This window comes from Microbacterium sp. ZW3a (genome assembly GCF_057167165.1).
Genome location: NZ_CM169903.1, coordinates 2,960,462 through 3,187,797, shown reverse-complemented (window position 1 = coordinate 3,187,797; position 227,336 = coordinate 2,960,462). Strand labels below are relative to the sequence as shown.

The 227,336-nt window shown below is 69.7% G+C and carries 206 protein-coding genes, 1 tRNA gene and 1 pseudogene (2 of these 208 running past the window's edge); 119 read left to right on the top strand and 89 right to left on the bottom strand.

Annotation, left to right across the window (positions count from 1 at the left end; translation table 11 throughout):
• Positions 1 to 1,038, top strand: partial view of a hypothetical protein gene (locus tag ACU6WY_RS14850; protein ID WP_165801300.1) — the 3' portion only. 159 nt of this gene lie to the left of the window's left edge; only the last 1,038 of its 1,197 coding nucleotides appear in the window; the start codon falls outside the window, past its left edge; its stop codon occupies positions 1,036 to 1,038.
• Positions 1,001 to 2,257 carry a hypothetical protein gene (locus ACU6WY_RS14845; protein WP_005054973.1) on the top strand — a complete coding sequence of 419 codons (1,257 nt, stop codon included), beginning with the start codon at positions 1,001 to 1,003 and terminating at the stop codon, positions 2,255 to 2,257. The genes ACU6WY_RS14850 and ACU6WY_RS14845 overlap by 38 nt, the downstream gene beginning before the upstream one ends.
• 305 nt (positions 2,258 to 2,562) lie before the next feature.
• Here ACU6WY_RS14845 and ACU6WY_RS14840 read toward each other — a convergent pair whose 3' ends face one another.
• Positions 2,563 to 2,997 carry a hypothetical protein gene (locus tag ACU6WY_RS14840; RefSeq protein ID WP_483820396.1) on the bottom strand — a complete coding sequence of 145 codons (435 nt, stop codon included), beginning with the start codon at positions 2,995 to 2,997 and terminating at the stop codon, positions 2,563 to 2,565.
• Positions 2,998 to 3,479: 482 nt separating this feature from the next.
• On the opposite strand from ACU6WY_RS14840, the gene ACU6WY_RS14835 reads away from it, so the two are divergent.
• The 4 genes from ACU6WY_RS14835 to ACU6WY_RS14820 all read left to right on the top strand — a co-directional run bounded on the left by ACU6WY_RS14835 (position 3,480) and on the right by ACU6WY_RS14820 (position 8,339).
• Positions 3,480 to 4,391, top strand: coding sequence for an alpha/beta hydrolase (locus ACU6WY_RS14835; protein WP_005054979.1), 912 nt, complete (start codon positions 3,480 to 3,482; stop codon positions 4,389 to 4,391).
• 43 nt (positions 4,392 to 4,434) lie between these two features.
• Positions 4,435 to 6,048 carry a flavin-containing monooxygenase gene (locus ACU6WY_RS14830; RefSeq protein ID WP_005054981.1) on the top strand — a complete coding sequence of 538 codons (1,614 nt, stop codon included), beginning with the start codon at positions 4,435 to 4,437 and terminating at the stop codon, positions 6,046 to 6,048.
• A gap of 50 nt (positions 6,049 to 6,098) precedes the next feature.
• Positions 6,099 to 6,554: an acyl-CoA thioesterase gene (locus tag ACU6WY_RS14825; protein ID WP_230005328.1), complete on the top strand. Its 456-nt coding sequence runs from the start codon at positions 6,099 to 6,101 to the stop codon at positions 6,552 to 6,554.
• 69 nt (positions 6,555 to 6,623) lie between these two features.
• A complete protein-coding gene (locus ACU6WY_RS14820; protein ID WP_101305220.1) occupies positions 6,624 to 8,339 on the top strand; it encodes a helix-turn-helix domain-containing protein in 1,716 nt (571 codons plus the stop codon).
• Positions 8,340 to 8,421: 82 nt separating this feature from the next.
• On the opposite strand, the gene ACU6WY_RS14815 is transcribed toward ACU6WY_RS14820, so the two are convergent.
• Positions 8,422 to 9,792, bottom strand: coding sequence for an NAD-dependent succinate-semialdehyde dehydrogenase (locus ACU6WY_RS14815; RefSeq protein WP_005054987.1), 1,371 nt, complete (start codon positions 9,790 to 9,792; stop codon positions 8,422 to 8,424).
• Positions 9,793 to 10,004: 212 nt separating this feature from the next.
• On the opposite strand from ACU6WY_RS14815, the gene ACU6WY_RS14810 reads away from it, so the two are divergent.
• Complete coding sequence (locus tag ACU6WY_RS14810; RefSeq protein WP_005054989.1) at positions 10,005 to 10,757, top strand: enoyl-CoA hydratase/isomerase family protein; 753 nt, start codon at positions 10,005 to 10,007, stop codon at positions 10,755 to 10,757.
• The gene (locus ACU6WY_RS14805) at positions 10,754 to 11,602 is read left to right on the top strand and encodes a 3-hydroxyacyl-CoA dehydrogenase family protein (protein WP_005054991.1); all 849 of its coding nucleotides are present in this window, start codon (positions 10,754 to 10,756) and stop codon (positions 11,600 to 11,602) included. The genes ACU6WY_RS14810 and ACU6WY_RS14805 overlap by 4 nt, the downstream gene beginning before the upstream one ends.
• 28 nt (positions 11,603 to 11,630) lie before the next feature.
• On the opposite strand, the gene ACU6WY_RS14800 is transcribed toward ACU6WY_RS14805, so the two are convergent.
• The 3 genes from ACU6WY_RS14800 to ACU6WY_RS14790 all read right to left on the bottom strand — a co-directional run bounded on the left by ACU6WY_RS14800 (position 11,631) and on the right by ACU6WY_RS14790 (position 14,543).
• Positions 11,631 to 12,689 carry an alcohol dehydrogenase gene (locus tag ACU6WY_RS14800; RefSeq protein WP_005054993.1) on the bottom strand — a complete coding sequence of 353 codons (1,059 nt, stop codon included), beginning with the start codon at positions 12,687 to 12,689 and terminating at the stop codon, positions 11,631 to 11,633.
• Between the two features lie 102 nt (positions 12,690 to 12,791).
• Positions 12,792 to 13,691, bottom strand: coding sequence for a LysR family transcriptional regulator (locus ACU6WY_RS14795; protein WP_005054995.1), 900 nt, complete (start codon positions 13,689 to 13,691; stop codon positions 12,792 to 12,794).
• A gap of 96 nt (positions 13,692 to 13,787) precedes the next feature.
• The gene (locus tag ACU6WY_RS14790; protein ID WP_005054998.1) at positions 13,788 to 14,543 is read right to left on the bottom strand and encodes an SDR family NAD(P)-dependent oxidoreductase; all 756 of its coding nucleotides are present in this window, start codon (positions 14,541 to 14,543) and stop codon (positions 13,788 to 13,790) included.
• A 152-nt stretch (positions 14,544 to 14,695) separates the two neighbouring features.
• On the opposite strand from ACU6WY_RS14790, the gene ACU6WY_RS14785 reads away from it, so the two are divergent.
• From ACU6WY_RS14785 to ACU6WY_RS14770, 4 genes are all read left to right on the top strand, one after another.
• Complete coding sequence (locus ACU6WY_RS14785; protein ID WP_232783957.1) at positions 14,696 to 16,021, top strand: CaiB/BaiF CoA transferase family protein; 1,326 nt, start codon at positions 14,696 to 14,698, stop codon at positions 16,019 to 16,021.
• A 1-nt stretch (position 16,022) separates the two neighbouring features.
• Positions 16,023 to 17,225 (top strand): acyl-CoA dehydrogenase family protein, encoded by a 1,203-nt coding sequence (locus ACU6WY_RS14780; RefSeq protein WP_005055001.1) that lies wholly within the window; start codon positions 16,023 to 16,025, stop codon positions 17,223 to 17,225.
• Between the two features lie 30 nt (positions 17,226 to 17,255).
• Positions 17,256 to 18,431 (top strand): thiolase family protein, encoded by a 1,176-nt coding sequence (locus ACU6WY_RS14775; RefSeq protein ID WP_005055005.1) that lies wholly within the window; start codon positions 17,256 to 17,258, stop codon positions 18,429 to 18,431.
• A gap of 333 nt (positions 18,432 to 18,764) precedes the next feature.
• The gene (locus ACU6WY_RS14770) at positions 18,765 to 20,243 is read left to right on the top strand and encodes an ATP-binding protein (protein ID WP_483820395.1); all 1,479 of its coding nucleotides are present in this window, start codon (positions 18,765 to 18,767) and stop codon (positions 20,241 to 20,243) included.
• 420 nt (positions 20,244 to 20,663) lie between these two features.
• Here ACU6WY_RS14770 and ACU6WY_RS14765 read toward each other — a convergent pair whose 3' ends face one another.
• Both ACU6WY_RS14765 and ACU6WY_RS14760 read right to left on the bottom strand, forming a co-directional pair.
• Entirely contained in the window at positions 20,664 to 20,792 is a 129-nt protein-coding gene (locus ACU6WY_RS14765) for a hypothetical protein (protein ID WP_483820394.1), read from the bottom strand.
• Positions 20,793 to 20,873: 81 nt separating this feature from the next.
• Complete coding sequence (locus ACU6WY_RS14760) at positions 20,874 to 21,716, bottom strand: formate/nitrite transporter family protein (protein ID WP_483820393.1); 843 nt, start codon at positions 21,714 to 21,716, stop codon at positions 20,874 to 20,876.
• 151 nt (positions 21,717 to 21,867) lie between these two features.
• Between ACU6WY_RS14760 and ACU6WY_RS14755 the strand changes: the two are divergent.
• The 6 genes and pseudogenes from ACU6WY_RS14755 to ACU6WY_RS14730 all read left to right on the top strand — a co-directional run.
• Positions 21,868 to 21,969 (top strand): annotated as a pseudogene (locus ACU6WY_RS14755) (DnaB-like helicase C-terminal domain-containing protein); the annotation flags it as partial.
• A gap of 374 nt (positions 21,970 to 22,343) precedes the next feature.
• Positions 22,344 to 22,667 (top strand): hypothetical protein, encoded by a 324-nt coding sequence (locus tag ACU6WY_RS14750; protein WP_483820392.1) that lies wholly within the window; start codon positions 22,344 to 22,346, stop codon positions 22,665 to 22,667.
• A gap of 62 nt (positions 22,668 to 22,729) precedes the next feature.
• The gene (locus tag ACU6WY_RS14745) at positions 22,730 to 23,359 is read left to right on the top strand and encodes a hypothetical protein (RefSeq protein ID WP_483820391.1); all 630 of its coding nucleotides are present in this window, start codon (positions 22,730 to 22,732) and stop codon (positions 23,357 to 23,359) included.
• Positions 23,360 to 23,402: 43 nt separating this feature from the next.
• On the top strand, positions 23,403 to 24,401 hold the full coding sequence (locus ACU6WY_RS14740; protein ID WP_483820390.1) for a peptidoglycan-binding domain-containing protein: 999 nt from the start codon (positions 23,403 to 23,405) through the stop codon (positions 24,399 to 24,401).
• Between the two features lie 17 nt (positions 24,402 to 24,418).
• Positions 24,419 to 25,030 carry an ATP-binding cassette domain-containing protein gene (locus ACU6WY_RS14735; RefSeq protein WP_483820389.1) on the top strand — a complete coding sequence of 204 codons (612 nt, stop codon included), beginning with the start codon at positions 24,419 to 24,421 and terminating at the stop codon, positions 25,028 to 25,030.
• Positions 25,018 to 26,100 (top strand): hypothetical protein, encoded by a 1,083-nt coding sequence (locus tag ACU6WY_RS14730; protein WP_483820388.1) that lies wholly within the window; start codon positions 25,018 to 25,020, stop codon positions 26,098 to 26,100. Before ACU6WY_RS14735 ends, ACU6WY_RS14730 begins: the two co-directional genes overlap by 13 nt.
• 92 nt (positions 26,101 to 26,192) lie before the next feature.
• On the opposite strand, the gene ACU6WY_RS14725 is transcribed toward ACU6WY_RS14730, so the two are convergent.
• Positions 26,193 to 26,771, bottom strand: a complete 579-nt coding sequence (locus tag ACU6WY_RS14725; protein ID WP_483820387.1) for a DinB family protein — start codon at positions 26,769 to 26,771, stop codon at positions 26,193 to 26,195.
• A 51-nt stretch (positions 26,772 to 26,822) separates the two neighbouring features.
• Positions 26,823 to 27,236, bottom strand: coding sequence for a hypothetical protein (locus ACU6WY_RS14720; protein WP_483820386.1), 414 nt, complete (start codon positions 27,234 to 27,236; stop codon positions 26,823 to 26,825).
• Positions 27,237 to 27,340: 104 nt separating this feature from the next.
• Between ACU6WY_RS14720 and ACU6WY_RS14715 the strand changes: the two genes are divergently transcribed.
• The 9 genes from ACU6WY_RS14715 (at position 27,341) to ACU6WY_RS14675 (ending at position 39,231) form a co-directional block, all read left to right on the top strand.
• On the top strand, positions 27,341 to 27,739 hold the full coding sequence (locus ACU6WY_RS14715; protein ID WP_483820385.1) for a MarR family winged helix-turn-helix transcriptional regulator: 399 nt from the start codon (positions 27,341 to 27,343) through the stop codon (positions 27,737 to 27,739).
• A gap of 186 nt (positions 27,740 to 27,925) precedes the next feature.
• Complete coding sequence (locus tag ACU6WY_RS14710) at positions 27,926 to 28,132, top strand: hypothetical protein (RefSeq protein ID WP_483820384.1); 207 nt, start codon at positions 27,926 to 27,928, stop codon at positions 28,130 to 28,132.
• Between the two features lie 309 nt (positions 28,133 to 28,441).
• The gene (locus ACU6WY_RS14705) at positions 28,442 to 29,101 is read left to right on the top strand and encodes a hypothetical protein (RefSeq protein WP_483820383.1); all 660 of its coding nucleotides are present in this window, start codon (positions 28,442 to 28,444) and stop codon (positions 29,099 to 29,101) included.
• A 61-nt stretch (positions 29,102 to 29,162) separates the two neighbouring features.
• Complete coding sequence (locus ACU6WY_RS14700) at positions 29,163 to 29,948, top strand: hypothetical protein (protein ID WP_483820382.1); 786 nt, start codon at positions 29,163 to 29,165, stop codon at positions 29,946 to 29,948.
• Positions 29,949 to 30,254: 306 nt separating this feature from the next.
• Positions 30,255 to 32,204 (top strand): type I restriction-modification system subunit M, encoded by a 1,950-nt coding sequence (locus ACU6WY_RS14695; RefSeq protein WP_483820381.1) that lies wholly within the window; start codon positions 30,255 to 30,257, stop codon positions 32,202 to 32,204.
• Between the two features lie 188 nt (positions 32,205 to 32,392).
• Entirely contained in the window at positions 32,393 to 33,427 is a 1,035-nt protein-coding gene (locus tag ACU6WY_RS14690) for a restriction endonuclease subunit S (protein ID WP_483820380.1), read from the top strand.
• Positions 33,424 to 36,531, top strand: coding sequence for a type I restriction endonuclease subunit R (locus ACU6WY_RS14685; protein WP_483820379.1), 3,108 nt, complete (start codon positions 33,424 to 33,426; stop codon positions 36,529 to 36,531). The genes ACU6WY_RS14690 and ACU6WY_RS14685 overlap by 4 nt, the downstream gene beginning before the upstream one ends.
• Positions 36,524 to 37,432 carry a DUF5655 domain-containing protein gene (locus ACU6WY_RS14680; RefSeq protein ID WP_483820378.1) on the top strand — a complete coding sequence of 303 codons (909 nt, stop codon included), beginning with the start codon at positions 36,524 to 36,526 and terminating at the stop codon, positions 37,430 to 37,432. Before ACU6WY_RS14685 ends, ACU6WY_RS14680 begins: the two co-directional genes overlap by 8 nt.
• A 230-nt stretch (positions 37,433 to 37,662) precedes the next feature.
• Entirely contained in the window at positions 37,663 to 39,231 is a 1,569-nt protein-coding gene (locus ACU6WY_RS14675) for a hypothetical protein (protein ID WP_483820377.1), read from the top strand.
• Positions 39,232 to 39,256: 25 nt separating this feature from the next.
• Here ACU6WY_RS14675 and ACU6WY_RS14670 read toward each other — a convergent pair whose 3' ends face one another.
• Positions 39,257 to 40,384: a helix-turn-helix transcriptional regulator gene (locus tag ACU6WY_RS14670; RefSeq protein WP_483820376.1), complete on the bottom strand. Its 1,128-nt coding sequence runs from the start codon at positions 40,382 to 40,384 to the stop codon at positions 39,257 to 39,259.
• 140 nt (positions 40,385 to 40,524) lie between these two features.
• Here ACU6WY_RS14670 and ACU6WY_RS14665 point away from each other — a divergent pair, with 140 nt between their 5' ends.
• Positions 40,525 to 41,898: an FAD-binding oxidoreductase gene (locus ACU6WY_RS14665; RefSeq protein ID WP_483820375.1), complete on the top strand. Its 1,374-nt coding sequence runs from the start codon at positions 40,525 to 40,527 to the stop codon at positions 41,896 to 41,898.
• 86 nt (positions 41,899 to 41,984) lie between these two features.
• On the opposite strand, the gene ACU6WY_RS14660 is transcribed toward ACU6WY_RS14665, so the two are convergent.
• On the bottom strand, positions 41,985 to 43,172 hold the full coding sequence (locus ACU6WY_RS14660) for an MFS transporter (RefSeq protein WP_483820374.1): 1,188 nt from the start codon (positions 43,170 to 43,172) through the stop codon (positions 41,985 to 41,987).
• Between the two features lie 118 nt (positions 43,173 to 43,290).
• Here ACU6WY_RS14660 and ACU6WY_RS14655 point away from each other — a divergent pair, with 118 nt between their 5' ends.
• Positions 43,291 to 43,752, top strand: a complete 462-nt coding sequence (locus ACU6WY_RS14655) for a MarR family winged helix-turn-helix transcriptional regulator (RefSeq protein ID WP_483820373.1) — start codon at positions 43,291 to 43,293, stop codon at positions 43,750 to 43,752.
• A 103-nt stretch (positions 43,753 to 43,855) separates the two neighbouring features.
• Here ACU6WY_RS14655 and ACU6WY_RS14650 read toward each other — a convergent pair whose 3' ends face one another.
• Complete coding sequence (locus ACU6WY_RS14650) at positions 43,856 to 44,932, bottom strand: alkene reductase (RefSeq protein ID WP_483820372.1); 1,077 nt, start codon at positions 44,930 to 44,932, stop codon at positions 43,856 to 43,858.
• A gap of 136 nt (positions 44,933 to 45,068) precedes the next feature.
• Here ACU6WY_RS14650 and pdxH point away from each other — a divergent pair, with 136 nt between their 5' ends.
• Both pdxH and ACU6WY_RS14640 read left to right on the top strand, forming a co-directional pair.
• Positions 45,069 to 45,710, top strand: coding sequence for a pyridoxamine 5'-phosphate oxidase (gene pdxH, locus ACU6WY_RS14645; RefSeq protein ID WP_483820371.1), 642 nt, complete (start codon positions 45,069 to 45,071; stop codon positions 45,708 to 45,710).
• 80 nt (positions 45,711 to 45,790) lie between these two features.
• Positions 45,791 to 45,913, top strand: a complete 123-nt coding sequence (locus ACU6WY_RS14640; RefSeq protein ID WP_483820370.1) for a hypothetical protein — start codon at positions 45,791 to 45,793, stop codon at positions 45,911 to 45,913.
• A 20-nt stretch (positions 45,914 to 45,933) separates the two neighbouring features.
• Here the strand turns inward: ACU6WY_RS14640 and ACU6WY_RS14635 are convergent, their stop codons facing one another.
• On the bottom strand, positions 45,934 to 46,593 hold the full coding sequence (locus tag ACU6WY_RS14635; RefSeq protein ID WP_483820369.1) for a GntR family transcriptional regulator: 660 nt from the start codon (positions 46,591 to 46,593) through the stop codon (positions 45,934 to 45,936).
• Positions 46,594 to 46,744: 151 nt separating this feature from the next.
• Here ACU6WY_RS14635 and ACU6WY_RS14630 point away from each other — a divergent pair, with 151 nt between their 5' ends.
• Both ACU6WY_RS14630 and ACU6WY_RS14625 read left to right on the top strand, forming a co-directional pair.
• The gene (locus ACU6WY_RS14630; protein WP_483820368.1) at positions 46,745 to 47,470 is read left to right on the top strand and encodes an alpha/beta fold hydrolase; all 726 of its coding nucleotides are present in this window, start codon (positions 46,745 to 46,747) and stop codon (positions 47,468 to 47,470) included.
• Between the two features lie 116 nt (positions 47,471 to 47,586).
• Positions 47,587 to 48,315, top strand: coding sequence for a hypothetical protein (locus ACU6WY_RS14625; RefSeq protein ID WP_483820367.1), 729 nt, complete (start codon positions 47,587 to 47,589; stop codon positions 48,313 to 48,315).
• Positions 48,316 to 48,409: 94 nt separating this feature from the next.
• Here ACU6WY_RS14625 and ACU6WY_RS14620 read toward each other — a convergent pair whose 3' ends face one another.
• From ACU6WY_RS14620 to ACU6WY_RS14605, 4 genes are all read right to left on the bottom strand, one after another.
• Entirely contained in the window at positions 48,410 to 49,789 is a 1,380-nt protein-coding gene (locus tag ACU6WY_RS14620; RefSeq protein ID WP_483820366.1) for an FAD-binding oxidoreductase, read from the bottom strand.
• A gap of 222 nt (positions 49,790 to 50,011) precedes the next feature.
• Positions 50,012 to 51,496 carry an HNH endonuclease gene (locus tag ACU6WY_RS14615; protein WP_483820365.1) on the bottom strand — a complete coding sequence of 495 codons (1,485 nt, stop codon included), beginning with the start codon at positions 51,494 to 51,496 and terminating at the stop codon, positions 50,012 to 50,014.
• A gap of 649 nt (positions 51,497 to 52,145) precedes the next feature.
• Positions 52,146 to 53,273: a Gfo/Idh/MocA family protein gene (locus ACU6WY_RS14610; protein WP_483820364.1), complete on the bottom strand. Its 1,128-nt coding sequence runs from the start codon at positions 53,271 to 53,273 to the stop codon at positions 52,146 to 52,148.
• Positions 53,270 to 54,106, bottom strand: coding sequence for a sugar phosphate isomerase/epimerase family protein (locus ACU6WY_RS14605; RefSeq protein ID WP_483820363.1), 837 nt, complete (start codon positions 54,104 to 54,106; stop codon positions 53,270 to 53,272). The genes ACU6WY_RS14610 and ACU6WY_RS14605 overlap by 4 nt, the downstream gene beginning before the upstream one ends.
• Positions 54,107 to 54,211: 105 nt before the next feature.
• On the opposite strand from ACU6WY_RS14605, the gene ACU6WY_RS14600 reads away from it, so the two are divergent.
• From ACU6WY_RS14600 to ACU6WY_RS14590, 3 genes are all read left to right on the top strand, one after another.
• A complete protein-coding gene (locus ACU6WY_RS14600; RefSeq protein WP_483820362.1) occupies positions 54,212 to 54,820 on the top strand; it encodes a TetR/AcrR family transcriptional regulator in 609 nt (202 codons plus the stop codon).
• A 489-nt stretch (positions 54,821 to 55,309) separates the two neighbouring features.
• On the top strand, positions 55,310 to 56,473 hold the full coding sequence (locus ACU6WY_RS14595; protein WP_483820361.1) for an acyltransferase family protein: 1,164 nt from the start codon (positions 55,310 to 55,312) through the stop codon (positions 56,471 to 56,473).
• A gap of 8 nt (positions 56,474 to 56,481) precedes the next feature.
• Positions 56,482 to 56,628: a hypothetical protein gene (locus ACU6WY_RS14590; protein WP_483820360.1), complete on the top strand. Its 147-nt coding sequence runs from the start codon at positions 56,482 to 56,484 to the stop codon at positions 56,626 to 56,628.
• 203 nt (positions 56,629 to 56,831) lie between these two features.
• Here ACU6WY_RS14590 and ACU6WY_RS14585 read toward each other — a convergent pair whose 3' ends face one another.
• From ACU6WY_RS14585 to ACU6WY_RS14565, 5 genes are read right to left on the bottom strand one after another with little or no spacing between them, the layout of a single operon-like run.
• Positions 56,832 to 58,007 (bottom strand): NAD(P)/FAD-dependent oxidoreductase, encoded by a 1,176-nt coding sequence (locus ACU6WY_RS14585; protein WP_483820359.1) that lies wholly within the window; start codon positions 58,005 to 58,007, stop codon positions 56,832 to 56,834.
• Between the two features lie 29 nt (positions 58,008 to 58,036).
• A complete protein-coding gene (locus tag ACU6WY_RS14580) occupies positions 58,037 to 59,080 on the bottom strand; it encodes a Gfo/Idh/MocA family protein (RefSeq protein ID WP_483820358.1) in 1,044 nt (347 codons plus the stop codon).
• On the bottom strand, positions 59,080 to 59,850 hold the full coding sequence (locus tag ACU6WY_RS14575) for an amino acid ABC transporter ATP-binding protein (protein ID WP_483820357.1): 771 nt from the start codon (positions 59,848 to 59,850) through the stop codon (positions 59,080 to 59,082). The genes ACU6WY_RS14580 and ACU6WY_RS14575 overlap by 1 nt, the downstream gene beginning before the upstream one ends.
• Positions 59,847 to 60,635: an amino acid ABC transporter permease gene (locus tag ACU6WY_RS14570; protein WP_138176066.1), complete on the bottom strand. Its 789-nt coding sequence runs from the start codon at positions 60,633 to 60,635 to the stop codon at positions 59,847 to 59,849. The genes ACU6WY_RS14575 and ACU6WY_RS14570 overlap by 4 nt, the downstream gene beginning before the upstream one ends.
• Positions 60,636 to 60,670: 35 nt before the next feature.
• Positions 60,671 to 61,537, bottom strand: coding sequence for an ABC transporter substrate-binding protein (locus ACU6WY_RS14565; RefSeq protein ID WP_483820356.1), 867 nt, complete (start codon positions 61,535 to 61,537; stop codon positions 60,671 to 60,673).
• A 208-nt stretch (positions 61,538 to 61,745) separates the two neighbouring features.
• Here ACU6WY_RS14565 and ACU6WY_RS14560 point away from each other — a divergent pair, with 208 nt between their 5' ends.
• Together ACU6WY_RS14560 and ACU6WY_RS14555 are read left to right on the top strand one after the other, a co-directional pair.
• Positions 61,746 to 62,780: a LacI family DNA-binding transcriptional regulator gene (locus ACU6WY_RS14560; protein ID WP_483820355.1), complete on the top strand. Its 1,035-nt coding sequence runs from the start codon at positions 61,746 to 61,748 to the stop codon at positions 62,778 to 62,780.
• A gap of 60 nt (positions 62,781 to 62,840) precedes the next feature.
• Complete coding sequence (locus tag ACU6WY_RS14555; protein WP_483820354.1) at positions 62,841 to 64,328, top strand: SDR family NAD(P)-dependent oxidoreductase; 1,488 nt, start codon at positions 62,841 to 62,843, stop codon at positions 64,326 to 64,328.
• 95 nt (positions 64,329 to 64,423) lie between these two features.
• Here the strand turns inward: ACU6WY_RS14555 and ACU6WY_RS14550 are convergent, their stop codons facing one another.
• The 5 genes from ACU6WY_RS14550 to ACU6WY_RS14530 all read right to left on the bottom strand — a co-directional run bounded on the left by ACU6WY_RS14550 (position 64,424) and on the right by ACU6WY_RS14530 (position 70,297).
• A complete protein-coding gene (locus tag ACU6WY_RS14550) occupies positions 64,424 to 64,831 on the bottom strand; it encodes an NUDIX hydrolase (protein WP_483820353.1) in 408 nt (135 codons plus the stop codon).
• 68 nt (positions 64,832 to 64,899) lie between these two features.
• Entirely contained in the window at positions 64,900 to 66,213 is a 1,314-nt protein-coding gene (locus tag ACU6WY_RS14545; RefSeq protein ID WP_483820352.1) for an FtsX-like permease family protein, read from the bottom strand.
• Positions 66,210 to 66,953, bottom strand: a complete 744-nt coding sequence (locus ACU6WY_RS14540) for an ABC transporter ATP-binding protein (protein ID WP_483820351.1) — start codon at positions 66,951 to 66,953, stop codon at positions 66,210 to 66,212. Before ACU6WY_RS14540 ends, ACU6WY_RS14545 begins: the two co-directional genes overlap by 4 nt.
• 75 nt (positions 66,954 to 67,028) lie before the next feature.
• Positions 67,029 to 69,446 carry a phosphoenolpyruvate synthase gene (gene ppsA, locus ACU6WY_RS14535; protein ID WP_483820350.1) on the bottom strand — a complete coding sequence of 806 codons (2,418 nt, stop codon included), beginning with the start codon at positions 69,444 to 69,446 and terminating at the stop codon, positions 67,029 to 67,031.
• Positions 69,443 to 70,297 (bottom strand): pyruvate, water dikinase regulatory protein, encoded by an 855-nt coding sequence (locus ACU6WY_RS14530; protein WP_483820349.1) that lies wholly within the window; start codon positions 70,295 to 70,297, stop codon positions 69,443 to 69,445. Before ACU6WY_RS14530 ends, ppsA begins: the two co-directional genes overlap by 4 nt.
• A 184-nt stretch (positions 70,298 to 70,481) precedes the next feature.
• Between ACU6WY_RS14530 and ACU6WY_RS14525 the strand changes: the two genes are divergently transcribed.
• Together ACU6WY_RS14525 and ACU6WY_RS14520 are read left to right on the top strand one after the other, a co-directional pair.
• Positions 70,482 to 71,117: an acyl-CoA synthetase gene (locus ACU6WY_RS14525; RefSeq protein WP_483820348.1), complete on the top strand. Its 636-nt coding sequence runs from the start codon at positions 70,482 to 70,484 to the stop codon at positions 71,115 to 71,117.
• Positions 71,114 to 71,461 (top strand): amino acid transporter, encoded by a 348-nt coding sequence (locus ACU6WY_RS14520; RefSeq protein ID WP_483820347.1) that lies wholly within the window; start codon positions 71,114 to 71,116, stop codon positions 71,459 to 71,461. The genes ACU6WY_RS14525 and ACU6WY_RS14520 overlap by 4 nt, the downstream gene beginning before the upstream one ends.
• Before the next feature lie 3 nt (positions 71,462 to 71,464).
• Here ACU6WY_RS14520 and ACU6WY_RS14515 read toward each other — a convergent pair whose 3' ends face one another.
• The 4 genes from ACU6WY_RS14515 to ACU6WY_RS14500 form a co-directional block, all read right to left on the bottom strand.
• Positions 71,465 to 72,505, bottom strand: coding sequence for a zinc-binding dehydrogenase (locus ACU6WY_RS14515; RefSeq protein ID WP_483820346.1), 1,041 nt, complete (start codon positions 72,503 to 72,505; stop codon positions 71,465 to 71,467).
• A 112-nt stretch (positions 72,506 to 72,617) separates the two neighbouring features.
• Positions 72,618 to 73,997: an adenylosuccinate lyase gene (gene purB / locus ACU6WY_RS14510; protein ID WP_483820345.1), complete on the bottom strand. Its 1,380-nt coding sequence runs from the start codon at positions 73,995 to 73,997 to the stop codon at positions 72,618 to 72,620.
• A gap of 27 nt (positions 73,998 to 74,024) precedes the next feature.
• Positions 74,025 to 74,531, bottom strand: coding sequence for a low molecular weight protein-tyrosine-phosphatase (locus ACU6WY_RS14505; RefSeq protein WP_483820344.1), 507 nt, complete (start codon positions 74,529 to 74,531; stop codon positions 74,025 to 74,027).
• Positions 74,532 to 74,565: 34 nt separating this feature from the next.
• On the bottom strand, positions 74,566 to 74,970 hold the full coding sequence (locus ACU6WY_RS14500) for a phage holin family protein (RefSeq protein WP_483820343.1): 405 nt from the start codon (positions 74,968 to 74,970) through the stop codon (positions 74,566 to 74,568).
• Between the two features lie 59 nt (positions 74,971 to 75,029).
• Here ACU6WY_RS14500 and ACU6WY_RS14495 point away from each other — a divergent pair, with 59 nt between their 5' ends.
• Together ACU6WY_RS14495 and ACU6WY_RS14490 are read left to right on the top strand one after the other, a co-directional pair.
• Complete coding sequence (locus tag ACU6WY_RS14495) at positions 75,030 to 76,106, top strand: histidinol-phosphate transaminase (protein WP_483820342.1); 1,077 nt, start codon at positions 75,030 to 75,032, stop codon at positions 76,104 to 76,106.
• 8 nt (positions 76,107 to 76,114) lie between these two features.
• A complete protein-coding gene (locus ACU6WY_RS14490) occupies positions 76,115 to 77,569 on the top strand; it encodes a glycoside hydrolase family 43 protein (protein ID WP_483820341.1) in 1,455 nt (484 codons plus the stop codon).
• Between the two features lie 13 nt (positions 77,570 to 77,582).
• Here ACU6WY_RS14490 and ACU6WY_RS14485 read toward each other — a convergent pair whose 3' ends face one another.
• The 4 genes from ACU6WY_RS14485 to ACU6WY_RS14470 are packed head-to-tail and all read right to left on the bottom strand — an operon-like array spanning position 77,583 to position 84,276.
• On the bottom strand, positions 77,583 to 78,968 hold the full coding sequence (locus tag ACU6WY_RS14485) for a sensor histidine kinase (protein ID WP_483820340.1): 1,386 nt from the start codon (positions 78,966 to 78,968) through the stop codon (positions 77,583 to 77,585).
• Between the two features lie 3 nt (positions 78,969 to 78,971).
• Positions 78,972 to 79,670 (bottom strand): response regulator transcription factor, encoded by a 699-nt coding sequence (locus ACU6WY_RS14480; protein ID WP_483820339.1) that lies wholly within the window; start codon positions 79,668 to 79,670, stop codon positions 78,972 to 78,974.
• Positions 79,667 to 81,556: a YhgE/Pip family protein gene (locus ACU6WY_RS14475; protein ID WP_483820338.1), complete on the bottom strand. Its 1,890-nt coding sequence runs from the start codon at positions 81,554 to 81,556 to the stop codon at positions 79,667 to 79,669. The genes ACU6WY_RS14480 and ACU6WY_RS14475 overlap by 4 nt, the downstream gene beginning before the upstream one ends.
• A complete protein-coding gene (locus ACU6WY_RS14470; protein WP_483820337.1) occupies positions 81,553 to 84,276 on the bottom strand; it encodes an MMPL family transporter in 2,724 nt (907 codons plus the stop codon). Before ACU6WY_RS14470 ends, ACU6WY_RS14475 begins: the two co-directional genes overlap by 4 nt.
• 181 nt (positions 84,277 to 84,457) lie before the next feature.
• Between ACU6WY_RS14470 and ACU6WY_RS14465 the strand changes: the two genes are divergently transcribed.
• The 14 genes from ACU6WY_RS14465 (at position 84,458) to ACU6WY_RS14400 (ending at position 101,075) form a co-directional block, all read left to right on the top strand.
• Positions 84,458 to 85,108 carry a hypothetical protein gene (locus tag ACU6WY_RS14465; RefSeq protein WP_483820336.1) on the top strand — a complete coding sequence of 217 codons (651 nt, stop codon included), beginning with the start codon at positions 84,458 to 84,460 and terminating at the stop codon, positions 85,106 to 85,108.
• Complete coding sequence (locus ACU6WY_RS14460; protein WP_483820335.1) at positions 85,105 to 86,760, top strand: amidohydrolase family protein; 1,656 nt, start codon at positions 85,105 to 85,107, stop codon at positions 86,758 to 86,760. The genes ACU6WY_RS14465 and ACU6WY_RS14460 overlap by 4 nt, the downstream gene beginning before the upstream one ends.
• A gap of 130 nt (positions 86,761 to 86,890) precedes the next feature.
• A complete protein-coding gene (locus ACU6WY_RS14455) occupies positions 86,891 to 88,021 on the top strand; it encodes a thiamine pyrophosphate-dependent dehydrogenase E1 component subunit alpha (protein ID WP_483820334.1) in 1,131 nt (376 codons plus the stop codon).
• Entirely contained in the window at positions 88,018 to 88,995 is a 978-nt protein-coding gene (locus tag ACU6WY_RS14450; protein ID WP_483820333.1) for an alpha-ketoacid dehydrogenase subunit beta, read from the top strand. The genes ACU6WY_RS14455 and ACU6WY_RS14450 overlap by 4 nt, the downstream gene beginning before the upstream one ends.
• A gap of 24 nt (positions 88,996 to 89,019) precedes the next feature.
• The gene (locus ACU6WY_RS14445; protein WP_483820332.1) at positions 89,020 to 90,333 is read left to right on the top strand and encodes a dihydrolipoamide acetyltransferase family protein; all 1,314 of its coding nucleotides are present in this window, start codon (positions 89,020 to 89,022) and stop codon (positions 90,331 to 90,333) included.
• Positions 90,334 to 90,450: 117 nt separating this feature from the next.
• A complete protein-coding gene (locus ACU6WY_RS14440; RefSeq protein ID WP_483820331.1) occupies positions 90,451 to 91,350 on the top strand; it encodes a MetQ/NlpA family ABC transporter substrate-binding protein in 900 nt (299 codons plus the stop codon).
• Positions 91,347 to 92,378, top strand: coding sequence for a methionine ABC transporter ATP-binding protein (locus tag ACU6WY_RS14435; protein WP_483820330.1), 1,032 nt, complete (start codon positions 91,347 to 91,349; stop codon positions 92,376 to 92,378). The genes ACU6WY_RS14440 and ACU6WY_RS14435 overlap by 4 nt, the downstream gene beginning before the upstream one ends.
• The gene (locus ACU6WY_RS14430) at positions 92,375 to 93,034 is read left to right on the top strand and encodes a methionine ABC transporter permease (RefSeq protein WP_483820329.1); all 660 of its coding nucleotides are present in this window, start codon (positions 92,375 to 92,377) and stop codon (positions 93,032 to 93,034) included. The genes ACU6WY_RS14435 and ACU6WY_RS14430 overlap by 4 nt, the downstream gene beginning before the upstream one ends.
• Before the next feature lie 152 nt (positions 93,035 to 93,186).
• Complete coding sequence (locus ACU6WY_RS14425) at positions 93,187 to 94,209, top strand: LacI family DNA-binding transcriptional regulator (RefSeq protein ID WP_483820328.1); 1,023 nt, start codon at positions 93,187 to 93,189, stop codon at positions 94,207 to 94,209.
• A gap of 93 nt (positions 94,210 to 94,302) precedes the next feature.
• Entirely contained in the window at positions 94,303 to 95,595 is a 1,293-nt protein-coding gene (locus ACU6WY_RS14420) for an ABC transporter substrate-binding protein (RefSeq protein ID WP_483820327.1), read from the top strand.
• 67 nt (positions 95,596 to 95,662) lie between these two features.
• Positions 95,663 to 96,547, top strand: coding sequence for a carbohydrate ABC transporter permease (locus ACU6WY_RS14415; protein WP_483820326.1), 885 nt, complete (start codon positions 95,663 to 95,665; stop codon positions 96,545 to 96,547).
• A 6-nt stretch (positions 96,548 to 96,553) separates the two neighbouring features.
• Positions 96,554 to 97,447: a carbohydrate ABC transporter permease gene (locus ACU6WY_RS14410; protein WP_483820325.1), complete on the top strand. Its 894-nt coding sequence runs from the start codon at positions 96,554 to 96,556 to the stop codon at positions 97,445 to 97,447.
• The gene (locus ACU6WY_RS14405; RefSeq protein ID WP_483820324.1) at positions 97,444 to 98,484 is read left to right on the top strand and encodes an NAD(P)-dependent alcohol dehydrogenase; all 1,041 of its coding nucleotides are present in this window, start codon (positions 97,444 to 97,446) and stop codon (positions 98,482 to 98,484) included. The genes ACU6WY_RS14410 and ACU6WY_RS14405 overlap by 4 nt, the downstream gene beginning before the upstream one ends.
• Positions 98,481 to 101,075, top strand: coding sequence for a family 78 glycoside hydrolase catalytic domain (locus ACU6WY_RS14400; protein WP_483820323.1), 2,595 nt, complete (start codon positions 98,481 to 98,483; stop codon positions 101,073 to 101,075). Before ACU6WY_RS14405 ends, ACU6WY_RS14400 begins: the two co-directional genes overlap by 4 nt.
• Positions 101,076 to 101,138: 63 nt before the next feature.
• Here ACU6WY_RS14400 and ACU6WY_RS14395 read toward each other — a convergent pair whose 3' ends face one another.
• Positions 101,139 to 102,491 carry a TrkH family potassium uptake protein gene (locus ACU6WY_RS14395; protein WP_483820322.1) on the bottom strand — a complete coding sequence of 451 codons (1,353 nt, stop codon included), beginning with the start codon at positions 102,489 to 102,491 and terminating at the stop codon, positions 101,139 to 101,141.
• A gap of 212 nt (positions 102,492 to 102,703) precedes the next feature.
• Between ACU6WY_RS14395 and ACU6WY_RS14390 the strand changes: the two genes are divergently transcribed.
• The 11 genes from ACU6WY_RS14390 to rpsN all read left to right on the top strand — a co-directional run bounded on the left by ACU6WY_RS14390 (position 102,704) and on the right by rpsN (position 110,684).
• Positions 102,704 to 103,744 (top strand): metal ABC transporter solute-binding protein, Zn/Mn family, encoded by a 1,041-nt coding sequence (locus ACU6WY_RS14390; protein WP_483820321.1) that lies wholly within the window; start codon positions 102,704 to 102,706, stop codon positions 103,742 to 103,744.
• Positions 103,741 to 104,553 (top strand): metal ABC transporter ATP-binding protein, encoded by an 813-nt coding sequence (locus tag ACU6WY_RS14385; RefSeq protein WP_483820320.1) that lies wholly within the window; start codon positions 103,741 to 103,743, stop codon positions 104,551 to 104,553. The genes ACU6WY_RS14390 and ACU6WY_RS14385 overlap by 4 nt, the downstream gene beginning before the upstream one ends.
• Positions 104,550 to 105,410, top strand: a complete 861-nt coding sequence (locus ACU6WY_RS14380) for a metal ABC transporter permease (protein WP_483820319.1) — start codon at positions 104,550 to 104,552, stop codon at positions 105,408 to 105,410. Before ACU6WY_RS14385 ends, ACU6WY_RS14380 begins: the two co-directional genes overlap by 4 nt.
• A gap of 48 nt (positions 105,411 to 105,458) precedes the next feature.
• Positions 105,459 to 105,872 carry a Fur family transcriptional regulator gene (locus ACU6WY_RS14375; protein WP_483820318.1) on the top strand — a complete coding sequence of 138 codons (414 nt, stop codon included), beginning with the start codon at positions 105,459 to 105,461 and terminating at the stop codon, positions 105,870 to 105,872.
• The gene (locus ACU6WY_RS14370) at positions 105,853 to 106,887 is read left to right on the top strand and encodes a permease (RefSeq protein WP_483820317.1); all 1,035 of its coding nucleotides are present in this window, start codon (positions 105,853 to 105,855) and stop codon (positions 106,885 to 106,887) included. The genes ACU6WY_RS14375 and ACU6WY_RS14370 overlap by 20 nt, the downstream gene beginning before the upstream one ends.
• Positions 106,880 to 107,737, top strand: a complete 858-nt coding sequence (locus ACU6WY_RS14365) for a TIGR03943 family putative permease subunit (protein ID WP_483820316.1) — start codon at positions 106,880 to 106,882, stop codon at positions 107,735 to 107,737. Before ACU6WY_RS14370 ends, ACU6WY_RS14365 begins: the two co-directional genes overlap by 8 nt.
• A complete protein-coding gene (locus tag ACU6WY_RS14360) occupies positions 107,727 to 109,133 on the top strand; it encodes a hypothetical protein (protein WP_483820315.1) in 1,407 nt (468 codons plus the stop codon). The genes ACU6WY_RS14365 and ACU6WY_RS14360 overlap by 11 nt, the downstream gene beginning before the upstream one ends.
• Positions 109,130 to 109,828, top strand: a complete 699-nt coding sequence (locus ACU6WY_RS14355) for a DNA-3-methyladenine glycosylase (RefSeq protein ID WP_483820314.1) — start codon at positions 109,130 to 109,132, stop codon at positions 109,826 to 109,828. Before ACU6WY_RS14360 ends, ACU6WY_RS14355 begins: the two co-directional genes overlap by 4 nt.
• Before the next feature lie 139 nt (positions 109,829 to 109,967).
• Positions 109,968 to 110,204 (top strand): 50S ribosomal protein L28, encoded by a 237-nt coding sequence (gene rpmB, locus ACU6WY_RS14350; RefSeq protein ID WP_013584774.1) that lies wholly within the window; start codon positions 109,968 to 109,970, stop codon positions 110,202 to 110,204.
• Positions 110,204 to 110,374, top strand: a complete 171-nt coding sequence (gene rpmG / locus ACU6WY_RS14345; RefSeq protein WP_013584775.1) for a 50S ribosomal protein L33 — start codon at positions 110,204 to 110,206, stop codon at positions 110,372 to 110,374. The genes rpmB and rpmG overlap by 1 nt, the downstream gene beginning before the upstream one ends.
• Before the next feature lie 4 nt (positions 110,375 to 110,378).
• A complete protein-coding gene (rpsN, locus tag ACU6WY_RS14340) occupies positions 110,379 to 110,684 on the top strand; it encodes a 30S ribosomal protein S14 (protein ID WP_013584776.1) in 306 nt (101 codons plus the stop codon).
• Positions 110,685 to 110,752: 68 nt separating this feature from the next.
• Here the strand turns inward: rpsN and ACU6WY_RS14335 are convergent, their stop codons facing one another.
• Entirely contained in the window at positions 110,753 to 112,624 is a 1,872-nt protein-coding gene (locus ACU6WY_RS14335; protein ID WP_483820313.1) for a hypothetical protein, read from the bottom strand.
• 566 nt (positions 112,625 to 113,190) lie between these two features.
• Here ACU6WY_RS14335 and ACU6WY_RS14330 point away from each other — a divergent pair.
• On the top strand, positions 113,191 to 113,478 hold the full coding sequence (locus tag ACU6WY_RS14330; protein WP_022878194.1) for an HU family DNA-binding protein: 288 nt from the start codon (positions 113,191 to 113,193) through the stop codon (positions 113,476 to 113,478).
• Positions 113,479 to 113,548: 70 nt separating this feature from the next.
• Positions 113,549 to 115,540: a bifunctional copper resistance protein CopD/cytochrome c oxidase assembly protein gene (locus ACU6WY_RS14325; protein WP_483820312.1), complete on the top strand. Its 1,992-nt coding sequence runs from the start codon at positions 113,549 to 113,551 to the stop codon at positions 115,538 to 115,540.
• A gap of 21 nt (positions 115,541 to 115,561) precedes the next feature.
• Here ACU6WY_RS14325 and ACU6WY_RS14320 read toward each other — a convergent pair whose 3' ends face one another.
• Complete coding sequence (locus ACU6WY_RS14320; RefSeq protein WP_483820311.1) at positions 115,562 to 116,644, bottom strand: hypothetical protein; 1,083 nt, start codon at positions 116,642 to 116,644, stop codon at positions 115,562 to 115,564.
• 59 nt (positions 116,645 to 116,703) lie between these two features.
• Positions 116,704 to 117,540, bottom strand: a complete 837-nt coding sequence (locus ACU6WY_RS14315) for an NAD(P)/FAD-dependent oxidoreductase (protein WP_483820310.1) — start codon at positions 117,538 to 117,540, stop codon at positions 116,704 to 116,706.
• 51 nt (positions 117,541 to 117,591) lie between these two features.
• Here ACU6WY_RS14315 and ACU6WY_RS14310 point away from each other — a divergent pair, with 51 nt between their 5' ends.
• The 5 genes from ACU6WY_RS14310 to ACU6WY_RS14290 all read left to right on the top strand — a co-directional run bounded on the left by ACU6WY_RS14310 (position 117,592) and on the right by ACU6WY_RS14290 (position 122,841).
• Complete coding sequence (locus ACU6WY_RS14310) at positions 117,592 to 118,047, top strand: MerR family transcriptional regulator (protein WP_483820309.1); 456 nt, start codon at positions 117,592 to 117,594, stop codon at positions 118,045 to 118,047.
• A 9-nt stretch (positions 118,048 to 118,056) separates the two neighbouring features.
• The gene (locus ACU6WY_RS14305; protein WP_483820308.1) at positions 118,057 to 119,436 is read left to right on the top strand and encodes an ATP-dependent DNA helicase; all 1,380 of its coding nucleotides are present in this window, start codon (positions 118,057 to 118,059) and stop codon (positions 119,434 to 119,436) included.
• Positions 119,437 to 119,564: 128 nt separating this feature from the next.
• On the top strand, positions 119,565 to 120,887 hold the full coding sequence (locus ACU6WY_RS14300) for a serine hydrolase domain-containing protein (RefSeq protein WP_483820307.1): 1,323 nt from the start codon (positions 119,565 to 119,567) through the stop codon (positions 120,885 to 120,887).
• An 18-nt stretch (positions 120,888 to 120,905) separates the two neighbouring features.
• On the top strand, positions 120,906 to 121,775 hold the full coding sequence (locus ACU6WY_RS14295; RefSeq protein WP_483820306.1) for an EamA family transporter: 870 nt from the start codon (positions 120,906 to 120,908) through the stop codon (positions 121,773 to 121,775).
• 67 nt (positions 121,776 to 121,842) lie between these two features.
• Positions 121,843 to 122,841: a magnesium and cobalt transport protein CorA gene (locus ACU6WY_RS14290; protein WP_483820305.1), complete on the top strand. Its 999-nt coding sequence runs from the start codon at positions 121,843 to 121,845 to the stop codon at positions 122,839 to 122,841.
• A gap of 10 nt (positions 122,842 to 122,851) precedes the next feature.
• Here the strand turns inward: ACU6WY_RS14290 and ACU6WY_RS14285 are convergent, their stop codons facing one another.
• Entirely contained in the window at positions 122,852 to 124,030 is a 1,179-nt protein-coding gene (locus tag ACU6WY_RS14285; protein WP_483820304.1) for a 4-hydroxybenzoate 3-monooxygenase, read from the bottom strand.
• Positions 124,031 to 124,201: 171 nt separating this feature from the next.
• Positions 124,202 to 124,954 carry an IclR family transcriptional regulator gene (locus ACU6WY_RS14280; protein ID WP_483820303.1) on the bottom strand — a complete coding sequence of 251 codons (753 nt, stop codon included), beginning with the start codon at positions 124,952 to 124,954 and terminating at the stop codon, positions 124,202 to 124,204.
• A gap of 89 nt (positions 124,955 to 125,043) precedes the next feature.
• On the opposite strand from ACU6WY_RS14280, the gene pcaH reads away from it, so the two are divergent.
• Genes pcaH through pcaC form a run of 5 tightly spaced genes read left to right on the top strand, consistent with a single transcriptional unit; the run spans position 125,044 to position 128,905 of the window.
• Complete coding sequence (gene pcaH / locus ACU6WY_RS14275) at positions 125,044 to 125,853, top strand: protocatechuate 3,4-dioxygenase subunit beta (protein WP_483820302.1); 810 nt, start codon at positions 125,044 to 125,046, stop codon at positions 125,851 to 125,853.
• Positions 125,850 to 126,407 (top strand): protocatechuate 3,4-dioxygenase subunit alpha, encoded by a 558-nt coding sequence (gene pcaG / locus ACU6WY_RS14270; protein WP_483820301.1) that lies wholly within the window; start codon positions 125,850 to 125,852, stop codon positions 126,405 to 126,407. Before pcaH ends, pcaG begins: the two co-directional genes overlap by 4 nt.
• Positions 126,397 to 127,722, top strand: a complete 1,326-nt coding sequence (locus ACU6WY_RS14265; protein ID WP_483820300.1) for a lyase family protein — start codon at positions 126,397 to 126,399, stop codon at positions 127,720 to 127,722. The genes pcaG and ACU6WY_RS14265 overlap by 11 nt, the downstream gene beginning before the upstream one ends.
• Positions 127,719 to 128,489: an alpha/beta fold hydrolase gene (locus tag ACU6WY_RS14260; RefSeq protein ID WP_483820299.1), complete on the top strand. Its 771-nt coding sequence runs from the start codon at positions 127,719 to 127,721 to the stop codon at positions 128,487 to 128,489. The genes ACU6WY_RS14265 and ACU6WY_RS14260 overlap by 4 nt, the downstream gene beginning before the upstream one ends.
• Positions 128,486 to 128,905, top strand: a complete 420-nt coding sequence (pcaC, locus tag ACU6WY_RS14255; protein ID WP_483820298.1) for a 4-carboxymuconolactone decarboxylase — start codon at positions 128,486 to 128,488, stop codon at positions 128,903 to 128,905. Before ACU6WY_RS14260 ends, pcaC begins: the two co-directional genes overlap by 4 nt.
• Here the strand turns inward: pcaC and ACU6WY_RS14250 are convergent.
• Both ACU6WY_RS14250 and ACU6WY_RS14245 read right to left on the bottom strand, forming a co-directional pair.
• The gene (locus tag ACU6WY_RS14250) at positions 128,896 to 130,209 is read right to left on the bottom strand and encodes a cytochrome P450 (protein WP_483820297.1); all 1,314 of its coding nucleotides are present in this window, start codon (positions 130,207 to 130,209) and stop codon (positions 128,896 to 128,898) included. The two genes, pcaC and ACU6WY_RS14250, sit on opposite strands and share 10 nt — an antisense overlap.
• 374 nt (positions 130,210 to 130,583) lie before the next feature.
• Entirely contained in the window at positions 130,584 to 132,056 is a 1,473-nt protein-coding gene (locus ACU6WY_RS14245) for an HNH endonuclease (protein WP_483820296.1), read from the bottom strand.
• A gap of 229 nt (positions 132,057 to 132,285) precedes the next feature.
• Here ACU6WY_RS14245 and ACU6WY_RS14240 point away from each other — a divergent pair, with 229 nt between their 5' ends.
• Positions 132,286 to 132,672: an ester cyclase gene (locus ACU6WY_RS14240; RefSeq protein ID WP_483820295.1), complete on the top strand. Its 387-nt coding sequence runs from the start codon at positions 132,286 to 132,288 to the stop codon at positions 132,670 to 132,672.
• Positions 132,673 to 132,822: 150 nt separating this feature from the next.
• Here the strand turns inward: ACU6WY_RS14240 and ACU6WY_RS14235 are convergent, their stop codons facing one another.
• Positions 132,823 to 133,509, bottom strand: a complete 687-nt coding sequence (locus tag ACU6WY_RS14235) for an SGNH/GDSL hydrolase family protein (RefSeq protein ID WP_483820294.1) — start codon at positions 133,507 to 133,509, stop codon at positions 132,823 to 132,825.
• A gap of 231 nt (positions 133,510 to 133,740) precedes the next feature.
• On the opposite strand from ACU6WY_RS14235, the gene ACU6WY_RS14230 reads away from it, so the two are divergent.
• Positions 133,741 to 134,007 carry a GlsB/YeaQ/YmgE family stress response membrane protein gene (locus tag ACU6WY_RS14230; RefSeq protein WP_138173909.1) on the top strand — a complete coding sequence of 89 codons (267 nt, stop codon included), beginning with the start codon at positions 133,741 to 133,743 and terminating at the stop codon, positions 134,005 to 134,007.
• A 143-nt stretch (positions 134,008 to 134,150) separates the two neighbouring features.
• On the opposite strand, the gene ACU6WY_RS14225 is transcribed toward ACU6WY_RS14230, so the two are convergent.
• Positions 134,151 to 134,224 (bottom strand) — tRNA-Gly (locus ACU6WY_RS14225).
• Between the two features lie 109 nt (positions 134,225 to 134,333).
• Between ACU6WY_RS14225 and dcd the strand changes: the two genes are divergently transcribed.
• Positions 134,334 to 134,939: a dCTP deaminase gene (gene dcd, locus ACU6WY_RS14220; RefSeq protein WP_483820293.1), complete on the top strand. Its 606-nt coding sequence runs from the start codon at positions 134,334 to 134,336 to the stop codon at positions 134,937 to 134,939.
• Positions 134,940 to 135,139: 200 nt separating this feature from the next.
• Here dcd and ACU6WY_RS14215 read toward each other — a convergent pair whose 3' ends face one another.
• Positions 135,140 to 135,988 (bottom strand): hypothetical protein, encoded by an 849-nt coding sequence (locus ACU6WY_RS14215; protein WP_483820292.1) that lies wholly within the window; start codon positions 135,986 to 135,988, stop codon positions 135,140 to 135,142.
• Between the two features lie 106 nt (positions 135,989 to 136,094).
• Between ACU6WY_RS14215 and ACU6WY_RS14210 the strand changes: the two genes are divergently transcribed.
• The gene (locus tag ACU6WY_RS14210) at positions 136,095 to 136,610 is read left to right on the top strand and encodes a MarR family winged helix-turn-helix transcriptional regulator (RefSeq protein ID WP_483820291.1); all 516 of its coding nucleotides are present in this window, start codon (positions 136,095 to 136,097) and stop codon (positions 136,608 to 136,610) included.
• 165 nt (positions 136,611 to 136,775) lie between these two features.
• Here ACU6WY_RS14210 and ACU6WY_RS14205 read toward each other — a convergent pair whose 3' ends face one another.
• The 14 genes from ACU6WY_RS14205 to pstC form a co-directional block, all read right to left on the bottom strand.
• Positions 136,776 to 138,143 (bottom strand): MFS transporter, encoded by a 1,368-nt coding sequence (locus ACU6WY_RS14205; protein WP_483820290.1) that lies wholly within the window; start codon positions 138,141 to 138,143, stop codon positions 136,776 to 136,778.
• A gap of 64 nt (positions 138,144 to 138,207) precedes the next feature.
• A complete protein-coding gene (locus ACU6WY_RS14200) occupies positions 138,208 to 138,774 on the bottom strand; it encodes a hypothetical protein (protein ID WP_483820289.1) in 567 nt (188 codons plus the stop codon).
• Positions 138,771 to 140,465: a protein kinase domain-containing protein gene (locus tag ACU6WY_RS14195; RefSeq protein ID WP_483820288.1), complete on the bottom strand. Its 1,695-nt coding sequence runs from the start codon at positions 140,463 to 140,465 to the stop codon at positions 138,771 to 138,773. Before ACU6WY_RS14195 ends, ACU6WY_RS14200 begins: the two co-directional genes overlap by 4 nt.
• A 2-nt stretch (positions 140,466 to 140,467) precedes the next feature.
• Positions 140,468 to 141,241 carry a phosphate ABC transporter ATP-binding protein gene (locus ACU6WY_RS14190; RefSeq protein ID WP_230007536.1) on the bottom strand — a complete coding sequence of 258 codons (774 nt, stop codon included), beginning with the start codon at positions 141,239 to 141,241 and terminating at the stop codon, positions 140,468 to 140,470.
• A 346-nt stretch (positions 141,242 to 141,587) separates the two neighbouring features.
• Entirely contained in the window at positions 141,588 to 142,679 is a 1,092-nt protein-coding gene (locus ACU6WY_RS14185) for a sortase (protein ID WP_483820287.1), read from the bottom strand.
• Entirely contained in the window at positions 142,676 to 143,455 is a 780-nt protein-coding gene (locus tag ACU6WY_RS14180) for a hypothetical protein (protein ID WP_483820286.1), read from the bottom strand. The genes ACU6WY_RS14185 and ACU6WY_RS14180 overlap by 4 nt, the downstream gene beginning before the upstream one ends.
• 38 nt (positions 143,456 to 143,493) lie before the next feature.
• Positions 143,494 to 144,615 carry a hypothetical protein gene (locus ACU6WY_RS14175; protein WP_483820285.1) on the bottom strand — a complete coding sequence of 374 codons (1,122 nt, stop codon included), beginning with the start codon at positions 144,613 to 144,615 and terminating at the stop codon, positions 143,494 to 143,496.
• A gap of 73 nt (positions 144,616 to 144,688) precedes the next feature.
• Positions 144,689 to 146,011 (bottom strand): Ig-like domain repeat protein, encoded by a 1,323-nt coding sequence (locus tag ACU6WY_RS14170; RefSeq protein WP_483820284.1) that lies wholly within the window; start codon positions 146,009 to 146,011, stop codon positions 144,689 to 144,691.
• A 195-nt stretch (positions 146,012 to 146,206) separates the two neighbouring features.
• A complete protein-coding gene (locus ACU6WY_RS14165) occupies positions 146,207 to 147,529 on the bottom strand; it encodes an Ig-like domain repeat protein (protein ID WP_483820283.1) in 1,323 nt (440 codons plus the stop codon).
• A 122-nt stretch (positions 147,530 to 147,651) separates the two neighbouring features.
• On the bottom strand, positions 147,652 to 148,869 hold the full coding sequence (locus tag ACU6WY_RS14160) for a hypothetical protein (protein ID WP_483820282.1): 1,218 nt from the start codon (positions 148,867 to 148,869) through the stop codon (positions 147,652 to 147,654).
• A 138-nt stretch (positions 148,870 to 149,007) separates the two neighbouring features.
• On the bottom strand, positions 149,008 to 151,728 hold the full coding sequence (locus ACU6WY_RS14155; RefSeq protein WP_483820281.1) for a hypothetical protein: 2,721 nt from the start codon (positions 151,726 to 151,728) through the stop codon (positions 149,008 to 149,010).
• A complete protein-coding gene (locus ACU6WY_RS14150; protein ID WP_483820280.1) occupies positions 151,725 to 153,380 on the bottom strand; it encodes a phosphate ABC transporter substrate-binding protein PstS in 1,656 nt (551 codons plus the stop codon). The genes ACU6WY_RS14155 and ACU6WY_RS14150 overlap by 4 nt, the downstream gene beginning before the upstream one ends.
• On the bottom strand, positions 153,377 to 154,645 hold the full coding sequence (gene pstA, locus ACU6WY_RS14145; RefSeq protein WP_483820279.1) for a phosphate ABC transporter permease PstA: 1,269 nt from the start codon (positions 154,643 to 154,645) through the stop codon (positions 153,377 to 153,379). The genes ACU6WY_RS14150 and pstA overlap by 4 nt, the downstream gene beginning before the upstream one ends.
• A gap of 8 nt (positions 154,646 to 154,653) precedes the next feature.
• The gene (gene pstC / locus ACU6WY_RS14140) at positions 154,654 to 155,697 is read right to left on the bottom strand and encodes a phosphate ABC transporter permease subunit PstC (RefSeq protein ID WP_483820278.1); all 1,044 of its coding nucleotides are present in this window, start codon (positions 155,695 to 155,697) and stop codon (positions 154,654 to 154,656) included.
• A gap of 364 nt (positions 155,698 to 156,061) precedes the next feature.
• Here pstC and ACU6WY_RS14135 point away from each other — a divergent pair, with 364 nt between their 5' ends.
• From ACU6WY_RS14135 to ACU6WY_RS14090, 10 genes are all read left to right on the top strand, one after another.
• The gene (locus ACU6WY_RS14135; RefSeq protein ID WP_483820277.1) at positions 156,062 to 157,396 is read left to right on the top strand and encodes a sensor histidine kinase; all 1,335 of its coding nucleotides are present in this window, start codon (positions 156,062 to 156,064) and stop codon (positions 157,394 to 157,396) included.
• A 1-nt stretch (position 157,397) separates the two neighbouring features.
• Positions 157,398 to 158,075, top strand: coding sequence for a response regulator (locus ACU6WY_RS14130; protein ID WP_483820276.1), 678 nt, complete (start codon positions 157,398 to 157,400; stop codon positions 158,073 to 158,075).
• Between the two features lie 262 nt (positions 158,076 to 158,337).
• Positions 158,338 to 160,971 (top strand): class III lanthionine synthetase LanKC, encoded by a 2,634-nt coding sequence (gene lanKC, locus ACU6WY_RS14125; RefSeq protein WP_483820275.1) that lies wholly within the window; start codon positions 158,338 to 158,340, stop codon positions 160,969 to 160,971.
• A gap of 5 nt (positions 160,972 to 160,976) precedes the next feature.
• Positions 160,977 to 161,099, top strand: a complete 123-nt coding sequence (locus tag ACU6WY_RS14120) for a SapB/AmfS family lanthipeptide (protein ID WP_230007159.1) — start codon at positions 160,977 to 160,979, stop codon at positions 161,097 to 161,099.
• 135 nt (positions 161,100 to 161,234) lie between these two features.
• Positions 161,235 to 162,974, top strand: a complete 1,740-nt coding sequence (locus ACU6WY_RS14115) for a DEAD/DEAH box helicase (RefSeq protein ID WP_483820274.1) — start codon at positions 161,235 to 161,237, stop codon at positions 162,972 to 162,974.
• Positions 162,975 to 163,567: 593 nt separating this feature from the next.
• Entirely contained in the window at positions 163,568 to 165,439 is a 1,872-nt protein-coding gene (gene dnaK / locus ACU6WY_RS14110; protein WP_483820273.1) for a molecular chaperone DnaK, read from the top strand.
• 12 nt (positions 165,440 to 165,451) lie between these two features.
• Positions 165,452 to 166,051 carry a nucleotide exchange factor GrpE gene (locus ACU6WY_RS14105; protein WP_483820272.1) on the top strand — a complete coding sequence of 200 codons (600 nt, stop codon included), beginning with the start codon at positions 165,452 to 165,454 and terminating at the stop codon, positions 166,049 to 166,051.
• 8 nt (positions 166,052 to 166,059) lie between these two features.
• Entirely contained in the window at positions 166,060 to 167,055 is a 996-nt protein-coding gene (locus ACU6WY_RS14100) for a DnaJ C-terminal domain-containing protein (RefSeq protein WP_483820271.1), read from the top strand.
• A gap of 68 nt (positions 167,056 to 167,123) precedes the next feature.
• Positions 167,124 to 167,561: a heat shock protein transcriptional repressor HspR gene (locus ACU6WY_RS14095; protein WP_483820270.1), complete on the top strand. Its 438-nt coding sequence runs from the start codon at positions 167,124 to 167,126 to the stop codon at positions 167,559 to 167,561.
• 99 nt (positions 167,562 to 167,660) lie between these two features.
• Entirely contained in the window at positions 167,661 to 168,470 is an 810-nt protein-coding gene (locus ACU6WY_RS14090) for a potassium channel family protein (RefSeq protein WP_483820269.1), read from the top strand.
• Between the two features lie 61 nt (positions 168,471 to 168,531).
• On the opposite strand, the gene ACU6WY_RS14085 is transcribed toward ACU6WY_RS14090, so the two are convergent.
• Positions 168,532 to 169,125: a hypothetical protein gene (locus ACU6WY_RS14085; RefSeq protein WP_483820268.1), complete on the bottom strand. Its 594-nt coding sequence runs from the start codon at positions 169,123 to 169,125 to the stop codon at positions 168,532 to 168,534.
• Positions 169,126 to 169,266: 141 nt separating this feature from the next.
• On the opposite strand from ACU6WY_RS14085, the gene ACU6WY_RS14080 reads away from it, so the two are divergent.
• From ACU6WY_RS14080 to ACU6WY_RS14065, 4 genes are all read left to right on the top strand, one after another.
• Positions 169,267 to 170,994 (top strand): ABC transporter ATP-binding protein, encoded by a 1,728-nt coding sequence (locus tag ACU6WY_RS14080; protein ID WP_483820267.1) that lies wholly within the window; start codon positions 169,267 to 169,269, stop codon positions 170,992 to 170,994.
• The gene (locus tag ACU6WY_RS14075) at positions 170,991 to 173,192 is read left to right on the top strand and encodes an ABC transporter ATP-binding protein (RefSeq protein ID WP_483820266.1); all 2,202 of its coding nucleotides are present in this window, start codon (positions 170,991 to 170,993) and stop codon (positions 173,190 to 173,192) included. Before ACU6WY_RS14080 ends, ACU6WY_RS14075 begins: the two co-directional genes overlap by 4 nt.
• A gap of 155 nt (positions 173,193 to 173,347) precedes the next feature.
• The gene (locus tag ACU6WY_RS14070) at positions 173,348 to 174,556 is read left to right on the top strand and encodes a glycosyltransferase (protein WP_483820265.1); all 1,209 of its coding nucleotides are present in this window, start codon (positions 173,348 to 173,350) and stop codon (positions 174,554 to 174,556) included.
• Between the two features lie 4 nt (positions 174,557 to 174,560).
• Positions 174,561 to 175,757 (top strand): glycosyltransferase, encoded by a 1,197-nt coding sequence (locus ACU6WY_RS14065; RefSeq protein WP_483820264.1) that lies wholly within the window; start codon positions 174,561 to 174,563, stop codon positions 175,755 to 175,757.
• A 27-nt stretch (positions 175,758 to 175,784) separates the two neighbouring features.
• On the opposite strand, the gene ACU6WY_RS14060 is transcribed toward ACU6WY_RS14065, so the two are convergent.
• Complete coding sequence (locus ACU6WY_RS14060) at positions 175,785 to 176,021, bottom strand: hypothetical protein (RefSeq protein WP_483820263.1); 237 nt, start codon at positions 176,019 to 176,021, stop codon at positions 175,785 to 175,787.
• A gap of 86 nt (positions 176,022 to 176,107) precedes the next feature.
• On the opposite strand from ACU6WY_RS14060, the gene ACU6WY_RS14055 reads away from it, so the two are divergent.
• Entirely contained in the window at positions 176,108 to 177,106 is a 999-nt protein-coding gene (locus ACU6WY_RS14055; RefSeq protein WP_483820262.1) for a GlxA family transcriptional regulator, read from the top strand.
• 136 nt (positions 177,107 to 177,242) lie between these two features.
• Positions 177,243 to 178,724: an asparaginase domain-containing protein gene (locus ACU6WY_RS14050; RefSeq protein ID WP_483820261.1), complete on the top strand. Its 1,482-nt coding sequence runs from the start codon at positions 177,243 to 177,245 to the stop codon at positions 178,722 to 178,724.
• Positions 178,725 to 178,778: 54 nt separating this feature from the next.
• On the opposite strand, the gene ACU6WY_RS14045 is transcribed toward ACU6WY_RS14050, so the two are convergent.
• The 7 genes from ACU6WY_RS14045 to ACU6WY_RS14015 all read right to left on the bottom strand — a co-directional run bounded on the left by ACU6WY_RS14045 (position 178,779) and on the right by ACU6WY_RS14015 (position 185,233).
• Entirely contained in the window at positions 178,779 to 180,161 is a 1,383-nt protein-coding gene (locus ACU6WY_RS14045; protein WP_483820260.1) for a DUF2252 domain-containing protein, read from the bottom strand.
• Positions 180,162 to 180,282: 121 nt separating this feature from the next.
• A complete protein-coding gene (gene fae / locus ACU6WY_RS14040; protein WP_483820259.1) occupies positions 180,283 to 180,792 on the bottom strand; it encodes a formaldehyde-activating enzyme in 510 nt (169 codons plus the stop codon).
• Entirely contained in the window at positions 180,792 to 181,730 is a 939-nt protein-coding gene (locus tag ACU6WY_RS14035; protein ID WP_483820258.1) for a glycine betaine ABC transporter substrate-binding protein, read from the bottom strand. The genes fae and ACU6WY_RS14035 overlap by 1 nt, the downstream gene beginning before the upstream one ends.
• A 56-nt stretch (positions 181,731 to 181,786) precedes the next feature.
• Positions 181,787 to 182,581, bottom strand: coding sequence for an ABC transporter permease (locus tag ACU6WY_RS14030; RefSeq protein WP_483820257.1), 795 nt, complete (start codon positions 182,579 to 182,581; stop codon positions 181,787 to 181,789).
• Positions 182,578 to 183,615, bottom strand: coding sequence for an ABC transporter ATP-binding protein (locus ACU6WY_RS14025; RefSeq protein ID WP_483820256.1), 1,038 nt, complete (start codon positions 183,613 to 183,615; stop codon positions 182,578 to 182,580). Before ACU6WY_RS14025 ends, ACU6WY_RS14030 begins: the two co-directional genes overlap by 4 nt.
• Positions 183,608 to 184,273, bottom strand: coding sequence for an ABC transporter permease (locus ACU6WY_RS14020; protein ID WP_483820255.1), 666 nt, complete (start codon positions 184,271 to 184,273; stop codon positions 183,608 to 183,610). Before ACU6WY_RS14020 ends, ACU6WY_RS14025 begins: the two co-directional genes overlap by 8 nt.
• A gap of 93 nt (positions 184,274 to 184,366) precedes the next feature.
• Entirely contained in the window at positions 184,367 to 185,233 is an 867-nt protein-coding gene (locus tag ACU6WY_RS14015) for an IclR family transcriptional regulator (protein WP_483820254.1), read from the bottom strand.
• A gap of 153 nt (positions 185,234 to 185,386) precedes the next feature.
• Between ACU6WY_RS14015 and ACU6WY_RS14010 the strand changes: the two genes are divergently transcribed.
• The 8 genes from ACU6WY_RS14010 to ACU6WY_RS13975 all read left to right on the top strand — a co-directional run bounded on the left by ACU6WY_RS14010 (position 185,387) and on the right by ACU6WY_RS13975 (position 195,511).
• Positions 185,387 to 186,316, top strand: coding sequence for an NAD(P)-dependent oxidoreductase (locus ACU6WY_RS14010; protein ID WP_483820253.1), 930 nt, complete (start codon positions 185,387 to 185,389; stop codon positions 186,314 to 186,316).
• Entirely contained in the window at positions 186,313 to 187,791 is a 1,479-nt protein-coding gene (locus ACU6WY_RS14005; RefSeq protein WP_483820252.1) for an NAD-dependent succinate-semialdehyde dehydrogenase, read from the top strand. Before ACU6WY_RS14010 ends, ACU6WY_RS14005 begins: the two co-directional genes overlap by 4 nt.
• A gap of 2 nt (positions 187,792 to 187,793) precedes the next feature.
• Positions 187,794 to 188,573 (top strand): SDR family oxidoreductase, encoded by a 780-nt coding sequence (locus tag ACU6WY_RS14000; protein ID WP_483820251.1) that lies wholly within the window; start codon positions 187,794 to 187,796, stop codon positions 188,571 to 188,573.
• Between the two features lie 30 nt (positions 188,574 to 188,603).
• On the top strand, positions 188,604 to 190,067 hold the full coding sequence (locus ACU6WY_RS13995; RefSeq protein WP_483820250.1) for an FAD-binding oxidoreductase: 1,464 nt from the start codon (positions 188,604 to 188,606) through the stop codon (positions 190,065 to 190,067).
• Positions 190,067 to 191,473, top strand: coding sequence for an FGGY-family carbohydrate kinase (locus tag ACU6WY_RS13990; protein ID WP_483820249.1), 1,407 nt, complete (start codon positions 190,067 to 190,069; stop codon positions 191,471 to 191,473). Before ACU6WY_RS13995 ends, ACU6WY_RS13990 begins: the two co-directional genes overlap by 1 nt.
• A 132-nt stretch (positions 191,474 to 191,605) precedes the next feature.
• Positions 191,606 to 193,831, top strand: a complete 2,226-nt coding sequence (locus tag ACU6WY_RS13985; RefSeq protein ID WP_483820248.1) for an ATP-dependent Clp protease ATP-binding subunit — start codon at positions 191,606 to 191,608, stop codon at positions 193,829 to 193,831.
• Between the two features lie 88 nt (positions 193,832 to 193,919).
• Positions 193,920 to 194,210, top strand: coding sequence for a helix-turn-helix domain-containing protein (locus ACU6WY_RS13980; RefSeq protein ID WP_483820247.1), 291 nt, complete (start codon positions 193,920 to 193,922; stop codon positions 194,208 to 194,210).
• Entirely contained in the window at positions 194,207 to 195,511 is a 1,305-nt protein-coding gene (locus ACU6WY_RS13975) for a type II toxin-antitoxin system HipA family toxin (RefSeq protein ID WP_483820246.1), read from the top strand. Before ACU6WY_RS13980 ends, ACU6WY_RS13975 begins: the two co-directional genes overlap by 4 nt.
• Positions 195,512 to 195,517: 6 nt before the next feature.
• Here the strand turns inward: ACU6WY_RS13975 and ACU6WY_RS13970 are convergent, their stop codons facing one another.
• On the bottom strand, positions 195,518 to 196,102 hold the full coding sequence (locus ACU6WY_RS13970) for a nitroreductase family protein (RefSeq protein ID WP_483820245.1): 585 nt from the start codon (positions 196,100 to 196,102) through the stop codon (positions 195,518 to 195,520).
• Positions 196,103 to 196,214: 112 nt separating this feature from the next.
• Positions 196,215 to 197,582 (bottom strand): glucose-6-phosphate dehydrogenase, encoded by a 1,368-nt coding sequence (locus ACU6WY_RS13965; protein ID WP_483820244.1) that lies wholly within the window; start codon positions 197,580 to 197,582, stop codon positions 196,215 to 196,217.
• A 105-nt stretch (positions 197,583 to 197,687) separates the two neighbouring features.
• Between ACU6WY_RS13965 and ACU6WY_RS13960 the strand changes: the two genes are divergently transcribed.
• Together ACU6WY_RS13960 and ACU6WY_RS13955 are read left to right on the top strand one after the other, a co-directional pair.
• Entirely contained in the window at positions 197,688 to 199,454 is a 1,767-nt protein-coding gene (locus ACU6WY_RS13960; protein ID WP_483820243.1) for a glycoside hydrolase family 15 protein, read from the top strand.
• 50 nt (positions 199,455 to 199,504) lie between these two features.
• Positions 199,505 to 200,194, top strand: coding sequence for a hypothetical protein (locus ACU6WY_RS13955; RefSeq protein WP_483820242.1), 690 nt, complete (start codon positions 199,505 to 199,507; stop codon positions 200,192 to 200,194).
• Between the two features lie 80 nt (positions 200,195 to 200,274).
• Here the strand turns inward: ACU6WY_RS13955 and ACU6WY_RS13950 are convergent, their stop codons facing one another.
• The 4 genes from ACU6WY_RS13950 to ACU6WY_RS13935 all read right to left on the bottom strand — a co-directional run bounded on the left by ACU6WY_RS13950 (position 200,275) and on the right by ACU6WY_RS13935 (position 204,329).
• Positions 200,275 to 201,402 (bottom strand): ABC transporter permease, encoded by a 1,128-nt coding sequence (locus ACU6WY_RS13950; protein ID WP_483820241.1) that lies wholly within the window; start codon positions 201,400 to 201,402, stop codon positions 200,275 to 200,277.
• Positions 201,399 to 202,283, bottom strand: a complete 885-nt coding sequence (locus ACU6WY_RS13945) for an ABC transporter ATP-binding protein (RefSeq protein ID WP_483820240.1) — start codon at positions 202,281 to 202,283, stop codon at positions 201,399 to 201,401. Before ACU6WY_RS13945 ends, ACU6WY_RS13950 begins: the two co-directional genes overlap by 4 nt.
• 101 nt (positions 202,284 to 202,384) lie before the next feature.
• A complete protein-coding gene (locus tag ACU6WY_RS13940) occupies positions 202,385 to 203,026 on the bottom strand; it encodes a response regulator (protein WP_483821930.1) in 642 nt (213 codons plus the stop codon).
• Positions 203,027 to 203,057: 31 nt separating this feature from the next.
• Positions 203,058 to 204,329: a sensor histidine kinase gene (locus ACU6WY_RS13935; RefSeq protein ID WP_483820239.1), complete on the bottom strand. Its 1,272-nt coding sequence runs from the start codon at positions 204,327 to 204,329 to the stop codon at positions 203,058 to 203,060.
• A gap of 143 nt (positions 204,330 to 204,472) precedes the next feature.
• Between ACU6WY_RS13935 and ACU6WY_RS13930 the strand changes: the two genes are divergently transcribed.
• Positions 204,473 to 205,045, top strand: a complete 573-nt coding sequence (locus ACU6WY_RS13930; protein ID WP_483820238.1) for an NADPH-dependent FMN reductase — start codon at positions 204,473 to 204,475, stop codon at positions 205,043 to 205,045.
• A 71-nt stretch (positions 205,046 to 205,116) separates the two neighbouring features.
• Here the strand turns inward: ACU6WY_RS13930 and ACU6WY_RS13925 are convergent, their stop codons facing one another.
• The 3 genes from ACU6WY_RS13925 to ACU6WY_RS13915 all read right to left on the bottom strand — a co-directional run bounded on the left by ACU6WY_RS13925 (position 205,117) and on the right by ACU6WY_RS13915 (position 207,746).
• Positions 205,117 to 206,355: an RNA polymerase sigma factor gene (locus tag ACU6WY_RS13925; protein ID WP_483820237.1), complete on the bottom strand. Its 1,239-nt coding sequence runs from the start codon at positions 206,353 to 206,355 to the stop codon at positions 205,117 to 205,119.
• A complete protein-coding gene (locus ACU6WY_RS13920; protein ID WP_483820236.1) occupies positions 206,352 to 206,777 on the bottom strand; it encodes a YciI family protein in 426 nt (141 codons plus the stop codon). Before ACU6WY_RS13920 ends, ACU6WY_RS13925 begins: the two co-directional genes overlap by 4 nt.
• Before the next feature lie 126 nt (positions 206,778 to 206,903).
• Positions 206,904 to 207,746: an exodeoxyribonuclease III gene (locus ACU6WY_RS13915; protein WP_483820235.1), complete on the bottom strand. Its 843-nt coding sequence runs from the start codon at positions 207,744 to 207,746 to the stop codon at positions 206,904 to 206,906.
• A gap of 95 nt (positions 207,747 to 207,841) precedes the next feature.
• On the opposite strand from ACU6WY_RS13915, the gene pyrE reads away from it, so the two are divergent.
• Positions 207,842 to 208,420: an orotate phosphoribosyltransferase gene (gene pyrE / locus ACU6WY_RS13910; protein ID WP_483820234.1), complete on the top strand. Its 579-nt coding sequence runs from the start codon at positions 207,842 to 207,844 to the stop codon at positions 208,418 to 208,420.
• A gap of 110 nt (positions 208,421 to 208,530) precedes the next feature.
• Here pyrE and ACU6WY_RS13905 read toward each other — a convergent pair whose 3' ends face one another.
• The 3 genes from ACU6WY_RS13905 to ACU6WY_RS13895 are packed head-to-tail and all read right to left on the bottom strand — an operon-like array spanning position 208,531 to position 210,093.
• Complete coding sequence (locus ACU6WY_RS13905) at positions 208,531 to 208,671, bottom strand: hypothetical protein (RefSeq protein ID WP_483820233.1); 141 nt, start codon at positions 208,669 to 208,671, stop codon at positions 208,531 to 208,533.
• A 17-nt stretch (positions 208,672 to 208,688) separates the two neighbouring features.
• Positions 208,689 to 209,261, bottom strand: a complete 573-nt coding sequence (locus ACU6WY_RS13900) for a YdeI/OmpD-associated family protein (protein WP_483820232.1) — start codon at positions 209,259 to 209,261, stop codon at positions 208,689 to 208,691.
• Position 209,262: 1 nt separating this feature from the next.
• Complete coding sequence (locus ACU6WY_RS13895; RefSeq protein WP_483820231.1) at positions 209,263 to 210,093, bottom strand: HAD-IIA family hydrolase; 831 nt, start codon at positions 210,091 to 210,093, stop codon at positions 209,263 to 209,265.
• Positions 210,094 to 210,210: 117 nt separating this feature from the next.
• Between ACU6WY_RS13895 and ACU6WY_RS13890 the strand changes: the two genes are divergently transcribed.
• Entirely contained in the window at positions 210,211 to 211,158 is a 948-nt protein-coding gene (locus ACU6WY_RS13890; RefSeq protein ID WP_483820230.1) for an SDR family NAD(P)-dependent oxidoreductase, read from the top strand.
• Between the two features lie 39 nt (positions 211,159 to 211,197).
• Entirely contained in the window at positions 211,198 to 213,660 is a 2,463-nt protein-coding gene (locus tag ACU6WY_RS13885; protein WP_483820229.1) for an HAD-IC family P-type ATPase, read from the top strand.
• Here ACU6WY_RS13885 and ACU6WY_RS13880 read toward each other — a convergent pair.
• The 3 genes from ACU6WY_RS13880 to ACU6WY_RS13870 are packed head-to-tail and all read right to left on the bottom strand — an operon-like array spanning position 213,621 to position 216,021.
• A complete protein-coding gene (locus ACU6WY_RS13880; protein WP_483820228.1) occupies positions 213,621 to 214,052 on the bottom strand; it encodes a hypothetical protein in 432 nt (143 codons plus the stop codon). The two genes, ACU6WY_RS13885 and ACU6WY_RS13880, sit on opposite strands and share 40 nt — an antisense overlap.
• 46 nt (positions 214,053 to 214,098) lie before the next feature.
• Entirely contained in the window at positions 214,099 to 214,734 is a 636-nt protein-coding gene (locus ACU6WY_RS13875; RefSeq protein ID WP_483820227.1) for a metal-dependent transcriptional regulator, read from the bottom strand.
• A gap of 9 nt (positions 214,735 to 214,743) precedes the next feature.
• Positions 214,744 to 216,021, bottom strand: coding sequence for an Nramp family divalent metal transporter (locus ACU6WY_RS13870; protein ID WP_483820226.1), 1,278 nt, complete (start codon positions 216,019 to 216,021; stop codon positions 214,744 to 214,746).
• 117 nt (positions 216,022 to 216,138) lie between these two features.
• Between ACU6WY_RS13870 and ACU6WY_RS13865 the strand changes: the two genes are divergently transcribed.
• Positions 216,139 to 216,771, top strand: a complete 633-nt coding sequence (locus ACU6WY_RS13865) for a TrmH family RNA methyltransferase (RefSeq protein WP_483820225.1) — start codon at positions 216,139 to 216,141, stop codon at positions 216,769 to 216,771.
• A gap of 45 nt (positions 216,772 to 216,816) precedes the next feature.
• Here ACU6WY_RS13865 and ACU6WY_RS13860 read toward each other — a convergent pair whose 3' ends face one another.
• Both ACU6WY_RS13860 and ACU6WY_RS13855 read right to left on the bottom strand, forming a co-directional pair.
• Entirely contained in the window at positions 216,817 to 217,104 is a 288-nt protein-coding gene (locus ACU6WY_RS13860) for a hypothetical protein (protein ID WP_483820224.1), read from the bottom strand.
• 125 nt (positions 217,105 to 217,229) lie between these two features.
• Positions 217,230 to 218,558 (bottom strand): MATE family efflux transporter, encoded by a 1,329-nt coding sequence (locus tag ACU6WY_RS13855; RefSeq protein ID WP_483820223.1) that lies wholly within the window; start codon positions 218,556 to 218,558, stop codon positions 217,230 to 217,232.
• A 116-nt stretch (positions 218,559 to 218,674) separates the two neighbouring features.
• Here ACU6WY_RS13855 and ACU6WY_RS13850 point away from each other — a divergent pair, with 116 nt between their 5' ends.
• Both ACU6WY_RS13850 and ACU6WY_RS13845 read left to right on the top strand, forming a co-directional pair.
• Positions 218,675 to 220,648 (top strand): M13 family metallopeptidase, encoded by a 1,974-nt coding sequence (locus ACU6WY_RS13850; RefSeq protein ID WP_483820222.1) that lies wholly within the window; start codon positions 218,675 to 218,677, stop codon positions 220,646 to 220,648.
• 48 nt (positions 220,649 to 220,696) lie between these two features.
• Complete coding sequence (locus ACU6WY_RS13845; RefSeq protein WP_483820221.1) at positions 220,697 to 221,659, top strand: serine hydrolase; 963 nt, start codon at positions 220,697 to 220,699, stop codon at positions 221,657 to 221,659.
• A 24-nt stretch (positions 221,660 to 221,683) separates the two neighbouring features.
• Here ACU6WY_RS13845 and ACU6WY_RS13840 read toward each other — a convergent pair whose 3' ends face one another.
• On the bottom strand, positions 221,684 to 223,159 hold the full coding sequence (locus ACU6WY_RS13840) for a peptide MFS transporter (RefSeq protein ID WP_483820220.1): 1,476 nt from the start codon (positions 223,157 to 223,159) through the stop codon (positions 221,684 to 221,686).
• Positions 223,160 to 223,321: 162 nt separating this feature from the next.
• On the opposite strand from ACU6WY_RS13840, the gene ACU6WY_RS13835 reads away from it, so the two are divergent.
• Together ACU6WY_RS13835 and ACU6WY_RS13830 are read left to right on the top strand one after the other, a co-directional pair.
• Positions 223,322 to 223,597: a hypothetical protein gene (locus tag ACU6WY_RS13835; protein WP_483820219.1), complete on the top strand. Its 276-nt coding sequence runs from the start codon at positions 223,322 to 223,324 to the stop codon at positions 223,595 to 223,597.
• A 14-nt stretch (positions 223,598 to 223,611) separates the two neighbouring features.
• The gene (locus tag ACU6WY_RS13830) at positions 223,612 to 224,499 is read left to right on the top strand and encodes an FHA domain-containing protein (RefSeq protein ID WP_483820218.1); all 888 of its coding nucleotides are present in this window, start codon (positions 223,612 to 223,614) and stop codon (positions 224,497 to 224,499) included.
• Positions 224,500 to 224,557: 58 nt separating this feature from the next.
• On the opposite strand, the gene purU is transcribed toward ACU6WY_RS13830, so the two are convergent.
• On the bottom strand, positions 224,558 to 225,445 hold the full coding sequence (purU, locus tag ACU6WY_RS13825; protein ID WP_483820217.1) for a formyltetrahydrofolate deformylase: 888 nt from the start codon (positions 225,443 to 225,445) through the stop codon (positions 224,558 to 224,560).
• A gap of 153 nt (positions 225,446 to 225,598) precedes the next feature.
• Complete coding sequence (locus ACU6WY_RS13820; protein WP_483820216.1) at positions 225,599 to 226,717, bottom strand: zinc-binding alcohol dehydrogenase family protein; 1,119 nt, start codon at positions 226,715 to 226,717, stop codon at positions 225,599 to 225,601.
• Positions 226,718 to 226,801: 84 nt separating this feature from the next.
• Between ACU6WY_RS13820 and ACU6WY_RS13815 the strand changes: the two genes are divergently transcribed.
• A protein-coding gene (locus tag ACU6WY_RS13815; protein WP_483820215.1) for a TetR/AcrR family transcriptional regulator crosses the window boundary here: on the top strand, positions 226,802 to 227,336 show its 5' portion. The gene runs 32 nt beyond the window's last position; only the first 535 of its 567 coding nucleotides appear in the window; its start codon is at positions 226,802 to 226,804; its stop codon lies off the right edge, out of view.

Sequence of the window (227,336 nt, the reverse complement as noted above, 5' to 3'; positions counted from 1 at the left end):
CAAGGCGTTGTAATCGAGGTGCAGGAGTTTCTGGGCGTAACCGGGAACCTCATCGAACAGTCCTACCGCGTTCTACAGCAGCTCAACCCGACCATCGATGAGATCGTAACGCTGCACTCGATCGAAGTCGCATCGTTCGCCCCGTTGACGACCACCCAACATCTCGACCAACTCCACCGACGAGGATTCAACGACCAAGTCAGCGAAACCGGTCTGAACCTTGCACTGGCGACAGGCCTTACAAAGCGCGTCAACTCCGTCGATCTCGCCGAGGACGTAATTTATAGCCCTTACGTGTGGGAGTCAGGACAGATTGAGATCGCGTCGTTCCTCCGTGGCCTTCCCCCGGGCGAGCGCGACGCGCTTCTCGGCATATGTGAACAGGCAGCGCAACACCCCGGCCTCGCACTTCCACTCCTCGCGCAACCGACCCCCGGCGTGTTCGGCGCAGCACAGAAGGTCGGACTCGTCCAGGCCGCCACCGTCAAGTCGACGGGAGGATCCGGAGCGCAGACATATGTCTTTTCACCTACTCTCGAGTCGGAGGACGACCGGCTCACAACCACCGAGGCGCTGAATCAGCGCAAGCTTTTTGTCGCCCACATGCTCTTCGGGCATGAACGAGCGGAACGTAGCGGCGGTCGAATACACGATCCTGTGGTCCTCGTGCGGGCGCTCCTAAACCGCGGGAGCGTTGGGCCTGCGAGCAACATCAGCACCGACTACCACCTGCTTGAGGCGCACGGCATCGTTCGCGTCCGTGAAACGGACCACGGCCGGGCATACCTCGAACTTGTGAAGGAGGAGATCGTCGAAGGCGGGCTCGCGTGGCTTCAGAACTCATCAACGTCCGCAGGAACGACGGACCCGACGGTGAACCTCCTCCGAGCTCCAGGCGAGTTCACCAACCCAGAGCAAACACGTGCGGGCGCGGGCGACCTCGGAGCCGCTGACGAGATCGCGAGATCAGCGATCCTCGAGCTGAGAAAGGAACTGCAACGTGCCACCCGTCAAGACCGACCCGCTAACCCCCGGTGATCGACTCGAATGCCGCGTAGGCCAAGTGTGGTTCTGGGAGGGGTACTTCACTCGGGTAGGCATCGACCTCATCAGCTACTACGGCGCGGAACTCATCCAAGTCACCGACCTGGATCTACTCGCCATCGGGCTTGGTCCCGGGCTCGAGAGTCACCGGACCATTGGCGAGTCCAAGAGCGGGACGGGGAAGAGCGCGCCGAAACCACTCGACCGTATTGTGTGGCTACGCGGACTGCAAGAGTTGGTAGGCGCAGAGCGAGCGGAACTGACTGTTGCCTCGAGCGTGACGCCCAGAACCCGGGAGCTGGGCCGCCATTCCCGCGTCAGCGTCGAATCGATCAACGACCTCCAGGCGCGAGAGGCCGCACTTAATCTCTCGAAACTCACAGATCTTGGGGCCCACGGACCCAACGCCCTGCTTCTGCGGCGCACAGTCAAAGTAGTCAGCAAGGACGATCCCACGCTCGGACCTGCGTTCAAGTTCCTCACTTCCACCGTGTGGTTTCTAGATCCGTTCGCTGCACTGAAGCAGAGCCTGGGTCTACTTGAGACGCTTTGCCAGCGCTGGACGCCCGGCGTCAAGGATGACGAACAGCTCGCGGTACGGTGGCTCATTTCAGAGACCCTCAGTATCTGGGTACTCAACCTCGTAACGATCGTGGGATTTGTCCGCCCGATGGATCCGAGTGCATTCACAAGTTTTCTTCGCGAACGCCTCGCAGACGGAGTTGTGCCCGCTCAGCGCATGCGCCAGTTGTCGCGCGACTTCGACAAGTTCATCAGTGGACTGCTCGCGGCGGCGAAGGCCTCGCCCGAGGTGCGGACTGAGGCCATGGGCGCGTTTGAGCCCTCACCGCCGGAGTGGGCTGACTCTGCTGCAGAACTCGCAATCCGGCTAGGCCGTCAGCCCGCGCTCCGAGACTTGCCTCGACAGTTTGATCTCGTCGTTCACGAGCGGCTAGCTCGTGGGCGAGACATCTCAGAAGCTGCGGGGGCTCAGCTTCGACTCAATGATCCGGCGGCAAGATCAAGCGTGAGCCTCATTGCAGCGTTCCTGCGAAGCTTTGGCTCTCTGAAGGACGACATCAGCGAGCTTCTAATCGCAGGGTTCGGTAAGCCGGCGCAGGCGCCGCCCGAGCCTGCACCCCAGCAAGAGATCGAAGCGACTGCTCTCACACTGCCCGGCCTCGACGCCGCTGACAGCGTTGCCGAGGACTGACTGGCGTGGGGCTGTAGGGATTCGCCATTCCCCACGGAATCCTGAGCCTTCGGCCACTGCCAACTACCGGGGATTCCCGGCATCCTCGGCCATTTCCAACGGGAACCTACACGTCGTCGAGGTCGTCGTTGCAGTGAGCTTCCGATGGTCGGCGACATGCGCGGGTTCGTCGCGGGGGCCTTCGATCTCGAACCCGCAGACACCGCAGCTATGCAGCCCGATGCCGTCGACGTCGTCCGAGGGGATGTACATCGTGGTGGGCTCTTCGCACATCAAGCAGCGCATGGTGTCTCCGTTCGTGATTGTCAGGTGATCGGTTGGACGGTGGCGGAGTATCCGCGGTGGGAGCCCCAGGCCGCGGCGATGCGGTCGGCAATGTCGCGGTCCTCGCCGAGGTATGGCCGGTATCTCTTGCCGCCAGGGTCGGTGATCACGACCTGGACGACGCCGGCGGGCTCGCGCACGGTGACCCTGGCGGCGGGGATCGGATATGCCTGGACGCGACCGGCGATGATGAAAGTCGGGTACAGGTCGCGTGCGAGCTCCGGGGCACGGAACACGTCGTGAACCCACGCCGTGATGGCGAGCGCGCCGGCGGGGCTGAACCCGATGAGGCGGGCGGGGAGTTGCTCGAGCCCGGCGCGGACGAAGTAGTGCTCGTCGACGAGGATCGGCGTCGGCGGGAGCAGGGTTTGCTCGTCGTGGGCGGGGTAGATGGTGAGGCTGGTGCGGCTGTTCATGAGGCGCTCGTTCATGCGGTGCGGCGGATGCCGGCGGCGATGATGTGGGCCTTGGTGGGCCGGGAGTAGAAGCCGAAGCTGTCGTCGTCGTCGGAAGCGGAGACGGTGGCGGTGAGTAGATCTTCGCCGTCCGGCGTGTGCTGCCGTCGCTCTCCGTGGAGATGGAATCCCGGCTGTCGGTCTCGTCCTGGCGACGGTCTTCACGCAGAGCGGCTGGGTCGGAGCAATGGCGGTGACCGCCGCGACTCTCGTCGTGGCGGCGCTGATCGTCTGGCACCGTGCCCGATCCGGTCTCGTTCGTGCGCTGGATCCTGATCATGCCGTGCGCCGGAGCCGATCTCTGTCGTGGTCACCGGGCAACCCGGGTGAGCTGTTCCAAATCGGCACAGCGCTGTGGCGGAATCCTCCCTGAGAGTAGAGCTCATCCACCGAGTGGTCGCCTAGTTCCTGCAGGCGCCGAGCATCAACGAAGGAGTTATGCGATGTCCTCGTCATCCACCGCGACCGCAGTCGTCCCGAGCGCCCTGCGTGATCTGTATCTGGGCTGGTCCGAGCTCATGGCCACCCACGAGCTGGACATGCGGCTGTTCCGCAGCATCTTCGATGAATGGCACCAGCCGACCATCGAACCGGAAAATGTCACCTACAAGGAGGAGACGGTCGGCGGCGTGCCCGGCATCTGGGCGTTCCCGGCCGGAGCCGATCGCTCCAAGGTCCTCCTCTACACGCACGGCGGCGGGTTCGCCGTCGGCTCTGCGGCCAGCCACCGGAAGCTCGCCGCGCACGTCGCGAAGGCGGCCGGGGTAACAGCGTTCGTGCTGGACTACCGTCGCGCGCCCGAGCACCCGCACCCCGCCCAGGTAGACGACGGGGTCGCGGCGTTCGAGGCCCTGCTGGAGCGGGGGGTCCACCCCGAGGACGTCACCACCATCGGCGACTCGGCGGGAGGCAATCTCGCCATCGCCATCCCGTTGGCGTTGAAGGCGAAGGGACGGCCGCTGCCCGGGCACGTCATCGCGTTCTCCCCGTGGCTGGACATGGAGAACCGCGGCGCGACGCTGGTCACCAACGATGCGACCGACGCGCTGATCTCCGTGCCGCTCCTGGAGGGCATGATCGCCGGCGTGCTGGGGGAGACCACCAGCCCGTCGGCGCCGCTCGCGAACCCGCTCTACGCGGATTTCACCGGGTTCCCCCCGCTGTACGTCAACGCCGGTTCGGTCGAGTCGTTGGTCGACAATGCCATCCGCGTGGCAGAGCGCGCCAAGGGCGCCGGCGTTGACGTCACCCTGCATGTCGCCGAAGGACAGCAGCACGTCTACCCGTTCCTGGCTGGCCGCGACGCGGACGTCGACGCGGAGCTTGCGGCGATCGGCCAGTGGCTTCGCCACTGACCTGCAGCACCCCACCCACCTCATTCACCGAAGGAGTTGCACCATGACATCCACACAGACCACGGACTTCGACGCGATCGTCGTCGGCGCCGGTTTCGGCGGCATCTACCAGCTACACACCCTGCGCGACAAGCTCGGCCTGCGCGTCCGCGGGTTCGAGAAGGGCGCCGGCATCGGAGGAACCTGGTACTGGAACCGGTACCCCGGCGCCATGTCCGACACGGAGAGCCCTTTCTACCGATACTCGTTCGATGACGAACTGCTGCAGGAGTGGGACTGGGCCCGCAAGTACATTGACCAGCCCGACATCCTCCGCTACCTTGAGACCGTCGTCGACCGGTACGACCTCCGCAAGGACTTCCGGCTGAACACCGAAGTCACGTCGATCGTCTTCGACGAAGCCACCAACACCTGGACGGTCGGCACCTCCGCCGGAGAATCCTTCACGGCCCGATACGTGGTGGCGGCGCTGGGACTGCTCGCAGCAACCAACATCCCCGACATCCCCGGGATCGACTCGTTCGAAGGCCGCCTCGTGCACACCGCGGAGTGGCCGGAGGACCTGTCGATCGAGGGCAAGCGGGTGGGGGTCATCGGCACTGGCTCGACCGGAACACAGTTCATCGTCGCCGCGGCCAAGCAGGTGTCGCACCTGACCGTGTTCCAGCGCTCGGCGCAGTACAGCGTCCCCTCCGGCAACGGACCGGTCGGCCCGGGGGAGGTGGACGGATACAAGTCCCGGTTCCCGGAGATCTGGGAGCAGGTCCGAAACTCCGGCGTCGCCTTCGGGTTCGAGGAGTCCACCGTCGCGGCCACCGATGTCGACGAGGCCGAGCGGGAGCGCGTGTTCCAGGCGGCATGGGACCGAGGCAACGGATTCTATTTCATGTTCGGCACGTTCAACGACATCGCTATCAACCCGGAGTCGAACGAGGCAGCCGCTGCGTTCATCCGCCGCAAGATCGCTGAGACGGTCAAGGACCCGGAGACGGCGCGATTGCTCACCCCGACCCAGCCGTATGCGAAGCGGCCCCTGTGCAACCAGGGCTACTACGACGTGTACAACCAGGACAACGTGAAGCTGGTGTCGATCAAGGAGAACCCAATCGTTGAGATCACCCCACGAGGGGTGAAGACCGCGGACGGTGTTGAGCACGAGCTGGATGTGCTCGTGCTGGCTACCGGGTTCGACGCGGTCGACGGCAACTACCGCCGCATCGACATCCGCGGGCGCGGAGGGGTGAGCGTCGACGAGCACTGGGCCGACGCCCCGACCAGCTTCCTCGGCATCATGACGGCCGGATTCCCGAACATGTTCATGATCCTCGGCCCCAACGGGCCGTTCACCAACCTGGTGCCCAGCATCGAGGCGCAGGTCGAGTTCATCACGACTCTGGTGACCGAGGCGGAGCGGAGAGGCGGGCTCATCGAGGTGTCGCAGCAGGTCGAGGACGAATGGACCGAGACCTGCACGACGATCGCAAACTACACGCTGTTCCCCAAGACCGACTCGTGGATCTTCGGGGCGAACATCCCCGGCAAGAAGCACGCCGTGATGTTCTACCTCGGCGGCCTAGGCGCCTACCGCGGCCTCCTCTCGGAGATCCAGGCGAAGGACTTCGAAGGATTCAGCATCGGACAGCCCATCCCGGCCTGATCGACGGTAACCGTAGGCCGGGAGTGTGCTTCCCGGCCTACGGTCGTCCTATGAGCGACAACATGTCAGAAGACGTCACCTTCCGATCACGCCGCTGGGTCCGTCCCGAGGACCTGAACGCGTACGGCACCCTGTTCGGCGGCAGCCTGCTGCGCTGGATCGATGAAGAGGCCGCGATTTACGCCATCATCCAGCTCGGAAACCCTCGGGCGGTCACCAAGTACATATCCGAGATCGACTTCGTCAGCTCCGCACGACAAGGTGACCTGATCGAGATGGGACTGCGCGCCACCGCGTTCGGGCGCACCTCCCTCACGATGCGCGCCGAGGTGCGCAACATGATCACCCGTGACCGCATTCTGACGATCGAGAAGATCGTCTTCGTCGGCCTCGACGACCACGGCCAGCCCATTCCTCACGGCTACACCGACATCACCTACGAACGCGACCGGCTTCCCCACCACCATGGACTCATGCGCACAGAGGATGGATCCACAGCGGACTAGGTATTGGCGGGTCCTAATAGGGAGGCGGATACTGGGTGGGACCACTTGCAGTGACGCGAGGTCCCAGCTATGTCCACCGATACCTATTCCGCCGCGAGCGCGCGGCAGGCTCGTGAACGCCTTCTCGAAGCTGGCGTCGGCGCGCACGGTCTCACTCCCCGAACACTGAACGTCCCCCCGGTGATCGAGCGCAGTTGGCGTCGCTCGTTCACCACCGGTGGCGGCTACGATCCGACGGCGACTCCTGCCTACCACCCGTTCTCCGAACCGGCGGGACGCTTTCAGGACACCGCTGAGATCGTCCTGGCGCGATGGGCGGAATCACTCGCGGACATGCGTGTCGCGCTGCTGGTCAGCGACCGATCCGGACGGATCCTCGCCCGAAAGGTGGGCGACCCGAGCCACGCGAGACGGCTCGACAAGGTGTCCGCGGCCGAAGGATTCGAATTCTCGGAGTCCGCGCTGGGCACGAACGGACTCGGAACGGCGATCGAGGAAAGATCCGCAGTGTTCGTGCGCGGCGCCGAGCACGTCAACGACCGGCTGCAGACCCTCGCCTGCGCTGGCGCCCCCATCCACGACCCTCTTTCGCGGCGGGTCATCGGCTCGCTCGCCCTCGCCTCTCCCGTCGGGGCGTCCCACCCCGCGATGCTCGCGATCGCGAAGCAGGCCGCTCGTGACCTCCAGGACGCGCTGCTTAACACCGCACCGCTGGAGCTGCAGGCGCTGCTGGCCCGGTTCGCGGACGGTACCGCCCGCCACCGTGTGCTGGCCATCGGCCGTGGCGGCGTGCTCGCCTCGACGGGCGCGTTGCCGATGCTCTCGGCCGAGCGGCACGTGACCCTGTGGGACGAGCTCCAGGCCCACCACTGGCAGGGGGATGTCGCATCCGTCTTGCTCGCGGATCGGCCGAGCACTGCCCGCCGCATCGTGAATCGGGCAGGGGAGAGCATCTACCTCGTGGAACTTGCCGAGTCCGAGCCGGCCGCAGCGCCGGAACCCACCCGGCTTTCCCGCCTTGCCGCGCACCTCGACGTGCTCGGCCGCAGCAGCGGGTGCATCGCGATCCACGGTCCGCGCGACAGTGGGAAGACGCTTCTCGCCCAGCTCTGGCTGCGCGAACGCGATCGCCACGACCCGGTCGTCATCGGCGCCCCGGCATTTCGGGAACCGGGGGCCGTGGCCACGGCGGTGCAGGCGCTGAGCACAGGTACATCGGTGGTCGTCTGCAGCGTCGAGTCTTTGACCGACGTTGACTTCCCGGTCCTGCAGCAATTGGCTGGCGCGGCAGATCCCGTCCGGTCCGCCCGGGTGGTGTTCTGTGTCGCAGACGACCTGACTGGCGTCGTCGTCGATTTCCTGGGCCGCCAAGGGCCGCGGCTCGATCTCCCTGCGCTGCGCGATGACCCAGACCGTGTCATCGGCCTGGCTGTGAGACTCGCTCAGGAGTACTCGGTGACACTGAGTCCTGCTGTGCTGCAGGCGCTTTCCCGGTGGGATTGGCGTGGTGGCGCCTCGGAGCTGCGGGTTCTGATTGCCGCGATGGTGGTGCAGCGTCCCGGCGGCACCGTCCTGGACGTCGACCTTCTGCCCGCCGAGATGCGCACACGTGCCCGCCAGCTGCGCGGCATCGCCGCATCCGAGTACCGGGCGATCGATGCGGCGCTGCGGGAGGCGGACGGAAACCGTTCGCGTGCAGCGGAGATCCTCGGTATCGGGCGCACGACGCTGTACCGGAAACTGCGCGCGTACGGTTTCGACGGGCAGAACACCCTGATCTCCTGAAAACAGCGCCCCCGCCTGCCGACCAGGGAGGCCTGGATTCGCAGTTGCGTACTCGGCGCGGCGGAGGCGTTACACGGGGATATCAGGCGGGGGTTCGGATGAGCTTCTTGTTCGCGAACTCGTCCATGCCGTACCGGGCGAGTTCGCGTCCGACGCCGGAGCGCTTCACGCCGCCGAAGGGGAGGTCCGGTGCGCTGCGGCTGGTGCTGTTGATCCACACCATCCCGACCTCCAGTTCGCGGGCGATCTGCGCGGCTGCCAGAGGATCCTGCGTGAAGACGCTGCTGGACAGCCCGAAGGGCGACTCGTTGGCCAGGGCGACCGCGGCCTGCGGGGAGGGCACCCGGTACACGACCGCGGTCGGTCCGAACAGCTCCTCCTCGTAGGCTCGCATCAGCGGGGTGACCCCGGTGAGCACGCTGGGCGGGTAGAAGGCGCCCTCTCGGCGTGCACCGGGGGCGATGTGCAGGGTGGCGCCCTTGGCGACCGCGTCCTCGACGAGCTCCTCGAGCTCATCTCCGGCATCCGCGGACGCCAACGGGCCGAGGAACGTGTCGGGGTCCGTGGGGTCGTCGGGGATGATCTTCGTGATCGCGTCGATGAACTTCCGAGAGAACTCGTCGTAGACGGCATCCACGACAATGAACCGCTTGGATGCCGTGCACGCCTGGCCGCCGTTGGCGATGCGGCCGCGTACGCCGGCTGCCACGGCCGCGTCGACGTCAGCATCCTCTAGGACGATGAACGGGTCCGAGCCGCCCAGCTCGAGGACGACCTTTTTCATGTGCCTGCCGGCCACCTCGCCGACAGCCGAGCCCGCCTTCTCGGAGCCGGTCAGCGACACCCCTTGCACGCGCGGGTCGGCGATGATGCCGGCAATCTGGCGGCTGTCTACGAACGCGTTGATGTACGCGTCGGCTGGAAGCGCGGCGTCGTGGAGCACGCGTTCGATGGCGAGGGCGGACTGCGGGCAGTTGCGGGCGTGTTTGAGGATGATCGTGTTGCCCAGTGCGAGGTTGGGGGCGACAAACCGGGCCACCTGGTAGTAGGGGAAGTTCCACGGCATGATCCCCAACAGCGGCCCGATCGGCTCGGTGCGGACGAGCGCTTCCCCTCCGCCGACGATGTCGAGGGTCTCGTCGGCGAGGAACGCTTCGGCGTGGTCGGCGTAGTACTGGTAGATCGAGGCGACCAGCTCGACTTCCCCGCGGGCCTGCGTGACGGGTTTGCCGACCTCGAGTGTCAGCAGCGCGCTCAGTTCATCAATGCGGTCCCGGTGCAGCTGCGCCGCGCGTGCCAGGATCCCCGTCCGTTCGGCGAGCGGCAGCTCCCGGTACTTGCGGTAGGCCGTGTGCGAGCGGGCGACGATGTCGGCCACGTCCGCATCGCCGATCACGGCGTACTCGGCGACCGTCTGACCGGTGGCTGGGTTGATGGTCCGGTATGCACCCATCGTGGTCTCCTCGCTTCATTGCTGTCGTGCGTCTCACGGGCCACGCCCGCCCAGATCGGCGGTCGTCTGGCGCGGTACTGCCCTCTCAGCCTGTCGCGCCGTGGCCGAGTTCGTCCAATACTGATCCCGGTCCAGATTGATGACGATGGCGCATCAGATGTACGTGGATCGGGTATTGGACGCGCATTGATCGGTGATGGGAGGCTGGGACGGTGACCACTCTGATACTCCGCGAGGGCGCGGACCGGCTTCACGTCGAACTGAACCGTCCTGACGTGCGAAACGCGATCAACGACGACATGGTCGACGAACTTCACGCGGTATGCACGAGCCTGGAGCGAGAGCCCCGCATCCTGATTCTCACCGGAACCTCTACGCCCGAACGGGGTGTGTTCGCGGCTGGCGCAGACATCCGGCAGCTGCTCGAGCGCGGCCGCGACGAAGCGCTGGCCGGCATCAACTCCGGGCTGTTCATCCGTATCGCGCGGCTGCCGATGCCGGTGATCGCTGCGGTCGACGGGTTCGCGATCGGGGGCGGTGCGGAACTCGCGTACGCGGCCGACATCCGGATCGCGTCCACCCGCGCCGTGTTCGGCAACCCCGAGACGGCGATCGGAATCCTGGCCGCGGCCGGGGCGACCTGGCGGCTCGCCGAGCTGGTGGGGGAGCCGCTGGCCAAGGAGATCCTGTTCACGGGGCGCCGGCTGGACGCCGAGGAGGCGCTGCGGTGTGGGTTGGTGGCCTCGGTGCATGAACCCGACCAGTTAGCGGCGGCGGCGGATACCGTCGCCGATCGGATCGCTGGCCAGGATCCGCTCGCCCTCCGCGTCTCGAAGCGCGTGCTCGCTGCGCCGCGGGACGCCCACCCCCTTGTCGACGAACTCGCGCAGGCGATCCTGTTCGAGTCGGACGCCAAGACGCAGCTGATGACCCGATTCCTCAACCGTTCTCAGGAGACCCGATGATCACTGTTCCCTCCACCGTCGGCGTGATCGGGGGCGGCCGCATGGGCGCCGGTATCGCGCAGGTATTCGCTCAGGCGGGCGCGCAGGTCACCGTGATCGAACGCGACCCGGCAGCGGCGGGCGCGGCCGCCGCGCGGTTGGCCGATGGGATCCGCAAGGCCGCGGAGCGGGATGCCTCGGTCGACGTCGACGCAATCGCCGGCCGCGTCGCGGCCAGCGCCGACTACGAGGCGCTGCGGAATGCCGAGCTCGTGATCGAAGCGGTCCCAGAGACATTCGCACTCAAGGTCGAGGCGATGCAGAGAGCAGAGGGGATCGTGGAGGAGTCGGCGTGGCTGGCCACGAATACCTCATCGTTGTCGGTGACAAGGCTCGCGGCGCAGCTCGCGAGGCCGGAGCGCGTGTGCGGACTGCACTTCTTCAATCCGGTGCCGCCCTCGTCACTCGTCGAGATCGTGCTGACGCCGTCGACCGACCCGGACCTGCGGCAACGGGCGGAGCAGTGGGTGACATCGCTGGGGAAGACCCCGATCGTCGTCAACGACGCGCCCGGCTTCGCGAGCTCCCGCCTGGGCGCGGCAATCGCGCTGGAAGCGATGCGGATGCTCGAAGAGGGGGTGGCCAGCGCTGAGGACATCGACACGGCGATGGTGCTGGGATACCGTCACGCGACAGGTCCGTTGCGCACCTCCGATCTTGTCGGGCTGGACGTGCGTCTCGGGATCGCCGAATACCTCTATGAGACGCTCGGCGAGCGGTTCGCCCCGCCGCAGATCCTCCGCGACAAGGTCGCGGCCGGGGAGCTGGGACGCAAGACGGGACGCGGCTTCTTCGACTACGCGTGAGTCGTGGCCGGCTGGACGCCCGGCGCGGTCACGCGCTGAGCACGATCCGGCCGGGCACGCCGCCCGCGGCGAGCCGGTCCAGCGCATCCTGCACCGCCGTCGCAGACAACTCCCCGTCGATGATCGGGAGATGCGGGAGCGCGCCGCGCCGCGCGAGCCCGACGAGCTCCTCGAGCTCGCCGAGGGACCCGACGAAGCTTCCGCGGATGGTGATGATCTTCAGAGTGAGCAACGCGGTGGGGATGACCAGCTCTCCGCCGAACAGCCCGACCTGAACCATCGTTCCGCCCTTGCGGAGCGCGGCGAACGCAGCGGGAGCTGTTGTGGAGTTGTTGACGAAGTCCACGATCGCCGCGACCGGCCCACCGGCGCCGGCGACGATGGCGGCGGCAAGGTCTTCCTGGCGGGCGGAGATCGTCGTGGTCGCTCCGAGCTGCCGCGCCAGTTCCAGATTGCGCTCCTGCAGGTCCACCGCGAGGACTGCTTCGTGGCCGAGCGCGCGCAGCGTGGCGATCGCCATCAACCCGACACCGCCGGCGCCTATCACCACGACCGGATCGGACGCGGTGGCCGGAAGGGCCTTGCGCGCGGCACTGTAGGCGGTCAGGCCGGAGCAGGCGAGAGTTGCGGCCCACCGCTCTTCGATCCCGGTGACGTCGAGGAGGTAACGGGGGTGCGGGACGAGGATAAACTCGGCATACCCGCCGTGGCGGGCGACGCCGAGGTTACGGGGCGAGGGGCACAGGTTCTCGTGACCTGCCTGGCATGCGTCGCAGGAGCCGTCGCCGATCCATGGGTAGACAAGGCGATGCTCACCCGGCGAGACCCCGTCGGCGTCGGGGCCGGCCGCTTCGACGACGCCGACGACCTCATGGCCGAGGACAAGCGGGTAGGTGACGCCCCGGTCGATCAGATTCAGACGCCCCCGGCTGCCGAGATCGTAGTACCCCTCACGCAGGTGCATGTCGGTGTGGCACACCCCGGAGCGAACAACGCGGAGGAGCACTTCGGTGCCCTCGGGCGTTGGTGTCGGCAGTTCCACATCGGTCACGGTGTGGTCGTCTTGGAAGATCGCGAACGCGTGCATGGTTGTCCTCGCCGTTGATATACGCACAGTGGACTCCACGCTTCCACTTCGTTCTGATTCTCTCCAATACCAAATGGCAGGCGGATTGATACCTGGCGACCCTTAGTCCTGCGGCGTCGGGAGGACGGATTCGGACAACCGGAGCACGGCGTGCAAGGCACGGTCGTCGCTGTCGCGCAGCCACGCCATCCGCAGCTCGACAGGTGCGACGTCGTCGGTCAGGCGCAGGAAGCGCAAGTGCGGGTCGGCGATGCTGTCGATCACCGAGGACAGGGTCAATGAGCAGCCGATCTCGGCGGAGACGAGGGACATCAGCGTCCACGAGTCCGGTGCGTGCTGGACGACATCGGCGTTGAACCCGGCGGCTCTACTCATCTGTCGCAGCCGCTCCAGCAGCAACGTGCCGGTCTGCGGTTGGAGCGACACGAACGGCTCACCCTCGAACTGCGCGATCGACACGGCACCGGCGTCGGCTAGACGGTGGGTCTCCGGGACGGCGATGACGAGTTCCTCGACAGCGATCACGCGGGTGCGCACGGCGGCGGGAATGTGGTCCCACCTGCCGAGGGCGATGTCGATGTCGCCGCGGGTGAGCAGCTGCATCGCCGGTTGGGCGAAGTGCTGGCTGAGCAGCTCGAGGTGGATGCCCGGGTGGTTCTGGTTGACCGCTCGGGCGAGCAATCCGACCATCACGTTGGAGGACGCACCCGCGTACGCCAGACGGACGTGACCGATCTCGCCCGTTCCGGCTGCGCGGGCGACCCTGCTCACCCTGTCCAGCGCGTCCAGGACCTCCTGGGCGGGGGCGACGAGGGCCTCGCCCACCGAGGTCAGCGTTACCTTGCGGGTGCTCCGCTCGAACAGCCGCGCACCCAACTCCCGCTCCAGCTGCTGGATGCCGCGGCTGATCGGCGGCTGCGCCATATGCAGGCGCTCGGCTGCCCGCCCGAAGTGCAGTTCCTCGGCGACGGCGAGGAAGGCGCGCAGCTGCTGCAGATCCATCCAGGGATTATTGCATAATCCGTACCGATGGAAGGTGGATTGGCATACAAGTCTGGATGAGTCGGCCGGGGTCGCGCAGACCCCGGCCGACCGAGATCACTGCGCGGTATAGCCGCCATCCACGACATACTCGGCGCCGGTGACGAAGGAAGCCTCGTCCGAGGCGAGGAAGAGCACGACGTTCGAGACCTCCTCGGGCTGGCCGGGCCGGTCGAGGATCGTCGTGGACAGCACGGCCTTCGTCGACTCCGGCGTCGCCAGCAGCCCCGTGGTCATGGGGGTGGCGATGACACCGGGATGCACAGAGTTCACCCGGATGCCGTACTTGGCCAGGTCCACCGCGCTGGCCTTGGTCAGCAGCCGGACGGCGCCCTTTGACGCCTCATACGCGGCGGCGCTCGGTGCGCCGACGATGCCGTAGATGGACGAGATGTTCACGATCGATCCGCCGCCTGAGCGGACCAGAGCAGGCGCCGCGGCCTTGGTGCCGAGGAAGACGCCCTTGGCATTGATGCGGAAGATGAGGTCCCACTCCTCCTCTGTGGTCTCCTCGACGGGCTTGAGGATGAGCACCCCCGCGTTGTTGACCAGGATGTCGAGCCGACCGAAACGCTGCTCGGCTTCTACCACGATCTCGTCCCACCTCGCCGCGATCGCGACGTCCTGCTCCAGCCCCACGGCCGTCCCGCCGTCACTGTTCGCTTCGGCGACGGTCTGCTCGAGCCCGGCGGAGTCGACGTCGGTGGCGAGGACGCTCGCCCCTTCCTGGGCGAGGCGGCGCACATGCGCGCGCCCCATCCCGTTCGCCGCGCCGGTGACGATCGCGACCTTGCCTGCAAGCCTGCTACCCATGGGTTCTCCTTAGCCTCATTGCTGATCACGCCCAGGCGCAGGCCGCTGTCGGCACCGTCGCCTCGACGCTCCCCAGGGTGATGTCCAAACGGGAGTCTCGAGTGTGCCGTTCTGGAACAGCCCCTCGTTTCATGAGATCACAGCATCAATACGTGTCCGATCAGGTATTGGACGGACATAAACGGCTGCTGGGAGTCTGGATGGACATGACGACGACTGAGGTGTTCCCGATGATGAAGAGCTCGCTCCCGGATGACCGGACGGTGCAGGACGTTCCCGGCGGCCCTTTCGACGGCCTCCTAGTCGCCGATTTCGGCCGGGTACTTGCCGGCCCTTACTGCACGATGCTGCTCGCGGACCTCGGCGCGACGGTCATCAAGGTGGAGAGCCCGCTGGGGGATGAGACACGCAGCTACCGGCCACCGGAGTACCGAGGCGAGTCGACCTACTTCCTCTCCATCAACAGGAACAAGCAGTCTGTGGTGCTGGACTTCCGCAACCCCGATGACCTTGTCCTCGCACAGCGTCTCGCGGCCAGAGCCGATGTGGTCACAGAGAACTTCAAACCCAGCGGGCTCCGGCGATTCGGCCTGGACTACGAGTCCGTCAAGCGGGAGAACCCCAATGTGATCTACGCGTCGATCACCGGCTTCGGCACCGCGGGAGGCGCAGGGCTCGCCGGCTACGACCTGCTCGCACAGGCACTGTCCGGACTGATGAGCGTGACCGGCGCGCCGGACGCGGAAGGATTCCGCGCGGGCGTTGCGGTGTTCGATGTGATCACCGGATTGCACACCTGCATCGCGATCACCTCCGCCCTTTACCACCGACAGCGTTCGGGAGAGGGACAGCACGTCGAACTGAACCTGCTGTCCTCCGCACTGTCGGGCATGGTCAACCAGACCGGCGGGTTCCTGCTCAGCGGGCAGTCTCCTACCCGGATGGCCAACGACCACCCCAGTATCTACCCCTACGCACCGTTCCCCACCCGTGACGGGGAACTGGTCCTCGCGATCGGCAACGATGTGCAGTTCGCCACGTTCTGCGACACCATCGGGCTGCCGCAGCTGGCCGCAGACACCCGCTTCGCGTCCAATGCGGACCGCAGCGCGCACCGAGACGCCCTGCGCCCGTTGCTGACAGCACGGCTGGCGTCCAAGACCGCATGGGAATGGTTCGACATCCTCAGCCCGTTGCAGGTCCCATGCGCGCCGGTCCTGGATGTTCGCGGAGGCGTCGAGTTCGCCGCCAAGATCGGGCTGGACCCGAGCGTTCCGGCCGGCACCGACGACCAGGCGGTGCCCACCATTCGCAACCCGATCACGTTCTCCCGCACCCCCGCGACCTACCGCACCGCGCCTCCTGCACTCGACCAGGATGGCGAGGCGGTCCGACGGTGGCTGCAAGACGCGGAAGGCGATGAAGACCACGTCGGCGGCCGGGTCACCGTCCCGGCGATTCGGGAAGAGGGACACTAAGATGACGATCACGACGACAGCACACCCGGTCGACACAGACTTCTACCAGATCGGCGATCTTCTCGGCGACGACGACCGCAACCTCATCACACGTGTGCGCGGATTCGTGGACTCCGAGGTCCTCCCTGTCATCAACGAACACTGGGAGTTGGCGGACTTCCCCTACCAGATCCTCCCCGCCCTGGGCGAGCTTGGGATCGTGGGCACCGCGATCCAGGGCTACGGCTGCCCGGGACTGACCCGACTGCAGACCGGCCTCGTCGCGATGGAACTGTCACGCGGCGACGGCAGTGTGAACACGCTCAATGCCGTGCACTCGGGACTCGCGATGGGCAGCATCGCACTGCTCGGCGACGACGAGCAGAAGCAGCGCTGGCTGCCCGAAATGGCAGCCCTCCGCAAGCTCGGCGCGTTCGCGCTGACCGAGCCCGAGCACGGATCAGACTCCGTTGCGCTGGAAACCACAGCCCGCCGCGAAGGAGACGTCTATGTGATCGACGGTGCCAAGCGGTGGATCGGCCTCGGCCATGTCGCCGACATCGTCATCATCTGGGCACGCGACACCGCAGACTCGAAGGTGAAGGCATTCGTCCTTGAGAAGAATGCCGATGGAGGATACCCCGACGGATATGAGGCCGAGGCGATCACCGGGAAGATCGCCAAACGCGCGATCCAGCAGGCGCACATCGAGATCTCCGGACTGCGGATCCCTGCCGGGAACAAGCTCGCGAAGTCGAGCTCCTTTCGGGACGTCTCCGCGATCCTCAATCGCACCCGCAGCACCGTCGCGTGGGAGGCGCTCGGGCACGCACTCGCCGCGTACGAGGCGGCAGCGGCCTACGTCCAGGAGCGCGTCCAGTTCGGCAAGCCCATCGCGAGCTACCAGCTGGTGCAGAACAAGCTGGCCAACATGCTCGCCGATCTCACCGCGATGCAGCTGCTCTGCTTCCGCACAGCCACCCTGCAGGATGAAGGCCGACTGACGAACGAACAGGCCTCGCTCGCGAAGATGTTCACCGGCGAGCACGCGCGTGCACTCTGCCGGGATGCCCGTGACCTCCTCGGCGGCAACGGACTCCTTCTGGAGAACCACGTCGCCCGCCACCTCACCGACATGGAAGTCGTCCACACGTATGAGGGAACCGACTTCATCCAGTCGCTCATCATCGGGCGCCAGATCACCGGAATATCGGCGTTCGCCTGACCCTCGGCCGACCACGGAAGGGAGCCCGCCATGACCGCGAGCTTTGTCTACGATGCTGTCCGCACCCCCTTCGGGCGGGCGGGTGGCGCGCTCAGCGGCATCCGGCCCGACGATCTCGCCGCAGTCGTCATGAAGGCGACCGTCGCGCGCATGGGCCTCGACCCCGCGCGCATCGATGACGTGATCTTCGGCGATGCGAACCAAGCAGGAGAGGACAACCGCGACGTCGCCCGTTTCGGGGCGCTGCTGGCAGGCTTCCCCACCAGTGTCACCGGCGTGACCGTCAACCGACTCTGCTCGTCGTCGCTGGAAGCGGTGATCCAGGCCGCCCGCGCTGTCGAGACCGGCGACGCCGGTCTCGTGCTCGCCGGCGGAGTGGAGTCGATGAGCCGGGCGCCGTTCATCGTGGAGAAGTCGCCGAGGCCGTGGCCGGCGGTCGGTAACCAGACACTGTGGAACACCTCCATCGGGTGGCGGATGACCAACCCGAAGCTGCCGAAGCAGTGGACCATCTCCAATGGAGAATCGGCGGAGAAGATCGCCCGAGAGTGGGGAATCTCCCGAGATGCCCAGGACGAGTTCGCCGTGCGCTCTCACCGGCTGGCAGCTAAAGCGTGGGCTGACGGGGTCTACGATGGCGAGATCGTGCACGTGCCAGGGGCCGACCTGGCACGCGACGAGGGCATCCGGGACGACACTTCCGTGGACAAGCTCGCCGGGCTTACTCCGCTGTTCGCGCGCGACGGCGAAGGCACCGTCACCGCCGGCAACTCCTCGCCGATCAACGACGGCGCTTCCGCCGTTCTGATCGCCGCGGAGGGTGCGCTGCCCGGCGAGCCACTCGCGCGGATTGCGGGACGCGGGGCGCATGGCGTCGATCCGCATCTGTTCCCGATCGCGCCGATCGAGGCGGCGAACAAGGCGCTCGCACGCGCCGGCCGGTCCTGGGCCGATGTCGACGTGGTCGAGCTCAACGAGGCGTTCGCTTCACAGTCGCTCGCATGCGTCGCCGGGTGGCCTGAACTTGATCCTGAGCGGGTCAACATCCACGGCGGAGCGCTGGCCATCGGCCATCCGCTGGGCGCTTCGGGGGGCCGCATTCTCGGGCATGCCGCGCATGAGCTTGCGCGACGCGGAGGCGGCGTCGCCGTCGTGGCGATCTGCATCGGCGTGGGTCAAGGCCTCGCCGTCGTGCTGGAACGGTGACAGTGAGACCGCGAGCATCCGTTCGTGGTGGGGTCATTGGCAGTCCCAGAGTCAACCGAAGCTTCAGCATTCCCCTCCGACGTTCTTCCTCGACGGTGAGATGCTCGAGCTCGGCCAGCTGCAGTGACCTCCAGCGCTCTCGCCGCCGTGACAGGCCGCTGACCAGACAGGGTCGGCGCGTCAGAGAGCGGTGTAGGAATCCGCCATTTCCCGTGGAATCCTGAGTCCGGGACCACCGCCAACTAGCGTGGAATCCCTGGGGTTATCCGCCATCTCGAGCGGGAACCTACAAACTTGCGTCGTGCTCGCTGAAATCTTCAGGTAGGTGATCCGATGCCGGGACTGACGGCGGACCAGAGTCTCCTTGCGAAGTTGTGTGCGGCTCCGGTTGAGGCGCCTTGGCTTGAGTTCAAGGAGAACAAGGTTGAGCCCTACGAGGTCGGGGAGTACATCTCCGCTCTCGCCAACGCGGCAGTTCTGGCTCATCGCACCCACGCCTACATGGTCTGGGGTGTTCGTGATTCAGATCATGCTGTGGTCGGCTCGAGTTTTGACCCGTGGTCCTCGAAGGGTTCTGGCGGCGAAGATCTCATTCCGTGGCTAGCGCGAGGGCTCGATCCTCAGGTCTACTTCCAGTTCCGGCGTATCGACACCGGCGGCGGCGTTGCCGCGATCATTCTGGAGATCGATGCAGCACGGTCCCGCCCGGTTGCTTTCCGCGCTGAGCGGTACATACGGATTGGAAGCTACAAGAAGAAGCTCCGTGAATATCCAGAGCACGAGGCGCGATTGTGGGAAGCGTTTCGAGAGACCACCTTTGAGACGGGATCGGCCAAATCCGGGCTGAGTGACGAGGAGGCCATCGAACTACTTGCTCACGGTGCCTACTTCGATCTGCTCAGGCTCCCATTGCCGGAAACGCGCCGCGGCATAGCAGACCAGCTCGCCGCTGAAGGATTCTTGGTCCGGTCTGAAGCGGGAACCTCGATCACCAATCTCGGGTCGCTGCTGTTCGCGCGCGACCTTGGAAGATTTCCCGCGGTGGCCCGAAAGGCTACGCGCTTGACCGAGTACAAGACGCCGTCCCGAGCCGCGGCTGCGCGCAGTCAGGACGGTCAACGGGGCTACGCGGCAGGGTTTGAAGGGCTCATGGATTACATGTCGGCGTTGCTCCCGCGTGAGGAAGTGACGGTCGGCGGGCTTCGGCAGGAGGTATCGAGGTATCCCGACCTCGTGATCCGGGAGCTCGTTGTCAACATGCTTATCCACCAAGATCTGACTGTCACTGGCAGTGGTCCGATGATCGAGATCTTCCCGAACCGGATTGAGTTCACAAACCCCGGCGAACCACTCATCAACGTTCGTCGGTTTCTCGGTGGGCGGCCACCGTCGCGGAACGAAGCGCTCGCCTCGTTCATGACTCGAGCGGGCATATCGGAGGAGCGTGGTTCGGGCTGGGAGAAGATCGCTACTGAGGTCGAGTTGCACCAGCTGCCAGCACCGAAGATCAGTGTCGATGCGCGACACACGAAGGTGACCGTCTTCGGCCCAAGGAGCTTTGCAGAGATGACGCGGGACGAGCGCGTTGATGCGATCTACCTGCACGCGCAACTCCGCTACGCCTCCGGCGAGCCCACGACAAATTCTTCGGCGCGCGAGCGGTTCCGCATCCCGGACGCAAACAGTGCCCAGATCTCGAGGGTTCTCCGCGACGCTCTGGCTGCCGGGCTGCTGGTCATCGAAGACCCGGATGTCGGGGCTAAGAGCAGACGGTACCTGCCCTTCTGGGCGCAGGATGACGCAGATGGATGACTCTTGTTTGATCGGTTCCGGTGCGTCGGTCCCCCCTTTGATGACGCGAATATTGGAATGGCCTTTGACCTGGGGTTTTTCTGGAGCAGATCCGCTCGATTTGTTTGACCCATGTTTGACTGTCGCGCCCAGTACAGCGAGGTGCGTGCAGGTGTCAGCCCTCCTGCCGGTGAGGCCGGCCTGATCGTTGCGAAGCGCCGTAGCGGGCACGGTTACCGTCGTGTTCCAGGGGCACTGCTCCCGGTTCGCAGACATGGCGCCTGGCATGTAGTCGTCATCGGCCCCTGCCGGTGGCTCGATCGCCGAAGGAAACACGCCCCACTGCCGCTATCCATCCACGCGGGGCACGATGTGCGCGTTCAGCCCGGCGATTACCTCGGGGGAGAGATGGAGCGGCATGCCGAAGCGGTTCACGATCGATCACACCTGGAACGCGCGATACACGGCGAGGCGCGCGAACCCTTCGGCGGCGAGGTTGTCGCCGTAGGTGAACCGGAACGTCTCCGCGAAATTGCGTGTTCGCGCGGCGGCCGCGCGACCGGCGAGCACATCGGGGACCTACGCTTTGTCGTCGGCGTGCCGTCCATGATGCCGGGTAGCGTCGGCCACTCGATCTGGCTCCGCTCCTACCTAACCGTTGTTGCGCCCTTCATTCCTGCGACGTCGGAGCTTGAACAGCTCGCCCGTCCGCACGATGCGCAGCAGGGTGACGAGCAGGAGCCCGCCCGCGAGGTTCAGGCCCAGAACGGGCAGGAACCACAGCAGCCAGTCGAGGTAGGTGATGGGTGCGCCGCTGATGATCGCGCCGAAGGCGAACAGCGAATCCAGGATCGAGTGGAAGAGCTGGAAGCCCGCGAGGATGAATCCGCCAACGACGGCCGCCACGATCTGCGCGGGCTCGGATTCGGTGCCGGCCTGCATCCTCGTCATGAGCGTGATGACGGCACCACCGAGAATCGCCAGAGCCGCGAACTCGAGGCTGAAGGATGCGTCGATGAAGTGCTGGGCGGTTTCGGCGAGTACGGGATGCCAGTCGGGAAAGGCCGCGACAATGATCGCCATGATCAGCCAGCCGCCGATGAGGTTGGACAGCAGCGTGCCGCCCCAGAGCTTCAGCATCTGCATCGCGGTGCCCTCGCGGGCCACGAGCGCGGCGACCGGCATGAGGAAGTTCTCGGTGAAGAGTTCGCTGTGTGCGAGGAGGAGCGCGATCAGGCCGACGCTGAAGCCGAGCCCCGCCAGGAGATGATCGCCCGTCTCGTGGAGGATGCCGAGGTAGACGAGCACACCGATGCCGACCTCGACCCCGCCGAGGAACCCGGTGACGAGGGTCGCGCGGAAGGTCCGGTGCAGCCGCTCCGCGCCCTCGCCAACGACCTCCTCGAACTCGACCTCGATCTCTTCTTCGACCGCCTCGTCGTTGGAGCCGTCCTGGCGTCGTTGCTCTGCACGTGCTTCGCGCGAATGGCTCATCCGGCCATCCTCGCAGTCGCACGTCGTGGTGGGGCCGCTAGGGGACGCGGAGTGCTCCCCGCTCGCGACAACCTCGCCTACGCCACCCAGTCCCCCACCGCGCAGAGCAGCCGCGTCTCGTCGTCGGCATCCGTCGGCGGCTCGAGGGCCGGAGCAGGATGCCGACATGGTGGTGCTCCTGCACCGCGAGCCCGCGTACGAGAAAGACAGCCCGCGCGCGGGCGAGGCCGACCTGATTGTGGCCAAGCACCGCCGCGAAGACCGTGGATGCCACGGCGCTGACAGTCCTCGTCGGTCTGCTTGTGGGTGACGAAGCGGGCGATATGGGCTCGGCGTCGTCGCACCCCCATCCGCTGACAGCGCCTCCGCCGTGCCGGTCATCTGGCGTGCGCTTCGGACGTGGCCAAGGGTGACGTCAAGTGGCGCGGCATCAGGATCTCTTGGCTGCCCTCGTTGCTGTCACCGGTCGCGACGACAAGGGTTTGCGAGCCGACCTACCGCCACCATCACCCGGGCGGGCCTTGCTCCTCGCCGAAGGTCCAAAGACGCTCCCGACCACTAACGTGCCCCTCGCGTGCCCGGAGTCGGAACCGGCCGCATGTGATCCAAACAGATTGAGGGGCAAGCATGGCTATTCGCACTCGACGTGGCTGGAAGTCGCGCATCGCTGCAACCGTTGGTGCCTTCGCATTGATGACGACGGGGGCCGTCGTAGCAGCCGCGCCCGCGAGCGCTGCGACCGTCTTCTACAACTGCGGAAGCAACTGGTTCGAAGCGTACGGGGGGCTGACGGCGACCGGAAACAGCACGAAGTATCGCGCCTACGCGCAGCTCGGAGATTCCGTCGCGTGGGGCGCGAACAGCACCAGCGACACGTTCGCTCGCAGGACCGGATTCAGCACAACGCACGACGGCAAGATCTTCCGCGGAAACGCGGTCATTTGCGACTAGGAAGAAAGCGTGGGCTCCCATCCGTCTCGGATGGGGGCCCACTTATCGTGCGAGGAGTGCATGTGAGAATTTCGAGGCTGATGCTTGCGGTCGCGGCGCTAGCTCTCACCGGCTTGGCGATCAGCGCTTGCACGGGGACGCAAGAGGAGAACCCGAACGCGAAGCGGGCGTCTTCGTTCGAGGATCTTTTCACGCAGTGGCTCGCTGCGCCCGACGCGACGGCGTACGACAAGGTCGTGCTGCAGGAAGCGATCGAGACGGGACGGATAACACAGGCTCAGTATCAGGAAGCGCTCGACCTCTACATCTCCTGTATGTCTGACGCTGGATACCAAATGCGGCAGACGCGATATCCGACGGGCGTCGTCAACGTGCAACCGCCGGCCTCGGTGGACGATGCTGACGCGTTGATGACGACGGATTCGCTGTGTCAAGAGCAGACGTCAGTCTTCGTTGTCATGGGCTACGAGACGCAGCAGGGTAACCCCGATCTGTACGCAGACGCCGCCACCGTTGCCTACACGTGCCTGAAGAAGAACGGGCTGATCGCCGACGACGTGACCCTTGAGCAGGTCTCCGCCTTTCTCACAGAGAGTCATCGAAACGTCTACCCGTTCGACGTCCACGACCTCGGAGTGAAGTCGTGCTTCTATGCGGCGGGGATGGGGTACGACATTGACGAGACGGAGTGATTCGTCGCGGGTGCGCCTTTCGTCGCTGTTGATCACATTTGTCGTGACGCTCGGGCTGGCATGCGGGTCCTTGCTGGCCCTCGTGGCCCTACCTGCGCCGCCCGCAGATCTCGCGCCGGCGAGTCGGCCATCGACGTTCCGCGTCGTCACCTCCGAATACGCCGACCCGAGAACGCTTCCCCTCGAGGTGAACTTGGCCCCATCTGTCGAGCTGAGTGCCTCTGCGAGCGGGAAAGTGACGCACCTGGTCTGCAGCGCGGGTGTGGCTCTCCGCAGCGGTGACATCGTCATGCGCATCGACGATCAGCCGGTGGTGGCTCTCGCGAGTTCCGTGCCGTTATATCGCGACATCACCTGGGGGGTGGACGGTACCGATACCGATGCGCTTCGCGTCGCGCTCGGTGGTCTGGGCTACCCCGTCACCGAAACTGGCCGCTATGACGGAGAGTTGCGAAACGCCGTGGCGGCGTTTCAACGCGACCACGGAATCTCCCCTGCGGACGGTGCGCTTCTGCTGTCATCGGTCCTGTGGATTCCGCACGTTCAATCCGTCCCGCGCGAGTGCCCGCTGAGTGTCGGACAGTACTACGCGAGTGGGGAACTCTTTGCGACGGTGTCTGGCGCTCTGAAATGGCTGCGCGCCGTGCAGACTAGCGATATCGCGGTCATTCCGGGGCCCCGCCGCGTCACTGTCCTCGGCGTCGGGGCGACGATGAATGAAGACGGCGTCATTGATGATCCGCGCGAAGTCGATGCGATCGAGTCCGCACCGACCTTCGCGGCGACGATCGCGGCAATCGATTCCACGCCATTGACAGCTCAAAGTTCACTGGTCTCGCCAGTGTCTGTCGTCTCGTTGCCACCGGCGGCTCTGTTCGATGTATCGGGGCCGGCGGCCTGCGTCGAAGGCGACGATGGTGCCGTTGCAGTCCAGATCATTGGTACGGGCATGGGCGCGACACTGGTCCAGTTTTCAGGCGATACGGCTCCGAGCGAGGTTCTGCTGAACTCTTCTCTCGCGGGTACGGGGTGTGAGCCGTGACGGCAAGGATCCGACTCGTGGATGTCGGGTATGCCTACGATGGTCACCCTGCCCTCTTCCAGGGGCTGGAAGCGGATATGCGCGGCGGTCAATCGTGGGCGATCACGGGGCCGTCAGGTGCGGGCAAGTCGACGCTTCTTGGGCTTATCGCCGGGTGGGAACGGCCGTCGTCGGGTTCCGTGGACGCCACCGGGGTGAAGAAGACGGCGTGGATCTTTCAGAACCCGCATGGTCAACCGCATCGCACGGCCATCGATCACGTCATCTACCCCCTCGCTGCTGCTGGCTGCTCCCGAGCGGACGCGTTCGACGAAGCGAAGCGCGTGTTGGGTATGTTCGGCCTCGTCGACGTGGCGGCGCGCCCGTTTTCCAGCCTTTCCGGTGGGGAAGCTCAGCGCCTCATGCTCGCCCGCGCCGTCGCTACCAAGGCGGATCTGCTTTTGGTCGACGAACCTACCGCGCAACTCGACAGGGCAGCGGCAAACGTCGTCAACGCCGTCCTTGGCAACCTGGCAGCGCGGGGAGCGATCGTGATCGTTGCGACTCACGACGCACAAACGATGAGCGCGTGCGAGTACCGGCTGGCTCTCGAAGGAGTTCGTGAGCGGAACCCGAGTTGGTCCGCATGAAGGCTTCATTTCAGGCCGCGGAGGCGCTTGAGAATGTCAGGACAGGTACCGCACGAGCGGGAGTCCTGGTCGCCGTCGTCTTCGCGGTCGTGATGTCGGCGATTCTGTTCGATCTGCTGAGCGTGTTGCTCATCGCTTCCAAGGTTGACGCGTTTCGCGCGTCCGGCGGTGCCGTGCGCGTTCTGGCAGCGGCGGATTCGGTCGACCCCGCGGCGTGCGAGCGACTTGCCGGCATGGACGGTGTCGCTGGTTCTGGGGCGGTAGAGGAGCGGAGTCCCGTGGTCATGGACGCCATGCCGGGCTTGAAGGTTCCTCGCTACTCGCTGTCACCCGGAGTTGCCGAGATTTTCGACCTCGACGTTGTTGATCGTCCCGGCTTCTACCTCGCATCCGACCTTGCCGCCAAGTGGGGGTTGCAACCAGGATCCGTCGTCGCGACCGACGTGGGACGAGTCGAGCTACTGGGCACCTTCGACTATGACGAGACAGACGGGCGCGATCCGCGCTTGGCCAACGCGTTCGTTGATATCGCGGCGATGGAGTCCGCGTCGGAGTGTTGGGCCGAGATCTGGCCAGCCGCCGGTTCTGCCTACGACGGCTTCCTTCACACGGCGGTTTCGTCAGACGCTGTGCTGACCGCTGACGTTCAGATATTTGCTTTCAACCCCGATGTGCGCGTCGGCGTCGACGGCTACCGCGAGTTCAGGGACAGGCCGAGTAAGTACGCGTTGGTGGCGGTCACGGCGGTGACCGCCGTCGTGGCCGCCGCGGGAACCGTCCGCAGGAGACTTGAGATGTCCAGCAACCTGCACGCGGGTGCGAACCGTTTCGATCTCGTGGTGGTGACGCTGCTCGAGGTGCTCATTGGACTCGTCGTCGTCACCGTCGCGGCCACGGCGATCGTGGCCTGGATGTTGCGGATGCTTCTCCCTGAGGCGACAGAGCAACTGCTCCCTGCCTACGTGTGCACGATCCTGCTCGCGATGCTCGGAGGCGTACTCGGAGCCGTCGCCCCGATCGCCTTCCAGTCCGAGGAGCAACTCTTCCGGACCTTCAAGCGCCGCACGTGAGCCGGAGCACTCGTTCTCGCCCGGGGCTACTTCTTCCGATTCGCCAACATGGCCGTAGCGGGATTACCGCCGCTTAAGCGGTCGGCTGTCGCTCACGGCACCCAGTACCCCACCGCGCAGAGCAGCCGCGTCTCCTCATCCGCATCGGCCGGCGGCTCGATCGCGGGAGGAAACACGCCCCACTGCCGCCACTCGTCGGCGTTCGGCACGACGTGCTCGTTCAGCCCGGCGATCAGCTCGGGGGAGAGGTGGAACGGGATGCCGAAGTGCTTCGCGATCGAGTACGCCTGGAACGCGCGGTAGGTCGCCATGTGCGCGAAGCCTTCCGATGCCGGGTAGTCGCCGTAGGTGAATCGGAACGTCTCGGCGAAATCGCCCGTTCGCACGGCGGCCCCCGCCGCGTCGTTGAGAGCGTCGTAGGCGGCGATCGGGTCGTCGCCCAGGAGGTCGGTGCCGGCGAACGGGTCGCCGTCAGCGGCCGCGCGACCGGCGATCACATCGGGGATCCACGCTTCGTCGTACGCGTGGCTCCCCAGGATGCCGCGCAGCGTGGGCGATTCGAGCTGACTCCACTCCTTCGGCACGGGGGCGGAGAAGTCGGCGGGGTCGATCCGATCGATGACGTCGCGCAGCGCGGCGTCGGCGTGGAGGAAGAGTTCGTCCGGTGTCATGGCGCCGACGGTACTCCCGGCCGCCGACACAGACCAGGCCCCGTACCGGGGTTACGCCTCCAGAAGCTCTTCCGCCTTCGTTCGCATGGCGTCGAGTACCCGGCGGGTCGTCTCCTGCTCCGTCTCATCGATCCCCTCGACGAGACGGACCGTTGTTCCTGTGACCGCCACGCGCGCGGTCGTGAGCTCCGCGGTTCCGCTCGCCGTCAGGGTGCCCGCGTCATCGACCAGCCCTGCGGAGCGAAGGTGGCCAAGCACCTCATCGACCTCTCGCAGGTCGGTTCGGAGTCCGTCCGCGACTCTCTGTCGCCAGTGCGGGTCGGAGCCCGCAGCGCTCGCGGCGTTGAGTACGACCCAGGCCGGATAGCCCGGAATCCGAGTTGACGACAAGACCCGCGTCAGCATCGCCCGCAGTGCATTTTCGGTCGGGCCGATCACCGTCGGCAGGGGGCGTGCAGATGCCATGGGTCCTCCTAAGATGTTGGTATCACCAAGACTGTGTTGGCGGCACCAAGACTGTATTGGTGCCACCAACAGAAAGCAATGCTGTGTCCTCTGACCTCACCTCCTTGCCCACGTGGATTCTGAGTGCGGCCGCGACTCGGTCGCACCAGGTGCTCCAGTCGCTGCTCGCACAGGCGGGCGTCAACGGTTACGAGTACCGCTGTGTAACGGCGCTCGCCGCGGCCGAGCAGCTGAGCCAGACCGATCTCGGTACGGCCGCGGCGCTCGACCCTCGCGATGTCACCCACACGGTTCGCGGCCTCGAAGCCCGCGGCCTCGTCCAGCGCGTCAAAGACGTCAGTCACGGACGCCGCCAGCTGGTCTCCCTCACCCCCGAGGGCCAGCAGGCAGCCGATCGCCTGGCCGCAATCATGGGGGAGGTTCAAGACACCGTGTTCAGCGACCTGACCGAGAAAGAACGCACCACACTCCTCTCCCTTCTCGAGCGTGTCGCCCGGGCCTGAATCGCCTCACTCGCGCGGACGGCGGGGCTCGAACACTCCCCACCCACGACGACGGGGATGAATGCCGTGACTCAACCGCTGCGCTACCGTCGCGTTTCAGGGACATAATTGCGGCTCGCGAACATGGCTCCGGGGAAGTTATCCGAGGCGGCCCGGGCCCATACGCCGGGCACGTACCCTGGCGACATGGAATACCTCATCGTGTTGGCAGTCACGTTGCTGCTCGGCGCGGTGGTTCTCGTGTGGAGTTTCATTCATTGGCGCAAGACGCGGCGGACCACGCGCGATGACCTTCTCCGCGTTGGCGACGACACGGAATTGAGCCCGTACGAGGCGTCTCGCCGAGCCGAGGGCAAAGCGGCCTGGACTCGAATCAGCGGTGGCGGAGTCTGATCGGGCCCCTCTTGAAGGGCACGCGCGCCTTCGGTGCCGGTCGGTCCGGGCTTCTCGCGCGATTCTCTAGGTCAACGCCGCCGTTCGGTTCGAGCTGACTTAGCCGAAGCTGGCAGAACTCCCTTATTAGAAGACGATCCTGAGCTGGCCTCACGGCGCCAACCTAGACGCTGGGAGTCACCATCGGGGGGCGCACCAGGTCGCTAAGACGGCCGTGGCCTCAGCTCGTACCGGACGTGGCTACGCTCGGAGGCGTCCGCTGCTGCGGTCACCGATGATCCTCTACGACTCGACGAGAAGGTGCGCATCGTGCCGTTTCCCCTCATCTTCATTCCCATCGTCGCTGCGGCGGCAGCGGTTGGAGGCGGAATCGCTGTAGTCATCCCCCGGATCGCGAGGAAGCTTGAGAACCGACGAGTCGCCATCCTCGGCGGCGCGAATGTTGGCAAGACAACATTGCTTCGAACGCTTCGGGACGCATCATCTCCTGATAACGCCCTTACTGAACTGGACCACTCGTGGGCAGGGTCATTTCAGATGGACGTACGCGGAAAGGCGGTAAATTTTGACGTGCCCCGTGATCTAGCCGCGAGCGACGTCGACTTTTCATATAAGCAGTGGAAGGACGCGTTCTTGAGCGCAGACTATGTCTGGTACGTCTTTCGCGCCGACCTGGTGGCGGCGGACGATGCGGACACGCTTGAGGGAGTGAAGGAGCACCTCGACCGATTCAAGGCGTGGATGGATCAAGGCAAATCTGTGCGGCCGAAGGTCATCTTGATCGGTACGTTCGCTGAGCTGTCTCCTCAGTTCGAGGACGATTTTGCTGGACTAGTCGACACCGTGAGATCAGCGGCTCCAATCAAACTCGGCATGGTCAAGCTCCACAACGCTGGTCTGGTCGTCGGCAGTCTGCTGGCAGCGAAGGATGCCAAGAAGCTGGTCAAGCGCATATCGAGTAGCCTCTGACATCCATGGTTGCCAGGTTCGACATTTCTGTAAGCAGCCAGCGCTTTTCAAACCTCAGTGATTGGACGAAGTCGTGACTGATGAATCTGGGGCGGGGTCGTTGCCGCGGTCGGTACTGGTTGTAGACGGACGCCTTTACCGGGAACTTTCCGAAAGCCCCGATTCGGTGGCTCTTCTTGAAGATCTCGATGCGATGGTTATTCCATACTCTGGCAAGCCCGAGGTGAACGTCGCGGAAGTGGGCGCGCTACGGCGACTTCTTCTGGCAGCGGGCCAACTCTCACCGGATTTGCTCCTCGTAAAGAACCCATACACGCCGGACACATACGAACCCGCCGATGTTGCCGTAGAGGCATTCGCCCTCGCCAAATACCATGCGCTCGCCAATGTTGCCAAGCACCTCGGCGCGACCAAGGTCATTTTCGTAGACGCACAGGTCGACAACACGGATGCATCCTTCAGCGCCGGTGCGCGGGCGAAGGTGCCATTGGCGAAGGCGGACGCCCACGTAGCGCGGGATGTGACGCAAAAGATTGCCAAGAGGCTACGTGGTGAGATGGCCTTCGACGGCTCGGCGCCCGACCTCGACTCGGCGATCGAGTCCCTTCGCGTGCGAAATCTCATGAGCGACCAACAATTGCGTTACTTAATCGAACTTCGAACCGGTAGAAACCCCATCACTAGCTACAAAATGACGCTCAGCGGGACTCGCGAATCGTCTGCCAACCTGCGGAGCGCTCTGAACCTCGCTATTAACGTGCCCAAGTCTGGTGATGGGTCGGCGTCGTTCAACAGGGCCGTGAATACAGTCTCGAACATTGACATCACAACGGAGATCACCTTTTAGTTTGGCGACGTTCTGCCAAACCGAAGAGCAGCTACTCAGGCCGACTTCCAGCGACTTAACGTGCACCGCGCAGGCAGAATTTGCCGAACTCGGTTCTATGCTCTGCCGCGTCCAGACCGCACTGCGCTTCGTCGTTAAGCCTCTGCGGCGCTGCATTCCATAGCCGATGAAGTGTCGGCACGACGAGCCTCTTGCTCGGCGCGGTCTTGAGAGCCTCCGCAGCGCACCAGCGTTGATGAGCGAGTATGGAAGTCATCGCGGCGCTGACGCCGCCTGCTCGCTGCTCGACCTTCGGAGTGCCTACCTGTGGTCAACCATGTCAACTTCATCTGGAACATCGCCGAGTCTCTGCGCGGTCCGTTCAAGCCGTCTGAGTACGGCTCGGTCGTCCTCCCGTTCACGGTGCTTCGGCGGCTCGACGCAGTTCTGGCGGACACCAAAGCTCAGGTCCTGAAGGTCGCTCCGACCGTCGATCACGCCCCAGATGTGTTGCGGCACATGAAGCTGACGGATGCGGCGGCCCACCAGTTCTACAACACGTCGCCGTTCGACTTCGCGAAGCTCGTCGCCGACCCGCAGGACCTCCGAGCGAACTTGTCGTCGTACCTCGCGGGCTTCTCTCCGAACGTGCGCGACATCTTCGAGCGGTTCGAGTTCGACAAGACACTCAACAAGCTGGCCGAGAAGAACAAGCTGTTCGCTGTGACGGAGAAGTTCGCCCAGGCTGACTTCCATCCGCGAACAGTGAGCAATATCGAGATGGGCCTCGTGTTCGAGGAGCTCATCCGGTGGGCGAACGAGCGCTCGAACGAAACCGCCGGCGACCACTACACCCCGCGTGAGGTCATCACGTTGATGGTCGAGTTGCTGTTCGCGCTCGACGACCACGGGCTGTCGAAGTCCGGCGTAGTGAGATCCATCTACGACCCGACCGCGGGCACCGGCGGCATGCTGTCGGTCGCGGACGAGTACCTGCGGAAGATGAACCCGGGCATTCAGCTCAGCCTGTACGGCCAGGACTACAACGACCAGTCGTACGCCATCTGCAAGGCCGACATGGTCATCAAGGGCCAGGATGTCGACAACATCGCTCTCGGCGACACCCTCACCGAAGACGCTTTCGACGACAAGAAATTCGACTACGGGCTCTCCAACCCGCCGTTCGGCGTCGACTGGAAAGACCAGCGCTCATTCGTCGACGACGAGCACTCCAAGCTCGGCTTCAACGGTCGCTTCGGACCGGGCACACCCTCGGTCAGTGATGGCGCGATGCTGTTCTTGCTGCACCTGGTGTCGAAGATGCGCAAGCCTGAGGACGGCGGCTCGCGCATGGCGATCGTGCTGAACGGTTCGCCCCTGTTCTCCGGTGGTGCAGGCGGCGGCGAATCGAACATCCGCAAATGGCTGCTCAACAACGACCTCGTCGAGGCAATCGTTGGCCTGCCCAAGGACATGTTCTACAACACCGGCATCTCCACGTACATCTGGGTGCTTACCAATCGCAAGGATGCCGCCCGAAAGGGGCTCGTCCAGCTGATCGACGGCCGCGAGATGTTCACCAAGCTCCGCAAGGGCCTCGGCTCCAAGCGCAACGAACTCTCCGCGACCAACATCGAGACCATCGTCGGCCTGTACGCCGGATTCGAGGACGGCGAGCACTCCAAGATCTTCCGCAACGAGGACTTCCTCTACCGCACCATCACCGTCGAACGCCCCCTCAAACTCAACTGGCATGCCACCTCCGTACGCATCGACGCAGTCTTCGAGGCGAAGGCGGTTCAGAAGCTGAACGAGACGGATGCCGCAGCCTTCCGTGCCGCCCTCGACTGCCTCGGTACCGAAACGGTATGGAAGAACCGCACCGAGTTCCAGAAGGTGCTGAAGGATGTCGCGAAAGCAGAAGGCTTCGCCCTGCCCGCACCGCTGCTAAAGACTGTGACTACCGAGCTCGGTGAGCAGGACGACACCGCCGACATCTGTACCGACCCGAAAGGCAACCCGGAGCCGGACGCCTCGCTCCGCGACACCGAGAACGTGCCCTGGGACGAGGACACCGACGCCTACGTCGCCCGCGAAGTTCTCCCGTACGCGCCTGACGCGTGGGTCGACCACTCAAAGACCAAGGAGGGTGCGGAAATCCCCTTCACCCGCCACTTTTACAAATACAGCCCACCCCGCCCGCTCGAAGAGATCGACCGCGACCTCTACGCTGTCATGGACCAACTCCGCTCAATGCTCGCTGAGGTGGAACGTTGAGTATCCAGGCCCAACTTCTCGCAGCACCACAGGTCCCTTTGCGGTACCTGGTCCGGTTCAATCCTCGCCCGACGGCGACGGAGAGCGGGGAGTCTTGCTACCTGCCCATGGAGGCTATTTCGGAGTTCGGCGCCGTTGACTCCTCCCGAATGCGGCCCACGCTTGAGCTCTCACAGGGATACTCGTTCGTGGCGGATGGCGACGTCGCCTACGCCAAAGTCACGCCATGTTTCGAGAATGGCAAGGGGTTCCGAGCTGCAGGTCTCCCCGGGGGTCATGCATTTGCGACCACCGAGATCACTGTCATGCGCCCGTCCTGCCAACTCGACTCCCGGTACCTCGCGTGGATTCTGCAGTCCGAGGAGTTCCGCGCGCCCGGAGAGGCGCACATGAGCGGGGCGGGTGGACTCAGGCGCGTTCCTGAGTCCTACGCCGCTCGGTATCGCGTTGCTCAGCCGAGCATCGATGTGCAGCGGGCGATTGCGGACTATCTGGATCGGGAGACGGCGCAGATCGACGCGTTCATCGCGAAGAACGAGGAACTCATCTCCCTCCTCACCGAACGCCGCGCGTCATCGATCGTTGATCTCATCGGAGAGCACGAGACCATTCCGCTCAAGCGATTGGTGTCGTCGAAGCGGCCGTTGACCTATGGAATCCTGCAGTGCGGGGAGCCCGTCAAGAACGGCATTCCGTATATCGGACCGTCGGATCTCCCCGGTGAGGGTGCCTCGCCCGCTCTCGAATCGCTTCGGCGCACGACTCCTGAGATCGCTGCCGCGTACGGACGCTCAGTTCTCGAGGGCGGCGATATTGTCGTGTCGATCGGTCCAGCTTTCGGCCGAGTAGGACTGCTTTCTAACGATCTGGCGGGCGCAAATCTCACCCAGGACACTGTCCGTGTGGCGACAATGCCCGAGAAGATCAACGTGCACTACCTGGTATGGGTGCTTAGTTCGCGAATCGCAGACGACTTCTGGAAGAACGAGATCCTCGGTGCGACGTTCCGCCGGCTCAATCTGGGGACGTTGGGTGAGACTCCCATTCCGTATCCGTCGATCGCTGACCAGCAGAGAATCTCAGGTGAGGTTGCTGAGGCCGTTACCAGGATCGACAGGGCCATCGATGTGGCGAACCGGACCGTCGAACTCGCTCGCGAACGTCGTGCCGCGCTGATTTCGGCCGCCGTAACAGGCAAGATCGACGTGGGGGTGGCAATGTGACCGGAGTTGCGGGGGCACATCTGGAATCGGTGCTGGAGAGCGAGATCGCCGAGCACCTTGCGGCAAACGAGTGGGAGTACTCACCGGCTGACGACGGGTATGACCGCCCGCTCGCGCTCTTCCCCGAAGACGTCCTCGGGTGGCTGAAGGACTCGCAACCGACGGAGTTCGCGAAGGTCGTTCGCCCCAATGACACCGAGGCTCAGCGGGACACGGCGGAGCGCAGCATCCTGAACCGTCTGGCGAAGGCGCTCGACAACGATCCACTGAAGAACGGTGGGACGATCCGGATCCTCCACGAGGGGTTCTCGATGGTGCCCCTTCACGGCGGCGCCGTGAAGTTCGCACTCGCGCAGTTCCGGCCGGCAACGACGAACAATCCCGACACGCTGGAGGCGTACGCGAAGATGCGGGTCCGGGTCATGCGTCAGGTGCATTACTCGGCGAAGAACCCGAACAAGGCCCTCGACCTGGTGCTGTTCGTCAACGGCATCCCGGTAGCGACGATCGAGCTGAAGACCGATTTCACGCAGCCGATCGGCAACGCCGTCGCGCAGTATCAGTTCGACCGCAACCCGGCGAGCGAGCCGCTGTTCGCGTTCGCGAAGCGATCGCTCGTGCACTTCGTGGTGTCCAACTCCGAGGTGCGGATGACGACAAAGCTTGCTCGCGAGAAGACCCGATTTCTTCCGTTCAACAAGGGTCATGACGAGGGAGCGGGAAACCCGTCAAACGCGAACGGGTCGGCATCCTCCTATTTCTGGGAAGAGATCCTGCAGCGAGACACGTGGCTGCAGCTTCTGGGGTCGTTTGTGCACCTGCAGGTCGAGGTCGACGTCGACCCCGACACGGGAGCGAAGACCCGCCACGAGAAGGTGCTTTTCCCGCGCTACCACCAATGGCGTGCCGTTACTCGGCTCGCGGAGGCCGCGCGTGGGGAAGGGCCGGGCAACCGTTATCTGGTGCAGCATTCAGCGGGCTCGGGCAAGACGAACTCGATTTCGTGGCTCGCTCACCGACTGTCGCAGCTGCACGACGCGGATAACGTCCGGGTGTTCGACACGGTGGTCGTCGTGACCGATCGGACAGTGCTCGACAAGCAGCTGCAGGATGCGATCAGCCAGTTCGAGAAGCAGGCCGGCGTGGTGCAGTCGATCACGCGCGAGTCGGGTGAGTCGAAGTCGAAGCAACTCGCGGCGGCGCTGACCGGTGGGAAGAACATCGTGATCGTCACGATCCAGTCGTTCGAGGCGCTGATCGAGTCGATTCAGACGGTGCCCGCGCTGCAAGGGCGCCGCTTCGCGGTGATCGCGGACGAGGCTCACTCGTCGCAGACCGGGTCGACCGCGGGAGCGCTGACGAAGGTGCTGTCCCCCGATGAGCAGGAAGCTATCGCGGAGGGTGCACCGATCGACTCGGACGCCTATCTGCAATGGGCGATGGAAGTGACGGCATCCGCCCCCAACATCTCGTATTTCGCATTTACCGCGACACCGAAGGCGAAGACGCTGGAGCTGTTCGGTCGCATCCCTGACGGGGGCGACAAGCCGGAGCCGTTCGACCTGTATTCGATGCAGCAGGCGATCGAGGAGGGATTCATCCTCGACGTGCTGCAGAACTACACCCCCTACAAGGTGGCGTGGAAGCTGCAGCACCCGGGTGCCGACTATGACGCGCACGGTGAGGTCGACGAGTCAACCGCCGTGAAGGCGCTCGTGCAGTACGTGCGGTTGCACTCAACGAATATCAGCCAGAAGGCGAAGATTGTCGTCGACCACTTCTCCGCCTACGCGAAGCCGTTGCTCGACGGTAAGGCGAAAGCGATGGTCGTCACCGGGTCGCGTAAGGAGGCGGTGCGGTGGAAGAAGTACCTCGATGCCTACATCGCGGATGCCGGCGTGCAGGGTGTCCGGTCGTTGGTGGCGTTCTCGGGTACGGTCGACGACCCCGACGACGTGGGTGACGGGCTGACGGAGAAGACGCAGAACCCGGGCCTGCACACCTCGGACCTCGCGGAGGCATTCAAGCCGTCGACGTTCAACGTGATGATCGTGGCGGAGAAGTTCCAGACAGGGTTCGACCAGCCGCGCCTCGTCGCAATGTACGTGGACAAGAAGCTCGGCGGTGTTCAGGCCGTGCAGACTCTGTCGCGGCTGAACCGCACGTACCCGGGCAAGGACAAGACCTTCGTTCTCGACTTCGTCAACGAGCCCCTCGACGTGCTCGATGCGTTCAAGGACTACTACCGCAAGGCGGAGTTGACCGCGCTCACCGACCCGAACCTCATCTACGACCTCGTCACAAAGCTCGATGCGTCGGGGATTTACACGATGAGCGAAGTGGAGCAGGCGTTCGATGCGGCCCTCGCCGGTGGGACGAACGTGAACTCGAAGGTATCGGCGGCGACCGCGCCGGCGGTGAACCGCTTCGGGAAGCGCTGGCTCAACGCGGTGCTCGACGGTGACAAGAGCGAGCAAGACGAGCTGCGTCTGTTCAAAGCGGATGCGGGCCAGTTCGTGAAGTTCTACGACTTCATCTCGCAGGCCCGGAACCTCGAAGACACCGACCTGCCGCGTCGGCACTACTTCTTCCGCCGGATCCTTCCGCAGCTGTCCACCGCGACCTACGAGGAGCCGGTCGACATCTCCCAGGTGCAGCTCGCCGGGCACAAGATCACTGCGGGCGAGGCTGTGAAGCTGAACCTGGAGAAGGGGGCCGGGCTCGACCCGATCACCGCGATCGGCTCCGGGGCGATTCACGAGAAGCACCGCAGCGCGCTCGAAGAGATTATTGAGAAGCTCAACGAACGCCTCGGAGACAAGTACGGCGTCGGTGTGATCGACATCACGATGAACCACATCGTCGGCAAGCTCGCCCTCGACTACGACCTCGCGCGGCAGGCCGAGGTGAACACGCCCCAGCAGTTCGCCGAGTCGCCGGCGCTGCCGAAGGCGTTCACGAAGGCTGTCGTGGAGGTGCGCGAAGAGACGCCCGCGTTCATCGACGATCTGCTTGGAGACGGTGGTCTGTTTGCCGAGCTGGGCAAGGCGCTGCCGGCGATGCTCTATGAGTACCTGAAAGACAAGGGTGCGGCGCGTGGCTGACCTCAAGCTGTTTCGAGTTGCCGCGGGGGTGGCGACCGAACTTCACAGCACGACCGTCGCGCTCGAAAGATCGCTTCAGCAGCTCATCGAGCGAAATATGGAGGAGATGTTCGCGACTCGATTCTTGGCGAGTGAGTTCTCCACAGGGCAGCGGCACGGTGGCCGCATCGATTCGCTTGGTATCGACGAGAACAACTCTCCGGTGATCTTCGAGTACAAGAGGGCCACCAACGAGAACGTCATCAACCAGGGGCTCTATTACCTGAACTGGTTGCTCGATCACAAAGCCGACTTCACGTTGCTGGTCATGCAACGGCTTGGGCCCGAGGTCGCCGACGCAATCGACTGGCGGGCGCCTCGGCTCGTCTGCGTTGCGAGCGGATACACCCGCTACGACGAACATGCGGTCGAGCAGATCAACCGATCAATCGACCTGGTCACCTATCGGGACTTCGGCGGTGAACTCTTCGCACTCGAACTTGTGCACGCATCGCGTGTGGAGCCTCAATCCGCGAACGACGCGCCGGAGGGGCCTCGCGGGCACAGCCGAACTGTCCTCGACCTGCTCGCTCAAGCCTCTCCCGAGCTCACAGCGCTCTATGAGCAGCTCGACGCGTACTTGGTCGCGTTGGGCGATGATGTCTCGAAGAAGACGACGAAGCAATACTTCGCCTACCGACGTCTGAAGAATTTCGCCTGCGTCGAAGTGCATCCGCAGTCCCGGAACCTCCTCGTCTATCTCAAGGTCAACCCAGACGAGACCGAACTCGAAGAGGGCTTCTCCCGGGATGTGCGCAATATCGGCCACTTTGGCACGGGCGAGTTGGAGCTTCGGCTCGCATCCCAGCGTGATCTGGATCGTGCGCAGCGGCTGATACAGACGAGTTACGACAACAGCTGAGCGCGGGCTCCCGCTCCCCCCTGTGGGACACTGCCCAGGTGAAGTCATCGCGCGTTCTTCCGGTAGTGCTCGCTGCGTTGCTCGTGGGAGGCCTCGCCTCCTGCACGGTTGACCCACCGGTGGCCGCGCCCGCCGAATCGTCCTCGCCGTCGTCCACGTCGGCTCCGAAGCCCCGGCCGACGACGACACCGACGCCGCTCCCGTCAGCGACGCCGACCGTGGCGCCGACGGTGGCACCGCGCACGGATTCGGGCATCTCCGACGACGGCACTTCCGACCACGACAACCCCCGCCACCGCCCGAAGCCGCACCCGGCCCCGCGTCCGCCGGCGCCCCAGCCGAACCCGGCATCGAACCCCAACCCGGCACCGAACCCGGACCCCGCGCCAACCCTCAACCCGGGCCCGACCCCGTCGCCGACCCCGACCGTTCCGGCGGCGTGCCCGACGAGCGCGACGGATCCTGGCATCCCGGTCGCCGATTTTGGGTCGATCGCCGCCTACTCGACGACCCCGCTGGCGCAGGGGGAGAGCTGCACGGGGTTCCGCTCGTTCCTCTCGACGGGGCTGCCGCAGTACGACTCGCAGTCGTTCGAGTTCTTCGGTCACCTCGTTGACGACGAGGGCGAGGTCAACTCGATCGCGTTGATGTCGCAGGGCAACACCGTGATTCCGGGGCTGCAGGTGCCATGGCTGACCCTCGAAGAGACGGGGCTCATCTTCAACCGCCTCTCGCTCGATCAGGGTCCGGTGTTCGGCGGCATGGACGGGCTCGCCGATCTCACGGTGCCGACCACGATCAGCTACGCGCCGTGGAACATCCACGTCGAGCAGCAGCAAACCGGCCAGCCCGAGCAGGTCGTCGACATGCGCGTCGTTTCGGGCGCGATCGGCGCCGTGGGGTCGGTGTACGAGTTGACCGTGTCGGTCGATACCGGGATGGCCGGCTCACCCGCGCGGGAGCGGGCGACGCTCTCGATCCGCGCGAAAGATCTGACCGGGATCATCCAGTGGGGGTACGGACCGAACGGGTTCTTCCCGCTGTGGATGTTCGACGGTGAGCCGCTGCCCGCGTCGGGCGGCCCGATTCCGACGACGGATCAGCGCTCGGCGATCATGAACCAGTACGGCGGCGACATCGGTGCCTACCTCGCCGCGACCGGCGACCCCATGACCGGTCAGGGGTCGCAGTACTACTCGATGCCCCTGGTCAAGGTGGAGCAGTGGTCGGTGTCGATCGGCTCGTCATACGTCGCGGGCGGCACGGAGGGTCTGCTCTTCTTCGACAACCTCACCGAGACCTACAACGATGCCGCGCAATACGTCGTCGGCAACGGCTACGAGTGGACGGAGTTCTCGGTGCAGCTGCCCAACAGTCGGCAGGGCATGCTCATCGCGACCACCGGCCAGCAAGAGGTGGGGCAACTGCACTACGCGATGATCGGCGGCGCCGGATCGACCCAGTCGACCAACGGCACCCTGCAACCGACCGCGAACTGGCCGCAGGGGGCCATCCACATCGCGCCGACCGACGAGACGTGGACCTCGCCGCACAGCTGCTACGTGTACCACCTGACCTACTCGGTGCAGCTCGACGGTTCCGACACTCGCCCCGCCGCCGATCTCGTCTTCCGTGCCACCGCCGCTGATCAGGAGCTCAATGCCCTGAACCGCGCGGTGTACGAGGGACTGTTCTCGTACGAGGGCACCCTGGGCGGCGAGGCCGTCAGCGGCTACGCCTGGGGTGAGATCCAGGGCGTGCCGCCGACGGGAAAGCCGGTGCCGCCGGCCTGCGCGTAACGGCGGAGGCGCGTCGCGAACGCACCTAGACCCCCGCGTACCACCCATCCGCCCCGAGATCCGCCCCGGCCCGGGGGATGTACTGGTCGAAGTACACCCGCGACACGAGCTCGCGGCGGCTGGTGACGCCGGCCTTGTCGAAGATCGACTTGAGGTGGTCTTGCACCGTGTAGGGCGACACGTGCAGGGAGCCCGCAATCTCTTTCGTGTCGGCTCCGCGCAGCACCGCTCCGACGACCTCGCGCTCACGGGTGGTCAGGGCGAAGGCGGCGGCCACGATGTCGATGACCTCCTGCGGGCGCGCTTCTTCGATCGTCACCACCACGTCGCCGGCCCGGTCGCCCAGACCGCCGAGCGGTGCGGCATGCAGCACCAGCCACACGCCGTCGGCCGTGCGCGTGCGCGTGCGTGGCATCCGGGGCAGGTCTCCCGCGGCGAAGCGCCGCGCGCCGCTCACGAGCGCCTGGATGTAGGTGAGGGGGTCGGCTCCGGGGGCGGAGAGTTGCGCGAGTCGCTCCTGTGCGCCGGGGCTCGTCTGCACGACGCGGTCCGAGGCGTCGAAGATGATGACGGCCGGACCCGACGGGTGCACCGTCTCGCGGCGGGCCATTTGCGAGAGCAGACCGGTGCGGATGCCACGCGTCAGGGCCGGCGCGACGCTCGACAGGAACTCCAGTTCGTGCGCGTCGAACACGGCGTCGTCGCTGCCGCGGAGGACCGACAAGGTCGCCCACACGCCGGAGCGATCGGCGAACACCACCCGCGCCTCGTCGACGTAGCCGAACCGGGGGAGCACCAGGTCGGCCATGCGCTCGATGCGCTCGACCTGGCCGCCGGTGGTCGCGTGGATGCCGACGGCCACACGCCCCGCCGAGGCGATCGCGTCGTAGTGGGTGGGGTCGGGTTCGCCGCCGTACTCGATGCGGGCCCAGTCGACGTCGGCTTCGTTCTTGCCGTACAGATCGCCGAGCTTGTGGGTGCTCGAGATCATCGAGGTCGCGGGATCGGTGCTCGAGAAGCAGCCCGCAATGAACGGTACGACGGCCAGCAATGCGCCGGCGGATTCCGCCATGAAATCCGCGAGCGGAAGACCGGCGCGCGACAGCACATCGATGTCGCTGCGCGCGCGTCCGGCGGCCAAGGCGGTGACCATGCCACCAGTGTGCTCTCCCCCTCTCGTCACCGCTATCCCAGGATTCTGGGGGGAGGAATTTCCCCCGCTCTCTGGGATGGATGCCGGCCGCCGGCACGAGCAGAGTCTTCTCGTCACAGACCCGAGAGAACGGTAAAACCATGTCTTCCTCCACTGATATCGCCCTGGACGAGCGCGCCGAGAACCTGCGCGACGCCCTCGGATCCCGCATCGTCTTCGCCGGCGATCCCCACTACGACGCCGTGCGCATGCCGTGGAACGTCGCCGTCGACCAGCGCCCGTTCGCCGTCGTCACCCCTGAGTCGGCCGAAGAGGTCGTCGCGGTCGTGCGGGCCGTGACCGCGGTCGGTCTGCGGATCGCCCCGCAGTCCACCGGCCACGCCGCTCCGGGGCTCGCCGAGGCCGGCCTCTCCGACACCGTGCTCGTGCGCCTCGCGCGCCTCCGCGGGGTCACGGTGAACGCCGAGACGCGCACCGCGATCGTGCTCGGCGGATCCCACTGGAACGACGTGCTCGCCGCCGCCGCCCCGCACGGTCTGACCGCCCTGCACGGCAGCGCCGGTGACGTGTCGGTCGCGGGGTACTCGCTGAGCGGCGGCGTCTCGTTCTACTCCCGCGCGCACGGGCTGGGCGTCAACGCTGTGCGCGCCGTGCAGATCGTGACGGCCGAAGGCTCCCTGGTGCGCGCGAGCGCCGACGAGAACGCCGACCTGTTCTGGGCCGTCCGCGGCGGATCGGGGGCCTTCGGCATCATTGTCTCGCTCGAGATCGATCTGCTTCCCTACGCCGACGTGTTCGCCGGGATGCTGCTGTGGGACGCCTCGTACACGGCGGCAGTCAGCCGCGCGTGGGCCACCTGGACGGCATCCGCGCCCGAATCGGTCACCTCGACCCTGCGCGTGCTCCACCTGCCGCCGCTGCCCGAACTGCCGCCGTTCCTGTCGGGTCGGTCGGTCGTCGTGGTCGACGGCGCCGTGCTGGAGTCGGATGAGCGCGCGACGGAACTGCTCCACTCCCTGCGCGAGCTGCGGCCCGAGATCGACACGTTCTCGCGCATCCCCGCCGACGCCCTCGTGCATGTGCACATGGATCCTCCGCAGCCGACTCCGGCGGTCACCCGCCACCGGATGCTCCGCGCGCTGCCCGAGGATGCCGTGTCGGCCTTCGTGGCGGCATCCCAGGATCCGGGGCTGTTCATCGCCGAGCTGCGGCACGTCGGCGGCGCCGCCGCGCGACCGGTGCCGGGCGGAGGTGCGGTGTCGGCGGTCGCCGGCGAGTACATCGCCCACTCGGTCGCCGCGGTCCCCGTGCCCGAGGCGCACCCCGGGGCGCTCGCCGCAGCGACGGCCTACGTCGACGCGTTCGAGCCGTGGACCGGCGACGCGCTCGCGCTGACGTTCCTCGACGGCGGCATGGACCGCGCGCCCGGGTTCGGGGCGTCGCTCGATCGCCTGCGCGAGCAGAAGGCGCAGTGGGACCCGCGGAACGTGTTCGCGGCGGCGAACCCGGTGTAAGCGGTGCCGGCTCGAGCCGGGGTGGGCGGCGGTGGTCGCTCACCCCGGCTCTTTCGCATACGAGGGGTCTGTTCGCGAGCGGGAGATCAGCGGGCGGCGACGGATTCCGTCACACGTTCCGGCGCAGCGGCGCGGCGGGCCGTGGCGGCGGCGATCACCATCACGACGAGGGCGGCGGCAGTGAGGATTCCGCCGATCCACAGTGGCGACGTGTAGCCGAGGCCCGCCGAGATCCCCACGCCTCCGGCCCAGGCACCGATGGCATTGCCGATGTTGAACGCGCCGATGTTCGCGCCGGACGCGAGGGTGGGAGCGGTGCCCGCGTAGGTCATGGTGCGCGTCTGCAGGCCGGGAACCGTGCCGAAGCCGAAGCCTCCCATGAGGAACAGCGCCACGACGGTGGCCCACCCGACCTGGGCGAACAGGGCGAAGAACGTCAGGACGACCAGAAGCCCCGCGAGCAGGACGAGCAGTGTGCCGTCGATCGAACGGTCGGCGAAGCGCCCACCGAGCCAGTTGCCGATCACGAGGCCGACGCCGAACAGCACCAGCAGCCAGGGGACGGCGCCGCTCGCGAAGCCGCTCACCTCGGTGATCGTGTAGGCGATGTAGGTGAAAGCGCCGAACATGCCGCCGAACCCGAGGATCGTGACGACGAGCGACAGCCACACCTGGCCGGACCGGAACGCGGTGAGCTCGCGGCGCAGGCTGATTTTCTCTTCGGAGTCGTCCCCTCGGGGCACGAGGGCCGCGATGCCGAGGAGGGCCACCACGCCGATCGCCGAGATCACCCAGAAGGTCGAGCGCCAGCCGAAGCTCTGGCCCAGGAACGTGCCGAAGGGCACGCCGAACACGTTCGCGGCCGTCAGACCCGTGAACATGATGGCGATGGCGCCGGCCTTCTTCGCCGGCGCCACGAGACTCGCCGCCACGACGGAGCCGATGCCGAAGAAGGCGCCGTGGCTGAGCGCCGCGACGACGCGTCCGATCATGGCGACGCTGTAGGTGTCGGCGAGGGCGGTGATCACATTGCCGATGATGAACAGCACGATGAGGCTTACCAGCACGGGCTTGCGGGGGAGTCGGGTGGTGGCGGCGGTCAGGCCGAGCGCGCCGACCACGACGCCGAGGGCGTAGCCCGAGATCAGCCATCCGGCGGCCGCCTCCGAGACGGCGAAGTCGGCCGCCACCTCGGGAAGCAGCCCCATGATGACGAACTCGGTCAATCCGATGCCGAACGCGCCGAGGGCGAGGGCGATCAGTCCTAGAGGCATGAAGGGGTCTCCTGCTAACATCGTGGAGTAGTTGCACGCGCGGGATATTGCGCAAGCGGCACTAATGATTGCACACGCAATTAACCAGCGCAAGCAACTACTGACATGAGGAGGTCGCATGGGTATCGCCGACGACGCCGTCGAGATCCGCGCGCGGGGGTGGCGGACGCTCGCGGCCCTGCACGGGCTGATCGAGTCAATGCTCGAACGCAGCCTCGCGGATGCCGTGGGCCTGTCCGTCGTGGAGTACACGGTGCTCGACGCGCTGGACCGTCAGGACGGCTGGCACATGCGGATGCAACAACTCGCGCGGGCGACCGCCCTGAGCCCGAGCGCGACGACGCGCCTCGTGAGCCGTCTCGAGGATCGCGGACTCCTCACGCGCGTGCTGTGCGCCGATGATCGGCGCGGGATCTACACCGAGCTGACGGCGGACGGCCGGGCGCTCTACGAGCGAGCGCGGCCGATCCACGACGCCACGCTCGAGAGCGCTCTCGACGAGGCGGCGACCAAACCGGAGCTGGCCCCGGTCGTCGAGGCGATGCACGACCTGGCGTTGCCCTCGACCGTCGCGCGCTGAATCTCACCGGCGTGGGGCTGGGGAAAGCGAGCTTCGTCCGGAAACGGAAAAAGGCCCCGCGCGACCGGCATCCACCGTCGGTGCGAGGCCCTGTCCGCCGAGCTCAGCCCTCGAGGAACGGGTAGTCGGTGTACCCGCGCTCGTCGGGGCCGTAGACCGAGGGCTGGTGCACCTCGTTCTCGTCGGCGCCGCGCTCCCAGCGCGCGACGAGGTCGGGGTTCGCGATCGCGGGGCGGCCCACCGCGATCAGGTCGGCGATGTCGTCGTCGATCGCTTGGACGGCCTCGTCGCGCGTCGTGACGATCGAGAAGCCGGAGTTCACGATGAACGTGCCGCCGAAGGCGCGGCGCAGGTCCTGGATCAACTCGCCCGCGGGGTCGCTGTGCAGCACGCTGAGGTACGCCAGGCCCAGGGGTGCGAGGCCGACGAGGAGCGCCTCGTACGTGGCGCGGGTCTCGGCGTCGTCCTTCTCCCACACGTCCTGGATGTTGTGCGCGGGAGAGATCCGGATGCCGACACGACCGGCGCCGATCTCGGCGACGACCGCCTCGGCGACCTCGATGACGAAGCGAGCGCGCGCTTCGGGCGACCCGCCGTAGCCATCGGTGCGCTGGTTTGAGGCGGGGGAGAGGAACTCGTGCAGCAGGTACCCGTTGGCCGAGTGCAGCTCGACGCCGTCAATTCCGGCATCCACTGCTCGACGCGCCGCGGCGACGAACTCGTCGCGCACGGTCTGGAGCTCGTCGGTCTCGAGCGCGTGCGGCACGGGGTAGGCGACCTTGGTGCCGTCGGCCAGGCGCGTGTCACCCTCGATCGCGATCGCCGAGGGGGCGACGATGCGGTCGGTGCCCGTGATGAGCGGGTGCGTCACGCGTCCGCCGTTCATGAGCTGCATAAAGATCGTGCCGCCCTCGGCGTGCACGGCATCCGCCACCTTCGCCCATCCCGCGGCCTGCGCGTCGGTGACGATGCCCGGCTGACCGGGGTACGCCCGCGACTCCGCGCTCGGGTACACTCCCTCGGTCACCAGGAGGCCGATGCCCGCGCGCTGTGCGTAGTAGGTCGCCACGAGGGGGCCGGGAACGCCGTCGGCTCCGGAACGGAGGCGGGTCATCGGGGCGAGAGAGACGCGGTTGCGGACGTCGACATCGCCGACGGTGGTGGGGCTGAACAGGCTCACGGGGGTCCTTTCGAGGGGGAACGGGGCCACGCCTCCCCAACCCCCTGCGCGCGGCGGCTATTCCCCCCCTCGGGGCCTACAGGTCGTGCCCCGGTCGTACGATGGTGCCTCCCGAGAACGACCCGGAGGAACCGCGATGACCGAGAACCCCCTCGCCCACCGGCTCGACTACGACCTCGACTCGCTCGACGACCGTGCTCTTTCGGCGTCGCCCCTCACCCTGTTCCGGCGCTGGCTCGCGGATGCCGCCGACCAGCCCGAACCCAACGCGATGGTGCTCTCGACGGTGGATGCCACGGCCTCGCCGACCTCGCGCACGGTGCTGTTGCGCGGGATCGACGACGACGGCGCGCTGTGGTTCTTCACCAACCGGCTGTCGCGGAAGGGGCGCGCGCTCGCCGAGAACCCGTCCGTGTCGTTGCTGTTCCCCTGGTACGCGCTGCAGCGGCAGGTGATCGTGCTCGGGACCGCGGAGCCCCTTTCCGTGGAGCGGGATGACGCGTACTTCGCCTCGCGCCCCCGCGGTTCGCAGCTGTCGGCCTGGGCGAGCGCGCAGTCGGAGCCCGTGGCATCCCGTGCTGCTCTCGATGACGCCATGGCCGCCGTCGAGGAGCGTTTCGCCGGTGAGGGGTCCGTGCCGCGCCCGCCGCACTGGGGCGGGTACCGGGTGGAGCCGCGCGAGATCGAGTTCTGGCAGGGGCGGCCGTCGCGGCTGCACGACCGGGTCGTGTTCCAGCGTGACGGCGACGGGTGGGCGGCGGGGCGTCGGCAGCCGTAGGTTCACGGCGAAGCCTTGCCGCACGGGGACTTGTGACGCAGAGTGGGGAGGGATCCGCACTCTATCCCCCAGGAGCAGCCATGACTTCCGTCATCATCCTCGTTCTCGTCGGAGGCGCCTCCCTGGCCGTCGCGGCCACCGCGATCTGGCGCACGCCGTCGACTCGCGAGTCACTCCGGCGGTACTTCCGCTCCGGGGAGTGAGGGCGAACGAGACCCGACTCTCACCTCTCGGCGGCGCCGTCGGGCTCGACGACGTCGAGCGTGTGCCACGTCTCGAACGTCAGGTCTGACGCGCCGGCGACGTCGCCGGCTTCGAGGAGGGCGACGAGGCGCTCGTGGCGTTCGACGGACGTCCTGCCGTGCTCGGTGAAACGCGCGCGTTCGGCGCGGCGCACGACCGGACCGAACTGATCCAGCACCGACTCCATCGCCGCGTTGGCGAGGGCGGCAACCGGGACGCGGTGGAAGGCCTCATCGGCATCCATGGCTCCGGCGATGTCGTCGGCGTCGAGGGCGTCCGCGAAGCGCTGATTGGCGGCGCGCATGCGCTCGATGTCGGCGTCGGTGAGCGTCGCGCCCTGCACGGCGAGCAGGTGCATCGCGGCGACGACGTCGCGGGCATCGCGGACGGCCTTCGCGTCGATCGTGCTCACCGTCGTCGATCGGCCGGGCTTGGCGACGACGAGTCCGCTCGCCCCGAGACGGAGCAGGGCCTCGCGCACCGGTGTGCGACTGACCCCGAGCCATTCGGCGAGTTCGGCGTCGCGGAGCTGTTCGCCCGGCTCGAACGTGCCGTCGACGATCGCGTCGCGGAGGCGGCGGAAAACGTCGTCGCGGAGGAGGGACCGGTCGACACCGGGGGCCTGCGGGGGAATCGGCATGCAATATATTGCGCACGCCTCGTCGCCGCCTGCAAATCGGCCGAGAGGCCTTCAAGGTCACTGAGGTATGCAATATATTGCGTATTGCGAGCGTTACTCTCCTCAACACCCACCTCCGGCTCCGCGGGAGCCGCACCTGAAAGGCAGAACCATGACTGAGCAGCACATCACCAACGTCGTTCTCGTCCACGGCGCCTTCGCCGACGGATCGGGCTGGCGTCGCGTCTACGACTTGCTGACCGCGCGCGGCTATCGCGTGTCGATCGTGCAGAACCCGCTGACCTCTCTCGAGGCCGACGTGGCCGCGACCACTCGCGTGCTCGACCAGCAGGACGGCCCGGCGATCCTCGTCGGTCACTCGTGGGGCGGCACCGTGATCACCGAGGCCGGAGTGCACCCGAACGTGGCGGGACTCGTCTACGTCTCGGCGATCGCTCCCGACGCGGGGGAGACGTCGGCGCAGCAGTACGAGGGCTTCGCGCCGACGCCGGAGTTCGTCATCGACGTCGCCGACGACGGCTTCGGGTTCCTCAACCGCGACGCGTTCCACGCCGGTTTCGCGGCCGACCTGAGCGAAGTGGATGCCGCCTTCCTGGCCGACAGCCAGGTGCCGGTCGCGATGTCGGTCTTCGGTCAGGCCGTGCAGAACGCCGCGTGGCGCGACAAGCCGAGCTGGGCCGTCATCGCCACGGAGGACAAGGCCTTCGACCAGGCGATGCTGCAGCACATGGCCAGCCGCATCGGCGCCGAGATCACGAACGTGCCCGGCAGCCACGCGCTGTTCATCTCGCAGGCCGAGACCGTCGCGGACGTGATCGCCACCGCGGCGCAGGCCGCGTCGTCGGAGACCGTCGCTGCGCAGGTCGCCGCGCACTGACGCCGTCGATCGGCCGGGGCCGGTTCGCCGTCGCGCGGGCCGGCCCCGATTGGCGTGCTGGACTTCCTGTGTCGCCGTTAGGCTGACGTCATCATCCGCAGGCATGAGGAGCCGCCATGACATCGCTCGCCCTCGATCGACGCGACGTCTTCCGTCTCGGAGTCGCGGGAGTTGCTACTGTCGCGGCGACTTCGCTCACCTCCTGTGCGGCAGTCCCCGCGGCCAATGCTCTTGTCACTTCGGCCTGGTTCTCGGAGATGACAGCCGCTCTCGCGGCGGGCCTCCTCGCTCTCACTGCGGAGAAGACTCTCGATCCCGTTTGGAGTGCGTGGGAGGAGGGGTTTCACAAAACGTGGGCTGCCCAAGCCGATGCGGGCTGGAGGTGGTTGACTGCGGGCTCATATTGTGGCGACGCGGTGCCCCCGTCAGTCCTCTTCCGGCTGAGTAACGACGAGTCGGGTTTCAACCCTGCAACCGGGCGTCTGATCGCCCTGGTGAACAACGGCCAGGATTGCGTCGTTTTCGAGCCATGGGCGTGGAAGGCCCTCTACCTCTTCGTCACTGATCTCACCGCAAGCAAGGACGGAGATACGTTGGCCGGCTACCAGGCTCTCTGCCGGATCAGCCTGCTTCCGAACGCCGCAGTGAGCACGAGCGCCTCATCGGACAGTGGACGCTCGGAACTTCTCGGATACAAGACGCGCAACGGTGAAGTTGAGATGAATCGGCGCACCAATGGCGACGGAACCACGACAGTGCAGGTCGTTGCGACGGGGATTCCGAGTGCTTCCGACTCCGCGACCACCCGAGAGTTCATCGTCCCAGAGGGGTACTCGACGGCGTAGCGCCCCACCCGATATCGCCACTTGCGGGGCACTGTAATGGTCGTGTCTCCGAAACCAGACGCGTCATCGTGTCGACGTCGACTGGCTGCGGGCGTCAGGGGGCGTTGACGTCGACGCCGACACCCGGGTTGAGGATGTTCAACGGGTCGAGGGCGGTCTTGATGCGGCGGTTCAGTTCCATCGCCTCGGGGCCGAGCTGTTCGCCAAGCCACGGCAGTTTCAGTCGACCGACGCCATGCTCGCCGGTGATGGTGCCACCGAGCGAAACCGCGAGGTCCATGATCTCGCCGAAGGCGCGGTGGGCGCTGCGGCTGTTCTCGGGGTCGTCGGGATCGTGGACGATGAGCGGGTGCGTGTTGCCGTCGCCGGCGTGGGCGATCACCGAGATCACCAGCCCGTGGGCGGTGGCGATCGCCTCGATCCCGTCGACGAGGTCTGCCAGCCGGGGCAGCGGCACGCCGACGTCTTCGAGCAGCAGCGCTCCCTTCGCCTCGACGGCGGGGATCGCGGCGCGTCGGGCCGCGATGTACTTCTCGCCCTCGTCGGGATCGTCGAGCGTCAGAACGTGCGTCGCGCCCGCCGCGGCGAAGGCGCGGGCCATGAACGCCGCGTCTTCAATGCCCGCGGCACCCCGGTCGTCCGAGGCGGCGATCAGCATCGCTTTCGCGCCGCGATCGAGGCCCATCGGGCGCGTGTCCTCGAGGGCGTTGATCGCCACGGCATCCATGAACTCCATGACGGACGGGCGGAGGCGACCGGTGATCGTCACGACCGCGTCGGCGGCCGCCCGCGCCGACGCGAAGCTCGCCACGACGGTGCTCCCTCGAGGCTGTGGCGGCAGCAGCCTGAGGGTCGCTTCGGTGACGACCCCGAGCGTTCCCTCGCTCCCCACGAAGAGCTTCGTGAGCGACAGGCCCGCGGCATCCTTCAGGCGCGGCCCGCCGAGTCGCACCGCCGTGCCGTCGGCCAGCACCACCTGGAGTCCGAGCACGTAGTCGGTGGTGACGCCGTACTTGACGCAGCACAGACCGCCCGCGTTGGTGGCGACGTTGCCGCCGATGCTGCAGATCTCGAACGACGACGGGTCGGGCGGGTACCAGAGTCCGTGTTCTGCGACGACCTTCTTCACCTCGGCGTTGAGCAGCCCGGGCTGCACGACGGCGGTGCGGGTGGCCGTATCGACGGTGATCTCGCGCATGCGCTCGGTGCTCAGCACGATCCCGCCGTCGACGGCCGTCGATCCGCCGGACAGGCTCGTTCCCGCGCCGCGCGTGACCACGGGCACGGCGTGTGCGGTGGCCCACCGAAGTACGGCCTGGACCTCGTCCGTGGTGCGTGGACGGACGACGGCGACGGGGGTGCCGGCATTCGGATCATGCGCGCGATCCTGCCGATACGCGGTCACGACGTCGGTGTCGGTGACGACGGTGTCGGGTGGCAACGCGGAGAGGAGGCTCGGCAGAGCGGTGTGCACGCGGCCAGTTTAGGAGCGGGGTCGATGCGGTGCTGCTGGCCGGGGCGGCGCGCGGGCTGGATGCGCGGTGTAGGCCGGCCCGCGGCCCGCGGTGCCGGCCCGCCCGTGACCCGTTCCCACCTGTTGCTGTGCCGGGTGTGTGGGGCTGCGGATCTACCCGCGGGACTGCGTAAACGTGCTCCCCGTGTGGATGAGGCGCCGGCGGGCGCCACCGACGCGCCGTTAGAACGGTGCAGGCTCGCGATTTCCGGGTGGAGCCGGCGGAGGGTGTTCGTTGGGCAAGAACCGCACCGCGGGTGAGTACGGGAGGGGTTCGTCGATGTAGACCCGGCCGGTCGGCGAGGTCCACTCGAGAACTCCGCCGGCGAGTTGTCGGACTTTCCAGCGCGTGAATTGCTTCTGGGTGTGATGTCGCTGGCAAAGGTGGCACAGGTTGCACACGTCGGTGGCGCCGCCGAGGGCGTAGTCGTGGTTGTGATCGACCTCGCAGCGGACGGCGGGGGCGACGCATCCGGGCCAGCGGCAGTGCCGATCTCGGGCACGAAGGTACCGGTCGATCGCTGCCGTGCGCTGGTACGCGTCGGTGCGCAGCACCGCGCCCGTGATGGGGTGGGTGATGACGCGGTCCCAAGGTAGGGAGGTGGACTCGGCGAGGGCGCGGGCCGTGGCGGCGTCGATGGGGCCGTGCCCCACGAGCTCGGCCGGGTCGAGGTTCTCATCGCCGGGGGCGAGCATGGTCAGGGCCGGAACGACCACCTGAACTCGCGCACGGATCGTGCCGAGAGTGCCCGGGCCGTCATCGACGCGGGTGGGGTCGGCGTCTGGCGCGGCGGTGAGGAGAAGATCGGCGAGGATATCGGCGCGCACCTGATCGGACGTGCGCGCGTCGGAGGCGGGTGTGCTCCCGTCGCTCTCGCCGCTGCTCTCGCTGCCGCCGTTCCCCGCGCACGTGCCGTCGCTCCCGCTGCCCGGGCTCGCGCTCCCGCTGCCCGGGCTCGCGCTCCCGCTGTTCGCGCTCGCACCGTCGCTCCCGTCGCCGCCGCGAGAATCCGCTCGCGCATCGATCAGCGCCGCGCTCTGCTGGACGAGCCGGTCGTAGATCCCCACCGCCAGCACCGTGGGCAGCGTCGCGATGAGATCGGACATGCCGTTCTCGCCCGCGACGACGCGGACGCAGCGCGTCTCGCGACCGCGACGGTGACGTTCGGTGATCGTCGTCGGCTGCAGCGACTCTGCCAAGGTCGCAAGGCGGGTCTTCAAACGCCCGGGACTCAGCCCGTCGGCGGTGGCAACGGCAAGCACGTCGAACTCGTGACGACGTTCGAGCGGCAGCGGCGTGCCGGCGTCCACGATGACCTGCACGTGCGCGCGTGACACAGCGCCCGCCTCCCATGCGTCGAGGGTGACGGGGAAGTCGTCGGCGAGGGTCATGGCCCGACCGATCTGGGCCTGCACGCTGCGATCCGACACGCACGCGGCAGCGGCGATCTCGGACGCGACCTCCCGCAACGCCATCTCGGCCGCCTTTGACGAGGCCCGCACCCTCGCCGTCGCGTCGAGGGCGAGGTGCCCGGCGCGGGCGAGTGCGCGGATGCGCCGTGCCTCGGCGGAGGCGAGCTCGGCGTCTACTCCCCGCACCTCGGCCAGCACCGACGACAGGGCAGCGGCCCCGTCATCGGGTGGCGGCGGAGGTGGCGAGAAGGTCATGTGTGCATGCTATTCGGGGGCTCCGACATCGAACCCGGCCGGAAGGCCCGTTCGGGGATAGGCGAGGCACCTCGTGGGTTGTGGAGGAGGGGTGTGGCGCGCGATCTGCGAAAAAAAACGCGACCAGGACTTCTTCGCGGCCCGAGTGACGCGGGTGAAATCGGGACACGCGGAGCCGTGTCACCTCATCGACCGCCGCCGGGTGGCGTCGGCGGCCGCGCCGGTGTCGTCGGCAGCCCCCGCCCCGCGACCCCTCCCCGCGCATGCCCACCCGCCCCTAATAGCCGCCGCCCCCAAGACACCCCGTCTCCAACACCCCGCCCCGAAGCGGCCCCGCCCACGGGGAACGCCTCCAAGACACCTCGCCCCCAGGACACCCCGCCCCGAAGCGGCCCCGCCCACGGGAAACGCCCCCAAGACACCCCGCCCCCAAGACACCCCGCCCCCAAGACACCCCGCCCCCAAGACACCCCGCCCCCAAGACACCCCGCCCCCACGCACCCCGCCCCCAAGCACCCCCGCCCACGGGAAACGCCCCCGCCCACGGGAAACGCCCCCAAAACACCCCCGCCCACAAGAAACGCCCCCAAAACACCCCCGCCCCGTGGCATCCACCGGACACCACGGGGCGGGCGAGGCCGCGAAGGGGTTACAGCGTGCGCGCGAACGGGTCGAAGCCCTCGTCGAGCAGCGGCACCTCGGCGACGGTGCTGCCGATGTCGAGCGTCTGGCCGGTCGCGGCGGACTCTTCGGCCGAGAGCATCACGTCGAGCACGTGGAATCCGAGCTCTCCGGTGGCGATGTGCGTGCGGTCGGCGGCGATCGCGCGGGCCATGTCGAGCACGCCCAGGCCGCGACCGACGACCGTGCCTTCGTTCGGCACCTCGATCCACTCCTGCTCGGTCTTCATGCCGTCGCGGAAGACGCCCAGCGGCTTCACGTACGCGATGCGTCCCTCGAAGCGGTTCGGGTCGGGGAGCACCATCGTGCCCTCGGAACCGTGGATCTCGACGACCCCGTGGCGCTCGAGCGCCGAGTCGAAGCTCAGCAGGTGCGTCCCGTGCTGCCCGCCGGCGAACGACGTGAGCACCTGCACGGTCGACGGCACCTCGACGGGGAACGTCTCACCCGCGCGCGGTCCGGTGTGGATCGTGCGCTCGGTCCGCGGTCGCGAGCCGCGCGCGGTGACCCCCGCGATGGGGCCGAGCAGACTCACGAGCGCCGAGAAGTAATACGGCCCCATGTCGAGCAGTGGGCCGGCGCCGCGCGCGAAGAGGAACGCGGGGTCCGGATGCCACAGGTCGGGGCCCTGCGTCTGGAACGACGACTGCACGAACAGCGGTTCGCCGATGACGCCCTTCTGGATCGCGCGCTTGGCCGACTGGAAACCCGGACCCAGCAGCGTGTCGGGCGCCGAGCCGATGCGCACGCCCGCGGCATCCGCCTGCGCGAGAAGTGCTCGTGTGGCGTCACGGTCGAGACCGATCGGCTTCTCGGTCCACACGTGCTTGCCCGCGGCGACCGCCGCCGACGACACCTCGACGTGCACCTGGGGGATCGTCAGGTTCACCACGAGGTCGACGTCGGGGTGCGACAGCACGACGTCGGGCGTGCCGGCGACGGCGATGCCGTGCTCGTCGGCCTTGGCGCGCGCGCGATCCGGAAGCAGGTCACCCACCGCGACGACGGCTACGTCGGGGAACGACGTGAGGTTCTCGAGGTAGGTCTGGCTGATGACGCCGGCGCCGATGACACCGACTCCGAGGGGCCGGCTCATCGGACGAACCCGCCCTCGGTGAGGAAGGCCAGGCTCGCGGCGATGTCGGCGAACACGTCGCCGGGGGCGCGGTCGTACTCGATCACGGCATAACGGATGCCCGTACCGGCGCGCAGCGCCTGGGCGAGCGGCACGTCACTGGTGCCGGCGTGGCGCTGGTCGAGGGTCGCGGAGGACATCTCTCCGGCACCGGGTGCCCAGGGGTTGGATGCCGGAACCACGCCGTCCTTGACGTGCACGGCGGTGAGCCGGTCGCCGAGGGCCGCGACGAGCGCCGGAACGTCCTGGCCGCCGGTGAGCGCCCAGAACAGGTCGAGCTCGAGCTGCACACGCTCGTCGGTGAGCGACACGAACCGGTCGTACGCGCTCTGGCCGCCGAAGTCCGCGATGAACTCCTGCGCATGGTTGTGGTACCCGACCGTGAGGCCGAAGGTCGCGGCCACGTCGGCGGCACGGTTGAGGCGCTCGGCGATGTCGGCGACACCGTCCTCGGTGAGCCAGCGCTCCGGCGTGACGAACGGGTCGATGACGGTCTGGATGCCGATGGTCGCAGCCGCCTCGAACACCACCTCGGGCGCGGGCGTGAGGATCGAGCCGTCGGGCGTCCACAGCTGGTCGCTGAGCAGCGGGGCGTGTCCGGTGGGGGAGGCCAGGCCACTGGCATCCAAGGCTGCGCGGATCTCAGCGGGGCGATCGACGAACGCGAACGCCTCGACGTTCCGCAGACCGAGGGCGGCGAGCTTGTCGAGCGAGCCGTTCATGTCGGCCGAGAACTCGGATGCCAGCGTGTACAGCTGCACGGAGGCTTCGGGGAGGGAGGTGGGCGTGGTCATGGGGTCCTTCTGCACGTCGTTGTCGGAGGGGCCGGTCGGCCGTGTCGATACTCTAACCTCCAGGTGGAGGTTACGCGAGGGATGCGAGTGCGAGAGGGTGGGGACATGAGCGACGAGTCGACGATCGGGCGCCCGGGGCAGCGCCGGCGCGGCGTCGAGCGTCGGCAGGAGATCCTCGACCGGGCGATCGAGGTGTTCCGCCAGCGTGGGGCCGACGGCACGTCGTTGCGTCGTATCGCCGAGTCCATCGGGGTGTCGCACGCGGCCCTGCTGCACTACTTCGACTCGCGTGAGCAGTTGCTGGTCGCGGTGTACGCCCACGCCGCCGCGAAACGCGCCGAGGAGGAGGCCGCTCACCCCGTCGAGCCGGGCGTCGAGGGCATGATCGCCGCCGCGATCGCCAACGTGGAGGTGCCGGGGCTCGTGCAGCTGTACTCCACGCTCGTCGCCGCCGCGCTCGAGGTCGACAGCGGTGTCGGCAAGGAGTACTTCACGTCGCGGTTCGAGCGGCTGCGCGTCGAGCTCGGCGAGATCTTTCGCGCGCAGCAGGCCGAGGGGCGCATTCGCGACGACGTTTCGGCCGACCACCTCGCGGCGCTGCTCATCGCCGCGTCCGACGGGTTGCAGATCCAGTGGCTGCTCGACGCGTCGGTGGGCCTCAGCGACACGCTCCGCACGTTCGGGATGCTGCTTCAGCCGCCGCGCGGGCGGTGAGGTGCGGCGGCGGGTGGCCGCGGCGGGGGTGCGCGGGGCGGGGGTGGTGCGCGCGCGGGGGTGATGCGCGCGCGGCGGGGGTGCGCGCGGCGGGGGTGATGCGCGCGCGGCGGGGGTGGTGCGCGGGCGCATGGCATCCCTCGTCCCACTTCTTGCTGTCTGGAGGGTGCTCAGACAGCAAGAAGTGGGACACGCCCCGCCACAAGTGGGACACGCCCCGCCATGCGGGACACGCCCCGCTATTAAGGGGGACGCGCCCCGCCATAAGTGGGACACGCCCCGCTACAAGTGGGACACGCCCCGCCGTACGGGACACGCCCCGCCATAAGTGGGACGAGGGTGCCGACGGATGCCACCCCGCACGGGCTCGCGTCAAGCCCGACGCTTCTCAGGGTCCTCCACATCACGAACGGGTAACGTTCCCGGGTCTGCGCGGCCGGCGACCCGCCGGCGCGAGCGTTCCGGGAGGCGATCACCATCAGCACCACCATGGCGGCTCCCCGTATCGATGCCGGGCCCGTGGCATCCACTCGTCCTCCGGCGGCGCGGCACCTGCCCTCGCTCACGGGCTTGCGGTGGGCGACGGCGCTGCTCATCTTCGGCCATCACCTCATGGCCGTGGAGTACTTCGGCGGCCGCGCGGGAGACCTGTGGGGCTTCGTGTTCGAGGCCGGGAAGACCGGGGTGACGCTGTTCTTCATCCTGTCGGGGTTCGTGCTGGCGTGGGGATACAAGCCCGCACAGTCGGCCCGGTCGTTCTGGCTGCACCGCGCGGCGCGCATCTACCCGCTGCACGTCGTCGGGCTGGTGCTCGCGCTCATCGCGGCGGCGACGCTGGTGCCGGCGATCCGCACCGACGGCCTCGCGCCCCTCGGCGCGAACCTGCTGCTGGTCAACGGGTGGAACCCGGACTGGTGGCAGGCGGGGAACCCGGCGAGCTGGTCGCTCGTGTGCGAGGCATTCTTCTACCTGACTTTCCCGCTGGTCATCCGGCTGATCGCGGGGCGTTCCGCGCGTGTGCTGTGGTCGGTCGTGGCGGTGTGTCTCGTGCTCGTCGCCCTCGCGCCCGCGATCGCCGCCGCATCGCCCGTGCCGATGTCGGCGGCATCCACTCCTCTCTTGCGCCTGCCCGAGTTCGTGATCGGCGTCGCGCTCGCCCTGCTGATGACACAGACCGCCTGGCGTCCTGCCCGGGTGCGCTACGCCCTGCCGATCGCTGTGCTCGGGTACGCCCTATCGGAGGCGCCGGCCCTGCCCGGGATCCCGATTCACCCGGGACTCGCGGTCACCGTCGGCGGCTTCGCGCTGCTGGTCGCCGCGCTGGCCAGCGCCGACGCGCACGGCTCCTCCACACCGCTCGCAGGACCCGGGTGGCAAGAGCTGGGGCGCCTGTCGTTCGCGTTCTACCTCGTGCACCTGCTCGTGATCGCGTCGGTGTCGTCGGCCTGGCCTGACGGGCACCCCGAGCTGCACTGGCCTCGCGCCCTCGCGCTCGCCGCCGTGGCGTTCGCGATCTCGCTTGGCCTGGCGTGGGTGATGCACCGCGCGGTGGAAACCCGGATGCAACGCGTGCTGCTGCGCTTCGACCCCGACCGGCGCGCGCCGCGCCCGCGGGCGCTACCGGCGGCGTCGGCGGCTAGAGTCGCGGGATGATGGCAGCGATGAGCGGACTCCACGTGATCATGCTTCTGCTGGTGTGGGCCGTGGGCCTCGCCGTCGTGGGAGCGGTTGTCTACGCCGCGGTGCGGCTCGCGGTCCTCCACGCGCTGAAGGCGCACACGCGCTGGATCGACAACGACAAGCGCTGACGCGCGGCTAGCGCCCGTCGCACCCGGCACGAGAACAGGGGATGCCACGGAGACAGGGTGATCTGCGCCGGATCGGCCTGTTCTCGCCGCATCCCCTGTTTCGGTGACGCGCGTCGGCGCCCCCCGCATCCCGCGGCGCCCCCACCCCGAAACGACGAAGGGGCGCGGCCCCGCGGCCGCGCCCCTCCTCGGATGATCCCCGATCAGTCCTCGCCCACCGGTGACCACGCACCCGTGCCGATCGGCTCGAGCACGGCCGCGTCGAGGAAGCGGTGGAACCGGAAGTCGGCCAGCAGCGGCGACGGCGTGCCGGTGGCGATCTCGTCGGCGAGCAGCTCGCCCAGGATGAGCCCCAGCGTCGCACCGGAGTGCGTGAACAGCGCCGACAGGTTCCGGATGCCGGGAACCTCGCCGACCGCGGGATTGCCGTCGCCCGGGATGGGCTTCAGGCCCGCGCCGACGTGCTGCGCGGTGAGGGTGGGGTGGCCGGCGAGCACGCGCGAGGCCTCGGCGAGCAGGCCCGCGACCGACTCCTCCGGCACCGCGAGCGAGCCGTCGTCGGCCACCTGCACCGACTGCTCGGCCCAGTCCGCGTCGAGCACGAGGCGCCCGTCGGGGGTGGGGCGCACGGCTACCCGCGGGGTGTTGAGCACGGTGCGCACCTCGATATCGACCGGGTCGGTGAAGAGCACGAACGCCGCGGGGGTGGCATCCGGGATCGTCACGCCGAGGGAGGCGAGGTCGGCGGGAACCGCGGGACCGGTGGCCAGCACGATGTGGTCGGCGGCGATGCGGGTGCCGTCGCCCAGCACGACGCCGACGGCCTCGTCGCCCTGCACGTCGACGCGCGCGTGGCCGACGTTCTCGTGCACCGTCGCGCCGGCGGCGACCGCGTCGGCGGCGAGGGCGGCGATGAGGTCGGGCATGCTGATCCAGCCCTCGCCCGGGTTGTAGATGGCACCCTCCTCGGCGACGGCCGCGGGGTCGACGTCGGGGGCGACGGTCGCGATGTCGGCACGGTCGATCCACAGGGAGTCGTAGCCGTTGCGACGCTCGAAGTCGAACGTCGAGCGGAAGCTCTCGCCGGGGCCGGCCCACTTCAGCGCGCCGTCGAAGCGGATGTACGCCTCGCTCTCGGGGTGGTGCGCCTGCCACGAGCGGTAGCGGTCGATACCCGCCAGGCGCAGGTAGTGGTAGGCCGCGGACCGGTCGCCCGACGAGTTCAGCCAGGCGATCGAGCGCCCGGAGGCGCCGTCGGCGAGCTCGCCGGAGGTGACGAGCGTCACCCGGACACCCGCGCGGGCGAGGTACGCCGCGGTGGAGGTGCCGAGGATGCCGCCGCCGATGACGGCGACGTGGGGGGAGGTGCCGGTGGTCATGGGGAATCTCTCTCTTTCGTGATCGGTGATCAGGCGGGAACGGGGGACGCGGCGTGCACGCGCTCGATGATCTCGAGCACGCCGACGGCGTCGTGCGGGTCGACGGGGAGGGGCCCTCCGTCGCGCAGGCAGAGGGCGAGCGCGCGGTAGAACCCGCCGTAGTCGCCGCGCTGCGTGGGGTGGCGGCGCGTGTCGGCGCCCGCGCCGAGCACGCCCCAGCGGTCGTCGGGGACTTCGCCGAAGCCGGGGTCGCCGGGAAGGGCGCCCGCGATCAGCGCCGGCTCCTGCGGGTCGAGCCCCCACGACGTGTACCCGGCACGGTCGCCGAGCACGTGGAAGCGCGGCCCCTGAAGCGGCGCGACGGCGCTCATCCACAGGTGCGATGTGGTGCCTGAGGCGTGCTGCAGCGCGAGGAACACGTCGTCGTCGGCGGCCGTGGCCGCGCGGCGGCGGTGGACCTCGGCGTACACGTCATCGACCGCGCCGAAGAGCTGCACGGCCTGGTCGATGAGGTGGGTCCCCAGGTCGTACAGGATGCCACCCCCCTCCGCGGCGCGCGCCTCGGTCTTCCACGACACCGGGGGCTCGGGCTTCCACCACTCGAAGCGCGACTCGAAGCGCCGCACCTCCCCCAGCTCGCCGCCCTCGACGAGGGCGCGGAGCGTGCGGAAGTCGCCATCCCACCGGCGGTTCTGGAACACCGTGAGGGTGCGCCCGAGCCGCTCGGCCCGGGCGATCAGCGCGCGTCCCTCGGCCGCGGTGACGGCGAAGGGCTTGTCGACCACGACATCGAGACCGGCGTCGAGCGCCCGCGCGGCGAGAGCGGCGTGCGTGCCGCTCGGCGAACCGATGACGACGAGATCGAGCTCGGATGCCGCAGCCCACACCTCGGCGACGTCGGACACCACGCGGGCCGAGGGATGCCGTGTCTCGGCCTCGGCGCGCCGGTCGGGGCTCGTCGTGACGATGACGTCGAGCCGGTACGCGGGGTCGGCCTCGAGGAAGGGGGCGTGGAACACCCGACCCGAGACGCCGAATCCGATGACCGCGGTGCGGAGCGGGCCGGATGCCATCACAGCACCTCCGAGAGGAAGCGCTGGAGGCGCGGGCTCTGCGGCCGCTCGAAGAGGTCGCCCGGGGCGCCCGCCTCGACGACCAGCCCCTCGTCCATGAAGACGACCTGGTCAGCGACCTTGCGGGCGAAGCCCATCTCGTGGGTCACCACGAGCATGGTCATGCCCCGCTGGGCGAGGTTCGCCATGAGGTTCAGCACGCCCTTGACCAGCTCGGGGTCGAGGGCGCTGGTGGCCTCGTCGAACAGCATGACCTCGGGCTCCATGGCCAGGGCCCGCGCGATCGCGACGCGCTGCTGCTGACCGCCCGACAGGTCGCGGGGTCGGTGGTCGCTGCGCTCGGCCAGGCCCACCTCGGCGAGGCGGTCCTCGGCGACGCGCCGGGACTCGGCCGCGGAGAGGCCCTTCACGTGCCGCACGGCGAGAGCGACGTTCTCGAGCGCGGTGTGGTCGGGGAAGAGGTTGAAGTGCTGGAAGACCAGACCGATGCGCTTGCGCACGGCATCCGGCTTCTGCGTCAGCACGCTCTCGCCCGCCAGCAGCACGTCGCCCGATTTCGGCTCGTGCAGCCGGTTCACTCCGCGCAGCAGGGTCGACTTGCCCGAGCCGGACGGCCCGATGATGCACGTGGTGGTGCCGGGCTTGACCTCGAGGCTCACCCCGCGCAGCACGTCGATATCGCCGTAGGCCATGGTCAGGTCGCGCAGTTCGAGGCTCGACCCGGCGTAGAAGTGCCCGTCGGTGACGGGGACCGGAGACGTGTACGTCATGTGTTGGCTCCGTAGGTGAGGGCGGGCGGCGGCGTGAGGTCTTCGACCTCGTCCAGACCGCTCTTGGGCGGGGTGGGCTTGCGGCGCCCGGTGCGGAAGCGGTTGTCGAAGTAGTTCACGAGGTGCGTCAGCGGCACGGTGATCACGAGGTAGAACACCCCGGCCATCACCAGCGGCGACAGGTTGCCGGTGAGGACGGCGGCATCCTGACCCACCCGGAACAGCTCGCGCTCCGACACCAGCAGGCCCAGGAAGTACACCAGCGAGGAGTCCTTCACGATCGCGATGAACTGGTTCACCAGGGCGGGGAGCACCCGGCGCACGCCCTGGGGCACCACGACCAGGCGCATGGCCTTGCCGTAGCTCATCCCCAGGGCGCGGCAGGCTTCCAGCTGTCCGCGGTCGACGCTCTGGATGCCGGCTCGGAAGATCTCACCGATGTACGCCGACGCGATCAACGACAGGGCCAGGATGCCGAGGGGGTACGGCGACGGCCCGAACAGCTGCTGGCTGAGGCGGGCGAACCCCTGACCGATCAACAGGATGGTGAGGATCGCCGGCAGCCCGCGGAAGATGTCGGTGTAGATGCGGGCGGGAGTGCGCAGCCAGCGCGAGGGCGAGATGCCCATGATCGCCACGATCATGCCGAGCACGATCCCGATCACGGTCGCGCAGACCGAGATCACGAGCGTGTTGACGAGGCCGGTGCCCAGCAGCTGCGGGAACACCTGCCACATCGCGTCGAAGTCGAGGAACGTTTTGGTGAGATTGTCGAGCCAGTCCATCGGGGGCTCCTTTCAGACGACCGCGGAGCGGCCGATCAGTTGGTCGGCGAGGGCGACGGGCTGGAGGTCTGCTCGGACGAGGGGAGGTACTGCTCGGGCATCGGCGAACCCGGGAACCACTTCTGGTAGAGCGTCTTCCAGGTGCCGTCCTCCATCGCGGCGTGCAGGGCCTCGTTCAGGGCGTCCTTGAACTCGCTCTTGTCCTTGGCGATGGCGAAACCGGCCGGAGCGTCGAAGGAGGGGATGTCGATGGCGTTCACGAGGCCGTACTGCTCGGCGTACTCCTTGGCCGCCTCGTAGTCGAGGAAGTGCGCGTCGATCGCTCCGCTGTTGACCGACGAGATCGCGGCGTTGTTGTCGGGGAAACGCACGAGGTCGGTGTCGGTGAAGTTCTTCACGGCGTAGGCCTCCTGCAGGGTGCCCTGCACGACGCCGAGGCGCTTTCCGTCGAGGTCGTCGACGTCGGCGATTCCGGCGGAGGGGCTGGCCATGACGGTGAGGTAGCCGGCGAGGTAGCCGTCGGAGAAGTCGACGGTCTTCTCACGCTCGGCGGTGATGCCGATCGCGGCGACGCCCACGTCGAACTGACCGTTGGAGACGGCCGCGAGCAGGCCCGAGAAGTCCTGGCCGGTGAACACGACGTCGTCGACGCCGATGCGCGAGGCCACGTCGCGGAAGAGCTCCACGTCGAAGCCGGTGAACTCGCCCGACTCGTCGGTGAACGTGTAAGGCTTGGAGTCGCCGAGGCTGGCGACGCGGATCTGGCCCGGAGTGATGAGGCCGTAGGGGTTGTCTTCGCCCGAGGAAGCGGCGGTGCCGGCGCAGGCGGTCAGGGCGACGGCGGTCGCAACGGCGGCGATCGCCCCGAGGGCGGCGCGGCGGAAGGTGCGGCGAATGGTCACGGAAAGGTCCTCTCGAATGCAGCTGTTCGGTGGTGCATGGGGGTGGAGCGGCGGTGCTTCGACGATGAGACCGGTCTCAGTCCGGTAGAGTGAGACCGGTCTCAGTTCGTTTCCCGGAACCGTACGCGAAGATGACCGGAGACGTCAACTCTCGAACGGAGGACGAGTGAAGTCAGGCGACAACGCAGACGGTGCGTCCCGTCGCGAAGTGACGGTGGCCGACGTCGCCGAGGCCGCGGGTGTCTCCAAGGCGACCGCCGCCCGCGCCCTCGGCGACTACGGGGCGGTCAGCGACAGCGTGCGTGATCGCGTGCTCGCCGCCTCCGACCGGCTCGGGTACCGTCCCAACGCCCTGGCCCGCACCATGAGCACGGGCCGTTCGAACACGCTCGGCATCGTCGTCGGCGACATCGAGAACCCGTTCTTCGCGCAAGCGACGCGGGGAGCGGCGAACGTCGCGCGCGCGGCGGGACTCGATCTCATCCTCTCCAACTCCGACGAAGACCCCGAGACCGAGGCGCAGGCGCTCTCGGTGCAGCTGGCCAAGCGCGTCGACGGGCTTCTCCTCGCTCCGGCGTCGTCGGCCGATCCCGCCAATCTCCGCAGCGTGATCGACGCCGGACGCCCGGTGGTGCTCTTCGACCGCTCGGTCGCGGGCGTCGACGTCGACGCGGTGATCGCCGCGAACCGGAGCGGGGCGCGCACCGCCACGAAGCTCCTCCTGGATGCCGGACACCGGCGCATCGCGTTCATCTCGACGCTCGACCACGACGGGCCGTACCGCCTCGACGCGACCCTGTCGATGTCGTCGGTCGCCGACCGCGTCGACGGGTTCGTCAGCGCGCTCGCCGAGGCCGGGGTCCCCGACCCCGCCGCCTTCGTGCACCTGAACGCCCGCCGGGCCGGCGTCGGCGAGGTTGCGCGGCGGCTGCTCACCGGCGACTCCGGCGTGACCGCGATCATCGGTTCCGACAGCCTCATTGCGCTGCAGGTGTTCCGTGTCGCGCGCGACCTGGGCCTGGGCATCCCGAACGACCTCTCTCTCATCGCGTTCGACGATGCGGACTGGACCGGCGTGAGCACCCCCGGGGTGACCGTGATGGCCCAGCCCATCCGCGAGATCGGCGCCGAGGCCGCGCGCCTGCTCATTCGGCGCATCCACGGCGACACCGCGCCGCCCGTCGTCCGTGTGCTCGATCAGCGCCTCATCGAGCGCGGGTCGGTGGCCCCGCCGCGGCGCTAGGGTCGGCGCCTCCTCCGCGCCCCGGCGGCACCTCCCCGGCGCCCCCGGGTACACTCTCCCGTGCCCTCCCCACTGCCGACTCCCGATCGCGAGGCCCGCCGCGTGGCATCCATCGATCCCGCCGAGCTCGAGATCGCCCTGCGCGTGCTCGACGCCGCCGCCTCGCTCGACCCGGAAGATCCGGCCTACATCGCGCTGCGCCGCCAGACCGGCAAGCTCTACAAAGACGTCAAGCGGCAGTCGCGGAAAGACAAGCGGCAGCGGATCGCCGACGCCGATCGCGCGGTCGTTGCCGCCACCGCGACCGGTGCCCCCGACCGCATCGACGACGAGACCCGTGGCATCCCGCTCGCGACCCGCGTCGAGACGCCGTACGCGGGCGAGCTGATCAAGGCCCGCGCCTGTTACATCTGCAAAGAGGACTACACCCTCGTTGACGCGTTCTACCACCAGCTGTGCCCCGACTGCGCGGCGATGAGCCACGCCAAGCGCGACGCCCGCACCGACCTCACCGGCAAGCGCGCGCTGCTGACCGGCGGCCGCGCGAAGATCGGCATGTACATCGCGCTGCGGCTGCTGCGCGACGGTGCGCACACGACCATCACCACGCGCTTCCCGCGCGACGCGGTGCGCCGGTTCTCGTCGCTCCCCGACAGTGCGGAGTGGATCGACCGGCTGAAGATCGTCGGCATCGACCTGCGCGACCCCGCCCAGGTGATCGGGCTCGCCGAGTCGGTGGCATCCGCGGGCCCGCTCGACATCCTCATCAACAACGCAGCGCAAACCGTGCGGCGCTCGCCGGGGGCCTACAAACCCCTGGTGGATGCCGAACTCGCCCCGCTCCCCGACGGACCGCTGCCCGAGCTGCTCACCTTCGGCCACACCAACGACGCGCACCCGCTCGCGCTGGCGCAGTCGGTGTCGGCGCATCCGATCCTGGCGTCGGCCGCGCGCACGGCCGAGGAGCTGACGGCCGAGGCGATGGCGGCCGGATCATCCTCGCTGGAGCGCCTGGCCGCGGGCACCGCGATCGATGCCGGCGGGCTCGTGCCCGACGAGGACCGCATCAACAGCTGGACGCAGCACGTCGACCAGGTCGAGCCCCTCGAGATGCTCGAAGTGCAGCTGGCGAATATGACCGCGCCGTTCCTGCTCGTGAGCCGCCTGCGGCCCGCGATGGCCGCCTCGTCGGCGCGACGGAAGTACATCGTCAACGTCTCGGCGATGGAGGGCGTGTTCGGCCGCGGCTACAAGGGCCCCGGCCACCCGCACACGAACATGGCCAAGGCCGCGCTGAACATGCTCACGCGCACGAGCGCCCGCGAGATGTTCGAGACCGACCGCATCCTCATGACCGCCGTCGACACCGGCTGGATCACCGACGAGCGCCCGCACTTCACCAAGGTGCGCCTAGCCGAAGAGGGCTTCCACGCCCCGCTCGACCTCGTCGACGGCGCCGCGCGCGTCTACGACCCGATCGTTCGCGGCGAGGCCGGCGAAGACCTCTTCGGCATCTTCCTGAAGGACTACCGCAAGGGTTCGTGGTGACCCGGGGGCGTCGTCTCCGCCGTTGAGTGTCCATAACACGCCGCTGAGCGGGGTGGGGGTGCGGCGTGTCCTGGACACTCGCCGCGGTGGGGGCGTCACTCCGGCAGGAAGTACTCCCGCGCGAGCGGAGCGATCTCGATTCCGGATGCCGTTGCGGCGGTGACCCAGCGGAGCTCGGCGATCTCGGCATCCGGGGTCGGCTGCTGGTCGCCGATGTCGACGCGGAACACCTCGGCGACGACGGCGAACCCCGGTTCGTTCGCGGCCGAGGCGGTGAAGGATCCGAGCGGCTCGAGGTCGGCGGGGGAGACGACGATCCCCACCTCTTCGGCGAGCTCGCGGGCGAGGGTCTCGGCCGGCGTTTCGCCCGGTTCGGGCTTGCCCCCGGGCTGCATGAACGCCGTCGTCCCGTTCTTCCGCACGAGCAGCAGACGCCCGTCGGCGTCGGTGATGACCGCCGCCGACACGTGGATGCGGCGCGGGAACGTGGCATCCGGACTCACCCCCGCACGCTAGCACCCGCGCGAGCTCCGGCCGGGTTGCCGAGTGAGCCCCCCCCGTGAGCCCCGCGTCAGAGCGTGCCGCGGTGGATGCCGGTGACGATGGGCCGCGTCGACGCCAGGGCTGCGGCCACGAGCGCGAAGCCGGCGACGAAGGTGCCCGCGACCGTGGCCACCGAGAGGGGCGCCGCGACGAGGCTCAGCCCCACGACCGGGAACGCCAGCACCGCGCCGAGAGCCGCCCCGCCGATCGCCGCCCACCGCAGCGGCACCATGACCGTCAGCCGGCGGGCGCGCCGCAGCTCGGCGTCCGGGATGCCGAGGCGATCGAGCCCCACGATGAGCTCGCGGTCCTCCAACGCGGCCGACGCCTGCGTGACGCCCACGGCGCACGCGAGGAGGACGAAGGCGATCCCGAGAGTCACGAGCACTCCCGTGCGGATGTCGAGGAGCATCGTGTCGACGTCGCCGGAGAGGCCGACGAGCGCCAGGCCGCAGCCGGCCACGACGGCGATGAACGACACCAGCGCCATGCCCGACACCCGACGCCACGCCGGACCCGCGTGCGCGGCGAGCTCACGGCCCGCGATGAGACGCGCGGCCGTTCCGGCGTTCCGGGCCATCGCACGCCCGCGGGCGGCGATGATCGGCGCCCCCACGAGGTTCAGCAGCCCCAAGCCGGCGCCGAACAGCGCCAACAGCACCGCCGTCGACACGGCGGGCCCGAACACGTCGACGTTGGCCACGGCCAGGACGACGAGCGCGATCAGGATGCCACCGGCCACGAGCACCCACGTCCGCTTCGGCGGTGCCGACTGACGCGTGCGTACGCCGAGCGGCGTGACCGTCACCCGCCGCAGGCCCGCGGCGGCGCTGACGGCCGCGATGGAGATGACGGCCGCGACCACCACGGCGATGAGCAGCGGATCGGCGGCGACGGCCCCGACCCCGATCGGGCCGCCGAAGAACGGCAGCATCCCCACCGCCGGCAGCAGCGCCGCATACAGCACGACTCCCGCGAGGGTGCCGATCGCGGCGGTGGCCGTGGCCTCCCGCACCGTCAGCGACCAGATCTCGCGACCGCTCGCGCCGAGGAGCCGCAGCGTCGCGAGCCGGTCGTTGCGGCGGCGGCTCGACAGGCGCGCGGCCGCGGCGCCGAGCGTCGCGAGCGGCACGGCGAGCAGCACGAGGGCGAGGACGGCGAGGGTGCCGTAGAAGCCTCCCGCGACCGCCCGTGGGTCGACGAGGAACATGCGCGCGCCACCGGCGACCACGAGGAGGAGAGCGGTCGTCACCGCGAAGGCGACGATCGGCAGCACGATCGCGGCCCGGCCCTGGCGGCTCGGGCGCGACAGCATGCGCGCGAGCGGCAGAACGGCGCTCATCGCCCCGCCTCGCTCGCGCTGTCAGCGGGGGTGCCGGGGGCCGTCGCCGAGTCGTCGACGATGCGCCCGTCGCGGAGCCGGACGATGCGCGAGCAGCGACGGGCGACGTCGGCATCGTGCGTGACCATCACGAGCGTGCGGCCCTGGCCGGTGGTCGCACCCAGCAGGGCGCGGAGTACCTCCGACGACGTGGCCGAGTCGAGGGCGCCGGTCGGCTCGTCGGCGAAGACCACCGGTGCGCCCGTGACCTGGGCGCGGGCGATCGAGACCCGCTGCGCCTGACCGCCCGAGAGCTGCCCGATGCGGCGCTGCTCCAGGCCGGCGAGGCCGAGCGTGGCGAGCCACGCGGCCGCGTGCCGCTCGGCATCCTGTCTGCGCAGTCCCTGCAGCAGCAGCGGAAGGGCCGCGTTCTCGACCGCGGTCAGTTCGGGGAGCAGCAGGTGCTCCTGGAAGACGAAGCCGAGCGCGGTGCGGCGGACCCGCGCGCGCTCGCCCTCGTCGAGGCCGACGAGCTCACGCGGCTCCACCCCCGGGGCGCTCAGTACGACCGACCCGGAGTCCGGCGGGAGGATCGCCGCGAGACAGTGCAGCAGCGTGGTCTTCCCCGATCCGGAGGCACCCATGACCGCGACCGACTCCCCGGCGCGGATGGTCAGCGAGACGTTATCGAGCGCGGCGACCTCGCCGTAGCGCTTGACCAGGCCGGAGGCGGTGAGCACGGGAGGAGGGAGAGCGGACATGTCTCCATCCCACCGAGCGGTGGCATCCGGGTCGTCCATCGCAGGGAGTATCCGGATCCATCGGAGGATCGATCCTCACGAGCCCGACAGCTGCGCCTCCGCGAGGATCTCGGCTCGCGGCCGCTCGTTCGCCGCGAGCGCGAGCCAGGTCTCCACGACGGTGTCGGGGTTCAGAGACAGCGACTGGATGCCACGCGCCACCAGCCACTGCGCGAAGTCGGGGTGGTCGCTCGGCCCCTGCCCGCAGATGCCGACGTACTTGCCCTGGCGCAGGCACGCGTCGATCGCCATCCCGAGCAGGTGCCGCACGGCCGGGTCGCGCTCGTCGAACGCGGATGCCATGAGCGCCGAGTCGCGGTCGAGTCCCAGGGTCAGCTGGGTCATGTCGTTCGAACCGATGGAGAAGCCGTCGAAGTACTCCAGGAAGCTCGCGGCGAGGATCGCGTTGGACGGCAGCTCGCACATCATCACGATCCGCAGGCCGTTCTCGCCCCGGCGCAGGCCGTTGGCGGCGAGGAGCTCGATGACGGCAGCGGCCTCGGCGACGGTGCGCACGAACGGCACCATGATCTGCACGTTCGTCAGCCCCATGTCGTCGCGGACGCGGCGAAGCGCCTCGCACTCCATGTCGAAGCACGCCCGGAACTCGGGCGAGACGTACCGGGCGGCGCCGCGGTAGCCGAGCATCGGGTTCTCCTCGTCGGGCTCGTACAGGGGACCGCCGATGAGATTGGCGTACTCGTTCGACTTGAAGTCCGACAGGCGCACGATCACCGGCTCGGGCGCGAAGGCCGCCGCGATCATCGACACGCCCTCCGCAACGCGCTGGATGAAGTACTCCTCGGGGGAGGGGTAGGCGGCGATGCGCGTGCGGATGTCGTCCGCGAGCGCGCCGTCGAGTCGGTCGAGCTCGAGCAGCGCCCGCGGGTGGATGCCGATCTGCCGGTTGATGATGAACTCCAGGCGAGCCAGTCCCACCCCGGCGTGGGGCAGTCGCGAGAACGCGAAGGCCTGGTCGGGAGTGCCGACGTTCATCATCACCTTGACGGGGGGTTCCGGCATCCGGTCGAGCTCGGTCTGCTCTTCGGTGAAGGGCAGGATGCCGTCGTAGACGACGCCGTCGTCGCCTTCGGCGCACGAGACGGTCACCTCCTGACCGTCGCGGAGGGCGTGCGTCGCGACACCGGTGCCGACGACGGCCGGGATGCCGAGCTCGCGCGCGATGATCGCGGCGTGGCAGGTGCGGCCGCCGCGGTCGGTGACGATCGCCGAGGCGCGCTTCATGATCGGTTCCCAGTCGGGATCGGTCATGTCGGCCACGAGCACATCGCCGTGGGCGAAATCGGCCATCTGGTCGATCGAGGTCAGCACGCGCACGCGGCCGGCGCCGATGCGCTGACCGATCGCGCGGCCCTCGACGAGCACCGGGCCGCGCTCGGCGAGCACGAAGCGGCGCAGGACGTTCTCCGACCGCCGTGACACGACGGTCTCGGGGCGGGCCTGGAGCACGTACAGCTGCCCGTCGACGCCGTCCTTGCCCCACTCGATGTCCATCGGACGGCCGTAATGCGCCTCGATCACGAGGGCGATGCGGCCGAGTTCCTCGACCTCCGCGTCCGTGAGCGAAAAGCGGCCCCGGTCCGCGGCATCCACCTCGACGAAGGCCGTGCTGCCGTCGACGTGCTGCCCGTCGGTGTACCGCATCGCGATGGCCTTCTCGCCGACCGAGCGCTTGAGGATCGCGGGGCGGCCGGCGCGCAGCGACGGCTTGTACACGTAGAACTCGTCGGGGTTCACGGCCCCCTGCACGACGGCTTCGCCGAGCCCGTACGAGCTCGTGACGAACACGGCCTCGTCGAAGCCCGACTCGGTGTCGAGGGTGAACATGACACCCGAGGCCCCGATGTCCGAGCGCACCATGCGCTGCACGCCCGCGGACAGGGCGACCTCGTGGTGATCGAACCCGTGGTGCGCGCGGTAGGCGATCGCGCGGTCGTTGTAGAGCGAGGCGAACACGCGACGGATCGCCTGGAGGATGTTCTCGATTCCGCCGATGTTGAGGAAGGTCTCCTGCTGCCCCGCGAAGGAGGCATCCGGCAGGTCTTCGGCGGTCGCGCTCGACCGGACCGCCCACGTCACGGCCTCGGGGTCCGCTTCGTCGGCGACGAGAGCGGCGTAGGCGGTGCGGATGTCGACCTCGAGGTCGGCCGGGAACGGCTGTTCCTCGATCCACGCGCGCACCCGGGAACCGAGCTGGCTCAGGGCCGCGACGTCATCGACGTCGATGACGTCGACAGCGGCGCGGATCCGGGCGTCCAGCCCCGCGTGGGCGAGGAAGCGCCCGAAGGCCTCGGACGTCGTGGCGAAACCCGGGGGGACCCGGATGCCGGCGGATGCCAGGTGCGAGACCATCTCGCCGAGGGAGGCGTTCTTGCCGCCGACCCGGGCGAGGTCGGTCATACCGATCTCGTCGAAACGCAGGATGTTGGTCATGGGGTGGGCCTTTCACGGGGTCGGTCGCGCAGGTTCATGGACTGCAGGATCACGGCGGACATCTCCTCGACGCTCCGGGTCGCGGAGCTGAGGAAGGGGAGGCGGGTGCGGCGGTAGAGGTCTTCGGCGCGGCGGATCTCAAAAGTGCACTGCGCGAGGCTGGCGTACGTGGAGTGCGGGCGCCGCTCGTGCCGCACCTGGCTGAGGCGCAGGGCGGTGGTCGTGAGGCCGAAGCAACGCTCGGCGTGCGGCGCGACGATGCGGGGCAGGCCGTCGGTGGGGAAGTCGTCGTCGGTGAGCGGGTAGTTGGCGACCAGGAGCCCGTAGTGCAGGGCGAGATACATCGTGGTGGGCGTCTTGCCGCAGCGGGAGGGCGCCACGATGATCACGTCGGCGCTCGCGAGATCGCGGCCGCTCTGGCCGTCGTCGTGCTCGATGGCGAACTCCACGGCACGCATGCGGCGGAAGTACTGCTCGAGGTCGCCGAGGCCGTGGTACTGCCCGGCGCGCGTCTCGGCGGTCGCACCGAGCTCGGCCTCGAGCTCGGTGAGGTGCCCGGCGAGCAGGTCGATGACCACCGCCGCGGCATCGGCGAGACGCTCCCGGATGCCGGCATCCTTCACCGTGGCGAACACGATGGGCGCTTCTCCCGCCGCGGCGGCGCGGTGCAGGCGCGCCACGACCGCCTCGAGCGCGGTGACACTGCCGACGAACGGAACCGTGTGGCGCTCGAAGCGCGCCGCGGGGAAGTTCGCCAGGAGGGCGCTGCCCAGCGTCTCGGCGGTGATGCCGGTGCTGTCCGACACGAAGAACACCGCGCGGGCGGCGGACGCGTCGAAAGGTGGGGCCATGCGATGACGCTAGAGGGGCAAATCGCGTTCTTCTCGCCCTCGGGGAGATAAAGATTCGCGAATCTTGCGATCACGCTAAGAGCGCGCTGAGGGCCCCGATATCTCGACGGTGGCGCACACGGAGGCCCCTCAGCCACCGGGGAATAGACTGGATGCCATCGACACCGTCTCTCCGGGACCATCTGTGACCACTCCTTCTTCTGGGCGCACGCTCGACGTGCGTCACGTGCAACTGGCGCGCGCGCTCTTCGCCGCGCTGGCCGCCGTCATGGTCACCTTCTCGTCCGATCACTCCGCCGCGGTCGGCGGGAGCGTCTTCAGCGGGTTCGCGTTGTCGACGGCGCTGGTGTTCGGCCTCGCGGCGTGGCTCGTGTTTCCGCGCGGACAGCGTGCCACCCCGGTGCTTCTCGCCGTGATCACGGGGATCGCGGGGCTGGCTGCCAGCATCACCGTGTGGCGCTCGACCACGTTCTTCTTCGTCCTGATCATCTCGTGGGCCCTGCTCAGTGGGATCGTCGAGCTGCTCGGCGCCGTGCGTGACCGTCGCGCCGGCCGGTCGGCATCCCTCGCCCGCGACGGCATGACCGTCGGCATCCTGACGCTCGTGCTCGCGCTCGCGTTCCTCTTCACCCCCATGCAGTACTCCTGGGACTACGCCATCGAGGGCGCCGGGTCGTTCACCCTCACCGGAATCACCATCGCCGTGGGAATCTTCGGCGGCTACGCGGCGATCGTCGCCGTATACCTGGCCATCGCCGGGTTCTCGCCGCGCACCCCGCACCCCGTTCCGGCCGTACCCACCGAGGAGGCCGTGTCATGACCGACAAGCCCACCCGCCGCGACCTGATGAAGCCCGTGCAGCTTCTCGGGCTCGCCTTCGTCGCCGCCCTGTTCGCCGGAATCGTGACGCTCGTTTCGATGGGAGCGTTCCAGCAGCGCCCCGCCGAAGAGGTCCAGCGCGCGCTCGTCATCGCGGTCGTCGCCGCCGGCGTCACCTTCATCGTGGTGCTCGTGAGCGTCGCCCTGCTCCTGCTCGCGGTCGATCCCGCGCAGGTGACGAAGAAGGTCGACCGTCCGCTCCTCGTGCCCCACGACGACGAGCCCGACGCGACGGATGCCACCGAGGCGACGCCGCGCGACGACCCCGAGGCTCCGCGCGCCTGAGTCTCAGACCCGTCGCGGGTCGATCATCGTCATGCCCGCGGGGGTGGCGAAGTCCATCGCGGGCAGCATCCGCGCCGCCTCGTCGAGGCCGACCACCCGTTCGATGAGGTCGTGCGGGCGCAGGGCCCCGCTCTCGATGAGGGCGAGCATCTCGGGGTAGTCGACCGCGGACATGCCGTGGGTGCCGAGCACGTCGAGCTCCCACGCGATCACCCGCGCCATCGGCATCGCCGTCATTCCGTCGGCGGTGGGAAGCAGGCCGATCTGCACGTGGCGGCCGCGGCGGCGCAGGCTCAATACGGCATCGCGCGCGGTCTGGGCGCTGCCGACGGCATCGATCGAGACGTGGCTCCCGCCGTCGGTGAGGGCGGCGACGGATGCCGGGACGTCGGTGCCGTCGGAGAGGATCGTGTGCTCCGCGCCGAGACGTCGGGCCACCTCGAGCGCGGCGGACGTCCGGTCGACGGCGATCACGCGGGCGCCCAGTGCGACGGCGATCATCGCGACGCTCAACCCCACGCCCCCGGCCCCCACGACGGTGACCCACTCGCCGGCACGCACGCGCGCGCGGCCGGTGAGGGCGCGATAGGCGGTGGCGAAGCGGCATCCGAGGGCCGCCGCCGCCTCGAACGACACCCCGTCGGGAATGCCGACGAGGTTGGTGTCGGCCGCGCGCAGCGCGACGCGCTCGGCGAACGACCCCCACTGCGTGAAGCCGGGCTGCTCTTGGCGCGGGCACACCTGGGCGTTGCCGCCGCGGCACCACTCGCACTCGCCGCAGCCCATGACGAAGGGCACCGTCACGCGATCGCCGACGCTCCAGTCGCGCACGCCTGCTCCGACCTCGACAATGACCCCGGCCAGCTCGTGCCCGGGCACGTGGGGGAGCGCGATGTCGTCGTGGCCGACCCACGCGTGCCAGTCGCTCTTGCACAGCCCCGTCGCGTGCACCTCGACGACGACCCCGCCCGCCGGTGCCGTCGGCGCGGCGACGTCGCGGACCTCGAGGGGCTGGGCCTCGGCGTTCATGATCATCGCGCGCATGGCATCCATTCTCCCGGGGACGCCCGCCGCCGCCCTTCGCGATAAACGCGATTCCCGCGGGGAAACGGGTTTCCGCGGCGTTTTTGGCCGGAAATCGCGTTTATCGGCGGGCTTACAGCGCGTCGACGACCCGCGACGCCAGACCCGCGTACGTCGCCGGGGTGAGCGCGAGCAGGCGCTCCTTCGCGGCGTCGCCGATGTCGAGGCCGCGGACGAACTCCGCCAGCTCGGGGCCGCCGACGCGGCGTCCGCGCGTGAGGTCTTTCAGCAGGGCGTACGGGTCGCTGATCTGCGAGCGGCCCGCGGCGATCTCGGCGCGCACCACGGTCTGGATGGCCTCGGCGAGCACCTCCCAGTTCACGTCGAGGTCGGCCAGCAGCACGTTCTCGGCGAGGGAGATCTCGGTGAGGCCGCGCTGCAGGTTGTCGAGCGCGAGCAGCGAGTGGCCGAAGGCGACGCCGATGTTGCGCTGCGTCGTGGAATCGGTGAGGTCGCGCTGCATCCGGCTCGTGACGAGGGTGGATGCCAGGGTCGCGAACAGTCCGCCCGAGATCTCGAGGTTCGCCTCGGCGTTCTCGAAGCGGATCGGGTTGATCTTGTGCGGCATCGTCGACGAGCCCGTGGCGCCGGCGACGGGGATCTGCGTGAAGTAGCCGAGCGAGATGTAGGTCCACACGTCGGTGGCGAGGTTGTGCAGAATGCCACCCGCGTGCCGCGCGCGATCGTACAGCTCCACCTGCCAGTCGTGCGACTCGATCTGCGTGGTCACGGGGTTGAAGCCCAGCCCCAGCGACTCGATGAACGTCCGGGTGAGCTCCGGCCAGTCGACGTCGGGCTCGGCGGCGACGTGCGCCGACCAGGTGCCGGTGGCACCGGAGAACTTGGCGAGGTACTCCCCGGCATCCACCTGACGGATGACGCGGTCGAGGCGCCACGCGAAGACACCGATCTCTTTGCCCATCGTGGTGGGCGTCGCCGGCTGGCCGTGCGTGCGCGAGAGCATCGCGGCATCCCGGTGCTGCACGGCGAGCTCGGCGAGGGCCGCGGTGACGCTCCGCAGCTTCGGGAGCCACACGCGCTGCACCGCGCGCTGCACGGTGAGGGCGTAAGCGGTGGAGTTGATGTCTTCGCTCGTGCACGCGAAGTGCGTCAGCTCGGCGAGGGCCGAGAGCCCGAGGCTGTCGAGACGGTCGCGCACGAGGTACTCGACGGCCTTGACGTCGTGGCGCGTGACCGCCTCTTTCTCTTTGAGCCAGGCGATCTCGTCGGCGCCGAACTCTTCGTAGAGCGCGCGCAGCCGGGTGCGGTCGGCGTCGCTCACGGGCGACGTGCCGAACAGCGACCGGTCGGTGAGGGCCAGGAGCCACTCGACCTCGACCTCGACGCGGGCGCGGTTGAGCCCGGCCTCCGAGAGGTAGTCGCCGAGTTCGGCGACGGTGGCGAAGTAGCGGCCGTCGAGCGGGCTGAGGGGCTGCGGGGGCAGAGAGGACACGGGTCTCCCGGGGATCGAGCGAACGGGTCAGCCCGCGGAACGGATGGCGGGCTCGAGCTGCCGGAACAGGGCCCTGCTGGCGCGTTCGATCATACCGAGCACCTCGTCGAACATCGGGGGGCCGGCGTAGTAGGGGTCGGGGACGTCGAGGGTCTCGGCATCCGGGACGAACGACAGCAGCAGGGCGATTTTGTCGGCGTCGTCGTCGTGATGCGCCCAGCCCCGCAGCACGCGCTCGTGGCTGCGGTCGAGGGCGACCACGAGGTCGTTGTGTTCGAAGTCCGAGAACTCGAACTGTCGTGCGCGGTGGGCGGCACCGTCGTAGCCGAGGCGGTCCAGCGCGGCGAGGGTGCGGTGATCGGCGCGCTCGCCGACGTGCCAGTCGCCCGTGCCGGCCGAGGTTGAAACGACGCGACTGCCGAGCCCGGCCTGATCGGCGATGCGGCGGAACACCACGTCGGCCATCGGCGACCGGCAGATGTTGCCGCTGCAGACGAACACGACGCGGAAGGGCGCGTCGGCACTCGCGGTCATCCCCCCATTCTGTCGGGGACGCGCGCTCAGCGCATCAGCGATGTGACCGGTCGTCGCGACTCGGCCGGAACAGTCCGCCGAGGATCGCGTTGATGATGCCGATCAGCAGCGCCGCCACGACGGTGAGCCAGAACTCCCCGGTGCGCAGTCCCCAGTCCCAGTTCGACGTGATGACCCCCGTCAGCCACAGCAGGAACCCGTTGATGACGAGCGAGATGAGCCCGAGGGTCAGGATGTAGAGCGGGATGGCGACGATCTTCACGACCGTGCCGACGATGGTGTTGACCAGGGCGAAGATCAGCCCGACCAGCAGCAGGGTGAGGGCGACCTGCAGTCCCTCGCCGGGGGCGAAGGGGATGAGCTGCACCTGCAACGCGGGCAGCAGGGTGACGATCCAGATGGCGAAGGCGTTGACGGCGACGCGGACGACGAAGCGCATGTCCCCATGGTGGCACGCGCGCCTGACGCGCGCACGGGGTCGCCGGTTAGGCTCGGCTCGTGAGCGAAGACCCGGTTCTCCCCCGTATCCGCCCTGAGATCGCCGCCCTTCCGGCGTACCGACAGGGACGTCAGGCCAGCGCGGACGCGTTCAAGCTGTCGAGCAACGAGAACCCCTTCGACCCGCTGCCCGGTGTGCTCGACGCGGTGACCGCCGCGACCGGGATCAACCGCTATCCGGATGCCACGGCCGCCCGGCTGCGCGAACGACTGGCCGCGCGCTACGGCGTCCAGGCCGACGAGGTGCACGTGGGGGCCGGGAGCGTGTCGCTGCTCGCTCAGCTGCTGCTCGCCACCGCCGGGCCCGGCGACGAGGTGATTTACGCGTGGCGCTCGTTCGAGGCGTACCCCTCGCTCGTCGCGGTGACCGGCGCCACGAGCGTGCAGGTTCCGCTCACGGCCGATGCCCGCCACGACCTGCCGGCCATGGCCGCGGCTGTGACCGATCGCACGCGTGTCGTGCTCGTGTGCAGCCCGAACAACCCCACCGGTCCTGCCGTCGGGTTCGACGAGTTCACCGCCTTCGTCGACGCGGTCCCCGCCGACGTCTTGATCGTGCTCGACGAGGCGTACGCCGAGTTCGTGACCGACCCCGACGCCGTCGAGGGCCACCGCGTCCGCGGCCTGCTGGCTCGGCCGAACGTCGTGATGCTCCGCACGTTCTCGAAGGCCTACGGTCTCGCGGGCCTGCGGGTCGGCTACGCCATCGGGCACACCCGCGTGCTCGACGCCGCCCGCAGCACCGCCATTCCGCTCGCGGTCACTGCCGCGGCCGAAGAGGCGGCGCTGGCGAGCCTGGATGCCGAGTCCGAGCTGCTGCACCGCGTCGCTGTCCTCGCCGAGCGGCGTGACCGTCTCGTCGCCCGCCTCCGCGAGACCGGGTGGGACGTCCCCGCCGCCCAGGGCAACTTCGTGTGGCTCCCCGCGGGGGACCGCGCGCTCGACGTCGCGACGGCATTCGAGGAGGCGGGCCTCATCGTGCGCCCCTTCGCGGGCGATGGCATCCGGATCTCGGTCGGTGAAGAAGAGTCCCTCGACCGCATCGTCGAGGTCGCCGCCTCCGTCGCCCCGCGCTGAGCCGAACCATGGTTCGGGATGCCGCGACCACCCCGGTGATCCCGGGATTCTTCCCCGACCCCTCGGTGTGCCGCGTGGGCGAGGACTACTACCTCGTCAATTCGTCGTTCGAGTACGCCCCCGGCATCCCGATCTGGCACAGCCGTGACCTGCAGACGTGGACGCAGCTCGGCAACGTCCTGACGCGGGAGAGCCAGTTCCCCGCGGGGGTGTCCGCCGCGAGCCGCGGGATCTACGCGCCGACCATCCGCCACCGCGACGGCACGTTCTTCGTCGTCGGGACGAACGTCGAGCGCGGCGGCGAGCAGTTCGTCGTCACCGCGAGCGACCCGGCGGGACCGTGGTCCGACCCGATCGTGTTCCCGGGGCTCGGGGGCATCGACCCCGACCTGGCGTGGGGCGACGACGGCTCTTGTTACCTGACCTACTGCGCGCTCGATGAGGCGCTGCGGCCCGAGGGCGGTTCGCTCCCCGTCATCGCGCAGGTGCGGATCGACCTCGATCGCGGCATCCGTCTGGAGGACCCGCGCGCGATCTGGCGCGGGTCGGGCTTGGCGCACCCCGAGGGACCGCACCTGTTCCGGCGCGGCGAGTGGTGGTACCTGCTCACCGCGGAGGGCGGCACCGAGCGCGGACACGCGGTGTGCGTCGCGCGGTCGCGGGCGATCGACGGCCCGTTCGAGCTCGCGCCTTCCACCCCGCTGTTCAGCCGCCGCAGCACCGGGTTCCCCGTGCAGAACACCGGCCACGCCGACCTCGTCGAGCGCTCCGAGGGCTCGTGGGCGATGGTGTACCTCGGCGTGCGGCCGCGCGGATTCACGCCCGGGTTCCACGTGAACGGGCGCGAGACGTTCCTCGCCCGCGTCGCCTGGGTCGACGACTGGCCCGTGGTGCACACCGACGATGCGCTGCCGGACCGCGCCGACACGGCATTCGCCGACGACTTCTCCGCCGCCGAGCTGCACCCGCGGTGGGTGTCGCCCCACGGGGCGCTGCCCGGCCCGCATCCCGCCGGTGGCCTCGCTCTGGGATCCCACGACCTCGCCGTCCGCGTGCGCGACCTGCGCTGGCGGTTCGAGGCACGCGTCGACGCGTCGGCTGCCGTGGGCCTTCGGGTCCGGCTCGACGAGCACCACTGGTACGAGATCACGCTCGACGGCGACGCGGCCGAGGTGCGGGCCCGCATCGGTGCGCTCGAGGCATCCGTGGGCTCCGCCCCTGCCCTCGGCGACGTCGTGACGCTCGTCGTCGAGGCGGCGGATGCCACCCACGACGGCCCCGACGACCTCCGGTTCGGCCTGGTCGACGACGACGGCGAACGCTGGCTGGCGACGCTCGACGGCCGCTACCTCTCCACCGAGGTGGCGGGCGGCTTCACCGGCCGCACCCTCGCGCTGCGGGCGCTCGGCGCGACGCCGGCCCGGGTCGTGAGCGCGCGTTACCTGCCGCTCGGCGACGAGTGACGGCCGCGTACGACTAGGCGCCGGAGGCTTCGCGCTGAGGAGTGTGCGCGGCCAGGGAAACCTCGAAGGTTGTTCCCTCCCCGGGGATGCTCGTGACCATGATCGTGCCGTCGTGGGCCGAGACCAGGGCTTGGACGATCGCCAGACCGAGACCGGAACCGCCGGACGCGCTACGCGCGGTGTCACCGCGCCAGAATCGTTCGAAAATGTGCGGCAGCGCCTCGCTGGGGATTCCCGGCCCCGAGTCGCGTACCCGGATGGTGTGACGCGCATCTCCGGCGACGATGTCCACCTCGACATCGCCGTCGGTGTGCTGCAGGGCGTTGCCCACGAGGTTCCGCACAACCTGCGCGAGACGTGCCCCGTCGCCGAGCACCTTCGGATCCCCCGAGACGGCGAGGTGGAGGGAACGGGCGGGATGAACGATCTGAGCGTCCGCGACGACGTCCCGGGCGAGCGTTCCGAGGTCGACCTCTTCGCTCAGCAGCGGCCGTCCCGCGTCGGTCCGGGCGAGCAGGGCCAGTTCGTCGGTCAGCTCGCCGAGACGTTGGAGCTGACGTGCAACCCGCAGCATGGCGGCATCCCGCTGCTTCTCGTCGCGGAGGCCGCCGCGCAAGTAGAGCTCGATCCACCCGTGCGCGGCCGTCAGCGGGGTGCGCAGTTCGTGCGAGGCGTCGGCGACGAAGGCCCGGACCCGATTCTCCGCGTCTTCCTGGGCATCGAACGCCGTGTTCACCGTGTTGGCCATCCGTGCGATCGCGGGGTCGCCGGACTCGTCGACGGGGAGGCGCAGGGTGCGATCGCCCCCCGCGATCCGCTCGGCGCGGTTGGCCATATCCGCCAGCGGTCGCAGCCCGCGGCCGACGACGATGGCGGCGACCGCGATGAGGGCCGACGTCGTGGCGAGCGCGACGACCACGAGGGCGGTGACAACGAGCGTGGTCGTGATGTCCCTCGGCGCGCTCCGCATGCCCAGGACGACCGCCGTGACCTCCGAGGAACTGCCGTCGTCGGCGTAGGCGAGGCCCAGCCCTTCGACGTCGATCCGTTCCGCGAGGTACGGTCCGGACGCGCGGCGGACTTCGGGGCTCGCCTCAGCGACGATCTCGCCGACGTCCTCCGGAGGAAGGCCCGATGTCGCGACCGCTTCGTCTCCGGCGAGGAGGACGACGCCGATGTCGTTCGCGACGAAGTTCTGCAGCACGTCGAGGTCGATCGTGACGCCGCCGCTGAGGCGCAGACTCGTGAGCACCCGTTCCCCCGCCGCGGTCAGGCGGTCGGTGTCGCGGTTCAGAAGGATCGACGGGACCGCGACCGCGCCGATCGCGGCGAACCCCAGGACGATGACGATGACGACCAGCGAGAGGCTGAGGGTCAATCGGCCGCGGATGGAGCGCATGCGCTACGCCGCGCCCGGATCGTCGATGCGGTAACCGAATCCGCGCACCGTGACGATCATCGAGGGCTGATCACCATCGATCTTCCGCCGCAGACTCGAGATGAAGCGTTCGACCACGTTGGCGTCGCCCCCGAAGTCGTACATCCAGATCTCCTGCAGGATGACGGTCTTCGAGAGCACCCTTCCGACGTTGCGCATGAGCAGTTCCAGCAGACGGAACTCCGTCGGAGACAGCTCGATCGTGGTGCCGCCTCGCGAGACGACGTGTCGATCGACATCGACGCGAAGTTCTGCGATCTGCAGAGTGTCGTGCGACGTGGCCGACATGTCGCCGGTGTCCCGGCGACGCAGGATCGCTTCGATCCGCGCGATCAGTTCGGTCACATTGAACGGCTTCACGAGGTAGTCGTCGCCACCCAGGCGGAGGCCGCGCACACGATCATCCACGCCGTCCCGAGCGGACAGGAAGATGATCGGGATGCGGGCATCCCGTGCGCGTATCAGGCGAGCGAGTTCGAACCCGTCCATCACCGGCATCATCACATCGAGCACGACGACATCCGGGGAACCGGAGGAGATCGCGTCCATGGCCGCGATCGCTCCGTCTGCGAGGACGGTGTCGAATCCGCTGAAGGTCAGCGTCGACTCGAGCATCGCTCGGATCTCTTCGTCGTCGTCGACCAGCAGCACGCGCGGGTTCATGCCGCCATCCTTTCAGCCCGCCTCCCGAAGGAGGGAGACGCCGCGGGGAGCGATCGGGAGCGACTAATGCCGAGGAGCATCAGCCCGGCACCGATCAACGACCAGAGGGTGAGACACACCACGGGGGCGACCAGGTCGGACGAGATACTCCCCTCGGCGACCTGCGCGCCGGCCCGCAGGAAGGCGGAGACGGGGAGGAAGGGTGCAACGGCCGCCAACCACGTGGGCGCGGTCTGGAGAGGGAGCGCGCCGGAAAGGGTCGATGCCTCGAGCAGCGTGAGGAGCCCGACTACCACGATGGCCCACCTGCCGAGCAGGACATGGAGACCCGAGACCAGCGTGGCAAAGGTCAGCGCGGCCAGCACGGCCAGCGCGCCGAACCCGAGGACCGATGCGAGGTCGATCCGGAAGATCGCGAGTATCGCGGTGACGGCGAGCCCCTGGGCTGCGCCGATCGCAAGATTGCGGCGGAACAGGTCCAGCGTGAGACGTCCGCTCGACATCGGCGAGACGAGAGCCGCCGCCGAGAGCGCCCGGGAGCGGATCGCGAGGGTGGCGATGGCGCCGATCCACAGCACCGCGGCGGCGATCACGGCGGGGAGCCACCCGGCTGCTGAGCCGGCGCTCGTCGTCGCGACGGTCACCGGCTGCGCCACCACGTCGGCGACCTGCGTGATCTGATCGTCGGTGTACGACGGCGCCGCCGCGGCTCCGTCCTCGAGCTTCGTGGCCAGCTCATCCGCCCCGGATGCGACATCGGTCGCGCCGACGACCAGGTCGGTCGCGCCCGTCGACAGGGTGTCCGCACCGGTGGCGGCGGACGCTGCGGCAGCGGCGAGCCGGTCGGCGCCCGAGGCCGCGTCTCGAGCACCGGCCGCAAGATCCGCTGCCCCCTCCACGAAGGCACCGGACGAGGCCGAAAGCGTCTGGGCCCCGCTCGCGGTCGTCGCCGCTCCCGCCGCCACCTGGCCGGCCGACGACGCGAGCGAGCCGGCCGACTGCGCCGCGCTCGCGACCGCGGCGCAATATTGCGCGCCCGCCGTGGGCGGGCAGGAGGACGCGAGCGTGGCGAGACCATCCGCCAGCTGCCGGGACCCGGCGGCGGTCGCCGACGTGGCGTCGCGCACCTGCGCCGTTCCCGCCGCAACGCCCGCGGTTCCGTCGCGCAGATCGGCCGCTCCGCCCGCAAGACTCGTCGCCCCGTCCGCCACCCGATGGCTTCCGGCGGCGACCTCGTCCGCCCCCGTGCTCACCTGCCGGAGTCCGCCCGCCACCTCGTCGGTCCCGGAGGCGACCTGCGCTACGCCGTCCCGAACCTGTCCGGTGCCGTCGGCCACCTGACCTGCGCCGGTAGCGGCGTCGGAGAGCGCCGTCGAGAGCTGGTCGACGCCGGTGACCGTGCTGGAGACGAACGCCGTGGTGATCTCGCGCCCGAGAGTTTCGGCAGCGGTGCGAGCGACGACCTGGGATGCCGCGGATGCCGCGGCGGAGGCCCCGGGGTCGGTCTCCAGCGTCACTTCGGTGGCGACAGGATCGTCGCCTCCGGCCGAGAGCACTGAAGCGGAGAATTCCTCCGGGATGGTCAGCACGGCGTAGTAGTCGCCGTGCTCGAGCCCCTCCGCGGCATCCGCCTCATCCGTCACGACCCACCCGAGCATGACACCGTCGTCGTCGGGGTGGACGAGCGCATCGGTGAGGGCGCGCCCCGCGGCCATGGGGCGATCACCGGTCACGATCTGGTCGTTGTTGACGATGGCGATGGGGATCTCGTCGGACCGGTTCATCCGATCGGCGAGGCTGGCCGACGCAACGGCGGCGCCGAGGAGGGGAAGGGCGATCGCGACGGCGCTGACCAGCGCGATCGTACGTCGACTGGTCGAACTCACGCGGAGGCTCCGATCTCGAGGAGGGAGGGGGCTTGATCGGTCACGACCGGACGGACCGTGACGATGGTTGCTCCTGCGTCCGTCAGTGCGCGGACTGCATCCGGGCCCGGATCGCCGATGAGGAACAGGATGCGGGCACCGCAGGCGTGCGCCACCGCCGCCGACAGCATCTGGCGCGCTGCCGGGTCGAGGTCGGAGATCCCCAGGTCCAGATCCGGAAGGATGTGCTCGACGACCGCCAGGCGTTGACGTCGCCGCCGACGTCCGCCTCCGGCCAGGGCGATCATCGTCCTCGCGAACCGGCGCGCGGTGTCGGAGCCGGAGACGTCCGTCGATGAGACAACGGCAGTGAGGCGACGCACCGCGGCCCCGCTGTCCGGCAGCACCCTGCCGGCGGCGACCAGCGTGCCCGAGACGAAGTCCGCGCGCCCGCTGAGCGCGTAGACGAGGCGGCGTCTCAGCGAGTCGTCGATGCTCACGGCCTCGCCGAATCGGACGTCGAGCGTGAGGGGGACGTCGTCCGGATCGACTCGGAGGTCGCGGGCGCTCAGGGCGAGTGCTGCCATCGGGCCGTCGTCGACCGCGGCCTGCCGCATCACCGCCTCTCCCTCGATGTCCACCGTGGGAAGGATCCGCTCCAACCACCGCGGCAACCACCAGGCGTGACGGTGGAGCGCCACCATGATCGCCGGGACCAGCGTCATCCTGACGAGGAAGGCGTCGACGAAGACCCCCACGGCGAGACCGACCGCGATCGGTTTGATCGTGTCCGTACCTCCGGGGATGAACGCGACGAACACCGAGATCATGATCACCGCGGCTGCCGTGACGACCGGAGCCGAGTGTGCGAATCCGCTGACCACGGCCTCTCGCGCATCGCCGATGTGGCTGTACTCCTCCCGCATCCGACTGACCAGGAACATTTCATAGTCCATGGCGAGCCCGAACAGCACACCCATGACGAGGATCGGCAGGAAGCTCACGAGGGGCCCGGGTGAGTCGCCGCTGAGCAGAGCGGGGAACCATCCCCACTGGAAGATCGCGACGATCGCTCCGAACGACGCTCCGACGGAGAGGAGGAAGCCGAGCGTCGCCTTGATCGGTACCCAGATGGAGCGGAACACCAAGAGGAGGAGCACGAGCGACAGGCCGACGACCGTGAGGGTGAACGGCACGAGGGCGGCTTGCATCCGCGCGGAGATGTCGATGTTCACGGCGGTGGTGCCCGTCACCCGGATGTCCGAGATGCCGTACTTCTCCTCCCAGGCCGGCGCCTGAGAGCGAAGCTCCGCCACGAGGTCTGCCGTCCGGGGGTCGTTCTGGCCGCCCTCGGGAATGACGCGGAACAGCGCGGTGTCGCCCGCCGCATTGGGTGTCGCCAGGGGGACGGCGACGACCCCGTCGAGCTGCTCCAGGTCGTCCTGAAGCTGATCCACCACCTCCACCGGGTTGCTCGGTGAGAGGACGTCCGCCGTGATGAGGAGCGGAGCGTTCCAGCCGGGACCGAAGGATGCCGCGATGGCGTCGTAGTGATCGCGAGTGATCGTGCCGACGGGCTGCGTGCTCGCGTCTCGCAGGCCCAGCTGCATCGACATCGTCGGTACCGCGACGACTCCCACCCCGAGCACGACCAGCACGATGGTGATCGCCGGCGCACGGGTCACGAGCCGCACCCATCGCTGCGCGAGCGGAGGTCTCGATGCCGCTTTCGTCGACCTCTGACGGTCCCGTGGTCGGAGCCGTGCGCCCGCGAGCAGCGCGACGGCGGGCAGCAGGGTGAGCGCGGCCAGCACCCCCATCGTCACCGCGAGTGCCCCTCCCACCGCCATCGTCGTGAGCGTCGGGATACCGACGACCAACAGCCCGCCGAGGGCGATGACGACGGTGATGCCCGCGAACACCACGGCGGTGCCGGCGGTGCCCAGAGCCCGTGCCATCGCCTCATGGGGCGTCTGTCCCCGAGCAAGCTCGTGACGATGGCGGGAGAGGACGAAGAGGGAGTAGTCGATGGCCACGGCGAGCCCGAGCATGCTCGAGAACGCCGACGTCGACGGAGAGATCGCGGTCAGGTGCGAGGCGAGGAACAGCGCGCCGAGCGTCGTGCCCACGCTGGTGAGCGCACCCACCAGCGGCATCCCGGCGGCCAACAGTGATCCGAAGACGATGATCAGAACAAGCAGGGCGATGGCGAGGCCGATCACTTCGCCGAGATGGCTCTGCTCTTCTTGGACGTTGTAGGCGCTTCCGCCGATGGTGGACGTGACGCCGTCCGTGTCGCCGACGGCCGCGTCCTGGACGCCGTCGAGCACCGACTCGGAAGGTTTCCGGTCATCGAACTGGACGGTCGCGAGCGCGGCGTCGCCTCCTGCGTCGATCGTCAGGTCGTCGATGGAGCTGACCCCGGCGACGCCGTCCACGGCGGCAATCTCGTCGAGGCGCGCCTGCATGACCGCGCGATCGTCCGCGCTGGTGATGTCACCGTCGTCCGCACGAAACAGCAGCTGAGCGCTGGCTCCCGACGCCGAGGAGCCGAACCGCGTCGCCAGGACGTCCTGCCCTTCCTGGGACTCAGTGCCCGGAATGGAGTTGTCGTCTTCGAACGCCGCTCCCGCCCCGAATCCCATGCCGCCAATGAGAAGCAGCACCGCCACCCACACGCCGATGACGGCGAGACGGTGGCGGCCGATGAAACGGCCGAGGCGATGAAGAGCGAGTGACATGGGTCCTCCGGAGTGAACGTGGGATCGCCTTCCATCCGAGTGCGCGAGCCTGACGGTCCCAGGGGTGCGGACCTGACCGTCTCCTGACGGCATCCGTCTTGCGGGTGTCTTCAGCGATCCGTCAGGGCTTCGCCAGCGTTCGTGCGCTGGACCCGGCAGCCTGTGGTGCTCGAATCGGGATATGGCCCTTCCCCGCTCCCGTCGCGCTGTCTTCCTCACGCTCGGTACGGTCCTCGTGGCGGTCCTCGCCGTCGCCGTCGTCGGAGAGATCACGGCCCGTACGCGCATCGAAGAGCGCCTCAGCTCTCTCACCACAGACGCTCCGGGCGTGCACGCCTCGCCCGCCGATGGGTTGGCGCTGTGGTCGCTCGCCACCGGGCACGTGGGCATCGATATCGCCCTCGATGACGCCGCGGTGGCGACCGTCGTCGAATGCCGCACGGACCAGGATGTCGACGTCGCGACGAGCACGGACGGCATCGCCGTTCAGACCGACCTCGACCTCCGTGGCAGGACCATTCCCGTACGCGCCACGTTCGTCGCCGACACGCGGGATGGCGGGTGGGTCCTTGCCGTGGAGAGCGTCGACATCGGTGGGTTCGCTCTCCCGCCGTCGGCGGTCGGAAGGCTCCTGGGCGATCGGGCGCCCGAGTGGCTCTCCACCGGATTTCCCCTGCCCACGATGCGTGGGCTCACCGTGACCGGAGTGCGACTCGCAGAGGGAGAAGCGCACCTGTCCGTCACCGCACCCGTCGGTCTGGACGGGCCGGCATCCGACCATCCGCTCGCGGCCCTCTCGTGCGGCCCCACTTCACCTCAGGAGTCCCGATGAACACGCCTTCTTCCGACGAGTCCGCCGCGGACGCGACTGCGGACCACGCGGGCGGCCGACCGAGACGCACGCGCCGCCAGTTCCTCTGGGGTGCCGGCCTCGGCGCCCTCACCGCGGGGGCGGCGGTCGGGGTGGGAATGCCGCTTATTCGCGGGTTGGCGTTCCCTCCACTCCCGCCGCGTACTGCTCCGCAGGCGCCCGGCTCCTTGCGGATCGATCACGTCACCGTCATCGATCCGCGGGAGGGAACACGGGACGAGGACGTCTCCATCCTGATCCGCGACGGGCGGATCGTCGCGGTCGGGGACGTGGCATCCCTCGTAAGCGATCAGAGCATACGGACCGTGGACGGCGCAGGGCGCTTCGCCGTGCCCGGCTACAACAACATGCACACGCACGCTCTGCAGGCGCAGAATCCGGCTCTGATGATGGCCACCATGCTCGCGGAGGGAGTCACGGGCATGCGGCAGATGCTGGGCACGTCCGAGATGCTCGCTCACCGCGCCGCCGGCCGGCTGCCGCTGTCGGTGCATGCGCCGCGTCTGCTCGCGATGCCGGGGGAGATCCTCACGCCGTTCAACGCGGGGTCGGTAGACGCCGTGCAGAAGGCGATCGATGCGCAATACGACGCCGGTGCCGACTTCATCAAAATGGTGCTGACCGATCGCGACGTGTTCTTCGCTGCGATCGACCGTGCCCATGCAAAGGGCCTGCGCATCGCGGGTCATCTTCCCGAGTCGGTTCTCCCGTCGGAAGCCTCGGCGGCGGGATTCGATTCCATCGAACACCTCGGTGCCTCCGACGGGATCTGGATCGAGACCTCGTCCCGCCGTGACGAACTGTGGGCGACCGACGACACCGGACTGCCCCTGCCGGCGTGGATCGCGGGCGTGCCCGGGGTCGGTGAGATCTATACAGCCACCTCGGCGAAGAAGCTGATCAACCCGGCGGCATTCGATTCACCCGAGGCTGTCGCCTTCAAGCGGGAGGCGGTGCAGGGATTCGACGAGGGTCGCGCCCGTGCGCTCGCCGCGACGTTCGTGAAAAACGAGACGTGGCACGCGCCGACCCTTGTGCGCCTTCGCACGCAGTACCTGATGGATGCCGCCGAGTACGAGGCTGACCCCTGGCTCTCCCACATGACGGAGAGCACGCGCCGTGACTACGACGATGTCCTGGCGACCTTCCGGGCGCTCCCGGACCTCACACGCGAGAGCTACCGCGAGGTCTACGACACGGTGCTGCGGGTGACGAAGATCCTCCACGACAGCGGGGTGCCGATGATGGCGGCCACCGACGGGCAGGGCAAGGCGCCGGGGCAGCGCCTGCAGCTCGAGTTTCAGGAGCTCGCGAAAGCCGGCATCCCTCCCCTGGACATCCTGCGGATGGCCACCACTGCCCCGGCCCTGTACCTGGGCAGGACGGCCACGATGGGCGTCATCGCACCGGGGGCGGATGCCGACGTGCTTCTGCTGGCCTCGGACCCGACGGTGGACGTCGCCGCTCTGGGATCCATCACCGCCGTCGTCCGCGACGGCCACTTCCTCCGCACGGAGGACCTCGACGCACTCATCGAGCGACTGGCCGAGGAGCCGCCGGAGGGCAGCGCCCTCACATTCCCGGGAGGCGCTACCCCGTACGAATGCTGCTGACAACGCGGGCGCGGCCCTCGGCGCCGGCCCATCGGCCGAAAGTCCGCTTGTCGGAAACCCACGCCGGATCGTGGCATCCGTTGTGCACCTCATGCGGTGCGGGGCATAGCCGGACCGTTAGCGTGGGTACATGACCCCGCTCGACGACCCGGCTCTCGTGCGCGTTCTGGCAGCCGACGGCACGCTGGCGCCCACCCCTGAGGCCGAGCGCTATCTACCGCTGATCGACGCTCTCACCGACGCCGAACTCGAGACCTTCTACCGCGACATGGTCTCGATCCGCGCGTTCGACGTGCAGGCGACGAACCTCCAGCGCCAGGGGCAGCTCGCCCTGTGGCCGCCGTCGTTCGGCCAGGAGGCCGCGCAGGTGGGGTCGGCCCGGGCCGCGCGGGCGCAGGACCACCTCTTCCCGTCGTACCGCGAGCACGTGGTCACCCGCATCCGCGGCGTCGACCCGCTCGACATCATCCGGCTCATGCGCGGCCTCACCCACGGCGGGTGGGACCCGACCGACCCGAAGAACGGCAACACCCACATCTACACGCTCGTGCTCGGCGCGCAGACGCTGCACGCCACGGGCCTCGCCATGGGCCTGGTGTTCGACGGCAAGTGCGGCACCGGTGACCCCGAGCGCGACGAGGCCGTCATCGTCTACTACGGCGACGGTGCCTCCAGCCAGGGCGACGTGCACGAGGCGATGGTGTTCGCCGCGAGCTTCCAGACGCCCGAGGTGTTCTTCCTCCAGAACAACCAGTGGGCCATCTCGGTGCCCGTCGCCACCCAGTCGCGGACCCCGCTGTTCAAGCGGGCCGAGGGCTATGGCATCCCGAGTGTCCAGGTCGACGGCAACGACGTGCTCGCCAGCTACGCCGTGTCGAAGGCCGCGCTCGACGAGGCCCGGTCGGGCGAAGGGCCCCGCGCGATCGAGGCGATGACCTACCGCCGCGGCGCACACACCACGAGCGACGACCCCACGAAGTACCGCACCTCCGCCGAAGAAGAGGCGTGGGCCGGACGCGACCCGATCGCCCGCATGCGCGCGTACCTCGAGGGCCGCGGAGCCTCGCAGCAGTTCTTCGACGACGCGGATGCTGAGGGTCGGGCACTCGCCGACGATGTGCGCACGCGCACGAACGAGCTCGGCACGATCCCGCGCGAGCACATGTTCGAGAGCGTCTACTCCGAGGCGCACGCCCTCGTTCAGGAGGAGCAGCGCTGGCTCGACGACTACGAGGCCTCGATGGAAGGGGGAGCGCAGTGACCGAGAACCTGCCGATCAGCCGCGCCCTCAACGCCGGTCTCCGCCGCGCGCTCGAGACGAACGACCGCGTCCTGCTCATGGGCGAAGACATCGGTCCGCTCGGCGGCGTCTTCCGCGTGACCGAGGGGCTGCAGAAGGACTTCGGTCCGCGCCGCGTCATCGACTCGCCGCTGGCGGAGTCGGGCATCGTCGGGACCGCGATCGGCCTGGCAATGGGCGGCTTCCGTCCCGTGCTCGAGATCCAGTTCGACGGCTTCGTCTTCCCGGCCTTCGACCAGATCACGTCGCAGCTGGCGAAGATCACCAACCGCCACGAGGGCGGGGTGCAGATGCCCGTCGTCATCCGGATCCCGTACGGCGGGCACATCGGCGCGGTCGAGCACCACCAGGAGAGCCCCGAGGCGTACTTCACGCACACCCCGGGCCTGCGCGTGGTGAGCCCCTCGACGGCGAACGACGCCTACTGGATGATCCAGCAGGCGATCGAGTCGCCCGACCCCGTGATCTTCCTCGAGCCGAAGGCGAAGTACTGGCAGAAGGGCGAGGTCGACACCGAAGCCCCCGCGCTGCCGCTGCACGCCAGCCGCGTCGTCCGCCGCGGCACCGACGTGACCCTCGTCGGCCACGGCGCGATGGTCACGACGCTGCTGCAGGCGGCGGCGCTCGCCGAGAGCGAGGGCACGAGCTGCGAGGTCATCGACCTGCGGTCGCTCTCGCCGGTCGACTACGGCCCGCTGCTCGACTCGGTGCGCCGCACCGGCCGCATGGTCTACGCGCAGGAGGCGCCAGGCTTCACCTCGCTCGGCTCCGAGATCGCCGCGACCGTCACGGAGAAGGCGTTCTTCGCCCTCGAAGCCCCGGTGCTGCGCGTGTCGGGCTTCGACGTGCCCTTCCCGCCCGCGAAGCTCGAGGGCACGTACCTGCCCGACGCCGACCGCATCCTCGAGGCCGTCGACCGCTCCCTCGCCTACTGAATCGCTGCTGAAAGGGGCACTCCCGTGACCGAGCAGACTTTCGTCCTCCCCGACGTCGGAGAAGGACTCACCGAGGCCGAGATCGTCCAGTGGCGCGTTGCGCCGGGCGACGAGGTGGCCGTCAACGACGTCCTCGTCGAGATCGAGACCGCCAAATCCCTCGTCGAGCTGCCCTCGCCCTTCGCCGGAACCGTGGGCGATCTGCTCGCCGCCGAGGGGGCCATGGTCGAGGTCGGGGCTCCGATCATCACGATCGGGTCAACGGATGCCGCGCCCCCCGCGCCCGCGGCACCGACGACGGTCCCCGAGGCCGACGACCCGGGCGGGGCCGTCCTGGTGGGGTACGGCACGGGTGGCGCGGTGTCGTCGCGGCGCCGGAAGCCCGCGCAGCGGCCGGTCACGGCATCCGTCGGGGTCGTGGCGAAGCCACCGATCCGCAAGCTCGCGCGCGACCTCGGCGTCGACCTGGCGACGGTGACCCCGAGCGGCGCTGCCGGTGAGGTCACGCGCGACGACGTCGTGAAGCACGCCGAGCAGGCCAGCGTCTTCCGCAACATCGAGACGCCCGAGTGGGGCGCCGTGCGCGAAGAGACGATCCCCGTGCCGGCTCCGGCCGCCCCGGCGCCGGTCGACGACGCGCGCGAGGAGTCGATCCCCGTCCGCGGCGTCCGCAAGGCCACCGCGAACGCCATGACCTCGAGCGCATACAGCGCGCCGCACGTGTCGGTGTGGGTCGACGTCGACGCCTCGCGCACGATGGAGCTCGTCAAGCGCCTGAAGGCTTCGCCCGACTTCGCCGACGTCAAGATCTCGCCCCTGCTGATCATGGCGCGCGCCGTGATCTGGGCGCTCCGCCGTACCCCGATGATCAACGCGGCCTGGGTCGACTCCGAGGACGGCGCGCAGATCAGCGTGCGCCACTACGTCAACCTCGGTATCGCCGCAGCCACGCCGCGGGGCCTGCTCGTGCCGAACATCAAAGACGCGCAGGCGATGAACACGCGCGAGCTCGCCAAGGCGCTCGAGAACCTCACGCTCACCGCGCGCGAGGGCAAGACGAGCCCCGCCGACCAGACCGGTGGCACGTTCACGATCACGAACATCGGCGTGTTCGGAGTGGATGCCGGTACCCCGATCATCAATCCCGGCGAGGCCGGCATCATCGCCCTCGGCGCGATCCGGCAGAAGCCGTGGGTCGTCGACGGCGAGGTGCGCCCGCGCTGGGTGACGACGGTGTCGGGGTCGTTCGATCATCGCGTGGTCGACGGTGACGGCATCTCGCGGTTCATCGCCGATGTGGCATCCGTGCTGGAGGAGCCGGCGCTGCTGCTGGACTGACGCGCGATCCTCGCCGATACCCGGGGCGAAACCGAATCGATTACCCCTCGTGACAGCCCGTTACCACCCGTAACGCGCGCGTTTCGGCATCCGTCTGACGCTTGCTTTGGTAGGCGCATGACTTCGCACCGCACCGCACGACTGGCCACGATCCTCAGTGCCGCCGCCGCCGCCCTCCTGCTCACCCTCACCGGTTGCGCCGGGGGAGCCGCATCCACCGACGAGTCCCGCATCGTCCTCGGCGCCGACGACGGCAACGAGCCGCACTGGACGGTGCTGAAGCAGAAGCTGGCCGAGGAGGGCATCGACCTCGAGGTGCGCACGATCAACGACGGTGTGCAGCTCAACCAGGGCGTGCAAGACGGGGAGCTCGACGTCAACCTGTTCCAGCACCTCATCTACCTGTCGCAGTTCAACGTCGACGGCGGGGGCACGCTGGTGCCGGTCGGGGCCACCGCGGTGTACCCGCTCGCGCTGTACTCCGAGCAGTACACCGACGTGAAAGACCTTCCCGAGGGGGCGACCGTCGCCATCCCCAACAACCCCACGAACCTCGCCCGCGGCCTGCTCAACCTGCAGACCGCCGGCCTGCTGACGCTCAAGGACGGCGGGAGCGCCTTCTCGACCCCGGCCGACATCGAGACGACGACGGTCGAACTCCTTCCCGTCGACACGAACCAGACCGTGTCGGCGTTGAAGGACGGGAGCGCGCAGGCCGCGATCGTCAACAACACGCAGGCGCAGAAGGGCGGGCTCGGCGACGAGCTGATCATCTTCAAGGAAGATCTCGACAACCCGACGCTCGCGCCGTACATCAACGCCTTCGTCACGCGCGACGACAAGAAGGACGATCCGCGCTGGGAGAAGCTCATCGCGGCGTACCACAGCCCCGAGGTGGAGGCCGCGGTCACCGAACTGAACCAGGGCAACCTGCAGTTCAAGGCCGACTGGACCGCCGCGCAGCTGCAGGACGAGCTCTCGACGCTCGAAGAGGCCGTCGGAGCGCCGCAGGGATGACCGCGGTCATCGAGCTCCGGGGCGTCACGAAGAGCTTCCGGACCGATCGGCGCACGACCACGACCGCGGTCGACGACGTGTCACTCCGCGTCGAGGAAGGGTCGATCGTGGGCGTCATCGGGTACTCCGGTGCCGGCAAGTCGACGCTCGTGCGGCTGCTCAACGGTCTCGAGCAGCCGACCTCGGGCACCGTGGAGGTGCTCGGCGTCGACATCGGGGATGCCACCGAGGCGACGCTCCGTGACCTGCGTCGCCGCGTCGGCATGATCTTCCAGCAGTTCAACCTGTTCTCCTCGCGCACGGTCGCAGCGAACGTGGCGTACCCGCTCAAGGTCGCCGGCGTGAAGAAGGCCGATCGCGAGGTGCGGGTCGCCGAACTCCTGGACTTCGTGGGGATCGGCGACAAGGCGCGGCAGTACCCGCGGCGTCTGTCGGGCGGACAGAAGCAGCGCGTGGGCATCGCGCGGGCGCTCGCGACGAACCCGCGCATCCTCCTCGCCGACGAGGCGACGAGCGCGCTCGACCCGCAGACGACGGCCGAGGTGCTCGACCTGCTGCGCGAGGTCAACCGGCGCCTCGGCATCACGATCGTCGTCATCACGCACCAGATCTCGATCGTGCACGAGCTGTGCGATCAGGTCATCGTCATGGACGGCGGTCGCGTGGTCGACAGCGGCGACACCTATCGCGTGTTCGCGCACCCGCGAGCCGACCTGACGCGGCGGTTCGTCGCCGCGGTGACCCAGGGCGTGCCGACCGGAGACACGCTGACCGCGCTCGCCGCGGGCGGCGGAGACCTGGTGAGCGTTGAGATCAACGAGTTCTCCAGCGAAGACGCCTCCGCGGTGTTCCATCGCCACGGCGCCCGGCATTCGGTCGTGTACGGCGGCGTGACCGACGTGCTCGGACGGCAGCTGGGCACCCTGACCTACCGGGTGCAGACGGATGCCGAGACCCTGGCGCTCGTCGTCGCCGACCTACGGGCACGCACCGACGTGGTGCTGCCGACCGAGGGGGATCGCGCATGAACGAGTGGGACACTCTCGCACCCGTGTTGCTGCAGTCGATCGGCGAAACGGTCTCCATGGTGGCGGTGTCGCTGCTGCTCGCCGGCGTCGCGGGGCTCGTCATCGGCGCTCTGCTCTACGCGACGCGGCCGGGCAATCTCTTCGAGAACCGCGTCGTCTTCGCCGTTGCGAACCTCGTGATCAATGTCATCCGCCCGATCCCGTTCATCATCTTCCTCACCGCGGTGGCCCCGGTCACGCGTGCCGTGACGGGGACGACCCTCGGAACGGATGCCGCGATCGTGCCGATCACGATCATGGCCACGGTCGTCATCGCGCGGGTCGTGGAGCAGAACCTCGTCGCCGTCGATCCCGGCACCGTCGAGGCTGCCCGCGCGGTCGGTGCGCGCCGGCTCGGGGTGCTGTTCGGCGTGGTGATCCCCGAGGCGCTCGCGCCGCTCATCCTCGGCTACACCTTCATGTTCATTGCGGTCGTCGACATGTCGGCCATGGCCGGTTACATCGGCGGCGGCGGGCTCGGCAACTTTGCGATCATCTACGGCTACCAGCAGTTCAACGCGCAGGCGACGTGGATCACGGTGGCGATCATCGTGGTCATCGTGCAGGCGGCGCAGCTCCTCGGCAACACGCTCGCGCATCGCATCCTCCGCCGCTGAGGTGGGCGCGGAGCGGCGCGGGCGCGGGCGGAGCCCCCGTCGTCCCGGCGATTGAAACGCATCAATTCTCTCGCGGATCGGCTAGCATCCCAACGGGACGGTCAGGGCGGACGGAGGGGGTGCGCGTGCCGAACGGGAGACAGACGCCGAGCATGTCCGATGTCGCGCGCGTCGCCGGCGTGGCCCTCGGCACCGTCTCGAACGTGCTGAACCATCCCGGCAAAGTGTCGCCGGCCACCCTCGCCAAGGTGCAGGGCGCGATCGCCGAACTCGGCTTCGTCCGCAATTCCAACGCCCAGCAGCTGGCGGCGGGGCGGTCGAGCAGCATCGGCCTGGTCGTCATCGACATCAGCAACTCGCTCTTCGTCGACATCGCTCGGGGGGCGCAGCGCTTCGCGGCCGAGCTGGGCATGAACGTCCTCGTGGCGAACAGCGACAACCGCGCCGATCAGCAGCGGGCGGATCTCGACTTCTTCGACGAGGCGCGGGTCAGTGGCATCCTTCTGGCTCCGATGGAGGATGCCAGTGGTGATGTCGCCCGCATCCGCAGCCACGGCCGCCCGACCGTCGTGCTCAACTACGACTCGGGAACGGGTGACTGCTGCCAGGTTCTGGTCGACAACGAGGAGGTCGGGTATCTCGCGGCGCGCCACCTGATCGACATCGGCCGCACGCGGCTGGCCTTCGTCGGCGGGCGCGACTACCTCCAGCCCGTAGCCCTCCGCCGCCGGGGGGTGCGGCGCGCGGTCGCCGAGGAGGGCGGGCGGGTGTCCTTGCAGGAGGTCGCCACCGAGAACCTCGATCCCCCCGGCGGACTCCGGGCGGGGGAGGGGCTGGCCGAGGATGTGCGTGCGGGGCGCCTCGACGGGGTCATCGCCGTCACCGACCTCTTGGGCATGGCGATCATCCAGGTGTTCAACGCGCAGAGCATCGAGGTGCCGCGCGACGTGGCGGTCATGGGATGCGACCACAACTCGGCCGCGTGGGGCGGGATGATCCCGCTGACCTCGGTGCAGATGCAGGGTCTGGACATGGGGCGGGAGGCGGTGCGACTGCTCATGGCCGAGATCGAGGACGGGCCGGCGCACGAGCACATCACGACGTTGCTGCAGCCCGAGCTCGTGATCAGGGAGAGCACGGTCGGACGCGAGCGCGCGGTGGCCACCGAAATCTGAAGCGTTTCAAAAAGTTCTTGACGGCGTCCGAAACGCCTTGCATAATCCTCTTGAAGCGCTTCAATGACGGAGGCGCATTTTCGAGGAGGAAAAGTGTCCACAGCATTCACGCGCTCGCGCCGAGCGACAGTCGTCGTCGCCACCGGTGCCGCCGCGCTTCTCGCCCTCACCGCCTGTGCCGGCGGCGGCAACGCAGCGGGAGGGTCGTCGTTCTCGTTCCTGGTCAACCAGGAGAACACCACGATCCCCGAGCTTCTGACGAGCCTTAGCGCCGACCAGTGCAAAGCCGAGAACGAGGCGCAGCCCCTGCAGGTCGAGACCGTCCCGCAGACCCAGCTCGACCAGAAGCTGCAGCTTCTCGCCGGCCAGAACGCCCTGCCGACCCAGTACGCCGCGGGCAACGCGCCCGCGCTCACCAAGGAACTGGCCGAGGGTGGGCAGGTCCTCGACCTGCAGGCGACCCTCACCGACCTCGGCGTGATCGACAAGATCGAGCCGGCGGCCATCTCGACGATCGAGCAGCTGTACGGCGGCTTCAACGTCCTGCCGTACCAGTACAACATCGAGGGCATCTGGTACAACAAGCAGCTCCTCAGCGACAACGGCATCGAGGCCCCGGCGACGTGGGACGAGCTGGCCGACGCCGCCGCGACGCTCCAGGGCGCGGGCGTGCAGCCGTTCTCGGCCTCGGGCGAGCAGGGCTGGCCCCTCACCCGTCTGATCAGCGGCTACATCTTCCGCGACCTCGGCCCCGACGCCCTGCAGAAGGTCGCCGACGGCGAGGCCCAGCTCACCGACCCCGAGTACGTGGCCGCGGCGCAGGCCGTCGCCGACCTCGGCACCGCCGGGTACTTCGGTCAGGGTGTCGGATCGATCGACTACGACACCGCCTTCAACGCCTTCCTCACCGGCAAGGCCGCGTTCTTCTACATGGGCAGCTGGGCACTGGCGAACTTCGCCGACGAGGCGGCCAACCAGATCGGCTCGGAGAACATCGGCTTCCTGCCCTTCCCCGACGTCACCGGCGGCAAGGGCGACTCGAGCCAGACCCCGGCCAACGTCGGTCTGCCGATGGCGCTGTCGGCCAAGGCCTACAACGAGGGCACCGGCGCGTGGCTCACGTGCATCGCCAACAACTACGGCGCCGAGTCGCTGTCGGAGGCCGCCACGATCTCTGGCTTCACGGTCGAGGGTGACGTGCAGGTCGACGACCTGACCGCCCTCGTGCAGGAGCGCATCTCGTCCACGCAGGAGTCGGTGCTCTGGTTCGAGGCGCTCTTCAGCGCGAAGGCCACCGAGACGAGCCAGAAGAACGCTGCCCAGCTGGTCACCGGCGCGATCTCGCCGCAGGACTTCATGAGCCTGGTCCAGGCCGACCTGGGCTGACGCGTCCTCCGGGGGTGGGGGCGGCCAACACCGCCCCCACCCCTCGTCCCACCTCGAAGGAAAACCCATGCACAAAGTCCTCGGCGATCCACGCGCCATCGCGCTGCTGCTCGGTCCCGCGCTCGTCGTCTACTCCTTGGTGATGCTCATCCCGGTCGTGTGGTCGCTCGGCTACACGCTGTTCGAGGGCAACGCGATCTCGGGGTTCGAGTTCGTCGGGGTCGACAACCTCGCACGCCTCTTCACCGATCCCCGTGTCGGTGAGGCGCTGCGCTTCACCCTGCTCTACGCCGTCATCATCACCGTCGGCCAGGTGCTGCTCGGCTACCTTCTCGCGCTGTTCTACGTCTTCGTCCTGCGCAACCGGGGGAGCGTCGTTCGCACCCTGGTGTTCTTCCCCGTGATCATCCCGACGGTCGCCGTCGCCCTGATGTTCCAGAAGCTGTTCGAAGTGGCGCCGCAGACCGGGCCCGTGAACGCGCTGTTGAACGTGTTCGGGGTGGCATCCGTCGACTGGTTCGGCAGCCCGGTGAGCGCGATCGTGGTGCTGGTCATCATGGACCTCTGGCGCTCCATGGGCTTCTACGCCGTACTTCTGTACACCGGCCTGCTCGACATCCCCGACGACATCATGGAGTCCGCGCGGCTGGACGGGGCGAACGGCTGGCGCCTCGTGCGCAGCATCGTGCTGCCGCTGTCGCTGCCCGTGCTGCTGTCGTCGATCATCTTCTCGATCAACGGCACCCTGAAGGTCTTCGACTCGATCGTCGCGCTGACCAACGGAGGCCCGGGCACCGCGACCACGCCCCTGACGCTCTACATGTTCCAGACCTCGTTCAGCTACGGCGAATACGGCTACGGCGCCTCCATCGCGCTGCTGTTGACGATCCTGTGCCTGATCGTGACCGTCTTCATCTTCCGGTCGTCTCGCCGCGACGTCACGAAGGGCTGATCCCCCATGTCCACCGCCACCCTTCCCCAGACCCCCGAGCGGATCCGCCCGCGCCGGAAGCCCGCCTCGCGCGCCGGTTCGCTGCGTCGTGCGCCCGGTACCGTGCTCATCGTCCTGCTCGTCGCGATCGAGGTGCTGCCGCTGCTGTGGCTGCTGATGAACTCGTTCAAGAGCCAGGACGAGTTCCTCAACGCCCCCACCTGGGCGCTTCCCCGCGCGCTCAACGTGCAGAACTACGTCGACGCGTGGGTGACCGGCAACATCGGTCAGTACCTCGGCAACAGCGTCCTGGCGGTCTTCCCCGCGCTCTTCCTGATGCTGCTGCTGGGCGTGGCCGCGGGCTTCGTGCTGGAGGTCATGGTCTTCCGCGGTCGCGGCGGCATCCTGCTGCTGTTCCTGGCCGGAATCATGGTGCCGGGTCAGATGATCCTGCTGCCGCTGTTCTCGGTCTACTTCCAGGCCGGCATCACGGGGTCGCTGTGGCCGCTCATCATCACGTACACCGCGACGGGGCTGCCGCTGACGGTGTTCATGATGGCGACGTACTTCCGCGCGATCCCGCGCGAGGTGTTCGAGGCCTCGACCCTGGACGGCGCGTCGATCTTCCGCTCGTTCTTCTCGGTCGCGCTGCCCATGGCGCGCAACTCCATCGTCACCGTCGGCCTCGTGCAGTTCTTCTTCTTCTGGAACGACCTGCTCATCGCCCTCACCTTCACGAACTCGTCGCAGCTGCGCACCGTCCAGGTGGGTCTGCTGAACTTCACGGGACAGTTCGGGGCGACGCAGTACGGTCCGCTCTTCGCGGCGATCTGCATCAACGTCTTCGGCATCCTGGCGATCTACCTGGTGCTGAACCAGCGCATCATGGCCGGTCTCGCCAGCGGCGCGGTGAAGGGATGACCGCGCCCGACGAGATCCGCGCGGCCGTCATGACGGCGATCGACACCACCACGGTGGAGGCACGTCCGACCCCGGTGCCCGGACCCGGCGAGGTGCTCGTGGAGATCCGCGCCGTGGGCGTCTGCGGCTCCGACGTGCACTGGTACCGCGACGGCCGTATCGGCGCCACGCGCGTCGAGGATCCGCTCGTGCTCGGGCACGAGGCATCCGGGATCATCGTGGCCGTCGGCTCGGACGTACCGGGGGGCCGGGTGGGCACGCGCGTCGCGCTCGAGCCCGGCGTGCCGTGCGGCCGCTGCCGGCAGTGCCGGGCGGGGCGCTACAACCTGTGCCCGGAGGTGCGCTTCTTCGCCACCCCGCCGATCGATGGCGCCTTCGCGACGCACGTCGTGATCGCCTCCGACTTCGCGCACGACGTGCCCGACGTTCTCGATGACGACGAGGCGGCCCTGGTCGAACCCCTCGCGGTGGCCCTCTGGGCGGTCCGCAAGGCCGCGGTCGGCATCGGCGACCGCGTGCTCGTCAGCGGTGCCGGGCCCGTCGGCCTGCTCGTGCTCCAGGTCGCGGCGGCGGCGGGCGCCGAGCTGTACGTCAGCGACGTCTCGCCCGAGCGTCGCGCGGTCGCGGCCGACCTGGGCGCCACCGGCGTGATCGACCCGCTGACCGAAGACCTGCCCGCCGACAGCACGGTGCTCGTCGAGTGCTCGGGCGTGCCCGCGGCGATCCGCGCGGGTGTCATGGCGCTCGGCCCGGCCGGACGCGCCGTGCTCGTCGGCATGGCGGCCGACGGCGACGTGACGCTCCCGCTGGATGTCATCCAGTCGCGGGAGATCGCGTTGACGGGCACGTTCCGCTACGCGAACCAGTACCCGGATGCCATTGCCCTGGCGGCCAGCGGACGCGTGAACCTGCGCCGGCTCGTCACCAGCGGCCACGCGCTCGGCGGAGTGCATGACGCGCTCCTTCTTCCCGGGCGTGACCGCTCGGCCCTCAAACCGATGATCCACCCCCAGCAGGATGAGAAGACCCCCGCATGACCGTCGCTGTCTCCCCCCTCACCTTCGAGCACCTGCCCGGTGCCCTCGGTATCGGCGTCGCCACGCCCCGGCTGTCGTGGAAGACCTCGGCCCCCGCGGGGTGGCAGCCCGCCGCGTACGAGCTGGAGCTGACGACCGACCGCGGGACGGAGCGCTCCGAGGTGGTCGAGAGCGCCGAGTCGGTGCTCGTCGCGTGGCCCTTCGCCCCGCTGGTCTCCCGGCAGCGCGCCTCACTGCGTGTGCGCGTGCACGGTGGCGACGGCACGGCATCCGCGTGGTCGGAGCCCTCGACCGTGGAGACCGGCCTCCTGGAGGCCAGTGACTGGCAGGCCGGGGTCGTCGGACCCGCCTGGGCGGAGGAACCTGAGGAGCTGCGCCGCCCGCCCCGCGTCCGTCGCGCGTTCGACCTCGGCCCCGACATCGTCCGTGCGCGCCTGTACGTCTCGGCCCACGGCCTGTACGAGGTCGAGATCAACGGGTGCCGCGTCGGCGACGACGCGCTCTCGCCGGGCTGGACGGTCTACGGCGAGCGCCTGCGCTACTACACCTACGACGTCACCGACCACCTGGCGACGGGGCGCAACTTCCTCGGGTCGTGGCTGTCGGACGGCTGGTACCGCGGCCGCCTGGGCTTCCACGGCGGCTACCCCAACCTGTACGGCAGTGACATCGGCCTCATCGCCCAGCTCGAGGTCGAGCACGCCGACGGGACGCGGACCGTGGTCGCGACCGATGACGCGTGGGAGGCCGCGCCGAGCCCGATCCTCACCACGGGACTCTACGAGGGCGAGTACTACGACGCGCGACTGCAGCGGTCCGACTGGGCGTCGGCCGACGACCCGCAGTGGTCGCCCGCACGCCTGCTGCCCGTGGATCACTCGACCCTCGTCGCCCCCGAGGGGCCGCCGGTGCGGTGCACCGAGGAGCTCGAGCCGGTCGCGGTGACCCGGTCGGCCTCGGGCGCCTGGGTCCTCGACTTCGGTCAGAACATCTCGGGCCGTCTGCGGCTGACGGTGGATGCCGAGCGGGGAAGCGTCCTCACCCTGCGCCACGCCGAGGTGCTCCAGGACGGAGAGCTCTACACCCGACCGCTCCGGGGAGCGGCGGCGACGGACGTCCTCGTGACCGACGGGGAGCCGCTCGTGTGGGAGCCGCGCTTCACGATCCACGGTTTCCGGTACGCCGAGGTCACGGGCTGGCCCGGCGAGGTCGCGCCCGGCGCGATCGTCGCCCGCGTTTACCACACCGACATGGAGCGCACGGGGTGGTTCACCTCGTCCGACCCGCTGCTGAACCGCCTGCACGAGAACGTGCGCTGGTCGATGCGCGACAACTTCGTCGACATCCCGACCGACTGCCCCCAGCGCGACGAGCGGCTGGGCTGGACGGGTGACCTGCAGGTCTTCGCCCCGGCGGCCTCGTTCCTCTACGACTGCTCGGGCATGCTGCGGTCGTGGCTGCGCGACGTCGCCGTCGAGCAGCTCCCCGACGGCACCGTGCCCTGGTATGTGCCGGTGATCCCGGGCGGCGAGGAGTGGACGCCGATCCGCCCCGGTGCCGCGTGGGGCGACGTCGCGGTGCTCACGCCGTGGACGCTCTTCCGCCAGTTCGGTGACACGCAGATCCTTCGTGACCAGTACGACTCCGCGCGCAAGTGGGTCGATCTCGTGACGCGTCTGGCGGGGCCGAGCCGCCTGTGGAACACCGGCTTCCAGCTGGGCGACTGGCTCGACCCGGCCGCGCCGCCGCACGATCCCGCGGATGCCACGACCGACCGCTATCTCGTGGCGACGGCGTACTTCGCGTGGTCGACTCGCCACCTCTCGCGGTCGGCGGAGGCCCTCGGGCTCCGTGAGGATGCGGCGACCTACGCGCGCCTGGCGGACGAGATCCGCGACGCCTTCCGCGGGGAGTACGTCACGGCATCCGGTCTGCTCACCAGCGACGCGCAGACCGCGTACGCCCTCGCGATCGAGTTCGAGCTGTACGCCGACGAGCGGGAGCGCGACGCGTGGGGCGGCCGGCTGGCGGAGCTCGTTCGCGCGGGCGGCAACCGCATCGCGACCGGCTTCGCGGGAACGCCGCTCATCACCGACGCGCTCACCCGCTCCGGTCACGTGGATGCCGCCTACGACCTGCTGCTCGAGAAGGAGTGCCCGTCGTGGATGTACACGGTGCTCTCCGGTGGCACCACCACGTGGGAGCGCTGGGACAGCCTGCTCCCCGACGGCACGGTGAACCCCGGCGGGATGACCTCGTTCAACCACTTCGCCCTGGGCGCGGTGGCGGACTGGATCCATCGGACGGTGGGCGGGCTCGCTCCGCTCGAGCCGGGCTACCGCCGCATCGCGTTCGCGCCGCGGCCCGGCGGCGGGCTCACGCACGCCACGACCGAGCACGAGACGCCGTACGGCCGTGCCGCCGTCGCGTGGCGCGTGGAGGGGAACGAGCTGCGGGTCGAGGTGCGCGTGCCGACCGGGGCGACCGGTGTGGTGGATCTGCCGGACGGCCAGCAGTTCGAGGTCGCGTCGGGCGTGCACACGTTCACGTCGGCGTCCACGTCGGAAAGGACGGTCGCGGTCGACGCGTGAGGTCGGGTGGGTGGGGTCCGCGTGCGGATCCCCCCTTCGATCGACACGGTCGGCGCGTCCGCGTTACCCGATGATGGGGCGCTCGCTCGGATACGTAAAGAGGACCTTCCGTTGACGGATGGCGAGGGCGGCGGCGAGGCCGATCGGCCCGATGCGGCCGGCGAGCATGAGGGCCGCCAGCACCGCCTTGCCGAACGCGTCGAGCTCGGCGGAGAGGCCGACCGACAGGCCGCACGTGGCGAACGCGGAGATCACCTCGAACAAGATGCGGTCCAGCGGAGCGTCATGCGTGAGCGTGAGGAGCGTCGCCGCGCCGAGCACGAGCGACGCCCCCAGGAAGGTCACGCTGATCGCGACGCGCAGGATGCCGTGCGGCAGGGTGCGCTGGGCGACGGTGACGTCTTTCGTTCCTCGCGCCTCGGCGAGGATGGCGAGGAACAGCACGGCCAGGGTGGTGACCTTGATGCCGCCCGCCGTGGAGGCGGACCCTCCGCCGACGAACATGAGCGCGTCGCTGAGCAGCAGCGTCGTCGTCGTCGACTCTCCGGTCGGCGTGATGGCGAAGCCCCCGGAGCGCATCATCGTTGACGCGAACAGGCCGTGGAACAGCTTCTCGGGCACCGACATCGGCCCCACCGTGTTCGGGTTCGACCACTCGAAGGCGCACCAGGCCGCCGTGCCCACGCCGAGCAGGATCGTCGTGGTGGCGAGCGTCAGTTTGGTGTGCAGGGTCCAGCGCTGACGGTTCCACTTGTTCTTGATGAGGTTGAGGAAGACGGGGAACCCGAAGGAGCCGACGAACACGCCCACCATGATCGGGAGGAGCACGGGGTAGTTGCCGTCGAAGGTCTCCAGTCCGCCCGTGTGCACGACGAAGCCGGCGTTGTTGAACGCGGAGATGGCGTAGAACAGGCTGTGCCAGAGCCCGGGGCCCCACCCCTCGGCGACGACGAACCCCGGGAGAAGGGCCACGGCGATGGCGGCCTCGATGACGAACGTGGTGGTGAGGACGATCTGCAGGAGGCGCCGCACCTCGCCGAGCTCGGGCGCGCCGATGTTCTGCTGTGCGAACACGCGTCCGCCGAGCCCGAGTTGCCGCGTCACCGCGCGCGCCAGCAACAGCGCGAGGGTCACGATCCCGAGACCGCCGATCTGGATGGCGACGAGGATGACGCCGAGGCCGAACGGCGACCAGGTCGTGGCGGTGTCCACGCTCGTCAGACCCGTGACGGTGATGGCGGAGACCGCCGTGAAGACCGCGTCGATGCCGTCGACGCGCGTGCCGTCGGCGGAGGCCGCGGGGAGGGCGAGCAACCCGGAGAACACCGCCGCCGCGGCGACGAAGATCAGCACGGACACCTGGGCGGGGGATCGGCGCACGAAAGAGGAGGCCCAGTGCGTCATTCGCCGCGTCATCAGGTCACCCTTCCTCGCTCGAGGCGTTCCCCGGCGCCGCCGACCGGATCGTCCCGAGACGCCGGCATCGACCCTACGCGCTGGTCGCCGGGCGTGGTCGCGGACACGGGGCGCGGCCGGCGACGGCGTCAACGTTCGGCCTGCAACGCCGCGTGGGCGCCCCCGACGTCGTGAGTTTGAGAACGATTATCAACCGCGGTACGGTGGATGCCATGACCCGACGCCTTCTCGCCCCCGTCGTTCTCGGCGCGGCCTCCGTGCTCGCCCTCGCCGGCTGTGCCGGGGGAGCGCCCGCCGCCGACTCCCCGTCCGCCGCCGGCGCGGACACGGTCGCGGTCGTGGCATCCACGAATGTCTACGGCTCCATCGCGAAAGAGATCGGTGGCGAGTACGTCGAGGTCAGCTCGGTCATCACGTCGTCGGCTCAGGATCCCCACGAGTACGAGGCGAGTGCGCAAGACCAGTTGACCGTCAAAGACGCGCAGCTCGTGATCGAGAACGGCGCCGGCTACGACGCGTTCATGGACGCGCTGGTCGAGGCCAGCGGGTCCGAGGCCGAGGTCATCAGCGCCGTCGAGTTCAACCACGACTACCCGGGCGCCGAGTCGCACGCCGACGCCCACGCCGACGAGGCGTCCGCCACGCCCGCCCCGAGCGAGAGTGCCGACGAGCACGCCGAAGAAGAGGGCCACGACCATGCCGAGGGCGACGGTCACGCCCACATCGAGGGCTTCAACGAGCACGTCTGGTACGACCCGCACACCATCGAGCACCTCGCCGAGTCGATCGCCGAGCACCTCGGCGAGCTCGCCCCCGACCACGCCGCCGCGTTCACCGCGAACGCTGAGGCCTTCACACAGCAGATCGCGGGTCTCGAGGACTCTCTGGCCCAGATCGAGGCGACGGATGCCGGGGCGAAGGTGTTCGTGACCGAGCCCGTGCCCGTGTACCTCATCGAGGCCGCCGGCCTGTCGAACGCGACCCCGAACGCGTTCAGCGAGGCGGTCGAGGAGGGCCAGGACGTCCCGCCCGCAACCCTGCTGGAGGCGCTGCAGCTGATCGACTCGGGCGAGATCCGCGTCCTGATCGTGAACCCGCAGACCGGTGGAGCCGAGACCACGCAGGTCTTGGACGAGGCCAAGAGCAAGAACATTCCGGTGGTGGAGTTCACGGAGACCCTCCCCGAGGGCCAGACTTACCTCTCGTGGATGCAGAGCAACATCAGCGCCCTGTCGGACGCCCTGAGGGCGTGAGCGACGCGGCACCGCTGCGCATCCGCGGAGCCGCGCTCGCGCGCGACGGACGCGAACTGTGGGCCGGGCTCGACCTCCAGGTCGAGCCCGGCGAGCTCGTGGCCGTGCTCGGACCGAGCGGGTCGGGCAAGACCACGCTTCTGCGGGCGATCCTCGGACTCGAGCGGCTCAGCGCCGGCTCGATCGACGCGCTCGGGGCGCCGGTGCGGCGCGCGGGGAACCGGCGTATCGGGTACGTGCCGCAGCAGCGGCCGCTCCCGCGCGAGACGCCGCTGCGCGGTCGTGACATCGTCGGGCTCGGCGTTGACGGACACCGATTCGGCCTGCCGCTCTCGCGGCGCAAGGACCGCGCGCGCATCGACGAGCTGCTCGAGGCCGTCGGGGCCACCGCGTTCGCGGACCGCCCCGTGGGGCTGCTCTCCGGCGGCGAGCAGCAGCGCCTCCGGGTGGGCCAGGCGCTCGCCGACGACCCGCGCCTGCTGCTCTGCGACGAGCCGCTGACGAGCCTCGACCTGGCGAACCAGCAGGCCGTGGTGCGCCTCATCGACCGCCACCGCCGTGAGCGCGACGCCGCGGTGCTGCTCGTCACGCACGACATCAACCCGGTGCTCTCGCACGTCGACCGGATCCTCTACATCGCCCATGGCCGCTTCACCCTCGGGACGCCCGACGAGGTGCTCACCTCCGAGACACTGACCGCGCTCTACGGCGCCCCCGTGTACGTCATGCGGGCGGGCGGCCGACTCGTGGTCGTCGGCGCCCCTGACGCCGACGAGGCCCACCACCACCACGACGAGGACGACGCATGAACGGGGCCGACATCGGCAACGCGCTGTTCGGGGGAGTGAGCCAGTACGGCGCGATCCTCGAGTTGGTGCAGAACTCCGTCTACGCTGGCGCCGTGCTGGGGCTGGTCGGCGGCCTCATCGGCGTGTTCGTCATGCAGCGCGACATGGCCTTCGCCGTGCACGGCATCAGCGAGCTGTCGTTCGCCGGAGCCGCCGTCGCGCTGCTGATCGGGGTCGACGTCGTCTCCGGTTCGATCGTCGGCTCGCTCATCGCGGCCGCCCTCATCGGACTGCTCGGAGCCCGCGCGCGCGACCGCAACTCGATCATCGGCGTGCTCATGCCCTTCGGCCTGGGGGTCGGCATCCTGTGCCTGTCGCTCTACAACGGGCGCAGCGCCACGCGCTTCAGTCTCCTGACCGGGCAGATCGTGTCGGTGCAGAGCGCCCAGCTCGGCTGGCTCGTCGTGATCGGGCTCGTCGTCCTGATCGCGCTGCTGATGATCTGGCGCCCGCTGCGCTTCGACTCCCTCGACCCCCAGTCCGCCGCCGCCCGCGGTGTCCCCACGACGGCGGTGTCGCTGGGGTTCATGCTGCTGCTCGGCCTGATCGTCGCCGTCGCGGTGCACATCATCGGTGCCCTGCTCGTGATGGCACTGCTGGTCACCCCGGCTGCGGCCGCGATGCGGGTGGCATCCGGACCGCTCTCGGTCCCGCTGCTCGCGGCGGCGTTCGGGTTCGTCTCGGCGGTGGGCGGGGTGCTCCTGGCCGTCGCGGGCACACTGCCGGTGAGCCCGTACATCACGACGATCTCGTTCGTGATCTACCTCGTCTGTCGCCTCATCGGTGCCCGCCGCGACCGCACCACGCGCGCCCTGTAGCGCCGTCGTCCCCAGCCGATTCACCGGTCTCCTCGATAGACTTCCCGCATGGTTCAGCGCAACACGTGGCAGCGCGAGCGCGTTCGCGAGGCGCTCGCCGGCGCGGGGGGCTTCGTCAGCGCGCAGAGCCTGCACGCCACGCTGCGCGATGAGAACACCGGCATCGGCCTGGCGACCGTGTACCGCGCCCTCGCCGGACTCGCGGCCCAGGGCGACGCCGATTCGCTGCAGAGCCCCGAGGGCGAGAACCTGTTCCGCGCGTGCGAGACGCGCGGACACCACCACCACCTGATCTGCCGTTCCTGCGGTGTGGCGGTCGAGATCGAGGCCGACGCCGTCGAGGAGTGGGCCCAGCGCACCGCTGCTCAGCACGGCTTCTCCGAGGCCGAGCACGTGGTCGACATCTTCGGCATCTGCACCGCTTGCGCGCAGGCGCGGGCCCGTGAGCGTGGCGACGAGTAGTCGCACCGCCGCGCCGCCGCCCCCGCGCACCGGCGCCCCCCGCACTCTCGCCGCCCTCGGCCTGGGTGTGGTCGTCATCACCGCGCTCGTCCTCATCGACGCGTTCGCCCCGACGTTCTTCCCCGCGTCGCTGCCCACCCGCGCGCAGGACGGCCTGACTCTCGCCCTGAGCGTCCTCATCGAGTCGCTGCCGTTCGTGGTGCTCGGCGTCGTGCTGTCGATCGTCGTGCAGGTGTGGGTGCCGCCGGGGGCGATCGAGCGATGGATGCCACGAGCGCCCTGGGCGCGCCGGGCGGTGCTGTCGCTGCTGGGCATGTTCATCCCGGTGTGCGAGTGCGGCAACGTGCCCTTCGCCCGGGGGCTCCTCATGCGCGGCTTCGGCGTCTCCGACACGCTGACGTTCCTCGTCGCGGCGCCGATCGTGAACCCGATCGTGATCATCAGCACGCACGCGGCCTTCGGTTTCAGCGACGGCATCCTGGTGGCGCGTCTGATCGGCGGCTACCTCGTCGCCAACCTCATCGGCTGGCTGTACAGCCGGCATCCGGATCCCGACAAACTGCTCACCGAGCGGTTCCTCGAGACGTGCGAGATCGTGGTGCAGGAGCGCGGCGGGCGCGGACGACGCTCGCTCGCCCAGTTCGTGGTGGAGCTGCGGTCGGTCATGCCCGCCCTCATCATCGGCTCGATGATCGCCGGCGCCGTGCAGGTGCTCATCCCCCGCAGCGCCCTGCTCGCGATCGGCTCGGATCCGGCCCTGTCGATCGCGGCGATGATGCTGCTGGCGGTGGTGGTGTCGCTGTGCTCGAACGTCGACGCGTTCTTCGCGCTGTCGTTCGCGTCGACCTTCACCCCCGGATCGCTCGTGGCCTTCCTTCTCGTCGGGCCGATCGTCGACCTGAAGATGTACGCGCTGCTGCGCACCACCTTCACGACGCGCGTGCTCGTCGGACTGACCGCGGTGGTCGTGCTCTCGGCCTTCGCCCTAGGAACGGTGGTGAATCTCCTTGTCTAGAACGAGTGCGCTCGCCACGCGGTGGCTCGGCGTCGGTCTCGCCTCGTGCCTGGCGATCACGACGATCACGCTGTGGCTGACCGGCCGCATCGCGCTCTACATCAACCCCGACTCGGCCTGGTTCGCCGTGGGAATGGCGGTCGTGGCCCTGGCGGGGGCGCTCGCGTCGTTCGTGCTGCCGCTGGGCGCCGAGGTTGACCACGGTCATGATCACGAGCACGGGCACGCTCCGGCGCCCGCGGCCGCACGCCGGGAGGCGTTCGCCCACGCCGATCACGACCATGCCGATGCGCCCGACGCGCATGACCGGGCCGCGCACGACCACCTCGCCGGGCGTCCGCGCCCGACGCTCGCGGGGGCGGCCGCCTTCAGCGGCGGCCTGCTCGCGTCGGGAGCCGTGATCGCGGTGCTCCTGACCCCGCCCGCGTCGCTGTCGGCCGAGCTCGCCGTGTCGCGCGATGTGGGGTCGCCGCCGCTGTTCGCCGGGTCCGACGTGGTGACGCTCGCGGCATCCGGCGACACCTCGACGTTCGGTATCGGCGACTGGTCGGCGGTGTTCGCCCGCGCCACGAACCCCGAGACGTTCGACGGCAAGCCCGTCACACTGACCGGGTTCATCACCCCCGGGCAGGACGGCGCGGCCTTCGACCTGACCCGCCTGGTCATTACGCACTGCGTCATCGACGCGCAGACCGCGAGCCTCCCGATCACCGCGTCGGTGTCGGCCCCCGACACGGGCCAGTGGGTGACGGTCACGGGCACCGTGCGCTCGACGGCCGACGGGGCGCTCGAAGTGCGGGCCGACCAGGTGGCAATGATCGACGAGCCGACGGACCCGTATGAGTACTGACTCCCGCCGGACGCGCGCACGTCGCCGCCGCGGGCGTGGCTTCGCGCTGGCCTTCGCGGCGGTGCTCGGCGCGCTCGCCCTCGTCGGCGGTGTCGGCGGGATCGTCGCGGTCGCCCAGGGACCCCGGGTGACCGACGTGCAGGTCGATCCCGAGGCGGCGGTCGCGGCATCCGGTGCCCGTGTCATCCTCACCACGACCCAGTCGCTCGCGCCGGTCGACCCCGCGCAGGTCGAGGTCGAGCCGGCGACCCCGTTCACCGTCGACACGTCGGGGCGCAGTGTCGGCATCCGTTTCACCCTGCCGCTGCGCGACGATTCCGACTATCGCGTGACGGTGCGCGGGGTACGAGGCCTGGGTGCGGGCCCCGCCGCGACGCTCTCCGAGACCTTCCGGACGCCCCCGCTGCAGGCTTTCCTGATGCAGCGCGGCACCGCCGACGGCGACACGATCTTCCGCACCGACCTGCGGGGCGAGGCCGGCCTTCCCGTGTTCACGCACGAACACATCGAGGATTTCCGCGCCACGTCGAACCACCTCGTCGTCTCGGTGCGCGAGAACGATCAGGCGCGCGTGATCGTCACCGACCTCGACGGCCAGAACGCCCGCGACATCCCGCTCCCCGGTCCCGGGTTCGTCTCGAACCTGCAGTCGGCCGACCGGGGCGAGCGGGTCGGGTTCACCTTCTCGGATGCCACCCTCGGCGCCGCCGGAGGGCGAGAGAGCAAGCTCTTCACCGCGTCGGCCGCCGATGATGCGCCCCCCGTGGAGGTGGGACTCGACGGCGGCGACGTGCGCGTGGCCGACTGGCGCTTCGTGCCCGACACCGACAGCATGCTCGTGCTGACCTTCGACTCGCGGCTGCTCCTGACCGACGCGGAGGGCGGGAACGCCGCGCCCCTGGCGAGCGCCGTGTCGATCGACGGGATCGCCCGCGGGTCGTCGGTGGCGATCGTGGAGCGCCTGGAGGGTATCCGCGAGATCGACCTGACCGACGGGTCCGAGCGCGAGCTCGTGCAGACCGTGAACCCGCCGGGTCTCGCCGGGCGCGCGACCCCCGTGCCGGGACTCGACGCGGGCACGCTGCGCTCGTTCGCCGACATCGGGTCGGATGGCGCGTACCGCTCGACGATCATCGCCCACGTCGACCCCGCGGGCGTTCCGCGGACGCTCCTCGATGTGCCCGGCACCGACACGGTGCTGCAGACCTGCGTCTCGCCCAGTGGTCGCTACGCGGCGGTGCTCGTGGCCCCCGACGCAGTGAGTAACCCCTTCGACCTGTACCAGCTGCCGCTCCCCGAGCGCCTGCAGACGCACCTCGTCGAGATCGACACCGGCGAGCAGCTCGTGGCCCTGCAGGGCTTCGATCTCTCGTGGTGCCAGGTGCCCCCCGGATGACGCGACCCGCGACGCGCGCCGACCTCGCCGGTCTTCCGGTCGAGGTCGCGCCGCGCCTGCTGGGTGCGCACCTGGAGACGGTGGTCGCGGGGGAGCGCGTGGTGCTGCGCGTGACCGAGGTCGAGGCGTACCACGGCCTCGGCACGGGCGATCGCGTCGATCCCGGTTCGCACGCCCGCAGCGGGCCGACGGCGCGCAACGCCACCATGTGGGGTGAGCCGGGGCACCTGTACGTGTACCTCAGTCATGGCATCCATTCCTGCGTCAACGTCGTGTGCGGCCCCGACGGCGTTGCCGGCGGTGTGCTCCTGCGCGGCGGCGAGGTCATCGAGGGGGCCGACGTGGCGGAACGCCGTCGACTCGCGCGCGGCGGCGCGGTGCGGACGCCCCGCGACCTGGCGCGCGGCCCCGGCCGCCTCGGTGATGCGGTGGGCCTGCGGCATCCGGTGCACGACGGGATCGACGCCGTCACCGGGGTGGAGCGGGCGGGCGCGCGGGCGCGGTTGCAGCTCGCCGAACCGGTCGCCGCGGTGGCGGTCGGTCCGCGGGTCGGTGTGGCGGGGGTCGCCGGGACGGCGGCGTTCCCGTGGCGGTTCTGGATCGAGGGCGAACCGACCGTGTCGACGTTCCGCTGGGGGCGGGGCGCCGCGGAGGAAGCAGCCCGTCAAGGCGACACGCCGGGCGTGCTAGACTGATCGCTTGTCTGCGCGCACTCCAGCGCGTGGTACGTACCCCCTCCTCTGATCCCGGCCTCGTGCTGTGTCCAGAACGGGGTGCAGACAAGGGATCTTGGGTGGCACCGTCCGGTGTCACGGTACAGAAGGAGACATCACCATGGCAGCAGTGTGCCAGGTGACTGGAGCGGTTCCCGGCTTCGGTCACAACATCTCACACTCGCACCGCCGGACGAAGCGCCGCTTCGACCCGAACGTGCAGAAGAAGACCTACTTCGTTCCGTCGCTGGGTCGCAACATCAAGCTCAACGTTTCGGCGAAGGGCATCAAGGTCATCGACGCGCGCGGTATCGAAGCCGTCGTTCGTGACCTGCAGGCGAAGGGCGTGAAGCTGTAATGGCGAAGAAGGCTCAGGACGTCCGTCCGATCATCAAGCTGCGTTCGACCGCCGGCACGGGGTACACCTACGTGACGCGCAAGAACCGCCGCAACAACCCTGACCGCATCGTGCTGAAGAAGTACGACCCCGTGGTCCGTAAGCACGTCGACTTCCGAGAGGAGCGCTAAGCACATGGCTAAGAAGAGCAAGATCGCGCGCAACGAGCAGCGCAAGGTCGTCGTCGAGCGCTACGCCGCGAAGCGCGCCGAGCTGAAGAAGACCCTGGTCGACCCCACCGCGACCGACGAGGCCCGCGAAGCGGCCCGCGTGGGCCTGCAGAAGCTGCCCCGCAACGCGTCGCCCGCGCGCGTGCGCAGCCGCGACGTCATCGACGGCCGCCCCCGTGGCGTGCTGACGAAGTTCGGCGTCTCGCGTGTCCGCTTCCGCGACATGGCCCACCGTGGCGAGCTGCCCGGCGTGACCAAGTCGAGCTGGTAAGCACCCGTTTCACATCGAAGGGCGGGGGTTCCGTAGAGGAGCCCCCGCCCTTCGGCGTTGGGTGCGGGTTACGACCCCACGCGGACGTAGCTGGCCCAGTCTGGACCGGATCCCCACCCGCCGACGGCACTGGTCACGTTCTGTGCCACTTCGTTGTCGAGGAAATAGAGGAAGCCGTCGGTGTCCAGGTAGGTGTGGTTTCCGACCGCTTTCGCGTCGTCGCCGAGCCAGACCTCATCGCGGATGGTGCGCCCATTCGTGCTCCATGAGTGTCCGCGGTTGTCGGCGATGAAGGTAAGCCAGTGTGAGTTGTTCCCCGAACCGCTACCGATACCTCCCAGCGCGGACGTCACGCCCGTCGCGACGACGGTGTCTTCGTAGCTCAGAACTCCGTCAGGCGTGAGGTACGAGCGCATTCCCACGGCGGTGGTTCCACTCGGCCGAGACCCGTCCTCGAGGGGACCGGTGGTGAAGTAACTCGCCCAGGTGTACCCCTTGCCGTCGCTGACGTATGTGACCCAGTCGCTCCACGCCAATCCGCCCGTCGCCGAGGTGACATGCTGCGCGATGCGCCGGCTGGCGTAATACAGATCACCCGCGGGCGTGAGATACGTGTGATAGCCCACCGCTCGGGTTCCGAGCGGGAATGTGCGGTCGTATTGTGACGGGCTGCCATTGAGGAGGCGGCTATACGCCCGACCGTCGGCTCGGACGTAGGCTACCCAGTCTTCGCCGCCCCTCGAGTTCCATCCGCCCACCGCGTTCTGGACGTTGCGATCGACGACCGTGTCGGCATTGATGAGCGTCTTGTCGGCCTTGAGATACGTGTGGTTGCCGACCGCGATCGTGCCGGGGCCGGTGGCTGCCCACTCCCGAGGCGAGCCACCCGAGGTGTTGAGGTCGGATGGGGTCGAGCACGGGACGATGCTGCGAAGGTTCCTCTCCTCTCCTGCTTCCGCCGTGGTGGTGGGGGCGGGGGAGGAGAGGACTGCGGGTGCAGGAGATGACTTCGCCGCGGTGGGGGCGGGTGAGTCATCGGTGATGGTCGACGTCGAGGTACCGTCGGTGAGGGAGGTCCATACCTTTTCCGTGTGTGCCTTTGCTGCGATATAGGCCTTCCAGTGAATTGTTGCGGACTGCTGGAGGACATCGCCGTCTGTCGAGGTGTCCGGGAACAGCGGTCCTTGATCGTCATCGCGCTTCATCGCCGCAAGGCGGCCGATGGGCACTCGCACGGGCGCCCCGCATTTGGTGATGATGACATCGCCGCTGAGGGTGCCGGGCACCGTCATGTCGGCCTCGTACGTTCCGATGTCGACCCACTGTCTGATTCGTCCGTTGTAGTCAGGCGAGACCATCATGGTCTGGCCAGTCGAATTGATCGTTCTCACGTCCGACTTCGTGACAGTTTCCTGCATGCCGTACTTGTAGGTGAAGTTGAATTCGGCCTTGTAAGTCTTCGTTGACGTGGAAGAGGTGGAGTCGATCCCCACTTCAACGGCAGTCGAATAAGAGAAGCCCGTTGTAATTCCGAAGCTGAAGTCGTGTGTTCTCGTGGACGTGTAGGTGTCCCAATGTGCCTTTGATGCACTGATGGAATTGAATGGCTCAGGTTGCTGAACCTCACCTTCTGGCATCTTCCTGATCGGGTTGTCGTAATCGTGGTCGTAGAAGATGTAGTCGTCCGGAGTCCACGACTCGTTCGTGGCCTTGGCCTTGCCGGTTCGGAGTGTCACGCCCGAGACATCGAATGTCGCGCCCTTCAGCTCCGGTGCGTTCTGCAACGCCTCGATGATCTTCGGGTCGCCCTTGGGCGTCGGGGAGGGGGTGGGGTACGGGTCCGCGGCGAAGGCCGTGCCCGCCGGCACTGCAGCCAGAATCGCGGAGGCGGCGCACAGGGTGCCCAGGGCGCGGAGCCCTCTTCGTTTCATGAGCGTCATCGTTCGTCGACCTTTCGAGGGTGTTGGTGCCAGTCACCGCGCGAATACGACGTCGCAGTCCGGGGGTGACCGTTCGTCCGGGTCGCTGGTGCGGCCCGCGCGGCGATCGTCGCGTCGAACCACACGTGGAGCAACGACCCGGGCGGCGCCGGTGGGCCTGGTGAAGGACGTGTCGAGCCACCGTTCATCGCTCGTGGCGCGTCTCGCCGCTCGGGCGTGCGTGGACGACGAACCCCGCGCGCCCCGCGGTCGCCGATCGCGGGTGAGTCGGCGCTCGACGGGGGCTCAACCGCTCCGCGACCTACCTTCACCCCGATGCGCGGGGCGGAATCGGGCGTTCCGGGCCCGGGCGGAACGCTCCTTCGGGGCCTCTCGTCGGCCCCAGGGGCCCCTCGCGTCACACCGGACACGCGACACGCGGGTCATCCGCGGGCGAAATCCGTCAAAATCCGCGGAATTCCGCGGTTCGGTTGATACTGTCGAGGCGGTCTCCCGACCACCGAGGAGAATTCCTCCTCGTCCGATGTAACGAGAGGCGACACACGCGTCGCCTGGAGGACAACCACATGGCCGACAAGTCCATCACCAAGACCGAGCTCGTCGCGAGCATCGCCAGCGCGACCGGACAGAGCCAGTCCGCCGTGTCGAGCGTGCTCGACTCCCTCTTCTCCACCGTCTCCGAGGCCGTTGCCAAGGGCAGCAAGGTCTCGATCCCCGGCTGGATCGCGTTCGAGCAGGTCGCCACGTCGGCTCGTACCGGCCGCAACCCGCAGACGGGCGAGGAGATCTCGATCCCCGCAGGCAAGCGCGTCAAGGTCACCGCCGGCTCCAAGCTGAAGGCCGCCGTCAAGTAAGACGACAGACCACGACAGAGGGGGATGCCATCGGCATCCCCCTCTCTTGTCTGCGACGTAGGCTTGGGGGGTGAATCCCCGAGCCCTGCGCGTGGCCGGACCCGTCATTCTGATCGTGGTCGCGGTCCTCGCCGCGGTGGTGGGCCTCGCCTATGGCGGGGGAGCCGCACCGGCACTTCTCGCCGACCCGGGACCGGTCGTGCGGTGGGGCCTGCCGCTGGCGACCCTCGTGGTCAACCTTTCGGCGGCGACGCTGGTCGGATCGCTCGTCCTGGCCCTGTTCGCCCTCCCCGCGGGGGAGCGGCCCTTCGAGATCGCGCTCGACACGGCATCCATTGGGGCGGCCGTGTTCACGGTGTCGGCGGCGGCCACCGGATTCCTGACGTTCCTCAACGTCATCAACGCCACTCCCACGCTCGACGCGGTGTTCGGGCAGCAACTGGGCCGTTTCCTCGTCGAGACCGAGATCGGGCCCGCGTGGCTGCTCACTACGATCGCCGGCGCCGTGCTCACGGTGCTCACCTTCGCGGTCCGTACGTGGGTGCCGACCCTGCTCGTGGCGATCCTCGCCCTGGCATCCCTCATTCCGATGGGCACGCAGGGCCACGCCGGTACCGAGGCGAGTCACACGGCGGCCGTCACTTCCCTGGTGCTGCACATCATCGCCGCGGCCGTCTGGCTCGGCGGGCTCGTGCTGCTGGTGATCGTGCGCCCCGCGATGACGCGGGCGCAGCTGCAGACGACGATGCTGCGCTATTCGTCGATCGCTCTCGTCGCGTTCATCGTGGTGGCCGTGTCGGGGACGGTGCGCGCGTCGATCGGTCTGCTCGGGTGGCAGAACCTGCTTTCGCCGTACGGCGTGCTCGTGCTGGTGAAGGTCACCGCCCTGCTGGCGATCGGTGTGCTCGGCGCCTGGTATCGCCGACGCCTGATCGGGCGCATGGGCGAGGAGCAGGGCTCCCGGCGGTTCTGGGGCGTCATCACCCTGGAGCTGGCGTTCATGGGTGTCGCCAGCGGTGCGGCGGCCGCCCTCGCGCGCACGCCCCCGCCCGCGAGCGACCTGCCCCCCATCGGCCAGACGCCCGCCGAGGTGCTCACCGGTTCTCCGCTGCCGCCCGAGTTCACGTTCGACCGCTGGTTCACCGCGTGGGACATCGACCTGCTCTGGGCTCTGGTCACGGCGTTCGGACTGTTCTTCTACCTCGCCGGGGTCTGGCGCCTGCACCGCCGCGGCGACCGCTGGCCCCTCTACCGCACGGTGCTGTGGTCGCTGGGCATGCTCGCGATCTTCTGGGTCACCAGCGGTCCGCTGAACGTCTACCAGGACTACCTCTTCAGCGTGCACATGATCGACCACATGCTGCTGTCGATGGCGATCCCGCTGCTGCTGGTGCCGGGAGCCCCGGTGACGCTCGCCGCGCGGGCGATCCGCAAGCGCGACGATGGCTCACGCGGCGGCCGCGAGTGGATCCTCTGGGCGGTGCACAACCCAATCGCGACGGTGCTCACCAACCCCTTCGTCGCCGCGGGCCTGTTCATCGGATCGCTGTGGGCGTTCTACTACACCGACCTGTTCCGCTGGTCGCTGTACGACCACGTCGGCCACATCTGGATGGTGGCCCACTTCCTCATCACCGGCTACCTGTTCGTACTGAGCCTGATCGGCATCGATCCGGTGCCCTACCGGCTGCCGTACCCCATGCGACTGCTCGTGCTCATCGCCGTCATGGCCATGCACGCCTTCTTCGGCATCGCGATCATGATGAACTCCGGCCTCATGGTGGCCGAGTGGTTCGGCGCGATGGGGCGCGAGTGGGGTGTGACCCCGCTGGAAGACCAGTACGTCGGAGGGGGCGTCGCCTGGAGCGTCGGTGAGATCCCGACGCTGATCCTCGCGATCGCCGTCGCCATCCAGTGGAGCCGCAGCGACGAGCGGCAGCAGCGTCGTCGCGACCGGCACGTCGACCGCGTGGGCGACGTCGAGCTCGATGCGTACAACGACGAGCTCGCGCGCCTGGCCGAGCGCGATGCGCGGATCGCCGCTCGCAACGGCGGCCGCTGACCGACCGCGCGTCGACCGCGGTCAGTCGGCGCGACCGCCGACCGAGATGGATGCCGTGCCGTCGGGTTGCACGGTGATCTGGCCGTCGACGGTGAACGGAACGTCTTCTTCGACCGTGCGCACCGACCCGTCGAAGATGGAGCGGATCTCCACCTCGATGTGAGCGACCGCCTTCGCGGAGGGGATGCGCCACCCCGCCCCGTCGGGCAGGACGCTGACGGTGGGCTGCTCCGAGATCGCCCAACTCGGCTCGCCCTCGATGCGGTTTCGCACCGTGAGGCCGAACGGGCACCCGGTGGGCTGGAGCACCTTCTGCTCGGCGCACGAGGTGAGGAAGTCCTCCACGCTCTTCTGCACTACCGACACGAACTGCTCGGTGGGTTCGGCCTGTACGTCCACGGGGATGCCGGTCAGCGGGGCGTCCGCGAGGATCGCCACCCCGGGCGTCGCCGAGATCGCGGTGTCGACCGACACGGAGTACAGGCCCGGCGAGAACACCAGCAGGGGAACGGCCGCGGCGGGGTCGGCATCCGGCCCGTCGATGGAGACCTGACGCTTGTCGATCTCGAACCCGTTGACCGAGAACTGCATCGATCCGCGCACGGTGAGGTCGACCACGGCCAGGGGACTGACGTCGAAGCTCCAGCGCGGAACGGCCCCGATCCACCCGTCTTGGCGGACCGAGAACGTCGTGCGGCCCTCGTACCCGCCGGCGCGGTAGTCGACCGTGACCCGCGTGACGTCGCCGTCGGCGACCTCGTCGACCACGCGCGCATCGTGCACGGTGGTGAGGGCGTCGGGGCGGAGGAGCGCCTCGGAGGCGGTGGCCGGCAGGCCAGACGCCTCGAGCTCGGCGGAGTCCACGGCCACGCCCGGAACCGCGAGCGCCTCGGTCGCCTGCCGGTGTTCGATGAGGTCGAGGTAGTGGAGCACGAACGCGCGCGGGCTGTACAGCTCGCGGTACGCGGCGGCGGTTCCCGCCCCGAGGGCGGCGATCAGCAGAACGCCCACGACGCCCAGGATCGTCAGGTCGCGGGCGAGCCGGCGCGGTCGCGTCGGGGCAGCACCCGTAGGCGCTGCCGGGCCCCCGTCCGTCGCGTGCACGGACCCAGTCTAGGAAGCCGACCTGCGGGAGTGCAGAAAGCCCGAGCGAATCCCGGCTTTCAGGAGGGGGACACGAGGCTCTGCACGATCGCGATCGCCACGAGTTGACCTGCTGCGATCGCGTTTGCGAGCGAGGCCATCGGGCCCTGGAAGTGGTCGGGCTGCGCGCTGTCTCCCGCGGCGAACACCCGCTCGGCGCTCGTCCGACCGAAGGGGTCGACCCGCACGGCGCCGGACTCCCGCAGCTCCAGTCCGAGCTGCGCGGCGAAGGGCGCGCGTTGGCGGGAGGTGGGGGCGACGAAGGCTCCGGCCACATCGAGCGTCGAGCCGTCGTCGAGCGCCAGGCGCAAGCCGTCGTCGGTGCCGTCGATGCGGTCGACGCGCGCGGGGTCGAGCACGATGACGTCGGATGCCACGGGCTCGAGCATCGCGCGCAGCATCGCCGCGTGCGGGGTGGCGTTCAGCACCGCGACGGGGCGGTCGGCGAACTCGTGGCCGTGGCAGAAGGGACAGTTGGCGATGCGGTCGCCCCAGTGCTCGGCGAGGCCCGGGATCGGCGGGAGGTCGTCGGCCAGCCCCGTGGCGAGCACGAGGTTCGCGGCGCGGAGCGTCTCGCCGTTCACCTCGACCCGTACCTCGTCGGGGGTGACCGCGGTCGCCGTGGCCCTGGCATCCCGGATCTCGACCGTCGGGTAGGCGGCGACCTCGGAGCGTCCGAGGCGGAGGATCTCGGCGGGGGCGCGTCCGTCGTTGGTCAGGAGGTTGTGCGCGTGCCCGACGGCGGCGTTGCGGTACTCGCCCGAGTCCAGCAGCAGGGTGCGACGGTGCATGCGGCCCAGGGTCAGGGCGGCCTGGAGGCCGGCCGGGCCGCCTCCGATGATGATGGCCTCGTACATGACGGGCTCCTTTCGCTTGCGTTCCGGTCCATCGTGTGACTTCATGTCGACATGAAGTCAAGCGCGGTGTCCATCGGCGAGGCGGCGGCCCGGTTCGGCCTTGACACCCACGTGCTCCGGCACTGGGAGGACACGGGGTTGCTGCGTCCCGCCCGTGATGCGGCCGACCGGCGTCGCTTCGGCGACGACGACCTCGTGCGCATCGCCGTGATCCTGCGGAACAAGGCCGCGGGGATGTCGCTTGACCAGATCCGGGTCCTGCTCGACGAGGACGCGCCCGATCGGCATCGCGTGCTCGAGGAGCACGTGGCCGAGCTCGATCGCCGCGCCGCCGACATCGCGCAGGCGCGGGCGATGACCGAGCACGCCCTGCGCTGCCAGGCGCACGACATCACCGAGTGTCCGCGCTTCCGCCGTCACGTCGCCGACGTGCTCGCCGGTGAGGCGCGGTGGCTCGTCGTCCACACCGAGCCTCCCGCGGGTGCCCCGCGCGGCCCCGCGAACTAGCATGAACCGGTGACCACGCCACCCCTGTCGACCGAGCAGCAGGCGCTGTTCCGGTTGATCGAGGACACCCGTGAGCACGTCTTCGTCACCGGCCGCGCCGGCACGGGCAAGTCGACGCTGCTGCAGCACCTGGCCTGGAACACGAAGAAGCAGATCGCGGTGTGCGCGCCCACGGGAGTGGCCGCCCTCAACGTCGAGGGGCAGACGATCCACTCGCTGTTCCGCCTGCCGATCGGGCTGATCGCCAACGGCGACATCGAGCAGAACGACGCCACCCGCAAGATCCTCAACGCGATCGACACCCTCGTGATCGATGAGATCTCGATGGTCAACGCCGACCTCATGGATGCCATCGACCGTTCGCTGCGGCAGGCACGGGGTCGCCGCGCCGAGCCGTTCGGCGGCACCCAGATCGTCATGTTCGGCGACCCGTATCAGCTCGCTCCCGTGCCGCCCCGCGGCGACGAGGCGCGCTACATCAACGACCACTACCGGTCGTTCTGGTTTTTCGACGCGAAGGTGTGGTCGGGCGAGTCCGCCGGCGATGGGCTGATCGACATCGGCCGACACGGCGCCGATCTGCACGTCAACGAGCTGATCGAGATCCACCGCCAGGCCGATCCCGGGTTCCGGGCGCTGCTGAACGCCGTGCGCTACGGGCGGGTCACGGCCGACATGGCCGGGGTGCTCAATGCGGCCGGTGCGCGGACGCCCCCGCACCCCGACGACGGCGAGCACCCGATCATCACGCTGGCCACGCGCAACGATCGCGTCAACGAGATCAATCGCCGTCACCTCGACGAGTTGGTGGGACGCACCCAGACGGCCAACGCCGAGATCTCGGGTGACTTCGGGCGCGGAGAGGCCGCCTACCCCGCGGAGCCCGCACTCACCCTCAAGATTGGCGCGCAGGTGATGTTCCTGCGCAACGACGGTGCCCAGTTCGGTGAGGCGCCGCGCTGGGTCAACGGCACCATCGGCACGGTCACGCGGATCGCGGGCGACAGCGTGCGCGTCGAGGTCGACGGCATCGAGCACGATGTGGAGCCCGCGGTGTGGGAGCGCTATCGCTACGCGTACGACCCGGGCACGAAGAACCTCTCGCGTGAGATCGTGGCGGAATTCACGCAGTTCCCGCTGCGCCTGGCCTGGGCGGTGACGATTCACAAGTCGCAGGGCAAGACGTACGACCGGGCGGTCGTCGACCTGGGAGCGGGCGCTTTCGCGCCCGGCCAGACCTACGTCGCCCTGAGTCGGCTGACCTCGCTCGAGGGCCTCTACCTGTCGCGCCCCCTGCGCCCCAGCGACATCCGCGTCGACGAAGACGTGCGCCGCTTCATGAAGCAGGCGTGGCTCGGGCGGCAGCAGGCCGCGGCTCAGGCGACCTGAGCGCAGCGCGAGGCGCGATGCGCGCGTCCGTCGTGACCCACGAGGAAGCCGACGCGGATCGGTGCTCGCAGATGTGATGCAGACGTGACGCCGGGAGGGCGCAAGCCGCCACTCCGCGTGTTCGACGTGTGTTTGAATTCTGGGAGGGCACGGTTCGTCGTGCGGGAGTTCTGGGGGTGGGCATGCGGGGATGGCGTCGTTCTGCGGCCGTGGTGATCGCGGGAGCCAGCGTCGTCGCCGTCGCTCTCTCGGGTTGCACGCCCCAGGGGTCGGCATCCATCGACGTGCCCGAGCAGGTGCAGTCGTCGCTTCCCGACGACACCGTCGCTCAGCTGCAAGACGCGGTCACCTCTGCCATGGCGATCACGGGCTCGACCGGCGCCATCGTCGGCGTGTGGGCGCCGTGGAGCGGCACCTGGGTCGAGGGTCTCGGTACCCAGGGGCCCGGCGGAGCCGAGGTCACCGCCGACATGGGCTTCCGCGCGGGCGACGTGACGCGCGCGATGACGTGCGACATCGTCTACGAGCTCGCCGCCGGTGGCACGTTCTCGCTCGAAGACCCGGTATCGACCTGGGTCAGCGGCCTGCCGGGCTTCGATGACATCACGTTGCGTCAGCTGTGCGACGGCACCTCGGGTCTCGGCGCGTACGGGCCGGTGCTGCAGGGCCAGGTGCTGGTCAACCCCGACCGCGCCTGGAACGATCGCGAACTGATGGCTTACGGCGTGGCCAGCCCGCGGCGCAACGAGCCGGGCACCGCCTTCGCGGACTCCGACACCAACTACCTGCTCGCGGGGCTGGCCGTAGAACGCGCCACCGGCGAGAAGCTCTCCACCCTCCTCGCGGAGCGTGTGGCCGAGCCGCTCGGCCTCGAGGCGACGTCGCTCCCCGGTCCTGCCGCCGCACCCCCGTCGGCGAACGCGCTGCGCGGTTTCTGGTCGCAGCCCAACGCGGAGGGGGCGTGGAACTGCACCGACCCCGGCGACTACACCGTCACCTCGGCGAGCTTCGGCGCGGGTGATTCGGGCGCGGTCACCGACATCACCGACCTCGGCCGGTACGCCCAGGCTCTCGCCACCGGTGCGCTGCTGCCCGAGGGCAACGATCGGTTCTCGGCTCCGCTTCCGGTGGGTCCCGACAGTCCGACGTGGTTCACCGCGGCGGGCGGGGCGTTCCAGGCCGGCTCGCTCATCGGACAGTTCGGTTCGGTGCCGGGTTACATCGTCGGAGCGTTCGCCGACCCCACGACCGGCATGGCGGTCGCCGTCGTGCTCAACAACTCCGGCGCCAACCAGGCCGCCGGTGCGTGGCTGGCCTGGGAGCTCGCGGCGATCGCGTCGAAGGCCCCCGCCGCCGAGGGGCGAACGGTGCCCGAGGCCGGGCTGCCGTGGACGCCGCAGCAGATGCGCGACAACCTCGCCACCATCGCCATCTGTCCTCCCGCGCAGTGACCCGACGATGACCGCGCGATGACGGCGCGTTCCGGCCGGGGGTCGGCTGCCGCGCTGGTCCTGGTGGGGCTGGCGTGCCAGGAGGTCGGCGCCTCGTTCGCCGTGATGCTCTTCCCGGATACGGGGCCGCTCGGCATCGTCATGCTGCGGCTGGTGTTCTCGGCCATGCTGCTGCTGGCGATCGCGCGTCCGCGCCTGCGCGGTCACACCGCCGGGGCGTGGCGGTCGGTCATCTGGTTCGGCGTGGTGCTGGCATCCATGAACGGGTTGTTCTACCTCGCGCTGGAGCGATTGCCGCTCGGCGTGACCGTCACGATCGAGGTGCTGGGTCCGCTGACGCTGTCGATCCTCACGGCGACGGGTATCGCGCGCTGGCTGTGGGCCGGCCTCGCACTCGCGGGTGTCGTCGCGCTCGGCGCCGGAGGGTGGGACCGGCTCGACCCGCTCGGCGTGCTGTTCGCGCTCGCCGCCGCCGTCAGCTGGGCGCTGTACATCCTCGCCTCGGCGCGGGTGGGGCGGGAGTTCCCGCGTCTGGACGGTCTCGCGATCGCGATGGCGGTGGGGGCCGTGCTCGCCCTGCCCCTGGGCATCCTGGACGCCGGCGGAGCGCTGCTGCGGTGGGACATCCTGGCGCTGGGTGCCGCGGTCGCGCTGCTGTCGTCGACGATTCCGTACGCACTGGAGCTGATCGCTCTGCGACGACTGCCGGCGTCGGCGTTCGCGATCATGATGAGTCTGGGGCCGGCGATCGCGTCGGTCGCGGGCTTCGTGCTGCTCGGGCAGCGGCTGTCGTGGCTGGAGCTTCTCGGCGTTGCGCTGGTGATCGCGGCGAGCATCGGCGCGGTCGCGGCGGCCGCTCGCCGCGCGCCCGCCGAACCGGTCGGCTGACCCCGGATGCCACGGGCGCGCCGCCCTGGTCACCGATCGTCCACCTGCGTCGACTAGAACGGACCCCATGCCCATCATCGACAGCGCGGTGTACGTCGACGGTCACCGTATCCAGAACCCGGCGAGCCTCGACCAGACCTTCCAGTACATGGAGGCGCACGGGGGAATGGCCTGGATCGGCCTGCTGCGTCCCTCCCCGGAGGAGCTCGAGCGGGTCGCGGCCGAGTTCTCGCTGCATCCACTCGCCGTCGAAGACGCTCTGACCGGGCACCAGCGCTCGAAGCTCGAACGCTACGGCGGCAACCTGTTCGCGGTGCTGCGTCCGGCCCGGTACGACGACGCGACCGAGACGGTCGACTTCGGTGAGCTGCACGTGTTCGTCGGTGCCGACTACGTCGTGACCGTGCGGCACGCCGAGGTGCCCGACCTCTCGCAGGTGCGTCACCGGCTCGAGGGGCAGCCCGACCTGCTCGCGCGGGGGCCCGAGGCGGTGCTGTACGCGATCCTCGACGAGGTCGTCGATCAGTACGATCCGGTGGCGGCGGGGCTGCAGAACGACGTCGACGAGATCGAGGACGAGCTCTTCGACGTCAGCGACGCCGAACTGACCCAGCGCATCTACGAGCTCGCGCGCGAGGTCATCCACTTCCAGCGCGCCACCGAGCCCCTGCGCGACATGCTCCAGGCGCTCCTGCGCGGGGCCGACAAGTACGGCGTCGACATCGAGCTCCAGCGGGCGCTGCGCGACGTGCTCGACCACGTGCTGCGCCAGTGCGACAAGCTCGGATCGATGCGGGCGATCCTCGACAATGCGCTGACCGTCAACGCCACGCTCGTCACCCAGCGCCAGACCGACACCGCGCTCGAGCAGAACGAGCAGGTCAAGAAGATCTCGGGGTGGGCGGCGATCCTCTTCGGTCCGTCGCTGGTGGGCACGATCTACGGCATGAACTTCAAGGACATGCCCGAACTGGACTGGGCCTTCGGCTACCCCACCGCGCTCGCCGCGATGGCCGCAACGTCACTAGCCCTGTGGCTGGTCTTCAAGCGCAAGCACTGGCTCTAGCGCCGCGCGCTCAGGCGGCGGGCCAGCCGCAGTAGGCCTCGGCCAGGTAGGACTGTCCGTGAGTCGACTCGACCACGGCGCGCAGCTCGCCGAGCTGGCGGTGGCGGTCGAAGTCGGTGGCATCCGGTGCGACATGCAGCAGGTTCGTCATCCACCACGAGAAGTGCTGGGCCTTCCAGATGCGCCGGAGGGCCCGCTCGGGGTAGGTCTCGAGCGGCCGCTCGTCGTTCTCGAGCAGAAGTGCGCGCAGGGCTTCTGCGAGCAAGCGCACGTCGGCGATCGCGAGGTTCATGCCCTTCGCTCCGGTGGGCGGCACGGTGTGCGCCGCATCGCCCACGAGGGCCACGCGGCCGCGGCGCAGCTCCAGCGCGACGAAGCTGCGGAACCGCAGCACGTCGCGCTGGAAGATCGGCCCCTCGGTCAGCGTCGTGCCGGGCACGCGCTTCTGCAGTTCGTCCCACAGCTGCGCCTCCGAGAACGCGGCGGTGTCGATCTCGGGGTCGCACTGGAAGTACATGCGCTGCACGGTCGCCGAGCGCTGGCTGACAAGGGCGAAGCCGTCGGGGGAGTTGCTGTAGATGAGCTCGTCGGCACTCGGCGGCGCCTCGCACAGGATGCCGAACCAGGCGAACGGGTACTCGCGGAAGTACCCCCCGGTGCGGGATCCGGTGACCGCGGCGCGGGCGATGCTGCGGGAGCCGTCGGAGCCGACGACGAACTCCGCCTCGATCTCGAGGGGCTGCCCGTCGGCGTCGCGCGCGATCACGCGGGGTCGGTCGCTGTCGGCTCCCTCGACGCCCTCGGCGGTGACGCCGAAGCGCAGGTCCTGGCTGTCGGCGATGCGCGCCGCGATGAGGTCTTTCAGCACCTCGTGCTGCGGGTACAGCCAGACGGCGCGGCCGACGAGCGCGGCGAAGTCGATGCGGTGGCCCTCGCCGGCGAAGCGCAGTTCGATCCCGTCGTGGCGGTGACCGACGGTGCGCACGCGCGAGGCGTCGCCGAGGGTGTCGAGAAGCTCCACGGTGCCCTGCTCCAGGATGCCGGCGCGGATCGTGCTCTCGATCTCGTCGCGCGAGCGTTGATCGATGACGATCGACGGGATGCCGGCGGCATCCAGCAGGTGCGACAGCAGCAGCCCCGCGGGGCCGGCGCCCACGATGGCGACACGGGTGCGGACGGTGGTGGTCATGGCGTCTCCTTCGACGGGTACCCGCCGATGCTGGCGGACACGCCTCGCCCCCACTGGTCTCTTCTCATTGAACGGGCACCCACCCTCTCTCGCGTGAGTCGCCATGATTTGTCGCTTCTCGGGCGCCGCAGGCGACAAATCCTGGCGACTCACGCGGACGGACGAGGGGGGTCAGCGGCGGTAGCCGAGGGCGCGCTCGGTGTCGCGGGCGGCGCGGTGCAGTTCGACCAGGGCGAACTGGGTCTCGGCGTCGCGCGGGAGGACGACCGAGAGCGCGGCGATGACCGCCCCCGTCTCGTCGCGCACGGGCACCGCGACCCCCGTCGACACCTCGTCGACGTACCCGGGCGCGATCACCCGGCCGAGCGTGCGGATCTCGGCCAGCGTGCGCCGGAGCGCGCCCGGGTCGACGATCGTCGCCGGCGTCACCGCCGCCAGGGGACCGGCCAGCACCCGCTCCTGCAGGTCGTTCGGGGCGAAGGCCAGCAGCACCAGCCCCGACGACGACGCGTGCAGCGGGAGTCGTCCGGCGACCCGCGTGATGTTCGCTCCCGAGTCGGGGGCGCTCAACCGCTCGAGGAACAGGGCCTCCTCCTGTTCGAGGATCGCCAGCTGCGTGTGCTCGCGCACGCGCACCTGCACCCTCTCCATGTAGGGGAGGGCGGCCTGGCGCAGCCGCAGCGCGTGCGAGGACCGGGTCGCCAGCTCCCACAGGCGCATGCCCACGCGCACCCGGCGCTCCTCGTCGCGCTCGAGGAGTCCGGCATCCACGAGTTCGTTCACGATCCGGTGCGCCGACGAGCTCGGCAGGTCGGCGCGGCGGCCGATGTCGGCGGTGGTCTGGGCGGTGCGCGTGGGGGTGAAGGTCTCGAGGATGCGCACGAGACGGTCGGTCACCGAGTCGCCCGAGGGGGAGTTGGCCATGCTTCAGGATGCCACGATTCCCATTCAGCGGGAACGAGCTGGCGCCCGCCTCGGCCGGTGCCGGAACATGGCCTGGTCGAAGGAGACCCATGTCCCGCACCCCCGCCGCGCCCGAGACGCTGCTCGCGGCCCCCGACCAGGCGACCCAGGAAGAAATCACACGCGAAATCCGCGATGCACACGCGGCGTTCGACGCGCGCGAGGCCGCCGGCGAGACGCTGCCGGCGACCGCGTACGACTTTCCCGCCTATCGCTCCAGCGTGCTGCGCCACCCGACGAAGAACCCGAAGCTCGTCGACCCCGAGACGATCGAGCTGTTCTCGCCCGCGTTCGGGCAGCGCGACGTCGCCGCGATCGAGTCCGACCTCACGCTGCAGCACGCGGGGGAGCCGCTCGGCGAGCGCCTGACCGTGCGCGGACGCCTGCTCGACTCGTGGGGTCGTCCGCTGGCGAATCAGCTCATCGAGATCTGGCAGGCGAACTCCGCCGGACGCTACATCCACCAGCGCGATCAGCACCCGGCTCCGCTCGACCCGAACTTCACCGGTGCCGGTCGTGCGGTCACCGACGACAACGGCGAGTACGCCTTCACCACGATCAAGCCCGGCCCGTACCCGTGGAAGAACCACCGGAACGCGTGGCGCCCCGCGCACATCCACTTCTCGGTGTTCGGCTCCTCGTTCACGCAGCGGCTCGTCACCCAGATGTACTTTCCCGGCGACCCGCTGTTCGCGCTGGATCCGATCTACAACAGCATCCCCCGGCAGAAGGACCGCGACGCCCTCGTCGGCGTGTACGACCACGACCTCACCTCGCCCGAGTGGGCGACCGGTTACCGCTTCGACATCGTGGTCGACGGCCCCGACGCGACCTGGTTCGAGCAGGAGGGCGACGAGTGATCCCCGGCAAGACCCACCGGCCCGCCCCGGGGCAGACGGTCGGTCCGTTCTTCGCCTACGGGCTGGAGTTTCCGAAGCAGCACCAGATCGCCTTCCCGCACTCGCCCGGTGCGATCGTGCTCTCGGGCACGGTTCTCGACGGTGCCGGGGCGCCGATCCCCGACGCGCTCGTCGAGATCTTCGGGGCGGATGCCGACGGCTCGGTGCCCCGCGCCCGCGGGGCGTTCCGTCGCGACGACCACACGTTCACCGGATTCGGGCGGGCCTTCACCGACGACGAGGGGCACTACAAATTCTGGACGCGCGAGCCCGGTGGCATCCAGGGTCGTCCCGGATTCTTCGCCGCGATCGTGTTCGCGCGTGGCCTGCCGAACAAGCTGCACACCCGCATCTACGTGCCCGGCGACGCCGCGGCGCTCGCCGCCGATCCGCTGCTGTCGTCGCTGGACGAGGCCGAGCGCGCTAGCCTCGTGGCGACGCGCACGCCCGAGGGCCATCTCCGCCACGACATCCGGCTGCAGGGCGAGAGAGAAACGGTGTTCCTTGCCTTCTGACCCCCTGGATGCCGGGCTGCTCTCGCCCGTGACCGCCGGACACGACGGTCTGGTGTCGGATCGCGCCTACCTCGACGCCCTCGTCCTGTCGGAATGCGCCCTCGTGACGGCCTACGCCGACCGGGGGATGGCACCGCGCGACGTCGCGGATGCCGTGGGCCATGCGTTCGGGCTCGACGAGAAGTACGGCTCGCCTTCGCTCGGTATCGACCTCGAGGCGCTCGCGGCAGCGGCGGTCGCCGGGGGCAACCCCGTCATCCCGCTCGTCGGGGAGCTGAAGGATCGTGTACCGGCCGACTGCCGGGTATGGATCCATCGCGGGGCGACGAGTCAGGACGTGCTCGACACCGCGACCATGATCGTCGCCCGTCGCGCGGTCGCCCAGGTGCGGTCCTCGCTCACCCACACCGCGCAGTGGCTGCGCGCGCTCGCCGACGCGCACGCCGACACCGTCGCCGCGGCGCGCACCCTCACGCAGCACGCGGTGCCGACCACCGTGGGGCTCCGCGCGGCGACGTGGGAGCGTGGCATCCGGCGTGCCGTGGATCGGCTCGACGCGCTCGTCTTTCCCGCCCAGCTCGGCGGCGCCGGCGGAACGCTCGCGTCGTTCGTCGAGATTACGGGGTCGACGGAGGCCGCGGCGGTGCTGCCGGCGGCGTTCGCTCGGGCTGCGGGGCTCGACGCCCCCGAGGCGCCGTGGCACGTGACGCGCTGGCCCGTGACCGAGCTCGGCGACGCGCTCACGCAGGCGATCGACGCGGTCGGCAAGCTCGCCGCCGATGTCGCGACCCTCAGCCGCACCGAGATCGGCGAGGTCGCCGAGGGGGTCGGTGGAGGATCGTCGGCGATGCCGCAGAAGCAGAACCCCGCCGAGGCCGTGCTCCTTCGTTCCGCCGCGCTGCGGGCGCCGCAGCTGGCCGCCACGCTGCACCTGGCATCCGCTCTCGCCGTCGACGAGCGGCCCGACGGGGCGTGGCACGCCGAGTGGCCGACGCTGCGGGAACTTCTGCGCCTCGCCCTCGGGGCGTCGTGGCACGCGTCGTCGCTGACCGCGCACCTGCGGGTGGATCCGGATGCCGTTGCCCGCACCGTCGCGCTCACGGGCGGGCGCATCGTCAGCGAACGGCTGCGGGGAGTTCTGGTTCCGCGGATCGGGGCGGAGCGGTTCGCGGCGCTCGTCGCGGGCGAGGGCGACCTGGGCATCGCACTGCGGACCCTGCCCGAGGCGCAGGATCTCGACATCGACGCGCTCCTCGACCCGGCGGGCTACGTCGGCCTCGCGTCGCGCTTGGCTCGCGAGGGGGGACTCGCATGATCTCGCTGACCGCCCCCGTCGGCCGCGAAGGGGCTCCGCTCGTCGTGCTCGGTCCGTCGCTGGGCACCTCGACGATCCTCTGGGACGACGTGGTGCCGCTGCTGGTCGACGACTACCGCGTCGCGGCGTGGGATCTCCCGGGTCACGGTGCGGCGCCGGTCGCCCGTGCGCCGTTCACGGTCGCCGACCTGGCCGACGCCGTCGCTGCGGCGGTGCCCGACGAGACGTTCCTCTACGCGGGCGTCTCGCTCGGCGGGGCCACGGGGCTCGAGCTGGCCGTGCGGCACGGCGATCGGATGCGGGCGGCGGCGATCGTGGCATCCGGAGCGCAGCTCGGCGACCCCGCCGCCTGGGCCGAGCGTGCGGCGCAGGCGCGGACGCAGAGCACGTCGAGCCTCCTCATCGGTTCGGCGCAGCGGTGGTTCGCGCCCGAGTCGATCGCGCGACGCCCCGAGCTCACCGGGCGCCTGCTCCACGTTCTGCAGGACGCCGACGACGACAGCTACGCCCGGTGCTGCGAGGCGCTCGCGGCGTACGACGTGCGCGGCGAGCTCGGGCGGATCGAGATTCCGGTTCTCGCGGCCTGGGGGGAGTTCGACGCGGTCGCTCCCGAGGCGAAGGCCGTCGAGATCGCCGAGGGGGTGCAGCACGGACGCGTCGCGCGCATCGACGATGCCGGGCACCTGCCGCCCGCCGAGCAGCCCGAGGCCGTGGCCGCGCTGCTGCGCTCGTTTTTCGCATCCGTGACCGAGGGAGACGCCCGATGACCCGCCCCGACGGTGACGGACTGACCGACGCCGAACGCTACGACCAGGGCATGGCGGTGCGGCGCGAGGTGCTCTCGGACGCCCACGTCGACCGCGCCACTGCCGCAGCGTCCGAGCTCACCGCCGACTGGCAGGACTTCATCACGCGCGTGGCGTGGGGTGACATCTGGTCGCGGCCGGGCCTGGACCGTCGGTCGCGCTCGGTCGCCGTGCTGAGTTCGCTCATCGCCCACGGGCATCACGAGGAGTTGGCGATGCACCTGCGCGCGGCTCTGCGTAACGGCCTCACCGTCGACGAGATCCGCGAGGTCATCCTGCAGTCGGCGATCTATTCGGGCGTGCCCGCTGCGAATACGGCGTTCCGTATCGCGACCGAGGTGTTCGGTGCCGAGGAGGCGGCGGAGAGCTACGACTGACCCCGGTGGAAGGGGCAGCCCGACGGCGCGTCGGTGCGGCGCACCCGGCCGCCGGAACGGGGCTTGGTCGGCATCCGTCGCCTGTTCACGTCGAGTCCGCGGCCGCTGATGCGGATGCGGGGGTCGCTGAGCGCGGCGACGGCGGCGGCGAGTCCGGCGATCGCGAGCTTCTCGCCGGGGCAGCGGTGGCCCGTGGCCACGTCGGCGCCGCCGTGCGGAACGAACGCGGCCAGCGCCTCGTAGTCGTCGACGCCGCGGAAGCGCTCGGGCTCGAATCGCGTGGGTCGCTCCCATTCGCGCGTGTCGGTGTCGGTGCCGAGGATGTCGAGCACGACGCGGCCCCCCTTCGACACCCGCTGACCGTCGAGTTCGATGTCGGTCGACGCCCACGCGGGGAGCAGGGGGACGAAGGGGGCGGTGCGACGAATCTCCTGCGCGAACATCGTGGCGAGCTCGCCGCCGACGAGGGAGCCGCGGGTGGCGGTCTCGTCGGCAATGCGCTCGCGCCATTCGGGTCGGTCGTGCAGCTCTTTTGCTGCGAAGGCTACGAAGCGGGAGACGGCGATCATGGGGCGGAAGCTGTTCTGCAGCTCGACGCCGGCCTGCCGTGCCGTGAGGAGGTCGCCGTTGCGGTCGCGGTGGGTGGCCCACGCCTGCAGGGCGGTGTTCTCGTCGGGCTGCAGAGTGCCCGCGCGGGTGGCGTCGATGAGTTCGGCGGCGTGGCGATCCGACCACGCGCGGTTGACGAGTGCGAGCAGGAATTCGGGCGAGTAGGGCACTCCGAATCCGTCGACGATCTGGGCTTGTCGTCTTGCCCACCGTGTCTGTGCGGCCGGGGTGCCCGGGATGCCGGCCCAGCGCAGGATCGCGCGGCCCAGGGCCCCGACGGCGGCGTCGTATGCGGTGCGGTCGCCACCCGCGACCCATGCGTCGAGCTCGCTCTGCCACTGCCGGTCGAGTTCGGGGAGGAGGCGCTGCACTTCGGCGTCGTCGTAGAGCACGTCGACGAAGGTGGCCTTGCGGTGGCGGTGGTCGTCGCCGTCGAGGCTGTGCACCGAGCCGTGGCCGAACAGCGATTCTTGGATGAAGGCGGGCATTGCGCCGTGGCGGCGGGTGAGTGCCTCGTCGTAGAACAGTCGCACTCCCTCCTCGCCGCGGACCAGCAGCGCCTCGCGGCCCAGGAGGCGGAACGTCACCGCGCGTGCGCCGCGGTCGGCGCGGCGCCAGAGGTGGGCGCCGAATCCATAGCCGCGCAGAAGTAGCGAGAGGGAGTCGTCGCGGAGGAGGGCCGAGGGGGATGCCATGTCGGCCACGCTCGCACGGACGGGGCGGGAGTCCGAGGGGGCGGCGGTGGCGGGGCGGGTGTGATAGCCGAAGCTTCGGTGGGCGGTGGGCGGTGGGCGGTGGGCGGTGCGCGGTGGGCCGTGGGCAGGGCGCGGTGGCCGGTGCGCGGTGCGCGGTGCGCGGTGCGCGGTGCGCGGTGCGCGTGCGGCTGCTGGATGCCGAATGCGGTGCGCGGAAGTGACGAACCGGCGCCCGGTGCTGGCGCGCGGCTGCTGGCTGCCGAGTGCGGTGCGCGGAAGTCACGGCCCGGTGCCGGTGCCGGTGCCGATGCCGGTGCCCGGTGCCCGCCCGCGGCGTAGATGCCCGCTGCCCGGTGCTCGGGCCCGGTGGGCGGTCAGAAGGGCGCGGGCTCTGGCGATGGCCGCGCCGCCGGTTGGGGTGGCGGGTCGGGGACGAACTGAACCGCTGGCGGGTAGGGGAGGGGATGCTCGGTATAGACGCGGCCGGTGGGTGAGGTGAACTCGAGGACTCCGCCGGGGAGCTGTCGCACGTGCCACGCGGTGAACTGCTTCTGGGTGTGGTGTCTCTGGCAGAAGTGGCAGAGGTTGCAGACCTCGGTTTTGCCGCCGAGGGCGTGATCGTGATTGTGATCGACCTCGCAGCGGATGGCCGGGGCGGTGCAGCCGGGCCACCGGCAGTGGCGGTCGCGGGCGCGGAGGTAGCGGTCGATCGCGGCGGTGCGCTGGTAGGTGTCGACGTGCAGCACCGCCCCGGTGATCGGGTGGGTGATGACGCGGTCCCACGGCAGCGACGTCGCCTCGGCGATTGCACGAGCCGTCTCGGCGTCGACGGGGCCGTGCCCGACGAGTTCAGCGGGGTCCATGTTCTCGTTGCCGGGGTTCAGCATGGTCAGCGCCGGCACGACGACCTGGATCTTCGCGCGGATTGCGCCGAGGGTGCCGGGGCCGTCGTCGGTGCGAGTGGGGTCTGCGGTCGGCGCAGCGGTCAGGAGCAGGTCGGCGAGGATGTCGGCGCGGACCTGATCGGCAGTGCGGGTGTCCGGTTCGACGCGCCCACCGGATTCGACGCGCCCCCCGGATTCGACGCGCCCCCCGGGTTCGACGCGCCCACCGGGTTCGACGCGCCCACCGGGCTCGACGCGCGCACCGGGGTCGCCAGACCCACCGGAATCGGCTCCCTCGCCGGTTTCCGCGCGCGCATCGATGAGGGCGCGTGCCTGCCGCATCAATCGATCGTGAATCCCCTCGGCGAGCACCGTCGGCAGGGTGGCAATGAGATCCGACATGCCGTTGTCTCCGCGGACGATGCGGACGGTACGGGTCTCGCGACCCGACCGGTGTCGTTCGGTGAGGGTGGTGGGCTGGACGCGTTCGGCCAGCATCGCCAGTCGGGCACGCAGCCGGCCGGGGCTGAGCCCGTCGGCGGTGGCCACGGCGAGAACGTCGAACTCCCCTCGATGTTCTACCGGCACGGGCATACCCGCCTCGACGATCACCTGCACGTGGGCGCGTGTCAGCGCCCCGGCCGCCCAGGCGTCGAGCGTCGCCGGGTAGTGGTCGGCGAGGGTCATTGCTCTGCCGATCTGCGCCTGCACGGTGCGATCGGACAGATGCTCGGCCGCGGCGATCTCGGACGCGACCTCGCGCAGCGCGAGTTCGGCCGCTCTCGCCGTGGTCCGCTGGCCAGCGATCGCGTCGAGAGCGAGGTGCCCGGCGCGGGCCAAGGCGCGGACGCGTCTGGTTTCGACGACGGCGAGATCGGCATCGGCCGCGAGCACCTCGACGAGCACCCGGGAGAGGGGGCTATCCCTGTCTGGGGGTGGAGGTGTCGGCGTGCCGGGGTGCATGTCTGCATGCTAGCGACGGCCTCCGACATCGCGTCCGCCACGACGGCCTTGGTGGGGACGATGCGCGCGACCCCTCCGTTGGGGAGGAGCGGTCTCGTGCATCGGCGGCGACGAACTGCCCGGTCAGGGCCGTCTCGCTCTGTCTTGGTCACCACGCAGATGAACTTCTGCGGTGCAGTGCGGAGCCGCCTCTCACCCGACCATCCGCGGGTGCTCGGATAATGGCCGAGTGGAATCGTGGGAAATGCGGGAGTGGTTCGCCGAGTTCCTCGATGCCCTCAACCGGCACGACCTCGATGAGGTGCGGCGGTTCCTCGCTCCCGACGTGCGCCGGGCGCACCTCCCGGCGGGGGCTGACGCGTGGGTCGACGATCTCGCCGAGCTGTGGCGCGGTTTTCCCGACTGGCAGTGGCGGCGCATCCAGATCCTCGTTGAGGACGACCGTCTCGCCGTCCACCTGCGCGGAAGCGGCACGCACACGGGACCCTTCCTCCACCGCGCGGCGACGCGGCGGCGGGTGAACATCGCCCAGTTCGCGATGTACCGGGTCGCCGCGGGCCGGATCGCCGAGGCATCCGGAACCGACGACGCGGATCTCATCGCCCAGCAGCTATAAGGGAGCACCGACCCCCGCAGCCATACGCGAGCACCGAGCCCCGCAGCCATACGCGAGCACCGAGCCCCGCAGCTATAAGAGAGCACCGAGCCCCGCAGCTATAAGACAGCACCGAGCCCCGCGCGGAAGCCGGAAGGCAGCGCGCGCGGCTCACAGTCCGAGCGTGCGGAGCTCGGCATCCATTCGTTCGGCCAGGTGGGCGTAGCCGGTGTCGTCGGGGTGGAGGCTGTCGGCGGCCATCCAGCTGTCGGGGCTGTCGGCGTAGTGCCCGTCGAGCCAGCGGCTCGCGCCGGCGATGTGATCGGCGCCGATGCGGCCCGCGGCATCCCGCACCCACCCGATGATGACGTCGACCGATTCGGGCCGCTCGTCCGTGTACCAGAACGGCTCGACTACGATGATGCGGGCATCGGGGAGGCCCGCGCGCAGCCGGTCGAGATCGCTGTCGATGGCTGCGCGGATCTCGTCGGCCGCCTGGTCGTAACTGAAGTTGTCGTTGAGGCCCATCGTGACGAACACGATGTCGGGGCGATCCTCGATGATCTGGGCCGGGATGTCGTCGAGCCCCGCGCCGATGCTCGCGCGGCGGTTGACGAAGCCGAGGCCGTTCTCGCTGCGGTTGATCTCGGTCCAGCCGCGCTCCGCACTGATGATGGTCGACCAGCGTTTGTCGGCGCGCTGGCCCCGGTGCCGCGCGTGTACGAATCGCCGTAGAACGCCACCGTCGTCGCCCCGGGGGAGGGTTGTGGCGCCGGGGCAGGGTCGGGCGTACAGGCGGAGAGTCCGAGCGTGAACACCGCCGCAACGACAATCCCGAGCAGTCGGCGCATGCGTCAATTCTGCGCGCTCGGGCGGGGGCGTAGCCCGATTTCCGGGCGACGGATGCCACCGCGGCGGGCATTCTCGCATTCACAGGGGCCGTATCCCGCATCGCGAATGACACCCCTCACAGGGACTCATACCGAATTCGCGGCAGATTGCAAGGCCCCTCGGTTCTGAGGATGTGCACCCCATGCTGGAAAGAGCGTCCGGGTTTCCGGTCGCTGATTCACCTTCGGAAGGAACAACATGGGCTTCTTCGGATTCCTGCTCCTCGGACTCCTCGCCGGGGCCATCGCCAAGCTGATCCTCCCGGGCAAGCAGGGCGGCGGCTGGCTGATCACGCTCCTGCTCGGCGTGGTCGGAGCTCTTCTGGGCGGCTTCCTCGGCGGACTGCTCTTCAACGCACCGCTGCAGGACTTCTTCTCGATCCAGACCTGGCTCCTCGCCATCGGCGGCTCGATCATCGTGCTGCTGATCTACGGTCTCATCGTGGGGCGTCGCGCCAAGAACTGACGCGTCGCTGTTGCCGGGCCTCTTCACCCATCGGGTGGAGGGGCCCGGTTTTCGTTGGTGAGGGGGGGTGGGTGCCTTCGCCGTCGCCGGGCCGGTGTCACGCAAAAGGTCCGGCACACCGCTGTGGCGGTACGTCGGACCCGTGGAGGGGCTGACGGGAATCGAACCCGCGCTATCTGCTTGGGAAGCAGAAGTTCTGCCATTGAACTACAGCCCCGAGCGCCTGACGGCACTTCCGCCAGCATAACAGCGTCGGTCGTGGCATCCACCTTCTCGTTCGATCCGCCTCGCGTGACGGGCCGAGGCTGCCCCTCTAGGCTGGGGCCGTGCTGCTCTCCGATCGCGACATCCGCGCTGAACTCGCCTCCGGACGCCTGGGTCTCGACCCCTTCGATCCCGCCATGGTGCAGCCCTCGAGCGTCGATGTGCGGCTCGACCGCTACTTCCGGCTGTTCGACAACCACAAGTACCCCTTCATCGATCCGGCCGAGGATCAGCCCGAGCTCACGCGCCTCATCGAGGTCGAGCCCAAGGAGCCGTTCATTCTTCATCCGGGCGAATTCGCACTCGGATCGACGTTCGAGCGAGTCACCCTGCCCGACGATGTCGCCGCGCGTCTCGAGGGCAAGTCCTCGCTCGGACGCCTCGGGCTTCTCACCCACTCGACCGCGGGCTTCATCGACCCGGGATTCTCGGGGCACGTGACGCTCGAGCTCTCGAATGTCGCGACGCTACCCATCAAGCTCTGGCCCGGCATGAAGATCGGCCAGGTCTGCTACTTCCGGCTGTCATCGCCCGCTGAGAACCCCTACGGCTCCGGCCCCTACGGCAACCGCTACCAGGGCCAGCGTGGTCCGACGGCGTCGCGCTCGGCGCTGAACTTTCACCGCACCGACGTCGGCGCGTCCGATGCCGGCGCTGCCGGGCGCTGAGCCGGGCGTTTGCGCCGCGCGGCGCGGACGGGCGCTGCGCTCGCGCGGTGCCTCGCGCCCGCCCCACGCTCGCGCGCGCCCGCGCCGTGCCGGCGCCGTGCCGGTGCCGTGCTCGCGCGCGCCCAGCAGCGATAAACGCCACCCACGGCGAGACACGCGGTGGTGGGGCGTGTCTCGCCGGTCAGAGCGTTTATCGGTGATCACTCGGATGCCGAGGACTCGAGGCCGCGGCTGAACCCGGCGTCGAAGCCGCGTTCGTAGGCGCGCTGCGCCGCGCGGTGTCCGCGGTGGTGCCCGTGACCGCCGTGTCGGGGGTCGCCGTGCCGGTGCCCGCCGTGGCCGTGCCCGTCGCCGTGCTCGTGCCCGTCGCCGTGGCCGTGCCCGTCGCCGTGCTCGTGCCCGCCGTGGCCGTGCTCGTGCTCGCCGTGCAGGGCGTCGCAACCGCGACCGGCGTGCTCGCCGTGCGGGCGGTGGCCGGGGCCGTGCTCGCCGTGCGGGTGGTGCGCGTGGTCGCCGTGCTCGTGGAGCGCGTGTTCGCCGCGCCCGCCCGGCCCGAACGCGTGCCCGAACCCGCCGCGCCCGCCCGGCCCGAACCCGCCGCGCCCGCCCGACCCAAACCCCGGCCCGAACCCACCGCGTCCACGCGGGTCGAGGCGGTCGTCGTCGAGGCCCAGAGCGTCGGCCACGGCGTCGAGCGAGGCGACGAGTCGCTGCAGCTCTTCGGCCGGAATGTCGGACAGGAGCGCCGAGCGCTCGGCATCCACTCGGTCGATGACCTCGCGTCCGGCCGCGGTCAGCGTCCAGCCGTCGTCGCCCGGCTCGATCCAGCCGCGTTCCGCTAGCGCGGTGACGCGTTTGCCCCCGCGGGCGATGCGCTCGCGGATCCACGGGGAGTCGACACGCCCGTCGATCACGCCGAGGATCAGCGCGGTCTTGGGGCGGAGGCCGCCCTCGCGCAGCTGCGCGAACAGGCGGTGGTGCAGCGCGTGACCGACCGTGGTGAGACGGCGGGCGAGGCTGCGGGGGTCCAGAGGTGTGGAGGTGCTCATGGGTGTTCCTTTCGTAGCGGGGAATTCGCCAATACATGTCATGTGACAACGGATGTACTGTGACATGCATTTCGAATGCTTGTCAAGCGACATGTAAAATCGGGATGTGACCACCGACCCCGCCGACGCGATCGCCGCCGCTCTCGCCCAGCTGCGGGGTCGCCGCCCGCGTCCGCCGTTCGGTCGCGGCGGTCCGCACGGCCACGAGCACGAGCACCACGGGCACGGGCACCACCCGTTCCACGGTGGCCCGCCCTGGGCCGACCCCGGCCAGGGGAGATTCGCCGGAGTCGCGCGCCTGCGCATGCTCGACGCGTTGGTCGCGGCATCCGGCCCGTTGTCGGTGAGCGAGATCGCCGAGGCGGTCGGGGTGGATCAGCCCCGCGCCTCACGCCTGGTGCAGCAGGGCGCGCAGATGGGTCTCGTCGAGCGCGAGCCCGACCCCGACGACGCCCGCCGCACCCGCGTGCGCCTCACCGCCGAGGGCGAGCGCCTCGTATCGGGCGTGCGCGGGCGGCGACGGGATGCCGTGCGCTCCGCGCTGCAGTCCTTCACCGACGACGAGCGCGCCGAACTCGCGCGGTTGCTCACGAAGTTCGCCGACGCCTGGCCGCGGGACTGAGTCCGCGGCATCCGGTTCGGGATCGGTTCGCGTGCGAAACTCCTGAGAAATCGTCGGCGCCGCGGCCGGCACCGGCGGGATTCCGCCGGTCCACGCGTGGTCGATGGCAGAAACTCAGGAGTTTCGCACGGCGGCGTGGGCCGCCCGCACCCCGCCCGCCCCGCCTCAGCGAATCACGGCCCCGCGGTTCGGCACGCGGATCATCAGCGCCAGGCCCACGGCGAGGATCAGCACGATCCCGAGGATGCCGAGGCGCGTGTCGCCCGTGATCCCGACGAACAGCGCGAACGAGCCCGGCGCGAGGAACGAGACGGCGCGGCCGGTCGTGGCGTAGAGACCGAAGATCTCTCCCTCGCGGCCCTCGGGTGTCGCGCGGGAGAGATAGGTGCGGCTCGCCGACTGCACGGGACCGACGAACAGCCCGAGGCCGAGCCCCGCGACCCAGAACGCGGGCTGCGACGTGCCGATGAACAGCACGGCGGAGCCGAGCACGATCAGTCCGATCAGCGACACCACGATCACGCGCTTGGGGCCGAAGCGGTCGTCGAGGCGTCCGGCGAACATCGTGCTGATGCCGGCGACGACGTTGGCGGCGACGGCGAAGTACAGCACCTCGGTCGCCGAGAACCCGAAGACCTGCGCGGCGATGATCGCCCCGAAGGTGAAGACGCCCGTGAGCCCGTCGCGGAACACCGCGCTGGCGATGAGGAACATCAGCACCGGGCGGCTGTCACGCCAGAGCGAGCGCAGCGTCCCCCACAGCACCACGTACGACTGGAAGAACCCGACCCGCACCTTTCGGCGCTGCGCCGGGATCTCGGGCACGCGCACGAGCACGGGGATCGCGAACACCGCGAACCAGACTGCGGATGCCAGGACGGCCAGCCGCACGTTCAGACCGCCGTCCTTCGACACGGCGAGAAGGCCCGCGGCATCCGGGTTCCCGAATCCCTGGATGAACAGCACCAGGAGCACGAGCAGGAGCACGATGCCGCCGACGTATCCCATGCCCCAGCCGAAGCCCGAGACGCGGCCGATGTTCTCGCGCGTGGAGACCTGCGACAGCATCGCGTAGTAGTTGACGCTGGCGAACTCGAAGAAGACGTTGCCGACGGCCAGCAGGGTCGCGCCGAGCACCAGGTAGGCCGGTGTGCCCTCGACGAACACCATCGCGGCCATCGCGAGCACGACCACGGCGGTGTTCACACCCAGCCACAGCTTGCGGCGTCCCGTGCCGTCGCTGCGCTGGCCGATGACCGGGGCCAGCAGCGCCACGGCGATGCCGGCGATCATCAGCGCGGTACCGATGAGGCTGGCGTTCGAGGCGAGAGCCCTCACCAGCGCGGGGTCGTTGGCGTCGTCGCCGGCCGCAGCCACGATGGCCGGGTCGACGAACAGCGTGCTCGAGAGGTAGGTGCTGAACACGAACGTCGTCACGACCGCGTTGAACGCCGCCGAGCCCCAGTCCCACAGCGCCCACGCGAGGACGGGCCGTCGGACGTCGGTGGAAGGGGCGGATGCCGCGGAAGTCATGAGCGTCACGCTAGAGGGTTTCGGTGAACACCGGGGTCCACCGCGAGGGCCGTTCTCGAACGAATCACCCCGAGGTCTCGCTCGCCGCCGGCGTCGTCCCCTCCTCCGGGGTGCCGGCACGGCCCGACCGGGGCGGAACGATGCGGGGGGCGACGCGCGTGATCGCCTGGCGCAGCGTGCTTTCCAGGGGGCGCAGACCCTCGCGCTGCACACCCCCGGCCACCAGCACGACGCGGCCGTCGTACACGATCCACATCGAGGAGCGGCCGGTCCCGTCGCGCACCGGCACGTACCGGAACTCGCGCGCGCACACGAGGAGCTCCTCGGCATCCGCCCGCGCCACGGCCGGGCTGATGAAGGTCTCGGTGCGAATCGCGAGGGTCCTCCCATCGACACCGGTCACGCCCCAGAATGACCCGTCGGGACGGTACAGCACCCCGGGGAGCGCCGTCCCGTCTATCGGAGTCATGGTGAGCGTGCGCGCGCGCACCAGCGAGCGGCCGCGGTGGCGATCCGCGTCGATCTCGACGGAGAAGACCTCGATCGCGTCCCGCCGATCGGAGGCCTCGACGGGGTCGCTCGACGGCTGCCGGGGCGAGCGCGACGACGGCGGAACGCGGCGGGGCGTCATGGTCGCCCACTCTCGGTCGGTGATGGGGTGGACGGACCGGGGGTCGGCGTCGAGGGGGACTCCGGCACGGTGGTCAGCGTCACGGTGACGCCCAGCCGCAGCACCGTCCCCGCCGCGGGGTGCACCCGATCGACGATCGCCGTGACGCCCGCCCCGTCGGCGGTCGCGGCGAACCCGGCGGACTGCAGGGCCGCCGACGCGGCGGCGACACTCATCCCGCTCACCTGGGGCACGACATTGGCCCCGGATGCCACGGTCACATCCACGCGAGACCCGCGGGGCACGGACTCCCCGACGGGAGGATGCTGGCCGAGCACCCGGTCTACCTCGTTGGCCGACTCCACGCGCGATACGTCGCCCAAGACCAGACCCGCGGCGCGCAGGGCGGCGTCGGCGACGGGCAGGCTGCCCGAGAGCGGGGGTACGACGACCGTCGGCTCCACGGTCGATGCCGGCTGGGGAGTGGGGAGCGGCGGCGGCGAGAGAGCCGGCTCGCTCGAGGGAGCGGGCGCCGACGCGGTCGGCGCGGTCGGCGACGGCGTCCCCGGTGCGGCCGCCGCCCCGGGCTCGGCGGTGGACACGATCGCGGCCCACGCGCCGAATCCGAGGATTCCCAGGATCACGATCGCCGCGACGGCTCCGGTCGTGCGCGGGGCCGCGCTCGCCGACGGTCGCCGGTCGGTGTCTGCGGTGCTCGGCCGGAGGTACGCCAGCGGTTCGTCGTCGCCCGGGGCACCGAGCAGCTTCGTGAAGCCCGGGGCCTCGGTATCGCCCGTGTCGTGCGCGGGGGCGCTCGCCGCGGACGGCACCGACGCGGCGGCCGTCCGCAGCGCCGCGCGGAACTCCTCGGCGTCGCGGAAGCGGTGCGCGGGCGTCTTCGCCATGGCGCGCGTCACGACGCGGTCGAACGGGCGCGCGGCCGCGACCAGGGCGGAGGGCACCGGGGGAGGGGCATCGAGATGCGCGCGCAGCACCTGCTCGGTCGTCGCGCGGGGGAACGGGGCGTGACCCGTCAGCGCGAAGAAGAGCACCGCGCCGGCCTGGTACAGGTCGCTCACGGCACGGACCGGCAGCCCGCGGGCCTGCTCCGGCGACATGAACGCCGCGTTGCCGACCACCCCGGCGCCGTCGGCGACGGGCCCGGCCAGCAGAACGTCGCCGCCGAGGGTCGAGCGACCCGTGGCATCCGAGAGCCCGAAGTCGATGAGCCGCGCGGCGGCGGGCGACGCGGCATCGCCCGCCGGCAGCACGACGTTCTGCGGCGTCACATCCCGGTGCACGATGCCCGCGGCGTGCGCGACGGCCAGCCCGGCGAGGACCCCGTCGACGACGGCGGCCGCCTCGGCCGGAGGGAGCGGACCCGCCGCGGCGACCCGCTCCCGCAGCGTGGGGCCGTCGAGCAGGTCGAGCGCGATCCACGGCATCGTGACGCCGGCGGCATCGTGGAGCCCGGCGCCGTGGATCCGTACGATGTTCGGGTGGATGAGGTCGGCCGCGCGCGCTGCTTCGCGCAGGAAGGCCGCGCGCGCCGCTTCGTCGGCGCACAGGTGCGGGTGCAGCAGCTTCACCGCGACGCGGGCGTCCGCGGCCTCGCGATCGACCGCGGCGAACACCGAGCCTGTTCCGCCCACGCCGAGGAGCTCGCCGAGCGCGTACCGCCCGCCGACGAGCCCCTCCGACGTCTCGGACATGCTCAGCCGAACCGCCCGTTGACGTAGTCGTACGTGCGCGGATCCTGCGGTTCGCTGAACATCGCCTCGGTGTCGCCATGCTCGACGATGTGGCCCGGCTGACCCTGGGATGCCAGGAAGAAGGCGCACTGCTGAGACACACGCTGCGCCTGCTGCATGTTGTGCGTGACGATGACGATCGTCACTTCCTTCTGCAGTTCGCTCATCGTCTCTTCGATGACGCGCGTGGAGGTGGGGTCGAGCGCCGAACACGGCTCGTCCATCAGCAGCACCTTGGGGGTGACGGCGAGCGACCGCGCGATGCACAGACGCTGCTGCTGACCGCCCGAGAGCCCGCCGCCGGGGGCCCGCAGCCGATCCTTGACCTCTTTCCACAGGCCGGCCGAGGTGAGCGAGCGCTCCACGATCGCGTCCTTCTCGTCGCGCGAGGCGCGTCGTCCGGTGAGCTTGAGCCCCGCGACGACGTTGTCGTAGATCGACATCGCCGGGAACGGGTTCGGTTTCTGGAACACCATCCCGATGTCTTTGCGGGCGTCCTGCAGCTTCTTCTGGCGTTCGTAGATGTCGTCGCCGTCGAGGAGCACCTCCCCGGCGAGAGAGGCCGAGGGGACGAGTTCGTGCATGCGGTTGAGGATGCGCAGGAACGTGGACTTGCCGCATCCGGAGGGACCGATGAGGGCGGTCACTTGCCCGGCGGGCATGGTCAGCGACACGCGCTCGAGCACCTTGTGGGTGCCGAACCAGGCGCTGACGCGCTGCGCGTCGAGGGTCGACAGCTCCCGCCGCGGGTGCGATTCGGCGTGGGCGGCGGCGATCTCGTCCGCGGCGTCGCGCACCGTCTCCTCGGCGGGCACGCGCAGGGGCGCAGCGGATGCCGCACGCGCCGAGGCCGTGACGACCTCGGTGACGGTGTCGTCGGCAAGGGGAACGCGCGCGGCGGTGAGCTGCGCGGAATCCGCTTCGGCGAGCTCCGCCGGAGCGTGCGAGGAGGGCGCGGCGAAGAACCGGCGCGGGCGGCGCTCCCGGGGGGATGCCGCCGCGAGGGAAGCGTGCACCTCGGTGATGTCGTCGGCGGTCGGCTGATCGTCAGGCGGGGTCATGAAAGGTCCTCGTTCGGGTCGGTCATAGGAGGTTGGGCAGGGCGCCCATGGCGAGGTCGGCGGTAGCGACACCGAGGGCGATGATGAGCGGGACCGCGATGACCCAGGCCTGGCGCCGGCCCCAGGTGTGCCAGAGCCAGACGGAACCGGCCGCGGCCGCGGCGAGCAGCGTCGCCAGGAAGAACGTCGAGAACCACGCCGAGCTGTTGCTGGCCATGGCCCTCTCGTCGTCGGGGAGTGCGGGGTAGAGCATTGCCAGCACGCCCGGCTCGGCGGGGGCGGACACGAGTTCGGCATCCACGGTCAGGACGCCCGAGGGGAAGAGCGCCAAGCCGTCCGCGGTCTGCAGCTCGAGGCGGGCGGTGGCGCCCTCGGTGGGCGGCGGGGCCTCGCCGTCGCGACGCAGACCGAGCACCCGGTAGGTGTGGAGTCCCTGGCCGGTGGTCACGCGCACGTCGTCGCCCGGTTGCAGCCGGTACAGCTGCGAGAACGGACCTCCGTACGTCGTCTGGCGGCCGAGCACGACGCTCGTCCCCGGCTGTCCCGGCATGACGCTGTCACGGCGGTGTCCGATGCCCGAGCGCAGGGTGTCTCCGGACGTACCCTCGAGGATCACCTCGCTCAATCCGATCGCGGGCGCCTCGAGCAGACCGACCGGCGTCCCCACGGGGTTCATCGAGCCGGTCTCGATGGTCTGCCCGGGGGCCACCTGGATCTGGTTCACCGGTGCGGTTCCCTTCGCCATCGCGGTACGAAGCCCGTCGTAGGCGATCGTCTGGGCGCGGTGGTGCTGCAGCGTCGAGAAGACGGCGGCGTGCGCGACGAAGGAGAGCAAGACGAGGGATGCCGTGAGCACGACGACACCGATCCACCACCGCTCGTCGCGCGGGGCGCGCTGCGGCGGGTTCGGGAGCGGCAGTTTCGGTCGGCGGGGCCGTCGGGGCCCGGGCGGACGCGGCCGTCCCGCGCGCGACGGGCGCAGCGACGTCAGCGACGGGAGGGGGCGGCGCGATGCGCGCGACGGAGCCTCGGCGTCGTGACGGGTCGCGGGACGCGCGGGCGCGATGACCTCGGTCGTCGCGGCATCCGTCGACGCCTCCGTCGTGTCGGTCACGCGACGGCTCCCTCGACCGGCGCGGGAGCGCGCAGAGCACGCAATGCCCACCAGGCTCCCGCGACGAGGAGCAGCGCGCCGAGCCCGCCGCCGACCCACCACATCCACACCGGAACGCCCTGGGCCGCGAGGTCGGAGGTGGGGGCAGCCGTCACGAAGATCGGGGCGAGACCGATGCGCTGGGACTCCCAGCCGGTGAGCTGCAGCGTGTGGGCCCCGACGGGCAGGTCGTCGGGCAGTGTGAAGGTGTGGGAGAGGCGCCCCGCCTCATCGGCGGGAACGTTGCCGATCGTCCGCGACTGCGAGTAGAGGAGGATCTGCACCTTCTCACCCGGGCGGAAGCCGTCGAGGCTCACCGTCACCTGGTCGCCGAGGGTGTAGTTCTCGCGATCGGTCGCCGCCTTCTCGCCCGTCGTCGCGGGCGTCGCCGAGATCGCGGGTTCGGTCGCCGGTCCGGCGGGCTGACTCGCGCCCGATGCCGCCCCCGTGGCGGGCGTGGTGACCGCCGAGGTCGAGGCCTTCGCGGGCGGAATCGCGGCGGGCGGAACGTTCCCCGGTGCCGACGCGGGTGGCGCGGCGACCGGCACGCTCGGCGCCGGCGACGGCGACCACGGCCGCACGGTGGTGGGGGTCGGCGAGGGCACCGAGACGACGATGTCGCTCGTGTCCGAGTCGGCGGCCCACGCGACGGCGCTTCCCGCGATGGCGGAGGTGGTGAGCCCGACCGCCAGGGCGGTGGCCGCCCAGAATCGCGGGGCGGGGTGCGGTGCACGCATGTGGCGGGGTCGCTTTCGTTCGGGCCGGAGGGAGGTCGTCATTTCGTGCCCTCGAAGGCGTCGGTGGAGGCCCGCGCAGCCGCGTCGCGCTCCTCGGCCCGCACGATGTCGGCGTAGGCGGCAATGTCTTCGGCCAGGCGGGCGCGTGCGCGCCGGCGCCACCAGATCGCGAGGGCGACCAGGGCGGCGAGCACGAGGAGGACGAGGAGCACCAGCCACGGCACGGCCCACGCGATGACGGATCCGGTGACGACCGCCGGCAGCGGGTCACCCGGGAGGGCGCCGGTGGCCGCGGTGGGGGAGATCCGCACATCGGCGAAGAGCAGCACGAGCGGGGGGACGTCGGGAAGCTCGGCGGACACGTGCGCCACGCCGCCGGGCACGATGTCGTCGACCACGGCGAGGGGGACGGAGGCCAGCGGAATGCCGAACGGCCCGGTGAGCGTCGCGGTCGGCGCCGCCGAGACGCGCGTGTTGCCGGTGTTGGCCAGATCGACGTCGAGGGACGCCGTTCCCGAGAACGGGTTCGCCGGGGTGTAGCCGGCGACGAGCCCGCGCATCGACAGGGCGGGAGCGAGGGCACCGCCGACCCGCACGTAGACGCGCGTGCCGACGCGCTGTTCGAGGGACACACCCGCTCCGCCGGGGGCCGATGCGGTGCTGACGAGAGAGGCGACGATGCCGGCGGAGTGGTCTCCGGGGGTCGCGTCGGCGGGGACCGTGATCGTCACCGGCACGTCGGCGCGGGCCCCGGGGTCGAGGGTCACGGTGGTGCCGATCGCGGCGATGCAGGCGACGTCCTCGGGGGTGCAGACGGCGTTGGACCCGGCTACCGCGGTCCAGGCGCCGAGGTCGGTGGAGGCGGCGTCGGCGTTGATGAGCGTGAACGCGGCCGTGTCGTAGTCGGTTCTGGCATCCGCCGCGTAGACGCGGAAGGTGGCGGGAGCCGCGGAGTAGTTGGTCACGGCCACCCAGTCGGTGATGACGGTGCCCGCGGAGACCTGGAAGGACAGTGCCGCGCGACCGTCGGGGCCCGCGGGAGTGGAGGGCTGAACGCTCCACGTGACATCGTCGTCGGCGGCGTGGGCGGGAGCGCCCGCCGATCCGGCGAGCAGCAGCGCGGTGACGAGGCCCAGGGCGAGCGGGAGGCGACGGGTCATGGGATCGGGCTTTCGGGTGGGGGTCGGGAGAGGAGGTGTCCCGCCCCGCGGGGCGGGGCGGGACACCGGGTGCTCAGATGAGGGTGAGCGTGAGCTTGCCGGTGTAGTCGCCGGCGGCGGTCGCGGGCGGAACCGTGAGCGTCAGGGCCGCGGCCGCTGACGTGGTCACGGGGTTCCCCGTCGTGGCACCGCCCGTGACGAGGGGGCGGGCGGAGGAGAGATCGGTGGATGCCGCTCCCGCGGTGCCGGGACCGCTCTGGAGCGACGGCGTCCAGCCGAGGGCGCTCGCGCCGATGGTGCCGGCCGAGGAGGTGAACACGGAGGACTGTCCCGACAGCGACCACGCGGTGCGCGAGCCGTCGGCGCGCGCGTCGGTGACCGTGACGGTGCCGAGCGAGCCCGTGGCGACCCACGACTGGCCGACAGCGCGCTCGGTCGGGCCCTGGAGTTGCACCGAACTCGGCGAGGCGGTGATCTTCAGGCCCTCGGGGGCCGTGGATGCCGCGGGCACCGACACGGTGACGCCGGTCTCGGCGGTGTCGATCACGACGGGGGCGGCGGCCGTGCGGACGTTGATGGCGGTCGCGGTCGACGTCAGGTGGGCGGAGTCGCCGAGGTATTGCGCGCCGAACGTGTATTCGGTGTCGGCGGTCAGACCGGTCGCGCTCCACGTCGCGACACCGTTCGTGACCTGGGCCTCACCGATGGCGGTGCCGTTCTGGGTGAAGGCGACCGTGCCGGTGGCGGCGGCGGGAGCGACGGTGGCCGAGAGGGTCGTCGCGGTGGCCGAGGTGCCCGAGGCGGCGAGCGTGGTGCTGGTGGCGGTCTGGGGGTCGGGCGTGGTGACGGGGCGCGGGACCTGCTTCCACCAGATCTCCGCGCGGTCGACCTCCATGAAGGCCACGAAGTACTTCGAATCGCCGATCGGGTTCGAGGTGTCGCCGATCTCGGGGTCGCACGTGATCACGAGACGGTTGATCCCGGTCGGGAAGGTGCGCTCGTCGAGCGCTCGAAAGTTCGCGCCGTAGACACTCGTCAGGGTGATCGGCTTCCCCTGCAGGCCCCAGAGGGCAGCCGCCTGGTTCTCGCGTATGACGGCAACGGCGGTCTCGATACCGTCAGGCGTGACCATGTAGGTCCGCGACGACGCGCGGTATCCCTCGGGGCAGCCCGTGTCGACCTTCAGCGACGCGACACCGAGCTTCAGCACCGACTCTCCGGCGTCGGGGTCGATTCCGGACGCGCTCGACGGGGCGATCGTGAAGGTGTAGGCGCCGCCGTTGATCTCGTTGGAGGGGTTCAGGGTCGCGGCGGTGGCGGGACTCGCGGCGACGAGAGCGGACAGGGCCACGGCGGCGGTGAGCGTGGCGGCCAGGAGGCTGCGGGAGCGTTTCATGCGGGTTCTTTCGGGTAGAGGAGCGCGGGTGCGGAAACGGAACGAGAGGGAGTGATGGTAGGTGTGGGAGCGGCCAGACCCGCGGTGACGAGGCCCAGGGCGAGCGGGAGGCGACGGGTCATGGGATCGGGCTTTCGGGTGGGGGTCGGGAGAGGAGGTGTCCCGCCCCGCGGGGCGGGGCGGGACACCGGGTGCTCAGATGAGGGTGAGCGTGAGCTTGCCGGTGTAGTCGCCGGCGGCGGTCGCGGGCGGAACCGTGAGCGTCAGGGCCGCGGCCGCTGACGTGGTCACGGGGTTCCCCGTCGTGGCACCGCCCGTGACGAGGGGGCGGGCGGAGGAGAGATCGGTGGATGCCGCTCCCGCGGTGCCGGGACCGCTCTGGAGCGACGGCGTCCAGCCGAGGGCGCTCGCGCCGATGGTGCCGGCCGAGGAGGTGAACACGGAGGACTGTCCCGACAGCGACCACGCGGTGCGCGAGCCGTCGGCGCGCGCGTCGGTGACCGTGACGGTGCCGAGCGAGCCCGTGGCGACCCACGACTGGCCGACAGCGCGCTCGGTCGGGCCCTGGAGTTGCACCGAACTCGGCGAGGCGGTGATCTTCAGGCCCTCGGGGGCCGTGGATGCCGCGGGCACCGACACGGTGACGCCGGTCTCGGCGGTGTCGATCACGACGGGGGCGGCGGCCGTGCGGACGTTGATGGCGGTCGCGGTCGACGTCAGGTGGGCGGAGTCGCCGAGGTATTGCGCGCCGAACGTGTATTCGGTGTCGGCGGTCAGACCGGTCGCGCTCCACGTCGCGACACCGTTCGTGACCTGGGCCTCACCGATGGCGGTGCCGTTCTGGGTGAAGGCGACCGTGCCGGTGGCGGCGGCGGGAGCGACGGTGGCCGAGAGGGTCGTCGCGGTGGCCGAGGTGCCCGAGGCGGCGAGCGTGGTGCTGGTGGCGGTCTGGGGGTCGGGCGTGGTGACGGGGCGCGGGACCTGCTTCCACCAGATCTCCGCGCGGTCGACCTCCATGAAGGCCACGAAGTACTTCGAATCGCCGATCGGGTTCGAGGTGTCGCCGATCTCGGGGTCGCACGTGATCACGAGACGGTTGATCCCGGTCGGGAAGGTCGTGTCGTTCAAGTGCTCGAACGACGCCCCAAAATCGCCCCTCAGGGTGATCGGCTTCCCCTGCAGGCCCCAGGTCGCGGCGGACTGGTCCGTGCGTATGAGGGCAACGGCGGTCTCGATACCGTCAGGCGTGACCATGTAGGTCCGCGACGACGCGCGGTATCCCTCGGGGCAGCCCGTGTCGACCTTCAGCGACGCGATACCGAGCTTCAGCACCGACTCTCCGGCGTCGGGGTCGATTCCGGACGCGCTCGACGGGGCGATCGTGAAGGTGTAGGCGCCGCCGTTGATCTCGTTGGAGGGGTTCAGGGTCGCGGCGGTGGCGGGACTCGCGGCGACGAGAGCGGACAGGGCCACGGCGGCGGTGAGCGTGGCGGCCAGGAGGCTGCGGGAGCGTTTCATGCGGGTTCTTTCGGGTAGAGGAGCGCGGGTGCGGAAACGGAACGAGACGAGACGTGGGCCGGTGGCACCCGCCGGGAGGGCGGATGCCACCGGTGTGGGAGCGGCCGGAGCCGCCCACGGGATCAGTTGGCGCGGAAGGAGGTGGTGTCACCGGGGTTGTAGGTGGTGGCGCCGATGGTCACGCCGCCGGCGAGGTCGCCGAAGCCGAAGTCCTTGATGACGAGCTTCGACGGGTCGCTCAGGCGCGTGGCCGTGTAGGCCGCGGCCGTGGCGCCCTCGAAGGTGTTGCGCAGGGTGGTGTTGGTCGCCAGCTCGGCGTACTCCACGACGGTGAAGACCGGACGCACGACCGGGAACGCGGTGTTCAGCGCACCCGAGGCGAGCGGAGCGACGCCGTTGACCTGACCGAGCACGGCACCGTCACGACGGTCGGCGACCGTGACGTTGTACGACGTCAGCAGCGTCGAACTGTTGCCCTGGGCGATGTGCTGCGCGATCGAGAAGGGCACGACGGCGTTGGTGACCGCCGCCGTGACCGCCCCGTCGTGCTCCTGCACCTGGTGCGAGCCCGAGCCGTCGGTGTAGGAGTCCGACACGATCGAGCCGAGCGAACCGCCCATCGTGCTGGTCCAGAACGACAGGGTGCCCGAGCCGGACTGCGGCTTGAACGGCACGATCTGGGCATTCGAGGCCTGGTTGCCGACGGTGAAGGTGGTGTTAGCGGCGTTCTCGAGCGTCGTGGTGGCGTTGCGCGTGTAGATGTTGCGCAGCGTCAGGTCGAGGATGCCGTCACCGTCGGTGTCCTGGCCGGCGCTCGTGCCGAGCGGGATGTTGCTCGGTGCGGCGCCGGCGGCGTTCTTGGCGTAGGTGACGCCGTCGAGCGCGATCGGAATGTACGAGTACGTGCCGCCGGAGACCCAGCTCGCCGCGCTCGAGGAGCGCGCGAACTGCACATCGGTGCTGACGAGGTTCTTGCCGCGGAAGACCGTGGTGGTGTCCTTGGCCGACTTCAGCGCCGACACACCCTGGCTCGAGCCGTTGGGGCGGTCGAAGGTGGTGCCACCGCTCTTGGTGGTGATGGGGTCGTTGACCGCACCCGTGGTGGGGTTGGTGGCGTTGTACGAGCCGAGCAGCTTGGTGCCGCCGGCGTTCGTGATGACCTGGCTCAGACCGTTGTACAGGTCTTGCGTGGTGTCGGAACCGACGCCCGCGAGCGAGCGGAAGGTCGGCGAGCCGACGGGCTCGGCGTTGGCGGCACCGGCCGCACCGAACGCACCGAGCGCGACGGCCGCGGCAGCGGCAGCGGCGACGACGGCGCGACGACGAGTGTTCGTTTGCATTGCAACTTCTCCTTGGGTTAGTGTTTCCCCTTATGGCGCCCTGCGTGGGGCCTGGCCCCTCACCTGTGACTTTCCGGTTCTGGTGGGGGGCCGCTCTCGTTCGCGGGGACGAACGAAATGTCTGTGGGTGTTCGGTGCTCAGCCGCCGAGCGTCCTCCTACGCAGGAGGAACGGCGCGGCGATGAGCCCCGCCATCCCGGCGATCAGCGCGCCCCCGAGGACGGGCTGCGCCCCGCTCGAGGGTGCACCGGCGGCCGCGGCGGCGGGGGCGGCCGCCGCCGTCCCGGTGGCCGTGGCGGGCAGTGTCGCCGGTACCGCGGCGCCGGGTGCGACCACGGCCGGCGGCCCGGCTGTCCCGGAGGCAGGCGCCGTGCCCCCGCTCGACGCGGGGAGGGGCTCGGCCGGAACCTCGTTCGTGATCCTCTCTCGCGCCGCGGCGTTCTGCGCCCGTTGGCTGTCGGTGAGCGGGGCGAACCCCTCCGGCAGGTCGCCCGGGGCGAAGCCGGGGCGGTTCCCGGTGGTCTCGACGTACGCCAGGAACTCGGTGAGGCGCGCGCGCTGCGCGGTATCCAGCGCGGGGTCGGCGACGTTGACCGCCGCGTAGAGCGGAACCGTGAGCGGGTAGGCGTCCGCGCCGACGGTGCGCGGGTCGATCTGTGGCAGCGTCTCGGGGTCGCTGCCCGTGAGGGTTCGGGCGGCGTTGCCGATCGTCGTAGCGGTCGGGGCGACCCAGGTGCGCGCTGAGGCGACGTCGTCTTTGCTCGTGCGCGCGGCGAGGGGAAGGGGCAGGGCGGCGCTGTCGAGCGCGAACCGCGCGGCGGAGGCGGCATCGGTCGGCCCGAGGGTGAACCGGTTTCCCCCGATGTGGGGGAGCACGGGCACCCAGCCTCCCGTGGGCGACGCGGCCCCGTTGTCCTTATTGGGATCCCACTGGTTCGTGAACTTCGTGTCGGTGCGGGCGATGCGCGCGGCGTTCGCCGTCAAGCTCTCGGAGTACGGCATCATCCCCACCGAGTCGACCTGGAGCCCGCGGTATCTGGTCGTGAGTTCCTCTTCCTCCGCTGGCGTGGTGGCCTCGGGGAACCGCGTCTGGTCGGCGCGCGGGACGGTGTCGATCGGATCGCGCGACAGGTCGTACGCGAGCCCGCCCCCCTTCGCGTCGGGGTGCCCCGCCGGCAGGAAGTACGGATTGATGCGCGTGCCCCAGGGATCGGGCTCCCCGCGGAGGAAGGCGGCGGCATCGGCGTCGGCCTGGATGTAGCGCCACAGCGCCTGCGTCGCATCCTCCCCCTGCGGGCCGGTGACCACGAAGTGTCCAGAGTGATCCAGGGGCGCGGGATTGCCGAGCGCGAACCACTCCGGATCCGCCACGTCGCGCCCGCCCGCGAGCAACAGCGGGTTCGCGGGGAGCGGGAGAACCCGCGGTCGCCCGTCGAGCCACGGAACATCGTGGTTGTACGACTGCGTCAGGGCCTTGGCGAGCAGGCGAGGAGTGATCTTGATGTCGCGCGACACCACGACCCGCGGGGGTTCATCCAGGGTGGATTGCAGCCTCGACATGACAAAGGACACGGTCAGCGCCGCATTGGCGACCGGCGCGTAGCGGACCCGTGCTTCGTCGACCAGAGCCCTGTTCGCTTCCGCGACGGTGTCGGCGGTGATCGGATTCGCCGTGACCGCGGCCGTCGCGCGTCCGGTCAGCAACTGGTCGCGGGTGACGCCGCCCGAACTGGTGGTGAGGCTGTAGGCGGTGCCGACGCTGGCGCACAGCCCGCGCTGCCACGAGCTCATGGCTTCGGCGAGCAGTTCGCTGCCGACCAGCCGCGACTCGGGCGCCCCGGACGCGCACCCCGAGGTCGGCGAGGCGAAGTCCAGCGGCACGACGAGGCGGTTGTCGAAGAACCCGCAGTCGGGGTGGACCGGCGAACCGATCTGGGTCGCCATCTGTTCGCCGTGCGGTCGGCCGCCGGGTCCCCCGGAAGGGACGCAGGTGAGCGTCGTCGGGTCGTCGTGGGCCCGCTCGCCCGAGTGGACGCCGCGCGGCACGATGACGAGCCAGCAGCGCGTCCGCTGCGCGCTGCCGCAACCGAGATATGGCTGGGTTCCGGCGGTCTGCACCGTGAAGGGAGTTCGCGCCCCGTCGGCACCCACGTACGCGATCGGCTGTTCGTTCGAGTTCGCCGCCGAGTAGAAGCGTGCGGTACCGGTGATGGTGGTTATGTGGCCTGAGGGGTTGATCTGCTCGGGCTTCGACTTCACACCCGCGACGGTGCGAAAAGGCACCAGGCCGTCGTCGGAGGTACCGTCGTAGGCGCCCGCCATGCGCGTGCTCGCGAACCGCCCCTCAAGGACCGCGCCCATTTTTCTTGCGGCGTCGTCGTTCCCCGTCCCCTGCGACCACGCGCCGAACTGGCACGTCTCGGCGAAGTCCGCGGCCAGCGGGTCATCGCCCCAGCACTGCATGAGCTGGAGGAAGTTGCTCGGCAGATGCGGATATCCGTTCCAGAACGACGTCGGCGCCATCCCCGTCGCCGTGACCACGACCGCCTCGTCGCGCAGGCCGGCGGTCTTCGACACCGTGACCTTCAGATTCTTGAAGTCGTCCCAGTGCCCGCTGCCGGCGTCGGCGCCCGAGGCGTCGGTGAGCATCTTCTTGTGATCGACCTGGTATTTCTGCACCGCCGGGTCGTTGCCGCCCGCCCACGCGACGGTCACCGCCGAGCCGGTCTCGGCGGTCGTCGCGGCCGTCGCGGGCGACGAGGCCGGCGGGGTCGCGGCGACGCCGAGGCCGAGGCACATGGCCACCACGAAGGTCGCTGCCGTGGCGATGCGGGGGCGGCGCGAGAGGGAGCGGGTCATGTCGTCTTCCGATCGAGGGGGAAACGGCGCCGGGTGCGCCGGGCGCGTGCGGCCCACAGCGGCGGAGCGACGGCGGCGACCACGAGGCCGACGGCCGCGGCGCCGAGCGCGAGGGCGGGGAGGATTCCCGACGCCGCTACCGGCAGGGTCTGCGGTGTCGCATTCGCGAGCGTGACGTCGGCGCTCAGGCGTGTGCCGCCGGCGCGTGCCGCAGCGGTGCCGGCTGCGGCGGCGCCGGCGCTTCCCGCCGCGGCGGCCGCGGCGAGGGCAGCGTCACCGCCGGTCGCCTCCGCGGCAGCGGGGTCGGAGGAGGTCGGGCCCGTCGCGACGTCGCGCGCCCCGCCCGTGCCGCGACTGCACTGCACGGTGCCGACGCGGTCGCACTCCTCGGGGAAGGGAGCCGTCTTCGCCAGCGCGTTGCCGTTCGGGTCGGACGGGTCGAGCGTGGGGTTGTTGCACGAGGCCACCGAGAACCGCGAGTCGGCCGGGTCTCGGCCGGGGACGCGGTCGAGCTGGCCCTGTGCCGCCGTCACCAGGTTCACCGGAAGCGGGGAGTAGCCGAGCGTCTCGGCCTGCTGCTGGCCCTCGCACAGGAAGTAGGCCCCGAACGCCCCCAGGGTCAGGCCCTTGTCCTCGGTAAAGTTCGACTCTTCGGCGGTGGGCAGGATGATGTAGCTGTAGCTCGACAGGGGATACGTGCGCGCGTCGCTCGACGTGTACACGCGCGACAGATCCTGGGTGAGGTACTCCGTCGACCCGGCATCCTGATTGATCTGGGCCGACAGCAGCGCGACGGCGACGTTCTGCGCGGTCGGCTCGGTGTAGTACCCGGCGCTGTTGAGCAGTTTCACCACGGGGAAGCGGGCGTTCAGCGCGTACGAGTACTCCACGAACGTGATCGCGCCGACCGCGTGCCCCTGGGCGACGTACCCCGCCACGCCATTGGCGCCGGAGCGCGCCACGAACCCGCTGCCGGGCACCGTGGGGTAGTTGCTCGTGACGCCGCAGTGCCCGTTCACGAACGGGCGCCCGACCTTGCCGCAGTAGGCGTCCCACACCGCGGGCTGCTCCTGGCGCATCCACATGCTGAATTGCGCCGCCGTGCCCGAGCCGTCCGAGCGGACCACCGGCACGATCGGTGTCGCCGGGAGCGCGAGCTGCGGGTTGTCGGCCTGCACGGCGGGGTCGTTCCACACCGTGATGGCGCCGGTGAAGATCTTGGCGATGTTCTCGCCCGACAGGCGCAGGTTGGTGACCTGCTTGCCGCCGATCTGCAGGTTGTACATGAACGCGGTGCCACCGGCGACGATCGGCATGTAGGCGAACCCGCGCGCGGGGCGGACGTCGGCTTCGTTGCTGTTCGAGATGGCGTAGGGAATCTCGCTGACGCCGAAGTCGGCGGAGCCGTTCGCGAAGTCGTTGCGGCCCTGCGTCGACCCCGACTCGGTGTAGGTGATCTTCCACTGGTAGTTCGCCCACACGTTGCGGATCCACTGCTGGAGCGCGTTCGCCGACCAGGTCGAGCCCGATCCGACGATCGGGGCGTGCACGGTGCCGACGGCCTGCGCCGGCGTGAGCGTGCCGAACACGCCGAGGCCCATCAGGATGACGCCCAGGGCCGCGGCCACGAGCGAGAGGCGGAAGCGGTTCATGAAGGGGCTCCGTCGGATCGTGCGGCGGGGGCTGCCGTGGCATCCACGGTCGGGTCGGCGGAGCGGCGCTCGAAGCGAGCCGCGTCGCGGGCCGAGGCGGCGCGGGCCTGGGCGAGACCGCGCGGGGAGAGCTGGCCCGCTCCCTTGCCGCCCAGGATGCGGGCGAGCAGGAAGAGCGCGAACACCAGCACCATGAGCACGGCGGCCGCGCCGAAGCCGCGCGCGATCTGCGATGCCTCGGGGCTCTTGACGAGCGTGAACGTCGCGAACGGCAGCGACACCATCGGACCCGAGAAGGGGTTGAGGTTGATGAACGTCGTGTAGCCGGCGGTGAGCAGCACCGGGCTGGTCTCGCCGATGCCGCGCGCGGTCCCGAGGATGATCGCCGTCATGAGTCCCGACTTGCTCGTCGGCAGCACGACGTGCCAGATGGTGCGCCAGTGCGAGGCGCCGGTCGCCAGCGATGCCTCTTTCAGCGTCTGCGGAACCAGGCGCAGCACGACGTCGGCGGAGCGCACGATGATCGGCAGGATCATGATCGTGATGGCCAGACTCGCGGCGAACCCCGACTTGTCCAAGCCGAAGGTCAGGATGTAGGTCGCGTAGATGAACAGGCCGCAGATGATCGAGGGGAGCGCCGTCATCGCCTCGCACACGGTCCGCACGACCCGGCTGAACGGCGAGGGGAACTCGGCCAGGAAGACCGCGGTCAGAAGACCCAGCGGGATCGCGATCGCGAGCGCGAACGCGATCATGATGAGCGTCCCGAGCGCGGCGTGGAGCATGCCGCCGGTGGTGAGCGGGTCGAGCGGCCCGGCGAGCGACAGGTCCTGCGTCCAGAAGTTCAGCTGGAGGAAGGCATCCGACCCGCGGACCAGCGTGAACACCACCACGACCGCCAGCGCGAGGAGCAGCACGAGGGCGGCCGAGTGGATGACCACGGACCAGACGCGGTCGGTGATCGTCACCCGGTCGTCGTCGAAGCTGATCAGCACGACGAAGAAGAGCAGGAACAGCCCGTACGCGATGAGGACGAAGGGCAGTCCGCCCTCGATCGGCAGTACCTGGGTGAACAGCCAGGCGGTCGCTCCCACCGCCGCGACGGCGGCGCCGACAATACGGAGGATGTCCTCCCGGCGGATGCGCGCGAGGGTGCGCTGCTGCTCGGGGTGGGCATCGTGGCCCCCGGAGCGCGCGGGGAGCGACGTGCGCCGCGTGGGCGTCGCCGGGGCGTCCGGTCGCGCGGTGTCATGGATGGTCGTCATGGGGAACCTCAGCTCGCCGCGCCCGAGCGCGAACGCTGGATGATGATGCCCGCCAGGAAGTTGACGGCCATCGTGATCAGGAAGAGCACGAGCCCTGCGGCCATGAGGCCCGAGAGCTCGAATTCCGACGCCTCTCCGTAGCGCAGGGCCACGAGCGACGAGATGGAGTTCGTGCCCGTCGAGAGCACGTGCCAGTTGATGACGAAGATCGGGCTGATCACGATGTACACCGCGATCGTCTCGCCGAGGGCGCGGCCGAGGCCCAGCATCGTCCCGCCGACGATCCCGCCGAACCCGAAGGGGTAGACGACGTTGCGGATCATGCCCCACTTGCTGGAGCCGAGCGCCAGCGCACCCTCGCGCTCGCCCACGGGAGCCTGGCTGAACACCTCGCGCATGATCGACGCGGCGATCGGGGCCACCATCATCGCCACGACGAGACCCGCGAGGAAGGCCGACGCGGTGAACACCGTGGGGGTCGCCAGCGGGTCGCCGGGGTCGAACTGCGGCACCGCGAAGATCGGGATCCATCCCAGGTACGTCGAGATCCACTGGGCGACCGGGATGACGTTCCCCTCGAGCCAGAAGAACCCCCACAGGCCGTAGACGACCGACGGGATCGCCGCCATCAGGTCGACGGTCCCGATGAGCATGCGCCGGAGACCGTCCGGGGCGTACTCCGAGATGTAGGTCGCCGTGCCGATCGCGAGGGGCAGAGCGACCGAGATCGCGATGAGGGCGATGGCCACGGTTCCGAACAGAACGGCGGCGATGCCGAACCTGCCGGAGTTGGGCTCCCAGTCCTGCTCGGTGAAGAACGACGGACCCGCCACGGCGATCGCCTGGGCTCCGCGGTAGGCGAGGAACATCCCCACGAGCGTCATGATCGCGAGCACCAGGACGCCGCCACCGTGCGCGCCGACGCGGAAGACGTTGTCGGAAAGGCCGCGGGGGTGCGACAGCCTGCGCGGAGCGTCCGTCTCGGCGACGGCGTCGGAGGGCGCGGAGGTCGTGTCGGCGGCGTCGGACGTCACGGTGCGGGTGGATGCCATGGCTTCGGGTCTCTCGGGGAGGGCGTGCTCGCCGAAGGGCGGCGACGGAGCGATCATGCGCGAGGGCGGGTCGAGCGGCGAGTGCGTTCCCCGTCGGTGGACGGCGAACGCGCGGGGCGACCGATGCGAACAAAAGGTGAACGTTGGCCGGGGGATCTCGTCTCGTCGCCGGGTCGGGGAGTACGGTCCGCCTCGAGGAACGGCGGGTCGCAGAAGAGCGCGGATTTCGGCCCGATCGGCCGATGAACGGGCACGATCTGACCGCACCGGGGGCACTCGGGGAAACTTCGTCCGAACGGATGACGGGCCCGCCGTCTTCGCGTCGCCCGCCGTGGGAGCATGTCCGTGCTCGGAAGGAACCCGCATGTCCACCCGATCCGTCTCCCGTTCGCGGGCTGTCCCTACGACGACGGTCTCGACGCCCGCACCGCCACCGGTGCACTCCGACGACCGCATCGCCAGCGTGCTCGACAGCCCGCGGGCGCCGTTCGTCTTCGGCGGCATCGTGTTCGGCACGGTGGCGATCCAGGTGCTGTCGAATCCGGTGGCGCTGGTCATGGAGGGGCCGGGCGCCTGGAACCTGCCGCTTCCCGTCGCGGCGGTGGTCGCCGCCATCCTGGCGGGATGCGCGATCCAGGCGTCGAGCCTGGCGGTGAGCACCCTGCGGCCGGCGATCGGCGTCGTGGGAAGCCTCGCCGCCTACCTCTCGCTCGCCTTCCTTCTCGGCATCCCGCTGTGGCTCACCGGTATGCAGATCCCGATCGCGCTCTCGCTGTTCTTCTTCGCCGCACGGCGACCGCTCGGTCACGCCGCGCTCGCGGTTCTGGGTGTCAGCGCGGCGCACTTCCTCTCCATCACCGTCTGGGCGGCATCGACCGGGGCCGACTTCCCGCGCCTCGCGGCGTTCCTCGCCGCCCAGGCCGCGGCGTTCATCGCGATCATGGTCGGCGGCGCGGCGTTGGGCCTGTGGTGGGGGAGTCGTTCCCGTCGCCTCGCCGCCTCACGCGCCGAGGCCGAGGCCGCTACGCACGAGCACGAGGTGCGGGTGCGGCGGGCGCAGGAGGCGGAACGCGCACGGATCGCGCAGGAGCTGCACGACGTCGCGGGGCAGCATCTCGGTGGGTTGCTGGTCCTCGCGGATGCCGCGGCCGCGACCGGAGCGGGGCGCGACGACGAGGTGATGGACCTGCTGCGCGACGTCCGCGCCGAGGGGCGCTTCGTCGCCGCGAGCCTCTATGGCGCGCTCGCCGACCTGCGGGCCGTCGGGGGCACGCCGACGGAGTCGACACGCGATCTGCGCACCGTCGGGGAGCTCACGGACTTCTGGCAGGAGCGCGGGACGCCGGTGACGGTGAGCGTGAGCGGTGACATCGGCGACCTGCCCGCCGTCGTCTCGACCACGGCACTCCGCGTCGTCCAGGAGGCCATGACCAACGTGGCCAAGCACGCGCCCGGTGCCGCTGTCGCGGTCGGCATCGAGGTCGACGACAGCGGCTTCACCCTGGACGTGACCAATGGCCCCGCCCGCGCCGCGGCGCCGTCCGCTCCCGGCCTCGGGCTCGGGTGGGGGCTGGAGTCGCTTCGCGAGCGCGTCGACCTCGTCAACGGCGCGTTGACGGCGGGTCCGCTCCCCGACGGCGGCTGGCGCGTGCGCATGCGGGTGCCCGCGATCACCCGCGTGGCCGACGGGCGAGGCTGACATGCCCCGGACGCGATCGATCCGCGTGCTGATCGTCGACGACAACCGCACGGTTCGGCGGGGGCTACGGATCCAGCTCGACCAGGCCGAGGGCATCCGTGTCATCGGTGAGGCGGCGAACGGCGCGGATGCCGTGGCCATCGGCGTGGCGGAGCGCCCGGACGTGGTGCTCATGGACCTCCAGATGCCCGGCATGAGCGGCTTGGAGGCGACGTACCGGCTGCTCGGCGCCACCGCGAAGGGGGGCCCGGCGATCGTCGTCATGACCTCCCACGCGGGCGATCGGTTCGTGCTCTCGGCACTGGACGCCGGTGCCGTCGGGTACCTCATCAAGGGGCACGACACCGAGAGGCTCACGGATGCCGTGCGCGCGGCCGCGCGCGGAGAGGCACTCGTCTCCTCCCGGGTCACGACACCCGTGCTGCGTGAACTCGCGCGCCGACGCCCCGGCCGGGCCGAGTGGGTGGAGGCGACGACCCTGAGCCCGGCGGAGGAAAAAGTGGTCGCGGCGTTGAGCCGCGGGATCACGGGGAACGACGACATCGCGCTGGCACTGCACCTGTCGGTCAACACGGTGCGGTCGCACGTCCGCTCGGCGCTGGCCAAGACCGGGACCGCCGACCGCACCCAGCTCGCGCTCTGGGGTGTGCGTCACCGCCTGGATCGCGACGCCGGTTAGTCCGATCGGACGAATTCGCGCGATCGCCCGTCGGGCGGTCGTTGGGGAGCGGCGGCATCGAGAAAGCGGCTCCCGCGGGGTCGATGTCATCCCTCCGACACGGGGCGGTTGCCCGGCATCCTCTCGTCCTTCCCCTCGAGGTCGTGTACGTCTTCTCTCGTTCCCCGTCGCCCCCGCGTGAGGGGGCCGCAGCGCGCGGCGGAATCCTCAGCGGCCGCGCGCCGGCACCGCAACAATGGCGCCGTCACCGTCAGGAGGACCCGTGGATGCCATCTACCCGCGCTTCGCCGCGGCTCACCCGATCTTTTACGACGAGCCGCGACGACGCGCCGCCCCGGACGAGCCGGCGTACGCCCCCGAGGGCGCCCTCGACTGGACGGCGTGGACGCACCGGGACGACGGCACGTGGTCCTTCTGGGCACCTCCCGGAGTGACCCTCCCCGAGCAGGGATGGAAGGTGCACGTGAGCAGTGCGGAACAGGGTGCTCGCGAGGTGCTCGCGCGGGTGTCCGCCGCGTGCTTCGACGGGCGATGGGCGTTCAAGCACCTGCCCCACCCCGAAGCCCTTCGGCGCATGTCGGCGAAGGACGCCGACCGCACGGCATCCGGGAAGTTCATCACCGTGTACCCCGTCGACGAGGACGACCTGCGCGAGGCCGTCGTCGCGTTGGACCGCGCCGTGGGGGGAATGCCCGGCCCCTACGTGCTGACCGACGTGCGGTGGGGGGAGGGCCCGGTGTCGGTGCGCTACGGGGCCTTCCGCTCGCGCACGCTCCGCCGCCACGGCTTCGACGTGCCCGCCGTCCGCGACCCCCGCACGGGCGAGCTCGTCGAAGACGTGCGCGAACCCGCCTTCACGCCGCCGTCCTGGGTGAGTGTGCCGGAGTTCCTCGGTCCGCACGTCGCTCGGCTGAGGGAGACCGCGCCGCCGCCGGGCTTTCCCACGGTGACGCGGGCGTTGCACCACTCGAACGCGGGAGGGGTCTACGAGGCCGACGATGAGGGCGTCCCCGTGGTGGTGAAGGAAGCCCGGCCATTCGTCGGTCACACCCCGGACGGGAGGGATGCCGTGCAGCGCCTGCGCGACGAAGAGGAGGTGCTGCGCGCGGTGCCGAGCGCCGGACTCGCGCGCGTGCGTCGCTCCTTCTCCGCCCACGGACACCGCTTCCTGGTCTTGGACCGTGTCGACGGCATGGCTCTGCAGAAGGAGGTCGTCGCGCGCAACCCGAGGGTGCGTGCCGACGCGACCGACGCCGACCGTGCCGCGTACGCGCAGTGGGCGATGCGGGTGCTGGCCCGTTTGCGGGCGGTGGTCGCCGATCTGCACGACGCCGGCTACTCGCACGGCGACCTGCACCCCGGCAACGTCATGGTCAGCGAAAGCGGCGACGTGGTGCTGCTGGATCTCGAGATGGCCCGTCCCCTCTCCGCGGACGCCGCGCCGGTCGTCGGAGCGCCGGGGTTCGCGCCGGCCGACGGGCGCGGGGGTGCCGCGCACGACCTCTATGCGCTCGCGTGCGTCGAGGTGTTCGTGTTCGTGCCGCTGACCCCGCTGCTCGCGCTGGATCCGCGCAAGGCGGTCGACCTGGTCCAGCTCGCGCAACGCGAGTTCGCTCTTCCCGCCGCGTGGGCGGCTGATGTACTGGCACACCTGGCGCCGGAGACCGACACCGGCCGCGGGGAGGCGGAGGCCTCCGAGGCGGCGCTCGTCGCCCTGCGGGACGGGACCGAGGGCGCGCTCGACCGGGTCATCGCCGCGGTCGGCGCGCGTCTGGTCGCCGACGCCGATCCCTCTCGCCACGATCGCCTCTGGCCCGGTGACCCGCTGCAGTTCTCCCGGGCGCCGTTCTCCCTCGCGCACGGCTCGGCCGGGGTGATCTCGGCGCTGCAGTCCGCCCGGACGGCGATCCCGCCCGACCTCTGGGCGTGGACCGACCGCGCCCTCGCCGCGTCCGACGACGCCGTACCGGGGCTGCTGGACGGGCTCGCCGGTGCCGTGGGGGTGCTGCGGCGCGCGGGTCGCCACGCGGAGGCGGTCGCCGTGCGGGACCGGGTTCGCGCGCGAGAGGGGAACGACCTCGACGACGATCTGGGCATCGGCCTCATGCTGCTCAGCGAGGCCGAGCACGATCCCGCCCTGGTGTCCGAGGCCGGGGAGATCGCCCGACTGCTGGAGCGCCGCGCGGCCGCGCGCGAGATCGCGCCGCCCGGGACGGTGGCCACCGGCAGCGCGGGACTGCTCAGCGGGGGAGCGGGCGGAGCCCTCTTCGCCCTGCGGTTGTTCGAGCGGACGGGTGATCCGGCCGACCTGCGGTTGGCCGAGCGTCTCCTCGAGGACGACCTGGTCGCGCTCGTTCCGGCGCCGGATGGCTCACTCCAGATCGACGAGGGGTGGCGCTCCATGCCCTATCTCGCGACCGGATCGGCGGGGATCGGCGTCGTGCTCGCCGATCTGCTCCCCTACTCCCCGGAGCGCGCCCGCTATCGGGAACTTCTGGACGGACTCGTGCGCACGGCGATGACGGGATTCGCCATTCAGAGCGGCCTGTTCCATGGCCGGGCGGGGCTCCTTCTCTTTCTGCTCCACGTGCGCGATCAGATCGACGACGTCGCCGCCGTGGACCGGGCCGTGGCTCATCACGTGGGCGAGCTCGCCGTGCACGGGCTTCGTCGCCCGATCGGGCCGTCCTTCCCCGGCGATGGGCTGCTCCGTGCATCGTGCGACCTCGCCACCGGATCCGCGGGTGTCCTGGCGGTCCTCGCCGCGTACCGCGGTCAGCGGAACGGCGAGTCCGACCCGCTCGCCGCCGTGCTGCCCGGCATCCCGCCGCGGCGCGGTCGCGACACCATGCTTCCCTCGTCCGCTGGGGCGTGGGCGATGACAGGAGGGAGGTGAACGATATGGGCTACCTGCTTACGCTGCAGAACCTCGACAAGGGCGAGGACGAGCGTCGCGACGCGACGTTCTCGAGCTTTCACAGCATGACGCTGTGCTTCAGCACCGCTTCGACGACGCTCTGCTGATCGCCCCGGTCCCCGGTCGCGTCCCGTGCGGGGCGGGCGCCGTTCCGCCTCCGTGCGGGACGCGTCCGCCCCGTTCCGCGGCCGTTCGTGGCCCCGCTCCCCGGGTGCGACGCGGGACCCGCGTAACGTAGAGGTATGGCATCCGAAAACCCCGCCCCCTCCGTCGAGGCGGACACCGCCCCCGAGCAGCTCACCTTCGCCGACCTGGGACTGGATGCCGCTGTGCTCAAGGCCCTCAGAGACGTCGGCTACGAGACCCCGTCGGCCATCCAGGCCGCCACTATTCCCGTTCTCCTGCAGGGCCGCGACGTCGTCGGTCTCGCCCAGACCGGTACCGGCAAGACCGCCGCCTTCGCCCTGCCGGTGCTCTCGCAGATGGAGACCGGCCACAAGAACCCGCAGGCCCTCGTGCTCGCGCCCACCCGTGAGCTCGCGCTGCAGGTGTGCGAGGCGTTCGAGAAGTACGCCGCGCACATCAAGGGTGTCTCGGTGCTCCCCGTCTACGGCGGCCAGGGCTACGGCCAGCAGCTGTCGGCCCTGCGTCGCGGTGTCGACATCGTGGTCGGCACGCCCGGCCGCATCATGGACCACCTCGACAAGGGCACGCTCGACCTCAGCGAGCTGAAGTACCTCGTGCTCGACGAGGCCGACGAGATGCTCAAGATGGGCTTCGCCGAAGACGTCGAGACGATCCTCGCCGACACCCCGTCCGACAAGCAGGTGGCGCTGTTCTCGGCCACCATGCCCGCGCAGATCCGCCGTATCTCGGCGCAGTACCTCAACAACCCCGAAGAGATCACGGTCAAGACCAAGACCACGACCTCGGCGAGCATCACGCAGCGGTACCTGGTGGTGTCGTACCAGCAGAAGATCGACGCCCTCACGCGCATCCTCGAGGTCGAGAACTTCGAGGGCATGATCGTCTTCACCCGCACGAAGAACGAGACCGAGACGGTCGCCGAGAAGCTGCGCGCCCGCGGGTACACCGCCGCCGCCATCAACGGCGACGTCGCGCAGGTGCAGCGCGAGCGCACCGTCAACCAGCTGAAGTCCGGAAAGCTCGACATCCTCGTCGCCACCGACGTCGCCGCCCGCGGTCTCGACGTCGAGCGCATCAGCCACGTCGTCAACTACGACCTGCCGATCGACACCGAGTCGTACGTGCACCGCATCGGCCGCACCGGTCGTGCCGGTCGCACCGGCGACGCGATCAGCTTCGTCACCCCGCGCGAGCGCCGCATGCTGACCGCGATCGAGAAGGCCACGCGTCAGCCGCTCACCGAGATGACGCTGCCGAGCGTCGACGACGTCAACGCCACGCGCCTGACCCGCTTCGACGACGCGATCACCACCGCCCTCGAAGACACCGCCGCGATCGCGACGTTCCGCGACGTCGTCGCGCACTACGTCGCCCACCACGACGTGCCCGAGCAAGACGTCGCCGCGGCGCTCGCCGTGGTCGCGCAGGGTGACACTCCCCTCTTCATGGAAGAGGAGACGATCTCGCAGCCGCGCTTCGACCGCGACCGCGCTCCCCGCGAGGGGGGCGACCGCGAGGGCGGCCCGCGCCGCGAGCGCGACGGCCGCTTCGCGACTTACCGCATCGCGGTGGGGCGCCGACAGCGCGTCGAGCCGCGTCAGATCGTGGGCGCGCTGGCGAACGAGGGCGGTCTGCGCCGCAACGACTTCGGCGCGATCCAGATCCGCCAGGACTTCTCGCTCGTCGAGCTCCCCGCCGACCTCTCGCGCGACACGATCGCCCGCCTCGCCGACACGCGCATCTCGGGCCAGCTCATCGACCTGCGTCTCGACCAGGGCGGCCGCTCCGCCAAGCGCAGCGACCGGCCGCAGCGCCGCGATCGCGATCGCGACTGACCCCGCGGCATCCCCGGTTCGACGCCCTCGCGACCTCTGTGGTCGCGGGGGCGTCGTCGTTGCGGCGGGGCTCGCTCGCTGGGGCGCCGCACGTGGCCCCGCGCCGCGCCGCCGCTTCGCCGCGCCTCCGCGCCGCCGCTGCCCTGTGCCGCGCCGCCGCTGCCCTGTGCCGCGCCGCCGCCCGACCATGTCCCACTTACTGCGCTGTGGAGCGCTCCCAAGCGACACAAAGTGGGACATGGTCTGCCATTAGTGGGACGAGGGGGCTCGATCGAGCCATAAGTGGGACGAGGGGGCTCGATCGAGCCATAAGTGGGACGAGGGGGCTCGATCGAGCCATAAGTGGGACGAGGGGGCTCGATCGAGCCATAAGTGGGACGAGGGGGCTCGATCGGGCGCACGTAGCCGTGCAGCGCAGCGGATGGGCGCCGCCACGCAGGCATGCCAGCCGGAAGTTGAGCCGATACATATCAAGTCTGCTTGACGCGTCGGAGGGGCTGCGATAACGTTGAGTCATCGCGGCTCAACCCGCGAGCAGACTTCATCAACACCGAGTCGTGGCATCCGTCCGGCTCATGATCAAGGAGACACATATGCCCCGTGCAGTGGGAATCGACCTCGGTACGACCAACTCCGTCGTGAGCGTGCTCGAGGGTGGCGAGCCGAAGGTCATCGCCAACGCCGAAGGCTTCCGCACGACCCCCTCGGTCGTCGCGTACACGAAAGACGGCGAGGTGCTCGTCGGCGAGACCGCCAAGCGCCAGGCCGTGACCAACGTCGACCGCACCATCTCCAGTGTCAAGCGCCACATGGGCACCACCTGGAGCTTCGACGTCGACGGCAAGAAGTGGACGCCGCAAGAGATCTCGGCGCGCATCCTCCAGAAGCTCAAGCGCGACGCCGAGGAGTACCTGGGCGACTCGGTGACGGATGCCGTCATCACGGTGCCCGCGTACTTCAACGACGCCGAGCGTCAGGCGACGAAGGAGGCCGGCGAGATCGCGGGCCTGAACGTGCTGCGCATCATCAACGAGCCCACCGCCGCGGCCCTCGCGTACGGCCTCGACAAGGGCAAGGAAGACGAGCTCATCCTCGTCTTCGACCTCGGTGGCGGAACGTTCGACGTCTCGCTGCTCGAGGTGGGCAAAGACGACGACTTCTCAACCATCCAGGTGCGCGCCACCGCCGGTGACAACCGCCTCGGCGGCGACGACTGGGACCAGCGCGTCGTCGACTACCTGATCAAGCAGTTCAAAGACACCACCGGTGTCGACGTCTCGGGCGACAAGATCGCCCTGCAGCGCCTGAAGGAGGCCGCGGAGCAGGCCAAGAAGGAGCTCTCGTCGTCCACGTCGGCGAGCATCAACCTGCCGTACCTCTCGCTCACCGACTCGGGTCCCGTGTCGCTGTCCGAGACGCTCTCGCGCGCCAAGTTCGAGGACCTCACCAAAGACCTCCTCGACCGCACCCGCAAGCCCTTCTCGGATGTCATCCGTGAGGCCGGCGTCAAGGTCGACGACATCGCGCACGTGGTGCTCGTCGGTGGCTCGACCCGCATGCCCGCGGTCGCCGAGCTGGTGAAGAAGGAGACCGGTCGAGACGCCAACAAGGGCGTCAACCCCGACGAGGTCGTGGCCGTGGGCGCTGCCCTGCAGGCCGGTGTCCTCAAGGGCGAGCGCAAGGACGTCCTGCTCATCGACGTCACCCCCCTGAGCCTCGGTATCGAGACCAAGGGTGGCATCATGACCAAGCTCATCGAGCGCAACACCGCCATCCCCACCAAGCGCAGCGAGACCTTCACGACTGCCGACGACAACCAGCCGTCGGTCGCGATCCAGGTCTTCCAGGGCGAGCGCGAGTTCACCCGCGACAACAAGCCGCTGGGGACCTTCGAGCTCACCGGTATCGCGCCGGCTCCCCGTGGCATCCCGCAGGTCGAGGTCACCTTCGACATCGACGCCAACGGCATCGTGCACGTGTCCGCGAAAGACAAGGGCACTGGCAAGGAGCAGTCGATGACGATCACGGGCGGCTCGTCGCTGCCCAAGGAAGACATCGAGCGCATGGTGCGCGAGGCCGAGGAGAACGCGGCCGAAGACAAGAAGCGCCGCGAGTCCGCCGAGACCCGCAACCAGGCCGAGACCCTGTCGTACTCGATCGAGAAGCTGATCAAGGACAACGAAGACAAGCTGCCCGAAGAGGTCAAGACCGAGGTCCAGGCCGACGTCGACGCGCTGAAGACGGCCCTCGCCGGCGACGACGACGACGCGGTCAAGACCGCGTTCGACAAGCTCAACGCCAGCCAGGGCAAGCTCGGCGAGGCCATCTACGCCTCGTCGCAGGCCCAGGGCGAGCAGGCCGACCCGAACGTCGGCCAGCCCGGCAACGGTGAGACGCCGAACCCCGAGGAAGACGTGATCGACGCCGAGGTCGTCGACGACGAGCCGAACGACGACAAGAAGTAAGCGACAGAAGCCATGGCACACAAGGACGACGAACAGCCCCAGGGCTCGGGCGCCGGTCCTGACGAGACGGGGCCGGAGGAGAACACCTCCGGCCCCGCGCCGTCGGACCAGACCCCGGATGCCGAGGGCCTGACCATCGAGGACATCCTCGGCGCTGAGCAGACCCCCGAAGCCGCAGCGGAGGGGGCCACCGACAAGGAGGCCTCGCTGCTGACCGACCTCAAGCGCCTGCAGGCCGAGTACGCCAACTACCGCCGGCGCACCGAAGAGCAGCGCGAACGCGAGATCGAGCGCGCGAAGGGCGAGGCCGTGAAGGGCCTGCTCCCCGTCATGGACGACCTTGACCGCGCGGTCAAGCACGGCGACCTCGTCGAGGGCACTGCTTTCGCCGCCATCGGCGACAAGGTGCGCGCCGTGGCCGAGCGGCTCGGCGTGGTCTCGTTCGGTACCGCGGGCGAGCCCTTCGACCCGCAGCAGCACGAGGCGATCTTCCAGGCGCCCACGCCGGGCGTGACCGAGGCCACCGTGCTCGAGGTCGTCGAGGTGGGCTACCGCCTCGGCTCGACCGAGCTGCGACCGGCCAAGGTCGTCGTCGCCGTGCCGGCCGAGTAGGAGGACCGATGGCGAGTCAGGACTGGTTCGACAAGGACTTCTACAAGGTCCTCGGCGTCGACAAGAGCGTGAGTGCGGCCGATCTCAAGAAGACGTACCGCAAGCTCGCGCGCCAGTACCACCCCGACTCGAACCCGGGTGACGCCAAGGCCGAGGCGAAGTTCAAAGAGATCAGCGAGGCGTACGCCGTGCTGAACGATCCGGAACAGCGCGAGGAGTACGACCAGATCCGGGCCATGGGCTCGGGGGCGCGCTTCTCCGCTCCGGGGTCGGGCGCGGGAGGCGGCTTCGACGACGTCTTCAGCCGCTTCGGGCAGCAGCGCGGCGGCGCGTCGGGTCCCCCGCCCGGCGGGTTCGACGACTTCTTCTCGATGTTCGACCAGCAGGCGGGCGGCTTCGGGTCGGGCCGGTTCGGTCAGACGACCGGCGGCTACCGCGGCTTCGGCGGCCCGCAGCGCGGCGCCGACGTCACGGCCCGCACGACGCTCGACTTCGTCACCGCGGCCACGGGCGAGACGATCACCCTGCAGGGTGAAGACAACGTCCCGTTCAAGGTCAAGGTCCCCGCGGGGGTGTCGGACGGCCAGAAGATCCGTCTGCGTGGCCGGGGCCGCCCGTCGCCGGACGGCGGCGAGAGCGGCGACATCGTCGTGACGGTCGCGGTGCGGCCGCACCCGGTCTTCTCGCGCGACGGCCTCAACCTGCGGCTGACGGTCCCCGTCACCTTCACCGAGGCGGCGCTGGGCGCGACGATCGAGGTGCCCACGATGGGCGGAGAACCCGTGCGTCTGCGGGTCGCCCCGGGCACGCCGTCCGGGCGGGTGTTGCGGGTCAAGGGTCGTGGCATCCACTCGTCCAAGGGCACGGGCGATCTCCTTGCCGAGGTGCAGGTGGCCGTGCCCACGCACCTCGACGAGGCCGCGCGCGAAGCGCTCGAGCGCTTCCACGAGCTCGAACCGAAAGAAAACCCCCGCGCCGACCTGATGGCCAAGGCGCGCCGGTGACGCGGGGCTCCTGGCATCCGGAATGATCGGATGCCAGGAGCCTGGCGATCGACGAGAGAGGAGAGGCCGTGTCCGACAAGGAACTCGACGAGGACGCCCCGATCTTCGCGATCGCCGTCGCGGCCGAGCTGTCGAACATGCACCCGCAGACGCTGCGGCAGTACGACCGGCTCGGGCTCGTCGTGCCTGCGCGCACGCAGGGCGGTTCGCGCCGCTACTCCAGCCGCCACGTGCAGCAGCTGCGGGAGGTCGCGCGCCTGTCGAGCGAGGGCATGAGCCTGCCGGCGATCGCGCGACTGCTCGCCCTCGAGGAGCGCGTGCACGAGCTCGCGCGGCGCGTGAACGACCTCGAGCGTCAGCTCATGGCCGAGCGGCAGTCGCGGCCGGGCGCCCGCGTGTTCGCCGCCGGAGCCACGGGCGCGGTCGTCACGCTGCGCCACGGTGCGCGCGTGCGCCGCGCCACCGACGTCGTGCTCTGGCGTCCGCACGACGCCTACGACGACTGAGCCGGGATGACCGCGGGCATGCGGTGCGGCGCTGCTCTCCCCAGACCAGCCCGCAGCGGGTCGAGCGGGCGGCGGCATCCCGAGCCGTAAAGTTCACTCATGGGCTCGAGGACGACAAGCGCTCAGGGTGAGGACGCGGCGGTGACCGCGGGGCCGTTCCGTCGCGCGATCGCAGGCAGGAGGGGCGAGACCCGTGCGAGCGTCGCGTGGGGGCGCGCGACGTACTGGCCGCTCACCATCGCCGCCCTGGCCTTCCTCTTCGCGTACACCTTCCAGGTGATCGGCGACCTCGTCGGGGTGTGGTCGGTCGTCTGCTCGACGGTCGTCGCGCTGACGTGGGTGATGTTCCTCACCGACTACTTCGCGCGTCTGTTCCTGAGCAGCCCGAAGCGGCTCTGGGTGCGGTCGCACCTCTTCGACGTTCTCGTCGTGATCCTCCCCACCCTCCGCCCGGTGCGGCTTCTCGGCGCGTTCACGCGGTTGGCCTCCTTCACCAAGAGCGTCGGCAGCTCGCTGCGGGCCCAGATGCTCATCTACGGCGCGGGTATCGCCCTCCTTCTCATCTGGCAGGCGTCGCTGGCCGTTCTCTCGGCCGAGCGGCATGCGCCCGGGGCGACCATCACGAGCTTCGGCAATGCCGTCTGGTGGGCGTTCTGCACCATCACGACCGTCGGCTACGGCGACTTCACCCCGATCACCGTGGAAGGGCGCGTCGTGGCGGTGTTGCTGATGATTTGTGGCGTCGTGCTCGTGGGCCTCATCACGGCGACATTCGCCTCGTGGGTGCTCGAGCGCGCGACGCGCGGACACGAGGACCAGCGCCCGGCCACACGCGCCGATGTCGACCGCGTGTTGGCGGCACTGCGGGCTCCGGCCCCGGGCGGGAGCGATCCGCAGAACCGCGGGTGACGGTCTCCCTGCGCCAGCAGCCCGGCGGATCGACCGCCGGCGCCGATCGACCCGCGCCAGGTCAGGCGGGATCGAGCCGGAGCACGGTCGCGGACTCGCCCACCCGCATCTCGTCGACGACCCGCACGGTGCGGGCGAGATCGTCGACGGCCGCGATCACCGTGCCGAATCGCTCGCGGTCGCCGCACACCGCCGTGACGGTGACGAAGTGCGCGCCGGTGTCCCACGTGTAGGTCGCGAACGGGGGAGTGCGCGGGTCGGACGGCAGGGGCATCGCGAGCTTCTCGCCCGCACCCAGGTACGGGCTGCGGAACGACTCGGTGTCGTCGTACTCCATCGGCATCATCGCCCGCGCGGCCCGCAGCTGCGGGGTGATCTCCTGCAGCTGGGCCATCACCACGAGGAGGTCGGGCTCGGTCTTCCACACCCACACGAGCACCCGTCCCGCCGCGCGTCGCATCAGCAGGGGAGCCGCCTGGCTCACCACCCAGGCGAACATCCCGCCGCCCGGGCGCTCGGTCGCGCCGGTCGCCCGGTTGGCCTGTGACAACAGCATCCGGATGGCGGCTTTGCGGTGGCGTCGCCCGCGGAATCCCAGGGAACCCGTCACGGGCACCCAGCGGTCGGCGGGGGCGTCGGCCTGGAGATGAGGCATGGCATTCAGCCTACGAGGCGCGGCCGACAGACGGCACGGGATGCCGGGGTGGAGAGAGCGCTCTCCCGGATGTCGGAGGTCCGTGCCAGGCTATGTTCCGCGGTCATCGCGACCGCGCTCGATCCTTTCCCGGGGGGCCTCGTGCTCGGCAAACTCCTCATCCGCTACCTCTCGCGGTACCGCGTGCTTCTCGTCGCCATCCTGGTCTTCCAGGCAGCGTCCGCGTTCGCGACCCTGTATCTGCCGCGCTTGAACGCCGACATCATCAACCTCGGCGTCGCCCGCGGAGACACGGGCTACATCTGGTCGCGTGGCGCGATCATGCTCGTCATCTCCCTGGGCCAGATCACGGCGTCGGTGATCGCCACCTACTTCGCCGCGCGCGCGGCGATGGCGGCCGGCCGTGACATCCGCCGCGACGTGTTCGAGCGCGTGAGCGGCTTCTCCGAGCGAGAGTTGTCGCAGTTCGGTGCCGGTTCCCTCATCACTCGCAACACCAACGACGTGCAGCAGGTGCAGATGCTGGCGATGATGGGCGCGACGATGCTCGTGAGCGCGCCCCTGCTCGCCATCGGCGGCATCATCATGGCCCTGCAGCAAGACGTCGGGCTGAGTTGGCTCATCGCCGTCGCGGTGCCCGTGCTGCTGGTGGCCGTCGCCCTGATCATCGCCCGCATGGTCCCGCTGTTCCGGAGCTTCCAGGTCAAGCTCGACGCCGTCAACCGCATCCTGCGCGAGCAGCTCACGGGTGTTCGCGTCGTGCGGGCGTTCGTCCGCGAGCGCATCGAAGAAGAGCGGTTCCGCGACGCCAACACCGACATCATGGTCGTCGGCCGCAAGGTGGGCTCGCTCTTCGTGCTGCTCTTCCCGCTCGCGATGCTGGTGCTGAACGTCACCGTGGTCGGTGTCATCTGGTTCGGCGGCATCCAGGTCGATGCCGGCGGTGTCGAGATCGGGACGCTGTTCGCCTTCATCCAGTACGTCGCGCAGATCCTCGGCGGCGTGCTCATGGCCAGCTTCATGACGGTGATGATCCCGCGCGCCGCCGTCTCGGCGGAGCGCATCGGCGAGGTGCTCGAGAGCGAATCCACCCTCGTTCGCCCCGAGAACCCCGTGACGGCCTTCCCCGCTCCGGGCGAGGTGGTCTTCGACGACGTCGCCTTCGCCTACCCCGGCGCCGAGGCGCCGGTCGTGTCTGGCATCACCTTCGCCGCGGCCCCCGGAGAGACGGTGGCGATCGTCGGGTCGACCGGGTCGGGCAAGACGACGCTCGTCTCGCTCATCCCGCGCCTGTTCGACGTGACCGGCGGCGCCGTGCGCATCGGTGGCGTCGACGTGCGCGAGGCCGATCTCGACGGGCTGTGGCGGGGAATCGGTCTCGTCCCTCAGCGGCCCTTCCTCTTCAGCGGCACGGTGGCCTCCAACCTCCGCTTCGGCCGCGAAGACGCGACCGACGACGAGCTGTGGCGCGCGCTCGAGATCGCGCAAGGGCGCGACTTCGTCCAAGAGATGGAGGGCGGCCTCGAGGCTCGCATCGCCCAGGGCGGCACCAACGTCTCGGGTGGCCAGCGACAGCGCCTCGCGATCGCGCGGGCCATCGTGCACCGGCCGCGCGTCCTCGTCTTCGACGACTCGTTCTCGGCGCTCGACCTCAGTACCGACGCGCGATTGCGCAAAGCGCTCTGGGACGAGTTGCCCGATGTGACCAAGATCGTCGTGGCGCAGCGCGTCTCGACGATCACGGGAGCCGACCGCATCGTGGTCCTCGAAGACGGGCGCATGGTGGCCCTGGGTACGCACGACGAGCTCCTGCGAACCAGCCCCACGTACCGTGAGATCGTCGAGTCGCAGCTGGGGGTGGAGGCATGAGCACTCCCGACGCCCTCACCGAAGAAGACCGCGCCGAGCTCGAACTCGCCGAACAGGCCCGTCAGAACTCGGGCGACTGGAACAGCGTCGCGCCGGGCAAGGCGGCCGCGTTCGGTCCGAGCTTCCGCAGACTCATCGGGCTGCTCCGCCCGTACGCGTGGTCGTTCACCTTCGTCTCCGTCCTCGGCGCGCTCGGCGTCGTGCTCGCGGTGCTCGCGCCGCGCATCCTCGGTGACGCCACGAACATCATCTTCGAGGGCGTCGTCTCGCGCGGTCTCGCCGAGAACTTCCCGGCGGGCACTCCGAAAGACACCGTCGTCGAGGCACTGCGGTCGGCCGGTCAGGGCGACATCGCCAACATCGTCTCGGCGATGGACAACTTCCAGGTCGGGGCCGGCGTCGACTTCGATGCGCTGCGCATGGTCATCGTGACGGTGCTGGCGATCTACGTCGGCTCGTCGCTGCTGTCGTGGATCCAGGGCTACGTGATCAACGTGATCATGGTGCGCACCATGTGGCGCCTCCGCGAAGACGTCGAGGCCAAGATCAACCGCCTGCCGCTGTCGTACTTCGACAAGGTCCAGCGCGGTGAGCTGATCTCGCGCGTCACCAACGACATCGACAACATCACCCAGACGATGCAGCAGTCGCTCTCGAGCGCCCTGACCTCGGTGCTGACCGTGGTCGGCGTGCTCATCATGATGTTCACGATCTCGTGGCAGCTCGCGCTCGTCGCTCTCGTTTCGCTGCCGCTCATGGCCGTGATCTTCGGCGTCATCGGCCCGAAGTCGCAGCAGGCCTTCGGCGAGCAGTGGAAGAAGGTCGGCCGACTCAACGCCCGCGTCGAGGAGTCGTTCTCGGGCCACGCGCTGGTCAAGGTCTACGGTCGCGAGAAAGACGCGCGCGAGAAGTTCGAGGTCGAGAACGAAGAGCTGTTCGACGCCAGCTTCAAGGCCCAGTTCCTCTCCGGCATGATCATGCCGGGCATGATGTTCGTCGGAAACCTCACGTACGTCGGGATCGCGGTGCTCGGCGGTCTCATGGTCGCGGGCGGGCAGATCCGCCTGGGCGACGTGCAGGCGTTCATCCAGTACTCGCAGCAGTTCACGCAGCCGCTGTCGCAGCTGGGCGGCATGGCCGCGGTGGTGCAGTCGGGTACGGCCTCGGCCGAACGCGTCTTCGCGCTGCTCGACGCCGACGAGCAAGACCCGGATGCCGCCGACGCCCCCGCACACGTCGAGGGTCGCGGTGTCATCGAGTTCGCCTCGGTGCGGTTCTCCTACACTCCCGACCGGCCGCTCATCCGCGACCTGTCGTTCCGCGTGGAGCCGGGGCAGACGGTAGCGATCGTGGGCCCGACGGGCGCGGGAAAGACCACGCTGGTGAACCTCATCATGCGGTTCTACGAACTCGACGGCGGTCGCATCCTCCTCGACGGGCAGAACATCGCCGACCTCCGCCGCGACGATGTGCGCGCCCGTACGGGCATGGTGCTGCAAGACCCGTGGCTGTTCGCCGGCACGATCCGCGACAACATCCGTTACGGCCGCGAGTCGGCCACCGACGACGAGATCGTCGAGGCCGCGGTGGCCACCCGCGTCGACCAGTTCGTGCACTCGCTCCCCGACGGGTACGACACCGTGCTCGACGAAGACGCCGCAAACGTCTCGGCGGGCGAGAAGCAGCTCATCACGATCGCACGCGCATTCGTCGCCCGGCCGTCGGTGCTGATCCTCGACGAGGCGACCTCCTCGGTCGACACCCGCACCGAGCTGCTGCTCCAGCAGGCCATGGCGGCGCTGCGCGAAGGCCGCACGTCGTTCGTCATCGCGCACCGGCTCTCCACGATCCGTGACGCCGACCTCATCCTCGTCATGGAGCACGGCGACATCGTCGAGCAGGGCACCCACGACGAGCTGATCGCGACCCACGGCGCGTACTGGCGTCTGTACCAGTCGCAGTTCGAGAGCGCCGCGTCCGACGTCGATACCGCGCACGATGCGACGGCCTCGGGCGACGGGGAGCGCGGCGCCGACGCACGGGAGGGCGCCGACGCTCCGGCATCCGACGATGCGCTCGTGGTGTCGGCCCTGGCCGCCGCGGTGCCCGACGTCACGGCCGCGGCCGGGGTCGACGGTCCCCCGCGTCCCGCGCAGGGGGCACCGGTTCCCGACCCGCCCCTCGACGAGACGCGCTGATCCGCCGCCGAGTGCCCCGCCCGCCCGCCGCCGGGCGGGGCACTCGCATCACCGTCGCGGCCTCCCGGGCACTCCGAAACCGCTCGGGTACAGTTGTCGGGCGCATGCACCGCACCGTGCGACCCGTTCCGCCGCACAGATAGGCCTCACCACACGTGACCACTCCTGCGACGCCCGCCGACCATGCTCCGGCTGATCGACCGCTCACGGTCCTCATCGGCGCCGACACGTTCCTCCCGCATGTCAACGGCGCGGCCCGCTTCGCCGAGCGCCTCGCCGCGGGGCTCGTCGCGCGCGGACACGACGTGCACGTGATGGCGCCGAGCGTCGGTCGCGGCAACGCCGGCACGTTCACCGAGGTGATCGAGGGCGAGCCCATGACGATGCACCGTCTGCCGTCGTGGCGCTTTCTGCCGCACGACTGGCTCACGTTCGTGCTCCCCTGGCGGTCCAAGCACTACGCCCGGCGGGTGCTCGACGAGGTGAAGCCCGACGTGGTCCACATCCAGTCGCACATCATCATCGGTCGGGGCCTCGCGCGCGAGGCCCGCAAGCGCGGCATCCCGGTGATCGCGACCAACCACGTGATGGCCGAGAACATCCTCGACTTCACGACCCTGCCCGACTCCCTCGACCGCGTGTTGGTGAAGCTCGCGTGGGCCGACGCGAAGCGCACGTTCGCCCTGACGCGCGCGGTGACGACTCCCACGCGTCGCGCGGCGGACTTCCTCGAGTCGACGCTCGACATCGAGGGGGTCATCCCGATCTCGTGCGGCATCGACCGCTCGAACTACACCCCCGACCTGACCCCGCGCGAGGCCAACCGCATCCTGTTCGTCGGACGCCTGACCACCGAGAAGGGCATCGACGTCGTTCTGCGGGCCCTCGCCCAGCTCGACCCCGAGCTGCACGCGACGTTCGACATCGTCGGCGGCGGCGATCAGCGCCGTACCCTCGAGCAGCTCGCCGAGCAGCTGGGGGTCGCCGACCGCGTCACCTTCCACGGGCACGCCTCCGAAGACGACCTGCGCTCCCTCTACACGCGCGCCAGTGTCTTCGCGATCGCCTCGATCGCCGAACTGCAGTCGATCGCGACGATGGAGGCGATGGCATCCGGTCTTCCGGTGGTGGCCGCCGACGCCGTCGCGCTGCCGCACCTCGTGCACGACGGCGAGAACGGCTACCTGTTCGAGCCGGGAAACGTCGACCAGCTGACCGCTCGCCTGACCGACGTGCTCACCGCCGCGCCCGACGAGCGTCTCCGCATGCAGCAGGCCTCGCTCGACGGCGTGCGGGTGCACGACATCGGCCGCACACTCGACACCTTCGAGGCGCTGTACCGCGGACGCCCCCTGCCGGAGTGACCGCGTGCACGTGGTGATGTTCGCCGACCAGCACGTCGAGTCGCTGGGGGGCGCGCAGGTGTCGATGCGCCTGCAGCGGCGCTTCCTCGAGCGCGCCGGCCATACGGTGACGATCGTGGCTCCGCGCCTGCACCGGCCGTCGCCGCCCGACCCCGCCTCCGTCGACCTGCCGTCGCTGCCGATCACCCTCGACCGCGAGTACTCGCTGACGTGGCCGGGCGCGCGCACGGATCGGTTCGTGGATGCCGCGATGGCGGGGCGACCGCCGATCGACGTCGTGCACGTGCAGGCCGACTTCTGGGGCGCGTTCATCGGCCACCGGTTCGCCGCGCGTCACGGTCTGCCCGTCGTGCACACGATGCACAACCGGGTGGATGTCGGCATCGAGGCGACGACGCCGTTCCCGGCCACCGTGCTCCGGGTGCTCAACCGGTGGGCGCGGCGCGCACTGCGCCCGGCTCACGAAACGTCGGGCCCGCAGGACGGCTGGGCGTACCTCCGACGCCTGGCGCGGCTCTCGGCCGCCGTCACCGCACCCTCGGCCCACTTCGCCCGGCGACTCGAGGCGCACGCGGTCGTCCCGCCCGCGGGCGCAGTCGATGTGATCTGGAACGGCATCGACGACGAGTCGCTCGACGCGGTCCTCGCGGCGGGGCCGGTGGTGCGCCGACCCGGGCGCCCGCGGTTCGTGTGGCTGGGCCGCATGAGCCCCGAGAAGCGTCTCCTTCCGTTCCTCGAGGCGGTCGCGGCGTCCGGGATCGACGCGGACGTCGAGGTCATCGGCGGGGGAGCGCAGCTCACGGCGGCCCGACGTCTCGTGGAACGGGCGCGCCCGGTGGCATCCATCGTCTTCTCCGGGCGGCTGACCTACCCGCAGACGCTCGCGCGGCTGGCCGACGCCGACGCGGTCGTGCAGACCTCGATCGGCTTCGAGACGCAGGGGATGACGGTGTTCGAAGCCGCCTCCCTCGGCACTCCGGCGGTGGTCAGCGACCCCGACATCGCGGACGAGCTGGGGGCGGGGGTCTGGGCGGTGACGGATGCCACGGTCGCGGCGCTCGCCGATACCCTGGGCCGCGCCGCCGCCGACATCGCCGCCGGCGAGCCGGTCGCGGTGGACCCGTCGATCGCGGAGCGGTTCCGGCAGTCGTCGCGCACGGCGGCGATGGTCGAAGTGTACGAGCGCGTCACGACGCGGTAGCGCCGCGGCGGGCGAGGCCCCACGGTGTCAGACGATGCCCGGACGCCCCGTCGCGGGCGACGACGAGTCCCGGCGCACGGGTGCGGCCTGAGCGGGCTCCGCCGGGGTGGATGCCGTGGGCTCCGGCGGGGCGACGAGGTCGGTGCCACCGGGCAGGCGGCGCGGATCGGTGGGGATGCGGCCGTGGCCGTCGGTACTGATCAGCCACACCGTGGCGACGATCGCGACGAGGGCGAGAAGGGCGAGAGCGACGAGGTAAGCCATGGCAGAAAAGCTACGGCTGTACGAATATGGTCCGACAGTGGCATGATGGACGCTGTTCGACATTTTCCTGCCAAACCGGAGGTTTCATGCGTTCCGTCGCCGTCGTCATCCAGCCCGGGTTCGCCCCGTTCGAGTTCGGCCTCGCGTGCGAGGCGTTCGGGCTCGACCGCAGCGACGACGGCATCCCGAACTTCGACTTCCGCATCGTCACGCCCGATCCCGGCGTCGTCCCCTCGAACATCGGCTTCTCGGTGAACGCCGAGCGCGGACTCGCCGACGCCGAGGACGCCGACATCGTGGTGCTCGCGCCGTTCCCGCGCGAGCAGTGGGCGGACCCCGACCCGCGCGTGCTCGACCTCGTGCGTCGCGCGCACGCGCGCGGGGCGTGGCTGCTCAGCGTCTGCAGCGGATCCTTCGTGCTCGCCGCCTCGGGGGTCCTCGACGGGCAGCGGGCGACGACGCACTGGCGGTACACGCAGACGATGAGCCGCATGTATCCGCGCATCGATGTCGACCCCGACGTGCTCTACGTGCAGTCCGGCCGCGTCATCACCAGCGCCGGGACGGCCGCGGGGCTCGACGCCTGCCTGCACCTGCTGCGGCAGGAACTCGGCGCCGAGCTCACGAACCGCATCGCCCGGCGCATGGTCGTGGCCCCGCAGCGCGACGGCGGACAGGCGCAGTTCATCGCCTCGCCGCTGCCGGTCGACTCCTCGCTGTCGCTCGCCCCGGTGACGGAGTGGATGCTGCAGAACCTCGACGCCGACCTGTCGGTCGAGCGCCTCGCCGCCCGCGCGCACATGTCTCCGCGCACGTTCGCCCGCCGCTTCAAGGCCGACTTCGGCGCGACGCCGGCGGCCTGGCTCGCGCGCCAGCGACTGCTTCACGCGCAGCGGCTCCTGGAAGAGACCGAGCTCGGGCTCGACCGTATCGCGGCGGAGTGCGGGTTCGGCTCCGCGGCGGTGCTCCGCCAGAACTTCGCCCGCACGATGGGGCTCACCCCCACGGCGTACCGTGCGCGGTTCTCGCGCGTGGTCCCGACGGGCGGCGCCGACGACGCGGTCGCCACAGCCGTGCCAGCCTGACGTCACAGCTGTTACACAGGGGACACAGAGGTCGGCGTGTCCGGAAACGGGGGGAGGCCAAGGTGAGTCTCGTGGCGCGTTTCGCACCACCACTCCCCGCTCGTGATCCGACGCGAGCCTGCCCGAAAGGACCTCCGTGACAGCGTTCTTCTCCCGATCGACACGGCGATGGCCTGCGCTGGCCGTTGCCGCGAGCGTGGCCTCCGCTCTGGCTCTCGCCCCCGTCGTCGCCCTCCCCGCCGCCGCTGCCGACGGCGACAAGCCCAAGGTCGTCGTCATCGCCACCGGCGGCACCATCGCCGGTAAGGCGAACGGCCGCGACACCTACACCAGCTATCGCGCCGGCACGTACCCGATGGCCGACCTCCTCACCGTGCTGCAGCCCGAGCTGTCGGCGTTTGCGGACGTCACCTCCGTGCAGTTCGGCAACTCCGGCTCCGGCGGCTACAGCATCGCCCAGTACCACGACCTCACGCTGGCCGTCGAGGACGCCCTGAAGGACGCCGACGGCGTCGTCGTCACGACGGGGACGGACACGATGGAGGAGTTCGCCTACTGGCTCGACCTGACCGTGCGCAGCAAGAAGCCCGTCGTCCTCACCGGGGCGATGCGCCCGTGGGCCTCGGGCGCGACGGCATCCGATTCGATGGTCCTCGGGGCGGACGGACCCGCCAACCTCCTGCAGTCCATTCGACTGGCCGCCAGCCAGGAGACGTTCTGCTTCGGCACCGTGCTCTCGCTCAACGATGAGATCCACGCCGCGCGTGACGTCACGAAGGGCAACTCCACGCGCACCGACACGTTCACCACGCGCATGTCGGGGATGCTCGGCTGGATCGACGGCTCCGAGGTCGTGGTGAACCGCGCTCCGGCCCGTGTGCTCGACTGCGAGACCAACGACTGGTTCACGCCGTTCGACCTGCGCACCGTGAGCCGCGACGCCTATCCGCGCGTGGAGATCTTCTACAACGCGCAGGCGGTCGGCGGCGAGGCCATTTCGGCCTGGGCCGAGGCCGGCGTTCAGGGGGTCGTGACGGCGGGAACGGGAGCCGGCGGCATCTCGGGCGCGGCGAGCCAGGCCCGTACGGCGGCGGCGCGCGATCGCGGCCTCTGGTTCGTCAGCACGACCCGCACCGGAAGCGGTTCGGTCAGCGGCGGATCGGGCAACATCATCGCCGGCGGCGACCTCCTGCCGCAGAAGGCGCGCCTCCTGCTCATGCTGTCGCGTACCTTCACCACCGACGTCGCGCAGGCGCGCACGTGGTTCCAGGGCCTCGGGTCGCCCACGTTCGACGCGTCGGCCCTGGCCGCGACCGTCAGCCCGGTGCCCGTCGCCGATCCCGAGCCCTCCGCGACGCCCGACCCGTCGGCGTCGCCCGACCCGTCGGCAACGCCCGGCCCCGAGGCGTCGGCGTCTCCGACCCCGGGCGCGACGGACCAGCCGACGCCGGCCCCGTCGCCGTCCGCCTCGGCGGGACTCGTCGGTGCCCTGCCGTTCACCGGTGGCGGGGGTGTGAGCGGCCTCGTCGTGTTGGCCGGCATCCTGGCGGTCGTCGCCGGCGCGGTGCTCTACCACCAGCACCGGCGACGCGCGAGCGTTCCGCCCGTGCTGCGCTGAGGCTATGACGAACCCCGGGGGACCGAGGTCTCCCGGGGTTCGTCGTGTCATCGCTCAGTCCTGGCCATGCGCCGCCGCGAAGGCGGCGTGGTCGGCGCGCGCGAGGTCGGCGTACGCGAACGCCCACGACAAGAGCGCCTCCGTCAGGGCGTGGCCGGCACCGGCGTAGCCGGCGATGTGAGGAGCGTCCGGTGACTGCGCGTGCGCACGGGCGAGCGTGATGGCACAGGCCTGGGCGTACCGCCGGAAGGGTTTGTCGGCGAGGTCGACCATCTCGATCCCGCCCTTCATGTCATGGAACTGCCGCACGTAGAAGTCGGCGTCGACGCTGCGCACATGCCCGAGGAACGGGTCGGAAACGCCCTGGAGGACGCGCTGCAGCGCCACCACGCGGGCCCCTTCGCCCTCGGCAGCGATGAGCGAGACCAGTGACTCCGGCTGACGGATGCCGCCGAACTGTTGCAGCACGCTGGCGCCGGCCTGCTTCCCCTGGAGGACGAGGGCGTGCCCATCGGCGTCCTGCAGGAGAAGGAGATAGCACCGGGTTCCGACGCTCCCGACTCCGACGACGCGGCGGGCGATGTCGCTGAGGCCGTACTGCTCGAGGGCGAGGCGCACATCGACGTTCGCCGAGGTGCGGTATTCGCCGTCCACGGCGAGAACGCGGGAGGCGGCCTCGGCGTCGACGGGGGTCATCGTGGGAGGGCGGTGAGTGAAGGTGAGGCGGCCCGAGCCGGCATCGGCGGTCAGGCGACGAACGGCCCGCGCCCCCGTGCGTCTCTCGGCGTCGGCGATCGCCTCGGCCAGCACCTGGCGCGTCGATCGGTCATAGGAGGTGACCAGGTCGCGCGAACTGAAATGCTCGAAATAGCGGTCGATGGGGTCGCGGTCGACGAGTGCGGTGATGGCTCGGACGTAGGCCCGGACGGTGGATGCCACGGCGTCGCGCACGACGGCGAGGTCGCGATGGGTTTCGCTCCCCGCCAGGACGACGCTCGTCACGAGTCGCTTCAGGTCCCACTCCCAGGGGGCCCATGCCGCCTCGTCGAAGTCGTTGAGGTCGAACACGAGCGTGCGCTGCGGCGAGGCGTAGAAGCCGAAGTTCGCCACGTGGGCGTCCCCGCACGACGCGACATGGATGGGCGTGGACGGATCGCGGGCGAGGTCGGCGGCCATGACGGCCGCCGCACCGCGGTAGAACGCGAAGGGGGTCGCCGACATCCGCTCGATCCGCAGCGGAACCAGTTCGGGGATCCGGGTGGCATTTTGTGCCTCGAGGATGCCGAGCGGATCGCGGCCCTCGACCGTGAGGCGTCCGAGGTCGCTGCGTGGCACCCTCTGCCGGACCTCGCGGCCGCGGGCGCGGCGCTCGGATGCCGAGGGCGGCGGGTTCCAGGGGATGTCCGGGCGAGGTGCGGCGGGTGGGGGCGTGCTCACGCGCTCACGATAGACCCATCGCCCCGGCCGTCGCGGGTGGGGCGATGGCCGCGGCAGTTCTGGCCCGGGCGCGGTGAAGCGGCCTCGTCCGCGTGGACGAGGCCGCTCCGATGGTGCGTGATCAGGGCGCGGGGGTGAAGAACGGATTCGACGGCGACTGACGCGCTGCCAGCACCGCGTCGACCGAGGGCAGTGACCGTGCACCGTTGCGGATCGCGTCGCGCGCCGCCTCGCGGTTGTTGCGGTAGATCTGCTCCGCATCGGTTGCCGCCGGGTTGACCCAGACGGCGGCGATGACTACGTGGGAATCGGTCCACTCGACGGGTATGTCTCCGTCGGCCACGGCGTCCGCGATCCCGGATGCTACGCCCGCCTGCGCTGGTCCCCAGATCAGCAGGCCGTGTTCGTCGCTCGCGGGCGCCGCCTTCGTCACGAACAGCGTCAGAGGCTTGACCGGCAGGGACGGGCGCAGGATCGCGACGAACGGTACGTGCCCCTCGCTCGGCGTGGCGAGGGCAGTCGCCCACGCGCTCCCTGCCGGACCTTCGCGGTGGCCGAGCACCGTGTTGATGTGCGCCGCGTGCGCACCCTCTCCGACGAAGCTCTCCCCGATCTGCACCTGGAGGGTCATCAGATGAGCCCCTGCTCCGTCAGCCAGTCGGTCGCGACGTCTTCGGGGTCTTCGCCGTCCACATCAACGAGGGCGTTGAGCTTCTGCATCTCCTCGGTCGTGAGCAGCGGCGAGATCTCGGCGATCACGTCGGCGATGGCCGGGTACTCGTCGAGCGTCGACTGCTTCAGCGTGAAGGCGCCCTGGTAGACGGGGAAGAACTCCTGGTCGTCCTCGAGCACGACGAGGTCGAGCGCGGGGATGCGACCGTCGGTCTGGAAGACCTCACCGAAGTTGCAGTCGTCACCCTTCTGGGTCGCCGTGTAAATGACGCCCGTGTCCAGGAGAGCGACGTTGGAGTCGGGGACGTCCAGGCCGTAAGCGGCCTTGAGGCCGGGCCACCCATCGTCGCGGGTCGAGAACTCGCTCTCGATGCAGAAGGTTTGCTCGCTCGCCGGCAGCTTTGCGACGTCCGAGAGCGTCTTCACGCCGAGCTCTTCGGCCTTGTCGGCGCGGATGGCGAACGCGTACGTGTTGTTCAGCGGCGCCGGGTCGAGCCACGCGATGCCCTTGGCGGCATCCGCCTCCTTCGTCGCCTCGAACTGGGCGTCAGCGCCGGCGACCGGCGCGGTGTTGCCGTTGTAGGTGATCCACGAGGTGCCGGTGTACTCCCAGTAGCCGATGAACTCGTCGTTCTCGAGCGCCTGGCGCACGTTCGCCGATCCCACGAGCTTGGTGTTGGCTTCGACATCGGCGCCGCGGGCGTTCATCAGCTGCGTGGTGATGTGGGCGAGGATGTACTGCTCCGAGAAGTCCTTCGACCCGATCTGGCCGGTGAGTCCCGCGAGCTCGTCGCTCGTGCTCGTGGTTGAGGATCCAGCACCGGACGAACAGCCGGTGAGCGCGAGGGCTCCGACGGCAGCGGCGGCGGTGAGTGAGAGAAGCGGATGACGCTTCATTGTGTCTCCTTGGGGTGTGGTGCGGGTGGGGTGGTGCGGGGCGACGACCGATGGCGTCAGATTCCCCTGGGGGTAAGCAGGTCTTCGGCGATGCCGGCGATCCAGTCGATGAGCAGTGCGATGCACGCGACCAGGACGGCGCCGACGATGAGGACGGGATAGCGCTGAAGTTTCAGGCCGTTGACGATCATGTCGCCGAGGCCGCCGGCGTTAATGAACGTGGCGATGGTGGCGACGCCCACGCAGAACACGAGGGCGGTACGCAGGCCCGCGAGGATCACGGGTACCGCGAGCGGCAGCTCAATGCGGGCGAGCACCTGGACCGGCGTCATCCCCATGCCTCGCGCGGACTCGCGGATGGCGCCATCTACTTGCTCGATGCCGATCATCGTGTTGCGCAGCACCGGGAGAAAGGCGTAGATGACGAGCGCGACCAGGGCCGTGGTGTAACCGGTCTGCCAGATGATCGCGAGCAGGATGACGACACCCACGGCGGGCGTGGCCTGTCCGATGTTCGCCAGCCCCAGGACGATGGCGCGCACTGCCGCGGAGGGCGTCTTCGCGAGCAGGATGCCGAGAGGGATCGCGAGCACCGCGACCAGCGCGGAGGCGGCGACGGTGAGGCTCAGGTGCTCCCCGATCCGGAGGATGAGGTAGTCGGGATTGAGGGTCCGCTGCTCGATCGAGTCGAGAGTCAGCGATGACACCCAGAAATACAGCGCCGAGAGGATCACCACGACGACCGCGGGAGTGATGAGCCGGCGCCACACGCGTGCCCCGCTCCTCCGCGGACGGGAGGCCGCGAGGCGCGCGGCGCCGATGCTCTGCGTCTCGGTCGTGACGCTGGTCATCGCGCGCTACCCGATCGGGGCGTGAGGTCGTCGACCTGGACGCCGAGTGCGGCGGAGATGCGCTCCATCGTCAGGGTGCCGCGGGCGCGACCGTCGCCGTCGACGACGGTGATGATGGGTGTTCCGTTGACCACGAGGAGATCGAGGGCGTCACGGAGGTTGTCATCGAGCGACACGGTGGCGCGGTTGTCGGCGGCGACCGGGCCCAGCGGGGCGTCAGCCACCGGGATGAGCGCGAGTCGCTTGAGCGCCGCTCCCTGACCGATGAACGACCGGACGTAGTCGTTGGCCGGTGCGGCCAGGATCGCCGCCGGGGTGTCGAACTGCTCGATCCGGCTCTGCTCGCTGAGGACGGCGATCCGATCGCCCAGACGGATAGCCTCGTCGAAGTCGTGGGTAACGAAGATGATCGTCTTGCCGATCGACTCCTGCAGTCGCAGAAACTCCGCCTGCAGTTTCTCGCGGGTGATGGGGTCGGTAGCGCCGAAAGGCTCGTCCATGAGCATGACGGGCGGGTCTGCCGCCAGGGCGCGAGCGACGCCGACGCGCTGCTGCTGTCCGCCGGAGAGCTGGCGAGGATAGCGATCGGCGAAGTCTCCGGTCAGCTGCACAGTGTCGAGCAGCTCCTCGACGCGATCGGCCGTCCGCTTCTTTGACCATCCGAGGAGCTTGGGCACCACGGCGATGTTCTCGCCGATCGTCATGTGGGGGAAGAGGCCGATCTGCTGAATGACGTAGCCGATGTGGCGGCGGAGCTCGTTGGGGTTGAGCGAGAGCACGTCGCGGTCGTCGATCGAGATGGTGCCAGAGGTCGGCTCGATGATGCGATTGATCATCTTCATCGTGGTCGTCTTCCCGCAGCCGGAGGGGCCGACGAACATGATGAGCTCCCCCGGCTCCACGGTCATCGAGAACGCATCGACCGCAGGGGTGGACTGACCGGGGTAGATCTTCGTCACACCGTCGAGGCGGATGCCGACTCCCGACGAGTCGGTCGCGCCGGCCGGTCGGGAAGTGGTGGTGGTGTCAGACACGGAGCCCCCTTGAGGTGGTGACGCGGGTGATGAAGACGAACGCGGCGTCGATGAGCAGTGCGAGGACGATGACGCCGAGCGTGCCCGTCAGCGCGAAGTTCAGGGCGTTGGCTGAGCCGAGCGAGGACAGCCCCATGAAGATGAACTGCCCGAGGCCGGGTCCGGCAACGTACGCGGCGATGGCGGCAATGCCGACGGTCAGCTGCGCGGCCACGCGCACGCCGGTCAGGATGATGGGCCAGGCAATCGGCAGCTGAACCGACAGAAGGATGCGGGCCGGTGACATGCCCATGCCCTTGGCGGACTCCATGATGGCCGGCGACACTTCCCGCAGACCGACGACGGTGTTCCGGACGATGGGCAGGAGCGAGTAGAACACCAGCGAGAACACCGTGGGGGTCCAGCCGAGTCCGAGGACCGGGGTCATCAGCGCCAGCAATGCGAGCGAGGGGATGGTCAGCGCGACGCCCGCGGCGGCGATGGTGAGCGAGCGTGACACCGGGCGGTTCCACACGGCAACGCCGAGGGCAATTCCGATGATCGCGGCGATCACGATGCTCAGGGCCACCACGGCAACGTGCTGCAGCACGAGTTCCAGGATGTCGTCGCTCCGGCGGCTCCAGAAGGTGAGGAGTCTGCCGAGGTCGAAGTCGGACATGCGTCGCACTCCTCTCCTCATCGAGATGGGCCGTGGATCACGGCTGCGGCTGACTGTACGGCCGGGGGTGATTATCCTCAACCAGTGTTGCCGTTATGGCAACACGGGGGCGTCTGGGTCGTATCCGATCGACCGTGAGAGGTCACGCGCACTGGAGGCGACGAAGCGAGCGAGGCCCTCCAGCCGGTCGCCGATGCGGGTTTTCGGTGCGCTGACATTGAGCGCCGCGATGATGCGTCCGGTGAAATCGCGCACGGGTGCGCTCGCCCCCACGACGCCGAGTTCGAGTTCTTCGTCGAGAAGGGCGTAGCCAGCGGAGCGGATCCGCGCGAGTTCCTCGCGCAGGCTGTCGAGGTCGGAGACGATGAGCCGATCGGCCGGGGGGCTTGGCAGTACGGAGAAGCCCGCGGCGTGCGGGGGGACCGGTCCGACGATCGCTTGATCCTGACCGTGTTCGGCGTACCAGCGCTCGAGCGAAGCGTCGTCCCAGTCGCTCAGGAGAACGCGACCCGACGGGGTGCGCCAGGCCGCCGTTGTGACCCCCTCCCAGCCGGTCGTGCGGAACTCGTGTGGGCTCAATTCGCTCGCGATCGTCAGGACGTTTCCGCCGCGCAGGACGCACAGGTGTGTCGTCTCGCGCGCCCGCTGGGCCACGCGGCGCAGGATCGGCTGCGACTCGCGCGTAAGTGTGCTCTCGACGGTGAGGGCGGCGAGGGCATACAGGCGTGCGCCCAGGCGGTATGCGAGCGTGTTTTCGTCGCGATCGACGAGCCCAGAGTCGGCGAGCGTGGCGAGAGTCCGCGAAACGACGGCCTTGTCGCGCCCGGTGATCTGCGCGACCCTCGAGACTCCGAGCCCCCCGGTTGATACGGATTCGGCCGAGCCAAGGATCTCCAGAATCTCGACGTCGCGGGCGAGGCCCGAAGAGTTGCGGCGCGGTGCCGGGGAGTGGTCTGCCATGGACGGCAACGCTAGTCGGTTGCCATATCGACATCAATAGGTGCTCATAGGGCATCCTGGCTCTATCGTGGCCGTGCGGTCGCCGATGGCGGGCTCGAAGACGAGAGCCGCAGGAGCGCCCGCCCCCGATCCACGATCTCAAGGACTGGTCCCGTGACGAAGCGCACACTCACCGTCGGATTCATCGGCCTGGGCAGTATGGGAAGCGGCATGACCCGCAATCTCCAGGCGTCCGGCTTCTCCCTGGTCGTCACCGACGTGCGGCCCGAGGCTGCCACGGAGGCCGTGTCCCGCGGCGCGGTCTGGGTCGACACCGCGGCCGAGGTGGCATCCCGGTCCGACCTGGTTATCACCATGCTGCCCACCCCCCGGCACGTCGACCAGGTGCTCCGCGGGCCCGAGGGCCTTCTCGGTGCCCTGCCAGAGGGCGGCACCTGGGTCGATATGTCGACGTCGGTGCCCGAGGTGGCCGATCGTGCCCGCGCAGACCGCCCTGACCTGCATATCCTCGATGCGCCGGTGAGCGGCATGTCGGTGGGGGCCGCAAACGGCACGCTGCAGATTTTCATCGGCGGCGGGGCGGGCGACGTCGAGCGTCTGCGCGGGGTGTTCGAAGCCATGGGCGAGCCCGAGCGCATCCTGCACGTGGGTGCCCACGGCGCCGGCTACGCGGTCAAGCTCATGATCAATCAGCTCTGGTTCTCGCACCTCATTGCCACCGCCGAGGTGCTTTCTGTGGGCGTGAAGGCCGGTGTCGACCTCGAGGTGCTGCGCCGCGCTCTCGTTGCCAGCCCCGCCAATAGCAACTTCGTCGAGCACGATGTGCTGTCGATCCTCGACGACGGCGACTACGACGAGGGCTTCGCGCTCGCGCTGGCCTGCAAAGACCTCGGCCTGTCGGTCGACCTCGCCCGTTCGGTCGGGATGCCATACGAGCTGTCGGGTCTTGTCGACCAGCAGTTCCGTCGCGCCAAGGCGATGTACGGCGACCGTGCCGGGGAAATGTCGCCGTTCCGGCTCTACGAAGACCTCCTCGGCCAGCCCCTGCGTCGCGCCGCTGCTCCGGCGGGGGTGGCCCAGTGATCAATGAGGCGGCCTTCCTCGCGGGCCTGCCCGCCGATCTCTTCATCGACGGTCGGTGGCGCGCGGCATCCGACGGGAGTCGCTTCGATGTCATCGATCCCTCGACCGGCGACGTGCTGGGGCGGGTCGCGGACGCGACCGTCGACGACGGCGACGCCGCCCTCGCCGCCGCGCACCGGGCGCAGGAGTCGTGGGGCCGCACCGCCCCGCGCGAGCGCGCGGAGATCCTCCGCCGCGCGTTCGACATCGTCACCGCGCGTACCGAGGACTTCGCTCTGGCCATGACCCTCGAGATGGGGAAGCCTCTCGCCGAGGCGCGCGGAGAGGTCGCCTACGGGGCGGAATTCCTGCGTTGGTTCAGCGAGGAGGCGCCGCGCATCGCGGGGCGCTACTCCGTCGCACCCGACGGCCGCAACCGCCTGATGGTCGTCCAGCGCCCGGTCGGACCGTGCCTGTTCATCACGCCCTGGAACTTCCCGTTGGCGATGGCGACGCGGAAGATCGCCCCGGCGATCGCGGCCGGCTGCACGATGGTGCTGAAGCCCGCGGCTCTCACCCCTCTGACTGCTCTGCTCCTCACCGAGGTGCTCCGGGAAGCGGGACTTCCCGACGGCGTGCTCAATGTCATCCCCACCACCCACGCCGGCGCGGTGACGGGCCCGCTCGTGCGGGACCCGCGGCTGCGCAAACTCTCCTTCACCGGCTCGACGGGCGTCGGTCAGCGTCTCATCGCCGATTCGGCGGCGCAGGTTCTCCGGGTGTCGATGGAGCTCGGCGGAAACGCCCCGTTCCTCGTATTCGAGGATGCCGACCTCGACGCCGCCGTCGATGGCGCGGTGTTGGCCAAGATGCGCAACGGGGGCGAGGCGTGTGTGGCGGCCAACCGGTTCCTCGTGCACGAATCGGTCGCCGCAGAGTTCACCGAACGGTTTGCGGCGCGCATCGGCGCCTTCGTCCCGGCGCGCGGCACCGAGCCGCGCTCGACCGTCGGCCCCTTGGTCGACGCGGCGACGCGCGACAAGGTTGCCGCCCTCGTCGACGTTGCGGTAGCGCAGGGTGCCCGCGTCGCTGTCGGCGGCGCCGCCATCCCGGGACCGGGGTACTTCTACCAGCCGACCGTGCTCGTTGACGTCCCGGCCGACGCCGACATCCTCCGGGAGGAGATCTTCGGCCCCGTCGCCCCCATCCTTACGTTCCGCGATGAGGAAGAGGCGATCCGCCTGGCCAACGACACCGAGTTCGGTCTCGTCTGCTTCGCCTACACGCGCGACCTCGATCGCGGCCTGCGGTTGGCGGAACGCCTCGAGACCGGCATGCTCGGCCTGAACGCAGGCGTGGTGTCCAACCCCGCCGCACCGTTCGGTGGTGTCAAGCAATCCGGGCTCGGCCGCGAGGGCGGGGCGGAAGGCATCCACGAATACCTCGAGACCGTCTACGTCGGCATCGCCGACCCGTTCGCCTCCCGGAGCACCTGACCATGGACATCAGTGAATTCAGCCTCGACCTCTTTTCGCTCGCCGGACGCACGGCGATCGTCACCGGGGGCAACGGTGGTCTCGGCCGGGCCTTCTCGGTGGCGCTCGCCGCGGCCGGGGCGGACGTGTTCGTGCCCTCGCTCGTCGATGACGACGGGGAGACGGAGCGTCTGGTTACCGCTCACGGGCGGCACTACGCCTTCGCGCAGTCCGACATCACCGCCGAGGGGGAACCCGAGCGCGTCGTCCACGCGTGCGTGGAGCGTTTCGGCGGCGTCGACATTCTCATCAATTCGGCCGGTATCAACCTGCTCAGCGACGACGTCGTGGCCTTCGACCGTTCCAAATGGGACCCGATGATCGCGGTGAACCTCACCGCCGCCTTCGATTTCGCCCGCGCCGCGGCGGCCGTCATGATCCCCTCCGGTCGCGGCAAGATCGTCAACATCGCCTCCCTCTTCTCCTTCCTCGGCGGGCGGCAGTCTCCCGCGTATGCCGCGTCGAAGGCGGGCATCGTCGGCTTCACCAAGGCCTATGCCGATGAGCTGGGGGAGTTCGGCATCCAGGTCAACGCTGTCGCGCCCGGTTACTTCGCCACGGCGCTGACGGAGAAGACCCGGGGGGATGCCGACGCCAACCGCCGCATCGTCGACCATGTCCCCGCCGGGCGGTGGGGTGACCCCGCCGACCTCATGGGCGCGGTCGTGTTCCTCTCCAGCCGCGCGAGCGACTACGTCACCGGGCACACGCTCGTCGTCGACGGCGGATACCTCCTGCGCTGACCCGCACACCCACCGATCAGGAAGACCGACATGGCCGATTCCCGTTCCCCGCTCACCCGCTCCGACATTGTTGATCGGCTCGTGGACCTCCTCGGTGCCGATGCCGTCGACACCCGCGACGACCAGCTGCGCGACGCCAGCGTCGACCGCTTCAAGAAGTACTCCGCCGTCCACGGCATCTTCGACGGCCCGTTCCCCGCGGCGATCGTCTTCCCCCGTTCAACGAACGAGGTGGCCGCAGTGCTCCGCTTCGCCGACGACAACCGCATCGCCGTCGTCCCCCGCACCGGCCGAACCGCGACCGAGGGCGGGCTCGAGACGGTCGTGGCCGACACGATCGTGCTCGATGGTTCCCGCATGGATGCCACCGTGAAAGTCGACACCACCGACATGATGGTCACCGTGCAATGCGGTGCCCCCCTGCAGCGCGTCGAGGACGAACTGCGCGCCCGGGGCTTCACGACGGGGCACTCGCCCCAGTCGAAGCCGCTCGCGCAGTACGGCGGGCTCGTGGCGACTCGCTCGATCGGACAGTTCTCCACTCTCTACGGCGGGATCGAGGACATGGTGGTGGGCCTGGAGGCCGTTCTCGCCGACGGCACCGTCACGCGGATCAAGAACGTGCCGCGCCGTGCTGCCGGCCCCGACATCCGTCACCTGATCATCGGCAACGAGGGCGCGTTCGCGTTCGTCACCGAGGTGACGGTGAAGATCTGGCCGTACCAGCCCGAGAACAATCGCTTCTTCGGCTTCCTGAGCGAGGACTTCGGGGCCGGCATCGACCTCCTTCGCGAGCTCGTCACGCAGGGCTACCGCCCCTCGGTGGCGCGCGTGTATTCGCCCGAGGACGCTCGCCAGCATTTCGCGCACTTCCACGAGGGTAAGTGCGTCGTCATCCTCGTCGCGGAAGGGCCGCGCCGGCTCGCTGAAGCGACCGCGGAAGCCATCGTCGAGGCCGCGGAGGGCAAGCCCCTCGATCGCGTCGACGACGCCCTCATCGAGGCATGGTTCGACAATCTCAACTGGGGGCAGGACAAGATCGACCGCGAAAAACGCGAGATGCTCGAGAGCGCGCACCTGGGATATACGACCGAGGTCTCGGTGGATTGGTCGCGGGTCGTCGAACTGTACGAGTCGGTCATGTCGCGGGTGCGCCGGGACTTCCCCCACGCCGATGACCTCACGATGCTCGGCGCGCACTCCTCGCACAGCTACCAGACCGGCACCAACCTGTACTTCGTCTACGACTACGACATCCGGTGCGAGCCGCGCGCCGAGATCACGGAGTACCACGAGCCGCTCAACGCTATCGTCGTCGAGGAGGCGCTTCGCTTCGGGGGATCAATGGTTCACCACCACGGCATCGGAAAGTACCGGACGCCGTGGACCGCGGAGGAGCACGGCAGCGGTCTGGCGTTGCTGGAGCGGATGAAGGTGGCGCTCGACCCGAACGGCATCATGAACCCGGGCACCATCTTCCCGCTGGAGAGCTGATGCCCGCCGTCGTGGCGATCGACAACGGGTCTCAGTCGACGAAGGTGCTCATCGTCGACGAGACCGGTCGTGTGCGGTCGCAGGCGCGTGTCGGGCTCCGGCCCTACGAGAGTCCGGCCCCGGGTCGTCAGGTGCACCCGGGCGATGACGTGTGGGAGTCGATCGTGCGCGCGTGCCGACTGGCGCTCGATCGGTTCGACGGATCGCCCGACGAGATCGTCGGGGTGGGGCTGTGTACGATCCGCTTCTGCCGTGCGCTGCTGCGGGCGGACGGTTCGCTCGCCGAGCCCGTGCTGAGTTGGATGGACGAACGGGTCGGTCGCGCGCACGTCGATGCGCCCGACGTGGCGCACGTGGTGACCTCGTCGGGCTACGTGGCACATCGCCTGACGGGAGAGTTTCGCGACGCCGCCGGGAACTACCAGGGTCTGTGGCCGATCGACCAGCGCACGTGGCGGTGGTCCGATGATCCGGGTGACGCGGCGGCGACCGGCATGCCCCGCTCGCTGCTGAGCGAGCTCGTCGACCCGGGCGACCGCCTCGGGTCGGTGACGACCGAGGCGGCCGCGGTGACGGGGATCCCCGCGGGAGTCCCCGTCTTCGCGACCTCGAATGACAAGGCCGTCGAGGCGTTGGGTGCGGGACTGGCGTCGTCGGAGGACGTGTTGCTGTCGTTCGGTACGTACATCGCCGCGATGACCGTTGCCGACGGGCCGGGCGGGGGAGAACATCACTGGGTCAACTTCGGTTCTCGCCCCGGCCAGTACCTCGCCGAGTCGACGGGGATCCGGCGAGGGATGTGGACCGTCAGCTGGCTGCGCGACCTCCTGCACCCCGGCGCTCCGGGAGACGATCTGTACGCCTTCGACCGGGAGCTGGGGCTCGCAGCCGCCGCGGTCCCGGCCGGATGCGACGGGGTGGCGGCGGTGCTGGACTGGCTCGCGCCCGCGGAGGAGCCGCATCGCCGCGGGGCGTTCGTGGGCTTCTCCGGGGCGCAGGGGAGGGGGCACCTCTTCCGTGCCGTTCTCGAAGCCATCGCCTTCACGATGGCGGACCACGTCGAAGAGATGGAGGGCGAGCGCGGGACCGCCGCGTGCGGCGTCATCGTGACCGGTGGTGGGGCGCAGTCGTCCCTGCTCGTCCAAATCGTTGCCGACGTCCTGGGCCGCCCAGTGCGACGAGCCCTCGTCGATGACGCGGCGGGGATCGGTGCCGCCGTGTGTGCCGCCGTGGGTGCGGGGCTGTACCCGACGTGGGATGCCGCGGTGGCGGCGATGGCGGGAACCGGTGTGCCGGTCGCCCCCTCGGCGGATCACGCGGCCTACGCGGGTCTGCGTCCCTGGCACCGTGGCATCCGCTCTCGTGTGGCTGAGCTCGCGGACTGGATGGTGTCCGAGCGCGGGTGACGCCGGCGATCCGCCCGCGAGGCGGCCGTGGCATCCCGCGGTCGTACCATTGCCGGCGAGGGGAGCCACTGCTAAACTTGAGTCAACGCAGCTCAAGTTTTACGAGTGCGACACAGACTTCCAGGAGCCGCCATGAACGCCACGCAACAGCCCGGGCAGGAGGACGCGCAGAGCGCCCTCGAGCAGTTCGGCATCAACCTCACCGACCGGGCCCGTCAGGGCAAGCTCGACCCCGTGATCGGTCGCGACAGCGAGATCCGCCGGGTGAGCCAGGTTCTGACGCGCCGGACGAAGAACAACCCCGTCCTCATCGGTGAACCCGGCGTCGGAAAGACCGCCGTCGTCGAGGGGCTCGCCCAGCGCATCGTCGCGGGCGACGTCGCCGAGAGCCTGAAGAACAAAGAGCTCATCGCCCTCGACATCTCCGCTCTCGTCGCCGGTGCCATGTACCGCGGGCAGTTCGAGGAGCGCCTGAAGAGCGTGCTGAAAGAGATCACCGAGTCCGACGGCCGCATCATCACGTTCATCGACGAGCTGCACGTGCTCATGGGCGCGGGCGGCGGCGAGGGCTCGGTCGCGGCCTCGAACATGCTCAAACCCATGCTTGCCCGCGGTGAGCTGCGCCTGATCGGTGCGACCACGCTCGACGAGTACCGCGAGTTCATCGAGAAGGATGCCGCTCTCGAGCGCCGCTTCCAGCAGGTGTACGTCGGCGAGCCCTCGGTCGAAGACACCATCGCGATTCTGCGTGGCCTGAAGGAGCGGTACGAGGCTCACCACAAGGTCGCCATCGCCGATGCGGCGCTGGTGGCGGCGGCATCCCTGTCGAACCGGTACATCCCCTCGCGTCAGCTGCCCGACAAGGCCATCGACCTCATCGACGAGGCGGCGTCGCGGCTGCGCATGGAGATCGACTCGGCGCCGCTCGAGATCGACGAGCTGCGCCGTCACGTCGACCGGCTCAAGCTCGAGGAGCTCGCCCTCAAGAAAGAGAAAGATGCCGCTTCGAAGGAGCGCCTGGCGACCCTGCGCGACATGCTCGGGGCCGAGCAGGCCAAGCTCGACGAGCTGCAGGCCCGTTGGGAGCGAGAGCGCGCCTCGCTCAACCGCGTCGGTGAGCTGAAGACACGTCTGGACTCCGCCCGTGTCGACGCCGAACGCGCGCAGCGTGAGGGAAACCTCGAGCGGGCGTCGCGATTGCTCTACGCCGAGATCCCCGCGCTCGAGCGCGAGCTGATGAAGGCCGAGCAGGCCGACTCCCACGGCGAGGGGCGCATGGTCAACGAGCAGGTGACCGATGAAGACATCGCCGCGGTCATCGCCGCGTGGACCGGCATTCCGGTCGGGCGTCTCCTGCAGGGCGAGACCGAGAAGCTGCTGCACCTCGAGCGTGAGCTCGGCAAGCGCCTGATCGGCCAGAGAGATGCGGTGAAGGCGGTGTCCGACGCCGTCCGTCGCTCGCGCGCGGGGATCAGCGACCCGAACCGCCCCGTCGGCTCGTTCCTGTTCCTCGGGCCCACCGGTGTCGGCAAGACCGAGCTGGCGAAGGCGCTCGCCGACTTCCTCTTCGACGACGAGCACGCCATGGTGCGCATCGACATGTCGGAGTACGGCGAGAAGCACTCCGTCTCCCGACTCGTCGGTGCTCCTCCGGGCTACGTCGGCTACGAGCAGGGCGGTCAGCTCACCGAGGCCGTGCGCCGGCGCCCGTACAGCGTCGTGCTGCTCGACGAGGTCGAGAAGGCCCACCCCGAGGTCTTCGACGTTCTGCTGCAGGTGATGGACGACGGCCGGCTCACCGACGGCCAGGGCCGCACGGTGGACTTCACCAACGTCATCCTGATCCTCACGTCGAACCTCGGCTCGCCGATCCTCATCGACCCCACCCTCTCGATCGAGACCAAGCGCGAGCAGGTGCAGGGACTGGTGCGCCAGGCCTTCAAGCCCGAGTTCGTGAACCGTCTCGACGACATCGTGATTTTCCAGGCGCTCACCGAAGACGACCTCGCGCAGATCGTCGAGCTCGCGGTCGACGCGCTGCACAAGCGGCTGCGTGAGCGTCGGCTCACCCTCGCGGTCACGCCCGACGCGCGGTCGTGGCTCGCGGAGCGCGGCTACGACCCGGTGTACGGCGCGCGTCCGCTGCGGCGCCTCATCCAGTCCGAGGTGCAGAACCGCCTCGCGATGGCGATCCTTGCCGGCGGCGTGCACGACGGCGACCTGGTGCGCGTCGATGTCGCCAGCGATGGGGAGTCGCTCGTGCTGACGAGTGAAGGTCCGGCCGAGGCGCCGGGCAATCCGGAAGACGACGACGTGATCGAGGCCGAGATCGTGGAGGAAACCGGGGGCGGCGATTGATGTGCCTTCGGGCTTCAGAGCGCCCCTGATTCCCGATACCACATCAGTGGTAGCCTGATGTTGTATCGGGAATCGCGTAGGAGGTCGTATGCGTGCACACATCGAATCGCCCGCGGATATGGGCCGGGTGGTGCGTCGCATCCGGGAATCTCAGGGATGGTCGCAGCGGAAGCTCGCTCAGGCCCTTGGCGTCGGTCAGCGTTACCTGCACGAACTGGAGGTCGGGCGCGCGAAACGCATCGACGAGCACTATCTTGAGGTGCTCGCCGCGCTCGGGGTAAATCTCGTCGCCGAGTTCGACGACGCGCTCGTTCGTCCATCGCCGGCGCCGGGGAGCGAATCGCGGACAGACGCCCCGTCCTCGGGCGCCGTCCGGTGACCGCGGATCGTCTTCCGGTCGAGCTCTACGGCACCACGATCGGCCATCTGGAACGAGACGGTGATCGCGCGGTGATGCGCTGGTCCGCTGAGGCTGAGCAGCGGTGGGGGTTGGGCTCACGCGTTCTCAGCGCGAGCCTGCGCGTCGGGCAGGACTCCGCGGATCTCAGCGAAGCGTTCTTCGGAGCCCTCCTCCCGGAGGGCGAGCACATCGCCCGCCTGGCGCGCGAGGTGAAGGCCGATCGCGGAGATCTGGTGGGGCTGTTGGCAGAGGTCGGTGCCGACCTCGCGGGCGCGCTCCGGATCGCCAGGCCTCCTGCCGCAACTCCCCGAGAGCCGGAAGTGCTCGCGCCGGCCGACGTTGCGGCGCTCGTGGACCGGGCGGACGGCTTTCTGTTGGGCGGGGGTGGTTCGGCACTGCCGGGATTCCAGCGCAAGCTCACGCTCACCCGCCACCGCGGTCGATGGCTCCGGGGGAACGGTGCCCTCCCCTCGACCCACATCCTCAAGCCGGTCGGTCCGGATGCGCGCGCGGCCGTGGAAGCGGAGGCATACGCCCTCGCGGTAGCGCGGGAGGCGGGACTCACCTCAATGGACGCGTGGACCGAGCAGATCGGCACGCGGTGGGTGCTCGTGATCGAGAGATACGACCGTCGCCGGATCGACGACCGCATTGAGCGCCTCCATCAGGAGGACGCTGCGCAAGCGCTCGGCATCCCCTGGGGTGGCAACGAGAAGTTCGAGCAGAACGATCCTCGTGCGTCGCTGCGCGCGGTCGCTGGTCTGCTCGATCGCGGACGAAGCGTGTTCTCGGCGCGTGACGAGGATCGGCGGAAGCTCCTCCGATATACCGCGTTCACCGTTGCGATCGGCAACACCGATGCGCACGCGAAGAATTTCTCGCTGCTTCACGATCACCACGGGTCTGTGTCGCTCGCGCCGATCTATGACGTGGCGCCGCTCGCCCTTGCGTACGATGCGACGACACGGCTGTCGATGCGGATCAACGGCGTCGAGCACCTGCCCGAGGTGACCCGCGAGGACCTCGTCGCTGAGGGGGCGGCGTGGGGTCTGACGGATGCCACGGCTCGCGTCGCCGTGGACGAGACACTGTCGACGATGGTGGAGGCGACGCGACGCCTCCCCGCGCACGACAGCATCGAGGCGCACGTTCCTGGCTATGTTCGCGGACAGGCGCAGAATTTGCTCGAAGGGAAGCCGGCGCGCATCGCGTCGCATCTGCCGCTCATGCTGCGCGACCGCCTCGGCACCCCTCCGCAGCGCGACGCCGCTCGGGAGTGATGGCCGTCAGGCGTCGAGCAGCAGCGACTCCGCGAGCGGACGACGCTCGCGCGGCGCGGCCTCGCGGGCGCGGACGGCCTCGTCGGCGGCATCCGGGTCTCCGAAGGCGCCCACGGCGATCACGGTCACGGGCGCGAAGCGCGCGTCGATATCGAACGACGCGCGCAGGTCGTCGGCCGCGAAGCCGCCGATGGTGTGGGTCGCGAGGCCCCGGGCGTGCGCCTCGACGGTGAAGAACGCGGCGGCCTGGCCGGCGTCGTACATCGCCCACGGGCGCGCGCGGCCCTCGGGGTCGGCGGTCTCGGCGAGAACGACGAGCAGCGCCCCGGCGGCCGGTGCCCAGCCCTGGTTGAATCCGACGAGCGACTCGACGATGCGCGCGTGGGCGTCGGTGCCGCGACGGGCGAGGAGGAACCGCCACGGCTGGCTGTTGTTGGCCGACGGTGACCACCGGGCGGCCTCGAAAGCGGCGCGCAGCGCCTCCTCGTCGATCGGCGCCTCGGCGTCGAACGCCCGGGTGCTCCAGCGCTCGGCGAGAACGTCGAGGATCGGAACGTCGGTGCGGGCGGTGCGGTCGAGAACGCGGGGCATGGGGTACTCCTCAGCGGGGGGGGGGGGGGGGGAAACGAAGCCGGGGCTTCGTTGACCCTCCCCATCGAACGCGACCGCGCCGCGCGATGTTCCCCCGTGACGCCGTGTGTCGTCACAGACCCCAGGATGCCGGTCCGGCGGTGCCCGCGGGATACTCGTCGAGCGGCACCTCGCCGGCACGCCACGCGTCGATGACCGGCTGCACGATGCGCCAGCACTGCTCGGCCGCGTCGCCACGGACGGCGAGCATTGCGTCGCCGTCGAGGATGCCCGACAGGACCTCGCCGTAGGCCTTGAGACCGCCCTCGCCGAGGTCGGCGCCCAGGGTGACGCGCTCGAGCTCGAGGGGGTCGGCGGCGCCGTTGACGTTCAGGCCGAGACTCATCGTGTCGGGGCCGAGCGAGAAGGTGAGCGCCGTGGGAGAACTCTCCCCGACGAACCCGTTCGGCAGGTGCCGCACCGGCTTGAAGGTCACCGTCACCGCCGGGTCGCCCGCGTCGGAACCGAGCCCCTTGCCCGAGCGCAGCACGATCGGCACGCCCTCCCACCGAGCCGTGCGCACCTCGACGGTCATCTCGGCCAGGGTTTCTGTCTCTCGCGCGGGGTCGACACCGGGCTCGTCGGCGTAAGAGATGAAGTGCCGGTCGCCGACCGTGCCCGCGGTGTACCGCGCGCGGCGCGAGTTCTGCACCGGATCATCGCCCCACACGTGGGTGGCGCGCAGCACGGCGGAGGTGGCGTCGCGCAGATCGAGCTGGTCGAGCGACGCCGGCGGCTCCATCGTGACGAACGCCATGACCTGCAGCAGGTGGCTCTGGATCATGTCGACGAGGGCGCCCGCGTGGTCGTAGTAGCCCGCACGCCCCTCGAGCCCCAGCTTCTCGGGGTAGTCGACCGTGATCCCGGCGATGTCGTCGGCCGACCACACGCTCTCGATGAGACGGTTGGCGAAGCGCACGCCCAGGAGGTTGAGCACCGTCGAACGGCCGAGGAAGTGATCGATGCGGAACACCTGCTCTTCCGGTACGAGCGTCGCGACCTGAAGGTTCAGCGCGTGGGCGCTGGGCTCATCGGTGCCGAACGGCTTCTCGAGCGCCAGGATCGTGCCGGCGGGGATCGTCACGTCGGCCAGGGCCACGCACGCCCTCTCGGCCACGGCCGGCGGAACGGCGAAGTACAGCGCGGGCCGCCCCTCGGCGGCATCCAGGAGCTGCTGCAGATCGGCAGCCTTCGTGATGTCGGCCTGGCTGTAGGTGGTCTCGGCCACCATCGCGAACGCCGCCTCCGAGTCGGTCGTCGCGAACGAGGCCTGCACCACCTCGCGCCAGTGGTCGTCGGCCCAGTCGTCCATGCCCGCGCCGTGCAGGCGGACGGAGCGGCCGGGCTCGCGCGTGAGCAGCTGCCCGAGCGCGGGCAGCAGGAGCCGCGAAGTGAGGTCGCCCGAGGCGCCCAGGATGATCAGGGTGGTGTCCGCAGCCATGCGGCTCACTGTAGCGACCGCAGCCGACATCTCCGGATGCTTGCGGAGGATCCCGGATTCTCCTTCCGGCCCTGACGGGGCGCTGTCCCTGCCACAATCGCCAGGGTGAGCACTCCGATCGAAGACTATGCCGTCCTCAGCAACTGCCGATCCGCCGCTCTGGTGTCCGCGGAGGGGAGCGTCGACTGGCTGTGCCTGCCCCGCTACGACAGCGCCTCGATGTTCGCGGCCCTGCTGGGCGACCACAGCCACGGCTCCTGGTCGCTGCGGCCCACCGATCCCGAGGCGCGCGCGACGCGCCGGTACGACGGCGACACGTTCGTGCTGGTCACCCGCTGGGAGACGCCGACCGGTGTCGCGGAGGTGCACGATGCGATGCCGGTGGGGGGCCGTCACGACCTCGTTCGGCGCGTCGTGGGCATCTCGGGCGAGGTCGACTTCGCCAGTGAGGTGCGTCTGCGCTTCGACTACGCCCGGGCCGTGCCGTGGGTGCGTCAGGTGGGGGCGCACGGCGAGCACGCGATCCTCGCCGTCGCCGGGCCCGATTCGGTGATCCTGCGCGGACCGCGTCTCATCGCGGCCGACACGGCTCACCGCGGTTTCTGGACCACCGTCGCCGGCCACACGGTCGATTCGGTGATGTCGTGGGGGCCGTCCTGGCAGGAGCCGCCCGCGGCGATCGACGTCGACGCGGCGCTCGCCGAGACGCGCGAGTGGTGGTCTGAGTGGGCCAGCCGTGTGCAGGGCGCGGGTCCGCACGAAGCGCTCGTCCGGCGTTCGCTCTTGGTGCTGCGCGCGCTGACCGACGCCGACACGGGCGGCATCGTCGCGGCCGCGACGACCTCGCTCCCCGAGGCGTTCGGGGGCAGCCGCAACTGGGACTACCGCTACGTGTGGCTGCGTGACGCGGCCCTGACGCTCGAGGCCTATCTCGACCACGGCTACGTGGGGGCCGCGCGCCGCTGGCGCGAGTGGCTGTTGCGCGCGATCGCCGGAGACCCGGCCGACGTGCAGATCATGTACGGCATCGCGGGGGAGCGCGACCTGCAGGAACGCGAGCTCGACAGCCTCCCCGGCTACGACGGGGCCGCGCCCGTGCGCATCGGCAACGGCGCGGTCGATCAGTACCAGGCCGACGTGATCGGCGAGGTCATGGTCGCCCTCGAGGCGGCGCGCCACGCGGGCGTGGAGGAGACGCCCTTCTCCTGGGCGCTGCAGCGCGCACTCCTCAACCAGCTCGCGACGACATTCCACCGGCCCGACCTCGGCATTTGGGAGATGCGCGGGGAGTCTCACTTCTTCACCCACTCGCGCGCGATGGTGTGGGCGGCGTTCGATCGTGGCATCCGGGCTGTCGAAGAAGGCGGCCGCGAGGGGGAGGTGGCGACGTGGCGCGAACTGCGCGATCGCGCGCGCGCCGAGATCGACGCCCGCGGGGTGCACGAGGGCGGGTGGTTCACCCAGCACTTCGACACCGACGAGGTCGACGCGTCGCTGTTGCTGCTGCCGCAGGTCGGCTTCTGCGCTCCGGACGATCCGCGCATGCTCGCCACCGTCGCGCGCATGGAACAGACCCTGATGCCCCACGGGTGGCTGTTGCGGTACCGCACGACCGGCGTGGACGGACTCGAGGGCGACGAGCATCCGTTCCTGGCGTGCTCGTTCTGGCTCGTGGAGCAGTACGCGCGCAGCGGTCGCCGCGACGAGGCGGTCGCCCTCATGCACCGTCTCACGGCGATCGTCAACGACGTGGGACTGCTGTCGGAGGAGTTCGACCCGATCAGCGGCCACCACGTCGGCAACACGCCGCAGGCGCTGTCGCACCTCGCGCTCGTCGGTGCCGCCGACGCGCTGGAGGACACGGCATCCTGACGTCGGGGGAGGACTGCCCCGCCGCCCGCCCCGCGCTCTAGAGTCGAGCCATGAGCGACGATGACGTCGAGCTCCACCGCTTGCGTGAGCGCGTCTACGGCGGCGCCGGAGGGTCGGCGACCGCGGCGGAGATCGCGCGGCTGACCAAACTCGAAGACGCCGAGCGGGAGCGCCGAGCGCCGCGACCCTCGGCCGCGCCCGAGACGCACGAGAGCACCGTCGCCGCCGAGCCCGAGCCCCCGGATGCCACGCCCCCGCGCCGTCGTGCCCTCGCGGCCGTGGCCGCGGTCGTCGCCGCCGGTGTGCTTCTCGCCGCTGGATTCGCCGCCGGTGCGTCTTCGCCCGCGTTCCTCGCCGCACCGACCTCGACGCTCACCCCGACCGCCCCCGCGTTTCCCGAGCTCGCGTTCCCGCAGACCGATGACGACCTCATCTCGGCTCCCCTGATCGACGACAGCGGTATCGATCCGTCGAGCACTCGCTACATCGCCGTCATCTTCGGGTTCCGCGTTTTCCTCGCCGCGCGCGAGCGCGGGGAGGGGGTGTGCGTCGTCACCTTCACCGTCGACGATGGAGAACCCTGGGCGGCCGGTTGCACGACCGGGGGCCCCTTCGACGACGGAGCCGTGTTCGGGGTCAACGAGCACCTGAGCATCGCGCTGGGTGACGCGAGCCGCATGTCGATCAAGGGCACGCCCGTGCGCCTGTCGGACTCGGTGACCGCGTTCGTCACCGGCTGACACGCGGGGCCCGGACGACAGAACGAGGGGTGGATGCCAGAAGCCGTGGCATCCACCCCTCGAGACCGGGTTCGAGCCGGTCAGCCGCGCAGCGCCTCGACCAGCTTGACGCGGGCACCCATGCGCAGCAGGGAGTTCTGGTAGATCCGCGAGGCCACGGCGATCGCGGCGACGCACGAGGCGATCAGCACGAGCAGCGAGAGCACCGGCTCCCACCACTGGGCGTCGCCGAGGTACATGCGCAGCGGCATTCCCACGGGGGCCGAGAACGGCACGTACGACATGATCGTGAGCACGACGGGGTTGTCGTTGAAGAAGATCACCAGGAAGTACGGCGCCATGATCAGCATCGTGATCGGCGTGGTCGTCGCCCCGATGTCTTCCTGGCGCGACACCATGGCCGCCGCGGCGGCGAAGAGCGCGGCCAGCAGCACGAACCCGAACAGGAAGAAGATCGCGAACCACGCGATGGGGGCGCCGAGTGCCCCGAGTACGCCGACCTGATCGGTGACGGCGAGCCCCACCACGGCTACCGCCGCCAGCAGCACGATCTGGGCCATCGCCAGGACCGTGTTGCCGATGACCTTGCCGGCCAGCAGCACGCGGACCGGGATCGCCGAGATGAGGATCTCGACCACGCGAGTCTGCTTCTCTTCCACGACGCTCTGCGCGATCGTGCCGCCGAACGTGCTCGCGGCGATGAGGAACACCAGTCCGAAACCGAGGGCGATGAAGTAGCGCAGCACGTCGGCGGCTCCGGCGCCGGGTTCGAGCGCCTCCACCGGGGGCGTCTCGCTCAGCAACTGCAGCAGGGTCGAGGGCACCCCGTCTTTCACCACGACGGTGTAGTCGAACGAGGGGTTCGATGATCCCGAAACGAGAGCGGCATCCACCGTCTCGTCTTCCACCAGGGCGCGGGCGGCGTCGTCGGAGTCGGCGACGGTCGTCTCGACCCCCTGGAGCCCCGAGACCGCGGCCTCGGTTTGACTCGTCACGGCGACGGGGATGCCGCTGCCGACGGCGTCGCGAGCGGCGAAACCGCCCCACAGCACCGACGCGAGGGCGGCGACGACGAGGACGATCGTCGAGATCACGAAGGCCTTGCTGCGCAGCTTCGAGCCGATCTCGCGCTCGGCGACGAGCCAGACGCCCTGCAGCTCGCCCGGGGCGCGCGGCGCCGGGGGACGCGGAGAAGTCGCGGTGCTCACTGGATGACCTCCTTGAAGATGTCGGCGAGGGTAGGACGCTGCGGCGCGAAGCTCGCGACGTCGCCGCGGGCGACCGCGGCGCGCAGGACGCTCTGAGCGGATGCATCGTCGTCGGCGTCGAACACGGCGTACCCGCCGTCGAAGTCGAGCACCGTGACGCCGGGCTGCTCGCGGATCCAGCCCGCGTCGCCGCCCGAGACGAGCTCGTACCGGTGCGTCGCGTGCTGAGCGCGGAGCTCGTCGCGGCTCCCGGCCGCGCGGATCGTGCCGCCCGCGATGATCACGAGGTCGTCGCACAGGCGCTCGACCACGTCGAGCTGGTGCGAGGAGAAGAGCACGGCCGCGCCGGTGGCCGCCTTCTCTTGCAGCACGCCGGCGACGACGTCGACCGCAAGCGGGTCGAGGCCCGAGAACGGCTCGTCGAGGATCAGCACCTCGGGCTCGTGCACGAGCGAGGCCGCGATCTGCGCGCGCTGCTGGTTGCCGAGCGACAGGGTCTCGACCAGATCGCCGAGGCGCTCGCCGAGGCCCAGGCGCTCCAAGAGAGCCGTCGCCTTCGCGGTGGCTTCGGCCTTCCCGAAACCGTGCAGACGGGCGAGATAGGCGATCTGCTCGACGACCTTCATCTTCGGGTACAGCCCGCGCTCTTCGGGCATGTATCCGAAGCGCCGGCGGTCGGCCGCGGTGAGCGGGGCGCCGTCGATCGCGACGGTCCCGGCGTCTTTCGCGAGAACCCCGAGCGCGATCCGCATGGTCGTGGTCTTGCCGGCGCCGTTGCCGCCGACGAAGCCCGTCAGCCGCCCGGGGGCGACGGTGAAGCTCACGTCGTCGAGCACGCGGCGCCCGCCGTAGCTCTTGGTGATGCCGTTCAGTTCCAGCACGGAACACCCCTCTCTGGTGATGGTGTCCACGCTATTGACGGCGGCGGTGCACGGCATCCGCCCGGGGAGGGGTTCCCGAGCTCCCCCCTGAGGGGGAGGGGTCAGGCCAGGCCGTGACGGTGGGCGAGCACGACGGCCTGCACGCGGTCGCGGGCGCCGAGCTTCTGCAGCACGTTGGACACGTGCGTCTTGACCGTCGCTTCGCCGATGTAGAGCCGTGCGGCGATCTCGGCGTTGCTGAGCGCCTCGGCCACGAGCCGGAGGACTTCGCTCTCGCGCTCGGTGAGCGGGTCGTGCAGCTCGAGCGGCGCGACCTCGCGCGAGGGGAGACGGGATGCCGGTGCGGCGGGCTCCGAGGCGGTGAAGCGCTCGATCACGCGGCGCGTGACGCCGGGGGCCAGCAGCGCGTCGCCGGCGCCGACCACGCGGACGGCGGAGACGAGGTCTTCGGGCCCGGCGTTCTTGAGGAGGAACCCGCTCGCACCGGCCGACAGGGCGGCGAAGAGGTAGTCGTCGCGGTCGAACGTCGTGACGATGAGCACCGCGGCATCGGAGGCGGGGTCGGCCACGATGCGCCGGGTCGCCTCGAGTCCGTCCATGTCGGGCATTTGCACGTCCATGCAGATCACGGTGGGACGAAGTTCCGCCGCCGCCCTGATCGCCTCGGCCCCCGTCGCGGCCTCGCCGACGACATCGATGTCGTCTTCCAGGGAGAGGATCGTGCGGAACCCCGCCCGCATCATGGCGTGGTCATCGACGAGGAGCACCCGCAGCTCAGACACGCGTCGCCCCCGCCTCGACGAGGGGCACGCGGACGCGCACGAGATAGCCTCCGCGGGTGCGGGGACCCATCTCGATGTGCCCGCCCGAGACCGCCGCGCGCTCCCGCATACCGCGCTGCCCGAGCCCCGGGGTGTCGGAGCCGCGGCGCCCGGTGTTCGCGACCTCGAGTTCGACGGCATCCGCCTCGAACCGCAGACGCACGTCGGCCGTGGCCCCGGGACCAGCGTGGCGGCGCGCGTTGGTCAGGGCCTCTTGCGCGATGCGGTACAGGTTGACCTGCACGAGGGGCGGGGGATCCACCGCGGGTGTCCCGATCTCGGCGAAGGTGGTGGGAATGCCCGCCGCAGTCGCCTCCTCGGTGAGGGCCGCGATCGACGACAGGCCGTGCGTCGTGGGGGCGGTGTCGGACGACGCCGTGTCGCACGGGCCGCCGTCGGGCGTGCGGAGGGTCTCCAGCAACTGGCGAAGTTCGTGCAGCGACGTGCGCGCCGACCCCTCGATGCCCGTCAGCACGTCGCGCGCTTTCTCGGGATCGCGCGACATCACCGACCGGGCGACCCCGGCCTGCACGCCCATCAGCGAAACGTGGTGGGCCACGACGTCGTGGAGCTCGCGCGCGATGCGCACGCGGTCGAGCGCAACGGCCTGCGCGGCCGTGATCTCGCGTTCGGCCTCGAGCTCGGCGGTGCGTTCCTCCAGCGCCACCCGCTGGAGTCGCTGCTGGTGGGAGCGCTCGCCGAAGAAGTACGCTCCGCCGAAGAACAGCGCGTTGAGCCCGAGCCCCAGCAGCTGGGCCGCGACGAAGGGCGAGAACGCCCCCGCCCGCGAGGGCATGCCCTCGGGGACCTGGTCGATCGGCATCGTGGCGTCTTGGAACATGACCACGAACAACCACGCGAACATGCCCAGGATGATCGCGACGCGCACGATCGTGGCCCGTCGGCGGTCCGTCGACCACGCACCGACGGAGTACAGCGCGATGAACATCGCGATATTGCCCGCGTAGACCTCGGGGATGCGCAGGGTCACGGCGAAGAAGTACGCCACCGACACCACCACCGCCACGATCGAGGGCCAGCGGCGGCGGAACGCCAGCGGCACGGCGAGAACCACGACGTAGACGACGGCGAGCACGAACTCGGCCTGCTCGTCGCCGTAGAGCCCGCCGATCGCCGAGAGGACGGCGCTGAGTAGCCCGCCGACGAAGAGCACGGCGGCGAGGGCGATGTCGCTTCGCCACTGCGCGCGGGTGAGGGTCGGCATCCCTCCACGGTATTGCTGACCCCCGACACCCGGCATCCCCCGTCCGACGGAGACGCTCCGTCCGGGAATAGATCGTGCGCCGAAATGCTTTCACATGAATGAACCTGGGCGCTGTGCGCCCCCGTCGTCCCGAGAGGATCACCGTGACCGAGTACACGATCGGCTACATCGTCGGCAGCATCTCCAGCACCTCGATCAACCGCCGCCTGGCCAAGGCGCTCGAGAAGGTGGCGCCCGAGGGCGTGACCCTGAAAGAGATCCCGATCAAGGACCTCCCGTTCTACTCGCCCGACTACGACGGGAACTTCCCCGAGGTCGCCCGGGACTTCAAGAGCGCGATCGAGGATGCCGACGGCGTCATCGTGGTCACTCCCGAGTACAGCCGCTCCATCCCCGGCGTGCTGAAGAACGCGCTGGACTGGTCGGCGCGTCCCTACGGTGAGGCGTCGTTCAACGACAAGCCCACCGCCGTGGTCGGCACGTCGCAGGGCGGCATCGCCACCGCCGCGGGCCAGCAGCACCTGCGCGCCGTGCTCCTGCACTACAACGCTCTCGTGCTGGGCCAGCCCGAGGGCTACATCCAGTCGACGCCGGGTCTGTTCGACGAGGACGGCACCGTCAACGACGAGGGAACCGCGGCCTTCCTCCGCTCGATCATCGAGGCCCTTGCGACGCTGGTGGAGCGCACGGCGCCCGCCGACGTTCCCGCGGTCTGACGCACATTCTCACGGCGGGGTCGGGTTCGCCCGGCCCCGTCGTCGTGCGTCCGGCGGGGTTCGCGCGCGACTCAGGCGCCGAGCGCGTCTGCCTTGCGGCGCAGCAGGGTCGCCTCGCGGGTGTTGCGGGTCAGTCCCGCCGCCTCGAGCAGGTGCATCCGTGCTTCGTCGACGCGACCGAGCCGGGCGAGGAGTTCGCCGCGCACCGAGGGCAGCAGGTGGGATCCGCGCAGGCTCCCGGCATCCACGATGGCGTCGACGATCGCGAGCCCCTCAGCCGGGCCGGATGCCATCGACACGGCGACGGCGCGATTGAGCTCGACCACGGGGTTGGCGGTGAGGCGGGCGAGCATCTCGTACAGCAGGACGATCCGATCCCAATCGGTGCCTTCCACGCTCGGCGCCTCCGCGTGACACAGGGCGATCGCCGCTTGCAGCTGATACGGACCACGCCCGCGTCCGAGGGCGTCCGCCCGATCCAGCAACGCCCGGCCCCGGGCGATGGCCGACCGATCCCAGCGCCGGCGATCCTGGTCGGCCAGCAGCACGGCATCCCCGCGCGCGTCGATCCGCGTCGCGAAGCGTGACGACTGCAGTTCCATGAGCGCGCAGAGGCCGAGCACCTCCGGTTCGCGGGCGAGCAGGCCCCCCAGCACGCGTCCGAGGCGAAGGGCCTCGTGGGCGAGCTCGGTGCGGAGCACAGCGTCGCCGGTCGTGGCGAGGTAGCCCTCGGTGAAGATCAGGTAGATGACGCTGAGCACCGCGCCTCGCCGCGCCGGCCACTCCGCCGGTTCGGGCACCTCGAACGGCACCCGGGCGGCGCTCAGCGCCTTCTTCGCCCGCACGATGCGCTGCTGCATGGTGGGGACGGGCACGAGGAAGAGGCGAGCGATCGCCTCGGCGTCGAGACCGCCGACGACCTTCAGGGTCAGCGCCACCTGCGCCTCACGGGACAGCACGGGGTGACACGCGGCGAAGACGAGGCGCAGCACGTCGTCGTCGATCGGCTCCCAGGCGTCGTCCGAGACCTCATCGAGGTCGGAGGCGAGGAGCCGGTACTTCTCGCCCAGCCGCTCCTGGCGTCGCCAGCCGTCGATGGCGCGGCGCTTGGCGACGGCGGTGAGCCATGCCCCGGGGTTCTGCGGGACTCCGTCGCGCACCCACTGCCCCATGGCCTCGACGAGCGCGTCCTGCGCGAGGTCTTCCGCCGTGCCGAGGTCGCCGACCACGCGAGTCAGCGCCGCGACGATCCGCGCACCTTCGATGCGCCAAATCGCCGCGACGCGGCGCGCGACCTCGGATTCGGTCACCGCGAGGACTGCTCCTCGCGCCAGCCCTCCTCCTTCTGGATGAACTCGTTGTCGGCGAAGGCCGCGAAGTCGGTCTCGTCGGTCACCCGGCGAACCTCGAGCTTGTTGCCGGGGCTCAGCGGCGCCCGTCGCGCCCACTCGATCGCCTCGTCGCGCGAGGACACCTCGATGATCCAGAAGCCGTTGAACAGCTCGTGGGTCTCGCCGTACGGGCCGTCGGTCACGACGGGCGCCTCGCCGGCGAAGTCGACGACGAACGCCGAGCTGAGGTCTTCGGCCAGACCCTCGCCCGCGACGAGGACACCGGCGGTCATCATCGCCTCGTTGTAGGCGCCCATCCGGTTGATGATCTCCTCGAAGGGGATCTCCTTGTACGCGGCGTACGCCTCGTCGGTGCCGCGCATGATCAGCATGTACTTCATCGTGAACTCTCTTCGTCGTGTGCTCGGTCGAGCGCCTTCGGGGAGCGGATGCCTGCCCCTACTATCGCGTCGAACGGCGGCGCAGGGAATCGACAGCGCCTCGGAAGAAAGTTCTTCGGATGCCGCTCAGCCGAAGATCATCGGCAGATCGTCGTCGTCGTCCGTCGAGAAGTCGAGGTCGGCGACGACGGGCACGTGGTCGCTGGGGATCTCGCCCTTGCGCTCGTCGCGGTGGATCTCGGCGCCCTGCACCGCGTCGGCGAATGCCCGCGAGCCGAGGATGAAGTCGATGCGGAGCCCCTCGTTGCGGGGGAAGCGCAGCTGCTTGTAGTCCCAGTACGTGTACCCGCTCGGGATCAGCGGACGCACGACGTCAGCGAGTCCGGCGGCCTCGAACGCGGCGAACGCGGCGCGCTCGGGCGGCGAAACGTGGGTGGTCACACCCTCGACCACCGTGGGGTCGCCGTTGTCGGCATCCGTCGGGGCGATGTTGAAGTCGCCGGTGAGGGCGAGCGGCAGGTCGGGGTTCGTCGCGAGCGTGTCTTCTGTGTGGCGGCGGAGGGCCTCGAGCCAGTCGAGCTTGTAGCGGTAGTGGGGGTCGTCGAGCCCGCGACCGTTGGGCACGTACAGGCTCCACACGCGCACGCCGCCGACGGTCGCGCCGATCGCACGTGCTTCGAGGGGCAGATCGGGGCCCTCTTTGCCCTTCTCGAACCCCGGCATGCCGGGGAAGGAGATCTCGACGTCGTCGAGCGGCTCACGGCTCGCGATCGCCACGCCGTTCCACTGGTTCAGGCCGTGCGCGGCGACGTGATACCCGGCCTCTTCGAACGCCGCATACGGGAACTGCTCCGTCTTGCATTTGATCTCCTGCATCGCCAGGACGTCGATGTGCTCACGCACGCAGAACTCGACCGTGCGGACGACGCGGGCGCGGATGGAGTTGACGTTCCAGGTGGCCAGGCGCATGGCATCCAGCCTACTTTCGGGCGGGGACATCGCCGTGCGCTGCTCCGAATGGATGACCGCGGGCGTGATCCATACGGAGCAATAGACTCGACGCCGTGACTGCCGCCTCCACGCCCGAGCTCGAAGCCGACCGCCAGGCCCTCATCGGCCTCATCAACGCCGAGGCGGTGTTCCACGGCGACTTCACCCTCTCGAGCGGCAAGAAGGCGACGTACTACGTCGACATGCGCAAGCTCACGCTCGACCACCGCGCCGCTCCCGCGATCGGCCGTCTCGTGCTCGACCTCGTGAAAGACCTTGACGGCGTCGTCGCCGTGGGCGGGCTCACCCTCGGCGCCGATCCCATCGCCAACGCCGTCATGCATGAGTCGGTGCACGCCGGGCACCCGCTCGACGCGTTCGTCGTGCGCAAGGAGCCCAAGGACCACGGCCGCGGTCGCCAGATCGAGGGCGCCGATGTGAAGGGCAAGCGCGTCGTCGTCGTCGAAGACACCTCGACCACCGGTCAGTCCGCGCTCAAGGCCGTCGAGGCCCTGCGCCGCGAGGGCGCCGAAGTCGTCGCCGTCGCGGTGATCGTCGACCGCAAGACCGGCGCGCAGGCCGCGATCGAGGCCGCGGGCCTGCAGTGGCTGGCATCCATCGACCTCGACGACCTGGGCCTGCAGCCGCAGTAACGTGCGGCGCGGTTGCCGCGCGGCCTGTTCGCGGCGCGGATCGCCCTGTTCCGGCGACACGGCCAGTTCTCGTGACGGGCGGGCACCGGATGCCACGCCCGCCGCCGCGATCAGTCGGTGCCGTCGCCCGGACCGTCGAAGGGGTCGCGGCCGCCGCCGCGCCGCGAGCGCCGCCACTGCACGAGGAACGCGACGAGGGTTCCGGCGGTGATGAGGATGGCGGTGAGCAGCCACAGGGTGCGATCGTCCATGCGCCCATCTTCTCTGATCAGGGGCGCTTTCCCGTCGCGGCGTCGGCCACGATCTTCGCGATGCGCGCGGCGCGGGTCTGTGGGCGCACGGCCGTCGCGATGAGCGTCAGGCCGAACTTCCGACTCGAGGGCGGGAACGCGTCCCAGGCGGCGCGTGCGGCCGGCGCGGCGTCGAGCGCCGCCGCGAGGTCGGGCGGTTCGATGCCGGCCTCGGGCCCGTCGAGCAGTTCCCACGCGCCGTTGGCGCGAGCGACCTCGAGCGCGCGGAGACCCGCGGCGCGCAGCCGGCCGTCGGCCTCCAGCCGCGCGATGCGTGCCTTGTTGGTCGCCGCCCATCCGCTGGTCGGTCGCCGCGGGGCGAACCACAGCCCAGAGCTGACGTCGTCGAACACGCGAACCGGGCCGTCGATCCATCCGAAGCACAGCGCTTCGCAAATCGCCTCTTCGTAGCCGACATAGCGGCCCGCGTCGGCGCCGCGTCCGCGGAGCAGCCAGGCGCCCGTCGACGTGGTGTGGTGCTCTTCGAGCCAACGCCCCCAGGCAGCGGCATCGACGGCCGCGACCTTCACCCCGTCGTCGAGCGCGCCCATGTCAGAGTCCCGCGGTCAGCCCCTCTTCGCCGTCGGCCAGATCGGTCTCGACGGGCTCGTCGCGCAAGAGCTCGGCGACGGACGGCAGGATCTCGTCGGGGCGGAAGGGGTACTTCTCGATCTCGCGCTCATCGCTGATGCCGGTCAGCACGAGCACCGTGTGAAGCCCGGCCTCGATGCCCGCGACGATGTCGGTGTCCATGCGGTCGCCGATCATGCCGGTGTTCTCGGAGTGCGCGCCGATGCGGTTGAGCGCGGAGCGGAACATCATCGGGTTCGGCTTGCCCACGATGTAGGGCTCTTTGCCGGTGGCCTTCGTGATGAGCGCGGCGATCGCCCCGGTCGCCGGCAGCACGCCCTCGTGGGAGGGGCCCGTGGCATCGGGGTTGGTGGCGATGAACCGGGCTCCGTCGCGGATGAACCGGATCGCCTTGGTGATGGCCTCGAAGGAGTAGTTGCGCGTCTCGCCGACGACGACGTAGTCGGGCGCCGTCTCGGTCATGATGAACCCGGCCTCGTGGAGGGCGGTGGTCAGGCCCGCCTCGCCGATGACGAAGGCGGTGCCGCCCGGCATTTGCGATCGCAGGAAATCGGCCGTGGCCAGGGCCGAGGTCCAGATGGAGGACTCGGGGACCGTGAGGCCCGACGCCCGCAGCCGCGCGCTGAGATCGCGGGGGGTGAAGATCGAGTTGTTGGTCAGGACGAGGAACGGTGTTCCTTCGGCCCGCCATTGAGCGAGAAGTTCGGAGGCGCCGGGGACCGGCGTGTTCTCGTGGACGAGCACGCCGTCCATGTCGGTCAGCCAGCACTCCACGTCTTCACGGGTTCGCATGGCCTCAGCCTAGCCCCGGCCTTCGTCACGCCCGTCGGTGGGAAAGTTCTCCCCATCGATATTCCGCAGCGGGAATGAACCCGTGACGGGGTGCCGCGATCTCGTTAGGGTCGAAGGGTGGCGCGCAGCGAGTGGGACCCCCGGAACCTCCCCGACCTCTCGGGGCGCGCGTATCTCGTGACGGGCGCCACGCGCGGTCTCGGCTTCTTCGCCTGCGAGCAGCTCGCCGGCGCCGGCGCGCACGTGGTGCTCACCGGCCGCAACCCGAATCGACTTGCCACGGCGAAAGCGGCGGTCAAGCGCACCCATCCGGATGCCTCGATCGAGACGCTTCTGCTCGATACGAGCAACCTCGGGTCGGTGCGCGCCGCCGCCGCAACCGTGCGCGCCCGAGGACGACTCCACGGGCTGCTGATGAACGCGGGCATCGTGCATCCCCCGAAGACCCGCGAACTGGCGGGCGGTCACGAGCGCGTGTTCGCCACCAACGTGCTCGGCCATTTCGCGCTCGCCGGTGAACTCCTCACGCCCCTGGCCTCGGCCCGGGGGCGCATGGTGTGGGTGGGGAGCATGTCGACCTCCCTGTGGGCGCACCTGCCCACCGACCCCGAGCTCGTCGAGGGGTACACCCCCTGGCGCGCGTACGTGCAGTCCAAGGCGGCGACCACGGCGCTCGCTCTCGAGGCCGACCGGCGTCTGCGCGCGCACAGCGTCCCCGTCGAGAGCCTCGTCGCCCACCCCGGGTACTCCACGAGCGGCCGGACCCGTGGCATCCGGGGCGTCAACGAACCGACGCGGCTGACCCGTTTCGTCGACAACCTGCAGGCGCCCCTCACGCAATCGAAGGAGCAGGGGGCCTGGGCCCTCGTCCGCGCCCTGGTCGATCCGCTCGCCGAGGGCGGGTCGATGTACGGACCGGCGCTCGTGGCACGCGGGACTCCCCGAAAGGCGACCCCCGCCCGACGCACGCGCGACGCTGCGCTGGGCGACGACCTCTGGCGCGCGTGCGAGACGGCCACGCACGTGCGCTGGCCGTTCGAGCGGGTCCGGCGAACGGTGTCCTGACCGTCCCGCGATGTCGGGGCCTGCCCCTACAGTGATCGCATGGACCAGGCGACCGCCGACAGCATCGATGCCGCCGATCTGCGCGGTCTGACCGCCACCGAGGTCGCCGAGCGTGTGGCCGCGGGCCAGACGAACGCCTTCGCCGCCGACAGCAGTCGTTCGGCGTGGAACATCGTGCGGGCCAACGTCTTCACGCTGTTCAACGGCATCGTCGGCGCCTGCTTCCTCGTGCTGCTGCTCCTCGGACGCTGGCAAGACGCGCTGTTCGGCATCGCCGCGCTATCCAACGCCGTGATCGGCTGTGTTCAGGAGTTCCGCGCGAAGGCAGCGCTCGATCGGCTCGCGCTGCTCAACGCCCCGCGCGCGCGGGTGCGTCGCGACGGTGTCGATGCCGAGATCGCGCCGCCCGAGGTGGTGCGCGACGACCTGCTCGTGCTCCGCGCGGGTGACCAGGTGCCGGCCGACGCGGTCGTGGCGGTCTCGCACGCGCTGCAGATCGACGAGTCGATGCTCACCGGCGAATCGGATGCCGTCGACAAACGCCCCGGCGACGAGGCGCTGTCGGGGTCGATCGTCGTCGCGGGCGAGGGAACGGCCCGTGTGACCCGCGTGGGCGCGGAGTCGTACGCGAACGCGTTCGCCGCCGAGGCGAAGCGGTTCCAGCTGGTCTCGAGCGAGCTGCGCACCTCGATCGATCGCGTGCTGCGCTGGGTGGGCTGGGGGATCGGCCCCATCGGGCTGCTCGTGCTCAACGCCCAGATGATGGTGGCGGGCGGGTGGGCGCAGGCGTGGCAGCAGGGCACGTGGCAGCAGGCCGTCGTCAACACGATCGCCTCGCTCACGGCGATGATCCCGCTGGGTCTCGTGCTCATGACCTCGATCGCCTTCGCCGTCGGCGCCGCGCGGCTGGCCGGTAAGAAGGTGCTCGTCAACGAGCTCCCCGCCGTCGAGGGTCTGGCCCGTGTCGACATCATCTGCCTCGACAAGACCGGCACGCTCACGGCGGGCGAGATTCGCTTCGACGCCGCGCTCGAACTGTCGCCGCGTGACGGGTGGCGCGACACGCTCGCCTGGTACGGCGCCGCCGATGACGCGAACGCGACCGCGCAGTGTCTGCGCGAACCCTTCCCCGTCGCCACTGCGCTGGCCGTCGCGCAGCGCATTCCCTTCTCTTCGGCGCGCAAGTGGAGCGCCGTCTCGTTCGTCGAGGGTGCCCCCGGCACCTGGGTGCTGGGCGCGCCCGAGATGGTGTTCGGCGACGCCGCGGCCGATCCCGCCACCGAGCTCGGCGAGGCGGTGACCCGCCTGGCCTCCTCGGGTCGGCGCACGCTCGTGCTCGCCCACACCGCGGCCGCCCTCGACGAGGCCGACGCCGACGCCGAGAGGTTCCCGGCCGACCCCGTCGCGGTGGCGGTCCTCACCTTCGCCGAGGCCGTGCGACCCGATGCGCCGGAGGCCCTGGCCTTCTTCCGCGCGCAGGGCGTGGCGGTGCGTGTCATCTCGGGCGACAATCCGCGCACGGTCGCCGCGATCGCGCGCGAAGTGGGGCTCGAGGTCGACCAGGGCTACGACGCCCGTGGCCTCCCCGACGACGATGTCGAGCTCGGGCGCGTGCTCGAGGAGCACACCGTCTTCGGGCGGGTGACCCCCGACCAGAAGAAGCGCATGGTGGTGGCGCTGCAGGCCCGCGGGCACGTCGTGGCGATGACCGGCGACGGCGTGAACGACGCGCTGGCGATCAAGGCGGCCGACATCGGTATCGCGATGAACTCGGGCGCCGCCGCGACCAAGGCCGTCGCCCGGCTCGTGCTGCTCGACGGACGCTTCTCGCACCTGCCGTCGGTGGTCGCCGAGGGGCGCCAGGTCATCGCGAACATCGAACGCGTCTCGATGCTCTTCCTCACTAAGACGGTGTACGCCACCGGGCTCGCGGTGCTCTTCGGCGCCCTCGTGCTCGAGTTCCCCTTCCTGCCGCGACAGCTGTCGATCACCGACGGTCTGACCATCGGCATCCCCGCGTTCTTCCTCGCGCTCCTGCCCAACACACAGCGCTACGTGCCCGGATTCCTGAAACGCTCGCTGAGCTTCGCCATCCCGGCGGGCATCGTGATCGCCGTGTCGCTCACCCTGTACACACGGTGGGCGATCGACATCGGTCTGAGCGTGGAACAGTTGCGCACCGGCGCCACGATCATCCTCGCCATCGTCGCGATCTGGGTGCTGACGGTGCTTTCGCGGCCGGTCACGCGCGTGAAGGTGCTCGTGATCGGCGCGATGTTCATCGCCCTCACCGCGATCTTCACGGTGCCCGTGCTGGGGCAGTTCTTCCAGCTGCAAGATCCGGGCGAAGACGGCGCCTATCTGATCACGGCCGTCGTCGTCGTCGCGATCGCCGCCATCGAGGTGGTGCGGTTCGCTCACCGTCGTTTCGTGCAGCGGATGCTCGCGTCGCCGCCCGCGACTCAGGGAGCGGGCGAGGGCAGTGGCGCCGCCGTCGCCTGACGGAAGTAGCGTCGCGACGTGGGCGGGATCCAGACGGCGGCGATCACGGCGATCGTCGCGACGAGCGGAATGATCACGGCGAGGTCGCGGTCGGTGAGGGCGAGCGACAGCCCCTGCAGCACCCCGAGGACGGCGAGATACGCCGTGAGCAAGACGCGGGCCAGCCGGCTTCCGCGGGCGAGCGACGAGGCTCCGGCGACCGTGAGCAGCCCGAGCAGAATGGTGGCGGCACCCACGAGCGAAACGGCGAGAACCTCGTCGTCGGGCACCTCGTACCGCGCCAGCAAGATGAGGATGCCGAGGGCAGTGTTGGCGAATCCGCCGATGTAGACCAGCACGACGGCGAGCGTCACGACGGCGGGTCGCGGGGTGGCGGGGGCGGGAGCGGTCATCGGTGCCTCACGGTAGGTGCGGTCAGCGTACCGCGCGAGAACAGGCTCAGCGGGTGAGCCAGACCGAGCTGCCCGCACCCTCGGGGAGCGCCACGTCGACACCGTCGGCGCGCACGAGTCCGGGTGAGACGACCTCGAGCTCGTGTCCGACATCGATCCGGCGTTCGACCAGGGCGCGCAGGAGGTCGGGATCGCGATCGCTCACCCGGAGCACGCGCCCCGCGTGACCGGAGACCGCGTCGGCGAGCAGCACGAAGGGCTCGCGGTGCACGGCGCCGGTGGCATCCGGAATCGCATCGCCGTGCGGGTCGAACCTCGGCCGTCCGAGCCTCTCGTCGATGCCCTCGAGCAGGCGATCGCTGAGGGAGTGCTCGAGCACCTCGGCCTCATCGTGCACCTCGTCCCACGCGTACTGGAACTCGCGCACGAGCCAGGTCTCGATCAGCCGGTGGCGGCGGATCACCTGGGCCGCGCGGCGCTCGCCCGTCGCGGTGAGCGAGACGGGTCCGTACGGGCGATGCTGCACGAGCCCCTGGGCGGCGAGCTTCTTCACCATCTCGGTGACGCTCGAGGGGGCCAGACCCAGGACGCCTGCGAGCTGGGACGGCGTGATGGGGTCGTCTTGCCACTCGGTGTGGTGGTAGATGGCCTTGAGGTAGTCGTCGGCCACGGGCGATTCCACCTCGCCAGCCTATCCGCCGGTGAGCACCAGCCACAGGAGCACGGCGTTCAGCGCGATGAGAAACACGGATGCCGCCACCCCCGCCGCCGTGGTGAGGGCGCGGTTGCGGTACGCGCCGAGGACGCTCCGTCGCGCCGTGAGGGCCACGAGCGGCACAAGCGCGAACGGGATGCCGAACGACAACACGACCTGGCTCAGCACGAGCGCGAGCGTCGGGTCGATCCCGAGGCCGAGGATCACCAGCGCCGGGATCAGTGTCACCAGCCGGCGCACGACCAGCGGGACGCGCACGCGAAGGAGTCCGTGCATGATCTCGGCGCCGGCGTACGCGCCGACCGACGTCGAGGCGAGGCCACTTGCCAGCAGGCCGACGGCGAAGAAGGTCGCGACCAGCGGACCGAGCCCGTCGCGCAGCGCCGCGTACGCCCCCTCGAGACTGTCGGTGCCGTCGACCCCGGCGAGGTTCGCCGCCGCGAGCAGCAGGATCGCGAGGTTCACCGTGCCGGCGACCGCGAGGGCGATAGTGACGTCCCATCGGGTCGCTCGCAGCAGTCGCGCGGTCGAGAGTCCGCGGGCCCGTTCGAGATCGGCCGCGGCCGTCGGGGTCGCCGGGGCGAAGCGGTCCCTGCTGAGGGCGGAGTGGGCGTAGATCGCGTGCGGCATGATCGTCGCCCCGAGGATCGACGCCGCCAGCAGCACCGAGTTGACCCCCTCGAAGCGGGGCACGAGACCGCCCACCACGCCGGCCGGGTCGGGCGGCGCGAAGAACAGTCCCGCGGTGAATCCGACCGCGATGATCAGGAGCAACCCGATCACCACCGTCTCGAATGCCCGGGCACCGCGGCGGGATTGCACGACGAGCAGGGCCATCGAGACGATCCCCGTGATCGCGCCACCCCACACCAGTGGGATGCCGAAGAGCAGGTGCAGCGCGACGGCGCCGCCGATGACCTCGGCGATGTCGGTGGCCATGGCGACGAGCTCCGCCTGTACCCAGTACGCCCGCCGCGCCCACGGATGGCGAATGCGACGTCCGAGCACCTGGGGGAGACTCTCGCCGGTGACGATGCCGAGCTTGGCCGAGAGGTACTGGATGAGCCAGGCCATGACGTTGCCGAGCACCACGACCCACACCAGCAGGTAGCCGAAGACGGCGCCCGCGGTCATGTTGCTGGCGACGTTCCCGGGGTCGAGGTACGCCACGCCCGCCACCATCGCCGGCCCCAGGAGCCACGCCGCCCGCTGCGGAGCGTGCCGGCGGTCGACGGCATCCTGATTTTTCGGCATGCCGAAATCGTACCGATATTTCGGTGCACCGAAAAATCTCGGAACCCCGGGCGTCGCTGCCTGCCCCGCGACGGGGCCGCGACCGGCCAGCCCGCGCCGCCCGGATAGCCTGAAGTGGTGAGCGATGGCGACGAGACCCCTCCGCCCCTGCACGGGCTCGGTCCGTGGCCCGGCGGGCCCGAGGCCTGGCCCGACGACCCGCGGTTCGACCGTGAGCTGCTCGCCGAGGGCGACCGCCGCAACGTCGTGGACGCCTACCGGTACTGGACGATGGAGGCGATCGTCGCTGACCTCGATGCCCGGCGGCATCCGTTCCATGTCGCCATCGAGAACTGGCAGCACGACCTCAACATCGGTTCCATCGTGCGCAGCGCCAACGCGTTCCTCGCCGCCGAGGTGCACATCATCGGAAAGCGCCGCTGGAACCGCCGCGGCGCCATGGTCACCGACCGGTACCAGCACGTGCGCCACCACGACGATGTCGCCGCGTTCGCGGCCTGGGCGCGGGAGGCAGGGCTCCCCCTCCTCGCCATCGACAACGTGGAGGGGTCGGTGCCGGTCGACCGGGCCGAGCTGCCCGAAGCGTGCGTGCTGCTCTTCGGGCAGGAGGGCCCCGGTCTGTCCCCCGAGGCGCTCGCCGCGGCATCCGGGGTGATCGAGATCACCCAGTACGGGTCGACGCGGTCGATCAACGCGGCCTCGGCCGCCGCGGTCGTGATGTACGAGTGGTGTCGCCGCTGGGCGGGATGACCGCGCCTGCGGCGCACCGGATGCGGGTGGGGAGACCTCGCGCCGTCAGCGGACGGAGCGCAGATCGCTCACCGCGGCGCGGTCCGCGGCAGACCGCGATCCCCGCGTGAGGCGGAACGCCACGAGCGCGCCGGCGAAGAGGATCGCGGCGCTGGTCAGGACAGCGACGGTCAACACGGCGCCCGCGAACGGGCGTTCCCGGTATACGTAGCCCGCGGACGCGTCGTCCCACGCCTCGTACTCGACGAAGTACGACCCGCCCGCGCAGAAAACCGCGATGGCCAGAATGATCGCCGCGGCCACGAAGAGCGTTTCCGTTGTATGCCCCCGCATGCAACCAGGCTAGGGCAGCCCGGTGTCGGGGACGTGTCGGGCGGGCGAAGCTCAGGTTCCGGCGCGCGGGTGGATTTCGTAACGAAGACGGCGTCGGGCACCCGCAAGGCGGCTCCCGTGGTCGGTCAGCCGCCCGTCGTCATCCAGGCGCGTCCGCGGACCCGAAGCCCCAGGGTGGCGGCGCGGGCCAGCATGTACACGCCGAAGAAGGCCGCCGCGAGCCACGCGAGACCCGGTGCCCCGCCGCCGGCGAACAGGGCGACCAGCACGAGCGCGGGCACGTAGGGAACGAGGTTGATGACCCCCGCGATCGCCAGATACCGGGCGTCTCCGGCGCCGATGAGCACGCCGTCGAGCACGAACACGAACGCCGCGAGGGGCTGAGCGAGAGCGAGCACGATCAGCGCGGGCTGGATGAGGGCGGCGACCGCGGGATCGCCGGTGAACACCAGCCCCAGAACTCCGGATGCCGCCCCGACCAGCGCCCCGACGGCGACGCCGAACCACACCCCCCACGCCACCGTGCGCGAGAGCACGTGACGGACGCCCGCCCTGTCGCCCTCTCCGAGCGACTTGCCCACGAGGGCCTGGGCTGCGATGGCCAACGCATCGAGCGCGAACGCGGCCGTCGAAAACACCGTGAAGGCGATCTGCCACCCCGCGAGCTCGGTGGTTCCGAGGCCCGTGGCCACCGCGACGGTGGCGAGAAACGCCACGCGCAGACTCAGGGTGCGCAGGAACAGCCACCCGCCCGAGCGCGCCGTGCCCCGCAGGCCCATCGGCTCGGGCCGCACCGAGGCCGCATGGCGGCGAGCCAGGCGCGCGGCGATGACGACGTACGCGCCGACCATGCCCCACTGGGCCACGACCGTGCCCACCGCGGAGCCGGCGATGCCCCAACCGAAGCCGTAGATGAACAGCGCGTTCAGCGCGGCGTTCGCGCCGAATCCGACCCCCGCGATCCACAGCGGGGTGACGGTGTCTTGCATGCCGCGCAGGAGCCCCGTCGCCGCGAACACGACGAGCATGGCGGGAAGACCCCACATCGAGATCGAGAGATAGACGCGGGCGTTCTCGGAGACATCGGGCGCCGCGCCGAACACGTCGACCAGCAGGGGCGTGGCCAGAACCCCCGCCAGCGCGAGGACGGCGCCGATCGTCAGCGCGAACCACATGCCGTCGATGCCCACCGACACCGCGCGCGAGAGATCGCCCGCTCCGTAGCGGCGTGCGACGGCGGGCGTCGTGGCGTAGGCCAGGAACACCATGAGTCCCACCACCGTGTGCAGCACGGCGCTGGCGACCCCGAGACCGGCCAGTGGGGCGACCCCGAGGTGGCCGACCATCGCGGCGTCGACGATGAGGAAGAGGGGCTCGGCAATAAGTGCGCCGAGCGCCGGCACGGCCAGCCGCAGAATCGCGCGATTCAGCGAGACGGGCGGCGAGGTGGTCACTCCCCGAGCCTAGGGGCGACCCCCGACACGGCCGTCGCGCGTCACTTTCCTGCCTCACGCCGGGTCGCGGTGTCCACCCGGAGCGTTCTCGGAGCGGCGGCACTTATCCTGTGTGCATGACCGAGACCCCCCGCTCCGGTCTCGCGCTCGAGGAGCTGAGCGACGAGATCCGCCCGCAAGACGACCTGTTCCGCCACGTGAACGGCCGCTGGCTGGAGCGCACCGAGATCCCCGACGACAAAGCCCGCTGGGGCTCGTTCCACCTCATCGCCGAGCAGGCCGAGGCGGACGTGCGCACCATCGTGGAGGAATCGCAGCAGGCCGAGGCGGGCACCGAGGCCCGCAAGATCGGCGACCTGTTCGCGAGCTTCATGGATACCGCGCGCATCGACGAGCTCGGCGGAACGCCGCTGACCGACCAACTCGCTCGGGTCGACGCCGTCCGCGACGTCGCCGGCTTCCTCCGTCTCGTCGGTGAGCTCGAGCGCGACGGCGTGAGCGGACTGCTCACCCTCTTCGTCGAGCCCGACCCGGGCGACCCCACCCGTTACGTTCCCGTCGTCTACCAGGGCGGACTGTCGCTGCCCGACGAGAGCTACTACCGCCTCGAGAACTTCGACGAGACCCGCGCCGCCTACCGCGCCCACATCGAGCGCGTCTTCGAGCTGGCCGGGGTCGCCGAGCCCGCGGCATCCGCTGATCGCGTCTTCGCGCTCGAGACCGAGCTCGCCACCCACCACTGGTCGCGCGAAGACAGCCGCGACGCGGTGAAGACGTACAACCTGAAGACCTGGGACGAGACCGTCGCGCTCGCCGGGGTGGACCTCGAGCCGTGGCGCGCCGGGGTGGCCCCGGGCCACGAGGGTGCCTTCGCCGAGGTGGTCGTGTACCAGCCGAGCTTCATCGAATCGCTCGGCGCGCTTCTGGTCGAGGACCGCGTCGACGACTGGAAGGCGTGGTTGCGCTTCGCGATCGTGCACTCGTCGGCGGCGTTCCTCTCCGACGATTTCGTCGCCGAGAACTTCGCCTTCTACGGCACGCAGCTCACCGGCGTCCCGGTCAATCGCGAGCGCTGGAAGCGCGGCGTCGGTCTGGTCGAGGCGGCCCTCGGCGAGGCCGTCGGCAAGGTGTACGTCGAGCGCCACTTCCCGCCCGCGGCGAAGGATGCCATGGACGTTCTCGTCGCGAACCTCGTCGCGGCCTACCGGCAGTCCATCGAGAACCTCGAGTGGATGACGCCCGAGACCCGCGAGCGTGCCCTGGCCAAGCTCGACGCGTTCACCCCGAAGATCGGCTACCCCGAGAAGTGGAAGGACTACTCCACTCTCGAGGTCGACGCGGCCGACCTGGTCGGCAACGTCCGTCGCGCGCACGTGTGGGAGCACGACCGGCAGCTGGCCAAGGTAGGGCAGCCCATCGACCGTGACGAGTGGTACATGACCCCGCAGACGGTCAACGCGTACTACAACCCGCTCATGAACGAGATCGTGTTCCCCGCGGCGATCCTGCAGTACCCGTTCTTCGACGCCGATCGCGACGCCGCCGCCAACTACGGCGGCATCGGCGCGGTCATCGGCCACGAGATCGGCCACGGCTTCGACGATCAGGGCAGCCGCTTCGACGGCGACGGGTCGCTGCGCGACTGGTGGACGGATGCCGACCGCTCGGCGTTCGAGGAGCGCACCGCGGCGCTCATCGCGCAGTACGACGCCCTCGTGCCGCAGGGACTCAGCGAGGACCACCGCGTCAACGGCTCTCTCACGATCGGTGAGAACATCGGCGATCTGGGCGGCCTCGGCATCGCGATCCGCGCTTACCGCTTTTCGCTCGGCGAGGACGAGCCGGTCGACGGTCCCGTCGTCGACGGGTACAGCGGAATCCAGCGCCTGCTGCTCAGCTGGGCGCAGATCTGGCAGCAGAAGGGGCGGGATGCCGAGACGATCCGGCTCCTCACGATCGACCCGCACTCGCCCAACGAGTTCCGCTGCAATCAGATCGTGCGTAACATCGACGCGTTCTACGACGCGTTCGAGGTCACCGAGGGCGACGCCCTGTGGCTCGACGCAGACCATCGCGTCACCATTTGGTGAGGTGGCGTTTGTTGCTCTTCTGACCCGGAAGGAGCCACGCTCGTGGGCATGCCCCCGGTTCCCGAGCCCGCCGCCCCCGATCCCCTCGGGGGGCCGGTGGAGTCGTTCCGACGCGACGCCCCCGCCCTCCGGGCTGCCGGACGCAAGGGTCCTCGGCGGCTGCCCCGCCGGGCGGCCGCCGGACGCCGGTCGTTCACGGCGACGCTCCGGGCGCTCGATGAGCTCGCGGCATCCGGGGCGAAGGTGTCGGTGCGCATCGACGATCTCGACGGTGGCTCCCCGGTGCTGGAGGGCGACGACTTCGTCACTCTGCCGGTGGGGGGTCTGGGGGTCGTCCCGCTGCTGATCGAGGTGGCCGCGTCGTTTGAGTCCGGCCGCGTCGATGCGCTCGAGATCGTCGACCGGGCGATCGTGCAGGCCGCCTCGGCCGGAGGCGCATGGCAGCACCTCAAGGCGCCCGCGTTGCCGCTCGCGGATCTCGCGGTGCTCGCCGCCTCGGCGGGCGACGCGCTCGCCGCCAACGCGCTGCTGCAGCGGGTGGGGCTGCCGTCCGTTCGGGCGCGCATCGAACAGCTCGGCCTGCGGCGCACGGCTCTCCTCGACCGCTTCCGCGACGACCGCGGGCCCGACGACGCCCCGCACGTCGCGCTGTCGACGGCGCGCGAGATGGCGGCCGTGTTCGCCGGTCTGGTGAACTCCACGGTCGTCTCCCCCGGCGTGAGTGCCCAGGTGGCGGAGTGGCTGAGCCTGAACCACGACCTGTCGCTCGTGGCATCCGCGACCGGCCTCGACCCGTTCGCGCACGAGAACGACCGTCACGGGCTGCTGTTCGTGAACAAGACCGGACGCTCCGAGGGCGTCCGAGCCGAGGCGGGGGTGCTCGGCGGCCCGCGGGCCGGCGTCGCCTACGCCCTCATCGTGAACTTCGACGACCTCTCGATCGCGCACCGGCTGCGCGCCCACGACGCCTTCCGCGTGCTGGGCGTCGAGCTGATGGAGTACGTGTACTGACGCGCGGGCCTGAGTCCGACGCGGTCAGCGCACCCCCTTCATCAGGGCGAGCACCGGCTTGGTGGCCAGGAGCAGGGCGATGCCGAGCGCGATGGCGATCGCGCCGAGGATCGTGAAGTACGGCACCTCGTTGCGCGGGTCGTAGAAGCCGGCGAGCCATCCGGCGATCGAGGTCCCCAGCGCCACCGACAGGAAGTAGAGCGCGACCATCTGCGTGTGGAACCGCTCGGGGGCGAGCTTCGTCGACACCGACAGGCCGGGCGGCGAGATGAACAGCTCGGCGATCGTGAAGACGAACAGGATGCCCACGATGCCCAGGAGCGGCGTGGCGTTGGCGGGGCCGTTGGCGAAGGGCAGGAACAGCAGGAACGCGACGCCCATGACGATCGCGCCGATGCCGAACTTGACGGGCGCGCCGGGCTGTCTGCTGCCCCACCGCGTCCAGATGGCGGCGAACACGCCGGAGAGGATGATGACGAAGATCGGGTTGATCGAGTTGACCCACGAGATCGGCATCTCCCAGCCGAAGATCTCGCGGTTCAGCCGCTGGTCCGAGTAGATCGTCAACACGGTGAACTGCTGCTGGTACAGCGACCAGAATCCGACGTTGACCACGAACAGCGGGATGAACCCCAGCACGCGGGAACGCTCGGTGGCGGTGATCGCGCGAGACGAGACGATCACGGCGAAGTACGCGATCGAGGCCGCGACGACCACGAGGATGACGATTCCGGCGAGGTTGTCGGCGCGGATCACCCCCAGCAGCACGAGCGCGACCACCACGACGATCCCGGCCGCCGCCGCACCGACGACCATCCCCCGGCGTGAGGCGGGCAGCGGGTTGGGCACGGCGCGCGACGCGGCCGGCAGCGCCCGTCGGCCGAAGGAGTACTGCACCAAGCCCGCGGCCATGCCGACCGCGGCGGCGCCGAAGCCCCAGTGGAACCCGACCGACGACTGCAGTGCGCCGGTGACGATGGGGCCGAGGAACGCGCCGAGGTTGATCCCGAGGTAGAACAGCGAGAACCCGGCGTCGCGGCGCGCGTCGCCCGGCGCGTAGAGCGTCCCGACCACCGACGTGGCGTTGGCCTTGAGCCCGCCCGACCCGATCGCGACGAGCACGAGGCCCGCACCGAGGCCCACCATTCCCGGCAGGATAGCGAGCGCGATGTGCCCGGCCATGATCACGATCGCGCTGTAGAACAGCACGCGCTCGGATCCGAGCAGCCGGTCGGCCACCCACGCGCCGAGGATCGTTGCGAGGTACACCGACCCGCCGTACGCGCCGACGATGCCGGTCGCGACGGTCTGATCGATGCCGAGGCCGCCCTCGGCGACCGAGTGGTACATGTAGATCAGCAGGATGGCCTGCATGCCGTAGAAGCTGAAGCGCTCCCACATCTCCACGCCGAAGATGTGGGCGAGGGCCCACGGCTGCCCGAAGAAGCGGCGGTCGGTGGTGCTCTCGTCCACGGCGGTGTGGTCGCTCTGCGAAGACATGCGCTCCACGTTAGACCTGCGGGCGTGCCGCGGTGCCGGGTGGGCGTCTTCGGAGAGTCCCCTCGTGTCTCCTGCCGCAACAGCGGCCCGAACGCAATCCCTCCTTTCGCGCCCCGGCCCGGTGGGACGCTGGTGCCCCGAAACCTAGAAAGGACTGGGACCATGTCCGACACCTCTGCCACCACCGACCCGTTCGCGAACTCCGCGGGACCCGAGGGTCACTCGATCACCGACTGGACCGACCTCGGTCGCGAAATGTGGTCGTACCTCACCGGCCGCGGCGCTGCGGTCAACTACTCCTTCGTCGAGATGACCGTCGAAGTCCCGCGCGATATCGGCCCCGATGCTCCTCGGGCGACGTGGAAGCTCAACGGCACGCTCCGCGTCACGACGAGCGACGACACCGCGCCGGGCTCCGACCCGTATCGCGGAAACTGAGGGCGGGCGCCGTCATGGTGCGCCTCGACATCGACCTCGCCTTCTCGGAAGAGAAGACGGGGGCGGATGCCACCCTCCCGCCGTTCGAGGGCACGATCACCGCGGCCGGCTCCGAGGTGCGCGTGACCATCAGCGATCCGTCGCGTCTGCCCGGCAATGGTCGCCGGACGCTCGCGGAACTCTCGACCGTCGCGGACGCGCTCGCCGCGCGCGGGATCTCGGTGTGCGTGGAGGGTCCGGACGGCCCGATCGTGCACCTCGGCGACGTCAAGAGCAGCCTGCTGCAGCGCGTCGTCACCGGCTCGCCGCACATCCGGCTCGGTTCGGTGGGTGCCGTCGCGCCGCTGCTGACGCGACGCAACAGCGGACAGGCGTTGCGGTTCCCCGTGCCGCCGGGCACGCCCCTGCCGCTCGTCCCGACCGTGAACCGAGTGGTGCGCCGTCGCATCACCACGACGCACTACACCCCGGGATCGGGCCGCCCGCGCCTCATCTTCGCGGTCGGCACCTCGGGCTGGGACGGTTCTCCCCCGCGCGAGTTCGACCTGCTGCCCGAGAAGACCGTGATCGGGTCCGGCGACGATGCCGACCTGCGGCTGCCCGGCCTCGCGCCGGTGCACGCCGAGATCCGCCACGAGGGCGACGACGAGTATGTGCTGTACGGCTTCGACGTCGTGGGTGGCGGCGGTGCTGCCGTCGAGGGGCGTCGTGGTAACGGCCGGATCCTGCGCACCGGCGCGCGGATCGAGCTGGGCGACTGGCGCCTGGCGTACTTCCGGGCCGAGTGGGCCGACCACGGACGGCCGTACGGTGGCCGCGTCGGCGGCGAGCTCGCGCGTCAGCGCAAGCAGCCACCGCGCGGGGGGAGAGGGCCGCTGAGCACGGCATCCGATCCGGACTGAGCACAGCGACGAGGGGGAGGCGTCGTCGAGACGCCTCCCCCTCGTCGTGCGCGGCGGGTCAGGCCGTGAAGACGATCGTGTGGTTGCCGTGGCGGATGATGCGATCCTCGGCGTGCCACAGCACGGCGCGCGAGAGCACCTGACGCTCGACGTCGGCCCCGCGGCGCGCGAGCTCGGCGGCCGAGTCGGCGTGGGTGACGCGGACCGTGTCCTGCTCGATGATCGGGCCCTCGTCGAGGTCGCTCGTGACGTAGTGCGAGGTCGCGCCGATGAGCTTGACGCCGCGCTCCTTCGCCTTCTTGTACGGCTCGGCGCCGATGAAGGCCGGCAGGAACGAGTGGTGGATGTTGATCACCGGCACCCCGATCTTGTCGAGGAAGTCGGGCGAGAGGATCTGCATGTACCGCGCGAGCACGACGAAGTCGACGTTGCCGACGAGGAGTTCGAGGATGCGAGCCTCGGATGCCGACTTGTCGGGGCCGGGCGTCGACGGGATGTGGAAGAACGGGACGCCGAACGAACGCACGTCTTCCGCCGAGGTGGTGTGGTTCGACACGACCATCGGGATGCTGACGGGCAGGTCGCCGCGGCGGTGGCGCCACAGCAGGTCGAGAAGGCAGTGGTCTTGCTTCGACGCCAGGATCGCCATGCGCTTCGGCGTCGAGAGGTCGGTGAGGTTCCACTCCAGCTCGAAGCCGTCGCCGAGGGTGCGGTCGAGGTCGGCCTCGATGTCGGGCAGGGATGCCGCGAGGTCGGGCCGGTGGAACACGACGCGCTGGAAGTACGCGCCGCCGCGGGTGCCGTCGGAGTACTGGTCGAACGCGACGATGTTCCCGCCCTGGCGGGCGATGAGGGCCGAGACCGCGGCGATGATGCCGGGGGTGTCGCTGCCGTGCACGATGAGGCACGCGTGATCGGGCTGCAGGTGGGGGCTCACGGAGACCATCGGACCATTCTGCCGTGCGTGGGGGGACTCTTCGGACACGCGCGGGCCGAGCTGGGGCGCCGGACGTGGCCCCGGGGCCACGCGAACCGCCCCGGGGCCACAGGCGCGCGGGGGCTGACGATAGACAGGGCCGGCGTGGTGCGCGTGCCCGCCCTAAAGGTGCACGACGAGCTTGCGTGCCGAGACGCCGCCGCGCTGGCGGTCGAGCGCAGCCTGGATGTCGGCCAGCCCCGACCCCACGATGAGCGGCTCGGGCATCGGACGGAGGCGGCCGGTGGCAAGCGCACGCGGCACCACGTCGCCCCATAGCGCCGACCCGATCTCGTCGTCGCGGAGGCTGCTTCCCCACACGAACCCCGCGCGGATGCCGGCGCGTCGGGCGCGGAGGGTCGACCGGGCCGTGGTCAGCCCGATGCGGCCGAAGACCGGCAGCATCGCGGGAAAGAGGTGCCGACGCCCGGCGAGGTCGGCGAGGGAGATCGGCGTGCTCGCCATCGCCAGTCGTGTGCCGCCGGTGCGGCGGAGGACCTCGATGCACGCGTCGGTCGACCCTGCGCCCAGCGCGACGGCCCCCCTCACGGGGCGACCGTCGATCGCGGCGACGAGGTCATCGACGGCGCTCGCCGAGGCGTAGTCGACGACCGCGTCGGCGCCGAGCGACTGCACGAGCGCCGTGTTGCGCGGTGAGGCGGTGCTGACGACGTCGTACCCCGCAGCGCGAGCCAACTGGATGGCGTTCATTCCGACGCTGGTCGATCCTCCCCACACCACCACGACGCCATCCAATGTGCTCGGCACGGTACCGGTCGGCATCCGCAGCCCGAGGTGGGCGGGCTGGAACAGGGCGCACGCGGCGGTCGACAGGCCGAGGGGGAAGACCGCGGCCTGGTCGTCGGACAGGTCGTCGGGCGTGGGTGAGGCGAGACGTTCGAGGAGCACGGTGTACTCCTGGAACGCGCCTTCGCGCAGGGGGTCGCGTCCGCGGTCGGTCCCGGTCGCGAGGCCGAACACGCGTTGGCCGACGTGGAAGCGCGTGACGTCCGAGCCGACGGCGACGACCTGGCCGGCGACGTCGGACCCGAGGACGGCGGGGGTTCGCAGCCACCGGTAGGTGAGGCGGCTGGTGCCCTGGATGACCCAGTCGATCGGGTTGACGGCCACCGCCCTCACCCGTACGAGAATCTCGTCGGCGGCGGGGCGGGGAATGGTCGTGCTGATGACGCCCACCCGTGCGCGCGGGGCGGGGAGGATGGCGGCGAACTGGTCGGACATGGGGCCCCTCGGGTCGCGATGACACTTGGTGTCTTCACCAGAGTGTAGTGATGACACTACGTGACATCGCTTATGCTCGTCGACATGGCCAGGTGGACTCCCGATACGAGAGAACGGCTCCGCGCTGCGGCGCTCGAGCTGTTCCAGGAGCGCGGCTTCGACGCGACCACGGTGCCCGAGATCGTTGACCGCGTGGGGGTTACCCGGCGCACCTTCTTCCGTCACTTCAGCGACAAGCGCGAGGTGTTCTTCGGTGACGACGAGATCCCCGCGCTCGCCGCCGCGACGATCGCGGCCGCGCCGGCCGGTGCGGCGCCGTTCTCGATCGCCTGGCAGGGTTTTCACGTGCTCGCTACCGAGCGGTTCGAGCCCCGCCGCGAGTACATGGCCGCTGCCCGGCGCATCATCGAGGCCGAGCCCGCTCTCCGTGAGCGCGATCTGCAGAAGCAGGCCGATCTGCGCGATGCCATCCGCACCGGATACCTCGCCCACGGTGTCGACGCGGTGACGGCCCGGGTGGTCGCCGGTGTTGCGGTAGAACTGCTGCAGATCGCCCTGGAGCAGTGGCTGGCCGACGAGGCCGGGGCGCCGTTGACGCAGCACTTGGCCGCCGTCCGTA

What these genes read in the sequence shown, in the direction of transcription:
- ACU6WY_RS14840 (WP_483820396.1), bottom strand. Translation starts at nt 2,997, where the DNA reads ATGAACAGCCGCACCAGCCTCACCATCTACCCCGCCCACGACGAGCAA.
- ACU6WY_RS14835 (WP_005054979.1), top strand. Translation starts at nt 3,480, where the DNA reads ATGTCCTCGTCATCCACCGCGACCGCAGTCGTCCCGAGCGCCCTGCGT.
- ACU6WY_RS14830 (WP_005054981.1), top strand. Translation starts at nt 4,435, where the DNA reads ATGACATCCACACAGACCACGGACTTCGACGCGATCGTCGTCGGCGCC.
- ACU6WY_RS14825 (WP_230005328.1), top strand. Translation starts at nt 6,099, where the DNA reads ATGAGCGACAACATGTCAGAAGACGTCACCTTCCGATCACGCCGCTGG.
- ACU6WY_RS14820 (WP_101305220.1), top strand. Translation starts at nt 6,624, where the DNA reads ATGTCCACCGATACCTATTCCGCCGCGAGCGCGCGGCAGGCTCGTGAA.
- ACU6WY_RS14815 (WP_005054987.1), bottom strand. Translation starts at nt 9,792, where the DNA reads ATGGGTGCATACCGGACCATCAACCCAGCCACCGGTCAGACGGTCGCC.
- ACU6WY_RS14805 (WP_005054991.1), top strand. Translation starts at nt 10,754, where the DNA reads ATGATCACTGTTCCCTCCACCGTCGGCGTGATCGGGGGCGGCCGCATG.
- ACU6WY_RS14800 (WP_005054993.1), bottom strand. Translation starts at nt 12,689, where the DNA reads ATGCACGCGTTCGCGATCTTCCAAGACGACCACACCGTGACCGATGTG.
- ACU6WY_RS14795 (WP_005054995.1), bottom strand. Translation starts at nt 13,691, where the DNA reads ATGGATCTGCAGCAGCTGCGCGCCTTCCTCGCCGTCGCCGAGGAACTG.
- ACU6WY_RS14790 (WP_005054998.1), bottom strand. Translation starts at nt 14,543, where the DNA reads ATGGGTAGCAGGCTTGCAGGCAAGGTCGCGATCGTCACCGGCGCGGCG.
- ACU6WY_RS14780 (WP_005055001.1), top strand. Translation starts at nt 16,023, where the DNA reads ATGACGATCACGACGACAGCACACCCGGTCGACACAGACTTCTACCAG.
- ACU6WY_RS14775 (WP_005055005.1), top strand. Translation starts at nt 17,256, where the DNA reads ATGACCGCGAGCTTTGTCTACGATGCTGTCCGCACCCCCTTCGGGCGG.
- ACU6WY_RS14770 (WP_483820395.1), top strand. Translation starts at nt 18,765, where the DNA reads ATGCCGGGACTGACGGCGGACCAGAGTCTCCTTGCGAAGTTGTGTGCG.
- ACU6WY_RS14760 (WP_483820393.1), bottom strand. Translation starts at nt 21,716, where the DNA reads ATGAGCCATTCGCGCGAAGCACGTGCAGAGCAACGACGCCAGGACGGC.
- ACU6WY_RS14750 (WP_483820392.1), top strand. Translation starts at nt 22,344, where the DNA reads ATGGCTATTCGCACTCGACGTGGCTGGAAGTCGCGCATCGCTGCAACC.
- ACU6WY_RS14725 (WP_483820387.1), bottom strand. Translation starts at nt 26,771, where the DNA reads ATGACACCGGACGAACTCTTCCTCCACGCCGACGCCGCGCTGCGCGAC.
- ACU6WY_RS14720 (WP_483820386.1), bottom strand. Translation starts at nt 27,236, where the DNA reads ATGGCATCTGCACGCCCCCTGCCGACGGTGATCGGCCCGACCGAAAAT.
- ACU6WY_RS14710 (WP_483820384.1), top strand. Translation starts at nt 27,926, where the DNA reads ATGGAATACCTCATCGTGTTGGCAGTCACGTTGCTGCTCGGCGCGGTG.
- ACU6WY_RS14670 (WP_483820376.1), bottom strand. Translation starts at nt 40,384, where the DNA reads ATGGTCACCGCCTTGGCCGCCGGACGCGCGCGCAGCGACATCGATGTG.
- ACU6WY_RS14665 (WP_483820375.1), top strand. Translation starts at nt 40,525, where the DNA reads ATGTCTTCCTCCACTGATATCGCCCTGGACGAGCGCGCCGAGAACCTG.
- ACU6WY_RS14660 (WP_483820374.1), bottom strand. Translation starts at nt 43,172, where the DNA reads ATGCCTCTAGGACTGATCGCCCTCGCCCTCGGCGCGTTCGGCATCGGA.
- ACU6WY_RS14655 (WP_483820373.1), top strand. Translation starts at nt 43,291, where the DNA reads ATGGGTATCGCCGACGACGCCGTCGAGATCCGCGCGCGGGGGTGGCGG.
- pdxH (WP_483820371.1), top strand. Translation starts at nt 45,069, where the DNA reads ATGACCGAGAACCCCCTCGCCCACCGGCTCGACTACGACCTCGACTCG.
- ACU6WY_RS14640 (WP_483820370.1), top strand. Translation starts at nt 45,791, where the DNA reads ATGACTTCCGTCATCATCCTCGTTCTCGTCGGAGGCGCCTCCCTGGCC.
- ACU6WY_RS14635 (WP_483820369.1), bottom strand. Translation starts at nt 46,593, where the DNA reads ATGCCGATTCCCCCGCAGGCCCCCGGTGTCGACCGGTCCCTCCTCCGC.
- ACU6WY_RS14630 (WP_483820368.1), top strand. Translation starts at nt 46,745, where the DNA reads ATGACTGAGCAGCACATCACCAACGTCGTTCTCGTCCACGGCGCCTTC.
- ACU6WY_RS14625 (WP_483820367.1), top strand. Translation starts at nt 47,587, where the DNA reads ATGACATCGCTCGCCCTCGATCGACGCGACGTCTTCCGTCTCGGAGTC.
- ACU6WY_RS14615 (WP_483820365.1), bottom strand. Translation starts at nt 51,496, where the DNA reads ATGACCTTCTCGCCACCTCCGCCGCCACCCGATGACGGGGCCGCTGCC.
- ACU6WY_RS14610 (WP_483820364.1), bottom strand. Translation starts at nt 53,273, where the DNA reads ATGAGCCGGCCCCTCGGAGTCGGTGTCATCGGCGCCGGCGTCATCAGC.
- ACU6WY_RS14605 (WP_483820363.1), bottom strand. Translation starts at nt 54,106, where the DNA reads ATGACCACGCCCACCTCCCTCCCCGAAGCCTCCGTGCAGCTGTACACG.
- ACU6WY_RS14600 (WP_483820362.1), top strand. Translation starts at nt 54,212, where the DNA reads ATGAGCGACGAGTCGACGATCGGGCGCCCGGGGCAGCGCCGGCGCGGC.
- ACU6WY_RS14595 (WP_483820361.1), top strand. Translation starts at nt 55,310, where the DNA reads ATGGCGGCTCCCCGTATCGATGCCGGGCCCGTGGCATCCACTCGTCCT.
- ACU6WY_RS14590 (WP_483820360.1), top strand. Translation starts at nt 56,482, where the DNA reads ATGAGCGGACTCCACGTGATCATGCTTCTGCTGGTGTGGGCCGTGGGC.
- ACU6WY_RS14585 (WP_483820359.1), bottom strand. Translation starts at nt 58,007, where the DNA reads ATGACCACCGGCACCTCCCCCCACGTCGCCGTCATCGGCGGCGGCATC.
- ACU6WY_RS14580 (WP_483820358.1), bottom strand. Translation starts at nt 59,080, where the DNA reads ATGGCATCCGGCCCGCTCCGCACCGCGGTCATCGGATTCGGCGTCTCG.
- ACU6WY_RS14575 (WP_483820357.1), bottom strand. Translation starts at nt 59,850, where the DNA reads ATGACGTACACGTCTCCGGTCCCCGTCACCGACGGGCACTTCTACGCC.
- ACU6WY_RS14570 (WP_138176066.1), bottom strand. Translation starts at nt 60,635, where the DNA reads ATGGACTGGCTCGACAATCTCACCAAAACGTTCCTCGACTTCGACGCG.
- ACU6WY_RS14545 (WP_483820352.1), bottom strand. Translation starts at nt 66,213, where the DNA reads ATGAGCGCCGTTCTGCCGCTCGCGCGCATGCTGTCGCGCCCGAGCCGC.
- ACU6WY_RS14540 (WP_483820351.1), bottom strand. Translation starts at nt 66,953, where the DNA reads ATGTCCGCTCTCCCTCCTCCCGTGCTCACCGCCTCCGGCCTGGTCAAG.
- ppsA (WP_483820350.1), bottom strand. Translation starts at nt 69,446, where the DNA reads ATGACCAACATCCTGCGTTTCGACGAGATCGGTATGACCGACCTCGCC.
- ACU6WY_RS14530 (WP_483820349.1), bottom strand. Translation starts at nt 70,297, where the DNA reads ATGGCCCCACCTTTCGACGCGTCCGCCGCCCGCGCGGTGTTCTTCGTG.
- ACU6WY_RS14520 (WP_483820347.1), top strand. Translation starts at nt 71,114, where the DNA reads ATGACCGACAAGCCCACCCGCCGCGACCTGATGAAGCCCGTGCAGCTT.
- ACU6WY_RS14515 (WP_483820346.1), bottom strand. Translation starts at nt 72,505, where the DNA reads ATGCGCGCGATGATCATGAACGCCGAGGCCCAGCCCCTCGAGGTCCGC.
- ACU6WY_RS14505 (WP_483820344.1), bottom strand. Translation starts at nt 74,531, where the DNA reads ATGACCGCGAGTGCCGACGCGCCCTTCCGCGTCGTGTTCGTCTGCAGC.
- ACU6WY_RS14500 (WP_483820343.1), bottom strand. Translation starts at nt 74,970, where the DNA reads ATGCGCTTCGTCGTCCGCGTCGCCGTCAACGCCTTCGCCATCTGGATC.
- ACU6WY_RS14490 (WP_483820341.1), top strand. Translation starts at nt 76,115, where the DNA reads ATGGTTCGGGATGCCGCGACCACCCCGGTGATCCCGGGATTCTTCCCC.
- ACU6WY_RS14485 (WP_483820340.1), bottom strand. Translation starts at nt 78,968, where the DNA reads ATGCGCTCCATCCGCGGCCGATTGACCCTCAGCCTCTCGCTGGTCGTC.
- ACU6WY_RS14480 (WP_483820339.1), bottom strand. Translation starts at nt 79,670, where the DNA reads ATGAACCCGCGCGTGCTGCTGGTCGACGACGACGAAGAGATCCGAGCG.
- ACU6WY_RS14470 (WP_483820337.1), bottom strand. Translation starts at nt 84,276, where the DNA reads ATGTCACTCGCTCTTCATCGCCTCGGCCGTTTCATCGGCCGCCACCGT.
- ACU6WY_RS14465 (WP_483820336.1), top strand. Translation starts at nt 84,458, where the DNA reads ATGGCCCTTCCCCGCTCCCGTCGCGCTGTCTTCCTCACGCTCGGTACG.
- ACU6WY_RS14460 (WP_483820335.1), top strand. Translation starts at nt 85,105, where the DNA reads ATGAACACGCCTTCTTCCGACGAGTCCGCCGCGGACGCGACTGCGGAC.
- ACU6WY_RS14455 (WP_483820334.1), top strand. Translation starts at nt 86,891, where the DNA reads ATGACCCCGCTCGACGACCCGGCTCTCGTGCGCGTTCTGGCAGCCGAC.
- ACU6WY_RS14440 (WP_483820331.1), top strand. Translation starts at nt 90,451, where the DNA reads ATGACTTCGCACCGCACCGCACGACTGGCCACGATCCTCAGTGCCGCC.
- ACU6WY_RS14435 (WP_483820330.1), top strand. Translation starts at nt 91,347, where the DNA reads ATGACCGCGGTCATCGAGCTCCGGGGCGTCACGAAGAGCTTCCGGACC.
- ACU6WY_RS14430 (WP_483820329.1), top strand. Translation starts at nt 92,375, where the DNA reads ATGAACGAGTGGGACACTCTCGCACCCGTGTTGCTGCAGTCGATCGGC.
- ACU6WY_RS14425 (WP_483820328.1), top strand. Translation starts at nt 93,187, where the DNA reads ATGTCCGATGTCGCGCGCGTCGCCGGCGTGGCCCTCGGCACCGTCTCG.
- ACU6WY_RS14415 (WP_483820326.1), top strand. Translation starts at nt 95,663, where the DNA reads ATGCACAAAGTCCTCGGCGATCCACGCGCCATCGCGCTGCTGCTCGGT.
- ACU6WY_RS14410 (WP_483820325.1), top strand. Translation starts at nt 96,554, where the DNA reads ATGTCCACCGCCACCCTTCCCCAGACCCCCGAGCGGATCCGCCCGCGC.
- ACU6WY_RS14405 (WP_483820324.1), top strand. Translation starts at nt 97,444, where the DNA reads ATGACCGCGCCCGACGAGATCCGCGCGGCCGTCATGACGGCGATCGAC.
- ACU6WY_RS14400 (WP_483820323.1), top strand. Translation starts at nt 98,481, where the DNA reads ATGACCGTCGCTGTCTCCCCCCTCACCTTCGAGCACCTGCCCGGTGCC.
- ACU6WY_RS14395 (WP_483820322.1), bottom strand. Translation starts at nt 102,491, where the DNA reads ATGACGCGGCGAATGACGCACTGGGCCTCCTCTTTCGTGCGCCGATCC.
- ACU6WY_RS14390 (WP_483820321.1), top strand. Translation starts at nt 102,704, where the DNA reads ATGACCCGACGCCTTCTCGCCCCCGTCGTTCTCGGCGCGGCCTCCGTG.
- ACU6WY_RS14380 (WP_483820319.1), top strand. Translation starts at nt 104,550, where the DNA reads ATGAACGGGGCCGACATCGGCAACGCGCTGTTCGGGGGAGTGAGCCAG.
- ACU6WY_RS14375 (WP_483820318.1), top strand. Translation starts at nt 105,459, where the DNA reads ATGGTTCAGCGCAACACGTGGCAGCGCGAGCGCGTTCGCGAGGCGCTC.
- ACU6WY_RS14360 (WP_483820315.1), top strand. Translation starts at nt 107,727, where the DNA reads ATGAGTACTGACTCCCGCCGGACGCGCGCACGTCGCCGCCGCGGGCGT.
- ACU6WY_RS14355 (WP_483820314.1), top strand. Translation starts at nt 109,130, where the DNA reads ATGACGCGACCCGCGACGCGCGCCGACCTCGCCGGTCTTCCGGTCGAG.
- rpmB (WP_013584774.1), top strand. Translation starts at nt 109,968, where the DNA reads ATGGCAGCAGTGTGCCAGGTGACTGGAGCGGTTCCCGGCTTCGGTCAC.
- rpmG (WP_013584775.1), top strand. Translation starts at nt 110,204, where the DNA reads ATGGCGAAGAAGGCTCAGGACGTCCGTCCGATCATCAAGCTGCGTTCG.
- rpsN (WP_013584776.1), top strand. Translation starts at nt 110,379, where the DNA reads ATGGCTAAGAAGAGCAAGATCGCGCGCAACGAGCAGCGCAAGGTCGTC.
- ACU6WY_RS14335 (WP_483820313.1), bottom strand. Translation starts at nt 112,624, where the DNA reads ATGACGCTCATGAAACGAAGAGGGCTCCGCGCCCTGGGCACCCTGTGC.
- ACU6WY_RS14330 (WP_022878194.1), top strand. Translation starts at nt 113,191, where the DNA reads ATGGCCGACAAGTCCATCACCAAGACCGAGCTCGTCGCGAGCATCGCC.
- ACU6WY_RS14315 (WP_483820310.1), bottom strand. Translation starts at nt 117,540, where the DNA reads ATGTACGAGGCCATCATCATCGGAGGCGGCCCGGCCGGCCTCCAGGCC.
- ACU6WY_RS14310 (WP_483820309.1), top strand. Translation starts at nt 117,592, where the DNA reads ATGAAGTCAAGCGCGGTGTCCATCGGCGAGGCGGCGGCCCGGTTCGGC.
- ACU6WY_RS14295 (WP_483820306.1), top strand. Translation starts at nt 120,906, where the DNA reads ATGACGGCGCGTTCCGGCCGGGGGTCGGCTGCCGCGCTGGTCCTGGTG.
- ACU6WY_RS14290 (WP_483820305.1), top strand. Translation starts at nt 121,843, where the DNA reads ATGCCCATCATCGACAGCGCGGTGTACGTCGACGGTCACCGTATCCAG.
- ACU6WY_RS14285 (WP_483820304.1), bottom strand. Translation starts at nt 124,030, where the DNA reads ATGACCACCACCGTCCGCACCCGTGTCGCCATCGTGGGCGCCGGCCCC.
- ACU6WY_RS14280 (WP_483820303.1), bottom strand. Translation starts at nt 124,954, where the DNA reads ATGGCCAACTCCCCCTCGGGCGACTCGGTGACCGACCGTCTCGTGCGC.
- pcaH (WP_483820302.1), top strand. Translation starts at nt 125,044, where the DNA reads ATGTCCCGCACCCCCGCCGCGCCCGAGACGCTGCTCGCGGCCCCCGAC.
- ACU6WY_RS14260 (WP_483820299.1), top strand. Translation starts at nt 127,719, where the DNA reads ATGATCTCGCTGACCGCCCCCGTCGGCCGCGAAGGGGCTCCGCTCGTC.
- pcaC (WP_483820298.1), top strand. Translation starts at nt 128,486, where the DNA reads ATGACCCGCCCCGACGGTGACGGACTGACCGACGCCGAACGCTACGAC.
- ACU6WY_RS14250 (WP_483820297.1), bottom strand. Translation starts at nt 130,209, where the DNA reads ATGGCATCCCCCTCGGCCCTCCTCCGCGACGACTCCCTCTCGCTACTT.
- ACU6WY_RS14245 (WP_483820296.1), bottom strand. Translation starts at nt 132,056, where the DNA reads ATGCACCCCGGCACGCCGACACCTCCACCCCCAGACAGGGATAGCCCC.
- ACU6WY_RS14230 (WP_138173909.1), top strand. Translation starts at nt 133,741, where the DNA reads ATGGGCTTCTTCGGATTCCTGCTCCTCGGACTCCTCGCCGGGGCCATC.
- ACU6WY_RS14215 (WP_483820292.1), bottom strand. Translation starts at nt 135,988, where the DNA reads ATGAGCACCTCCACACCTCTGGACCCCCGCAGCCTCGCCCGCCGTCTC.
- ACU6WY_RS14205 (WP_483820290.1), bottom strand. Translation starts at nt 138,143, where the DNA reads ATGACTTCCGCGGCATCCGCCCCTTCCACCGACGTCCGACGGCCCGTC.
- ACU6WY_RS14200 (WP_483820289.1), bottom strand. Translation starts at nt 138,774, where the DNA reads ATGACGCCCCGCCGCGTTCCGCCGTCGTCGCGCTCGCCCCGGCAGCCG.
- ACU6WY_RS14195 (WP_483820288.1), bottom strand. Translation starts at nt 140,465, where the DNA reads ATGTCCGAGACGTCGGAGGGGCTCGTCGGCGGGCGGTACGCGCTCGGC.
- ACU6WY_RS14180 (WP_483820286.1), bottom strand. Translation starts at nt 143,455, where the DNA reads ATGCGTGCACCGCACCCCGCCCCGCGATTCTGGGCGGCCACCGCCCTG.
- ACU6WY_RS14175 (WP_483820285.1), bottom strand. Translation starts at nt 144,615, where the DNA reads ATGACCCGTCGCCTCCCGCTCGCCCTGGGCCTCGTCACCGCGCTGCTG.
- ACU6WY_RS14170 (WP_483820284.1), bottom strand. Translation starts at nt 146,011, where the DNA reads ATGAAACGCTCCCGCAGCCTCCTGGCCGCCACGCTCACCGCCGCCGTG.
- ACU6WY_RS14165 (WP_483820283.1), bottom strand. Translation starts at nt 147,529, where the DNA reads ATGAAACGCTCCCGCAGCCTCCTGGCCGCCACGCTCACCGCCGCCGTG.
- ACU6WY_RS14160 (WP_483820282.1), bottom strand. Translation starts at nt 148,869, where the DNA reads ATGCAAACGAACACTCGTCGTCGCGCCGTCGTCGCCGCTGCCGCTGCC.
- ACU6WY_RS14155 (WP_483820281.1), bottom strand. Translation starts at nt 151,728, where the DNA reads ATGACCCGCTCCCTCTCGCGCCGCCCCCGCATCGCCACGGCAGCGACC.
- ACU6WY_RS14150 (WP_483820280.1), bottom strand. Translation starts at nt 153,380, where the DNA reads ATGAACCGCTTCCGCCTCTCGCTCGTGGCCGCGGCCCTGGGCGTCATC.
- pstA (WP_483820279.1), bottom strand. Translation starts at nt 154,645, where the DNA reads ATGACGACCATCCATGACACCGCGCGACCGGACGCCCCGGCGACGCCC.
- pstC (WP_483820278.1), bottom strand. Translation starts at nt 155,697, where the DNA reads ATGGCATCCACCCGCACCGTGACGTCCGACGCCGCCGACACGACCTCC.
- ACU6WY_RS14135 (WP_483820277.1), top strand. Translation starts at nt 156,062, where the DNA reads ATGTCCACCCGATCCGTCTCCCGTTCGCGGGCTGTCCCTACGACGACG.
- ACU6WY_RS14130 (WP_483820276.1), top strand. Translation starts at nt 157,398, where the DNA reads ATGCCCCGGACGCGATCGATCCGCGTGCTGATCGTCGACGACAACCGC.
- ACU6WY_RS14120 (WP_230007159.1), top strand. Translation starts at nt 160,977, where the DNA reads ATGGGCTACCTGCTTACGCTGCAGAACCTCGACAAGGGCGAGGACGAG.
- ACU6WY_RS14115 (WP_483820274.1), top strand. Translation starts at nt 161,235, where the DNA reads ATGGCATCCGAAAACCCCGCCCCCTCCGTCGAGGCGGACACCGCCCCC.
- dnaK (WP_483820273.1), top strand. Translation starts at nt 163,568, where the DNA reads ATGCCCCGTGCAGTGGGAATCGACCTCGGTACGACCAACTCCGTCGTG.
- ACU6WY_RS14105 (WP_483820272.1), top strand. Translation starts at nt 165,452, where the DNA reads ATGGCACACAAGGACGACGAACAGCCCCAGGGCTCGGGCGCCGGTCCT.
- ACU6WY_RS14100 (WP_483820271.1), top strand. Translation starts at nt 166,060, where the DNA reads ATGGCGAGTCAGGACTGGTTCGACAAGGACTTCTACAAGGTCCTCGGC.
- ACU6WY_RS14090 (WP_483820269.1), top strand. Translation starts at nt 167,661, where the DNA reads ATGGGCTCGAGGACGACAAGCGCTCAGGGTGAGGACGCGGCGGTGACC.
- ACU6WY_RS14085 (WP_483820268.1), bottom strand. Translation starts at nt 169,125, where the DNA reads ATGCCTCATCTCCAGGCCGACGCCCCCGCCGACCGCTGGGTGCCCGTG.
- ACU6WY_RS14075 (WP_483820266.1), top strand. Translation starts at nt 170,991, where the DNA reads ATGAGCACTCCCGACGCCCTCACCGAAGAAGACCGCGCCGAGCTCGAA.
- ACU6WY_RS14060 (WP_483820263.1), bottom strand. Translation starts at nt 176,021, where the DNA reads ATGGCTTACCTCGTCGCTCTCGCCCTTCTCGCCCTCGTCGCGATCGTC.
- ACU6WY_RS14055 (WP_483820262.1), top strand. Translation starts at nt 176,108, where the DNA reads ATGCGTTCCGTCGCCGTCGTCATCCAGCCCGGGTTCGCCCCGTTCGAG.
- fae (WP_483820259.1), bottom strand. Translation starts at nt 180,792, where the DNA reads ATGACCCTCCAGGTGCAGATCGGGGAGAGCTTCGTCGGAGAGGGTGCG.
- ACU6WY_RS14035 (WP_483820258.1), bottom strand. Translation starts at nt 181,730, where the DNA reads ATGAAGCGTCATCCGCTTCTCTCACTCACCGCCGCCGCTGCCGTCGGA.
- ACU6WY_RS14030 (WP_483820257.1), bottom strand. Translation starts at nt 182,581, where the DNA reads ATGACCAGCGTCACGACCGAGACGCAGAGCATCGGCGCCGCGCGCCTC.
- ACU6WY_RS14020 (WP_483820255.1), bottom strand. Translation starts at nt 184,273, where the DNA reads ATGTCCGACTTCGACCTCGGCAGACTCCTCACCTTCTGGAGCCGCCGG.
- ACU6WY_RS14015 (WP_483820254.1), bottom strand. Translation starts at nt 185,233, where the DNA reads ATGGCAGACCACTCCCCGGCACCGCGCCGCAACTCTTCGGGCCTCGCC.
- ACU6WY_RS14000 (WP_483820251.1), top strand. Translation starts at nt 187,794, where the DNA reads ATGGACATCAGTGAATTCAGCCTCGACCTCTTTTCGCTCGCCGGACGC.
- ACU6WY_RS13995 (WP_483820250.1), top strand. Translation starts at nt 188,604, where the DNA reads ATGGCCGATTCCCGTTCCCCGCTCACCCGCTCCGACATTGTTGATCGG.
- ACU6WY_RS13990 (WP_483820249.1), top strand. Translation starts at nt 190,067, where the DNA reads ATGCCCGCCGTCGTGGCGATCGACAACGGGTCTCAGTCGACGAAGGTG.
- ACU6WY_RS13985 (WP_483820248.1), top strand. Translation starts at nt 191,606, where the DNA reads ATGAACGCCACGCAACAGCCCGGGCAGGAGGACGCGCAGAGCGCCCTC.
- ACU6WY_RS13980 (WP_483820247.1), top strand. Translation starts at nt 193,920, where the DNA reads ATGCGTGCACACATCGAATCGCCCGCGGATATGGGCCGGGTGGTGCGT.
- ACU6WY_RS13970 (WP_483820245.1), bottom strand. Translation starts at nt 196,102, where the DNA reads ATGCCCCGCGTTCTCGACCGCACCGCCCGCACCGACGTTCCGATCCTC.
- ACU6WY_RS13965 (WP_483820244.1), bottom strand. Translation starts at nt 197,582, where the DNA reads ATGGCTGCGGACACCACCCTGATCATCCTGGGCGCCTCGGGCGACCTC.
- ACU6WY_RS13955 (WP_483820242.1), top strand. Translation starts at nt 199,505, where the DNA reads ATGAGCGACGATGACGTCGAGCTCCACCGCTTGCGTGAGCGCGTCTAC.
- ACU6WY_RS13940 (WP_483821930.1), bottom strand. Translation starts at nt 203,026, where the DNA reads ATGATGCGGGCGGGGTTCCGCACGATCCTCTCCCTGGAAGACGACATC.
- ACU6WY_RS13935 (WP_483820239.1), bottom strand. Translation starts at nt 204,329, where the DNA reads ATGCCGACCCTCACCCGCGCGCAGTGGCGAAGCGACATCGCCCTCGCC.
- ACU6WY_RS13920 (WP_483820236.1), bottom strand. Translation starts at nt 206,777, where the DNA reads ATGAAGTACATGCTGATCATGCGCGGCACCGACGAGGCGTACGCCGCG.
- ACU6WY_RS13915 (WP_483820235.1), bottom strand. Translation starts at nt 207,746, where the DNA reads ATGCGCCTGGCCACCTGGAACGTCAACTCCATCCGCGCCCGCGTCGTC.
- ACU6WY_RS13905 (WP_483820233.1), bottom strand. Translation starts at nt 208,671, where the DNA reads ATGGACGATCGCACCCTGTGGCTGCTCACCGCCATCCTCATCACCGCC.
- ACU6WY_RS13900 (WP_483820232.1), bottom strand. Translation starts at nt 209,261, where the DNA reads ATGGGCGCGCTCGACGACGGGGTGAAGGTCGCGGCCGTCGATGCCGCT.
- ACU6WY_RS13895 (WP_483820231.1), bottom strand. Translation starts at nt 210,093, where the DNA reads ATGCGAACCCGTGAAGACGTGGAGTGCTGGCTGACCGACATGGACGGC.
- ACU6WY_RS13885 (WP_483820229.1), top strand. Translation starts at nt 211,198, where the DNA reads ATGGACCAGGCGACCGCCGACAGCATCGATGCCGCCGATCTGCGCGGT.
- ACU6WY_RS13880 (WP_483820228.1), bottom strand. Translation starts at nt 214,052, where the DNA reads ATGACCGCTCCCGCCCCCGCCACCCCGCGACCCGCCGTCGTGACGCTC.
- ACU6WY_RS13870 (WP_483820226.1), bottom strand. Translation starts at nt 216,021, where the DNA reads ATGCCGAAAAATCAGGATGCCGTCGACCGCCGGCACGCTCCGCAGCGG.
- ACU6WY_RS13860 (WP_483820224.1), bottom strand. Translation starts at nt 217,104, where the DNA reads ATGCGGGGGCATACAACGGAAACGCTCTTCGTGGCCGCGGCGATCATT.
- ACU6WY_RS13850 (WP_483820222.1), top strand. Translation starts at nt 218,675, where the DNA reads ATGACCGAGACCCCCCGCTCCGGTCTCGCGCTCGAGGAGCTGAGCGAC.
- ACU6WY_RS13845 (WP_483820221.1), top strand. Translation starts at nt 220,697, where the DNA reads ATGCCCCCGGTTCCCGAGCCCGCCGCCCCCGATCCCCTCGGGGGGCCG.
- ACU6WY_RS13840 (WP_483820220.1), bottom strand. Translation starts at nt 223,159, where the DNA reads ATGTCTTCGCAGAGCGACCACACCGCCGTGGACGAGAGCACCACCGAC.
- ACU6WY_RS13835 (WP_483820219.1), top strand. Translation starts at nt 223,322, where the DNA reads ATGTCCGACACCTCTGCCACCACCGACCCGTTCGCGAACTCCGCGGGA.
- ACU6WY_RS13830 (WP_483820218.1), top strand. Translation starts at nt 223,612, where the DNA reads ATGGTGCGCCTCGACATCGACCTCGCCTTCTCGGAAGAGAAGACGGGG.
- purU (WP_483820217.1), bottom strand. Translation starts at nt 225,445, where the DNA reads ATGGTCTCCGTGAGCCCCCACCTGCAGCCCGATCACGCGTGCCTCATC.
- ACU6WY_RS13820 (WP_483820216.1), bottom strand. Translation starts at nt 226,717, where the DNA reads ATGTCCGACCAGTTCGCCGCCATCCTCCCCGCCCCGCGCGCACGGGTG.